188 protein-coding genes, 1 other RNA gene, 2 pseudogenes and 1 riboswitch (2 of these 192 only partly in view) are annotated in these 230,686 nt (G+C 61.8%); of the genes and pseudogenes, 52 read left to right on the plus strand and 139 right to left on the minus strand.

Translation table 11 applies throughout. From position 1 onward, the window contains the following. The 3 genes in view from JFN93_RS05625 to JFN93_RS05635 are tightly spaced (at most 52 nt apart) and all read right to left on the minus strand, a layout consistent with a single transcriptional unit that may run on beyond the window. Nucleotides 1-80 carry the start of a GGDEF domain-containing response regulator gene (locus JFN93_RS05625; RefSeq protein WP_199383022.1) on the minus strand. 844 nt of this gene lie to the left of the window's left edge, so the window shows 80 of its 924 coding nt (coding positions 1-80); the start codon lies at nt 78-80; the stop codon falls past the left edge of the window. Continuing rightward, nucleotides 55-1,599, minus strand: a complete 1,545-nt coding sequence (locus JFN93_RS05630) for a sensor histidine kinase (RefSeq protein ID WP_199383023.1) — start codon at nt 1,597-1,599, stop codon at nt 55-57. Before JFN93_RS05630 ends, JFN93_RS05625 begins: the two co-directional genes overlap by 26 nt. A 52-nt stretch (nt 1,600-1,651) precedes the next feature. Further along, a complete protein-coding gene (locus JFN93_RS05635; protein ID WP_199383024.1) occupies nt 1,652-2,095 on the minus strand; it encodes a response regulator in 444 nt (147 codons plus the stop codon). Between the two features lie 132 nt (nt 2,096-2,227). On the opposite strand from JFN93_RS05635, the gene JFN93_RS05640 reads away from it, so the two are divergent. The 6 genes from JFN93_RS05640 to JFN93_RS05665 all read left to right on the plus strand — a co-directional run bounded on the left by JFN93_RS05640 (nt 2,228) and on the right by JFN93_RS05665 (nt 8,104). After that, nucleotides 2,228-3,421 (plus strand): sensor histidine kinase, encoded by a 1,194-nt coding sequence (locus tag JFN93_RS05640; protein ID WP_199383025.1) that lies wholly within the window; start codon nt 2,228-2,230, stop codon nt 3,419-3,421. Next, entirely contained in the window at nt 3,408-3,848 is a 441-nt protein-coding gene (locus tag JFN93_RS05645) for a response regulator (RefSeq protein ID WP_199383026.1), read from the plus strand. The genes JFN93_RS05640 and JFN93_RS05645 overlap by 14 nt, the downstream gene beginning before the upstream one ends. An 8-nt stretch (nt 3,849-3,856) precedes the next feature. After that, on the plus strand, nt 3,857-6,478 hold the full coding sequence (locus tag JFN93_RS05650; protein WP_199383027.1) for a PAS domain S-box protein: 2,622 nt from the start codon (nt 3,857-3,859) through the stop codon (nt 6,476-6,478). Nucleotides 6,479-6,605: 127 nt separating this feature from the next. Further along, on the plus strand, nt 6,606-7,193 hold the full coding sequence (locus tag JFN93_RS05655) for a sensor histidine kinase (RefSeq protein ID WP_199383028.1): 588 nt from the start codon (nt 6,606-6,608) through the stop codon (nt 7,191-7,193). Nucleotides 7,194-7,225: 32 nt separating this feature from the next. Beyond that, complete coding sequence (locus tag JFN93_RS05660) at nt 7,226-7,648, plus strand: sensor histidine kinase (RefSeq protein WP_199383029.1); 423 nt, start codon at nt 7,226-7,228, stop codon at nt 7,646-7,648. 27 nt (nt 7,649-7,675) lie between these two features. Then, the gene (locus JFN93_RS05665; protein WP_199383030.1) at nt 7,676-8,104 is read left to right on the plus strand and encodes a hypothetical protein; all 429 of its coding nucleotides are present in this window, start codon (nt 7,676-7,678) and stop codon (nt 8,102-8,104) included. 632 nt (nt 8,105-8,736) lie between these two features. On the opposite strand, the gene JFN93_RS05670 is transcribed toward JFN93_RS05665, so the two are convergent. Beyond that, nucleotides 8,737-11,616 carry a PAS domain S-box protein gene (locus JFN93_RS05670; RefSeq protein ID WP_199383031.1) on the minus strand — a complete coding sequence of 960 codons (2,880 nt, stop codon included), beginning with the start codon at nt 11,614-11,616 and terminating at the stop codon, nt 8,737-8,739. Nucleotides 11,617-11,898: 282 nt separating this feature from the next. Between JFN93_RS05670 and JFN93_RS26195 the strand changes: the two are divergent. Then, nucleotides 11,899-13,123, plus strand: a pseudogene (locus tag JFN93_RS26195) (ISL3 family transposase). A gap of 594 nt (nt 13,124-13,717) precedes the next feature. Here the strand turns inward: JFN93_RS26195 and JFN93_RS05680 are convergent. The 8 genes from JFN93_RS05680 to JFN93_RS05715 form a co-directional block, all read right to left on the minus strand. After that, nucleotides 13,718-15,952: a ThiF family adenylyltransferase gene (locus JFN93_RS05680; RefSeq protein ID WP_199383032.1), complete on the minus strand. Its 2,235-nt coding sequence runs from the start codon at nt 15,950-15,952 to the stop codon at nt 13,718-13,720. Further along, on the minus strand, nt 15,945-17,123 hold the full coding sequence (locus JFN93_RS05685; protein WP_199383033.1) for a ComEC/Rec2 family competence protein: 1,179 nt from the start codon (nt 17,121-17,123) through the stop codon (nt 15,945-15,947). Before JFN93_RS05685 ends, JFN93_RS05680 begins: the two co-directional genes overlap by 8 nt. Before the next feature lie 42 nt (nt 17,124-17,165). Further along, the gene (locus JFN93_RS05690) at nt 17,166-17,339 is read right to left on the minus strand and encodes a hypothetical protein (RefSeq protein WP_199383034.1); all 174 of its coding nucleotides are present in this window, start codon (nt 17,337-17,339) and stop codon (nt 17,166-17,168) included. A 157-nt stretch (nt 17,340-17,496) separates the two neighbouring features. After that, nucleotides 17,497-18,012 (minus strand): ImmA/IrrE family metallo-endopeptidase, encoded by a 516-nt coding sequence (locus tag JFN93_RS05695; protein ID WP_199383035.1) that lies wholly within the window; start codon nt 18,010-18,012, stop codon nt 17,497-17,499. After that, the gene (locus JFN93_RS05700; protein ID WP_199383036.1) at nt 18,009-18,896 is read right to left on the minus strand and encodes a type II toxin-antitoxin system MqsA family antitoxin; all 888 of its coding nucleotides are present in this window, start codon (nt 18,894-18,896) and stop codon (nt 18,009-18,011) included. The genes JFN93_RS05695 and JFN93_RS05700 overlap by 4 nt, the downstream gene beginning before the upstream one ends. After that, nucleotides 18,893-19,138: a hypothetical protein gene (locus tag JFN93_RS05705; protein WP_199383037.1), complete on the minus strand. Its 246-nt coding sequence runs from the start codon at nt 19,136-19,138 to the stop codon at nt 18,893-18,895. Before JFN93_RS05705 ends, JFN93_RS05700 begins: the two co-directional genes overlap by 4 nt. 373 nt (nt 19,139-19,511) lie before the next feature. Then, nucleotides 19,512-20,231 carry a hypothetical protein gene (locus tag JFN93_RS05710; protein ID WP_199383038.1) on the minus strand — a complete coding sequence of 240 codons (720 nt, stop codon included), beginning with the start codon at nt 20,229-20,231 and terminating at the stop codon, nt 19,512-19,514. A 56-nt stretch (nt 20,232-20,287) separates the two neighbouring features. Further along, nucleotides 20,288-21,370 carry a ComEC/Rec2 family competence protein gene (locus JFN93_RS05715; protein ID WP_199383039.1) on the minus strand — a complete coding sequence of 361 codons (1,083 nt, stop codon included), beginning with the start codon at nt 21,368-21,370 and terminating at the stop codon, nt 20,288-20,290. A 690-nt stretch (nt 21,371-22,060) separates the two neighbouring features. Here JFN93_RS05715 and JFN93_RS05720 point away from each other — a divergent pair. Beyond that, complete coding sequence (locus JFN93_RS05720) at nt 22,061-22,474, plus strand: hypothetical protein (protein ID WP_199383040.1); 414 nt, start codon at nt 22,061-22,063, stop codon at nt 22,472-22,474. Nucleotides 22,475-23,397: 923 nt separating this feature from the next. Beyond that, nucleotides 23,398-24,270 (plus strand): annotated as a pseudogene (locus JFN93_RS26035) (recombinase family protein); the annotation flags it as partial. A gap of 810 nt (nt 24,271-25,080) precedes the next feature. Here JFN93_RS26035 and ssrA read toward each other — a convergent pair. The 10 genes from ssrA to JFN93_RS05780 all read right to left on the minus strand — a co-directional run bounded on the left by ssrA (nt 25,081) and on the right by JFN93_RS05780 (nt 35,676). Next, nucleotides 25,081-25,432: a transfer-messenger RNA gene (gene ssrA / locus JFN93_RS05735) on the minus strand. 111 nt (nt 25,433-25,543) lie between these two features. Beyond that, the gene (locus JFN93_RS05740; protein ID WP_199383041.1) at nt 25,544-25,924 is read right to left on the minus strand and encodes a hypothetical protein; all 381 of its coding nucleotides are present in this window, start codon (nt 25,922-25,924) and stop codon (nt 25,544-25,546) included. A gap of 435 nt (nt 25,925-26,359) precedes the next feature. Next, nucleotides 26,360-26,821: an SsrA-binding protein SmpB gene (gene smpB / locus JFN93_RS05745; RefSeq protein ID WP_199383042.1), complete on the minus strand. Its 462-nt coding sequence runs from the start codon at nt 26,819-26,821 to the stop codon at nt 26,360-26,362. A 49-nt stretch (nt 26,822-26,870) separates the two neighbouring features. After that, nucleotides 26,871-28,112: an amidohydrolase family protein gene (locus JFN93_RS05750; protein ID WP_199383043.1), complete on the minus strand. Its 1,242-nt coding sequence runs from the start codon at nt 28,110-28,112 to the stop codon at nt 26,871-26,873. 120 nt (nt 28,113-28,232) lie between these two features. Continuing rightward, the gene (cls, locus tag JFN93_RS05755; protein WP_199383044.1) at nt 28,233-29,624 is read right to left on the minus strand and encodes a cardiolipin synthase; all 1,392 of its coding nucleotides are present in this window, start codon (nt 29,622-29,624) and stop codon (nt 28,233-28,235) included. A 115-nt stretch (nt 29,625-29,739) separates the two neighbouring features. Continuing rightward, nucleotides 29,740-30,135, minus strand: coding sequence for an aspartate 1-decarboxylase (gene panD, locus JFN93_RS05760; protein WP_199383045.1), 396 nt, complete (start codon nt 30,133-30,135; stop codon nt 29,740-29,742). A gap of 2 nt (nt 30,136-30,137) precedes the next feature. Next, entirely contained in the window at nt 30,138-30,977 is an 840-nt protein-coding gene (gene panC / locus JFN93_RS05765) for a pantoate--beta-alanine ligase (RefSeq protein ID WP_199383228.1), read from the minus strand. Then, nucleotides 30,977-31,780, minus strand: a complete 804-nt coding sequence (gene panB / locus JFN93_RS05770; RefSeq protein ID WP_199383046.1) for a 3-methyl-2-oxobutanoate hydroxymethyltransferase — start codon at nt 31,778-31,780, stop codon at nt 30,977-30,979. The genes panC and panB overlap by 1 nt, the downstream gene beginning before the upstream one ends. 735 nt (nt 31,781-32,515) lie before the next feature. After that, a complete protein-coding gene (locus JFN93_RS05775) occupies nt 32,516-34,507 on the minus strand; it encodes a methyl-accepting chemotaxis protein (protein ID WP_199383047.1) in 1,992 nt (663 codons plus the stop codon). Nucleotides 34,508-34,590: 83 nt separating this feature from the next. Then, nucleotides 34,591-35,676: a 6-phosphofructokinase gene (locus JFN93_RS05780; RefSeq protein WP_199383048.1), complete on the minus strand. Its 1,086-nt coding sequence runs from the start codon at nt 35,674-35,676 to the stop codon at nt 34,591-34,593. Between the two features lie 414 nt (nt 35,677-36,090). Here JFN93_RS05780 and JFN93_RS05785 point away from each other — a divergent pair, with 414 nt between their 5' ends. The 3 genes from JFN93_RS05785 to JFN93_RS05795 all read left to right on the plus strand — a co-directional run bounded on the left by JFN93_RS05785 (nt 36,091) and on the right by JFN93_RS05795 (nt 37,424). After that, complete coding sequence (locus tag JFN93_RS05785; RefSeq protein ID WP_199383049.1) at nt 36,091-36,303, plus strand: hypothetical protein; 213 nt, start codon at nt 36,091-36,093, stop codon at nt 36,301-36,303. A gap of 117 nt (nt 36,304-36,420) precedes the next feature. Further along, nucleotides 36,421-36,879, plus strand: coding sequence for an iron-sulfur cluster-binding oxidoreductase (locus tag JFN93_RS05790; RefSeq protein WP_199383050.1), 459 nt, complete (start codon nt 36,421-36,423; stop codon nt 36,877-36,879). Nucleotides 36,880-36,881: 2 nt separating this feature from the next. Continuing rightward, nucleotides 36,882-37,424 (plus strand): hemerythrin domain-containing protein, encoded by a 543-nt coding sequence (locus JFN93_RS05795; RefSeq protein ID WP_199383051.1) that lies wholly within the window; start codon nt 36,882-36,884, stop codon nt 37,422-37,424. 117 nt (nt 37,425-37,541) lie between these two features. On the opposite strand, the gene JFN93_RS05800 is transcribed toward JFN93_RS05795, so the two are convergent. The 8 genes from JFN93_RS05800 to JFN93_RS05835 form a co-directional block, all read right to left on the minus strand. After that, nucleotides 37,542-38,849, minus strand: coding sequence for a homoserine dehydrogenase (locus JFN93_RS05800; protein ID WP_199383052.1), 1,308 nt, complete (start codon nt 38,847-38,849; stop codon nt 37,542-37,544). Nucleotides 38,850-39,008: 159 nt separating this feature from the next. Next, nucleotides 39,009-39,446 carry a transcription antitermination factor NusB gene (gene nusB / locus JFN93_RS05805; RefSeq protein ID WP_199383053.1) on the minus strand — a complete coding sequence of 146 codons (438 nt, stop codon included), beginning with the start codon at nt 39,444-39,446 and terminating at the stop codon, nt 39,009-39,011. Beyond that, nucleotides 39,447-39,914, minus strand: coding sequence for a 6,7-dimethyl-8-ribityllumazine synthase (gene ribH / locus JFN93_RS05810; RefSeq protein ID WP_199383054.1), 468 nt, complete (start codon nt 39,912-39,914; stop codon nt 39,447-39,449). It lies immediately after the preceding gene. 24 nt (nt 39,915-39,938) lie between these two features. Continuing rightward, nucleotides 39,939-41,141 carry a bifunctional 3,4-dihydroxy-2-butanone-4-phosphate synthase/GTP cyclohydrolase II gene (locus JFN93_RS05815; RefSeq protein WP_199383055.1) on the minus strand — a complete coding sequence of 401 codons (1,203 nt, stop codon included), beginning with the start codon at nt 41,139-41,141 and terminating at the stop codon, nt 39,939-39,941. A gap of 50 nt (nt 41,142-41,191) precedes the next feature. Beyond that, entirely contained in the window at nt 41,192-41,836 is a 645-nt protein-coding gene (locus tag JFN93_RS05820; RefSeq protein WP_199383056.1) for a riboflavin synthase, read from the minus strand. 533 nt (nt 41,837-42,369) lie between these two features. Then, the gene (ribD, locus tag JFN93_RS05825; protein ID WP_328753631.1) at nt 42,370-43,461 is read right to left on the minus strand and encodes a bifunctional diaminohydroxyphosphoribosylaminopyrimidine deaminase/5-amino-6-(5-phosphoribosylamino)uracil reductase RibD; all 1,092 of its coding nucleotides are present in this window, start codon (nt 43,459-43,461) and stop codon (nt 42,370-42,372) included. Between the two features lie 8 nt (nt 43,462-43,469). Beyond that, a complete protein-coding gene (nrdR, locus tag JFN93_RS05830; RefSeq protein WP_199383057.1) occupies nt 43,470-43,922 on the minus strand; it encodes a transcriptional regulator NrdR in 453 nt (150 codons plus the stop codon). Next, the gene (locus tag JFN93_RS05835) at nt 43,919-44,377 is read right to left on the minus strand and encodes a deoxycytidylate deaminase (protein ID WP_199383058.1); all 459 of its coding nucleotides are present in this window, start codon (nt 44,375-44,377) and stop codon (nt 43,919-43,921) included. The genes nrdR and JFN93_RS05835 overlap by 4 nt, the downstream gene beginning before the upstream one ends. A 375-nt stretch (nt 44,378-44,752) precedes the next feature. On the opposite strand from JFN93_RS05835, the gene JFN93_RS05840 reads away from it, so the two are divergent. Further along, nucleotides 44,753-47,008 (plus strand): Tex family protein, encoded by a 2,256-nt coding sequence (locus JFN93_RS05840; RefSeq protein ID WP_199383059.1) that lies wholly within the window; start codon nt 44,753-44,755, stop codon nt 47,006-47,008. A 169-nt stretch (nt 47,009-47,177) separates the two neighbouring features. Here JFN93_RS05840 and JFN93_RS05845 read toward each other — a convergent pair whose 3' ends face one another. Both JFN93_RS05845 and JFN93_RS05850 read right to left on the minus strand, forming a co-directional pair. Then, complete coding sequence (locus JFN93_RS05845) at nt 47,178-47,615, minus strand: hypothetical protein (RefSeq protein WP_199383060.1); 438 nt, start codon at nt 47,613-47,615, stop codon at nt 47,178-47,180. A gap of 200 nt (nt 47,616-47,815) precedes the next feature. Continuing rightward, nucleotides 47,816-48,460: a phosphatase PAP2 family protein gene (locus JFN93_RS05850; protein ID WP_199383061.1), complete on the minus strand. Its 645-nt coding sequence runs from the start codon at nt 48,458-48,460 to the stop codon at nt 47,816-47,818. Between the two features lie 386 nt (nt 48,461-48,846). On the opposite strand from JFN93_RS05850, the gene JFN93_RS05855 reads away from it, so the two are divergent. Beyond that, complete coding sequence (locus JFN93_RS05855) at nt 48,847-49,380, plus strand: DUF3332 domain-containing protein (protein WP_199383062.1); 534 nt, start codon at nt 48,847-48,849, stop codon at nt 49,378-49,380. A 200-nt stretch (nt 49,381-49,580) separates the two neighbouring features. On the opposite strand, the gene JFN93_RS05860 is transcribed toward JFN93_RS05855, so the two are convergent. Continuing rightward, nucleotides 49,581-52,586 carry an ATP-binding protein gene (locus JFN93_RS05860; protein WP_199383063.1) on the minus strand — a complete coding sequence of 1,002 codons (3,006 nt, stop codon included), beginning with the start codon at nt 52,584-52,586 and terminating at the stop codon, nt 49,581-49,583. Between the two features lie 1,893 nt (nt 52,587-54,479). On the opposite strand from JFN93_RS05860, the gene JFN93_RS05865 reads away from it, so the two are divergent. Next, on the plus strand, nt 54,480-54,821 hold the full coding sequence (locus tag JFN93_RS05865; RefSeq protein ID WP_199383064.1) for an STAS domain-containing protein: 342 nt from the start codon (nt 54,480-54,482) through the stop codon (nt 54,819-54,821). A 138-nt stretch (nt 54,822-54,959) separates the two neighbouring features. On the opposite strand, the gene JFN93_RS05870 is transcribed toward JFN93_RS05865, so the two are convergent. The 39 genes from JFN93_RS05870 to JFN93_RS06060 form a co-directional block, all read right to left on the minus strand. Continuing rightward, complete coding sequence (locus tag JFN93_RS05870; RefSeq protein WP_199383238.1) at nt 54,960-55,193, minus strand: hypothetical protein; 234 nt, start codon at nt 55,191-55,193, stop codon at nt 54,960-54,962. Nucleotides 55,194-55,286: 93 nt separating this feature from the next. Next, nucleotides 55,287-55,646, minus strand: coding sequence for a hypothetical protein (locus JFN93_RS05875; protein ID WP_236021547.1), 360 nt, complete (start codon nt 55,644-55,646; stop codon nt 55,287-55,289). Between the two features lie 85 nt (nt 55,647-55,731). Next, nucleotides 55,732-60,972 carry a CBM96 family carbohydrate-binding protein gene (locus tag JFN93_RS05880; protein WP_199383065.1) on the minus strand — a complete coding sequence of 1,747 codons (5,241 nt, stop codon included), beginning with the start codon at nt 60,970-60,972 and terminating at the stop codon, nt 55,732-55,734. A 150-nt stretch (nt 60,973-61,122) separates the two neighbouring features. Next, nucleotides 61,123-61,704 carry an NF038129 family PEP-CTERM protein gene (locus tag JFN93_RS05885; RefSeq protein WP_199383066.1) on the minus strand — a complete coding sequence of 194 codons (582 nt, stop codon included), beginning with the start codon at nt 61,702-61,704 and terminating at the stop codon, nt 61,123-61,125. A 54-nt stretch (nt 61,705-61,758) separates the two neighbouring features. Continuing rightward, nucleotides 61,759-63,498 carry a metallophosphoesterase gene (locus JFN93_RS05890; protein ID WP_199383067.1) on the minus strand — a complete coding sequence of 580 codons (1,740 nt, stop codon included), beginning with the start codon at nt 63,496-63,498 and terminating at the stop codon, nt 61,759-61,761. 180 nt (nt 63,499-63,678) lie between these two features. After that, on the minus strand, nt 63,679-65,139 hold the full coding sequence (locus JFN93_RS05895; RefSeq protein WP_199383068.1) for a HupE/UreJ family protein: 1,461 nt from the start codon (nt 65,137-65,139) through the stop codon (nt 63,679-63,681). Between the two features lie 52 nt (nt 65,140-65,191). Next, entirely contained in the window at nt 65,192-65,836 is a 645-nt protein-coding gene (locus JFN93_RS05900) for a hypothetical protein (protein ID WP_199383069.1), read from the minus strand. Between the two features lie 33 nt (nt 65,837-65,869). Then, entirely contained in the window at nt 65,870-66,904 is a 1,035-nt protein-coding gene (locus JFN93_RS05905; RefSeq protein ID WP_199383070.1) for a hypothetical protein, read from the minus strand. A gap of 30 nt (nt 66,905-66,934) precedes the next feature. After that, nucleotides 66,935-67,009: riboswitch (cyclic di-GMP riboswitch) on the minus strand. Between the two features lie 234 nt (nt 67,010-67,243). Beyond that, a complete protein-coding gene (locus JFN93_RS05910) occupies nt 67,244-67,864 on the minus strand; it encodes a hypothetical protein (RefSeq protein ID WP_199383071.1) in 621 nt (206 codons plus the stop codon). Continuing rightward, entirely contained in the window at nt 67,861-69,012 is a 1,152-nt protein-coding gene (locus tag JFN93_RS05915) for a radical SAM/SPASM domain-containing protein (protein WP_199383072.1), read from the minus strand. The genes JFN93_RS05910 and JFN93_RS05915 overlap by 4 nt, the downstream gene beginning before the upstream one ends. Then, nucleotides 69,000-69,230, minus strand: coding sequence for a hypothetical protein (locus JFN93_RS05920; RefSeq protein WP_199383073.1), 231 nt, complete (start codon nt 69,228-69,230; stop codon nt 69,000-69,002). The genes JFN93_RS05915 and JFN93_RS05920 overlap by 13 nt, the downstream gene beginning before the upstream one ends. Beyond that, nucleotides 69,227-70,399 carry a hypothetical protein gene (locus JFN93_RS05925; protein WP_199383074.1) on the minus strand — a complete coding sequence of 391 codons (1,173 nt, stop codon included), beginning with the start codon at nt 70,397-70,399 and terminating at the stop codon, nt 69,227-69,229. Before JFN93_RS05925 ends, JFN93_RS05920 begins: the two co-directional genes overlap by 4 nt. A gap of 451 nt (nt 70,400-70,850) precedes the next feature. Continuing rightward, nucleotides 70,851-71,063 (minus strand): hypothetical protein, encoded by a 213-nt coding sequence (locus JFN93_RS05930; protein WP_199383075.1) that lies wholly within the window; start codon nt 71,061-71,063, stop codon nt 70,851-70,853. 321 nt (nt 71,064-71,384) lie between these two features. After that, nucleotides 71,385-72,635, minus strand: coding sequence for a UDP-N-acetyl-D-mannosamine dehydrogenase (gene wecC, locus JFN93_RS05935; RefSeq protein ID WP_215907702.1), 1,251 nt, complete (start codon nt 72,633-72,635; stop codon nt 71,385-71,387). Continuing rightward, nucleotides 72,587-73,798, minus strand: a complete 1,212-nt coding sequence (wecB, locus tag JFN93_RS05940) for a non-hydrolyzing UDP-N-acetylglucosamine 2-epimerase (RefSeq protein WP_199383076.1) — start codon at nt 73,796-73,798, stop codon at nt 72,587-72,589. The genes wecC and wecB overlap by 49 nt, the downstream gene beginning before the upstream one ends. A 388-nt stretch (nt 73,799-74,186) precedes the next feature. Continuing rightward, a complete protein-coding gene (locus JFN93_RS05945; protein ID WP_199383077.1) occupies nt 74,187-75,131 on the minus strand; it encodes a nucleotide-binding protein in 945 nt (314 codons plus the stop codon). A 49-nt stretch (nt 75,132-75,180) separates the two neighbouring features. Continuing rightward, nucleotides 75,181-76,749: a GumC family protein gene (locus JFN93_RS05950; protein ID WP_236021548.1), complete on the minus strand. Its 1,569-nt coding sequence runs from the start codon at nt 76,747-76,749 to the stop codon at nt 75,181-75,183. 61 nt (nt 76,750-76,810) lie between these two features. Further along, the gene (locus JFN93_RS05955) at nt 76,811-77,992 is read right to left on the minus strand and encodes an outer membrane beta-barrel protein (RefSeq protein WP_199383078.1); all 1,182 of its coding nucleotides are present in this window, start codon (nt 77,990-77,992) and stop codon (nt 76,811-76,813) included. Next, the gene (locus JFN93_RS05960) at nt 77,982-78,926 is read right to left on the minus strand and encodes a polysaccharide biosynthesis/export family protein (protein ID WP_236021549.1); all 945 of its coding nucleotides are present in this window, start codon (nt 78,924-78,926) and stop codon (nt 77,982-77,984) included. Before JFN93_RS05960 ends, JFN93_RS05955 begins: the two co-directional genes overlap by 11 nt. A 110-nt stretch (nt 78,927-79,036) precedes the next feature. Continuing rightward, nucleotides 79,037-81,013, minus strand: coding sequence for a tetratricopeptide repeat protein (locus JFN93_RS05965; RefSeq protein WP_199383079.1), 1,977 nt, complete (start codon nt 81,011-81,013; stop codon nt 79,037-79,039). A gap of 39 nt (nt 81,014-81,052) precedes the next feature. Further along, a complete protein-coding gene (locus JFN93_RS05970; RefSeq protein WP_199383080.1) occupies nt 81,053-82,675 on the minus strand; it encodes an MraY family glycosyltransferase in 1,623 nt (540 codons plus the stop codon). Beyond that, nucleotides 82,675-84,234, minus strand: coding sequence for a VPLPA-CTERM-specific exosortase XrtD (xrtD, locus tag JFN93_RS05975; protein WP_199383081.1), 1,560 nt, complete (start codon nt 84,232-84,234; stop codon nt 82,675-82,677). The genes JFN93_RS05970 and xrtD overlap by 1 nt, the downstream gene beginning before the upstream one ends. 123 nt (nt 84,235-84,357) lie before the next feature. Then, nucleotides 84,358-85,149, minus strand: a complete 792-nt coding sequence (locus JFN93_RS05980; RefSeq protein WP_199383082.1) for a WecB/TagA/CpsF family glycosyltransferase — start codon at nt 85,147-85,149, stop codon at nt 84,358-84,360. 93 nt (nt 85,150-85,242) lie between these two features. After that, the gene (locus JFN93_RS05985; RefSeq protein ID WP_199383083.1) at nt 85,243-86,985 is read right to left on the minus strand and encodes an alginate lyase family protein; all 1,743 of its coding nucleotides are present in this window, start codon (nt 86,983-86,985) and stop codon (nt 85,243-85,245) included. Further along, nucleotides 86,979-88,046 (minus strand): glycosyltransferase family 4 protein, encoded by a 1,068-nt coding sequence (locus JFN93_RS05990; protein ID WP_199383084.1) that lies wholly within the window; start codon nt 88,044-88,046, stop codon nt 86,979-86,981. The genes JFN93_RS05985 and JFN93_RS05990 overlap by 7 nt, the downstream gene beginning before the upstream one ends. A gap of 11 nt (nt 88,047-88,057) precedes the next feature. Continuing rightward, nucleotides 88,058-89,713 (minus strand): glucosamine inositolphosphorylceramide transferase family protein, encoded by a 1,656-nt coding sequence (locus JFN93_RS05995; RefSeq protein ID WP_199383085.1) that lies wholly within the window; start codon nt 89,711-89,713, stop codon nt 88,058-88,060. Beyond that, nucleotides 89,713-91,056 (minus strand): hypothetical protein, encoded by a 1,344-nt coding sequence (locus JFN93_RS06000; RefSeq protein ID WP_199383086.1) that lies wholly within the window; start codon nt 91,054-91,056, stop codon nt 89,713-89,715. The genes JFN93_RS05995 and JFN93_RS06000 overlap by 1 nt, the downstream gene beginning before the upstream one ends. Before the next feature lie 67 nt (nt 91,057-91,123). Further along, entirely contained in the window at nt 91,124-92,137 is a 1,014-nt protein-coding gene (locus tag JFN93_RS06005; protein ID WP_199383087.1) for a glycosyltransferase family 2 protein, read from the minus strand. Nucleotides 92,138-92,154: 17 nt separating this feature from the next. Beyond that, nucleotides 92,155-93,189 (minus strand): glycosyltransferase family 2 protein, encoded by a 1,035-nt coding sequence (locus JFN93_RS06010; RefSeq protein ID WP_199383088.1) that lies wholly within the window; start codon nt 93,187-93,189, stop codon nt 92,155-92,157. Nucleotide 93,190: 1 nt separating this feature from the next. Then, nucleotides 93,191-94,654, minus strand: a complete 1,464-nt coding sequence (locus tag JFN93_RS06015) for a glycosyltransferase (RefSeq protein ID WP_199383089.1) — start codon at nt 94,652-94,654, stop codon at nt 93,191-93,193. A gap of 71 nt (nt 94,655-94,725) precedes the next feature. Then, the gene (locus JFN93_RS06020; protein WP_199383090.1) at nt 94,726-96,015 is read right to left on the minus strand and encodes a protoporphyrinogen/coproporphyrinogen oxidase; all 1,290 of its coding nucleotides are present in this window, start codon (nt 96,013-96,015) and stop codon (nt 94,726-94,728) included. Between the two features lies 1 nt (nt 96,016). Beyond that, a complete protein-coding gene (locus tag JFN93_RS06025; protein WP_199383091.1) occupies nt 96,017-97,522 on the minus strand; it encodes an oligosaccharide flippase family protein in 1,506 nt (501 codons plus the stop codon). Continuing rightward, nucleotides 97,523-98,122 (minus strand): YdcF family protein, encoded by a 600-nt coding sequence (locus JFN93_RS06030; RefSeq protein ID WP_199383092.1) that lies wholly within the window; start codon nt 98,120-98,122, stop codon nt 97,523-97,525. Nucleotides 98,123-98,135: 13 nt separating this feature from the next. Beyond that, entirely contained in the window at nt 98,136-100,289 is a 2,154-nt protein-coding gene (locus JFN93_RS06035; protein WP_199383093.1) for a LamG-like jellyroll fold domain-containing protein, read from the minus strand. After that, nucleotides 100,289-101,278 carry a UDP-glucose 4-epimerase GalE gene (gene galE / locus JFN93_RS06040; RefSeq protein WP_199383094.1) on the minus strand — a complete coding sequence of 330 codons (990 nt, stop codon included), beginning with the start codon at nt 101,276-101,278 and terminating at the stop codon, nt 100,289-100,291. Before galE ends, JFN93_RS06035 begins: the two co-directional genes overlap by 1 nt. A gap of 63 nt (nt 101,279-101,341) precedes the next feature. Beyond that, on the minus strand, nt 101,342-101,992 hold the full coding sequence (locus tag JFN93_RS06045) for a YdcF family protein (protein ID WP_199383095.1): 651 nt from the start codon (nt 101,990-101,992) through the stop codon (nt 101,342-101,344). Nucleotides 101,993-102,108: 116 nt separating this feature from the next. After that, entirely contained in the window at nt 102,109-103,674 is a 1,566-nt protein-coding gene (locus tag JFN93_RS06050) for an exosortase C-terminal domain/associated protein EpsI (protein ID WP_199383096.1), read from the minus strand. Then, nucleotides 103,671-104,627 (minus strand): radical SAM protein, encoded by a 957-nt coding sequence (locus tag JFN93_RS06055; protein WP_199383097.1) that lies wholly within the window; start codon nt 104,625-104,627, stop codon nt 103,671-103,673. The genes JFN93_RS06050 and JFN93_RS06055 overlap by 4 nt, the downstream gene beginning before the upstream one ends. Before the next feature lies 1 nt (nt 104,628). Continuing rightward, nucleotides 104,629-105,765: a glycosyltransferase family 4 protein gene (locus JFN93_RS06060; RefSeq protein WP_199383098.1), complete on the minus strand. Its 1,137-nt coding sequence runs from the start codon at nt 105,763-105,765 to the stop codon at nt 104,629-104,631. A 365-nt stretch (nt 105,766-106,130) separates the two neighbouring features. Here JFN93_RS06060 and JFN93_RS06065 point away from each other — a divergent pair, with 365 nt between their 5' ends. Continuing rightward, nucleotides 106,131-106,778 (plus strand): fibronectin type III domain-containing protein, encoded by a 648-nt coding sequence (locus JFN93_RS06065; protein ID WP_199383099.1) that lies wholly within the window; start codon nt 106,131-106,133, stop codon nt 106,776-106,778. Between the two features lie 564 nt (nt 106,779-107,342). Here the strand turns inward: JFN93_RS06065 and JFN93_RS06070 are convergent. The 13 genes from JFN93_RS06070 to JFN93_RS06130 all read right to left on the minus strand — a co-directional run bounded on the left by JFN93_RS06070 (nt 107,343) and on the right by JFN93_RS06130 (nt 125,033). After that, nucleotides 107,343-107,708, minus strand: coding sequence for a hypothetical protein (locus JFN93_RS06070; protein ID WP_199383100.1), 366 nt, complete (start codon nt 107,706-107,708; stop codon nt 107,343-107,345). 127 nt (nt 107,709-107,835) lie between these two features. Beyond that, entirely contained in the window at nt 107,836-110,553 is a 2,718-nt protein-coding gene (locus JFN93_RS06075; protein ID WP_199383101.1) for a dockerin type I repeat-containing protein, read from the minus strand. 134 nt (nt 110,554-110,687) lie between these two features. After that, nucleotides 110,688-112,643: a hypothetical protein gene (locus JFN93_RS06080; RefSeq protein WP_199383102.1), complete on the minus strand. Its 1,956-nt coding sequence runs from the start codon at nt 112,641-112,643 to the stop codon at nt 110,688-110,690. Continuing rightward, nucleotides 112,640-113,866, minus strand: coding sequence for a glycosyltransferase family 4 protein (locus tag JFN93_RS06085; protein ID WP_199383103.1), 1,227 nt, complete (start codon nt 113,864-113,866; stop codon nt 112,640-112,642). The genes JFN93_RS06080 and JFN93_RS06085 overlap by 4 nt, the downstream gene beginning before the upstream one ends. Before the next feature lie 41 nt (nt 113,867-113,907). Continuing rightward, nucleotides 113,908-115,086, minus strand: coding sequence for a glycosyltransferase family 4 protein (locus tag JFN93_RS06090; protein ID WP_199383104.1), 1,179 nt, complete (start codon nt 115,084-115,086; stop codon nt 113,908-113,910). Between the two features lie 33 nt (nt 115,087-115,119). After that, nucleotides 115,120-116,379: a glycosyltransferase family 4 protein gene (locus JFN93_RS06095; protein WP_199383105.1), complete on the minus strand. Its 1,260-nt coding sequence runs from the start codon at nt 116,377-116,379 to the stop codon at nt 115,120-115,122. A gap of 82 nt (nt 116,380-116,461) precedes the next feature. Beyond that, nucleotides 116,462-117,442 carry a glycosyltransferase family 2 protein gene (locus JFN93_RS06100; RefSeq protein ID WP_199383106.1) on the minus strand — a complete coding sequence of 327 codons (981 nt, stop codon included), beginning with the start codon at nt 117,440-117,442 and terminating at the stop codon, nt 116,462-116,464. Nucleotides 117,443-117,444: 2 nt separating this feature from the next. Further along, the gene (locus JFN93_RS06105; RefSeq protein WP_199383107.1) at nt 117,445-118,908 is read right to left on the minus strand and encodes a hypothetical protein; all 1,464 of its coding nucleotides are present in this window, start codon (nt 118,906-118,908) and stop codon (nt 117,445-117,447) included. Beyond that, entirely contained in the window at nt 118,905-120,086 is a 1,182-nt protein-coding gene (locus JFN93_RS06110) for a glycosyltransferase (RefSeq protein WP_199383108.1), read from the minus strand. Before JFN93_RS06110 ends, JFN93_RS06105 begins: the two co-directional genes overlap by 4 nt. Continuing rightward, on the minus strand, nt 120,083-121,579 hold the full coding sequence (locus JFN93_RS06115; RefSeq protein ID WP_199383109.1) for an MOP flippase family protein: 1,497 nt from the start codon (nt 121,577-121,579) through the stop codon (nt 120,083-120,085). The genes JFN93_RS06110 and JFN93_RS06115 overlap by 4 nt, the downstream gene beginning before the upstream one ends. A gap of 12 nt (nt 121,580-121,591) precedes the next feature. Continuing rightward, complete coding sequence (locus tag JFN93_RS06120) at nt 121,592-122,929, minus strand: methyltransferase domain-containing protein (RefSeq protein ID WP_199383110.1); 1,338 nt, start codon at nt 122,927-122,929, stop codon at nt 121,592-121,594. Between the two features lie 82 nt (nt 122,930-123,011). Next, nucleotides 123,012-124,202, minus strand: a complete 1,191-nt coding sequence (locus tag JFN93_RS06125; protein ID WP_199383111.1) for a DegT/DnrJ/EryC1/StrS family aminotransferase — start codon at nt 124,200-124,202, stop codon at nt 123,012-123,014. A gap of 123 nt (nt 124,203-124,325) precedes the next feature. Beyond that, nucleotides 124,326-125,033, minus strand: coding sequence for a class I SAM-dependent methyltransferase (locus JFN93_RS06130; RefSeq protein ID WP_199383112.1), 708 nt, complete (start codon nt 125,031-125,033; stop codon nt 124,326-124,328). A 237-nt stretch (nt 125,034-125,270) separates the two neighbouring features. On the opposite strand from JFN93_RS06130, the gene JFN93_RS06135 reads away from it, so the two are divergent. Beyond that, nucleotides 125,271-125,690 (plus strand): hypothetical protein, encoded by a 420-nt coding sequence (locus JFN93_RS06135; protein WP_199383113.1) that lies wholly within the window; start codon nt 125,271-125,273, stop codon nt 125,688-125,690. Here the strand turns inward: JFN93_RS06135 and JFN93_RS06140 are convergent. The 11 genes from JFN93_RS06140 to JFN93_RS06190 form a co-directional block, all read right to left on the minus strand. Beyond that, a complete protein-coding gene (locus tag JFN93_RS06140; RefSeq protein ID WP_199383114.1) occupies nt 125,687-125,833 on the minus strand; it encodes a hypothetical protein in 147 nt (48 codons plus the stop codon). The two genes, JFN93_RS06135 and JFN93_RS06140, sit on opposite strands and share 4 nt — an antisense overlap. A 67-nt stretch (nt 125,834-125,900) precedes the next feature. Then, complete coding sequence (locus JFN93_RS06145; RefSeq protein WP_199383115.1) at nt 125,901-126,740, minus strand: DsbC family protein; 840 nt, start codon at nt 126,738-126,740, stop codon at nt 125,901-125,903. Between the two features lie 50 nt (nt 126,741-126,790). After that, nucleotides 126,791-127,774, minus strand: coding sequence for a peptidylprolyl isomerase (locus JFN93_RS06150; RefSeq protein WP_199383116.1), 984 nt, complete (start codon nt 127,772-127,774; stop codon nt 126,791-126,793). 20 nt (nt 127,775-127,794) lie between these two features. Further along, entirely contained in the window at nt 127,795-129,621 is a 1,827-nt protein-coding gene (locus JFN93_RS06155; RefSeq protein WP_199383117.1) for a putative porin, read from the minus strand. A 94-nt stretch (nt 129,622-129,715) separates the two neighbouring features. Continuing rightward, nucleotides 129,716-130,435, minus strand: a complete 720-nt coding sequence (locus tag JFN93_RS06160) for a TonB family protein (protein ID WP_199383118.1) — start codon at nt 130,433-130,435, stop codon at nt 129,716-129,718. Nucleotides 130,436-130,513: 78 nt separating this feature from the next. After that, nucleotides 130,514-130,921 carry an ExbD/TolR family protein gene (locus JFN93_RS06165; RefSeq protein WP_199383119.1) on the minus strand — a complete coding sequence of 136 codons (408 nt, stop codon included), beginning with the start codon at nt 130,919-130,921 and terminating at the stop codon, nt 130,514-130,516. Further along, entirely contained in the window at nt 130,918-132,681 is a 1,764-nt protein-coding gene (locus tag JFN93_RS06170; protein ID WP_236021550.1) for a DUF2341 domain-containing protein, read from the minus strand. The genes JFN93_RS06165 and JFN93_RS06170 overlap by 4 nt, the downstream gene beginning before the upstream one ends. 154 nt (nt 132,682-132,835) lie before the next feature. Continuing rightward, the gene (locus tag JFN93_RS06175; protein ID WP_199383121.1) at nt 132,836-133,168 is read right to left on the minus strand and encodes a hypothetical protein; all 333 of its coding nucleotides are present in this window, start codon (nt 133,166-133,168) and stop codon (nt 132,836-132,838) included. Nucleotides 133,169-133,198: 30 nt separating this feature from the next. Continuing rightward, entirely contained in the window at nt 133,199-143,380 is a 10,182-nt protein-coding gene (locus JFN93_RS06180) for a filamentous haemagglutinin family protein (RefSeq protein ID WP_199383122.1), read from the minus strand. A 201-nt stretch (nt 143,381-143,581) separates the two neighbouring features. Then, nucleotides 143,582-145,261, minus strand: a complete 1,680-nt coding sequence (locus JFN93_RS06185; protein WP_199383123.1) for a ShlB/FhaC/HecB family hemolysin secretion/activation protein — start codon at nt 145,259-145,261, stop codon at nt 143,582-143,584. 16 nt (nt 145,262-145,277) lie between these two features. Continuing rightward, complete coding sequence (locus JFN93_RS06190; RefSeq protein ID WP_199383124.1) at nt 145,278-146,186, minus strand: peptidylprolyl isomerase; 909 nt, start codon at nt 146,184-146,186, stop codon at nt 145,278-145,280. 708 nt (nt 146,187-146,894) lie between these two features. On the opposite strand from JFN93_RS06190, the gene JFN93_RS06195 reads away from it, so the two are divergent. The 4 genes from JFN93_RS06195 to JFN93_RS06210 all read left to right on the plus strand — a co-directional run bounded on the left by JFN93_RS06195 (nt 146,895) and on the right by JFN93_RS06210 (nt 150,668). Next, entirely contained in the window at nt 146,895-147,062 is a 168-nt protein-coding gene (locus JFN93_RS06195) for a hypothetical protein (protein WP_199383125.1), read from the plus strand. A 460-nt stretch (nt 147,063-147,522) separates the two neighbouring features. Next, entirely contained in the window at nt 147,523-148,260 is a 738-nt protein-coding gene (locus tag JFN93_RS06200; protein WP_199383126.1) for a hypothetical protein, read from the plus strand. 64 nt (nt 148,261-148,324) lie between these two features. Then, entirely contained in the window at nt 148,325-149,671 is a 1,347-nt protein-coding gene (locus tag JFN93_RS06205; protein ID WP_199383127.1) for a substrate-binding domain-containing protein, read from the plus strand. 241 nt (nt 149,672-149,912) lie between these two features. Then, entirely contained in the window at nt 149,913-150,668 is a 756-nt protein-coding gene (locus JFN93_RS06210; RefSeq protein ID WP_199383128.1) for a PEP-CTERM sorting domain-containing protein, read from the plus strand. A 314-nt stretch (nt 150,669-150,982) separates the two neighbouring features. On the opposite strand, the gene JFN93_RS06215 is transcribed toward JFN93_RS06210, so the two are convergent. Both JFN93_RS06215 and xrtH read right to left on the minus strand, forming a co-directional pair. After that, nucleotides 150,983-152,167, minus strand: a complete 1,185-nt coding sequence (locus tag JFN93_RS06215) for a hypothetical protein (protein WP_199383129.1) — start codon at nt 152,165-152,167, stop codon at nt 150,983-150,985. Next, nucleotides 152,160-153,161, minus strand: coding sequence for an exosortase H (xrtH, locus tag JFN93_RS06220; RefSeq protein ID WP_199383130.1), 1,002 nt, complete (start codon nt 153,159-153,161; stop codon nt 152,160-152,162). Before xrtH ends, JFN93_RS06215 begins: the two co-directional genes overlap by 8 nt. 193 nt (nt 153,162-153,354) lie before the next feature. Between xrtH and JFN93_RS06225 the strand changes: the two genes are divergently transcribed. The 5 genes from JFN93_RS06225 (at nt 153,355) to JFN93_RS06245 (ending at nt 160,569) form a co-directional block, all read left to right on the plus strand. Next, nucleotides 153,355-153,780: a hypothetical protein gene (locus JFN93_RS06225; RefSeq protein WP_199383131.1), complete on the plus strand. Its 426-nt coding sequence runs from the start codon at nt 153,355-153,357 to the stop codon at nt 153,778-153,780. Between the two features lie 181 nt (nt 153,781-153,961). Next, nucleotides 153,962-154,396: an arsenate reductase ArsC gene (locus JFN93_RS06230; protein WP_199383132.1), complete on the plus strand. Its 435-nt coding sequence runs from the start codon at nt 153,962-153,964 to the stop codon at nt 154,394-154,396. Between the two features lie 156 nt (nt 154,397-154,552). Then, nucleotides 154,553-157,213 carry a protease pro-enzyme activation domain-containing protein gene (locus JFN93_RS06235; protein WP_199383133.1) on the plus strand — a complete coding sequence of 887 codons (2,661 nt, stop codon included), beginning with the start codon at nt 154,553-154,555 and terminating at the stop codon, nt 157,211-157,213. A 16-nt stretch (nt 157,214-157,229) separates the two neighbouring features. After that, entirely contained in the window at nt 157,230-157,472 is a 243-nt protein-coding gene (locus tag JFN93_RS06240) for a hypothetical protein (protein ID WP_199383134.1), read from the plus strand. A 148-nt stretch (nt 157,473-157,620) separates the two neighbouring features. Then, nucleotides 157,621-160,569 (plus strand): bifunctional diguanylate cyclase/phosphodiesterase, encoded by a 2,949-nt coding sequence (locus JFN93_RS06245; protein WP_199383135.1) that lies wholly within the window; start codon nt 157,621-157,623, stop codon nt 160,567-160,569. Between the two features lie 169 nt (nt 160,570-160,738). On the opposite strand, the gene JFN93_RS06250 is transcribed toward JFN93_RS06245, so the two are convergent. Continuing rightward, complete coding sequence (locus tag JFN93_RS06250) at nt 160,739-161,626, minus strand: VPLPA-CTERM sorting domain-containing protein (RefSeq protein ID WP_199383136.1); 888 nt, start codon at nt 161,624-161,626, stop codon at nt 160,739-160,741. 286 nt (nt 161,627-161,912) lie between these two features. Between JFN93_RS06250 and JFN93_RS06255 the strand changes: the two genes are divergently transcribed. From JFN93_RS06255 to JFN93_RS06270, 4 genes are all read left to right on the plus strand, one after another. Further along, nucleotides 161,913-162,476, plus strand: a complete 564-nt coding sequence (locus JFN93_RS06255; protein ID WP_199383137.1) for a hypothetical protein — start codon at nt 161,913-161,915, stop codon at nt 162,474-162,476. 70 nt (nt 162,477-162,546) lie between these two features. Beyond that, complete coding sequence (locus tag JFN93_RS06260; protein ID WP_199383138.1) at nt 162,547-163,323, plus strand: formylglycine-generating enzyme family protein; 777 nt, start codon at nt 162,547-162,549, stop codon at nt 163,321-163,323. Nucleotides 163,324-163,411: 88 nt separating this feature from the next. After that, nucleotides 163,412-164,827, plus strand: a complete 1,416-nt coding sequence (locus JFN93_RS06265; RefSeq protein WP_199383139.1) for a hypothetical protein — start codon at nt 163,412-163,414, stop codon at nt 164,825-164,827. A gap of 31 nt (nt 164,828-164,858) precedes the next feature. Beyond that, nucleotides 164,859-165,383 carry an OmpH family outer membrane protein gene (locus JFN93_RS06270; RefSeq protein WP_199383140.1) on the plus strand — a complete coding sequence of 175 codons (525 nt, stop codon included), beginning with the start codon at nt 164,859-164,861 and terminating at the stop codon, nt 165,381-165,383. A gap of 191 nt (nt 165,384-165,574) precedes the next feature. Here JFN93_RS06270 and JFN93_RS06275 read toward each other — a convergent pair whose 3' ends face one another. From JFN93_RS06275 to JFN93_RS06285, 3 genes are all read right to left on the minus strand, one after another. Further along, nucleotides 165,575-167,992, minus strand: a complete 2,418-nt coding sequence (locus JFN93_RS06275; RefSeq protein ID WP_199383141.1) for a glycosyltransferase — start codon at nt 167,990-167,992, stop codon at nt 165,575-165,577. 71 nt (nt 167,993-168,063) lie between these two features. Further along, nucleotides 168,064-170,304, minus strand: a complete 2,241-nt coding sequence (locus tag JFN93_RS25750; RefSeq protein ID WP_268898783.1) for a hypothetical protein — start codon at nt 170,302-170,304, stop codon at nt 168,064-168,066. A 125-nt stretch (nt 170,305-170,429) separates the two neighbouring features. Then, a complete protein-coding gene (locus tag JFN93_RS06285; protein ID WP_328753634.1) occupies nt 170,430-171,251 on the minus strand; it encodes an RMD1 family protein in 822 nt (273 codons plus the stop codon). Nucleotides 171,252-171,839: 588 nt separating this feature from the next. Between JFN93_RS06285 and JFN93_RS06290 the strand changes: the two genes are divergently transcribed. After that, entirely contained in the window at nt 171,840-172,499 is a 660-nt protein-coding gene (locus tag JFN93_RS06290) for a ParA family protein (RefSeq protein WP_199383142.1), read from the plus strand. Next, complete coding sequence (locus tag JFN93_RS06295) at nt 172,496-172,735, plus strand: hypothetical protein (protein WP_199383143.1); 240 nt, start codon at nt 172,496-172,498, stop codon at nt 172,733-172,735. The genes JFN93_RS06290 and JFN93_RS06295 overlap by 4 nt, the downstream gene beginning before the upstream one ends. Here the strand turns inward: JFN93_RS06295 and JFN93_RS06300 are convergent. From JFN93_RS06300 to JFN93_RS06310, 3 genes are read right to left on the minus strand one after another with little or no spacing between them, the layout of a single operon-like run. Further along, nucleotides 172,732-173,613: a hypothetical protein gene (locus JFN93_RS06300; protein ID WP_199383144.1), complete on the minus strand. Its 882-nt coding sequence runs from the start codon at nt 173,611-173,613 to the stop codon at nt 172,732-172,734. The two genes, JFN93_RS06295 and JFN93_RS06300, sit on opposite strands and share 4 nt — an antisense overlap. Beyond that, nucleotides 173,614-174,765 (minus strand): sensor histidine kinase, encoded by a 1,152-nt coding sequence (locus JFN93_RS06305; protein ID WP_199383145.1) that lies wholly within the window; start codon nt 174,763-174,765, stop codon nt 173,614-173,616. It lies immediately after the preceding gene. A gap of 10 nt (nt 174,766-174,775) precedes the next feature. Then, the gene (locus JFN93_RS06310; protein ID WP_199383146.1) at nt 174,776-175,501 is read right to left on the minus strand and encodes a hypothetical protein; all 726 of its coding nucleotides are present in this window, start codon (nt 175,499-175,501) and stop codon (nt 174,776-174,778) included. 484 nt (nt 175,502-175,985) lie between these two features. Between JFN93_RS06310 and JFN93_RS06315 the strand changes: the two genes are divergently transcribed. Further along, a complete protein-coding gene (locus JFN93_RS06315; protein WP_199383147.1) occupies nt 175,986-176,510 on the plus strand; it encodes a helix-hairpin-helix domain-containing protein in 525 nt (174 codons plus the stop codon). A gap of 169 nt (nt 176,511-176,679) precedes the next feature. Here JFN93_RS06315 and phoU read toward each other — a convergent pair whose 3' ends face one another. From phoU to JFN93_RS06360, 9 genes are all read right to left on the minus strand, one after another. Continuing rightward, on the minus strand, nt 176,680-177,369 hold the full coding sequence (gene phoU, locus JFN93_RS06320; RefSeq protein ID WP_199383148.1) for a phosphate signaling complex protein PhoU: 690 nt from the start codon (nt 177,367-177,369) through the stop codon (nt 176,680-176,682). 120 nt (nt 177,370-177,489) lie between these two features. Continuing rightward, nucleotides 177,490-178,890, minus strand: a complete 1,401-nt coding sequence (locus JFN93_RS06325) for an ATP-binding protein (protein WP_199383149.1) — start codon at nt 178,888-178,890, stop codon at nt 177,490-177,492. Then, nucleotides 178,887-179,567, minus strand: coding sequence for a response regulator (locus JFN93_RS06330; RefSeq protein ID WP_199383150.1), 681 nt, complete (start codon nt 179,565-179,567; stop codon nt 178,887-178,889). The genes JFN93_RS06325 and JFN93_RS06330 overlap by 4 nt, the downstream gene beginning before the upstream one ends. 331 nt (nt 179,568-179,898) lie before the next feature. Then, on the minus strand, nt 179,899-180,606 hold the full coding sequence (locus JFN93_RS06335; protein WP_199383151.1) for a DUF1638 domain-containing protein: 708 nt from the start codon (nt 180,604-180,606) through the stop codon (nt 179,899-179,901). Nucleotides 180,607-180,683: 77 nt separating this feature from the next. After that, a complete protein-coding gene (locus JFN93_RS06340) occupies nt 180,684-181,145 on the minus strand; it encodes an RrF2 family transcriptional regulator (protein ID WP_199383236.1) in 462 nt (153 codons plus the stop codon). Nucleotides 181,146-181,175: 30 nt separating this feature from the next. Continuing rightward, on the minus strand, nt 181,176-181,982 hold the full coding sequence (locus JFN93_RS06345) for an ABC transporter permease (RefSeq protein ID WP_199383152.1): 807 nt from the start codon (nt 181,980-181,982) through the stop codon (nt 181,176-181,178). A 3-nt stretch (nt 181,983-181,985) separates the two neighbouring features. After that, a complete protein-coding gene (locus JFN93_RS06350) occupies nt 181,986-182,945 on the minus strand; it encodes an ABC transporter permease (protein ID WP_199383153.1) in 960 nt (319 codons plus the stop codon). Nucleotides 182,946-182,993: 48 nt separating this feature from the next. Continuing rightward, a complete protein-coding gene (locus tag JFN93_RS06355) occupies nt 182,994-183,782 on the minus strand; it encodes an ABC transporter permease (protein ID WP_199383154.1) in 789 nt (262 codons plus the stop codon). Nucleotides 183,783-183,793: 11 nt separating this feature from the next. Further along, nucleotides 183,794-184,681, minus strand: coding sequence for an ABC transporter permease (locus tag JFN93_RS06360; protein WP_199383155.1), 888 nt, complete (start codon nt 184,679-184,681; stop codon nt 183,794-183,796). Nucleotides 184,682-185,457: 776 nt separating this feature from the next. On the opposite strand from JFN93_RS06360, the gene JFN93_RS06365 reads away from it, so the two are divergent. The 9 genes from JFN93_RS06365 (at nt 185,458) to JFN93_RS06405 (ending at nt 192,999) form a co-directional block, all read left to right on the plus strand. Beyond that, nucleotides 185,458-185,640, plus strand: a complete 183-nt coding sequence (locus JFN93_RS06365) for a YezD family protein (RefSeq protein ID WP_199383156.1) — start codon at nt 185,458-185,460, stop codon at nt 185,638-185,640. A gap of 397 nt (nt 185,641-186,037) precedes the next feature. Further along, nucleotides 186,038-186,793 carry a class I SAM-dependent methyltransferase gene (locus tag JFN93_RS06370; RefSeq protein ID WP_199383157.1) on the plus strand — a complete coding sequence of 252 codons (756 nt, stop codon included), beginning with the start codon at nt 186,038-186,040 and terminating at the stop codon, nt 186,791-186,793. A gap of 80 nt (nt 186,794-186,873) precedes the next feature. Further along, entirely contained in the window at nt 186,874-188,085 is a 1,212-nt protein-coding gene (locus tag JFN93_RS06375; RefSeq protein WP_199383158.1) for an MFS transporter, read from the plus strand. A 317-nt stretch (nt 188,086-188,402) separates the two neighbouring features. Then, nucleotides 188,403-188,678, plus strand: a complete 276-nt coding sequence (locus JFN93_RS06380; protein WP_199383159.1) for a hypothetical protein — start codon at nt 188,403-188,405, stop codon at nt 188,676-188,678. 28 nt (nt 188,679-188,706) lie between these two features. Beyond that, a complete protein-coding gene (locus JFN93_RS06385; protein ID WP_199383160.1) occupies nt 188,707-189,744 on the plus strand; it encodes an ABC transporter substrate-binding protein in 1,038 nt (345 codons plus the stop codon). 44 nt (nt 189,745-189,788) lie between these two features. Further along, a complete protein-coding gene (locus tag JFN93_RS06390) occupies nt 189,789-190,166 on the plus strand; it encodes a glutaredoxin family protein (RefSeq protein WP_199383161.1) in 378 nt (125 codons plus the stop codon). A 201-nt stretch (nt 190,167-190,367) separates the two neighbouring features. Next, entirely contained in the window at nt 190,368-191,963 is a 1,596-nt protein-coding gene (locus tag JFN93_RS06395) for a hypothetical protein (RefSeq protein ID WP_199383162.1), read from the plus strand. A 47-nt stretch (nt 191,964-192,010) separates the two neighbouring features. Next, nucleotides 192,011-192,322: a hypothetical protein gene (locus JFN93_RS06400; RefSeq protein ID WP_199383163.1), complete on the plus strand. Its 312-nt coding sequence runs from the start codon at nt 192,011-192,013 to the stop codon at nt 192,320-192,322. Nucleotides 192,323-192,390: 68 nt separating this feature from the next. Next, entirely contained in the window at nt 192,391-192,999 is a 609-nt protein-coding gene (locus tag JFN93_RS06405) for a nucleotide triphosphate diphosphatase NUDT15 (RefSeq protein WP_199383164.1), read from the plus strand. 180 nt (nt 193,000-193,179) lie between these two features. Here the strand turns inward: JFN93_RS06405 and JFN93_RS06410 are convergent, their stop codons facing one another. Genes JFN93_RS06410 through cysK form a run of 3 tightly spaced genes read right to left on the minus strand, consistent with a single transcriptional unit; the run spans nt 193,180 to nt 197,043 of the window. Further along, complete coding sequence (locus JFN93_RS06410) at nt 193,180-194,697, minus strand: nitrogenase component 1 (protein ID WP_199383165.1); 1,518 nt, start codon at nt 194,695-194,697, stop codon at nt 193,180-193,182. Between the two features lie 16 nt (nt 194,698-194,713). Next, complete coding sequence (locus JFN93_RS06415; protein WP_199383166.1) at nt 194,714-196,063, minus strand: nitrogenase component 1; 1,350 nt, start codon at nt 196,061-196,063, stop codon at nt 194,714-194,716. A gap of 44 nt (nt 196,064-196,107) precedes the next feature. Beyond that, entirely contained in the window at nt 196,108-197,043 is a 936-nt protein-coding gene (gene cysK / locus JFN93_RS06420; RefSeq protein WP_199383167.1) for a cysteine synthase A, read from the minus strand. A gap of 429 nt (nt 197,044-197,472) precedes the next feature. Between cysK and JFN93_RS06425 the strand changes: the two genes are divergently transcribed. The 6 genes from JFN93_RS06425 (at nt 197,473) to JFN93_RS06450 (ending at nt 203,107) form a co-directional block, all read left to right on the plus strand. Further along, entirely contained in the window at nt 197,473-198,309 is an 837-nt protein-coding gene (locus JFN93_RS06425) for an epoxyqueuosine reductase (RefSeq protein WP_199383168.1), read from the plus strand. Between the two features lie 98 nt (nt 198,310-198,407). Continuing rightward, nucleotides 198,408-199,280: an ABC transporter ATP-binding protein gene (locus JFN93_RS06430; RefSeq protein ID WP_199383169.1), complete on the plus strand. Its 873-nt coding sequence runs from the start codon at nt 198,408-198,410 to the stop codon at nt 199,278-199,280. After that, nucleotides 199,277-200,044 carry an ABC transporter permease gene (locus JFN93_RS06435; protein ID WP_199383170.1) on the plus strand — a complete coding sequence of 256 codons (768 nt, stop codon included), beginning with the start codon at nt 199,277-199,279 and terminating at the stop codon, nt 200,042-200,044. The genes JFN93_RS06430 and JFN93_RS06435 overlap by 4 nt, the downstream gene beginning before the upstream one ends. A gap of 45 nt (nt 200,045-200,089) precedes the next feature. Further along, complete coding sequence (locus JFN93_RS06440; RefSeq protein ID WP_199383171.1) at nt 200,090-201,082, plus strand: ABC transporter substrate-binding protein; 993 nt, start codon at nt 200,090-200,092, stop codon at nt 201,080-201,082. A 101-nt stretch (nt 201,083-201,183) separates the two neighbouring features. Next, nucleotides 201,184-202,383 carry an ABC transporter permease gene (locus JFN93_RS06445; RefSeq protein WP_199383172.1) on the plus strand — a complete coding sequence of 400 codons (1,200 nt, stop codon included), beginning with the start codon at nt 201,184-201,186 and terminating at the stop codon, nt 202,381-202,383. Then, entirely contained in the window at nt 202,376-203,107 is a 732-nt protein-coding gene (locus JFN93_RS06450) for an ABC transporter ATP-binding protein (RefSeq protein WP_199383173.1), read from the plus strand. The genes JFN93_RS06445 and JFN93_RS06450 overlap by 8 nt, the downstream gene beginning before the upstream one ends. Nucleotides 203,108-203,233: 126 nt before the next feature. Here the strand turns inward: JFN93_RS06450 and JFN93_RS06455 are convergent, their stop codons facing one another. From JFN93_RS06455 to JFN93_RS06545, 19 genes are all read right to left on the minus strand, one after another. Continuing rightward, complete coding sequence (locus JFN93_RS06455) at nt 203,234-203,851, minus strand: LysE family translocator (protein WP_199383174.1); 618 nt, start codon at nt 203,849-203,851, stop codon at nt 203,234-203,236. Nucleotides 203,852-203,920: 69 nt separating this feature from the next. Beyond that, nucleotides 203,921-205,189, minus strand: a complete 1,269-nt coding sequence (locus JFN93_RS06460) for an MFS transporter (protein ID WP_199383175.1) — start codon at nt 205,187-205,189, stop codon at nt 203,921-203,923. 77 nt (nt 205,190-205,266) lie between these two features. Continuing rightward, nucleotides 205,267-206,649, minus strand: coding sequence for an epoxyqueuosine reductase (locus JFN93_RS06465; RefSeq protein ID WP_199383176.1), 1,383 nt, complete (start codon nt 206,647-206,649; stop codon nt 205,267-205,269). A 23-nt stretch (nt 206,650-206,672) separates the two neighbouring features. After that, nucleotides 206,673-207,323, minus strand: coding sequence for a class I SAM-dependent methyltransferase (locus JFN93_RS06470; protein WP_199383177.1), 651 nt, complete (start codon nt 207,321-207,323; stop codon nt 206,673-206,675). Between the two features lie 90 nt (nt 207,324-207,413). After that, on the minus strand, nt 207,414-207,908 hold the full coding sequence (locus JFN93_RS06475; RefSeq protein ID WP_199383178.1) for a GNAT family N-acetyltransferase: 495 nt from the start codon (nt 207,906-207,908) through the stop codon (nt 207,414-207,416). A 2-nt stretch (nt 207,909-207,910) separates the two neighbouring features. Next, nucleotides 207,911-208,384, minus strand: coding sequence for a pyridoxamine 5'-phosphate oxidase family protein (locus JFN93_RS06480; protein ID WP_199383179.1), 474 nt, complete (start codon nt 208,382-208,384; stop codon nt 207,911-207,913). 255 nt (nt 208,385-208,639) lie between these two features. Next, complete coding sequence (locus JFN93_RS06485) at nt 208,640-210,067, minus strand: nitrous oxide reductase accessory protein NosL (protein WP_199383180.1); 1,428 nt, start codon at nt 210,065-210,067, stop codon at nt 208,640-208,642. Nucleotides 210,068-210,860: 793 nt separating this feature from the next. Continuing rightward, complete coding sequence (locus tag JFN93_RS06490) at nt 210,861-211,082, minus strand: NifU family protein (protein WP_199383181.1); 222 nt, start codon at nt 211,080-211,082, stop codon at nt 210,861-210,863. A gap of 79 nt (nt 211,083-211,161) precedes the next feature. After that, nucleotides 211,162-212,151 (minus strand): NAD(P)H-dependent oxidoreductase, encoded by a 990-nt coding sequence (locus tag JFN93_RS25905; RefSeq protein ID WP_199383182.1) that lies wholly within the window; start codon nt 212,149-212,151, stop codon nt 211,162-211,164. Nucleotides 212,152-212,166: 15 nt separating this feature from the next. Then, nucleotides 212,167-212,442: a uroporphyrinogen decarboxylase family protein gene (locus tag JFN93_RS06500; RefSeq protein ID WP_199383183.1), complete on the minus strand. Its 276-nt coding sequence runs from the start codon at nt 212,440-212,442 to the stop codon at nt 212,167-212,169. Nucleotides 212,443-213,273: 831 nt separating this feature from the next. Further along, nucleotides 213,274-213,639 (minus strand): nitroreductase, encoded by a 366-nt coding sequence (locus JFN93_RS06505; protein WP_328753636.1) that lies wholly within the window; start codon nt 213,637-213,639, stop codon nt 213,274-213,276. Nucleotides 213,640-213,705: 66 nt separating this feature from the next. Beyond that, nucleotides 213,706-213,942, minus strand: a complete 237-nt coding sequence (locus tag JFN93_RS06510) for a cytochrome b5-like heme/steroid binding domain-containing protein (protein ID WP_199383184.1) — start codon at nt 213,940-213,942, stop codon at nt 213,706-213,708. Nucleotides 213,943-214,043: 101 nt separating this feature from the next. After that, nucleotides 214,044-215,249, minus strand: coding sequence for a methionine adenosyltransferase (gene metK / locus JFN93_RS06515; protein WP_199383185.1), 1,206 nt, complete (start codon nt 215,247-215,249; stop codon nt 214,044-214,046). A 42-nt stretch (nt 215,250-215,291) separates the two neighbouring features. Beyond that, nucleotides 215,292-216,608, minus strand: a complete 1,317-nt coding sequence (locus JFN93_RS06520; protein ID WP_199383186.1) for a nitrogenase component 1 — start codon at nt 216,606-216,608, stop codon at nt 215,292-215,294. After that, the gene (locus tag JFN93_RS06525) at nt 216,608-218,080 is read right to left on the minus strand and encodes a nitrogenase component 1 (RefSeq protein WP_199383187.1); all 1,473 of its coding nucleotides are present in this window, start codon (nt 218,078-218,080) and stop codon (nt 216,608-216,610) included. Before JFN93_RS06525 ends, JFN93_RS06520 begins: the two co-directional genes overlap by 1 nt. 13 nt (nt 218,081-218,093) lie before the next feature. Continuing rightward, nucleotides 218,094-219,428, minus strand: a complete 1,335-nt coding sequence (locus tag JFN93_RS06530; protein ID WP_199383188.1) for a nitrogenase component 1 — start codon at nt 219,426-219,428, stop codon at nt 218,094-218,096. 27 nt (nt 219,429-219,455) lie between these two features. Further along, a complete protein-coding gene (locus JFN93_RS06535; protein ID WP_199383189.1) occupies nt 219,456-220,970 on the minus strand; it encodes a nitrogenase component 1 in 1,515 nt (504 codons plus the stop codon). 138 nt (nt 220,971-221,108) lie between these two features. Continuing rightward, nucleotides 221,109-222,125, minus strand: coding sequence for an ABC transporter substrate-binding protein (locus JFN93_RS06540; protein WP_199383190.1), 1,017 nt, complete (start codon nt 222,123-222,125; stop codon nt 221,109-221,111). 49 nt (nt 222,126-222,174) lie between these two features. Further along, a complete protein-coding gene (locus JFN93_RS06545) occupies nt 222,175-222,933 on the minus strand; it encodes an ABC transporter permease (RefSeq protein WP_199383191.1) in 759 nt (252 codons plus the stop codon). Between the two features lie 555 nt (nt 222,934-223,488). On the opposite strand from JFN93_RS06545, the gene cooS reads away from it, so the two are divergent. Genes cooS through JFN93_RS06565 form a run of 4 tightly spaced genes read left to right on the plus strand, consistent with a single transcriptional unit; the run spans nt 223,489 to nt 228,034 of the window. Further along, nucleotides 223,489-225,516: an anaerobic carbon-monoxide dehydrogenase catalytic subunit gene (gene cooS, locus JFN93_RS06550; RefSeq protein ID WP_199383192.1), complete on the plus strand. Its 2,028-nt coding sequence runs from the start codon at nt 223,489-223,491 to the stop codon at nt 225,514-225,516. Further along, a complete protein-coding gene (locus tag JFN93_RS06555) occupies nt 225,509-226,477 on the plus strand; it encodes an ABC transporter substrate-binding protein (protein WP_199383193.1) in 969 nt (322 codons plus the stop codon). The genes cooS and JFN93_RS06555 overlap by 8 nt, the downstream gene beginning before the upstream one ends. A gap of 1 nt (nt 226,478) precedes the next feature. Continuing rightward, nucleotides 226,479-227,237, plus strand: a complete 759-nt coding sequence (locus JFN93_RS06560) for an ABC transporter permease (protein WP_199383194.1) — start codon at nt 226,479-226,481, stop codon at nt 227,235-227,237. Beyond that, nucleotides 227,234-228,034: an ABC transporter ATP-binding protein gene (locus tag JFN93_RS06565; RefSeq protein WP_199383195.1), complete on the plus strand. Its 801-nt coding sequence runs from the start codon at nt 227,234-227,236 to the stop codon at nt 228,032-228,034. Before JFN93_RS06560 ends, JFN93_RS06565 begins: the two co-directional genes overlap by 4 nt. A 55-nt stretch (nt 228,035-228,089) precedes the next feature. Here the strand turns inward: JFN93_RS06565 and JFN93_RS06570 are convergent, their stop codons facing one another. The 3 genes in view from JFN93_RS06570 to JFN93_RS06580 are tightly spaced (at most 10 nt apart) and all read right to left on the minus strand, a layout consistent with a single transcriptional unit that may run on beyond the window. After that, nucleotides 228,090-228,881 (minus strand): sulfite exporter TauE/SafE family protein, encoded by a 792-nt coding sequence (locus JFN93_RS06570; protein WP_199383196.1) that lies wholly within the window; start codon nt 228,879-228,881, stop codon nt 228,090-228,092. A 10-nt stretch (nt 228,882-228,891) separates the two neighbouring features. Next, nucleotides 228,892-229,911, minus strand: a complete 1,020-nt coding sequence (gene selD, locus JFN93_RS06575) for a selenide, water dikinase SelD (RefSeq protein ID WP_268898792.1) — start codon at nt 229,909-229,911, stop codon at nt 228,892-228,894. Beyond that, nucleotides 229,891-230,686, minus strand: partial view of a cysteine desulfurase family protein gene (locus JFN93_RS06580; protein WP_199383198.1) — the 3' portion only. The gene runs 401 nt beyond the window's last position; 796 of the gene's 1,197 nt are visible here — the last part of the coding sequence; its start codon lies off the right edge, out of view — the gene reads right to left on this strand; the stop codon is at nt 229,891-229,893. The genes selD and JFN93_RS06580 overlap by 21 nt, the downstream gene beginning before the upstream one ends.

The raw sequence follows: 230,686 nt of genomic DNA on the forward strand, positions 1-230,686 counted from the left end.
ACGTCGTATCCCCAGTGCGCCAGCATCTTCTCAAGTAGTTTCCGGAAAGCGGGATCATCCTCGGCGATCAGGATCTTCATGTACTCCTCCGCCTCGGCCGGCGGTCCTTTCGATCACCGCAGGCCGAGATATAGTGAAATAGAACGTGGCACCGCTGCCCGGAACCGCTTCTCCCCACACCTTGCCTCCGTGACGTTCGACGATTCGTTTTACCGTAGCCAAGCCGATTCCGAAGCCTTTTTGCGCTTCGGCACCCGGCACCCGGAAGAAGGGGACGAAAAGCTCGTTAGCATGTTTCATGTCGAATCCCAACCCGTTGTCCCGAACCAAGAACGTTGGCGTGCCCCCAGTCTCCCTCTGGGCGAAGCTGATTACGGCAGGCTCCCGGGTACGGGTCCATTTCCAAGCGTTCCCCAGTAGATTTTCCAAGACGATTCGCAACAGGCCCGTGTCCCCATAGCATTGAAGTCCTTCCGCGCTGCGAAAATTAACTGGCCTCTCCGGCTCTGCGAACTTCAACTCGGCATACACCTGTTCGGCCAGCGCCGAGAGGTCCACCTCTTCGCGTTGAAGCTTTACATTTCCCACCCGGGAAAAGGTAAGCAGCGCTTCGATGAGCTGATCCATCCGCAGGGTACCTTCATACGCTTCCTGGAGGTATTCCCGGCACTCCGTCTCCAGTTTGTCGCCGCACTGCATCTTTATCGCCTGGCAGTAGCTGTTGACGACGCTCAACGGAGAGCGCAGGTCATGTGCTACCATAGAGTTGAAAGACTCGATGTCCCTGTTAGCCGACTTCAGTGCTCTGGCTCGGGCGGTCAACCTCCGGTTAAGATTTCTGATCTCCGTTTCTGCCTCTTTCTGTTCGGTGATGTCGCGGGTGATGGTCACCACGCACTTTTCGTCTGCAATCACGATCTCCTCCATCGATAGAAGACCGACAATTTTTCGCCCGCTCTTGCTTTTCAGCCGGGCCTCTACGTTGCGGACGGCTCCTTGCTGTTGAAGTGCCCGAACCAGCTTCTCGCGCGCTTCAGGGTACCAGATCCCAAGCTCCAGAGGTGAGAAGCCAATCGCTTCACCCCTTTCGAATTCAAAGATCCGAGCGAACTCGTCGTTGATTTGGATGTACTTCCCTTCGGACAGCGTTGCAATGGAGACGGCTACAGGCATAGCCTGAAATATGGTGGACAGTTTTGCCTCCGAGGCACGCAACGCTGCTTCGTTCCGTTTTCTCTCTATCGCATAGCAGATTGAGCGTGACAGGAGATTACTGTTCAATTCCGCCTTGATCAAGTAGTCCTGTATGTCCAAATGCAGGAGATCCAGCCCCACCTCAGCATTATTCGACGCAGACAAGAAAATGATAGGCGTAGATCCGCACTGTTGCCGCAAGGTTCGAGCCGTAACCGTCCCTGTGCTGTCTGCCAGCACGGCATCGACCAGGATAGCATCGAAACTCGCCGTTTGCAGCAAAGGCAGCGCGTCGGTCAGTTTCTGAACGTATTGCACCACGTATTCGCCTCTCCGAGATTCAACCAGCATCTTCTTGATCAGCCTGGCCTCGAAGAGGTTGTGCTCAATAAGCAAGATTTCCACAGTTGGAGCGGGCATCTCCTTACCTTCTTGATATCGTTACCCGGTTCTCTCCCTACCTAATCGATTTTAAGAGGGAAGTCTCGATGGCCTTGAACAAGTAGTTAAAGTCCATCGGCTTGGTGATGCAGCAATCCAGCTTGAGCGTTTTGCATTTGTTCTTCCAATGTGGATCACTGAATGCTGTAATCGCTATGATCACCGCGCAAGGATCAATAGCCCTGATTCGTTCAATCATTTCACCGCCGTCCAGAACCGGCATGTTTATATCGGTGACGACTATAGTTGGGCGGTATTGCTCGAACAGGGCGATGCCTTGCTCACCATCAGCCGCGACGTGGATCGGCAACCCCGGAAACCTGCGCCGGAGCATTTGCTCTAGCAACTTCCGCGCCTGTGGTTCGTCTTCCGCATAGAGTAGGGAGATGACGTCGGCTTTGTAATCCATGGGTAAAGAACTCCACTGAAGGTGAAAATCATTATTTCTCATCATCGCCATATATTATTTTCCGTCAATTACAGGACAAATGCAAAGGTTTAAGTAAATTATGCGTCATGCCGCTTGTCCAAAATCTATCCCGAGGAGTATGATAAACGGGAGTTCACGGAAGCTCACACAAGGGTGACCCTGATGACGACAGGCAAACAAGACAACCATGAGCGTCACCAACACTCCCTACCGTCGGCCGATTCGACGTTCGAAGTGTCCTTGAAGCGATTCCGGAATGACTCCTTGGTACGCACTCTTCTGGAGTCGCTGGCCGAAGGGGTTGTCATCATCGACCGCTCCCGGACGATCGTGCTTGCAAACGCCCAGGCGGAAAAGATGTTCGGCTATGAATCGAACGAGCTGATTGGCAAGCCGCATGTGGTGCTGGTCCCGGAGCACTTCCGCACGCGCCACCAGGAGCACGAGGCCGGTTATTTCAATGAACCGAAAATCAGGCCAATGGGGCTCAATCTCGAACTGTCCGGAGCGCGTAAAGACGGAACCGAGTTCCCGGTGGAAATCAGCCTCAGCTTTATTCACTCAGTCGACGGTCTTCTCGTGATGGCGTTCATCAGCGACATTTCGGTTCGCAAGCGGGCGGAAGAAGGGATGAAAGCGGCTAATGCGGAGCTGGCACGCTCCAACAAGGAACTCGACTTGTTCGCCTCCGTGGTGTCCCATGACCTCCAGGAGCCCCTGAAAACCATAACCAGCTATACGGAGCTCTTGGCCCTGAAATATCGCGAAAGGTTAGATCAACAAGCCGACATCTACATGAAATTCATGCTGGAAAGTACGGAGCACATGAAGGTTATGATCACCGACCTCCTCACCTATTCGCGCCTGGGAACTCGGGCAAAGCCGTTCGGTCCCGTGCTGATGGGGGGCGTGGTCGATCTGGCGCTGGAGAGCCTCACGCAATCGCTTCAGGAAGCCGGGGCCGAGATCGAGCGCGAGGAGCTTCCGGAAGTGGCGGGGGACCAGATGCAACTGCTGCAGCTTATTCAGAACCTGATCGGCAACGCCATCAAATTCAGGAAAAAGGAAACGCCAGTCCGGATCCGCATCTCGGCGCAACGCCAAGGAAACGATTGGCTTTTCGGGGTGCATGACAACGGCATCGGCATCGCGCCCCGCTTTTCCATCGAGATCTTCGACGTGTTCCGGCGGCTCCACACCCGTCAGGAGTACCAGGGAAGCGGCATCGGGCTGGCCATCTGTCGAAAGGTCGTCGAACGTCACGGGGGGCGCATCTGGGTAGAGTCGGCCCCCGGAGAGGGTTCTTCATTCTTCTTCTCGTTGCCGGCAATAGGAGCATACGATGGCACGCGATGAGGTGCGGGTAGAGATACTGCTGGTGGAGGATAATGAGGCCGACGTGAACATTATTCGGAAGACCTTCGAGGAAAGCAAGATCGCTAACAATGTGAACGTGGTCAACCACGGGGAGGATGCCCTGGACTTTATGCGCCGCCGCGGCAGATACGCGGGGGCCCCTCGCCCGGACCTCGTGCTCCTGGACATTGGCCTGCCGGGAATAAGTGGCCTGGACGTTCTGGGGGAGGTCAAGGGCGATCCGGATTTGAGGCGTATCCCGATCATAATGTTGACGACATCGAAGACTGAGGAAGACCTCTTCGACAGCTACGATTTGCATGCCAACAGTTACATCACCAAGCCCTTTCACCTGAACGCCCTCTTCGAGGTCGTTAGGGAGATCGAACAATTCTGGTTCGGCACCGTCAAATTGCCGCCGAGGTGAGTGATCAAATGCAGGACGAAACGTTACTAATACTCCTGATAGAGGACGAACCAGCGGAAGCGATACTGATCAAGGAGATGCTGGAACAGCAGGCAGGGCAGAAATACTCGGTCGAGCATGTCCAGTACCTGGAGGAGGCCCTCGCGCGGCTCGAAGACCGCATTTTCGACTGCATCCTGGTCGATCTCGGACTTCCCGATAGCCAGGGGATTGAGACGGCACTTGCGGTGCGAAACCAGGCTAAATGGACCCCGGTAGCGATCATCACGATCCTTGATGACGAGGAGATCGCACGCCAAGCCTTGGATATGGACATTCAGGATTATCTGATCAAGGGAGAAATAACCAAGACGATCCTCGCGCGGTCGATACGCTATGCGATCCAACGCAAACATAATTCGGAGAAACTGCGGGAAAGCGAGGCGCGGTTCGCCTCCTTCATGCTGCACATGCCGGTCGCTGCCTGGATGAAGGATATGGGAGGTCGGTATGCCTACGCCAATGCGGAAGCGGAACGGATTTTCGCAAGGCCGCTTGAGGCGGTGCTGGGGAAGACCGACCGGGACCTCTTTCCGGAAGAGATCGCCCGGCAGTTCGCCGAAAACGACTCCCGTACCCTCGGTGAGGGGGGAACCGTGCAGACAACGGAAAGGTATCCCCATGCCGACGGCACCGAGCATCGTTCCCTAGTCGACAAGTTTGTGATGCGCTCCCCCGACGGTCAGCCCGCGTTTATCGCCGGCATTGCTCTCGACATCACCGAGCGGTTGCGGGCCGAGGACGCCCTGCGGGAATCGGAGGAAAAGTTTTCCAAAATCTTCAACTCTGTGCCGGTAGGGATCACCATCAGTGACCTGGCCGACGGCCGTTTCGTGGAGATCAACCAGGAGGGGGAACGGCTCAGCGGCTACCAACGGGATGAAGTGATCGGCCACTTGGCAGAGGAATTTCTTGTCTGGAAAAGCGCTGACGAGCGGGCGGCGATGGTTGAACAGGCACTGAAGGAGGGTTCGGTCCGGGACCGTGAGACTACCTTTTACACAAAGGAAGGCAAGCTCTTGCATGCCTTTTACTCCGCAACCATCGTCAACCTCGGGGGGAAGCGACACCTCTTGAGCATGGTGAGCGACATTACCGAGCGCAGACGCGTAGAGAAGGCCATCAAAGAAAGCGAGGAGCGCTTTCGCGCCTTAGTGATGGCCAGCTCCCAGGCTCTCTACCGCATGAGTCCAGACTGGAGCACGATGCTCCAGCTCTACAGTCAGGCATTTTTGGAAAGCAATGAGGGTCCAAACAGCAACTGGCTTCAGCAGTACATTCATCCCGATGACCAGCCACAGATGACCGCCGCCATTCAAGAAGCCATCAAGGAAAAGAGGATTTTCGAATTGCAGCACCGGATAAGGCGTGCCGATGGGAGCTTGGGATGGACTTCATCACGCGCCGTACCGCTGATCAATGGCAGCGGCGAAATTGTGGAATGGTTCGGGGCCGCCAGTGACATTACTGAAAGCAAAATGGCTGAGGAAGCTGTAAGACGTGCGAAGGAGGAATGGGAGCGGACCTTCGACGCGGTGCCGGACCTCATCGCCATCCTGGACGGCCAGAACCGGTTCGTGCGCCTGAACCGGGCCATGGCCGAGCGACTGGGAAGACCTCCCGCCGAGTGTCTGGGCCTTTTGTGCCACGTGGCAATCCACGGTACCGACTACCCTCCGGGATTTTGTCCCCATATCTTAACGATGGCGGATCGGAACGAACATGCCACAGAGGTTTTCGAGGCCAACCTGGGGGGACATTTCCTGGTCAGCACGACCCCACTCGTCTCTCCGGACGGGAAGCTGGATGGGGTGGTGCACGTGGCCCGCGACATCACCGAACTGAAGCTGGCGCAGGAGAAGATCGAAACGCTGAACCAGGACCTAGAGGCGCGGGCTGCGGAGTTGGAGGAAGCCAACTCGGAACTGCAGGCCTTCAGTTATTCAGCTGCCCACGACTTGAAACAGCCTTTGAACATCATCAATGGGTACTGCCAGGCGATCATGATGATGTGGGGGGATCGCCTCGACGAGGTGACCCGCGGCTACCTGAGCGAGGCCATCCGCGGCACCGTTCGGATGAGCCGGCTGATCAGCTCCCTGCTCACCTTTTCGCAGATGGGGCACATCGACCTGCACCGCGAGACTGTCGACCTCAGCAGACTTGCGCTGGCGGTGATGGAGGACCTGCGAGCGGCCGATCCGGGGCGCCACGTTACGACCCGAATCGCCGATGGGGTAGTGGGCACCGGCGACCCGAGCCTGATGCGGGTTGCCCTGGAGAATCTACTCGGCAATGCGTGGAAGTATAGTTGCGTTCGTGAGGAGGCGATCATTGAGTTCGGATTAGCCGAGATTGATGGTGAGACTACCTATTTCGTTCGCGATAACGGTCCCGGCTTCAACAAGGCGGAGGCGGAGGTCCTCTTTCTTCCGTTTAAACGACTTAAGGGCTACGAGGAGATCAAGGGGTTCGGGATCGGTCTCGCCACGGTGGAGAGGATTATCAGACGCCACGGCGGAAAGGTGTGGGCGGAAGGAATTCCGGACCAGGGCGCTACCTTCTGGTTCACACTGCCGGTATCGGTGTAGAACAAGCCTTGCGAAGGGTGCTTACATGACATATCACCTTCACGGTAGAGATCGTTTGGTGGCTTTGCGTATCGTCAGTATCTACGCTTTATTCAGCGGCGCATGGATCTTTCTATCGGACCGCTTATTGGGCATACTCTTCCGGGAACCGGGCATCATCGTGCGGTATTCGACATTGAAGGGGTTTCTCTTTATTGCTGTTACGGGAGGGCTCCTCTACCATCTCATTGCTCAACATATTCTGCAATCACGGGCCGCAGAGGAATCCTTGAAAAGTCTTAACGATGAACTAGAGACGCGGGTAGCCCGACGTACCGCGGAACTGGAAGCAAGCGGAAAGGAGCTCCAGAGGCAAAACGAGGAACTTCAACAAGCTTATCGGGGGATCGAGAAGGAAACAGCCAAGCGGCTCCAGACCATGGAGGAGCTAAGGATAAAGGACCGGCTGATGATACATCAAGGCCAGATGGCGGCTATGGGGGAAATGCTCCGGAACGTTGCCCACCAGTGGCGCCAGCCTCTGAACCTTTTGGGCTTAAAGGTCCAGGAAATGGGGCTTTTGTACAAAGATGGCGTGCTAAGCGAAGAGACTGTGAAATCTGCCATAGGTGAGATGATGACAATCATTGCGAGCCTTTCATGTACCATCGACGACGTACGAAGCCTCGCTGATCCAGACGCGGAGAAAAGCTGGTTCAGCGTGATGAGGTCGTGAGGAAGACGATTTCCATCATTGAGGTGAGTCTTATGGAGCTGCACGTTGCTGTTGAGGTTGAGACGCCCGAGGAGATGATGGTCAACGGCTATCGCAACGGGTACGCGCAAGCCTTGTTCAATATCCTCGTGAATGCTAGGGATGCTTTTGGAGAGAGCAGGACATCTGATGCGAAGCTTAAGGTGCGTGCCTGCAAGCGGGACGGTAAAGCCGTCGTCACCGTAACCGACAATGCAGGGGGAATCCAGGAGGATAATCTAGAAAAAATCTTTGACCCTTTCTTTACCACCAAAAAGTCCGGTGAAGGAACCGGGATCGGCCTGTTTATGTCCAAGACTATGATCGAGAAAAACATGGGAGGATCACTGACGGCACGAAACGTAGCCGGTTGCGCCGAGTTTTGCATCGAGGTGAGAGAGGGCTTCTCCAAAGACTCGGGCTGGGGGGAAAAGTGAACAGGCCAGGAAGAATGAGGGGGTGTTATGGCGTTTTTGCCAGCAGCACCACATTCTCAGTATTTTAATTCCGAACATATCCCTTTCTTCGTAATATATGCTATGGTAAGTACTTTGGTTTGTATATCAGGTAGTGCCGAAAATTATTCAGGAAACCTTATGATTAGTTTTAGCGACGAGATGCACGCGAAAATTACCGAAGCGCTGCGTCTAGCGGCGATCTATATCCATGAGCACCCGTGCCCCGACTCCCCGGTACGCCAAGTTGGCGAGGCGTTGGAGCTTGTCACCAGTTGTGATCCCCAAGGGCAGATGGAGAATAGGACCGCGGAACTGGAAGAACTCCTCGCGGAGGTACTTGAAGCCATTTACAACGAAGGAACCAAATTTGTTCCATCCCTCTCGCTGGTGGATAAAATGCAAAGAAGCCTGTTGCTCGGAAAGAAAATTACTTAGTATTGAAGATCGTATAGTGGAGGGGCACGTTTGGGTGAAATTCCCTTGAATAAAACAGATAGATAGTGGTAGGTGTTAAGCAGGCCACAGCCAAGGGGAGGCTCTCAGTTGCTTCACTTCCGAGGCCCATACAACGTTTTGTATGGGCTTTCGCGTTTGAGTGTGAATCAGATTTGTAGTTTAAACCTCTATCGGCGTCGAATCCTGACCCACCTTGATTTGTAACCGTCTAGGATTCCATGCCTCTTCTTCTAGGCCGGGTCAGCGTTGGACGCCGATGGAGGGCCAATTTCAATGCCGATCCACAATGAAGGCTACGGCGGGTCCGTACTGAGTGTGGAGGTTATGGCGGAGGTGAGATAGACGGAATTGCAGATGCATCCGATCTCTACTTCTCAAGCTGAAGGCCGAGGAACGGACCAGACAGCTCTCGGAATCCAACACCCTGGTTGCCGCGGAGATGGAGGAGCGCGTCCGTGCCGAGGAGCTCCTGCGCGCCAGCGAGAGTCGCCAGCGCACGATAAGCAGGAACAGGGCGTGCAAGTTCCTCAAAAAGAGGAATTCCGCCTTCTAAGAGAAGTAAAACTTTCGATCGGGCGAGGTCGGTCTGTTTTTAGTGAGAGGATAGCCCATCATTTCTCTGGAGGCTCCAGCGTTTCGCGCAGGACGGCGCCTAACTCCGCCAGTCGGTAAGGTTTCTGGATAAATCCGGCCAACCCTTTGCCGAGAAACCGTTGGCAGACCTCCTGTTCGTTATAGCCGCTGGACATCACCACCCGTACGTCGGACCTGGTCCGTCGGAGTTCCCGGAAGGTCTCCTCCCCGTCCATGTGGGGCATGGTCAGATCTAGGATCACAGCTTTGATGTCCTGATGTTCCCGGAATATCCCCAGCGCTTCCCGTCCGTCCTTGGCAGTCAGTACGTCGAAACCCAGAGCCTGGAGCATCTCCGTCCCCAAGGCGCGCACAGTCTCCTCGTCGTCGACCAGGAGGACCGTCCCACTACCATGCCAGAGTTCCTGCGAGGTCACCCTTTCGCGTAACGCCTCGGCGTGCCCTTGAGCGACGGGGAAAAGTACCTTGAATGTGGTCCCCTTTCTCGGTTCACTGTAGACCTTGACGGCTCCTTTGTGCCCGCGAACAATGCCAAGGACCGCAGCCATCCCTAACCCCCTTCCTGCGAATTTTGTGGTGAAGAAGGGATCGAATACTCGGGATATGGTCTCCCGGTCCATGCCGCAACCGGTGTCGGCTACTTCCACGAAGACGTAGGTCCCTTCCGGCAACTGCTCGTCCAGCCAGGTTTCACCAAAGTATTCTCGATCGCAGTGCATAGCGCCTGTGGTAATGGCGATCACTCCGCTCGCATCGCCGATTGCCTCAGAGGCGTTGATGACCAGGTTCATCAACACTTGGCGCACCTGGGTGACATCCACCTGAATGGGGGGTAGGTCTTTCGCGAGATTTAGACGTAAGACCGCCTTTTTCGAGATGGAGACTTCGAGCATGTGGGTCATCTCCATGATAATTTCCCCTAGATCGAGAGTCTCGATGACGAAGCGCCCTTTGCCCGAATAGGCGAGCATTTGTCGGGCCAGTTCCGCGGCGCGTTGGGCAGCAAGTTCGATCTGGTGCAGGTTTTCACGGCCCGGCGAGGCGGCGGAAAGACGCATCAGGGCGAGATCGGCGTGCCCCAAGATGGCCAATAAGATGTTGTTGAAATCATGGGCGATGCCGCCGGCGAGCACCCCGAGACTCTCGAGTTTCTGAGCGTGCTGCATCTGGGCTTCCAGCTTTTGTCGCTCCTCATCCGCCCGTTTGCGGGCGGTGATGTCCTGGATGGTACCGAACATCCGGACGGGGTGACCGTCAGGACCGAGCTCTAACTGTCCCAGCCCGTGGACCCAGCGCTCGGCGCGGTCGCTAACTCTAACGATGCGGTATTCGCGGTCGAATCCCTGCCGTTTTCCCAACACTTCCCTTTGCAAATACGTGGACATTTCCTCACGCTGATCGGGGGCGATGATGGTGAGCCATCCGTTGAGGTCCCTGGAATAGGCGTCGTCGATGCCGAAGATCTCTTCCAACTCCTCGGAACAGGTCCAGAGACGGGCCTCAATGTCAAACTCGTAATGACCGATATGAGCAACCCGCTGGGACTCCTTCAGCTTGGCCTCGCTCAGGCGGAGTGCATCTTCGGCTCGCTTGAGCCCGGTGATGTCCTCAACAACCTCAATGAACCCAGTGATTCCCCCCGACTGGTCGAGCAAAGGAAAGGTGCGCAGGTGCACCGCGAAAGTCCCCCCGTCAGCGCGGACCCCTTCAGTATCGATGTTGGAAACCAGACCGGAACGAACCGAGACGATGCCGGGGCAATAGTCGCAGATTCGCTCGCGATTTTTGAACTGCTCGTAACAGTGTTTACCCACGAATGATTCAGCTGCGCGTCCAAACCATTCGGAGGTAGTCCGGTTGACCATGACGATACGGTGTTCTCTGTCGACGAGGGTGATGCCCAGAGGAATATTGTCGAGCAGGGTGCGCTGGCGACTCTCGCTGGCGCGCAGGATCTCCTCGGCACGGACGCGCTCCTCCATCTCCGCGGCAAGCAGGGTGTTGGATTCCGAGAGCTGTCTGGTCCGTTCCTCGACCTTCAGCTTGAGGAGTAGGGGCTGCCGGGCCATGGTACGCAGTAAGGCCGCCAAAAGGGTGCTGATAAGGAGAACCAAAACGCCTTCCGCGGCCAGCTCGGAGAGAGCATGCCAGCCGTCACGCGGCTCCATGCTCAGAGTCCATACGCCATTGGGGACTTCGATGTTGGCTCGAACCGGAGCGTGGAGTGGTTCTGATGACGAACGGGTGATAACTTCACGTTTTCCTGTAGTTGGATTGACTCTTGAGAGTTCGTAGTGATAGCCGGAATGGACTGCTTGCTGCAGTGGTACGGTAGCGAGGAAATCGGGGATGCGAATGACCACGGAGACCAGCCCCCAGAACCGCTCCTTGCCATTGGCCGCATCGAGAAACACCGGGATTCTCCCTACGACCCCCTTTCCTCCCTGGATCAGTTCAAAAGGGCCGGCGAGGCTGAGCCTTCGAGATGAGATGGCCAGCATGGCTTCCTGGCTGCGCTGCCGATCGCTCAAAAGGTTGAGGCCGATGGCCTTTTCATTGCCTGTTCGCGGGTAGACCTGCCGGATTACGCCATCGGGGGCAAGCTGAAGACTGCTGATGCCGCCGTACAATGGCAACATTTCGCTCCCCAATAGGTCGAAGTGCTCAATCCGGCCATTACCCTGGCGAATGAGGGCGGCCAGTGCATAGGTGGCAGAAAGGGATCGGTTCAGGTGGTCCTGAATGGTGTAGGCAAACCGAGCATTGATTTCCCGGACCTGCTTCTCCCGTTCCTCGTAGAGAAGATTCTGGTGGAAGGCAACCAGGACGCCGCCTAGAACCAGACTGATGCAAAATGCGAGAATGGTGACGAGGGTAACCCAGGATGATTTGATCATGTGACCTCAGCAGCCGGCCCGATAAGGATAAAAGCTTAAACTGTTATAACATGTTTGTTCCAAGCCTGGCAGTGGTAATCATTTGCTCACGCGTGAACACATCACCCATATATTTTCCGAGAAGGGTGGTGGACACTCCGGGTTACCTTCCGCCACCCGAACTTGGACATACAGCAGCGGAGAGGGATGAGCCTGCCGGCAACGGAATTTCTGGGCTCTTCCGGGGTTTCCGTGGGGAATTTGATCCTGACCCGCTATACTCCCGCCCGAAAGGGGGGAGCCATGAAAGACCCCGATCTGTACCGTCACCTGTTAGGTTTTAAGTCACCGTGGATTGTTGCTAAGGTCGATTTGTCAGCCTCGACACAGCAAGAAGATGTTTTCGTTGACATCCCAAAGACGAGAAGTGGTCTTGCCCTGTCTGTGACGACTTATTGCCGGTGTACGATCACTCGGAAGAGAGAATCTGGCGTCACCTTGACAGCTGCCAGTTTCAAACCTTCCTTCATGCCAGACCGCAGCGGGTCCAATGTCCTAAGGATGGCGTCCACCAAGTGCGTCTGCCGTGGGCTGAGCCGAAGGCCCGTTTCACGCTACTGTTCGAGCGACTGGCAATCGAAGTAATGCAGGTGACTCACATTCAGGTAGCCCGGCAGATACTTCGGATCAGTTGGGATGAAGCGTGGCACCTTCTCTCTCGGGTAGTCCAGCGGGGCTGCAGCGCAAGGAACCTCGGCTTTTCGAACATCTTGGTGTCGATGAGAAGTCGATTGCCCACGGACAGCGATACTTCACCCTGGTCTGCGATCTCGACCGGGGCACCGTCGAACACATCGGTGACGGCCGGGACAAGCGCAGCTTCGAGTCCTATCTTGAGTGCCTAACCGACAACAACTTGAGGCGATCACGCCATCGCGATGGATATGCACGAAGCTTACGTCTAGGCCGCCCTAGCCAAGGTTCCCGATGCAGAGCGAAAGATCGTCTTCGACCTGTTCCACATCATGGAACACATGGGTGGTGCGGTTGAAGAAATCAGACGTTTGGACCACAGGGCGCTTGTTGACGAGGGAGATAACCGCCTTGCCCGGACCAAGTACATGAGGCTCTACGGCCAAGAGGAAGTCCCCCGAAAAGTACTGGGCTAATTTCTATCTGTTACGCCAAAGCGACCTCAAGGCGGCAAGAGCTTGCGCGCTGAAGGAGAACTTGCGGCCCTTGTGGCGTTACAAACGCCTCTCAGCGGCCAATTCCCACTGGAAGAGTTTGTATTTCTGGGCCACACACTGTCGGCTCAATCCGGTTGTGAAGGCGGCAAAGATGCTGAAGTCTTGCCTGACCCAGGTCTTCAAATACTTTGTGCACCGCGTAACCGACGCCCTATCGGAAGGAATAAACTCCAAGGTAGAAGCAATCAAGAACGCCGCACGAGGCTATCGAAATGCCGAACACTTTAAAATCATGATTTGGTTTCGCCTTGGGGCCTGTCACCCACGGGAAACCCTGAAGAGCCCAAATCTGGATGCTGCAAAGTCGTTGAAGCAATGCTGGACGCGACTGGCATCCGGGCTAAGCCTGTCTCTGATGCGGATGTGGATTGGCGATAGACCTGAGCCTTTTAGTCTTTGCCCCCTATCAGGGCAGATTTTTGGAAATAATGGCCAAAGGGGAGGTGTGTATTCTTTTCCACCATAGAATTGCACTTTGTTGTTTTTTAGTGGAAAGGCTGTGAATACAGCCAGATGCATATTGCCAGTCGCCAGAAGGACGTGCCAGCCCTGATTCGGGCACTTTATTCACGTGATGTGCAGAGAGGCGCGACTCGAATTTCGCTCTCGGATGACCCCGAGCCCTGCTGCGCCTCATGATAAACTCGCTAGGCAACATGTGGGAGTTGGAAACCATCGTCGAGCATGAACTGAACAAGCACCGCGGCGGGATGCCTCACCGGTCGAAGAATCCGAGATGCTAAACGAAGAGAGGCTGGCTGAAAAGGTGGTTATGATCGTCAAGCAGTTACCATCGTCATGCGCCACTTGTTTGTAGCTAAGACTTGCACTACCTTCTGGGGTCAGTCATCGTAGGCACAAAGCCATTAATTTCAATAGTCACCATAATCGGCAAAGCAAGTTAGCTCACCTCCGTGCCATATTAAGTTGAAAGCCGGGATACCCAATCTGAGGTCCTTTATTTTCTGCAGGGTGGCTTCATCGATTCCGGACGGAGTACCGCCGAACAAATGGCTGTGCCAGGTGCCCAGATACGTCAGCCCGGACGATTTCACAATCTCAGCAATCTTATTTTCCAGGCCCTCAACTCCCAGCTCGAATCTGGCGCGGGAGCGGGTTGAATCGGGTGGGGCTTCCAGTATCCTGGTGACGATGGCACATTTCCGGGTGAGGCAAAGCCTGCCGATAAGGACGCCGCCGGTCTCAACGGTCGGCCATCTGGCGACCTCATTCTCCATCATGCCGAAGGCAGGCGCCAGCACCCTTAGCTCCCAGTCCTTTCTTTCGAGGCGGACCCTTCGGGTTTTGGCAAGAGCGGAGGTTTGCCACCTGAGCGACATCCCGGCGGCGTCCAGGAACCCCAGCGACACCTCCCCTTCCTCCGGGATATCCCCTTCAAACACCTGCCGGGCACGTTCCGCCATTGCCGCAGCATGAAGAGATATCCTGGTATCGGGGATAATGGTGGTGTACGACCCGCACCCCTGTCCGGTCGCCTGGCGGTTGAAGGCGTCATCAGCCACGGCCAAGACCTCAGAGAGCGGCTTGTCGTCAATGGCCGAGTCAAAGAGTGCCGCCGATAGGTCATCGACTCGGGGATTCCTGCCGCGCCCTTCGATGGTTATGAACCCAAGCCTTGCCTTTGAGTAAAGCCCGGTCTGGAATATCCGCGAGTTGTTGGTCGCGTTTGGCAGGGAGGCCAGGGTTTCCCGCACGTTCAAAGATGCTGTCGAGTCGATTATCAGGGATTCCTTCTCGAAGAGCCGGGAGCTGCTTTTCGCCAGATAGTCCTGAAGGGACTTGTTATGGGCGGTCGCGCTTACGCTGAAATTCTCCATCACCTTCTTCAGGAGTTCTGCCTTATCACCAGCGGCTGTGGTCAAGGCGTGCCGTGCGAGGTTGTGCTCCGACATCCATCGGTGGTCTATCAGGGTGAAAGGGCCGTGCCCCGCCCGGCAAAGATGCAGAGCGATTTTTGACCCCAAACTGCCACAGCCGATATGAATGATGGACTCCATTTTCCCTGGCGACGCCCCGGAAATCTCTCTCAGCAGCTCCGGCCCGACGGCATGCAGATGGCCAAGAATACCGACGGGAGAATTCATGTCCGGGATTCCTAAAGGCGTGTACTGAACACGAACTCTATAGGAAAGGAATTCCAGATTCGTGTTCTGGTTTATCAGATTGAGCGGCCTCCGGACGCAGTGGATGGTCACAACTTCCACCGCATATGAGACCTTTGCCGACTGATTCCAAAGAAGCTGTATCTGCGGCCAGAACGATTGGTAGGTACCGTACAGCTTGCTTTTTTCCAGCAACTCGCCGAGGTTGGTGACCGTTTCCGGGAAGTAGGTATCGACAACAACACTCTCATTTGGCCAGCAGCACAAGACTGGACAGGTGCCGACGCTGCCTTTCCTGCCGACGAAATCTTTCTGAGTTATTTCCTTTATGAAACCGGCATCCATGGCCCTGCAAGTGTAGTCCGAGATTTTAAAAATATCCCCTGCACTCAGCTTGAACACGTCACAGGTCAGCAGCCTGAAGCCTGCCGTTTTTGAAACAAAGCCCTGGACCTTCGCCTTTTGATAAATGATTGGCTCATCGGCGGTATCCAGCCGCATGGGCTCCCACCCCTGGTTCTTGTTGATGAGGCTGTCGCTTGCCGCTTTTCTCAGCCAGTCTTGCATCTGGTCGATGATGGTTGTCAGCCCATGGCCTTGATGCAACAGGTCATCCAGCGAACCATCGTATATGCAAGGGGACACTATGGAATTGCCAGAGCCTGGGTTGATGTGGGGAAGAGTCCTCGGAAAGTCCACTCGCAGAAAGAACTTGGGCGCTTTGAGAGGGAAGTTCTCCGGGAAATACATGTAGACTGGCTCGACCGTCTTGACGCCGGTGGAACTTATTCCCGTCTCCTCAGCCTTGCTAGGCATGGGGACACGAAATAAAGTCGCAATCTTCCACCAGCCGCTCGGTCTTAGATCCGGTTCTCCCACACTGACGATGTCGGGGAAGGTTTCCAGTTCCTTTACCGCCTGCGCAATGGCGGGGGGCACGGGCATGCCCCCCTCAAGCGTTGCATTTTTCTTGTCCCTACCCATGGGACAACGGCTCCCTGGCCATTGAAACCGCTGCGGCAGCCACCGATGCCTTTTTGTTGCCCGGCGGCTGCGGACCGTCAGCCGCGATTATGAACTCGAACGGTTCATGCGTGGTGGTGGTGTTGGGGTACTCGCCGGTGCACTTGAAGTTCTTGCTGATGGTCAGGTATTCCTTCTTCGCGGCATGGCAAGGGGGGTCGGTGTCGTCGTCCTTAATAGCCTTACTGCTGGACATGATGTAGGCACCGAAATTGGCCTGGGACAGGGCGGACTTGGCATCCGCGTCCACCTTCGGGTCGGCGACCTTGCTTCTGCTGTCGAACGACAGAGCGTGCCACGAGCAGTGGTGCGGAGCAAGCAGCAAGTCGTACTTGAGGTCATCAGTATTGTTCTTGTACTTCGACCATAGCTTCTTCCAGATGGCGACCTCGGCGTCGCCGCCGGTCAGGAAGATACAGGCATCTGGGTGCGCGGCATCCGAAGCGATGTGATACTGGATGATGACGCTGGAGTGGTTCTTTTGGAGGGATTTTTCCTCTTCCTCGTCGGCATCCTTCGGGAACGGGCCGAGGACCCTCATCGAGGCCATGCTATTGTAAGTACCGTTAATCCTGGTGATGGTATCCCCCTGCTTGTAGAGGATGCCCTCCAGCCCCTTCGTCTTGTCCGGGCTCTCGTCTTCGCCGATGATAAGGATTCTATCGCCGTCGGTGATGCCAACCCCGACCTTTTCCTTGTAGAGGTTGGCACGCCTCTTGGCTTCGGTGTTGAACGCCTTGGCGTCATCGGTGAGGGTGTGGTTCGTGCTCGCCCGCCTGTATACCATCGGGGAGGACCAGATTTCCCTGATGACGATTTTCAGCTCTTCCCCCTCCGGCGGCTCGTATTTGTAATCATCGAGCTTGCCGAGGTGGAAATGCTTTTGGAGTCCGCTGCAGTGGTCTTGGTCCGGGTGGCTCAGGACGAAGACATCGACATAGGGGCGACCCTTGTCGTCGGTTTTCAGCCGCGTTCTGAGCTGATTGGCGACATCGCAGGTGTCGTCCTCAGGGTCGTCTGCTGCACACCGGATATTCACGTCGATGAGGATGCTGGTTTCGTTGGTGTCGTTGAGGATAATGAGGGTCATGTCCCCGTTCGCAACGGGGAAGAAGGTTACCTTTGCACTCATGTGGCTGTTTCTCCAAATACCGTGGCTGAGGTTGACGTTGGACTACTTCTCCTTGCGGACGCCTTTGAACGGGGTTCCGTCGGACTTGACGTCCATGAACCGACCGGTGTTGGTGTCCCTCTTCACGTAACGGTCAATCGTGGGGTTGTACACCTGCGACCGTTCGCGGACGGCACCGTTACGGTGACCGTCGCCCTTGGGAGGGTTAGTTGCCATCGACCATTCACCTCGCTTTTGGAAACAGACCGCTTGAAACGATGAAGCTTTTGTGGTAAGACCACAAATGAGACAACTTCAGTACAAGCGCCCAACCTTACCATGTTGGGAATGTCGGGATGCTGCTGCAACAGCATCCCGATTTTTCTTTTTTGAGTTATTTGAAATTCCTCGCCGAGCTGTAGTACCGGTTTATGGCGATGGACATCGCCTGCTTACTCACCTGGAAGAGTTCCGCCATCTTGTCCAGATTCTTCAGCTCGCCCTGGTACTTTTTCAGCTGGTCCGTCGGCATCAGGAGTTCCGAAGCGAAAGCGTCCGCCTCCTGTTCCTTCGCCGGTTTCTTGTTCTCCGGCACGTCCTCGCCCAGTTCCCTGGCCATTTCCGGGTCGTAGAAGTCGCGCTTACCATGCTCCAGGCAGATATGGCCCAGTTCGTGGGCCAGGGTGAAGCGCCCCCTCACGAACGACTTGGCCCGGTTCAGCATGGCGACGTGCATCCCGTTCATTTCCAGCAGAGCACCGTCCAGCGCTTCGGGGTCGTTCAGTTCGACGTACTCCACCCCGAGTCCCTTGCAGATAGCCTGTAGGTCGGTGGGCACTTCCGTTATCTTATACTTCTTCAGCACCTGCCGCGCCTTCTCATACGCGAACTTGTAATTCGCACCCATCATGGCCCCACCCCGCTATCAATTTGTGAAAGTGCTGCATTCACCTTGGCCAGGTACTCTTCGCTCACGCATCTCTTGACCTTCAACCCGCCCTTTTGCTGGGCCAGCTTTTCCAAGATTTTGTTCACGCTACTGTCCTGGATACTCGCAGCCTTCCCGTCGTAGGTGGTGGACCTGGCATGAACGGCCGTGACGCCGGACTTCATATCCAAGATGCCGAGAGAATTATTCATGAGGTTGCGTAAGGTATCGAGGTTGAGCCGGAAGAACCATAGGATTTTCGCAGAAGTGACCACGGGGATTTTCTCGGGCTCCACCTCGTTGTTCTGCAGTTTGGTCAGTTCCTGGAGAGTTATGCCCACCGCTGCGCAAACCGTCGCAGGAACCAACTTTGTGGCCTCCAACGCCGCCCTGATGTATTCGCCGAATGAGCTTTCCGTCCTGAGCAACCGTGGGTTGATGGTATCCAGCTTCCGTTCACGTTCCACCGGAAACAGGTTGACGGCGGCTCCGGGTACTTTCTCGATTAGGTTGTGCACCAGGAGGTTCATGGAAGGGGTGATGTCCGAGTCCCCACGCTCCCACCGTCCGTAAGTGTTCTTGCCGATATGCAACACCTCGCATATCTCGTCCAGATTCATGTTCAGGATGCGGCAGCGCAGGTCCTTGAGCTGAGCCGGGGTAAGCGACGGCTTGAGGCCGAACTCAAGGGCTACCCGTTTCTTGTCGATTTCAAGGGACTGGTCGTGGGTGAACATAGTATCGCCGCAGGAGGGGCAGACCTCACACTCCACGTCTCGCAGAACCCGACCTTCCCCGTCTATTGCTATCGTCACCTCGGTTTTTTCGGTCCGGTAATCGGCTTCGAAACAGTTAGTGCAAATCATATCGCTACTCCTACCTGCTCGAATGATGTCATCACCCAGTGGATGAAGTCGTTGGTCTTCGGATGGTGCTTGCTGGCGAATCGGCAGCAGACCCGGGCACCGGTGGTGCTCTTTCCGTAAATCACGTATCCGGTGCAGCCCGGACTCTCCGGCGTGGCCTCTCCGGTCTTATCACTCCCGGTTACCTGGGCCTCCATCAAGACCTTCTCCACGTCGCATTCAAACAGCTTTTCACGCGCCATGCCTTCCATGCATTCCCGCGTTCTGCGTACCGCCCTTGCCAAGTAGGCGTCACGTAAGCCCTTCAGGACGTCTTCTTCCGGCTCCCTCTCAACCTGCGTCATAGCATCACCCCATGGCAGCCGCACACCAATTGGTACTTTTTATATATACCAATTGGTGTGACGGGTCAACATATTTCACAACCACCCCTCACCGGCCAAAGGAGTGCCCGATTCAACTTCCGTTCCTATTACTAACGTAGTGATCCGCCGGCGGAACCTGCGGCTGCAGCACAAGCACTCTAGCCTATCCACTAGCGTTATCGCACCGACGCATATTGAATTTAAAGAAGCAGAACAACTCGATGTAAGGGCCGAAAAACCTGCAGAGGCTTCATTTAATCGATCGGTGTGCCATCATATACTCGTTGAACAGCACCTCAGCATATTGGTGGGCCACTTTCACGAGGAAGGTTTCTCTGAACAGGACTAAAGTCGTGAAAAATATTGCAAAAAACGTGAACATTAAAAAAGCAGGCAGATTATTGTTGGCCCCGTACCAGATTACACACCCCACGCTACCGAAGAACCCCAAAGGGGCTCCTCCCACGAGATTCCTCACAAATCCGTAACGAATGTTATACTGATGGGTCATCGCTCCTTTCCCGACGGACCTTCTGATAAATCCTACCGCTTCGCGGGCTACCTTCCTTGCTTCTTGAGGAGAAGCCTTCTCCTCAGCCACATCCATCAAGGCGAAATTGAAATCCTTCAACACTTTTTCTCTGATCGCAAGCTTAACTTTCCCGGACAAGAAAGAGTCTTGAAATAGTAGATAGGCGGTGGTCGGGAAATTAATTCCCCCTTTCCCAAAGACGCCCTCCTCAACCCAGTGTTTGGCGATTGCACATTGCACTTGGATAAGCGCTAAAGTCACCACAGCGGGGAGAGTTAAATTTGCGACTACGAGCCATGCGACGTCCTTTGCCAGACTCTGCCAGAAAGCATGACCGAGAAATTGAATTGCAAAATGCACAGGGAACACCGTAGCTACGAAACAAGGGATGTAACGCGCCTTGATTTCATATTCATCCCACCACTTCGCTTGGTTCATCCTTCTGAATCCTCCCTTTTCACTGCCTTTTCATGCTTTAGTAAGTAATCTTGGGGTTACTCCTCAACCTGGGGGTAAAAAGGTAGGGGCGTGGAAGCGCTATAGGTTCCCCGTGCGGGAGCATCAGATGTATGGTGCCACTTGGAGGTGCCTTGCGTTGCATGGACGTGTGCTCCACGGCGGCGAAAAGCATTGCATACCTTCTTATTTGGGTGCTTAGGCTCCCCGTCGGGGGCGCAAGAGACGAAGGCAGTTCGGAGGGCATCGTCTTTGACATTTTTGGGTCCGAGTAGGCGGTTGAGTACCGAAGGACCGACATTACGGTGACTACCATGATGAGGTACCTGAACAAATTTCAGCTTTTGGTGTGAGTACCCGGAAGCCTCCATGTAGTCCAGTGCTTTCGAAATTGCTTGAACCCCTGCATCACAGGTGAAGACGAGGTGCACCCCATCTACGTCAAGTTGTAGAACGGCACAACTATTGTTTTCCGCCGTTGTCTCTCCATCATCCGAAAGCGTCTCGAAGTCCCAGCCCTCGGCAATCTTAGTGACGGTCTCTGACAAGGCAGCGAGTGCCTTTGAAAAAAGCGTCTCCTGTTTCGGTTCCGGTGTCGACGCAAAGTCGGTTAGAAGGGATTCATAGTACTCCAGAGTAGGTCCCATGACCTTGAGCGCACCGGTTTCATTTGTAAGACCATAAAAAGGTTCGATGATCGGTATGCCTTTCTCTTCTGCTATCTGTTCCAAGGTCAGTGCAGCGTTGAGGGATTTCTGCAGGCGGTCGCTGATGCTATTGTCTGTGACTCTGCCGTCTTTAAAAAGCTTTGCCATCCCCTGGGTATGATTCCATGGCTGGTGCATCCACAGCTCTCCAACCCGCAACTCGTTAAGAACAACCTCGAGGCCTGAAGAATGATCACAGTCAGGATGGGAGTTAATGACGATGTCCACGAGGTCAGTACCATAGTAAGATTTGATGTGCTCAACAAGCTTCACGCCACTTTCCTTAAAGCCTCCATCCAGAACGACGACCGTTTGCTCATTCCTGGGCCCCGCGAGGTTACCAAAACGGAAACAAATGGCATCGCCGCTTCTCTCAACACTCCCTACAGGGAGAAAATCTATTTCATATCCCACCTTCCCCTCCTCAACGTCCAGTAGATGACACACCTCGATTCAACATAGGCATTAGGTGCAATCAAATCAATGAGCAAACGTTGAAATAAAGATTATATTTCGCCAATTTAGCAAATAGGGTCGGTGCTCCATTTGGCACCGAAGGGACAGTAGAGGTTTAGGGTCACGGCCGTCAGACCGATCATCAAGCAAGGGCAGGTGGAATGCATGCACCACGGCAAACCTGGTAGCATACAGTGGTCGCCGGTCTGTGGGTACCAAGACAACGTCCCTGCACCCATGGCTGGTACTACCTGAGCACTACGGCTAGTTTTTCGTGTCGACACTCCTTAACCTCCAGACGCTCGGGGCGACCCGATCGACACAAGAGCAGGGGAAGTGCGTGAACCGATTCACTGCTATAATGAAGACGCATTTGCGGTACCTGTAAATCTAATGAAACATATCCTCAACCGCTAATCTTTGCCCAAAGAGCGGCAGGAGCCCTAGCATCTGCCGTTTCCCAGTTGGATCCTCTTGTATCCTCTGGGATCCACTTATTCCTCTTACCCATTCCTCTTGTCGGCCGCTGCAGTAAACTTATTGACCTACGCGAAACCTACGACTTTATAGTTGCATTAATGGAATTTAAAGCTATATATGTGCCGTCAAAGCCACAAAAACCGTTTGGAGTTGAAAAAAGGAGGGTACATGTTTGCCAAGGTGTACCTTAGCAGGCGCAACCTAATTACTTTGCTGTCGAAAATTTGCCGCAAGGGTAACGGTGAAGAGACGGCGTGCACAATCATTAAAAAAGACAATTTACACCCAAAGTACCCTCAAACCATGAAAAAGCTGTCGGTCATTGCCGTGGGATATGGAGTTAACTTCACAGGGTCCACCCTGTACATCTCTCGGCAGGTCCTGAAGAACTTACTCACTGATCTTGATAAAAGAAAGGCTGGCGAGGAAGCGGCCTGCGTCGTTACAATCAACGAAGCGCACACCAGTGAGCTGCCAAGAACAATTAAGATTTATGCTCTCGAAGACGAGGAATACTACGGTGTTAATCGTTTTCCAGGGGCGGTGCACCCTGCTGATGCAGGCAGACTTCTCACTAGGTGAGCGGTTCTATTATTGAAAGCAATCCATTCCCTAACGGTATCGGCCCTCGGTTGAGATGTCGATTAGTAGCCCTGCCGATTAACTAAGCATCCAATTTCCTGCCCAACTCCACCTCCCGACCAAGTTTCACGCTATGGAGTCCATCGTAGACTCTATCTTCTCTCCCGTTTCCCCGCCGATGACATCGTTAGCCTTCCCGTTCAAGAAATTCAAAAGCTGAGTTTCCAAATGGCCAAGTAATGGATTCAAATAGAGCGCCCCCTCCGGGGGAGGATCGTAATAACGAAACTCGTGGTTATCTCCACAAACATATAAAGATTGAGGGGATAGGCTCCCTTGAAAATGGAGAACATCTGCGTACCCAACGAATTCCGAATTCCTCGTGCCAATTACACTGGTTGCCCAAGGGGCCTACGACAGCTCGGCGTGGCCACGTCAGGTCATGTAGAAACGACTGAAGCCTTTCCTGGCCCTGCACCAGACTGGCCCAAACCTCAATCAAGGCGTTAAAGCACCAGAGCTTTAATGACAGTCACTCCACATCTAATTAATAATAAAAATAGGCTGAACATAATGTATGTATTTTTCGACGTTATCACTCCTTTTATTACTTAATGTTTGCATTTACAAACATTAAGTAATAGTGATTGGTTCGCTTTGCCAGAGGAATGCCGCATTTCAATCTTGACTGGTCGTAAAAAAGGTATACAAATTTGGGTATTTAATTTTTGGATATAGGCATAAAATATGTGCAATAACAGGTCTGATAATATTGCAAAGAACACAGGTATAAATGGGTCATCCCTAGCATTTTCTGCATTACTGGATTTAATATCGGAAATACTGGCTGATGAATACTTTAAACACCTAAAAATGATACATATCAGTAACAATTCCAAACACATTCAGTAGGAGATACAACCATGAAAGCAGCTATATACGCTCGTTACAGCAGCGACAACCAACGTGAGGAAAGTCTAGATGATCAAATTACAGTATGCATGCAATATGCAGATAAAAAAGGTTTTACCGTTGATCCCGATGACATCTTTGTTGATGCAGCAACTTCAGGAACCTTGCGTCAACGAGCCGGCCTAAACAATCTTTTAGAGGTCGTAAGGGAAAAGAGAGTCGATGCGGTTTTGGTCGACGACCTGTCAAGGCTATCTCGTAGTAATCTTGACATGTTGACTGCCATTGAGGAGTTAAAATTTTTAGACGTGGCATTGCACTCGGTCGCAGACAATCTTAATACAGCAGATGAAGAATCAAAAATTTCTTATCAGCTACGGGGTATTGTTAATGAAATATATGTTGATGATTTGAGAAAAAAAACACTACGAGGGCAATTGGGTCAAAAAACACGTGGTTATAGCCTTGGTGAAAAAACTTATGGCTATAAAACGAAACCTTCTAGCGAGCTAAGGATGGATAAAAAAGGAAAACCTCGTCCCGATGGGATGTTAATTTATATATTTGAAGAACAGGCACTGATAGTAAATAAAATTTTTATACTTTTCAAAGAAGGAAAATCAATTCTTCAAATAGTAAAGCTTTTAAATTCGGAGGGTATCCCCAGCCAAAAAAGAGAAAAGCAAGGGTGGAACACATCAACCGTAAGGCGAATTCTCAAAAATACCAAATACATTGGCAGGTGGACTTGGGGAAAAAATCAAAACAAACGGATGCCTGGTACAGGAAAAGTTAGGCAGGTCCCTCGTCCTGAGCCTCTTTTTGAAGGTACGGATGAAACCCTGAGAATAATCCAACAGGATCTTTGGGATGCAGTCCAGGTTCGAATGAAAGAGGTGCAAGAGGCCTGGTCTCAAAGCGATAATCCCCGAAGGGGATTTTCTAAAAATCAGCGAAGCTATGTTGATGTTTTCCCGAGAGAGATTTTGGCTGGAGCTATGATTTGTAGTGTATGTGATGGCGCGATAGGAAAGGTCAGTGGAAAGGGTGGAGGCTACTACGGATGCCTTAAGGGAGCGAAAGGGGCTTGTTCAAACAAGATTCTAGTCAGAGCAAAACTCGCGGAAAGGGTCATACTTGACGAACTGGGACGCATCATCAATGACACTCAAAATCTGCAATATATCTTGAGAAAAGTGGAGCACATTGTCAGAAAAATGTTGTCCAATATTCCAAAGGAACTGGAAACAAAAAAAACTCAACTATCACATGACCAACTGAAGATAGACAACTTCGTAAGATTTATAGCAGAGGCGGGCCCGAGCGTGGCGATTGAAGATGCTTTACGGATCACAGAAAGAAAAGCAGCAGAGCTAAAATCGGAAATAGCGGCTATGGAGATAAAAAACAAACCAGCCTTCCGTGCTCCCTCGATTGAGTGGATTACTCTTCGGGTAGCTAAGGTCCAAAACATCTTAGAGCAAAAGACTGAACAATCTGCACTACTACTACGGAAAGTTCTAGGCAAGATAACCCTAGAGCCAGTATACCCAGATGGAGGCAAGTGCTATCTAATCGCTAAATCTAAGTTGCAGCCACTGGTCTTATTGGATGAGGAAAGGCCCCGGAAGGGGCCTTTGACTACGGAATCCGATCTGGCGTTTTCTTCGGATACCAGTTCGAATTCTTTACATTGGTGGAGGTGGCGGGAATCGAACCCGCGTCCGAAAGTCGTACACAAAAGGCGTCTACATGCTTATACCTGTTTTTAATTTAACCGCTCATGACTCCACAGGCCGGGATTCATGAGAAGCGGTCCCGCTAAATTTCGCCCCAGTGCCGCAGGCACTCACTGGAACTATCCCACTAAAATGACGATCTGTCCTCACCCGTGGGAGAGGCTCGGCAGATCGTTAGCAGGTTATTAAGCTGCTAAAGCGTATTCGTAGTTGTCGGCGCTTAATGCGTCCCGGATTGTTTAACGAGCCACCCGGACCTCGGCATGCAACCTTTGCTTATTACCCCCGTCGAAACCTTTACACCCCCAGTAATTTCCGGCTGTCGTTTTTCACGACCTCACTAAGATAGCACTTTCGCCCCAAAGCAGCAAGCACCATCCATAGAGAGTAGCTTGATCGCTACGTAGCGGAAATCTTCTCAGCACCGTTGCGCGACGCTCGGATCGGTTTCGGCGCTCTCGGCGCAAGCGGCTTTCGGCCTGGCGTCGAAGGCGGCACCCTCGAAGCGATCCGGCTCGGTGTTTTCTACCGGCAACAGAGGCGGATCGGTTTCCTTTTTCCCCCGCCAGGTGGTCGGCCCCAGCCAAAGGCTCAACGCGACCAGTATCACGGAGAAAAAGACGAAGAAGATGTTGCGGCTGGCAAAGCCGGCGATGGATACGGCAAAGAGGATGATGCCGAAGGGCATGCAGAACGACTTCCGCTCCTCGGCGGTGGCCCGATTGGTGGCGTACAGGAAAAACTGCAACAAGACAAAGAACAACGTGGCTGCGGCAAGAAACTTGATGACCGATAGCATTTCTCTCCTCCTTATCTGCATGCAATCCCGAACGGAACACCCGTCCAGCTATATCACGTAAAGATCAGTCCGACTCGCTCTCCCCAGCCCTGAGTTTGAGTGAACTCCTTATAACATAACCGGGCGCAAAATAAAAATATTTTTTCATTTACATTTACATTAAAAAAATTGCTCACCAAAGACACAGAGTCGTGACATAGCGGAGTTTTTCTGCTGGGCTGATGGCAAGAGTGTGGTTTCATTCCTGGTTTAGGGCATCCGGTGGCGGGAATCGGCCCCTCACCCCAACCCTCTCTGGAAAGGAAAAGGAGTAAGGAACTGATTTCCGAAGGAAGAGAAAGCAAGGAATTTGGTTTCAAACGACGAAGGCCACCTCCGGTTTCGGAGGTGGCCTTCGTCGATCTGTAGGTAGGCAGCAGCAGCGTTTGCGGCGGATCAGCCGGATTTGTGTCGTTCCTTCAGGGCTACCGCTACGTCGCGCTTCATGTCATTTTGCTTCATGGTCTCGCGCTTGTCGTAGTTCTTCTTACCCTTGGCCAGCCCGAGCTCGGTCTTCACCTTGCCGTCCTTGAAGTAGACGCGCAGCGGGATCAGGGTGTACCCCTGCTCGCGGATCTTGGAGAAGAGCTTGGTGATCTCTTTTTTGTGCAGCAAGAGCTTCCGCATCCGGTCCGGGTCGTGGTTCTCGCGGTTGCCGAAGTCGTACGGGTTGATGTGGAAATTGTGCAGGAAAGCCTCGCCGTTCTTGACCATGGCAAAGGAGTCGTTGAGGTTGGCCTTGCCGTTACGCAACGACTTCACCTCGGTCCCCTGGAGCACCATCCCCGCTTCGAAACGCTCCTCGATGAAGTAGTCGTGGAACGCCTTCTTATTATTGCAAATCAGTTTCTCACCCATCGCGTCATAGTACCAAAAGGTCATGAAAAAGGACAGGGAAAAGGGACGGCTACCGGAGCGCCTCGCCCCCGAGGAAGACTTCCGCCACCCGCCCGTTTTCCAGCAGGGTGCCGCAAAGGGAAGCCCCGGAATGGGGTGCGTGGGTAGTTACGACCTGGAAGTCGGCGCGTTTGCCGGCCTCCAGCGTCCCGACCTCGGCGTCGATGCCAAGCGCCCGGGCACCGCCGATGGTGGCCATACGGATCAGCTCGCACGCCGAGAACTGCTCCGGGTCCAGATCGCGCAGGAAGCGGATTTCGTCCCACAACGAAAGCGAATCGTTGCTGGCCAGCGAGTCGGTGCCGACGGCCAGAGGAATGTCGAGGCTCCGGAACAGATGGTGCGGTGCCGCACCCACGGCAAGGCGTTCGTTGCTGCGCGGACAGAGCACCACGGTCACGCCGGCGCGCTTCAGAAGCACCGCGTCGGCCGGAATCACGTGCACGGCGTGCACCGCCAAGGTGGCGTCATCGAGGAAGCCGAGATCCTGCAGATAGGCGGTCGAGGTGGTCTTGCGCGGCGCGGGGAGGTAGCTTTCCCAATGGGCCATGGTGTAGAGCTTGTCGGCGATGGCACCGCTCGAGTCGTACATGAAGGAGGCTTCTTCGGCGGATTCGGAGAGATGAACCGCCTTTTTCACCCCCAGCTCGCGGCTCAACTGCTGCGCCTTCTGGAAGATGACGGCGGAAGCGGTGTGCGGCGTGTGCGGCGAAATGCCGGGGCGGAACGCACCGGAGGGGCGTCGGAGGTCCTCGGATACCCGCTGCATCAGTTGCTCGCACTGGGCCGGATCATGCCCCAGCGCCTCGAGAAAGAGCGTGCCGCGCAACGGGCTCTCTGCGTAGAGCGGAGCGAGAGCGCCGTCGGTGAGGATCTCGCCGATCGCGGTGGTGCCGGCTTCCAGGCAGAGACGGATACCCGCCTTCACGGAAAGTTGCAGCTCTTCCGGGGTCAGGGCGCGGCGGATCTTCACCACCTGGGTCACCCAGTCCACGTAGGTGCGGGGATGGTAGTCGAGCGCCTTGCGGACCTTCCACGAAGGAAAGTTGGTCAGTTCCAGGTGGGTGTGCGCGTTGACCATACCCGGGAGGATGGCGGCCCCGGGGAAGTCGGTGACCGGCCCCGGATGGGAGGCACGGATTTCGGCCAGGGGACCGACCGCGACCACGCGGCCGTTTTCCACGGCGAGGGCTCCCCCCTCGATGGGAGGAGAAGCGATCGGCAGCAGGTAGGATGCGGCGAAGATCGGCATGAAGAGTCCCGGTCCCTAATTAGAATGAACAACAAGGGCACATTGTAGCATACCAAGGGGCCAGGGGCTAGGGGCTGGGGGCTGAAGGCTGGAGCTGGGGTTCGGACCTCGGTGTTACCGTCACATCAAATGGCAAAACAGGTGGGCGAACGACTGCTTGATCTTTTGCCACAGGGGCCTTTTCTTCCACTTCTCCCATTGGATCTGGTCGGACGCGGCGAGATCCGCGGCAAACACCCGCTCCATTTCCCCGGCAAACTCGCGACTCAGGATAACCGCATTCACCTCGTCGTCGCTCAAAAGACTCCAGAAGTCCAGGTTGGTGGAGCCGACCGTCGACCAGACGCCGTCTATTACCGCGGTCTTTGCATGCAAAATGGCGTTGCGGCGTTCATAGATCTTCACCCCCGCTTTCAACAACTCGGAATAGTTATACCGGGCCGCGTCCACGGCTATGGTGGAATCGCTGTTGGCCGGAACGATGATCTTCACATCGACACCGCGCTTGGCGGCAGCGGTGAAAGCATCCAGGATCTGGTCGTCGGGAATGAGGTAGGCGTTGGTGAGATGAATCGAGCGCTCGGCAAAAGTTATCGCGGCAACGTAGACGGTGAAGGTGATCCGGTTGTTTTGTCCCGGCGTGCTGCCGACCACCCGCACCAGCGCATTGCCCACTTCTTTCAGACCGGGGAAATAGCTCGGGTCGTCGAGTTTCGCCCCTTGCTGCTTCTGCCAGGTGGCCAGGAAGAGTTTTTGGAATTCGGCCACCGCAGGCCCCTCGACCTGGACATCGGTGTCGCGCCAAGGCAGGGACGCTCCCGTGGTACTTCTCCCGCCGGAAACCCGGATCGAATAATTCGAGGTGATGTTGATGCCGCCCGTAATGGCGAGCCTGCCGTCGACGATCAGGAGCTTCCGATGGTCCGGATGTTCCGGAGACCAATGCCCGCGGGCTTTCAGCGGATTTACCGGATTGAATTCGACCAGCCGGACACCGCCGTCGCGCAGCCGCTGGAAAAAAGCCGCCGGGGTCGCGTGGCTTCCCACGCTGTCGTATATGAGGTTTACCTCGACACCTTCGGCACGTTTTTCCAGCAGCAGGTTGCTGAACTTGCGGCCGGCCTCATCGTCCGCGATGGTGAAGGTTTCCAGGTTGATGTTCGCTTTGGCATGGCGAATGGCATCGAACATGGCGGCATAGGTTGCCCTGCCGTCGATCAGCAGCTTTACCTTGTTTCCCTTGGTCAGCGGGCTTTCCGTGACCGATTCCAGCACGGCGTTGTGGCGTTCCAGGATGTCCGTCGGGGGGACGGATCGCCGCAACCGTTCCATGATCGCCTGGCTTTTTTGGGGTGACAACAGCCCCTTGGCCGAAGCGATGCGGACCGATTCCCGTTCCGACGGGGTATCGTCGATTACCCGGGAGACGTCCGGCAAGGTCGAACAGCCGCTGAAGACGGTAAGGACGACCAGGGACAGAGCGACGAAATGGAAATGGTTTACGTATTTCATCGCTTGATAATATCATGAAAGGCCATGCCACAGGCCACCTGGTGGAAACGAAAAGGAGGACTCCACCGCAGATAAAGGGTGCAGTCCTCCGGTGTCTGCCCCAAGCCCCGGTTTTCTAGAAAACCCGCTTCAGGTTCCCCTGGCCGGCGGCTTCCTTGCGGGTCGGGAGCATCCGGTTCTCTTCGTCGACGAAGACGAGCTTCGGCTCGTGGGCCAGCGCCTCGGCGTTGGACATGTTCACGAAACTCGCGATGATCACCAGGTCCTTGGGGGCGACCATGCGCGCCGCGGCGCCGTTGATGCAGATGACGCCGGAACCGGGCTCGCCTTCGATCGCATAGGTCTCGAAACGGCTCCCGTTGTTGACGTCCCAGATGCAAACCGCCTCGTACGGGACGATGTCGGCGGCTTCCATCAGCTCGCGGTCGATGGTGATGCTCCCCTCGTAGTGCAGGTCGGCGCCGGTTACCGTGGCCCGGTGAATCTTGCTCTTCAGCATCTTGCGATCCATCTTCACTCCTCCCCAAGAATGCAGTTGTCGATCAGTCTCACGCCCCCCAAACGGACGGCCAGTGCGTACAGGGTCCGTGCCTCGGCGGTTTCCAAAGGCTCCAGGGAATCGGGGTCGCGAAACTCCAGGTAGTCGATTTCGGCGGCGGGCTCCGCGGCGATCACCGAAACGGCCGTCTCCCTAAGCTTGGCCACCGAACGCTCGCCGGCGGCAAATGCCGTGCGGGCGGCGCCGATGGAGCGGTACAGGCAGAGCGCCTTTCGGCGGTCCTCCGCGGAGAGCTTGGTGTTGCGCGAGCTCATCGCCAGCCCGTCTGCCTCGCGCACGATCGGCATCCCGACGATCTCCAGGTCCATGTTGAGGTCTCTCACCATGCGCCGGATCACGGCGAGCTGCTGGAAGTCCTTCTTGCCGAAAAGCGCCACCTTGGGGGCGACGATATTGAAGAGCTTGGCGACCACGGTGGTCACCCCCCGGAAGTGCCCGGGACGGCTCGCGCCGCACAGGTGTCCGGTGATCCCCTCCACGTTCACGTAGGTGAGGTAACCCTTCGGATACATGTCCGGTGCGGTCGGAGCGAAGATGACGTCAACCCCGGCCTCGGTGGCGATCTGCTTGTCCCGCTCCAGGTCCCGCGGGTAACTGTCGAGGTCCTCGTTGACCCCGAACTGGGTGGGGTTCACGAAGACGGACGCGACGACGATGGGGGCGCGCTTCTTGGCCTCGATCATGAGCGAGGCGTGTCCGGCGTGAAGATAGCCCATGGTCGGGACCAGCGCGATCTGGCCGCGGTGCTCCCGGGCGAACTGCTGCATTTCGGCGACTGTCTGAATTACCCGTATCATTTGAATCCGTGCCTTTCTTCGGGGAATGCCCCCTCTTTGACATCGCCGATGTAGCTGCTCACCGCCTCGGCGATGATCGGCGTCAGTTCGGCGTACCGTTTGACGAATTTAGGGGAGTACTTCTCGCACAGCCCGAGGATGTCGTGGATCACCAGCACCTGCCCGTCGCAGTGCGGTCCGGCCCCGATCCCGATGGTCGGGATGGAAAGCTCGGCGGTAATGCGCTGGGCAAGGGCCATCGGGATCCCCTCCAGTACCACGGAGAAGGCGCCGGCCGCCTCGACGGCACGCGCGTCCTTAAGAAGCTTCTCGGCCTGCTCCTCGCTTTTTCCCTGCACCTTGAAACCGCCCATACGATGCAGCGACTGCGGAGTGAGCCCGATGTGGGCCATGACCGGGATGTCCATGTCGACCAGGGCGGAAATCACCGGGGCGACGTTCTCCCCTCCTTCGAGTTTTACCGCGGCCGCCCCCCCCTCTTTCACCAAGAGGCCCGCATTGCGCCGGGCGGTGGGAAGGTCGGTCTGGTAGGAAAGAAAGGGCATGTCCGCCACCACCAGTGCCTGGGGACGCGCCCGCATCACCGCTTTGGTATGGTAGAGCATCTCCTCCATGGTCACCGGCAGGGTGTTGTCGTAACCGGCGACGACGACGCCGACCGAATCGCCCACCAGGATGACGTCGATGCCGCAGCGGTCCATGATGACCGTGGTGGGATAGTCGTAGCAGGTAAGGACGGCGATCCGCTCGCCATCGGCCTTCATTTTCTGGATCTCGAGAATCGTTTTCTTTTTTTGCATCGGATTTGAACCCCATCCTCACCCTGTCCCTCTCCTTGAAGGAGAGGGGACGTTGGGCGACTTGTATCAGTGATTTCCTTTAAGGTTCACTGATCGCTGTTCATTGTTCACGGATCACTGTTGGAACCCCATCCTCACCCCCGCCTTCGCTGAAGCTTCGGCGGGCGTTGCTGTCCGTCGCCCCCCCGCTCTCGCGCGCAACCCTTGAGGGAGAGGGGACGTTGGGCGACTTGTCTCACCGCTCCCCTCTCCCAAGGGGAGAGGGAGTGAACGGGTAGACGGTAAATAGTTACGGTGTTTTGCTTGTCGCGGCCTGGCAAAAAAAAACGTCTTCGGGTGAGGAAGACGCGTACCAGGCCGCTACGGTAAAAGGACCAAGCCCCCCGCGCTGCCACCTTAGCTATCGCTTCCCGTACCGGTTCGTTTCAGAATCCAGGCGGTATTGTCAGTTGTTTGCGTCCTGCAGCGGCTCCACTTAGGTAGCGGGCCAGACGCAAGGCGGGAGATTAACACACTGTTATGGGCGAGTCCACCCTTTTTTGAATGGGGGTGGTTTCGGTGTCATCGTGCCCACTTACGCGGAGACCAGCAGTGCCCTGCCGTTCCCCCCTATCGAGGGGGCCTGAAGTACTTCAGGAACACCAGGGAACCGGTGTCGACCCAAAAGCAAAGGTCCCTGGGAATCTAAAGCTCCGAGGGACCTGCCAAGGCTTTCATTTTTAAGGGGGCCGAATCCTACTCGGCGGAGGCTCGCATCAGTTCCAGGGCCTTTACCACTTCGCCGCTTTCCACCTGACGCTTTTCCATATCTTCGAAAATCGCGTTGGCCACGCCGGTCACCGCTTCCACGGCGGTCCGGATCTGCTCGCCGTCGGCGGCCTGACGCCCGGCGGAGGCGACCATACCGTGGGTCATCTCCTTAACCTCTTCCATGGCCCGCGCGATGCTCTTGGTGGCCAGCGCCTGTTCCTTGGACGCCTTGAAGATCTGCGAGGTCATGTTGCTCACGTCTTCGATGGACTGGGATACCGACTGTACGGCGTTGGACTGCTCTCCGGTGGCCAGCTTGATCTGCTGGGTCATGTCCATCGCGCTCTGGGCGCTCTCGAGAATGGTACTCAGGGAGTTCCCGGTCTGATGCCCCAGCTCGACCCCCTTCTTGACGAGGTCCTTGGTGGTGGTGATGTTGTCCGCCGCGGTGCGGGACTCGGTCATGATGTCGTTGATGATGCTGGTGATCTCCCCGGTGGAAAGGCCAGTCTGCAGCGACAGGTTGCGGATCTCATCGGCGACGACGCCGAAGCTCTTGCCGTACTCGCCGGCCTGCGCCGCGATTATGGAGGCGTTGAGCGCCAGGAGGTTGGTTCGTTTGGTGATGTCGTTGATGACGCTGACGATCCCTTCGATCCGCCCGGAGTTGGCGGAGAGGCGCTTGATCCCGTCGTAGGAAAGGTCGACCGAGCGCTGGATCTCGGCCAGCGCGTCGATGGTCTCGCGGACGACCTGGCTGCTTTTCTCGGACTGCTCCTTCACCTTGCTGGAGATGCCGTGGGAGAGCGCCGTGTTGCGCTCCACCTGGCGCAGCGACGAGGTGATCTGTTCCATGGCGGAGACCGACTTGTACACGGAGTCGGAGAGCGCGTCGAGGTTGCTGGTGATCTGCTCGGTCGCCATGGAGATCTCAGCCGTCGAGGAGCTCGCGCCGTCGACCGATTCCATCACCCGGTGCGACGCACCGTCGATCCGGAGTGCGCCCTCGACCAGCGAGTCGGTGGCGGACTTCAGCCGGCTCAGGTTGCGCACCGAGCTGTCGCGGTTCTTCAGCAGTTCGGCGAAGGTCTTCCCCAGTTCCAGGGTGAGCTGGTCGATGGAATGGAGCAGGTTGATCCGGGTCAGCGCGGCCGCGGCCTGATCGGCAAAGAGGCGGATGGTGTCGACGTCGGTGTCGTTGAGGGAACGGTGGCTCCGCTTGTTGTCCAGACCGAAGACGCCGACCGTCTCCCCTTTCACCACGATCGGGCAGAGGATGAAGCAGTTGGAGCGCAGCGGCTCGATGTTGGCAAAGGGAGGCTGCAGCATGAAGTCGGCCGGGTATTTGCTGATGTCCTCGATGAAATAGACCTGGCGCTCGTCGTAGCATTTGTAAATGACGCCGGCGCGGGGATCCAGGGGGACGAAGAGATCCGGGCCGATCTGGGTCTCGTTTCCGGCCGAGGCGGCGAAGGTCAGCACCTTGCGCTCCGGGTCGGCCATCAGGACGTTGACCCGTTCGTAGCCGAGCACCTCGTGCAGCCCTTCGACGCAGAGACTGAGGACGTCTTCCTGGCGCATGGACTTCTGGATGCGGCTGCCGATCTTGTGGAAGTTCTTGATGTTGTTGTCGAGGACTTTGTAGCGGTTTTCGAAGAGCTGCTTCTGGGAATCGACTTCGAGGACGAGCTTGTCCAGCTCGGCACCCTTAAAGTGCAGCTCGTCCATCGCTTTGCCGATGAAGTAGCCGAAGGAGGCAAGGACGCAGGCGGTTCCGGCGCCCATGTAGGTGTACAGGGCCAGCCCTTGGGCGTTTTCGGTCACTTCGCCGAAAATCTGCGCCCCCAGGGACAACTCGGGGTTGGAAAAGAAGATGAGCCGGAGCACCGTCCAGCCGATCGGTGCGGAAATGCCGAGAAAAAAGCCGATCAGTCCATACAGGTTGCTCCTGTTGAACTCGGCCAAGCGGTCCCTCATATATCGTCCACCTCTCGCGCCCGACAGGGGGGGCGAAGTTTTTGTGCAGTCTAAGCCAGCGCTTAGGTAAAGTCAACAGCATCTTAACGTCCCAGGATAATGCCCAACTCCTCGGCATGACGCACCATCTCCCCCTCGGGATCGATCAGATTCAGGTGTCGGACCGCATCGCCGATCCAAGCCGATTCGATGCGCCTCCCCCGCAGGGCCACCATCCGGCCGAAACTCCCCTCCTGGATCAGTTCGACCGCCTTCACCCCGAAGCGGCTCCCCAGGCAGCGGTCGAACATGGAGGGGGAGCCGCCGCGCTGCAGGTGCCCGAGCACGGTGGCGCGGATGTCGGTTTCAAGGTAGCCGCCGAGCTCACGGGAAACCATCTCCCCGATCCCGCCCAGCCGCTCCACCGCGACTTTTCCGCCGGCGGCCTCCTTGACCACGCGGTTGCCCCCTTTCGGGTACGCCCCTTCGGCTACGATCACCACGCTGAAGCGTTTGCCGCGTTTGCTGCGGGCCACGATCGCCGAGGAGACCTTCTCGATGTCATAGGGGATCTCGGGGACCAGGATGACATCAGCCCCGCCCGCTATCCCGGATTCCAGGGCAATCCAGCCGGCATAGCGCCCCATCACCTCCAGCACCATGACGCGGTGGTGGCTCTGGGCGGTGGAATGAAGCCGGTCCAGGGCCTCGGTAGCAACCTCGCAGGCGGTGTTGTAACCGAAGGTCACGTCGGTCTCCAAAAGATCGTTGTCGATGGTCTTGGGGACGCCGACGATCGGCACGCCGCGATTCATCAGTTCCAGAGCGATCTTGAGGGTGCCGTCCCCGCCGACTACGATGAGCCCATCCAGGCCGAGGGCGGAAATGACCGAGACCACCTCGTCCGAGACGTCGACGAGTTCTACCTTCCCCTGGCGCAGGATCGGGTAGCGAAACGGGTTGCCGCGGTTGGAGGTCCCCAGGATGGTTCCCCCCTGCGGGAGGATGCCCGACACGTCTTCGAGCCCGAGCGCCCGGCATTTCTGGGGATGCAGGAACCCGTCGAAACCGTCCTCGATGCCGATCACTTCCCAGCCGCGCACCAGCGAAGCCTTGACCACGCCGCGGATCACCGCGTTCAGGCCGGGGCAGTCGCCCCCTCCGGTCAGGATTCCAATCCTCTTTGTCATGACAACACCTCATCGGGTAGCGATGGCCGCGATGCAACGGCAAAGGGTACAGCATAGCCTCAAATATCCTCTTCGGCAGCAAGCGGCGGTTTCTTCAGGGGAAAAGGTTGGAAGCCAGGGCTAGGGGCTGGGGCTGGGGGCTAAAGCCCTTTGGCTTCCCCCATTGATCAAAGGTGGCCGGGTGAGGATTTGCTTTTGGGTCCGCCGACACTACTGAGGTGTCCTGTCAATAACGGACACTCTCACCTCATCCCCACACCCAGCCCGGATTGGTCCAGCCCTCACCCCGCCCCTCTCCGGGAGCGAGAGGGAGGTAATTCACGGTTTCTACGTTTCTTTGATCCAGGTCATAAACAAAATTTGGGACGGGGAGTAAGTTGGGTTCAACAAAGCGACACGAAAGGAGGAGAAACGATGGAATTCAAAAACGGATTGGGTGAACAGGCGATACAGGATGTGATCGGTAATCACCCGGCAATCGGTGAAATACTCAACCGCTACGAGATCGGATGCGTCACCTGCAAGGTCGGCATCTGCCTCCTGAAGGACGTCGTCTCCATCCACGGTCTCTCGCCGGAACAGGAAACGGCCATTGAGCAGGAAATCAACGAACACCTGATGCATTAAAGGCGGGATCGGGGGTCTGGGGTCAGGGATCGGGGCACGGACGATCGAGCAAAGAACAAAGAACAGTTAAACCTCAACTATCACCATATAAATAACCAGACGAAAAGGAGAAACACTATGTCTCACACGGCTTGCGGCTGCCCCGGCAGCATGGCTCGGGTAATCGAAAAAACGGAAACCGCTCCGAACACCACCACCGAGAAGGCTCCTTCGGAACTCCGCCAGTGGCCGGTCCAGCTCACCCTGGTTCCGCCGACCGCCCCCTACTTCCAAAACAGCGACATCCTGGTCGCGGCCGACTGTGTCGCCTTCGCCCTGGGAAGCTTCCATGCGGACCTCCTGAAAGACAAGGCGCTCGCGATCGCCTGCCCGAAGTTGGACGAGACCGGCCCCTATATTGAGAAACTCGCCAACATCTTCAAGCTCAACGAAGTGAAAAGCATCACGGTCGCGATCATGGAAGTCCCCTGCTGCCGCGGCCTGGACATCGTGGTCCGGCAGGCGCTCGGTCTCTCCGGCAAAGACATTCCGCTGGAGACCATCGTGATCGGCATCAACGGCGAAAGGAGAAACTAGCCATGAAGATGGACATCAGCTCCCAATTGGTGCACGAGCACCGGCTCATCCTGAGAATGCTGACCCTCCTGGAGCGCAACGCCAATCTGCTTGCGCAGGGGGAATTCGGCGACTACCGCTTCTTCATTGACGGCGTCGATTTCATCAGGAATTACGCCGACCGCTTCCACCATGCCAAGGAGGAGGATGTCCTCTTCGTAGCGCTGGTGGCAAACGGGATGCCCCGCGAGCACAGCCCGGTGGCGGCGATGCTCATGGAGCACGACCAGGGCAGGGCCTATGTAAAGGCTATGTGCGAGGCGGCGGCCCGGGCCTTGGACGGCGAGGCCGGACAGGAGGCTGCCATTACCGAAAACGCGCTCGGGTACGTCGCGCTGCTTAGGGACCACATCGCCAAGGAAGACGACATCCTCTACCCCCTGGCGGAACGGGTGCTGCCGGAGGAAGTGAGGCCGGCGATGGTGGAGGCCTATCACAAGGCTGACGGCAGCATCGAAGAGCATTACCGGAAGGTCGTGGAACACTATGAGCAAGCTGGTCGGTAACCGCCGGTAGGGAACTAAGGGACGCCAGGGACTCCAAAAAAGACAGGCGGCAAAACAAAAGGCTTTGGGAATAATTCCCAAAGCCTTTTTCGTTTTCCATACTTGGTGCCGCTTTCGTTATTCGAGGTTGTCCTCGATGCGGATGAAGTTGCTCCGCTCGCGAATCACGTCGAAGGCGTCGATCTCCTCAAGCGCCTGACGGACATCGCCTTCGCGGGCTTCATGGGTCATGATGACGATCGGCACCACTTCTTCGCTGCGGGCGCTCTGCACCATGGAGGCGATGCTGATCCCGAACTTGCCGAGCGAGCCGGCAATCCGCGCCAGAACGCCGGGGCGGTCCTGGGCATGGAAACGGATGTAGTACTTGCTGACGATCTCGCCCATCGGTTTGAGGGTGAGCGCCGCCACGTTCTCGTCCAAAAAGCCCAGAGGAGCGCAGCGACGGCTTCCGCCGGCGAGCATGTCGCGGGTAAGTTCCATCACGTCGCCGATCACGGCGCTCGCGGTGGCATCCATGCCGGCGCCGCGGCCATAAAACATCACCGGGCCGACGAAGTCGCCGGTGAGGCGGATCGCATTGAAGACGCCGTGGACGTCGGCCAGCGGGTAGTCGATCGGCACCATGGTCGGGTGCACGCGGGCCTCGATCCGGTCGCCGTCGAGTTTGCCGATGGCAAGGAGCTTGATGCGGTAGCCGAAGTTCTTGGCGAAATCGACGTCCTCGGAGGTAACCGAGGTGATCCCTTCGCAGTAGACGTCCTTGAGGTCGATCTTGGTGCCGAAGCAGAGGGAAAGGAGCAGGCAGAGCTTGTGGGCGGTGTCGACCCCCTCGATGTCGAAGGTCGGATCGGCCTCAGCATAACCCAGCGCCTGGGCGCTCTTGAGCACGTCGCCGAAGTCTGCCCCTTCCTGAGTCATCCGGGTGAGGATGTAATTGCAGGTGCCGTTCACGATGCCGAGGACGGTGGAGAAGCGGTTAGCGGCGAGGTTCCCCTTGATGGCGGAGAGGACCGGAATCCCGCCGCCGACGGAGGCCTCGAACAGCACTTCGACCCCTTTTTCGCGTGCCGCGGCGTAGATCTCGTCGCCGTGCACCGCAAGCAGGGCCTTGTTGGCGGTAACGACGTGCTTGCCGTTTTCGATCGCCTTGAGGACGAAGGTGCGGGCCGGCTCGTAGCCGCCGATCAGTTCGATGACGACGGAGACCTCGGGGTCGTGCAGGAGGTCGTCGACCCTCCGGGTGAGCTGGATCCCTTCGGTCGACACACCGCGGTCGGTGGTGATATCGAGGTCGGCAATCCACTTGAGAGCAACCCGGGCGCCGGTTTTCTGCTCGATGAGGGAAGCGTTGTTGCGCAGCAGCTTCACTACGCCGGCACCGATAGTGCCAAAGCCGATCAGGCCAATCTTGATTTCATTCATAACAAACCTCACAAGACCCGTTCAACGTTCAAGGTTCAACGTTCAACGTTGTAATCAATTCGACCCACCATCCGATCTTTCATGCTCTGCGTGTGTTACGATCGAGCCCACCCGTTCGGTTTTAACGTTGAACCGTGAACGTAGAACATTGAACGGGTTCTATTCCTTGTCGGTGACCGTCGAAGCGATCTCGTCGAGGATGCCGTTGACGAAGGACGCGGAGTCCTCGGCGCCGAACTTCTTGGCTACCTCGATCGCCTCGTTCATGGTCACGTTCTTCGGGATGTCGTCGCGATAAAGAAGCTCGTACACCGCCAGGCGCAGGATGTTCAGATCCACCCGGGCCATGCGCGACATGCTCCAGTGCTTCGACTTCTCGGCGATGCGCTTGTCGATCTCGTCCAGGTTCGCGATGACCCCGTTCACGAGCTCGGAGGCGAAGCTGAACGCCTTGGTGCGGATCTCGAGGGCCGGGTCCTCACCTTCGCCGAAGCTTTCTATGATTCGTCGCAGAGCTACGTTGGCGTCCTGCAGCACCAGGTCTTTCGAGTACAGTGCCTGCAGCGCCAGCTCCCTGCCGTCTCTACGGGTGCTCAATTACTCCATCTCCTTGAACAGGTTGGCGGTCTCGATCGCGGTCATCGCCGCGTCAAAGCCCTTGTTCCCAGCCTTGGTTCCGGCCCGCTCGATCGCCTGCTCGATGGTGTCGGTGGTCAAAACGCCGAAGATAACCGGAACCCCGGTCTCCAGGGCCACATGGGCAACCCCTTTGGAAACTTCGGACGAAACGTAGTCAAAATGCGGCGTCGAGCCGCGGATCACGGCGCCCAGACAGATGAGGGCATCGAACTTGCCGCTTTTGGCGAACTTGCGCGCGGCCAGCGGGATCTCAAAAGCGCCCGGCACCCGGGCGACGGTGATGCGGGAATCCTCGGCACCGTGGCGCAAAAGGCCGTCCAGCGCCCCTTCCAGGAGCCGCTCCCCGATGAAGCTGTTGAAACGCCCCACGATGATCCCGAAGTTCAGTCCTTCGGCGGTGAGTTTTCCTTCTATGTACTTAGGCATGTTCGCTCCTTGTCGGAAGCCCGACTAGATGTTCTCCAGCAGGTGCCCCAGTTTCTCACGCTTGGTTTTCAGATATTTTTCGTTGGTCTTTCGGGCCGGAATCTCGATGGGCACGCGCTCCACGATGTTGATCCCGTATCCCTGCAGACCGACCAGTTTTTTCGGGTTGTTGGTCATCAGGCGGATGTTGCGGACCCCGAGGTTCACCAGGATCTGGGCGCCGATGCCGTAGTCGCGCAGGTCGGCCTTGAAACCCAAGGCGAGGTTCGCCTCCACGGTGTCCTTGCCCTGGTCCTGCAGCGCGTAGGCCTTGAGCTTGTTGGTAAGGCCGATGCCACGCCCTTCCTGGCGCATGTAGAGGATGATGCCGGCGCCTTCTTCCTCGATGCGTTCCATGGCGCGATGCAGCTGGTCGGCACAGTCGCAGCGGACGCTGCCGAAAACGTCGCCGGTCAGGCACTCGGAGTGGACGCGGACCAGCACCGGCTTGTCCCCCTTGATGTCCCCTTTGACCAGGGCGAGGTGCTCCAGCTTGTCGATGTCGTTTTCAAAAGCAATGGCGCGGAATTCCCCGAACTGGCTGGGGAGCGCGACATCGACGGAGCGGCGCACCAGCGACTCGTGCTTGAGCCGGTAGGCGACCAGGTCGGCGATGGTGCAGACCTTGATCCCGTGCTCCTTGGCGAACTTCTTGAGCTCGGGCATGCGCGCCATGGTCCCGTCGTCGTTCATGATCTCGCAGATGACGCCGGCCGGCTCCAGTCCGGCCAGACGGGCGAGGTCGACCGAACCCTCGGTCTGGCCGCTGCGGACCAGCACGCCGCCTTTCTTGGCGCGCAGCGGGAAGATATGGCCCGGACGGGCGAGATCCTCGGCGGCCGCGTCGGGCGCCACGGCGGTAAGGATGGTGTGGGCACGGTCGGCGGCGGAAATACCGGTGGTGACGCCGCGCTTGGCCTCGATCGAAACGGTGAAGGCGGTCCCGAAGGACGAGGTGTTGTCCTGCACCATCGGGGGAAGATCGAGGCGGTCGCAGCGCTCGTTGGTCATGGTGAGGCAGATCAGGCCGCGGCCGAAACGGGCCATGAAGTTGATCGCTTCCGGGGTGATCTTTTCGGCCGCCATGGTGAGGTCGCCCTCGTTCTCGCGGTCCTCGTCGTCGACCAGGATAACCATCCGGCCGGCTTTGATTTCTTCTATTGCTTCTTCTATCTTTGCCACAGACATCTGGGACGTCCTCTCACATTAAAATGACCGGGAAGAAAAAAATATCTATCTCACAGAAAGCCGCTCTTTGCAAGCAGTTCCAGAGAAACCCCTTCCCCCTCCGCGCTCCTTCCGGAAAGGAGTCTTTCCAGGTAGCGGCAGATCAGATCGGTCTCGATATTGACCTCGTCGCCGGCCCGTTTGCCGACCAGGTTCGTCTTCTCCGCGGTGTGCGGGATGATGTTGACGGTGAAGCAGTCGGCTTCGACGGTATTGACGGTGAGGCTGATCCCGTCGATGGCGATGGACCCCTTGGCGGCGATGTATTTGCCGAACTCGCGAGGGAAGCGGAAGGTGAATACTATATTGCCGGAGACCTCGCGCCGCTCGACGATGGTGGCGATGCAGTCGACGTGTCCGGAGACGAGGTGGCCGTCCAGGCGGTCGGAGAGTTTCAGGGCGCGCTCCATGTTCACCGGGGAACCGGCCTTGAGGTTGCGAAAGGCGGTGCGGTCGATGGTTTCCGGGGAAACGTCGAAGGTGAAGGTCCCGCCGCCCAGACGGACCACGGTGAGGCAGGCGCCGTTGATGGCGATGGAGTCGCCGAGTTTGATCTCGGCGGCGGGAAGCGCGGCACGGACGGTGAGGCTTCCCGAGGCGCCGCGGCGCTCCAGGGAGACGATCTCGCCGACGGTTTCTATCAGACCGGTGAACATGGGAAAGTTCCTTTAGCTGTCAGTAACCTCTCCCCCCTTCGGCAAAGGGGCGGGCGGGGAGGATTTGGTTTTGAAGTTTGTTACCGGATTCACGAGAGGCAACGCCTCAGAGGCAAATCCCCCTAAGTCCCCCTTTTTCAAAGGGGGACTTCAATTCCTGCCTTCCCTCGATCCCAAGGTCCACCTTGGGATCGCACCTTTTCTCGAAGCTGAAGCTTCGTATGGGTTTGGCGAAGCTGGAGCTTCGCAGGCGCATCGCGTTCCCAAGCTGGAGCTTGGGAACGAGGTAATGCTTTTACTTTTCCGGGTAACCCTTACTCCGGAACCGCGGTCACCGCCTCCGGCGGTTCGCGCCAGGAATGGCGCGCCCACAGCAGAGGTGAGTCCGCGTCATATAAGCAATGACATTGCAGACGCGATCATGGGACGGACTTATCGCGACAGGAAAGTCGCTCCTACAAGTAGAAGTCCGCACCTGTTCCCAAGGCCAACTTTCCCTCGTTCCCAAGGTCCACCTTGGGAACGAGGTATGCTCATTTCCTTACCGGGTACCCCTCGATGAGGAGGTCGGGACCGATCTTGCGGACCTTCACCTGCTCCAAAGCGATGGCGTCTTTCATCAGCCCTACCCCGGCACCGGCGAAGAGCCCCATCCCCTCCCCTGCCACCAGCTTCGGGGCGACGAAGATCAGACACTTGTCGATGCAGCCGGCACGCAGCGCGCTTCCCGCCAGCCGGCTCCCACCTTCCAGAAGCACCGACTGCAGACCCAGCGCACCCAGCTTCGCGAACAGATCGTCCAGATCCACCTGGCCGTCCTTCTCCCGGCAAACCAGGATCTCGGCGCCGTGCCGCGCGACCTCGGCCTGCTTTGCAAAATCGGTATTGCAGGTGGCAACGATGGTCCGGGCCACCTTTCCGTCCAGAAGTGCGGCATGCAACGGAACGTTGAGCCCGGAATCGACCACGATCCGGACCGGGTTCTTGCCGCCGGGAATCCGGCAGGTCAAAAGGGGATCGTCTTTCTGCACCGTCCCTACTCCGACCATAATCGCATCGAGGATGCCGCGCAGCCGGTGCACCTCGCGGCGCGCCGGCGCCGAGGTGACCCACTGGGAGTCCCCCGAGGCGGTGGCGGTCTTCCCATCCAGGGTCAGGGCCGACTTCAGCACCACGAAGGGGCGCCGGGTGGTGATCCACTTGAGAAACGGCTCGTTGAGACGACGGCAGTTTTCTTCCAGGATGCCGCTTTCCACCGAGATCCCCGCGTCACGCAGGATCTGCATCCCTTTCCCCGCCACCAGCGGGTTCGGGTCGAGCTGCCCGACGAAGACGCGCCCTACCCGCGCGGCGACGAGCGCCTCGGCACAGGGGGGCGTCTTGCCGTAGTGGGCGCAGGGCTCGAGAGTCACGTAGACGTCGGCACCTTCGGCGAGCGGTCCGGCCGCGGCCAGGGCGTGGACCTCGGCATGCGGCGTCCCCGCCTTGCGGTGCCAGCCGGTTCCCACGATTGCACCGTCACGAACGATGACGCAGCCGACCGCCGGGTTGGGTGCGGTCTTGCCGACGCCGCGCGCGGCCAGGGCGATCGCCTTGCGCATCATCTTTTCGTGAAATTGCCGCACATTGCCTCCTACTTCTTCAATAGATCCTGCAGCTCGCTCATGAACTCGTTGATGTCCTTAAACGAGCGGTACACCGAGGCGAAGCGGACGTAGGCGACCTGGTCCACGGCGTGGAGCTCGGGCATGATCCATTCCCCCAGGGTGGTGCTGGGGATTTCCTTCTCCCCGCTCTCCTGCAGCCGGGTCTCCAGCCGGTCGACCAGCCGCTCGATGGTCTCCACCGAAACCGGCCGTTTCTCGCACGCCTTCTGGATGCCGGCGATCAGCTTCATCCGGTCGAACGGCTCGCGGCGGCCGTCCCGCTTGGTCACCAAGGGGAGGATTTCCTCGATCCGCTCGTGGGTGGTGAAACGTTTGCCGCAGGACTCGCACTCGCGCCGGCGGCGGATCGCGGCCCCACCCTTATCGGGACGGGAGTCGACGACCTTGCTGTCGGCAAAGGAACAAAAAGGACATTTCACGGCGATTCCCCTCCCTCGTACTTCTCGACCACGATTCCCGAGGCCTTGATCATCTCCTCGGCAAGCTGGTCCGGGTAGCCGGTCAGGTAGACGACCCGCTTGATGCCGGCGTTGATGATCATCTTCGAGCAGATGATGCACGGCATCGTGTTGCAGTAGAGGGTGGCGCCGTCGATGGAGGTGCCGTGCTTGGCGGCCTGGATGATGGCGTTTTGTTCGGCATGCAGACCGCGGCAGAGTTCATGGCGTTCGCCGGAGGGGATCTTGAGTTTTTCGCGTAGGCAGCCGGTGTCGAGGCAGTGCGGCACTCCCGAGGGGGCGCCGTTGTAACCGGTGGCGAGGATGTTCTTGTCCTTTACGACGACCGCGCCGACCTGGCGGCGCAGACAGGTGGAACGCTTGGCGACAAGGCGGGTGATTTCGATGAAATACTCATCCCAGCTGGGACGGTGCATAGGGAACCTCATTATAGGAGAAGTAGCCCAAAATAACTTATTCCAGGTAAAGGGTCAACTTTGCAATGAGCAAAGAGCAGAGAGCAACGAGCAGTATCGTGCTCGTTGGCAAGGTCGATCCAGGAAAGCGTATTCTCACCGCAATTTTTCCAAGCTTGGCTGCAGGTCGTGTTGAGGAACGAAACGCGACGGCACCTCGGATTCGTGATTCGCACCAGATGATGGGGCGGCGGCCCGTCGCGTTTCGTTTCCTCAACGCGGTCTACGCCTCGCTCACCAGCCCCAGGCCCCGGTTCATGCCCTTTTGTCCATTGCAAATCTTCCCGGTTCGTTGTAAGGATTAAGGCTTTTCCCCCTGGAGGTTTCAAACGACTTATGGAAGATGCACGCATTCTTGACTTGATCATCGAGGAGTCCGGGCTCCCCCGCCCCGGTGTCCTGCAAACCATCGCCCTGCTCAACGAGGGGGGAACCGTCCCCTTCATCGCCCGCTACCGCAAGGAGCAGACCGGGGAGCTGGACGAGGTGCAGATCCGCACCATCCAGGACCTCCTTGCCTACCATCGCGAACTCGCCGAGCGAAAAGGGACCGTCCTCAAAAGCATCGAGGAACAGGGGAAGCTCACCCCGGAGTTGAAAAGCCGGATCGACTCCTGCCGCAAGAAGACCGAGCTCGAAGACCTCTACCTCCCGTACAAACCGAAGCGCCGCACCAAGGCGACCATCGCCAAGGAGCGCGGACTGGAGCCGCTGGCCGATCTGGTCCAGGCCCAGGAGCTCATCTCCGGCAATCCGGAAGAGGCCGCCCTCCCCTTCGTGAACGAGGAGCTCGGCGTGCCGAACCCTGCCGCGGCACTTGAAGGTGCGGCGCATATCATCGCGGAACGGCTGAGCGAAGATGCCGATGCCCGTGCCATGGTACGCCGCCTTACCTGGGAGCAGGGTAGCTTCGCCTCCTCGGTCCTGGCCCAGGAACAGGACAAGGAAGGGAAGTACCAGATGTATTACGAGTACTGCGAGCCGATCCGCACCATCCCTTCGCACCGGATGCTCGCCATGCGGCGCGGCGAGAAGGAAACGATCCTGAAACTCGTCCTGGACGCCCCGGAGGAGGAGATCCTGGCCGGCCTGAAGCGGCGGCTGATCAAGGGAACGAGCATCTTCAACGCCCTTTTGGAAGCGGTGGCGGTGGATGCCTACCGGCGCCTGATCGCACCCTCGATCGAGGTGGAGCTCCGGCTGGAGGCGAAGAACAAGGCGGACGAGGCGGCCATCGAGGTCTTCGCCCAGAACCTGCGGCACCTCCTCCTGGCCGCGCCGGCCGGACAGCGGCGCGTGCTCGGGGTTGACCCGGGGTTACGGACCGGCTGCAAGCTTGCCGCGCTGGACGAGACCGGGCGTTTCCTGGAGCACACCACCATCTACCCGCACACCGGCGGGGGAAAAGCCGACGCAGCCGCGGCGGACCTGATCCGGATGGTCCGTCAGCACGACTGCAAGCTGATCGCCATCGGCAACGGCACGGCGGGGCGGGAAACGGAGGTCTTCGTGGCCGCCGAGCTGCGCAAGGCCGGCCTGCAGGCCCAGGTAGTCATGGTGAGCGAGGCCGGGGCGAGCGTTTATTCCGCGAGCGACATTGCCCGGGAAGAGTTCCCCGAGCTCGACCTGACGGTGCGCGGCGCCATCTCGATCGGGCGCCGGTTGCAGGACCCGCTGGCGGAACTGGTGAAGATCGATCCCAAGAGCATTGGCGTCGGGCAATACCAGCACGACGTGAACCAGTCCCTGCTCAAAAAATCGCTCGACGCGGTGGTGGAATCCTGCGTCAACTACGTCGGGGTCGACCTGAACAGCGCCTCCTGGGCGCTTCTCTCCTACGTTGCGGGCCTTTCGGAAAGCCAGGGGCGGTCCATCGTCCGCCATCGTGACGAAAACGGCGCCTTCCCCAGCCGCAAGGCCCTTCACAAGGTGCCGCGTTTCGGCGCCAAGGCCTTCGAACAGGCCGCCGGCTTCCTCCGGATCCGGGGCGGGGAGAACCCGCTCGACAACACCGCGGTGCACCCGGAGAACTACGCGGTGGTCGAGGCGATGGCGGCCGACCTCGGCAAGAGCGTGGCCGAGCTGGTGGCGCAGCCCGAACTGTCAACGGGGATCAAGCTGGAGCGTTACGTATCGGAACAGGCGGGCCTCCCGACCCTGAGAGACATCCTGGGCGAGCTGAAGAAGCCGGGACGCGACCCGAGGGACGAATTCAAGACGGCGACCTTCCGCGAGGACATCACCACCATCGCAGACCTGAAGGAAGGGATGATCCTGCAGGGGGTCGTGACCAACGTGGCGGCCTTCGGGGCTTTCGTCGACATCGGGGTCCACCAGGACGGCCTGGTGCACGTAAGCCAGCTGGCGCATCGTTTCATCAAGGACCCGTCCGAGGCGGTGAAGGTCGGGGAGATCGTGAAGGTGAAGGTGCTCGCGGCGGACCCGCAGCGCAAGCGGATCGCGCTGTCGATCAAGCAGGCGGAGCCGGCACCGCAACAAAAGGGGGCCCAGCAACAAAAAACGCCGCCCCCTCCGAAGGAGAAACTCTCGGAGAAGGCGGCGTGGGAAAAGGCGGGGTTCAGGGTTAAATAATCGGCGGTCGGGCGGGCAGGGATCGGGGACCGGGGAGCCCCATCCTCGCCCTGCCCGTCGCAAGCCGGGCTCTGGCACGCGACCTTGATGGAGAGGGAACGTATGGGGAGGGTGGGAACAAGATAATTGGACCTGCCCTGAACCTACCTCCCACGGCCCCGACTGCGGTTTATGCGCAGCGGAGCAGCTTCTTGCCGCACTTGAAGACGACTTCGATCTTGCCGGGGTTCGTGGCGGCAATGACGCCGGTGCCGAACGACGGGTGGGCGATCAGGGTGTTGGTCTTGAATTTCCCGTCCATCCGGTAGGGAACGGCATGGTCGGGATCGAGGGGACGGATCAACTCCTCCCAGATCTCCTCGTCGGACGGTCCCGCGACCTTGGCGCGCGAGGTCCTCGGAGCCGCGCTGCGGGTTGAAGCGGCAGCTTTCGGCGCCGGTGACTTGGCGGCCTTGGTCGGACGGTGGTTGTGCTCGCTGCCGCAGGTGTTGCACTTTACCCGCACCACTTCACCCGCCACCATGGCGATGATCGTGTGGTTCAAAAGGGCTTTGCAGCGGGTGCATTGCGATTCTACGGTGTCTCCTGCCGAAAGGGGTCGTTGCATTTATCCTCCGAAAACGAATGAGCAAAGAAAAAGGGTCTAACCGTGTGCGGCTAAACCCTTTCCTTGCGTACTATGAAGCGGGGCCACTTCACCCGCAGGCTTGGTTTAAGCATCTCATCAGGGGTCAAAAGTATTGCTGAAATATAAGTGATTTCAGCGGAATATGCAAGGGAAAAGGCCTTTTAGCGCAGATCTCCAGTTTATGCCGCGGAGGGGGCCTTTCTCCCACAGATCGCAGCGTGGACCAGCGCCTCCACCACGATCCCAAGATAGCACCCGGCCACGATATCGCTCAGGAAATGGTAGCCGGTCAGGATCAGGGCCACCGACGTCACCAGAGCAAGAAGCAGCGCCGGAATCCGGGCCACCGGGAAGAAGCGCACCAGCAGGGCAAGCAGCGCTACCAGGACCAGCATGTGCCCGGAAGGAAACGCATCATACCCCCACCGGTTCTGGAACCAGTAAAAACCATAGAGATCGGGGTTCTTCAGCCAGAGGCGGTTGTTCAGCCTGCCGAACAACGGCTTAAGCAGCGCCTTCGCCACAAAGGAGGCCGGAGCGTCCCAACTGGCCAGGAGCAAAAAGTCGTTAAGGTTATCGACGTGCCCCTTCCGGAGCCGAACCAAACGGAGGCAGCACGCCCCCACGCTGACCAGGAGAACCAGATGCAGCAAAAGGTCCGGCATCCGTCCCGTGGTCACCGCCCAAGCGGGATTTCGGATAAAGGTTTCCTTCACCCAAAGCGCCACGGGCAGATCGATGAACCGGGCACAGAGAGCGGTGAGCACCGCCACGAGGAAGAAGCTGGCGATCCATTTTTGGGAGGTGCGGGAGAGGTCGGTCATCCTGATCCTGGACTGCAGGTGGTTTACCGCGCGGCTAAGCCGCACCGGCGCTGGAGGCTGGAGATCCCGAATGTACCATAGAGTGCTGTCAATTTGAAGGAGGTTGCAGGCAGGGACTCAAGCATGCAGCACTTTTGCAATCCCTGGATGAGTCGAGGTATTTTCCAACAGACAGAACCAGCCTAATCACCTCAGCTCAAAACGTCGACAAACCACTGACATTGGTACAAAAGGGCCGGCCTGAAGGTCTTCTTTTATGGCACAGGCGCTGGCAGTTGGTAAGTCATAGAAATTCCAATGACATCGCACGAGGAACAAATACAGCCATTCACCACTGGCTCTGCGGTATAATGGCCGTCAGAGTACCTACAATGACAGGAGGAGTTATGAAACGCATCATCTCAGCAGTACTTGCAATGGCCGTCGCCCTGACGTCACTCCAGGGATGCTATGGCAAGATGGCCCTCACCCGGAAGGTCTACCGCATCAACGGCGAAGTCCAGAACAAATACCTGCGCAGCCTCGTCTCGTGGGTGTTCATCATCGTCCCGGTCTACGGGGTCTCCGCACTGGTCGACTTCATCGTCTTCAATACCATCGAGTTCTGGAGCGGGTCCAACCCGATCGGCGCGACCGAGAAGGATTTCCAGTATGCCGAAAACGGCGAGCGGTTCCAGATCAAGGCACGCAAAAGCGGCGACGTCGTCACCTACGTCATCGACCACTACCGCGGATCGACCTACCTGGACACCATGGCCATCAACTGGAACGTGAAAAACGGCAACTCCGCAGCAACCATGAGCCAGGCCGGCAAGGTGACGGAGTTCCAGGCGACCCTCAAGAAGGGAGGGGTTGAAGTAGCCAGCAGCTCCGAGGTGGCCGGCAGCCGGGTCCCGGAAACGGTGGCGTTCTACAAGTAATCGCCCCGGCAGCAGGTAACGACAAAAGAGGCAGCCACGGGAAAACCTGGGCTGCCTCTTTTGTTATCGGCATCAGCGTGGCGAGGCGGGCACCCCCCGCCAGGGATGGTCGGCGGAGGTGGCTATCCTGCGTCTGAGGATTTGACGGGCGCAGCATGCCGCGCCCCTGCGGTAACGGCCGCCACGTCCCGAAGCAGGGATCAACCTGGCAGCGCACCGAGTTTGCGCCCGACGTAGTCGAGGAAGGTGTCGGAAGTAAAGGGCTTTCGCAGCAGATCGCCGGAAGACCACTTCATCTGGTCGCCTGCCGCCACATCTTCGGCATATCCCGACATGTAGAGCACCGGTAATTCCGGACGAATCTGCACCAGCGTGGCGTAGAGTTCCGGCCCGTTCATCTGCGGCATGACCACATCGGTTACCAGCAGATCGATCCGCTCTTGGGTCTCATGAACCAGCTCGATCGCCTGCAGCGGTTGCTCCGCGACCAGGACCTGGTAGCCCGCCGACGCCAGAAGCTCCACGGCCATCTCGCGGATCATTTCGTTGTCCTCGACCACCAGCACGGTCCCCTGCGCCCCTTCCCGACGACGCACCGGTGCCGGTTCCGGTGCCGGCTTCGCGGCACCGGCGGCGGCCGGAAGGTAGATATCGAAGGTGCTCCCCTCCCCTACCCGGCTTTGTACCTCGATGTACCCCTCGTGCTGCTTCACGATGCCGTAGATGGTGGCCAGACCGAGGCCGGTTCCCTCGCCGACCGGCTTGGTGGTGAAAAACGGCTCGAAGATGTGCTGCAGGGTGTTCTCGTCCATGCCGCAGCCGTTGTCGGAAAAGCTCAAGTGGCAGTAGGTCCCGACCTTGAGCCCGGGGCGGGGGCGGACGAACCCTTTTTCCAGCTCCTTGCGTTCGCTGCGGACGGTGACCGTTCCGTTGCCCCGGATCGCGTCCTGGGCGTTCACCACGAGGTTCAACAGGATCTGTTCGAGCTGCCCCCGGTCGGCGTTGACCTCCAGCGGCTCGGGGCTGAGCTCGAGATCGACCACGATGCTCTCGCGCACGGTCCGGGTGATGATCTCCTCGAAGGAACGAACCACTTCGTTCAGGTCGAGGACCTCCTTGTGCAGCATCTGTTTGCGGCCGAAGCTCAAAAGCTTCTGGGTCAGTTCTTTCGCCTTGAGGGCGGCGGAGGCGATCCCATCGGCTTTTTTCATCTGTTTCTCGTCGGTGACCGTCGTTCTGAGCAGCCCGGCGTAGACCAGGATCGGCGTCAGCAGATTGTTGAAGTCGTGCGCCACCCCGGCGGCGAGCTGCCCGATGGCATCGATCTTCTGGACGTGGAGGAGCTGCTCCTCCAAGCGCTTTCGGTTTTCGTCCCCCCGGGACCGCTCGATGGCCAGGCTCGCCAGGTGCGCCGCCGATTCGATGAGGGCGATCTCCTCGGGGCCGGGCGCCTTCGGCTCGCGGTTGTAGATGGCGAAGGTGCCGATGAGCTTGCCGTCGGAGGCCAGGATCGGCTCGGACCAGCAGGCACGCAGCCCGGCGTCCAGAACCGGCTGGAATCCCTTCCAGTGCGGGTGTCCCACGACATCCTCGACCACCACCCTTTTCTTCAAAAAGGCGGCGGTGCCGCAACTTCCGACCCCCATGCCGATCAGGATGCCGTCCACGGCCTTGTTGTAGAAGTCGGGGAGGCTTGGGGCCGCGCCATGGCGCAGGCGCCCCTTGTCCTCGTCAAAGAGCAGGACCGAGCAAAGCGCGCCGGGGCTTTGCTGCTCGACGAAGCGGACGATGGCATTGAGGAGATCCGGCAGGCCGCCCCCGGTGGCCAGCTCCTCGAGGATCTTGAGCCGGTCCTGTTCGCGACGCTCGCTTTGTTTGCGCTGAGTGATGTCACGGGCGATGTTCAGGACCAGGGGGCGGGAGTCGGAGGTCATGTTGAGGGAATGCACCTCCACCGGAACGGAGCCCCCCTCCTTGGTCTGGAAGGCGGATTCGTAGCTGATCGAATCCCGCTCCTTGAGCAGATCCATGGCAAAGGCGAATTCGCGGGCGGACTCCTCGGTGACGATATCCTGCAGCTTCATCCGGGAGAGCTCTTCGTTGCTGAAACCGGTCATCTGGCAGAGCGCCGGATTGAACTGGATGAGCTTCCCTGTGGTTTCGGTCTGGACGATGGCGTCGTTGGCCGCTTCCATCAAGGCCGCCTTGACCTTGAGCTGCTCCTGCTGCCCCTCGACCAGGGCAATGGTGAATTTGAGCCGGTCCAGATGGCGCAGGATGAGCCGGGTGAGGTAGCCCAGGATGAACGATATCGCGACGGTAAGCAGGAGCTGCTGGAGGGCGCGGCGCTCCCAGGGCGCGAGGACCTCCGCCTCACTCACCGAGACCAGGGAGACCACGGGAAAACGCTTGAGCCTTTGGTAGGCGACGATGCGGGCCTTGCCGTCGAGAGCACCCCGGTCGACCCGGTACGAGCCGGAGGGAGCGACGGGAAGCTTGTCGCGAAACAGGACCGAGTTACCCATGTCAACGTCGAAGACGTTTTTGATCATCGGCTCGCAGACCAGCGGAGCCCCGTCGTTTCGGACCAGCGCGATCCGGCCGCTGGGCCCAAGACTCGCCGAAGTGAAGAAGCTCTGGAAGTAACCGACCTCGAAGGCGACCGCCGCAATGCCGGAGAAAGGTTCCCCGGGGCGGCTCATCGGGCGCATCAGGTTGAAACGCCAGCGGTTCACCAGCCGGCTCATCACCGGCTTGCTGATGGTCAGCTCGGCCTCGGGGTGGTGCAGGTAGAACTGGAAATACTCCCGGTCCACGACCGAGATCGGCCGGGGGGGGAACTCATTGGAGTTGCTGTACATGGTGCCGTTCTTGTCGACCAGAAAGAGTGCACCGATCTGCGGCGAGTCGGCCGCCTGGCGCCGCAGTTCCAGGAAAAGCTCCTGGGTGCCGAGAGCCCGCTCCTTGGACTCCCGCTTCATGTCGTACAACAGATCGCGCAGCACGCGGTCGGATTCCGCGAAGGCGCTCTCGCTGTGCTCGGCCAGGGCCCGGGCATAGCCGGTCACATTGTGCTCGGCGGTGACGAGGGCCGCCTTGCGGTCGGAGATGATGCTCCAGGCGGAAAAGCAGAACAGGGCGACGATGATGAGCTCGACGAAGAGCCGGATCCGGTACTTGAACTGGTCGATGTTGAAATCGTGCATACAGCGCTTATCTCACTTTGGGCATCATGTTCAGGGCAAAGGGTATCCGGAGTAGAGAAGGCATTTCTCGTCCGTTACCCGACCAGCCGGACGGTCTCCCCATCAGGTTCGGGTATGGAAAGACGTAGTTGGTGGGGGAGGCGGCGCAGGGGTGGTGGATTTCGCGCAGGCCGTCTCCGACGGAACCGGGGGCGGGTTCCACATCCCCTGGAACAGATCGGAGGGAAGTCGGAAATGACGCGTCGTGCTGCAGCGGGGCCTGACCGCGGCGGGGCGTTGGGGCACGGAGGAGCAGCCGGCCAAGATGCAAACGAACAAGATGGTGCCGATCAAGCTCCGCACCTTCTGAGTCACCCCTCCTCTTCACCCAACGATTAGGAAACCAAAACCGCTGCAGTATCGTCTACGGCCGCACTTTTTGTCAACAAAAGATCGGAAAAACACCGAAATGGCTTTATGTAGATGATGGGATACCGGAGGAAAATAATTGTGGCTTGCGATCTTCCGGAACCAGAGGCAGGTGGTCGATTTGCGGTTTATGACGCCACTTCTACGCCAAGCTGGCGCAGGGCGGAGCATTATACGGTTTGAGGAGGGACTGTCGGGCGGGCCAGAGGAGAGTCCTGTGTGGACGAGAGGGGTGAGTCGGTACTGGTACCCGGTGCCGATCGAGGGCGAGCGAGGCGGGGGCTCGGACTCCTTTGTGCAGGACCTTACTCCGGGGTGGCCTGAGCCGATCCCACCGTCGCTGCCGATGGATCCGGAGCATTGCGATTGTTTTGATCATGTTCGCACGTTTTGGAGTCGAACGAGGAATAGGTCCCGCATCGGATACAAACGCTCATGGGTTCACCACGGTAAGGGAAAAAGCAGAAATGAGGTAAAGGGCGAAGTTGCGGTGCCAGGATACCTGCATCCCGACTCGAAGACAAGTTAAAGTGGGGTGAACTTTAGGTCCCGGCAAGGTGATAGGGACCACCGCGTTGAGAGGCAGATTCCCGGGACCAAACCAAGCCATCTGGGCCGCTTGAACGGGAAAAGCCAAGCTTCATGGGCACGAAGCCGCAAAAGCGGTGTACTCCGATGCGGCGTAAACCGATCAAGCGCCGGAGGAATTCATGCGTTTTTTCCAGGAAGGGGCCGGTCTTACGCCGGGGCAGGGAAGCTATATCTGACAGTTGGGGGGGATGTTTTCGGGATTCCAAGGCCCGACGACATGCAGGATGACTCCGGTCTGCCGGAAGGGAGACTTCGAGAGACATATCGTGGCCCGGTGCCCGGCCAAGCCACCTCGCCCGGATATATACGGGAAAGTTCCTTTCTCATATCTATGCCAGGATTCGCAGTAAGAACACCAGAAGTGGAAATTGGTGGCATCGTCTTCGTAGGCTCTTACTATCGGAAGAACTCGACCTTTGCTTTCTCCGATGTCGATGACTTCCGGATCAGAAGCGAAGTAAGACATAAGTTGCGACTTTGACAGTTTTCTGCCCATACCCCACCACACTCCTGCACGTTGATGCTTGCACTTCATACATATGACAATCAGGAAACATTTTCAAGCTTCTGTAACAATTTTCACATGAATGTAACATTATACTCTGCCAATAGTCACCGGAGCTGCGCGGAGCCTTCCCAGAGCGGCAGATTACATTTGCCATTCTTCATCAACATTCTTTGCTGGGATGTCACACCACTTTTACAATTCTCGCCTATAGTAGCTCCCCAACAAAGACCGGACCCCAGAAGGACAATTTGCGACAACATCGCCCCTACCCCAGCACATAGGGGCGCAAACGGTCATTTCCTCCCTTGAGCGCATCGGCGCTGAATGACACTGAGAGCAGATTGCCATCCTCGATTTGTCGCACCCGCAACACACGGAGGTGGAGCATGAATGGAGATGCAGCTGACGGGATACAACAGGACTATTTTGCTTTGGAAGGAAATATCGGCGGGCACTCGGAGCGGCTGCTCAAGGATCTCCCGGCCCGCGTAAGCCAATCTTCGGTCCGCTTCGACTTCACCCGGGCCGGCAAGATCGATTCGATGGGGCTCACCTTGCTCCTCCGTTGCTTCAAGGAGATCCGCGAGACCAAGAACGCGGAGATCCTGGTGGAGGGGTTGACCCCGATGCACAGCACTCTCTTCCGGATGACCGGTGTCTTCCTCCTGGCAAGCATGGTGGAAACGAAAAGAGGGGCCCGCACTAACGCGCCCCCCTCTTTCGGGTAAAGCCCCACCGAAAAGTTTCCCAAGGGAAGCAGAGGAAGACGTTCTCTTTTGAAAGGACCCCGCAACGCCCCGCCAACGACCCGAACCTTTTCCTCTGCGCACTTTTCCGTCCCCGGCGGTACGCTCCCGCCGGTGCTTTCAGGACGGCTCCGATTGGACCCAGTACCCGCAGATGTAGCAGCGGATGCAATGCACCGCACCGGTTCCCACCACAATCCGATCCTTCATCATTCCGAGCTTGGCCTTGCATTTAGGACAGTTCACCTGCACATCCTCCGTTCGATTGAAATGAATGCCGGAACCGTGATGTAGACCCTCGCCCGGCACCTTCCCCTGCTGGCGCTCCCCCGCAACGTACCTCCGTTTCTCCATCAAAACCTCCTGTTTACCTTTTCCTGCCGGAAGATGATGCGCCGGCAAGGCAACGAAGACGCAACAACAGGATGAAATTTCTGCCAAAAAGCGTCAGTTTTTGCGCCGGGCGTCCCCGTAACAAACGGTACGCGCCATCTCCCGGGCCGCCTCCTGAAAGGTGGCCAGCGGGTGGATCTTGCAATAGCTGTCGAGAAGAAGAGTGCCGGTATTACCCAGAGCTGCGGTCATCTTCTCCGGCCGGTTGACCCTCTTGTCGTAGGTGGCCAGACCGGTGAGGTAGCCACTCAACCATAGCTCAAAGGAGTTGGTGCGCCTTTCGGCGCGGGCTTTCAGGTATTCGCCGCAGATGGCGTTTCCCGCCATGGACGAATGGACCGTCGTCTCGGCCGATGCAGGGAGCGTAAAAGAAAAAGTGGCGAGCACTAGGACGGCGGCGAGGGTTTTGGACATGGACACTCCTGCTGGGATCCCGGCGGTTCCGGGAGGTAATGAAGGCGCCGGCAGAGAACCTGCCGGCGCCGTTAAGTACCCGCCCCTATTCCTGATAGGTGACCGGCACGAAGGTGATCTTCGCGTTGGCGGGGTTGGTGAACTGCACCGGGATGGTTATCGACGCACCCGGGTTAAGGGCGGCAGTCTGGCTGACGTAAGGGGCGCCGCTCAGGGTACCGGAGGCATTGGCCAGGGTGACCCCCGGGGTCAGGTTGTTGAGCGCCACGTCGATCTTGCCGGCGATCGGGGCGGCGCTGGTGTTGCCGACGATGATGCTCCCGGTGTACTTCCCGGTCGCCCGGCTGAAAAGAAAGCCGGTGGAGGTCACGCTGACCGATGCGGAGATGTCGAGCGGAGCCGCCTTGGCGATGGTCAGGGTGCCCAGCGCCGCACCGTGGTAGTTGGGGTCGTTGACCATCGCGTACACCTCGTAACTTCCCACCGCCGACGGAGCGGTGGCCGAACCGTTGTAGGTAACGGTGACCGGAAGCCCGGCGGGGGTCGTGTCGACCAGGACCGGGTGCGGCGTGCCGTCGTAGTTGAAGCTCGTTTTCTCAAGGTTCACCGATGCCGGCGCCTTGGCGATGACCAGGGTGCTGTCGTTGGTCACCGTGTTGCCGCCGAAGCTCGCCGTGGCCGCGACCTGGTAGACCCCGGCGCCGGTGGGCTCGGTGGCGGAGCCGTTGTAGGTGACCGCGCTGGCAACCCCGTCCGGGATGGTGGCGACGCTCACCTTCTTGGCCGAACCGTCGAATACCGCGTGCCCCTCGGTGATGGATACGATGGGGTAGTAGGCGGGGGTGGGGGTGTAGTGGGTGGCCGCCTGGGGCGCCGCCGGAGCGGTCTCGCTGTTGTTGCCGTTATCGGTGGCGACGGCGTAGAACTCGTAGTAACCGTAGCCGGCCGGGTAGTCGAAGTTGACGCTGTACGGGGCCGCGGTGGCCGGTGCGCCGATCAGGGTCCACGGTCCCCAGGAAGTGTTGTCACCGGAGTAGCGGTAGAAGAACTTCACGTTGGCCACCCCGGCGGAAGGTGTCTGGGTGGTGACCATGAGCACCGGCGCGTTGCTGCCGTACTCCTTGGCGTCGAAGCCGAAGGTGGAGAGCAGCGGCCCGTTCTCGGTCTGCGGCTTGAGGACGAAGGAGGCGTTGGTGCCGAGGTTTGCCTGGACGAAGGAGGTGACGTCCCAGTTGTACCAGAGGTTGGAGCTCCCCGAGTCCATGGTGGGGGTGGAGATGACGGAGCCGAGTGCGGGCTGGTTGTTCCAGGTGAGGCCGCTTTCGGTCCAGTTGGAGTCGGCGCCGCGCAGCTCGAGGGTAAGATCGGCACCGCTGCTCTTCCAGTTCCAAAGCTGCAGGGTCGCGCCGGTGACCGTGGCGCCGGCCAGGCCGGAGAGGTCGAACTTGAGCCAGGAGCGCTCGTTGCCGAAGCTGCTCTGCGCGGTGGTGGCGCTTTGCACGTAGAGGTTGTTGCTCGCACCGTAGTTGGAGTTGGCGGCGCCGCTCGCCACCTGGGCGTCGGCGGCCGGGGCGAGGTAGACGATCCCCGCGGTGGAGGTGGCGGTCGCGTTCAGGGTGAGAGAAGATGCGGTGGTCGCCGCCGGGACCGGGTCGAGATGAGAGCTGATGGCGGCCTTGGCCGGCAGCGGCAGGGCAACGGTCGCGGCGTTGTCGCACCGGAAGCGCAGCCCGAAACTCTCCATGGTCGGGATCCCGGAGATGAGGAGCACGTCTCCGGTGTTCCCGGGGAGGGTCTTGGAGGCGTACCCGGTGGCATCCATGACGGTGATGGTCTGATTGTTCTGGTCGGTCACCGAGGAGGCGCCGGATTTTTTGGCCAGGAACTTCACGTAGTGGTTCTTGTAGGTGTCGTTCCAGAACTGGCCGATGGAGGAGATGAAGACCGGTTTGGCCAGCGAGTCGTCGTGACCGACGACCTTGAACTCGACGCCGTCGCCGTAGATCCCCTCCTGGTCGACGAACTCGGGGTTACCGCCGTAGCTGCTCCCCTTGCCCCAGGTCTCGATGATGTCGCCGGGCTTGAGGGCGCCGGTCTTGAAGCCGAGGAAGGAGCGGTACAGCTCGTTCTCCGAGAGCCGGTTGACCGGGTTGATGGTACCGTCGGCGTTTACCAGATCGCTGGGGGCCTTGGTGGTGCCGCGGCGGGCCAGGGTCTCCGGGTTGGCGCTCAAAAACCGGACGAAAGCGTCTTCGAAGGTCGTCTTGGAGTCGTTGTCGTTCATCATGGTGACCACCGCGCGGTAGCCGCCGGAGTACTCGGTGTTCAGGTCGTAGCGCGCCCCTCCCACGCGGTAGGGGTTGCCGGCGCTGAACTGACGCATGAAATCGACGATCCCCTCGCGGCAGAGGTAGTTGGAGGTAAGCGGGGCGGTGTCGGACCAGGTCCAGTTGGCCGCCGGATGGTTGTACATGTAGTTGCTGATGGCAACCGTGTAGCTGTGGTTGAGGTCGATCGGCTGCCCGTTGAACTTGACCTCGGTCGGTACGCCGTCGACCGCCTTCACGGTAAGCGCGGAGGAGAAGCCGGCGTCCATGTTGTTGATCTTGATGAAGTTGACGATCTCCTGGCCGGTCATGTTCACCCGGGTGAAGGTATCGTCGCTCCACGGGAAGGTCTCGTAGATCTGGGTGTAGGTGACCGGTCCCGCCGGGATGTCGGCGCGTACGCCGCCACCGGCCTCGATGGAGAGGTCGCACTGCCCGAAGAGCTGCTCCGCCTTCCAGCGGACCGCGTCGCAGATCCACTGGCCGGCGGTGTTGTTGCCGCTCCAGGGGTACTCGTCGGCGGACCACCACTTCATCACGTTGTCGAGCATCAGGTCGTCGCCGGTGTAGCCGATCACCTCGCTGGCGGGGTGTCCCGGATGCAGGGCGTCGTACTGGGCGGTCAGGTTGTCGATCAGTTTCTGGACGTCGCGGTCCGGGGTGATTTCGGCGTCACGGATCACGTGGTTGTAGGCGCTCACGAAGGTGCCGTTATCGGTGACCTTGAGCTCGCCCAGGTACTTCATGTAGCTGCCGGCCTCGGTGAAGATGGACTTGTAGTTGAGCATCTCCGGCTGCCAGGCGCCCGATTCGGCCCAGGTGTGCCAGTGACCGGTCACCACCACCTCGGGGAGCTTGGCGGCGCCGTCGTCTTTAAGCAGCGGCGCGGTCGGGTCGACAAGCGCGCTGTGGCCGATGTGGGCGACCAGGACCACGAGGTCGCACTTCTCCACGTTGCGCAGGGTGTTGACGTAGGAGGCGAGGTGGATCTTGCTGCCGTCGGTGCTGTTCCAGTCGCAGTTGACGATGTCGAGGGTGTCGGCCAGCGAGGCGCCGACCTCGGCGGCCTGGGTGGTGTACCCGAGGAGGCCGACCTTCTTGCCGTGTACGTTGACGATGGTGTAGGGGGCGAAGTACGGGGTTTGGGTCCCCTTGGCGCAGACGTTGGCCGAGATGACGGGAACCCCGGTGTTCTTGAGGCTCATCATGTTGGCGATGTAGTTCACGTCGCGCACGTCGTGGTTACCAACCACCACCGCGTCCATCCCACGGCCGCGCTGGGCCTTGAGCTTGGCGGAGAGGAGCGTGTAGAACTGGGTCATGGAGCCGTTGCCGCCCATGTCGCCGATCGGGTTCCCTTCGGAGATGTCGCCGGCGTCGATCACCAGCGCCTCGGGGTTGGCGGCGGTTTCCTCCAGGAGCTTGCCGGCGAGATACGCCGCCCCCCCCACCGTCTCGAACCGGGCCGGATCGTTGGAATGCCCCGGGACCAGCATCTGGTGCGGCGTGACCCGGGCATGGGTGTCGTTGACGTGGTAGATGGTGAGCAGCCCGGTGAAGTTGGCGGTGAGGTCCAGGTTCTTGGTGACGTGGCTGACCACCAGCGGGTTGTCGGCCACCGTGCCGAAGCCGTTGGTGCCGGTCCAGCTGGAGAAGATGTTGGCCCCGGAGGGGACCGCCTCGACCGGGGTGGTGGCGCCGTCGTAATCGACGGTCTGGGAGGCGGCGCCGGTGATCGAGCCGTTGCTCCCCGCACTGAAGGTGACCGTGTAGCTTTGGATCTGGGCCGAGCAGGCGGCGGTGTTACCGCCGTTGAGCCCGCCGCAGCTCCAGCTCCAGGGGTGGCCGCTGCCGGAGACCGCCGAGGCGACGCCGACGGAGCAGAGGCTGGTCGGGGCGCTGGCGGCTAGGGTCTGTCCGTTGTCGGCGCCGCAGGCGCCGCTGACCGGGAGGGCGGAGAAGTTGGCGGTGATGGTCTGGGTGGCAAAGACCGGTCCGACGGTGAGCGGGTTCGCGGTGCTGGTCACGAAACCGTTGGTCCCGGTCCAGTTCTGCAGCGAGAAGCCGCCGTTGCCGCTTGCCGAGACCGGGGTCGCGTAGGCGCCGAAATCGACGTTCTGGGCGGTGCTGCCGGTGAGGGTGCCGTTGCCGTCGGTCTGGAAGCTCAAGAGGTAGCTCTTGATGGTCGCCGAGCAGGTGGCGCTGTTGCCTCCCGCTATCCCGGCGCAGCTCCAGGACCAGGGGTGCCCCACCCCGGTCACTGCCGAAGGGGTGCCGGCCGCGCAGAGGTTGGTCGGGGCAAGCGCCGCCAGGGTCGCGCCGCTGTCGGTGCCGCAGGCGCCGTTGACCGGGGTGACGCAGGCGGCCAAGGGCGAAGCCGTGTTGCGGGGATTGGGGGTGGCGGCGGAAAAGTCGGCGGCGTTGTTGTCGGTATCGACACAGCTGCTGGTGCGCAGCGCTGCGGTCGTGTTGGAGAGAGCGGGGGTCGGTCCGGTCCCCTCGTAGTTGGTGGTGCCGGTGCCAAAGCCGACGAAGTCGACCACTCCGGCGGTCCCGGCGCAGCTGGCGCCGCAGGCGAGCGCGGTCTGGCTGTTCACCAGGGCCACCTTACCGGCGGTGCCGCTCAGGTTGATGGTGCCGGTGGCGTCCGGCGTGGGGAGGTTGACCGTCCCGCCGGTACCGGCGGCTTCCTGAACCAGGAAGTACTGCCCCGGCTGCAGGGTCACGTTGGGGAGGTTGGTGCGGTTGGTCCAGGAGGTGCCGGTCGAGGACGCATACTGGACCGACCAGCCGTTCAGGCTGACCGGGACCGGGCCGCGGTTGAAAAGCTCGATGAAGTCGTTCTTGTAGGTGGCGCCGGAGTTGCCCCCGCCGCCGTAAACCTGGCTGATCACCACATCGGGAGACGCGGCCCCGGCCAAGGCGGGGAGTGCCAGGGCGACCGAGAGCACCGCGGCAGCGACCCTTCGCTTGGAGCGGTTCAGATGGAATGGTTTCATGGATTCTCCTTTTGTTATCGAGCCGGGCAATTTTTTGAACGTCCACTGTTCTGAGCCTGGCCCGCCCTACCCCCTTCTCCTGCTACCGATAGATACTGCACCGCCGGCAGGGTCTCCCCTGCCGGCGGTTTGTTGCCGGTGCATCCAAGGTTACCCGTTCTTCCTTCTGCGGATCCCGGCGAGGCCCATGAGGCCGGAGCCGAGAAGCCAGGCGGCAGCCGGGATCGGGGTCTGGGAGGCGGCGACCTGGGCGCTGTTGACGGTCAGGTTGAGGCCGGAGGCGGTGATGTCGGCGATGGCGGCATACCCGTTGGGATCGGAGGTCAAAAGCGGGGTGAGGCCGTCGGCGCCGTAGAAGGAGAGTCCGAAGCTGTTGCCGGCAACCTGATCCACCGTGAGGTGGAAGTGGACGTTGTTGCCGAAGGTCATCTGGTGGAAGTAGTCGTTCATCCCGCCGGCGTTGGTGAAGGAGACGGTGGTGGGGAGGGAGCCGGTGACCGACCCCACGGTCATCGGGGACCCCACCAGGGCGCCGTCGGTGCTGAAGTTGAGCACCGAGGCGTTGGCCAGGGTGGCCGACAGGCCGTTGTTGTACTGCAGGTCGATGTATCCGCCGGTGGCGGCGAGCGAAGTCGTGTTCACGTCGAAATCGATCTCGTAGGACGCGAAGGCCGAGGTGGAGGCGCATAAAAGCGCCGCGACGGTGAGCAGCTTGATCTTGAGGAAGTTCATTTTTTTCTTCTCCTATTCAATGAATTGCACCGTAAGTACGCAAGTTGCCCGGTCCTATTCCTGGAACACGATCGGGTTGAAGGTGATGTTGATGTTGCTCGGGTTCTTGAAGGTGATCGGCACCGTGACCGAGCCGCCCGCCGGAATCCCGTTGGAGGATACCTTGATCATCGGCTCGCCATTGTGGGAGCCGGTCTGGTTGGTCAGGGTCAGGGTGGCGATCAGGCCGGGATCAGGGTTGTTCTTGGAGGAAGCCGGACGGTTGGCAATCATCGAGGTCAGCTTCGGAGTGACGGTGCTGTACATGTTGCTCGGGGTCCCGAGCCCCGGAAGGTTGAGGATGCCGTCCAGGACGACGTGAACATTTCCGGAAAGCGCCGGGCCGTTGTTCTTGACGGTCAGGTTGGCGGTGTAGAGCCCGGTGGCGCGGCTGAAGAGGAAGCCGGTGGTGGTCACGTTCACCTGCGGGGTGACGTTGGCATTGAAGTGATGGAGCACGGTGGTCTCGATCTTCTCGAGGTAGAGGTTGCCGGAGTTCCCGTCGCTGCCGGGGAAGGCGGAGGAAAGCGGGTAATCGGTGGAATTGGACGCCGCGCCGGTGACCTGCCAGGCGGTCATGGTCATGGTGTTTCCGTTGACGTCGAAGGTCATGAACTCGTTGGCCGGCCAGGCGGTGATGACGTGCGGATAGTTGCCGTTGTTGGTCATGTCCGGCTGATACTGCCCGGCTCCGCCGCCGCCACTGGTGTAGTGCGGGACCCCGAGCGCGATCTGGTCGCCGTTGGCCTGCGAGGCGGTGTAGGCGCCCGTGCGGGCGTAGTTGTGGCTGTGACCGTGGTAGGTAAGGTCGACGTTGTACTGGGCCAGGAGCGGTTCGAGGGCCCGGATGGAGGTGTTGTCGGCGTCGGAACCTGCGGAGTAGCTGGAGTCGTGCCAGCTGACGATCTTCCAGGGTTTGGTGGTGCTGGCAAGGTCGTTCACCAGCCAGTTGTACTGCTGAGAACCCGGTGCGTAGGAGGAGTAGGAGTCGATGAAGGTGATGTGAACCGGGCCGTAATCCATGGACCAGTAGAGGTTGTTGTAGGTCGAGGTGGTCCCGGCTTTAAGGGTCTTGGCCGGATACGGGAAGGGGAAGTACTTGGTGAAATAGGTGGTGTAGCCGCTGGAGTTGTCGTGGTTGCCCTTGACGCCGTCGATCGGGGTGTTCGCGGTGTAGGCCTGGGCGGCGAAGTTGGTGTTCTTGAACCATTCGTTGGTCCAGTTCGCTTCGGCATCGGTGGCGACCCAGTCACCGTTGTGGATGGAGAGACGCTGGTACTCCTCGTTGCCGGGAATCGCGGTGAAGCCGGAGATGGCCTTCAGGATGTTGTTGAACAGGGCCGGGTTGGAGCGGGAGTCGCCCTGGCCGATGAACCGGACGTGGGTCGTGCTCTCGTCCGGCGCGGTGGTGAACGAACCGGTGCCGTACACACCGTTGGTCGGGTCGGAGACCTGGTAGTAGTATTTGGTGTTCGGCTGCAGGCCGGTGATCTTGAAGTAGTGCTGGTTCACGGTGCCCGGACGGGTCTCCTCCGCTACCGGACCGCTGGTCCCGACCAGCTGGGTCATGGCCGCGTCGGCGTACCAGTTGACCACGTTGGTGGTCTCGACGCCGTCATCCTGCCAGAGCACGGTCATCGTGGTATTGGGCATTTCGTACATCAAGTAGGGTTTTTTCAGGACGCCTGCGAAGGCGCTGGTGCCGACGAGGGAAAAGGCAGCGGCCAATCCCAGGTTACGTAACGTGCTTTTCATGGTGTAGCTCTCTCCTTTTTGGTCGATTGCATTGAATGAATTTCCTTCACCTCTTCTTCACTTCCTTCCCGACGATGCTTTCTGGTGATGTGTTCCCCCCTTTGGATTTTGATTACCGCAACCCGAAATCAGATGCTGGTTCACCGGCAGTTATCAAATGGAAACCGGGTGAACGGCCACTTACGACGAGATCAATTTGAGATCGAACAGCCGCTCGATCAGCCAGGTGAAGCCCAGTACCAGGATGGCGACCGAGACCGCGGCAGTAATCCTGCGGAAATGGATCCTCTGCTTGAGCAGGTACAGCACGGGGAGCAGGATGAAGAAAATCATCAACTGTCCCGCTTCCACCCCGAGGTTGAAACTAATTACCGAGACCACCAGATTGGGTTTACCTACGATCAGTTCCTGCAAGGCGCTCGCGAACCCAAAACCGTGGATGAGCCCGAAGCAGAAGGTGATCACCCAGCGGTACTTCACTTCCTTTTTGAAGAGGTTTTCCAAAGCGATGTAACAGATGGAGATGGCGATGACGCTCTCCACGAATCTTGAATTGAGGCTGATCACCTGCAGGGCGGCCAAAAGAAGGGTGATACTGTGGGCCAACGTGAAAGCCGTGATCACCTTCAGCACCTCCCGTACGCTCAGGCCGATGACGATCAGCCCGAGCAGAAAGGCGATGTGGTCGTACCCGGTCAGTATGTGCTCGATGCCCAGGGGGATGAAGCTGGCGGCGATGGACCAGGGCGAGGTGATCCGTCCAGGCGCGGCGCCGGCCGGGGTGCGGGAGAGCGGGGGAGCCGGCGCAGCGGCAACGGCGGGACGGCTCTGCACAGCGGGAGCCGGCATCGTCCGGGGTGCGTGAGGGTTTTCCGCGGAGGAGTCGTTGGAGCCGTCCCAACTGGTCACGGCCTCACGGTCCGGTCCGGCCGGGACGACCGGACCGGCGTTCCGGGCTGCATGGTTGGCGTTCAGCAGGACGCGCCCTTCCCCGGGATCGTCGAGGTCCGATTTGACCGCAGGTTGCGCCGCGGCGGCAACCGGCTTTACTGCGGGTGCCGCGGCCGGGCCTTGTACCGTGAACTCCCAGGTCTTGGAGTTGGCGTTGAACTCATGTTCGCCATCGGCGGGGTGGTAATCGAGGAACTTCTGCAGCGCCTCACCGGTTGCATCGGTCCGGTAGAAATACGCCAGGTTCATATGCATGTTCCGCGTTTCTTCGAACAGCATCCGATAATCGATCTTCAGCGTGTTCTGCGGACGATCAAAGAGAGCGTTTCTTGCCGACAGCCATATCGTGTAGGTGGAGTTGTCGTTTCGAACCAGTTTTTCCACTCTGACCGGCTGGGGTTTCCCATTGATGGTGACCGAAAGCTCCTGGTCGATGTACGGCTGGACGAACTCCTTTGCTATTTGCTGTAGCTGGCTCTCCGATCCGGAGGCCAGGTGGTATTGCTTTTCCCTGATGCCCCGTAATTCGGAAAAGAGGGTCTCGTTCAGATCGATGCTCGCCAACAGGCCGTTCTTGCCCGCGCACCATTTCGAACCGCCGACCGGCATATTGTGCGCGTTCGCCGGAGTAGCGGCCAGGACGAGCATGAACATGCAGCTCAACAGGAAGAATCTCTTGGCCCAATACATGACGCCAGCACCCCTTTGCTTTGACTTTATTCCCGACATTATTTGGGACTCCCTACTTCGCCTTAGCCGCAACGTTTCCCGAAACCCGCGTTTTTTCCAGAGCAGGGACGTCCCGCCCATCGAAGGACAGCTCCCATGACTTGGAAGATGCGATGAAATCGTGTTCCCCTACTGCGGGGCTGTAGTCGAACATCCTGCGCAGTGCGTCGCCGGTCGCGTTGGAAAAGTAGTAGAGGGCCTGGTTTAAATGCTGATTGTCTATTTCCTCGAACAGCATGTTGTAATTGATCTTCAAGATGTTTTTCGTGCTCTTCAACTGAATGTCATCTATCGAGATCCAGATGGTATAGATCGAGTTGTCGAGCCGCTCCAGCCGATCCACCTTCAAGAGACATTTCTTGCCGTTGAGCCAAACCTGGACTTTTTGATCGACATAACCTTGCAGGAACTCTCCGGCTATGCGCTGGAGTTCTTCCTGGGAACCGGAGGCAAAGTTGTAACGCCTCTCTTTCAGTCCGCGCATGTCGGAAAACAGGTTTTCATTCAGATCAATATTGGCAACGATGCCGGTTCTTCCTATGCGCCATCTCGAGTTGCCGACGGGAGTCTTGTATTTGCTGTCGGGAAGGACACTGCCCATCAGAAAAAACGCCAGACATCCCATCAGAAAAAGCCTTGCTGCCAACGAACGAATCACGGTCACACCCCTATTTCATGCCGTCTCGATGTCTCATTCCCCCGTAGGGGCTTTCCCTTCGGTATCCTGCCTGCCGGCCAGGTAGTTCGCGGTAAACACGTAATCAAGCAGGGCGTGTCGGTACTGAATCGGCTCCCCTTTGTTGAGGTTGGCCAGCTCAGGATTGAATCGGTCCAGTTCGGCGAGGAACTCCAGGTCGGAAAGGTCCTTCCGGACCTTGACCCGTGGCGCCACCACCAAGGGAAACTCGAAGATCTTGTCGTTCACCTTGACGATGAGGCTGGAATCCCAGGCCCCTGGGTTGGGCAGCACGGTGACCACCCACCCCTTCCGATCCCCCTTCTCCAGGCGCACCAGCTTGGCATCCGACACGGCGATATCGTCCGGAGCGCTCATCTCGGCCCCGTCCAGGGTGCACAAGACCCGGATGGACATCTGCCCGTCGGAAAGAGCCACCGGCGGGTCCTGAACGAACCCCTCGCCCGGCATCCGGTCGAAAAGGGCTACGTAGCTCGTAAGCCCCTTCTTCCCCTTGAAGTTCCGGAACCGCTGCAGGACGTTTCGCTCCGATCTCAGGATGTCGGCAAGATAGGTCGACATCCCGGTTTCCCCGCCGGTGGCATCTTCATCGCGCGAAAACGACTGCAGGAGCGGAGGGTTGGAGGCCGGGAGCGTTTTGGTGGCGACCGGGGTGCCGTCCGGCTCCACGATCCTCCCGGTCACCGAAAAAAGCTGCGCGGGGAGCACTCCCTTGTTCTCGAACGTCAGATGCACGGTAAAGGTGGCTGTCGAGTCCTCTCCCTGCTCCGCCTTCACGATGAGCGTGCCGGAGCTGTCGGAGACGTCGGTCACCACACCCTGCTCGACGCTGACCTTCGGGTTCGCCAGGTTCTGCGTATCGTAGACGATGGCCAGCTCGACCTCCGAGCGGGCGCCGATGTCGTCCCCCTCGATGATGAAGGACTTCTCGCCGTCCCCCCCCACGTAGAAGGTAACCTGCGCTGCGGCCGGCCTGGGAAGCGCCAGGCTCAGCAATATGCCCGTCAGGCAGAGAAGTTTTCGGACCATAAAAAAAACCGGATTGCTCATTCTTTCGCGAAAGGCAACCCGGCTGTCCGCTTGGGACCCGTGGCTTTCCGTCCCCACCTCGCGATGGGTTTGGCTGACGTCGTTTGAAGGAACACAAAAGCCCGCTGCGAATGATGCTTCGCAGCGGGCTTTCCGGGGCCTGGCAAGGTCGGCAAAGTACCCAGCGATTTGGATCACCTAGGTTCCATGATTTTGTTCGGTGCAGCCTATCACCCTTATATTTCGCCCGTGTCAAAACCCTGCAAAAGAACGTTGATAAATCGGGCGCCGCGTGATCCCCATAACCGCTCGGAATCACGAAGAGAATCATGACAACGGTTACAAAATTTGCACTTTTGAGGCCAGCGCCCGTCCGTCGTCGGCGCAAAGCCGCTCGTGCTTCTCGGTCAGGCGGACAAAGACGGCGAGACTGCCAACGACCAGCAGAAAGCTCAGCAGCGTGATCGGAGGGAGCCCGCCGTTCCACTTCTCGACGGTGAGCCAGCCGTCATACCCCATGATGAAGAGGTGGGTGGCGACAAAGGCGCTCGCCGAGGCCATCATGATCCTCCTCACCCGAGGCGTCATCTCGAAGGTCAGCAGCCGCCAGAAACAGTAGATCCCCAAGGCCCCCATGAGGAAGGTGAGTTCGCCGGTGAGGTTCATCATCTCGCCGGAAAAGAACTTGGGGAAATAGGCTTTGTTGAGGATGCCCAAGGAGAGGAGCACGTGGACGAAGGCGAGGTTGACGCAGGCCTTGCGCCAGAAGTCGAAGGCCTCCTTCCGGGTGCGCAGCAGCTCCAGGGAAGCCATGAACAGACAGTAGGCAGCGCTCATCGAAAGCGCCTTGTTCAAAAGATGGACCGGAATGTGGACGGGAGAGACGCCGCCGAACCCGGTGTAACGCATGACGGCGTAGAAGGTCGTGAAGAAGAGCAGGGTCAACAGTTGTCTGATCATCGGTTTCGCTCCTTTGCTAAGGACTGGGCAACAACAAAAGGACACTCGGGGTCGGGGGCGTTGAAGTCCCCCAGGACAAACCCGGAGACGGCGCGACACCCACCCTTGCAGATGTCGAGGTAAGCGCAGGAGCGGCACGGCTCCGGAGCGCTTTCCGGAAAGCCGCGCAGCGCTTTCAGGTGCGCAGAGCGGCTCCACAAGGCCGGCAGATCGAGGATGCTCTCCTCCCCGGTCAAAAAGGAGCACCCGGCGAACCTCCCGTCGGAGCGGACCCCGAGCAGGACGTTTCCCGCCTCGCAGCCGTAAACGGAGAACTGCTCCATCAGCTGCTTGTCGGGTCGGTGCCAGCAGAACATCGGGACGAACGAGCAATCGATCTTGGCGGCGACCTGGTACCGGCGGGAAAGGTCGCGGATCAGCGGATAGAACTCCCGGTGCTGCGCCGCGGTCAACCGTCTTTGGTAGTAATCGCTCCGGGCGCGGCCGGCCGGCTTGAGCCGCAGAAATTCCACGTCGGTCAGTCCCCGCTCTTTGGCGAAGCCGAACATGGCCTCCAGGTGATCGAAGTTTTCCCGGCTGACCACGCAGTTCACCCCGACCTTCACCCCCGCCGCGCGGAGCAGATCCACCGCCAAGACCCGTTGGGCAGACTCCCCCCGATGGTCCCCTACCCGGTCGATGCTGACGTTGACCTGGCCGAAAAGCCGGCATTTTTCGGCGATTTCCGCGGTGATCCGGCTTCCGTTGGTGGTGAGGTTGGGGACCATCCCGCGTCGGCGGACGTAAGCGGCCAGTTCGAAGAAGTCGGGACGCTCGAGCGCCTCCCCTCCCCCAAGCGCCAGGTGGAAAACCCCCATTTCGGCCAACAGGTCGACCCCGTTGCGGAATTCTTCGGCGGAGAGTTCGCCGGCTTCCGGCGTCCCGGAGTCCATGTAGCAGTGTCCGCAGTTCTGGGAGCAGGCATTGGTAACCGAGAAATGGACCTCCAGCGGTGCGCTCAAGGTCCCGCTCTGGGGGCGGTCCCAAAGCGGGCTGTGGGCATGGCCGAGGCTGCGCATGAACTCCTGGTCCACGTGCACGAGCATCGGTGGGTCTTCCAGGGCCAGAACGCCGCCGAACGCTTCGAAGCGGTGCTTCATTGCGGGCATTGCACATCCTCCGCCAGATCCTCTGCGGCCTCTTCCCGGAGCGGTTCGGCGACCGGTCCCTCTTGCCGGACCGCCTTTCCCGCGCAGAGGACGGCGGCCATCGTGTTGAAAAGAACGGTCATCGCCGCTCCGGCGGTGAAGAAGACCACCATGTCGACGCCGATGCTGCTGGAATTCGGGTTGTAGCCGGTTTTTATCTTCAGGATCTTTCCTTTCATCGTAAAACCCTTTCCCTGAATTCACCCAGCAGGTACTCGTACTTGACGCCGAAGACATCGACGATGGCGGGACCGTTCGGGTGGTGCACTATGAAGAGGTAGTAACTGGCTATGGTCATCACCAAGGTGAGCAGCGGGGCGACCACGCGCAGCGTCTTGGGGCGGGTCTGCCACGGCGCGGCGCGGGTGAGCAGGACCAACCAGACGAGGACCGGCAGGTTGGCGGCAGCCAGCAGGTAGATCACGGTGTCCCGGATCACGTACTGGTACCCTTCCACCTCCATCTTGTAGAAGCTCGGCATGCGCGAGGCGCTCAACAGCACCCACAGTCCGGTCCAGAGGGCAATGCTGCGGAGCGCGCCGCGGTCCATCCGCCGCCAGGGCTTCATCATCAGGACCGCGCCCCAAAGAAGGGCCATGACCGCCCAGGCCAGCCATTTCCCGGTCGTCTTCATCAGGTCGTAGCGTCGGTCCGCCTCGGCCATGATCTGGTCCGTCGAGGAGAGCTTGTGCCCGGTCTTGGGTGCGGAGATCGACTGGAAGGCGAGGACGCTTTCATGGGGCTTGTTCATCCGATCGTAGGCCCAGGCGATCTCCTTCTGCACGTCGACCTTCAGCTTGAAATCGGGATGCGCCTTGATCAGGGCCTCGTAGCGCTTCACCAGGTAGGCGTCTCCCTTGTTGGCGAACTTTATCTTCTGGTACTCCTTGTACGCCTCTTCCTGTCCCTGCTGCTGCTCCAGCTCGGCGAACTTGTCCAGCTTCTCCTGGAACAGGGGCTTTTGGCGGGAGTCGGCGTAGCGCTTCAGAAACTCCCGGTTCCATTTGACCGCCTTCTTCACGTCGACGACGTTGTCGGAGTAGATGGTTGCGAGCATCATCACCGCATAGCGGCGCGACTGGCACTCCGGACGTTTTTGGGCGATCTTGAGAAAGAACGGAAGAGCCTCTTCATAATGGCCGGCGATGAATTCCTTCTGGGCGCTCTGCTTCCACTCGCTCACTTCTTCGTTATCGGGAACCGCAGCCCGGACCGGCGCCGCGAGAAGCAGGGCGCAGATCAGGCCGAGGGCTAGGGCCCAGAACCCGCCGGCCGGAGTCCGCCTTCTGGGCGCCCCAGGCCGCAAAATGGCGATCGGGATCGCCGGCAGCGCATCGTCTCTGATCATGAAACAGGATTCCTTTCGCTGTTTCGGCGCGCCCCCTGGGAATCTTCCCACCGGGACCGTCCGCGGGTCGAAGTGACCACCGGCCCCTGGCAACCCGTTGCGCCGCTTTTTCGACGATCGATTTATAGCAGGCAAAGATGAAGTCGCCGTTACGTTTGGCGTACTTTTTCTCCGGGACCGGACGTTAATATTTTCCGTTGAGCTTTCGCTCACTTCTCCCGAATCCACCGACAAACCATGTAAACACCGTAACCGGCGCGTAACCGGATTTCCAAACTGTTTCCTTACATCACTTTTTTCGTGTCGGTAAGGTCACTACCGGGTGGCTGGCGCATCGGGAAGGTGGGAGCACGGGCTGGCAGGAAGGGGAACGGCACGGGGGAAACGCGACGCGGGGAGTCAGCCGGCGGAGAGACCCCGCCGGCTGACTGCCGCTGGATCTGGCCATACCCTACCGGTTGTAGCGACGCCGGATCCCGACGAGGCCGGCCCGCCCCGAACCAAGAAGGCAGGCGGCTACCGGGACCGGGGTCGCGGCGGCATCGACGTTGGCCAGGTGGAAATAGCTCGGATCGTTCAGAAAGTTGACGGCAAGCGACGAGCTGGTGCCGGTGGCGGTGGCCTGGATCTGGTACTCCCGGTACCCGGAGGCAGATTCGCTCACTGCTGTCGATTACAAGTCGATTACGTGGCGATGACGGCAAACTGGCCGGAAATGGATTTGGCGAACAGCTCACCCTCGGGCCGGGCAGCCGGAAAATCGGCCCCAGTAAGGGACGGCGAGCCGGGGCAGACGGAAACTGGTACCACGAGGATGGGAAGCCCCTCCGGGGGAGGGTGTTGGTGGGTTACCGGGTGGGAAACACGTCTCCTTCCCAAGCTGAAGCTTGGGAAGGAGATGCACCTGCAGAAAGGAGGATGGGGACTCGCCCGCTCGGGGAGGGGGCGTGAGGGCGCTAGTCGAGGTAGCCGGGGCGGTTTTCGGTCATCGCCACACCCCGCGGGTGTCGATCACCACCTTCTCCTTGAGAAGTTCGCGGTCGATCTCCTTGAACTCGTCGTGGTCCACCAGGACCAGCAGGATGTCCGCCTCGCGCAGCACCTCCTCCAGGCTGTACAGGGGGATCTCCCCCGCCTGGTGCTCCACGTTGGGCTCGCAGGCCATGACCTCCCCGATACCGGAGGCGATCAGCTCCCGGGTTATTTCCAGGGCCGGAGACTCACGCAGATCGTCGATGTTCGCCTTGAAGGCGAGCCCCAGGCAGCCGATCACCGGGTCCCTGAAGCGCTCGGCCTTGGCGCGCACCCGTTCCAGCACCCAGTGCGGCTTGGCGTCGTTCACCTCCCGGGCGGTCCGGATCAGCCGGGCTTCCTTCGGGGCGGCCGCGACGATGAACCACGGGTCCACCGCGATGCAGTGGCCGCCGACGCCGGGGCCCGGCTGCAGGATGTTCACCCGCGGGTGTTTGTTGGCAAGCTCGATCAGCTCCCAGACGTTGATCCCGAGCCGGTCGCAGATGATGGAGAGCTCGTTGGCAAAGGCGATGTTGACGTCGCGCGAGGAATTCTCCACGAGCTTCGCCATCTCGGCGGTCTTGCTGTCGGTGAGAAAGATCCCCCCGTTGCAGAAGCTCCGATAGAGGTCCCGGGCCAGCTCAGCGGCAGGGCGGGTGACCCCGCCGATGATCCGGTCGTTATCCACCAGCTCCCGGATGATGTGCCCGGGAAGGACCCGTTCCGGGCAGTGGGCGAAATGAACGGAGAGCGCTGGGTGAGCCCCGGTACGGGAGGTGCCCAGGTCCGGCCGGAGTTCGGCGACCATGGCGGCGATCCGCTCGGTGGTTCCGACCGGGGAGGTCGACTCGAGGATGACCAGGTTCCCCTCGCGCAAAACCGGGGCGATCGCCTTGGTGGCGGCGTCGATGAAGCTTAGGTCCGGGGTTTTTTCGGCACCCGGCACCGACTGACGGAACGGGGTCGGGACCGCGATGATGAAGACATCGGCCTGCTCCGGGGCGCAGGCGGCCTTGAGGTTCCCGCTGTTCACCGCCGAGCGGACCAGGACGTCGAGGTCGGGCTCCACGATGTGGATCTTCCCTGAGTTGATGGTCGCGACCACCTCCTCGCTGATATCGACCCCGAGAACCTGGTGCCCCTTGGTGGCCAGGATGGATGCGGTGGGAAGCCCTATGTAGCCGAGGCCGACGACGACGATGGATTGCCTGATCTTTGACATTGCAACCTCTCCGATTGTTGATCGTGCCTTACCCGGCTCAGTTCCGCCAGGGTATCGACGATGCGGCGCGCGGCGGTGCCGTCGCCGTAAGGGTTGTGGGCCCGCGCCATGGCGCGGTAGGCTTCCGGGTCATCCAGGAGCCGCTCCACGGCGGCCACGATCGCGCCCCGGTCGGTTCCCACCAGCTGGACCGTTCCCGCCTGCACCGCCTCGGGGCGTTCGGTCCGCTCCCGCATGACCAGTACCGGTTTCCCCAAGGACGGGGCCTCCTCCTGGATCCCGCCGGAATCGGTGAGGATCAGGTCGGCGCGGTTGAGCAGATACACGAAGGGGAGATACTCCACCGGCGCCACCAGGTGCACGTTTTGGAACCCGGTACCGAGGATCCGGCGCACCGGCTCCTGCACCTGCGGATTCAGGTGCACCGGATACAGGATCTCCAGGTCGGGACGGCACCGCGCCAGGTCGGCGAGCCCGTTGCAGACCCCCGCGAGCCCGGAACCTAAGTTTTCCCGGCGGTGGCCGGTGACCAAAAGGAGCCTGCGGCTCGGGTCGAGAAAGGAGAAATCCCGCTCCAGGTCCGCCGCCAGCTGCCGGTCGGCGGCGATACGTCCCGACACCGTCAGCAGCGCGTCGACCACCGTGTTGCCGGTGACCAGGATCGATTCCGGGGCAGCCCCCTCGGCGAGGAGATTGTCCCGGGCCCGGGGGGTGGGGGCGAAATGGTAATGAGCCAGAACCCCCGCCACCCGCCGGTTCATCTCCTCCGGGAACGGGGCGGCAAGGTCGTGGGTGCGCAGCCCCGCCTCGACGTGCCCGACCGGGACCCGCAGGTAGAAGGCTGCCAGCGAAGCGGCCAGGGCGGTCGTGGTATCGCCATGCACCAGCACCAGGTCCGGCCGTTCCCGCTCCAGTACCACCTTGATCCCCTGGAGGACGCGGCAGGTAATGTCGAACAGGTTCTGTCCGGGGCGCATCAGGTCGAGGTCGTAGTCGGGGCGGATCCGGAACAGCTCCAGCACCTGGTCGAGCATCTGGCGGTGCTGTCCGGTGACACAGACGACGCTGTGAAAAAGATGCGGATTGCGCCCGAGCTCCTTGACCACCGGCGCCATCTTGATCGCCTCCGGGCGGGTGCCGAAGACCGACAGTACTTTCAGCATAGAGTCACTCCCGTTTCAGGTCGGCCCCAGTTATAGCAACCGAAGATAAAGACCCGGTTACGATTGCCGCACTTTTGCGGGGTGGGTTGCCGATCCCGTATTTGCCAGCGGTATCGGAGGGTTACTCCGAAGCAGGCCGGGGGCGTGTTAACACTGTAACTGCCGTGTAACCGATGATTATTCATTGGAAAATCTCCATCCGGCACCCTGTCGGGAAAACCACTACACCGATAGGATCGACAGCGGAGACGGCGCGATGGGACGAGGGAGGAATCGATGCCGGAGGAGCCGGCCGGGGGGAACACGGAGGGGAGAAGCAGGCCCTTTCCTCCCCGCCCCTCCCGGTGGGGAGGGAGCTTGGGGAGAAGTGGGCAGGGGGCACGGGCGGCTAGTAGCGGTTCATCACCACCCCGAGGATCTTCTCCCCGGGGAGAAGCTCCAGGGCCCGGTTGAGATCGGCGAGCGAGGTCTTCCCCCGCTGCACCACCACGAGGATGTAGTCGACCAGGGGGGCAAAGGCCAGGGCGTCGGCACCGGAAAGGACCGACGGGGTGTCGAAGAAGACGTAGCGCTCCGGATAGCGGCTCCTCATGTCGGCGACCAGATCGGCCATGCCGGGGGAGCCGAGGAGCTCGCAGCTGTCGTTCACCTTCTTCCCTCCCGAGATCACGGTCAGCTTCTCCACCCCCGGCCAGACGAACAGCTCCGGGACCGGACAGTCGTCGAGGAGATAGTCCACCAGCCCGCGGTCGCTGGCAAAACCGAGGGTTTCGTGAATCTGCTGCTTCCTCAGGTCGCAGTCGACCAAAAGCGCGGTCTGCTTGAACTCCTTGGCGAAGGTGAGGGCGAGGTTGATCGAGGTGAGGGTCTTCCCCTCGCCGGGGAGGGGGCTCGTGATCATGACCGTGGCGCCGCGTTCGCCGGCGGTCTGCTGCAGGATGCGGGTCCTGAGTTGGCGGTAGAACTCGACTTCCGGGCTGTCCGGAAGAAACGCCACCACCCGGTTGCCGGCGAGAAGCCTCGGGTTCAGCTTTACGGTGCGGGAGAGGTGATAGACCGGGGAAACGTACCCCATCTTGGCGACGTCGCTGGGACGCCGCGGGGCGGGAAGGATCACCTCCGCCTCCACCGGCTCGGCAGCGGCCTCCGCCACCTCTTTTTTCTGCCTTCCTTTGCCCAGGGTGCCACGGAAAACCTTGAACCCGGTCCCTTCCTCCCGTTGCGTCCCGTCCGGGTCGGGGCCGGCTGCCGTTGTCTCGGCGTCGGTGAGTTCGGGTCCTTGCGGCTCGGAGGGGTCCTTCGTCTTCTTGAGGCTGCTTTTGGATATAGCCATTTTTTCGTGCTCCTTGAACGAGGTTCGCTGCGGTTCGGGGAGAAAGCGGTCAGATCTTCGCGGCCCGGCGCAGCAGCCGGGCCCAGAAGACGTCCAGGTCCATCACCAGGAAATGGAAGGCGACCGGTGCCAGCACGAGCACCGCCACGAAGCAGATCAGGCGCTTGCGGCGCTGCGTCTTCTGCAGGGCGTGGTCCTGCCAGGTGACGATCTCCGGGATGCAGGCGAGGACCGGGAAGGAGGTGGCGTAGGCGAGCCGCTCGGGATGACGCACGGTGAAGTCTCCCTGCTCCTTGAGCGCGGCCACCCCGATACCGCTGCCGATCCCGAGCACCAGCCCGATCAGGAGCACCGCCGGGATATTCGGGCTGAAGGGTTTCTCGGGAAGCCGGGCCGCGTCGATCAGGGTGAAGCGCTCCCCTTTCTGCTCCTTTTCCAGCCCGTGGGCGGTCTTCGCCTCCAGCACCTTGCGGGAAAGGTCGTCGTACTTCACCTGGAGGTTGTTCCGGTCGGTCATCACCGAGCGGTACCCCTCCTCCACCCCGGGGGTGGAGGCGACCCGCCCGCGGTACTCGTCCCGTTTCTTCTGGTACGAGGCGATCTGCCGCTTGACGGAGTCGATCTCGGAGCGGACCCCGGAGAGCTGCGAAGAGATGGTGATGTAGGCGACGTTGTCCGGCTTGTTGTCGGCGGTCTCCCGGCCGGTGGCCCGGAGCTCCTTCACCAGGTCGGCGAGTTCCGCCTTGGTCTTGATCACGTCCGGGTGCTCGTCGGTAAACCGGGTCTTAAGCTCGCCCAGGCGCACCCGGAGCTCGTTGAGCCGGGACTTGTCCTGGGTCGCGGCGTCGGTCGAGATGGAATCGAGCTGGGTCTTAAGCGAGCTCTCCCGCTCCTTGAGGTTTCTCAGCTGCGCCTGGAAGCTCTCCAGTTCGTGCTCCGCCGATTCGGCCACCTGCAGGTTCACCTGCACCAGTTCCGGCAGGGTGGTCACGTTGCGCGTCTTGAACTGGGCGAGTTTCGCGTCGGCCTCGGCGAGCTTTACCTGCACCGTTTTCAGCTCCTCCTCGAGAAAGGAGGTGGTCCCCTGGGATTGCCGTTCCCGGGTGGCCAGGTTCTCGGCCAGGTAGAGCGAGGCGAGCTCGCTCGATACCTGCTGCACCACCTGGGGAACCTTCCCCTCGTAGGAGAGGGTGAAGGCGATCGTGGCGGGGCGGGAGGCTCCCGAACGCGGATCGATGACGTCGGCGCTGATGGTGTTCAGCTTGATGTCCTTGCGCATCTTGGCCACGATCTCTTCGGTGGTCCACTTCTTCCTCAGCTCCGGGTAGAGGTTGAACTTGGTGATGATCTCCAGGAGCCGGTCGGTACCCATGATCCGCTGGTTGATCGTCTGCAGCCTCTGGTCCGCGTAGCTCGTCACCGTGGTGTTCACCAGTTCGCGGGGCACCTCCTGCTCCTCGATGAGGATGGTGGAGGTGGAGCGGTATTTGGGCGGGATCAGAAACGCGGTCGCCGCGCCGATGACGAAGATCGTCACCGCGGTCACCAGGATGCTGGTCTTGCGCCTCTTCAGGATGTCGATCACGTCCTGCGCCGTCTTTATTTCGTTCATTGCCATGCTCTGCCTCATCGTTTCCTCGCTTTATCCCATTGGGGCGCCGCTGGCCGGGGCTCCCGCACTATCTGAAGTTTTGTTGCCGCCAGACCAGCGACAGCAGGTATCGGTTCTGATCGGACCGGTTGTGGACCACGTGGTACTCGACGCCGCTGTAGTTGTAGGAGAGCTGCAGCACCAGGCTGCTCCGCCCGCCCAGGTCGAGGAACTCGTAGCCGAGCGCCCCCTGGAAGCTGGCGGTGGTCTCATCCACCCGGTCCGCGGCGCTGGCCCCCGGCAGGGAGCGGTTCCATGAGTAGCTCCCCCCGAGGCTTCCGGTCAGCCGGGGGGTCAGGCGCTCGGAGAGCGTGGCGCTCCCGCCGCTGCGCTGGGTCGCGGCGGTGCCGCGCCCCGAAGCGGAGGTGACGTCATGGCTGGCCGCGAGGTTCGCGCTCAGCTTTTCACCGGCGTAGGCGGCAGCAAGCGAACCGAGCCACCCCCAGTCGTCGCTGGCGGTCCCCTGGGCGTAGCTCGAGTGGGTGTAGCGTCCCCCCGCCTGCAGCGAACAGCTCCAGAGCTGGTCCAGGCTTCGGCTCGCCGACAGGGTCGCGCTGGTGTTGTCTACCGTCGAGACGGCGGTGACCTCCCGGGAGAAGGAGACCGAAGGAGCCACCTTGAGCCGCCGCCACACCCGGTCCAGGTCATACTGGATCCCGGACTGGACCGAGTACTGCCGGGTGTCGAGGTATCCCGCGACGTCGTACCCCTGCCGGGAAAAGGCCGCGTTAAGGCTCCCGGTGGTGAGGGCCCCGAGGGTATACCCCCCCCCGGCCGCCAGGGAATCGGTGTGGACCGTGCTCGTCGTGAAAAGCCCGGTGGAGGGGTCGACCGAATTCGGGTTCACCTGAAGGGCGGTCCCCACCGACGCGCTGCCGGAAAGCCTGGGGGTGAAGGCGAAGTCTCCGGCTCCCTGCAGCTGGTAGCCGGTACTGCTGTTGGTCGAGTGATGCAGGTACTCCTGGTGGCTCAAACCGGTGGTGAGCACTCCCCCGCCGCGCTCGGAGCGGTCCGACAGGGTAAGGCTTGGAGAAATCGTGGTGATGAAATCTCCCTGTCCGCCGGAGATCGCCGCCGTGATGTTGTCGTTGTACTCCTGCTGCAGGGTCACGCTCGGCATCAGGAGAACCTGCCCGGCGCGAGCCGCCTGCGGCAGGGTCAAAAACGCCAGCAGGGCCAACGGGATGAGGTGGAGCGGTTTACGGCACAAGGATTACGTCGCCCCGCTGCAGCTGTATGTTGGTCTCCAGGTGCCTCCCGTCGGCGACGTCGTCATAGTTGAAGGGAAAGACCGCGGTCCGCTCCCCCTGCTGCCGGTAGATCTTCACCTTCCCCCGCTCGGCGAAGGGGTTGAGACCGCCGGCCATGGCGAGCCCCTGCAAAACGTTGGTGTTGCAGAAGAGCACCTGCTTTCCCGGAGCGTTCACCCGCCCGATGATGTAGACGATCATCGAGTTGGACTGCTTCACCTCCACGGTGAGGCCGGCGTCGGTGACGTACTTCGCCAGGCGTCCCTCCAGCTCCTTTTTCAGCTGGGCCACCGTTTTCCCCTCGGCAACGAGCTCACCGATCAGCGGGAAGGAGATCTTGCCGTCGGGCAGGACCACGAGCTGCCGGGTGAGGTTTTCGTCGCGCCAGACCGAGATCCCCAACAGGTCTCCCGGGCCGATCACGTAGTCGGGGGCGCCGGTCGGCCGGCCGGCAGTAGGCTGGGCGACCTCGCCCGGGGCCGGGTCGGCGGCGAGCCCGATGCTGTGGGCGAAAGAGCGCCACCAGGAAATCCCGTTTGCCGCCGGTTGCCGCGCTTCGGGAGGGGCCGCCGGCCCCGGCACCTCGGACGGGGCCGCAGCGGCATCCTCCACGGAGGCGCCGGTTTCCGTCTTTGCGGCCCCCTCAGGCGCTGGCGGCACGGCGAGCTCGATGGCCGGTGCCTCCTCCGCCGGGGCGTCGCCAGATTCAAGGGGTTCGGCAGGCGCCTTTGCGGGCGCCGCGGCCTGGCCCACCTTCCCGCTTCCTGCCGGGTTCATCCCCTGCTGATCCGCCCAGGCCGCCCCCCCCGCCAAGGCGAGCTGCCCGACCAGGCAAAGCGCCACCAAGCGCCCTCCCCTTTTCCGAAATCCGCTGTGCATCAAAGTTTTCATCATGAAATCAGTACTCCTTGCCGGGTAAGCTCCGGGTTTTACCATCTTTTGGTTACAGGCGAATCACAAGCGGGTGATGATCAGTGAACATTGCTCGGCAACCGGTCGCCGTGCTAGATGCTCGCCAGTGCCCTGGTCGCCTCGGCACGCCACGGAAACGGCGCCGTGCCGGCCAGCGACTTGGCGAGCTGCTGCTTCGCCTCGGCGGTCTTTCCCGTCTTGATCAGCGCCATCCCCAGGTGGTAGGAGATTTCCGGGGCGGGGTTCTTCGCCACGACCTGCTGCAGCAGCTCCACCGCCTTCCCGGCCTCCCCCTTCCGGTAGTAGATCCACCCGAGGGTGTCGAGTACGCTGACCCCGGCGGGGTTGAGGCTGCGGGCCTTCTCGGCGAGTTGCAGGGCCCGCTCCAGGTCCTTGCCGTCGCGCCCCGTAGTGGCGTAGAGATATGCCAGGTCGTTCGCCACCAGCCAGGAGCCGGGGTTGAGCTGCACCGCCTTTTCGTACTCGGCCACCGCGCGCTCCCGTTTCCCCTGCTTGAGGTGCAGCGCCGCCGATTTCACGTAGCCGATGGCGATCGAGGGGGCCTTCCGGATCACTTCCTGGTAGGCGGCCTCCCCCCCCTTCTCGTTGCCCGAGAGCACCAGCGCGTCCCCCAGGAGCACCCGGGCCTCCACGTCCCGGGGTTCCTTGGCGACAAGCTTCTCCAGCACCTCCTTTGCCGCCGGGTAATCCTTCTGGATGGTGTGGAACTTGGCAAAGGCGATCTGCACCTCCCGCGAGCCGGGGGCGATCTTCTCGGCGCTCCTGAGGTTGTCCAGGGCAAGCCCGGGGGCCTTGTTCATCAGGTTGGCCTCGGCCAGGCGCAGGTACCCGGGAAGGAACTGGGGCTTGTCGGAAACCACGGTGCGGAATTCGGCCACCGCGGTCCCCGCCTCCTTGCGCTGCAGGCAGATGCTCCCCTTGAGAAAGCGCGCCTCCACGTTCTTCGGGCTCTCCTTGAGCACCTGCTCCACGTACCCGGACGCCTGGGCCAGGTCACCCTGCTGCAGGTACACCTTGGCCAGCGCGGTCTTCGCCTCGACCACCCCGGGGCTGCTCTCCTTGTCGGCGGAAAGGGCCTCTTTGAGGACCGCGATCCCCCGCTCCGGGTGCGGACCGTTCAGGTAGAACTCGCTCAAGGCGAAGCGGAGGTTGAAGCTCTTGGGACTCTTGGCAATCCCCTCCTTGAGGGTCTTCTCGGCGTCGTCGGGGCGCTGGTGCTGGCCGTAGAAGAGGGCCACCTTGAGACGGCGCTCCTCGCTCACCGGGTCGGCGGCGACGATCCCGTCGAGAACCCGGGTCGCCTCGGCCACCTTACCGGCGTCCCAGTGGAAGCGGGCCAGGTTCAGCGGGTGGTTCAGGTTTTTCGGCTCGAGCTGGCAGACCTTGGCGAGGACGGCGGCGACCTGCTCCGGCTTGTTCTGCCGGGCGAGGATCCCGGCCTGGGCGAGGTTCACCTCGACCGCGTTCGGGTTCGCCTCCAGTCCCCGCGCCACGGCGGCATCCGCTCCGGCGCTGTCTCCTTTCTCGGCGTGGGCGGTGGCCAGAAGGAGGTAGGTGTCGGGAGTCTTGATACCGCGCCCGATCAGCTCCTCCAGGTAGCGGCAGGCGGCGTCGTTTTCCTTGCGCGCCACCATGAGCGCCCCCTTGAGCAGCAGGGCGTCGCGGTAGTTCGGGTCCTGCTTGAGGATCAGGTCGTCCTTTTCCTGGGCCTTGTCCAAAAGCCGCGCCCCCAGGAAGATCTTCCCGATCTGGTACTGGGCGTCCTTGTTGGCGGGGTCGAGCTCGACCGCCTTGGAGAAGTAGCCGTAGGCACCCTTGAGGTCCCCCTCGCGCAGTGCGATCATGCCGGAGAGGTAGTGCGCTCCGGAGAACTTGGGGTCGATCTGGAGGGCGTTTTTCAGCTCCAGCCGGGCATTGACGTACTCCCCCTTCTCGTAGAGCTCTTTTCCCTTGGCGAAGAACTTCTGCTTCTTGGCCTCCGGCCCGGAGCAGGCGGCGAGCAGGAACATAAGGAGCAGCAAGGAAAACAGACGGGACAATCGGTACATGGACAACCTCCTTTGGGAGTAAAACTCAGGTTTTCTTTCTCAAAGCGCAACCAGCAGCAGCGCCGCCGCGGTCGACAGCGCGAGCCTGCCGTAGCGCCCGCGCAGCTCCGCCTGGAGCACCTCGAAGCAAAAGTAAAGGAGCAGGATCTTGGCGGCGATCAGCCCAACCCGGTGCTCCTGGATCGCCTGCTCGGGGAGGTTGGGGACGACCACCGCCAGGATGAGGATCAAAAAGTCCATCGGCGAGCTGCGGAAGCCGGACGTCCTCCGGGAGAATTTCGACACCAGGATCATCAGGACCGCCACCGCACCGAAGCTTGCGTCGTAGCAGCGTGCCAGGGCGGGAAAGGCGTCGGCAAAGCCGGGGTGACCGAGGTAGACGGCAAACGGGATCAATAGGTAGAGCACCATGCGGAGCAGCCCCGGGAGCACCGCCCAGCGCCGCCACAGCGCGAGCAGGATCGCAGCGGCCCCGACCAGAAACAGGGCGCTCACCCACAGGGGGGGGCGGTCCGCCAGGAACGCGGTCCCCACCAGCAAGAGGAGCACCGCCGCCTCGAAGGGGCGGAAGGCGCGCCGGATCACGCTCCCCTCCCGCTTCAACAGCCGCAGGCGGCCGGCGACGTGCGCGTTGAAGAGGTCGACGCGCCGAAGCGGACGGCCGCGCCGGGCCGCGCCCCAAAACCCTGCGAGGATCAGCGCCGAGAAGAGCAGGTAGCCGGCCAAAAGCATCCAGTCCGGGTAGAAGCGAAAGTGCACCGCCGCCACCAGCAGGACGGTCTGGAAAAGGTAGATGATGAGAACCGACTCGGGATGCCGGAAACCGAGCGCCATGAGGTTGTGGTGGAAATGGTTCTTGTCCGCGGCAAACGGGGAGCGCCCCCGGCTCACCCGCAGGGTCATCACGGTGAGGGTGTCCAGGACCGGGAACCCGAGCAGGATCAGCGGGAGCACCGGGCTCAAGGCGGTCTGGTGCCCCTGGGTGAGCGCCAGCGCCAGGATCACGGCGGAAAACCCCAAAAGCTGGCTTCCGGCGTCACCCATGAAGACCGAGGCAGGATGGGTGTTGAACCTTAAGAACCCGAACAGGGCTCCCAGAAGCGCCAGGGCGATCAGCCCGATCACGGTGTTGCCGTCCAGAAAGGCGAGGTAGCCGATCCCGGCGAAGATCAACAGGGAGATCCCCCCCGCCAGTCCGTCCAGCCCGTCGGAAAGGTTGATCGCGTTGGTCACCCCGACGATGGCGAATAGCGTCAAAGAAATCGAGACCCAACCCGGCAGTATCGTGTCGGGAAGAATCCCTCCCAGGCTCACGATGCGCACCCCGCCGCCGAATATCGCCACCAGCGCCGCCACCCCCTGGCCGGCGAACTTCACCTTCGGGGAAAGATCCTTCACGTCGTCCACCCCCCCGACCAGCACCAAAACCGCGGCACCGGCCAGGTAGGAAAGGACGAAGCGGTCGGCCGGGAGCCAGTAGCACAGGGGGAGAAACGCCCCCAGGGCCATCGCCCCCCCCCCGACCCTGGGGATCGGGATGGTATGGACCTTGCGCTCGTTGGGGAGGTCGACCCATTGCAGACGCAGCGCCAGCTCGATGAACAGCGGCGTCAGCGCGATGGTGACCAGTACCGCGGTAAGTAGCGTGGTCAGATAGGTCATCAGGCGTTTCTTCCCGGCAGGTAGCGGTCCAAAAGCGGCACCACCTCCCTCACAAAGGCGTTCAGGCGCGCCTCGGCGTCCTCGACCCGCTCGGCCGGGGAGACCGGCGTGATCAGCCGCACCAGCGCCCCATCGGTCCTTCTCTTGGTGAGCCCGTCGAGCAGCACGTAGAGCTTGAGCTGGAACAGGTTGGTGACGATGCGCCCCCTTTGGGGGAACCAGTAGTAGGTGAGCTCCCGCTGGCCGCTCTTCTCCATGAAGGCCCGGCTGATCGGGATCTCCCGTCCGCCGCCGGCAAGGGAGACCCGGGTCACCCCGGAATCCTCGAAGTTCCAGCCGCTGCCGGGGAGACAGGTGGCGGGGGAGTGCACCGACGTCCCCTTGCTCTGGCAGGAGTAGTAGGCGGCATAGAAGCTGACCGGGCTCTCCTCCCCCCGATGGTACTGGATCGTGGCGTAGTCGGTGAGCTTGAGGCTATCGAGGACCTCCGGCTCCAGCACCCCGCGCTGTCCCTGCCAGGGACCGAGGGTGAGCGGAAACTGCGACAGGGGGCGCGCTGCGGGGATCTCCGCCCGGATTTCCACCCCGTTTAAGAGCACGAGGTTCGCCGCGATCAGCACCGTGACCGCCAGGAAACGCGGGGAGAAAAGCGGAGCTGGCGCCGCGACGGGGAGCGTTGCGGGGGCCGGCTCCCGACCGGTTCCTTCCCTTCGGGGATCCGGGGCGACCCGCTTCAAAACAGCGATCTCGAGGAGCAGGAGCAACAGGCTCAGCATGAAGATCACCCATCCGGTGAGGTCGTGCAGGAAGCCGTCCACGATCTTGGGCCCCACCAACGGGTAGAGCATCCCCACCAGGGCGATCCGCACCCCGTTGGTCAAAACCGCCACCGGCACCGTCGAGAAAAGGACCACCCCCCGCTTCCAGAACGCCCCCTTGTAGTAGTAGGCGAGCAGCCCTCCCATGGCGATCAGGGGGATCAGGTAGCGGATCCCGCTACAGGCGTCCACCACCTGCAGCCGGGTGAATCCGAGGTCGATCACGTTCCCCTCCCGAAAGGCGCTCATGCCGAAAAGGTGCAGCAGCCAGACCCCGAGTTGCGAGGAGATGAGCTTCAGCTTGAGCGACAGCTGGGTGTTGAGGTAGTTCGGGAGGGGGAAGCTCCCCAGGCCGAAGAGCAGGGGAAAGGCGATCAGCCGCAGCTTGCGCCACCCAAGGTGCAGCCATAGGGCGCCGACCAGTACCAGCCACAGCGAGAGGTACTGCGAGAAGTACTCCCCGGAGAGCTCGCCGAGCCAGAACAACAGCAGGCCGACGAGTACCGGAACCATGCCGAGCCACGAGGGGGCGGACGGGGTCCGGGCGAGAAGGTCCCGCTTCTCCCAGACCAGGTAGAGCACCACCAGCGGGATCAGCGCCGAGGAACTGTAGTCCTCGATGACCCAGTCGTGGGTCACCAGCCGGTCCAGCGTGGAGTGGTAGAGGGCCAGGGTCAGTCCCAGATACACGAGACCGTTGAGCCAGGCGGCGTGGTGGGTTCGGGAAACGAAGCGGTTCATCAAGGGCTGACTCCAACAGAGATGCCGCGAGGCGGCGCTAACAGGCACGGGAGCCCCTCCGGTTGCCCAGGGGGGATCCGGAAGAACCGAGGAGGCCGTTGCCGGAAAATGACGCGGGGTTCGTTACGGCGAGGTAAAGAACTGGTCCGCCGAGCGGTGCGGCAGGACCAGCCTCTTCAGCTTCGCGATGATCACCTTCCCGGCGAAGAGGGGGAGCGCCCGTTGCCGGCGGATCCGGCTCGGCTGGGCGAGAAGGCGGTAGAGCCATTCGAGGTTGAGGCGGCACCAGAACCTGGGGGCGCGGCGCACGGTGCCGGCGATCGTATCGAGGGTGCCCCCGATCCCCTGGCAGACCCGGACGCTGGTAAGTTCCCCGGCGTGCTGGGCGAACCACCGTTCCTGGCGCGGTGACCCCAGGGCGAGGAACAGGACCTGCGCCCCGGAGGCGTTGATCCGCGCCACCAGCGCCGGCATCTCGTGCTCCGGGACAAAGCCGTTGGCCCGCCCGACGATCTGCAGCGCGGGATGACGGCGCCCGAGCAGCTCGGCCGCCTTGGCACTGACCTCCTCCTGCGCCCCGTACAAGAAGACCCGGTACCCCTTGGCGGCGGAGAGCCGGCAGATCTCCCCCATCAGCTCCACGCCGGGAACCCGGGAAAGACGCGCCCGGTGCAGCAGCCGGGCCGCCAGCACGACCCCGATCCCGTCCGGGATCAAGAGGTCGGCGTTTTTAAACTGCTCGTGCAGGTCGGGATCGCGGGGCACGGAAAAGTTCTTCTCGGGATTGACGGCAAAGACGCTGTGGGGGCGCTCCCCGTGGTCGACGAACCGCTCCACGGTCATAAGGGCGCCCGCCATGTCCACCGGGTCGACCCAGAGCTTCAATATTTCGAGACGTCTTTCGGTCCTGTGCATTGCAGGCCCCCTGGCAGTGGAACAAAGATCACGGTCAGCAGATATATGCTTCGATTGTTACCTGCATATGAAGGGAAGCGAACAATTGTGCAACTATTGGAGTGCTCTGAGGATGGTCTGGAAAACGACCTCGCCCGGGACACCCTGCCGCCCGGCCTGCAAGACCGGCGCCGGCTCCTTCCGGTTGTACGCCGCGGAGAACCACCCGAGCGGCGGTTCCTCCTCGCCGCGGCGCAGCACCCCCCCGGAAAGCTCCAGGGCCAGGACCCGGCCGCCGCGCCGTGCGAGCCAGCAGCCGTCGCCCCGGGAGATCTCCACCTCCGGGTGAAAGTGGAAGTTGAGCTCGTAGCGGTGCGTCCCCCCCCCGAGGAACCGGTCCTCGATCCGGCAGGTGCCGTCCGGGGCCACCTGGAGGGTCCGCCGGTGGCGGACCTTCCCCGGCAGCCTCAGGTAGCCGTCGTGGCTGGCCGCCACCAGCAAGGACCCGTCCTCCCCCGCCGCAAAGCCCTCCACCGAGCAGGCGAAGGGGGAGCTCCAGACGAAGCCGGTCTGCTGCACCGCCTGGTCCGCTCCGTCCACGCAGACCGTGTTGTGGGCCCGGGTTCCCTTGAAGTAGCGGCGCCAGACCGGTTCCCCGTTGTAGCGGAAGGTGCCGGGATCGACCAGGAAGGGGATACCGCCCAGGGAAACGGTGACCGAAAGGGCGTCGGCGTGGCCGTGGTTGTTGAGGGGGGGCATCCCGAGCGGGCCGTGGTCGAAGGTGATCAGCAGCTCTTGGCCGCGGTAGACGGTGTACCCCGCGTCGGGGAAGCGGTACACCCCGGGAGGGGGAGGAGGCACGACGGCGCGCTCCGGTTGCAGCCCGGGGGCGATCACCCATCCGTCGTCGCTGTCCCCCAGCGCCGGGATCCCCCCGGAGGAGTCGGTAACGGCGGCGAGAAACGATTCCCCGGCGGTCAGCCGTTCCCGCCACCCAGGACACCCCCCGAGACCGTTTCCCTCGATGAAGCCAAGCGCCAGCCAGTACAGGTCGAGCACGAAGCGGTGGTACGACAGGGACTGCTCCAGCGCTCCGCCGTCGGGGAGGACCTGGCGGCAAAGCTCCTGGTCCAGCAGGCGGCAACCGGTATCCAGCCAGCGCGCCCCGGACCGGTCGGTCCGAAACAGGGTGCCGGCATAGAGCAGCCCCAGCGCCTCGCAGACCGTGTGGTTCCCCAAGGAGGAGTAAAGCGACAGGTTGGCCTCGATCCACCGGGCGTGGAGGTAGAGCGCCTCCCCCAGCCGCCGGAGCTCCCCGGGGTCCGGGCCGGCCTTGAGCGCCCCCAAAAAGACCGGTATCCGCAGGCCGCATTCCATCGCCGAAAGGTAGTGCGGACCGAAGGGGAACGGGTGCGCGTCGAGCCAGCGCATCAGGTCCTCCAGGAGGTAGCGGCGCGCCCTTTCCTGCCCCGGGTCGTCACCGGATCCCGGGTAGGCGAGGAGGAGGGCCAGATGCTGGAGGCGCGCCGGCTCCCACACCGTCCTGAGGTCGCCCCGGGCTGCGCCGGGGGCGCCGATGGCGTGGGCGCGCTCCCAGGCACGGAGGGTCGCCGCGTCGGTATTCAGGGTGAACCGCTCCCCCTCAAGCAGCGCCTCGACCCGCTCCCAGGTCACGGCGGGATACCCGGCGGGAAGCACCAGGAGACGGACCGCCTCCGGCTCCGGCTCCGGAACCGGGAAGCGGCGCCCGCTGCGCGCCCACCTTTTGATCCGGAAGCTGCCGGCCCGCTGCCGGGCCCGAAAAAGGATCTCGGAGCATGAGGCGTGCTTGAGACGGAGCAGCAGGAACCTCAGCATGGCGCCCCCCCCAGGACCGCCTCCAAAATGGAGCGGAAACGCTTTTTCAGTACGGCGCTGTCGTAGCGGCCGGCGACGTCGCGGAACCCCCGGTCGGCGACGGTGCGCCGAAGGGCCGGGTCGGCCAGGCTAAGCGCGATCTTGTCCGCCAGGCTTTCGGGATCTGCCGGGGCGAAGACCAGGGCGTTCTCACCGTCGCGCAGCAGATCCTGCAGCCCGCCGACGCTCGTGGCAAGCACCGGCGTCCGGGCGGCCATCGCCTCCAGCACCACGTTGGGAAGCCCTTCGGTGTGGCTGGGGAGAATGAGCGCGGTGCAGCGCTTGAGTTCCCGGACCACTTCGTCCGGCCCCAGCCAGGAGCCGACCGAGATCTCCCCCAGTCCCCGGCGGGCGAGGTGGGCGGCGAAGGCCCCTCCGTCCGAGGCACCGAAGCAGTTCACCCGGACCCTGACCCCGCGCCCCTTCAGGATCTCGACCGCGGCCGCCAGATCGTAAATACCTTTGGCGGGGAGGAGGCTCCCCAAAAAGAGGAAGGTAGCCTCGTCACGCCGCTCCGGCGCGGGGGCGGCAAACCGGTTCAGGTCCACCGGATTGGGGAGGACGAAGACCTGACGTCCCGGGAGCAGCCGCCGCACCACCGCCGCCACCTCGTCGTTGAGGGCGACCACGGCCTCGAACTGGGCCATGGTCGCCAGGATGTAGCTCCGCTTGACGCCGCGGGCCTGGGCCAGAAAGTCCAGGAAGTGGTTGGGGTGGATATGCAGGATCATCCTCCGGCCATAAAGCCGCCCCAGCCAGGCGATCAGGCTTTTGCGGAAGAAGCTGCTCCGTGAGGAGCTGTGGATGTAGAGCAGATCGTACTCCCCGAGACGGCGCGCGGCGCGGGCCACCGCGGCCACTGCGGGAAGGAGTTTCCCCCCCTCGCCGGCGGTCGTCGCCAGGTAATCGAGGCGAAAGCCGGCCAGGTAGTCGGCCTCGAGCCAGTTGTTAACCACCTTGGTGATCCCGCCCCGTCCCTCCCGGGAGGGCCCGGCCATCAGGATCTTTCCGGTCCGGTCCATGGCTTCCCCCCTCAAAAGAACTTGCGCCGGCTCATCAGGGCGTCGATCACGCAAAGCCGATGTTCCCGGGAAAGGGTGTGGGTTGCGGTCATCCCCGGCCTCCAGTTGGGCTCCACCGAGACCACCCGTTCCTCCCGGTACTCGGTTTGGGTGAGCAAGGTGATCTCGTTGAGGTTGAAACCGCGCCCGTAGCGGCCGGAGCAGTTCTGTGCCGGGCGGTACAGCCTCCCGTCCTGGGCGAAGATCCTCCCCGCCGGGCGGGCGTTGCGGGCATCCGAGACGATCGGGTTTTCCGGGTGCGGCGTCCAGCGGTCGGTGAAGAGCTCGGGAGAGGAGAAGAGGCAGAGCTCGGTGTGGATGGAGCTTCTGGGATGCTCGGCCAAAGCGGCGAAGAGCCACCACCGGCCGTCCGCGTAATGCAGCGTGGCGTCGACGGCCCGCACCCCCTGCATGAGGTTCATCCGGAAGCGCCAGCGGTGGGGGAACTCGACGCACTCATAGAGCTCGACGGTCCCGTTGCCGGAGCTTTCGGGAACCATGTACCAGGTTCCCTCCCACTCGAAGACGAAGGGGTAGGAGAGGTGGTAGGGTCGCTCCAGCACCGGGACGGCGGCGGTGTAGTTCCCCGCCTCGTCCATCTCCAGGACCGAGATGTGCGCCCGCCGGTTTCGATACACCAGTTCCTCGACGAAGATGTAGTACTTCCCTTGCCGGTAGACGAGGTGGGGGTCGGCCCAGAACCGGTCTTTTGGGGGGGCAATGGCCCGGTACCGGCGCAGGGAGGTGGGGATCTGCTCGGAGAGGGCGAACATCAGCCACCACTGGTCGCGGTAGAGGCATTTCCGAAGCGACCTCGCCGCGACCCGGACCCCATGCCGGACCACCAGCCCGAGGGCCTCCAGGTTGGCCGGGACCCGGTACATCGGCCGGTCGTAGAACGAAAACGGCGGGTTCTTCCCGGCCACCGAGGCGAAGAAGGCCTCGGCCCCCATCCGGTGCAGCCGCTCGATCTGCCGGGGGAGGAAGGAGGAAGAGCTCCAGAAGAGGTGCTCGCGGTTACGGGTCGGGGAGAGCCAGTCGGTGAGCGACCAGGAGCGGCAGAGGATCTGGCCGCCGTCCAGTTCCTCGTTGAGGAGCTGCAGGATCGAGCCGGTCACCGGGGTGCCGCGCACCACCTCCCAAAACCCGGGGGGGCCGCCGCGGTAGGACCGGTTATCCCCGTGGTGGTGCGACCAGACCCCGTAGCGCGCGGCGCCGAGGATGCCACCGGCAAGGACCTGGAAGCCGAACCGGATCAGGATGTCGAGGTCGCCGCCGCGGATCTTTTCCAGCTCCGCCTCCTCGATCTCCTCCAGGTATCCCTGCTGCCTGGGCCGGACGGTGAGTACCGGGACCCCGGCCAAAAGCTCCGAGGCGTCCACCCTGGCAAAGGCGCTGTCGGGGCGCCGGAACAGACGCCGGTCCAAAAGGTCGAACAGGAAGTAGACGCCCCGCCGCCGGCGCACCCAGAGCTCCCGGAGCCCCCGGGGCGGGGGGGACTCCTTGTAGATGACCAGGGCGATCTCCGCGCCGCCGGACGCCGCCAGGCGCTCCAGGACCCGGTAGATCCAGGCGTGGACCACCGGGCCGTTCATCAAAAGACCTATCCTGAGTTTTCTTTTCGACATCACGCCCTTTCCGTATCCAAGATGGCGGCACCGGCACGGGCGCGCGTTTTCAGCTGCCGGGCCGGGACCGGGAGTTCCGGCCCCGGGGGGGCCCCCTTTCCCGCGGTCCGCAACAGCACCAGCGACAAGGCAATCACCGGTATCGAGTCAAAGGCGTGGAAATGGTTCAGGTTGAAAAGCGACAGGGCGAGCATCACGTAGAAGTACCTGAGCCCCCGCGCCACGGTCACCGAGTACCCCCCCTGCCCCCCTCCCTCCCGGATGATCGCCCCGGTCTTTTTGAAGACGTGGACGAAGAGCCAGAGGACCCAAAGGAGCCCGAGCACCCCGTATTCGGCCGCGATCTTGCCGAAGCCGATGTCGGGACAGTTGAAAAACCCGTACTTCTGGAGATCCCCCGAGGGACTCTTGCTGTCGATGAGCGAGCCCACCCCGAGGACCGGCGACTTCAGGAAGTTCTCGAAACAGATCCGGTTCTGCATGGAACGGCCGGTCTCCTTCTCGATGCTCGGGGTGGCGGAAAAAAGCTGCCCCAGCTTGGTCGCCTCCCAGTTCCCGCCGGAGCGCGCCAGGGAGATCCCCTGGGAGACCGCGAGGGTGAGGGCGAGCCCCGCCATGATGAACCACCTCCGTCGGCTGTTCCATACCGCCAGCAGCGAGGCCATCGGCAGCAGGAAGATGAAGATCCTCGTGCCGGTCAGCAGGACGGAGCGGGCGAAGTTCAGATGAAACAGGGGGAGGAAGTACCTCTGGAACCCGCTCCGGGGCCCCCCGGTGCTGGTGTAGTCGGCCAGGGCGATGAAGTAGAAGAGGATGTACACCATGCCGAAAGGGAAGAACATCCTCCTCCCCCCGTACCGGACCAGGGAATCGCGCTCGTACCAGTTCTGGTCGTAGTGGATGATCCCCAGGTGCGGATCGCTCCTGGTGAGCACCAGCAAGACGAGGTAGGCGAAAACCAGGACCGCCATGGTGCGGCAGAAGCGGACCAGATCCGGCTCGTCGCGGATCATCGCCCCGAGGACGAAGAAGAGGAGGTAAAAAAGGCTGTGCCGGTACCCCATCAGGCCGGTCAGGTAGGGCTGACCGAAGTACATCTGGGCCATGAGCGGGTTGAATACGATGAGCAGCACCCCCGCGAGGATCAGCCGCGCCTCCTTGTCCTCGCTCACGCTCCGGATTACGTGCTGGAGGCTGAACAGAAGGAACAGGGGCGAAATCAGGAAGATCGCGTCCTTCAGTCGGAATACCCCCTTGACGGGGATGCGGATGGACTCGGGAAAGAGGAAAAAGCCTTCGTAGGTGATGAAGATGAATAGGATCGCCAGTGCGCAACGGATCATGAACTCTCGATTAGCCTCAAAAGATGACGTGATGCCGCGGTTGCCCGGGAATCGGGCCGCGGCGCGGCTACGGACCGGTTTGACCGTGGCGGCGGCCGACTTGAATCACCTTCCGCGCCACCGGCGCGGCCGGGTCGACCTGGGGGCGGCAAAGCCCCCGCACCGCCCCGAAAAGCGAGCTCAGCCAGCTCAGCAGGCAGTACGCCCCCGCGCCGAGTCCCCCCTTGCGCACCCCCAAAAGGACGAAAGGTGCCCCGGCGCCCGCGAGAAACGCCCCGGCCCGTGCCGGCAGGGGGACGGGGAGAACCGGCACCAGGGCGAGCAGGGCGATCCAACCGGCCGTCACGTAGACGAAGGTGAAACGGGGGAGGATCCGCCGGAAGTACGGCTTTCCGAAAGATGCCTTCAGCATCTGGCCGGGCCCCATGTTGGAGCCGGTGAGGACCCTTCTCAAGAGGAGCCGGTAGCTTCCCACCTGGTGGGGATGGTGCCGGATGCTCAACCGGGGGAGACGGGAGAGCCCCCACCCGGCGTGCGCCAGGCGGACCCCCAGCTCCAGTTCCTCGAAGGCGTGCAGGTTGCGGTTGGAGAAGTACGCCACGGACCGGACCGCCGCGACCCGGTACAGCCCCCCGCCGGTGAGATGGGTCACCGGCCCCGGCTGGCGGTCGGTTTGGGCCATCCGTTTCCGGAGCAGGTACTCGGCGTTCAAGGTCCCCACCTCCTCCATCATCCCCCCCACCCCCGCCAGCGAAGCGTCCTTTCCCAGCACGGCGAGCGCCGCCTCGAGAAAGCCGGGGACCAGCTCCATGTCCCCGTCCATGAGGTAGACGAAGTCGCCGGCCGCTTCCTGGAATCCAAGCTGGGGGCCGATGCCGCAGCAGGCCTCCTCCGGAGCGGCCAGCTGCACGATGGTGACCGGGAACCCCTGGGCGATCGCGACGGTCCGGTCGGTGGAACCCGAGTCGGCGAGGATTACCTCCCCCCCCACGGCGCGGACCCCCTCCAAGGCGGAGCGAAGCGCCGCCTCGATGTGGTGTTCCTCGTTGAGCGCCTTGATGATGACACTGACCCCGTTCAAGGTGGCCTCCCGCAGGTTCAGAAGAATTCCTCTCGCAAGGCACGCGACACCGGGAAGAAAACCGACCCCCGCCCCTTGATCAGGTTGACCGCCAGGTACCGGCCGATGCCGTAGAGGCAAAAAGGCATGTGGTACGGGAGCAGCTTGCGATAGAGCCTGATGCAGGCCCGGAACCGGAAGTAGATCGAGGTGTCGGCCCCCTTGCGCTCGTTGGTCGCCGCTCCGTGCTTGTGAAAGACCCGGGCGCCGGGAGCATACCCCATCCGGAAGCGCTCCCCCGCGCGAAGCGCCCAGTCGAGCTCCTCGAAGTAGAGAAAGTACGATTCCTCCATCAGGCCCACCTCGGCCAGGAAACGTCGGGTCACCAGCATCGAGGCCCCCGAGACCCAGTCCAGCCGCCCCTCGACCCCCCCCAGTTCCGCCGCGCCGATCCGGGCCAGCTCGCGCTCGTTGCCCAGCAGCCGGGAGAGGGACCGGTACTTGTTGAAGCTCGCCCCGCCCAGGGCCTGCACCGTGCCGGGGCGGTCGTAAAAGCAGAGGGTGGCCCCGACGATACCGATGGTCCGGTCCGACCGCGCCCGTGCCACGAGTTTTTTCAGGGTATCCGGCAGGACCACGGTGTCGTTGTTCAAAAGCCAGACGAAGCCGCAGTCACCCTGGCGCAGGGAGAAGCGGATGCCGACGTTGTTCCCCCCGGCGAAACCGAGGTTCTTCCCGGTCCGGATGATGGTCAAGGGTGCGGAGCAGGGGGCATCCTCCGCTGCCGGGCCGTCCAGCAGGGAGTGCTCCACCGGCTTGGGAACCGGAACCGCGGTCAGGCCGCCCAGCACGGCGCCGGGGGCGCAGTACGGGGTCCTCCCGCTCGCCCAGTCGAGCAGATGCCCGACCGATCCGTCGGAGGAGTCGTTGTCACAGACGACGACCCGAAAGTCCGGGTACTCGGAGCGGAAAAGGCTCTCCAGGCACTCGACGGTGTCCCGGGCGCCGTTCCAGTTCACCAGCACCACATAGACCCGGCCCGGCCCCTTTGCCTCGGCAGCTTCCCGGGACACGCTAGGCTCTCCTTTGACCGGGACCGCGGCCGGTCGTCCGGGGCTCGGCGGACACCCCTTCCCGCCCCCCCCCGAGCTCCCGGTACAGATCGAGGAGTTCCCGGGCGTTGTCGCCGATGGTCTTGAGCGGGCGGATCCCTCGGCGCAGGGTCCGGACCAGACCGGGGTCCCCGATCACGGTGCGGATCCTTTCGGCCAGCTCGGCGCCGTCCCCGGCCCGGAACAGATAGCCGTTCTCCCCGTCGCGGACGAAGTCCGGGAACCCCCCGATTGCGGAGGCGATGATCGGGACCCCGCCGCTGAAGGATTCAAAGATGGTCTGGGGGGCCGTGTCGTTGCAGACGGAGGGGAGGACCATCACGTCGATCTGGCGCAGGATCTCGGGAAGGTCGGCGGGGCGGTAGCTCCCAGTGAACTCGACGGGGAGATCCGGGTACTCCTTCAAGAGCTCCGCCACGTAGTTCTCGTTATAGCGGCCGAAGATCTTCACCAGGTAGTTCCCCGGCCCCACCCTCCGCACCGCGTCCAAAAGGACGTGGGTCCCCTTGTAGTAGTTCACCCCTCCGATGTTCCCGATCACCAGGGGTTCGTGGGGGGGACGCTCCTCGACCTTCTGCCGCTCGGCGATCAGCGATCCGATGTGCTGGACCACCAGGCGCTCCTCCCGGACCCCAAACCGCATCAGGGTCTGCTTCACGTCGTTGGAGACGCAGACGGTGAGGTCGCAGTGGTCGTTCAGGGCGGCAATCCCCGCGGCGAGGCGCCCGCCGAGCCGTTGCGCCAGGATCGGATCGGGGAGGCCGGCCGGCGCGGGTTGCGCTGCGGAGACCCCCGGGGTCCAGCCGATCCCGGCCCGCCGCTTCCCCGCCTTGAAGAGGTCGTAGAGCCCGCCACAGTTGCGGCGCAACGCCTCCTTGTAGTAGCGGGTCCGGGCCCGGCGGACCTCCAGGGCGGGATCGAGCGCGCCGGTGCAGGCCGCGCACCGGTCCGGATCGGTCGGCCCGGGGCAGATGCCTCCCTCCCGGTCGATCATCACCCGCTTCTGGCAGAGATAGCCGTAGACGTGGATGGTGTTCAGCACCGGGATCCCGCGCTCGAAGGCCAGCCGGTTCACCGAGAAAGGAAGGCCGACCCGGGAGTGGATATGGACCACGTCGGGGCCCACCCGGTCGAGGTACTGCGCGATCACCCGCTCCATCTCCGGCGCAGCGACGTCCACTTCCGGGCAGCCGTAGTTGAAAGGGAGGCAGACCGAGTTGAAGATCTCCGCGGTCTCGAACGGGAAGGGGCCCTGGCGCACCTCCAGGCGCTGGCGTCCGGGCCAGTCGTACTTGCTCTGGATCGCCCCCGAGAAGAGATAGTGGACGCGGTGCCCGAGCTCGGCGAAGGTGGTGGCGAGGGGACGGGTGTAGTTGGCGACCCCGCCGATCTCCTTAGGATCGTTTCCGATCAGCAGAATTTTCAAGACGTTTCCTCCCGGCCGTACCTTGCCCCCGGATCGAGCGGGGTCAAGGTCCCGGCGCTTCCCGGGTGAGTTCAGACGGCACCCTTTCCCTGGGCCAGCGCCTCTTCCATCCCCGAATACTCCCAGTTGCCGTACCGGCCGACGCTGACGATGTCGTGCCGCGCCAAAAAATCCAGGACGGTCTGGCGCGCCGAGGCGTGGTTGGCGTCGTAGATGACATAGGCGTGGTCGAGATCGACCAGTTGACGCACCAGGATATCCTTGGGGTCCCGCACGAGCCCGATCTCTGCCATCTCCGCCACCGCTTTGGCGGCCAGGGCCTCCTTGTCGACGTTCCACTCGGGACGGTAGCCGATCTCGAGGTAATAGGAGGTGGTACCGGGAGGGGCGAGCGCCGCCGAGAAATTGGAATAGACCCCGACCCGGTACGCGGTGAATCGGCGCTCCGGAAGGTAGATCCAGTGCTTGTCGGTGAGATCCGCCCCCCGGACGCCGAGGTTCACGATGAGCACCGAGTTGTGCCGCAGTTGGGCGGCGGCCCGCAGCACCTTTTCCGGGACCTCACCGGCCAGGAGCCCTACCAGCCCCTTAAGGGGCATCGTGGATACCAGCCTGCGGTACGGCGCGGTCTCCCCGGAGGCAAAGCGTACGCAGTTGGCGGCCAGATCGACGGCGGTGACCCGGCGGTTCAGGTGCAGGTTGCCGACCCGGCCGGCCAGGGCGTCGCACAGCGCCTGAATCCCCCCCTGCCGGGGGTACCAGAAGGTCGCGTTGTAGCCGAACCCCTTGGACTGGTCCTCCAGGGCTCCGTTGAAGACGTCTTCCAGGCTCGGTTTGGGGACGTATTCGCTCATCCATTCGCAGGTCATCTCCTCGGTGGGGACGGTCCAGAGCTTCTCGTTGTAGGGAAACATGAAGTGCTCCCCGATCCCTTCGCCCAGCTTGGCGACGATCCAATCCCGGAAGGTCGCGTAGGCGCGGGTGGGGAGATCCTCGTTTTCGTAGTAGCTTCGGACGAAGGAGAGGAGGCATTCCTTGACGACACCGGCCGGCAGCCCGTGCAGGTTGGCCTGAAACGGATAGCGGGTGAAGGCCCCGTGGGAGTAGATGACGGCATTGCGATGCAAGACCACGAGGTTGTCCCCGAGGAGCTCGCGCACCAGCCCCTGGAAGTAGGGGTCCTTGAGGTGGAGCAGGTGCCCCGAGTAGTCGAAGAGAAATCCCTTTTCCCCGACCGAGCGGCAGCACCCGCCGACCGCGGCGTCCCCCTCGTACAGGTCGTACGGCACCCCCTTCTGCTGGGCGTGATACGCCGCGCTGAGACCGGCCAGTCCGGCCCCGATGATGACGGTCTTTCCCATCTTATCCCCCTGCCCCCAGTTTCGATCTGACTCCGGCGAACATGCCGCCCAGGTACTGCTTTTCCCTGCCGTTCAAGGCGATGGTGTAAAGTCCCAGCGCCACCGCCAGGACGAGCCCCGCGTCCGCCAAAAGGAGCTGGTGCGTTGCGGCCGACTCGCGCAGCCAGACGGCACCGCGCCAAAGTACGGCGAAGGTGCCGGCCACCGGGAGGAGGCGGCGGTCCAGAAACGCGAAGCGGACCAGGCGGTAGTTCAGGTACCCCATCAACAAGACGATGACCAGGTAGGAGAGCGCGGTGCTCACCGCCGCTCCCAGGATCCCCCAGCCGGGGATCAGGAGCAGGTTGAGGACGGCGTTGGCCACCCCGCCGACGAGGTAGCAGGAGAAGATGCTCTTCGTGTTGCCGTTGGAGTACAGCGGTGCGGTCAGCAGCGTGATCAGCACCTGCATCGAGTACGCCAGGGCGATGATCCCGGTGATGACGTGAGCGTCTTGGTACTCGGGGCGGCGGACCAGGAGCCGGACGATCAGCGCGGAGTTGAGCTCGAAAAGGAGCACCAGGGTCCCCAGCAGAGCCGCAAACCCGGCGAAGACGGAGACGAAGACCTGGCGGTACTTCTCCCGGTCGTCGACCCAAAGCCGGGCCGACACCGGGAACCAGAAGAAGTTCAGCGCCAGGGTGAGCGACAGGACCAGGCTCGCGAAGCTGTAGATGATCGAATACTTCCCCACCGCGTCGTCCCCCTTGAAATAGGCCAGGAAAAAGGAGTCCGAGGACTGGATCAGCCAGGAGAAAAAGAAGACCGGGAGCAGCGGGAGGGCCATCTTCAGGAACTTCAAAAGCAGGGTCCGGTCGATGACCGGGGCATAGGCGAGCTCCCTGCGGGTGAAGCGGTAGACCAAAAGCCCCGCGGCGAAGTTCATCGCCACCTGGACCAGCACCATCCCCGTGAAGGAGTAGCCGGCCGCGACGACGATGACGGTGAGGACGGTCCCGCCGACGTCCTTGATCACGGCGTTGTTCACCAGCATGGCGGTCTTCTGGAACACTGCGAGGACGTAGGTGACCACCTTGTAGAAGATGTTGGAAAAAAGCAGCAGCGCCATGAGCGGAAACAGCCGGTAGTAGGAGCCGCCGAACCGGTACATGGCGAACCAGAAGAGGGGGAAAAGGAGCGCGCTGCAAAGGAGCACGCTGTTCGTCACCGTGTTGTACATGGTGACGATCCGCTCCCGTGACCGCTCCTGGACGAAGTGGATCGCCGGCCCGTCGGTCAGGTTCAGGGAAAAAAGCGGCACCAGCATCGCCGAGGTGACCAGGATCAGGTTGAACGCCCCGATCTCCCCCGGTTTCAGAAAGTAGGTCAGCACCGGCATGGTGATGAGCCCCTTGAGCCGGACGAGGAGCTGCATGAAGACGCTGTGGAGGGCGCTTTTCCCGATGGTCTTGCGGTCGACGGAGAAGTCGAGCAGATCCGCGTCCTTTCCCGAACCCCGCCCCGTCATCTAGCCGACCGTGCTGTAAAGAAGAAACCAGGCAATTTTGAGATACTCCCCGATGATGACCTTGCGTCGGTCCCGGCTGGTCCAGTCCCCCTCCCCCAGGCCGGGCTGGAAGCGGCAGGGGACGTAGGCGAGCCGGAAGTGCTCCGGGTCGAAGACCCGGCCGGTGATCAGCTTCAGCCGTCTCATGTGGTAGCGCGAACTGACCACGAGCGCGGACCGGAAGCCATGCCGCTCCATGAGGCGCCTCGCTTCGAGGGCCTCCACGTGGGTGTTTTCGTAGTAGCGCCGGTAGGTAACGGCCTTGCGGACCCAGAAGGTCCGCTCCTTGAGCCGCAACCCCTTGTGGTCCTTTTCCAGGGCCTGCGCCCCGGCCGGATCGAGGGTGAGCCCGAAGGAGGGGATCACCAGGTGCGTTGCGTAACCGCTGCGGACCAGGCGCATCGCCTCGTCGAAGCGCTCCACCTGCTCGGGCCCCAGGAACAAAACGACGGCGTCGGCCCTGCCGGGGGGATCGGAGCAGCTCAAAAAACCGGGGGCATCCCGGAGGCAGATCAGCGCCAGGGCTAGACCCAGGGCGGCACCGACGAGGAGCTTCTTCACGCCGCGCCCCCGGTCAAGGCGCCTTGGGCCCCGGGGCGCCCCCCCTCTTCCGCGCGGCCGGCCGTTGTTCGGCCAGGTACATCATCTTCACCTCCCCGGCGGAGAGGACGCGGTTGAAGAGGACGACGTCGCCGATCCACCCCAGGAACTGGTAGGCCCCATTGCCGTCGTTATTCCCGATGAAGAGGTCGGAGGGGCTCGACTTGACGTTGGTGCCGTCGATGAACACGTACTTGCCGTTGGCAAGCGCCCCGTCCAGGTAGAGGTCGATGGTGGGGACGCCGGCGTCGAAGACCGCGACAACGTGATGCCACTTGGCGTCCCGGTAACTGACCCCGGGCGCCGAGTAGCGGTAAAAGCGGACCCCGTTGGTCTCGAACCAGATCATCCCCTCCGGGTCCAGAAAGAGGTTGTAGCAGCGGAAGCCGGGGTCTTTGGAGACGATGGTCCCAAGCCCCCCGCCGGGGCCGGCCTTGAACCAGGCGCCGATGCTGAAGCTCCCGCTCCCCGGGTCGAGCGAGGCGCGGTGCCGGACCCGGACGTTCGGCCCGTAGCCGGAGAAGTAGGCCACCTTCCCCCGGACCGGGTCCTCGGCGAGGCGCGCCCCGTTTTTCAGGGCGACCTGGTGCGCCCCGGCAGCACCGTCGGGAACCCCGTTCAGCCGCCAGGCCCCCGCGTAGTCGACCGGGAGGCTCAGGGTCCGGAAGGCGCTCCGGTTGTCCCGGCAGGAGTACTCCCGGAAGGAGCCTCCATAAAAGCCGCTTTGTACGGTCAGATCCCGGCAGTCGGGGTAGGCCCCGCAGCTGCGGTCGGTGCCCCGGCAGGCCCTGGCCCCGATCAACGTGCCGGTCTGGTTGATGGCGTCGGCGATGCCCCGGTAGTATCCCCGGTAGCGCGACCGCTCCTCGGCGCCGACGTCGGCGAGCAGGGTGTCGGGGACCTGGCGTCCCGAATCGGCCAATAGACGGGTGAATTCCGGCACGATCCCCATGAGCCAGGTGCTGTAGAGGTGCCCCACCACCTTCCCGGTCCGGGCCCGTTCCTCGTTGCCGGTCCAGACGAGGTCCCGGGTCGCCTTGACGTCGGCCCAGCTCGTGGGCCAGACCCGGAATCCCTGGGCGGCGAACTGGGCCACCGAAGGGAAGCTCTGCCGGGCGTCGTCGTAGCGGTAGCGCTGGTTCGCCTCGTAACGCCAGTCGGCGATGATGATCCCCTTGGGGATCAGGTCGAGCGCGGCGGCGGTGTCCCTCCCGGAAAGGTTGTACTTCTCGGACCTGGGCATCCCGTTCCACGCGGGGTCGAGCATGTCGCCCCACATGATGACTTCCATCCCGGGATGTTTTTCCTGGAGGTGGCGGTAGGCGTTGGTGACCGCCAGGGCGAAGACCTGGGCCGAGCTCATCCCCGTCTCCCGCCGCGGTTCGGCATACCACCACCCGACCTCGTCGCACCCGATGTGGAACCCCTCCGGCGGAATCCCGTCCACCGTGAACGCCTCCACCAGCTCGTCCATCATTTTGAAGACGACCTGCTCCCCCTCCTTGTTGAAGGGGTCCCGGGTGTTGGTCGGCGCCTCGCGCCAGTAAAACGCCTTCGGGCCCGGGGCGTTGTCCGGGGTCGAACGGCGGGTCGAGGTGCAGAGATAGCTCTTGCCGCGGTAACTGACCCAGTCCTCGTAGGCGGTGTAGAGCACCCCCGGCCGCCACTCCCGGCCAGCGAGCATGTACTGGGGGTACACGTAGGGAAAGACGTTTCCCACCGAGTGGGTCAGGACCTGCAGGGCCACCATCACCTGCATCCCGTTCTCCCGGGCGATCTGGGCCATCCGGCGCGCCTCGATCCGGCTGAAGCCGCGGTTGGCGGGGTAGGAGGCACGGCCCATCCGGTAGTCGGAGGTGAAGTGAAAGGCGCCGTAGTTCATGTCGAAGACGATGGTGTTGATCCCTTTGGCCTTCAGGGAGCGCACCAGCTCCTCGAACTCGGCGAGGAAACGGTTGTGGTTCCCGTTGCCGTTGGCCTGCGGGGTGAAGAAGAACCCGGCCCAGGGCTCCCCCGCCGCGGCCGGCCCCGCCCACAGCAGGGCCAGGCCGAAAAGCAAGAGGACCAGGCGCCAAAGCCCGGCCGGCTGCGGGGCGGGCGGCACCGGATGTCGTACCGCCGGGGCCATCAGCGACCCGCCACCCGGGTGGCGAGTCGCTGCTCCCAGAGGTGGGCGCTGCGGACGATGAATTCGAGGTCGTCGTGGCGCGGAGACCAACCGGTGGTCTCCTTGAGCCGCGTGCTGTCCGCAACCACCACCGGAGAGTCCCCGGCGCGCCGGTAGATCTCCTCCACGGGGAAGTCGACCCCGGTCACCTTCCGGACCGTCTCCACCACCTCGCGCACCGAATAGCCATGCCCGTAGCCGCAGTTCAGCGCCACCGAGCGCCCGGTCGCGACCAGGTACTCCATCGCGCAAAGATGGGCGCTCGCCAGGTCGTCGACGTGGATGTAGTCGCGGATGCAGGTACCGTCCGGCGTGTCGTAATCGGTCCCGTAGACGTAGAGCCGCGGGGACTCGCCGGCCGCGGTCTTCAGGGCGCGGGTGATGAGGTGCGTGGCGTCCCGGTAGGCCTGTCCGAGCTCACCTTCGGAATCGGCCCCGGCGACGTTGAAGTAGCGCAGGGCGACGTAGTTCAACCCGCCGGCGGCGGCCAGGTCCTCCATGATCTTCTCCCCCATAACCTTGGAGGCCCCGTAGGGGTTGATCGGGGCAAGCGGCGCGGTCTCGTCGACGGGGAGCCGTTCCGGGATGCCGTAGACCGCGGCGGTGGAGGAGTAAATGAGGTTGCGCACCCCGCAGCGGGTCATCGCCTCCAAGAGGTTCAAGGTGTAGGAGACGTTGGTGCGGTAGTACTTGAGCGGCTCGCGGACCGATTCCTCAACCCGGATCAGGGCGGCAAAGTGGAGCACGACGTCCGGCCGGAAGGCCGCCAGCACCCCTTCCAGCCGTTCCCGGTCGGCAAGATCCGCCACCACGAGTTCACCGTGGGTGACCGCCCAGGGATGGCCCGTGGAGAGGTTGTCGTAGACGACGACCTGGTGTCCTTTTTTACCCAGGGCCTTCACCACATGGCTTCCGATGTAGCCTGCCCCGCCGGTGACCAAAAGTTTCATGTCCTTGTCTCCTGTCGGCCCCCCGCGTTCTTGTCGGGGGCGAAAATCCGTTTGCAGCGGGCGTCACGGGCCGCCGAGCACCCCGTAAAGCAAAAACCAGGCGATCTTCACGTATTCGCTGAGGATGATCCTGCGCCGCTCCCGGTTGAGCCAGTCGGAGGGCTCGAAGGGGGGCTCCCATCGGGCGGGGGTGCAAAAGATGGCGTAAGAGCCGTCGAAGACCCGGGCCGCGATGAAGGAGATCCGGCGCATGTGGTACCCCGAGCTCACCAAAAGCGCCGACCTCAGCCCGAGCCCGGCCATGATCCGCTTCGCCTCCAGAGCCTCGGCGTGGGTGTTCTCGTAGAAGGTACGGTACCGGGCGGCCTTGCGGGCCGGGAAGAGGAACCCGGCGCGGGCCGGATCACCGGCGATCCGCTGCAGGCTCCCCTGCCGGGCGGCAAACACCTCACCGGTGTAGGGGACGACCAGGAAGCGGGCATAGCCTTCGGCAAGTAGCTGCCGCGCCTCGACCATCCGGTTCTGGTCGCCGGGGCCCAGAAAGAGGATTGCGGCGTCGCAGCGGCGCAGCGGCTCCTCCCGGTAGAGAAAGCCGGGAGCGAACCACGCCAGGAGGAAAAGGAGCAGCACCGGGAAGGTCAGCAGGAGAAAACCGAGCATCAGCTCCGGCGCCTCCGCCGCCCGCACCAGCGACCGCTTGCGTCCCCGCCGCATGTATCCCCCCCTCCTCTCGCGGCGAGCCGAGGAGCGGGCCCGTCGCAGGTCTTGAGCCACCATAGTGGAAAAATGTTACAGACCAAGCTCGGACGTGTGAAAGTTTCGCGTTTGGATCACAGGAAGGCGGTCCGCTCGGCGAGGAAGCGGCGTTCGGTGCGGGAGAGTTCGCGGACGAAGCGGTCCAGCCGGGCCTCGGCGTCCGCCACGCTCTCCCCGGGGGCGACCACCGCCACCGGACGGACGAAAAGATCGTAGGTATTGTCGCGCGCCAGGGCGTGGAGGGTGAGATGGAAGCGGTTGACGCTCTTGTTGCCGGTGACCCGGCTTTTGGTGTGGAACCAGAAGTACACCACCATCGTGGCCCCCTCCCCCTCGATCACCATCTCGGTCAACCTGAGCCGCCCCCAGACCGGATCCCCGGCGATCTCCCGCTGCCGCTCGGTGACCACCCGGTACCCGCCCGAGGGGAGGCAGACCGTCGGGGAGTGGAAGAAGTTCTCGTTCTCCAAAAAGGCGCTGCCCCGGTAGCCGAGGTAGAGGAACACCACCCGGCCGGCCGGGTCGCGGTACTCGCCGTTGTAGGCGTCCTGCGCCCCGGATGCCGCGACCGTCTCGGCATCGGAAGGGAGCGCCGCTCCGCGCCAGGCGCCGATTTCGGTCGGAAAGGAAGCGAGCCCCCCCTTGAGCTGCACCGGGGGCAGCGCCTGCGTCCTCAGCGTGAACGCGGCGGTCACGACGAGCAGGAGCACCCCGACGGCAAACGGGGCGGCGGGCGGGTTCCCGGCCGGAGCAGCCGTCGGCTCAAGGGGTGGCGCAGCCGCCGCGGCGCCGACCGCCGAGGAGGGAAACAGGGCGAGCAGCCGCCCCACGGCCGCCAGGAGTGCGAAAGCGACCACGAAGAGGACCCAGCCGGTGAAGTCGTGAAAGAACCCTTCCGCCGCGGCCCTCCCGAAGCGGTGGGCGAGCAGTCCGGTCACCCCCAGGCGCAGGCCGTTCACCGCCACCGCAATCGGGAGGGTCGCCGCGACCAGGCAGCCCCGCTTCCACGGGGTCCGCTCGAAGACGCCGGCGTAGAGGACCCCCAGGGCGATCAGCGGGAAGAGGTAGCCGAGCCCGTTGCAGGCGTCGACCACCTGAAGCTGGATCACCCCCAGGTCGATGAGGTTGCCGCTGACGAAGACCGGAAGGCCGCAGGCCCGCACCATCGACTCCCCAAGCGAGGTGGAGACCGACTTGAGGTACATGCCGAGGGTCCGCTCCAGCACGGCGGGGATCGGGATCATGAAGACGGTGAACCCCAGCGGGAAGATGAGTCGCCGGGCGAGCGGGATTCCGAAGCAAAAGGCGGCAAACAACAGCAGCAGGACCGGGATCAACGGGAGCGCGATGTTGCCGCTCGAGCCGAGCACCCCGTACAAGGAGAGGAGCAGCGCCGCGCCAAGGGCCGGGAGAACCCGCCAGGACGGGGCGGATTCAATGGCCTGGAGCCCTTCCCGCCGCTTCCAGAGGAGATAGAGGGAGATCGCCGGAATCAGCGGACCGTAGGAATACTCCGGGTTGCTCTGCCAGACGTGGGCGAGCCCCTTGAGCGGCGGCCAGTAGGCGACCAGGAACAGGAGCGTCAAAAATGCCGCGGCAGCCGGCAGCGGCACGGGGAGGGGACGGACGGCCAGGTTCATGCTTCCTCCCGCCGCTTCAGCCACTTGCGGGTGGCGATCCAGGCAAACGGCTCCCAGATCCGCCGCCGCATCAGGTGACCGACGCTGCCGATCATCCAGCAGTTCTCCGGGCAGCACTCGACACGACGCCGCGCCTTGTCGGCGCGCGCCCCGGTCCAGAGCGCTTCGAAACTCTCGTCGTTCAGGTTTCCGAAGGGGTGGTCCATGACGTTGCAGGGGCGGACCAGGCCGAAGGGGTCGACGAAGAAGGAATCCCGGGCCATGGTGCACTTGAGAAGCCGCTTCCGGCCGTGCAGGTGCTCGACGAGCCCCCGGGTGAAGTAGCCGCGGAACCAGTCCTTGGGAGAGGAGGAAGCGAGGTAGGCATCGATGAGCGGCTCGATCCCCGCCTGCACCACTGCGGGATCCTCGATCCGGTTGTCGGTCTTGTGGAAGTAGTAGGCGTTGTGCAGGATGGCGGTGGCGAGTTCCACCCCCTCGCGGCGGGCCAGGCGGTAGAGGTCGACCAGTTCCCCGGCATTTTGGTCCGACACGGTGACGGCGATCCCGAGGTCCCGGATCCCCAGGGATTTCAACCCCCTCAGGGTCTCCAGGGCCCGGTGATGGATCCCGGGGACCCCGCGGATCGCCTCGTGGGTGGCGCTCATGCCGTCGAAGCTGATCCGGACCCCGACGTCGCGGTGACGCGACATCACCCGGAGGGTGCGGTCGGTGAGGACGCCGTTGCTGCTGATCACCACCCGCTTTGCCTTGCGCTTCACGATGGAGAGGATCCGGTCCAGGTCCTCCCGCAAAAATGGCTCCCCGCCGGTGACGTTCAGGCGCACCAGGGGGGGGAGCTTCTCCAGCAGCTGAGGGGCGATCTCCGCCTCGGGGCGGCTTGGGTGCCGCCAGGTCTCGCACATGAGGCATCGGCAGTTGCAGCGGTAGGTGACCGCGACGATCCCGTCCATATCAGATGGTCTCCTGTTGCGCCAGCCGTTCCGGGCACCCCTGCAGCCCGGGAAGGGTGCGGTAGAGCGCCTCCATTTGCGCGGTCACCCCCTCCCAGCCGAAATCGTGCCGGGCCCGGTTTGCCGCCCGTTCCCGCAGGGCCGCGGCCCGGTCGGGTCGGGCGATCAGTCCGGCGAGCACCCGGCGCAGGTCCTCCGGGTCGCGGTTTTTGAACGAGCAGCCGGCGTCACCGGCGGCCTCGAGGTTTTCCGGGATGTCGCTCACCAGGCAGCAGTTGCCGTACCCCATCGCCTCCAGCAGGGACAGGGGGAGCCCCTCGATGGTCGAGGGGAGACAGAAGAGGTAGGCGTTGCTGAAAAGCTCCGCCAGGGGCTCCCCGGTGACAAACCCGGTGAAGAGGATGCGCGGGTCCCCCTGCGCCAGGCGGTGCAGCCGTTCCTGGTACCGTGCGCCGTGCGGGTCGTCCCCGGCGATGACCAGCTGGAAATCGGTGTCGAGCTTGCGGAAGGCCTCGATCAGGAAGTGCGCCCCTTTCTCCTCGACGGTGCGCGCCACGAAGAGGACGTAGCGACGGGGCGCGATCCCCTGCTCGACCAGCCAGGCCGGCGGACGGGGGGGATCAACGGAGACGCCGTTGGGAATGTAGGAGACGCCACGGTGGTAGAGCTCCCCGAAGTAGCGCTGCAGCACCCGGGAGACCGCGGTGACCCGGTTCGGGAAGTAGACCGAGAGTTCGGCAAGCGCCAGGCAGAGCCTCCCGGCCACCCCCCACTTGTCGCGCTTGCGCTCGATGCCGTGGACCTGCACCACGGTCGGGATCCCGAACAGGCGGGGGAAAAGCGAGAAGAGCGAGGGGCCGATGGCGTGGAAGTGGATCAGATCGACCTTTTCGCGCAGGACCACGTCGAGGGTGGCCAGCAGGCAGATGGAAAGCTTGTAGAGGGCGCGGGTCCGGATTGCCGGGACCGTCTTCACCCGCATGCCGTGGTAGATGCCGTCGCGGCTGCCGGACATGCGCCCCGCGTACACGATGACCTCGTGCCCCCGGCCGACAAGCCGGGAACCGATCTCCTCGGTGACCTTTTCGATACCGCCGCCCAAGGGCATCCCTTTGACGGCTATGAACGCGATGCGCATCCTGCTTCCTTTAATGGTCCGAAAGAGCGGCCGCGCCTCCCCCTAAGAGACGACGTGCGGACCGACGAGTTGGCGCTACCAATCAAGCGCGGGCCCAAAAGGGTCGCCCGCCGGAGATGCCGAGCGTAACAGACCAGTATTTCGTTTGAATCAATAAGGTGTAAAGGTGGGGTTACAACATCAAAGGGGTGAGACCGATTGGGCAGGCCAAGGGGGAAGGGTCGAAGAGCCCCGTGCTCCGGCGCGGTCTTTGGAGCCCGGCGACGGAAGGCGTCTTTTTTTTTTGCCCGGGGCAGACTTTTGAAGAAAATACGCTAAGCTCGCACTCCATTAACGGAACCCAATCTACGGTCAAGGAGGATTTCATGCGTCCCAAAGTAGTTGCGAGCTTCGACTCATACACCGACGATGGTCTGCTCAAATTCTCAAAACAGATCCGGGACTCCCTCAAGGTGCATCCGGCCTTTCAGGGGGACTGGCACAGTGCGATCTCCCTGGAAAAACTGAGCAAGGCCATTGACGAGTTCGAGACGGCCAAGGAGGCAGCGCAGTACCGGGATCTGCAGAAGATTGGAATCCGGGAAGGGTTTCGTGAGAAACTCATCATCGCCCTCAACCAGACCGCCCATTTCGTCCAGATGGTCGGTTTCGGAGACTACACGATCCTGAGCGGCACCGGCTTCGAGATCCGGGAGGGGAAGAGGAGCGCCCCCCGTACCTACGCGCCCCTTGCCTCCCCCGACTATTCGGTGATGCAGGGAGACGTCCTGGGGATGGTGATCGGAACCGTCAAGATGGCCCCGGGGGTCTCGTACTACGAAGTGCACATCACCCAGGGCGATCCCACGGTTGAGGAGAACTGGGTGTTCGCGGCGAACTTCACCCGCAAAAACGGCAGCCGGATGGAGCACCGGGGCCTGAACTCGGCCCAGAAGTATTCGCTGCGGGTCCGCGGGGTAGGCGACGACGGACCGGGCCCCTGGTCCGATCCCAAGACCATCCTGGTGCACTAAGCCCACACCGGGAATACCAAGTCGCCGGTAGGGTAAAAAAGAAAAGGTTCACCCGGTTTTTCCGGGGGACCTTTTCTTTTTTTGCGGTGACCCCGCCCGAGGTTCGACCCACCTTCTCCGAAATGGAGGATAGCTCCCCCGCAGTTAAAGGAATCTCCCCCGAAGTTCAGGGTAAGCCCCTAAAAGATCGAGGTAGTTCCCCTGGAAGTTCAGGGTACCTCCCCCTGGTTCAGGGTACTCTCCGTAAGTTAAAGGTACCGCCCACGAAGTTCAGCTACCTCCCCCCGAAGTTCAGGGTAGCTCCCTCCGAAGTTCAAGTTACCTCCCCCCAAGTTTGAGGTAGCCCCCCCCGAAGTTAAAGATGGGCCCTCGGAAGTTCAGGGTGGCTCCCCAAACTTAAAGGTACCTCATCCCAATTTCAGATAGCTCCCCTGCAGTTCACGGCAGCTCAGCCAGGGTTCGCGGGAGTTCCGGCAAACTTTGCACCCTAGGGCCCGATCCCGAAGTTAACCGCATCTCCCTCAACCTCCTTTCCAAAACGCTTTTTTTGATCTCTAAGGTGGATCAAGAAGACCCGACGCCAATGCCCGCTACCGTAACGCCGTCCCCGTCGAAAGCGGTGACGCTTTCGACGCCGACCGTCATCCCCCCCGCTCCATCAGGTACGTAATAACGCAGGATCGCGAAGGGAACAGTGGGAAACGCCGTGGTCGACACTACGATGACATGGAGCTGTGCCGGCTTATTCCCAGAGGCCGGCATGTATCGGGTGATGAAGTATGCTTGGGTAGGGTCGCCGGAAAAGGTAAGCGAGAAATCTGCTGCCGCCACCGCCCCGTCCGGGTCGGTGTGGATCACGACGGCTGGCGGGAGGTCCAGGTAAAAATCTACCGAGCGTACGCTTACGGCAGCAGTTCCCTGAATGTTCATGGGGAAGTCTACTTCATGGTATGGTGTTTGGCCGGGACTTCCGCTGCCACAGGCCCACAGAAAAAAGCAAACCCCAAGCCATATGAAGCGCCGAGCCCTTTCGATACCGGCCACGCAGTTCCTCCTTTCACCAGTTTTTCAAACCGACTATTTTCTCCAGTATTAGAACCACATCGCCAGCATTGATGGTTCCATCGGGAGACGGTTTCCCGTCCACCAATGGCGCTACGTCACCGAGAGCGACCTGCATGGAAGTCGGGGATACCGCTCCGATGGCAATCTTGAGGGCGACCAGCGCGTCGGCGATATCCACCACGCCGTCGCCGTTGAGATCCCCCAATACCCCGGGCGACTGCGGCGCCACGGTCAGGATCCGGTCCACGCTGGCCGCTGCGGTGTGATTGGCGTCACCGGACTGGGTTGTCGTGATGGTCGTAGTCCCAGGCCCCACGATGGTGACGGTGCTGCCGGCGACGGTGGCGACCTTGGGATCGGAGCTCGCATAGCTGACCGGCAACCCGCTTGTTGCGGTCGCATCTAGCAGAAAGGGCGGGTCTCCCACCGATTTCATCGGCAGGACAGGAAAGGTGATGGTCTGCGAAGCGGGTTTGATGGTGAGCGTGCCGTCATGGTTGCCGCGGGCACCAAGCCGGTAAAGGGTAGCCTGCGCGCCGTCGAGCCCAGTGACCTTGAGCGTATAGACACCGACCGGAAGATTGGCATCGAGCGCCACCAGTTGGTTGGAGCCATCGAAGGCAGACACGTGGGCGGAAACCTGATCCGAGGCATTGAGGCCATCGAGGGTAATTGGGGCCGTGGGGAGGATTCCATATGTCGCAACGGAATCGGCGACGCTGTAATGAACGATGTTGGAGAATTCGAATGCCCCGATGCTCGGAGCGGACGGGTCGATCGCACCACCGTCGAAATCGACCGTCAGCCCGACGGGAACTCCAGCGCCAATGGCCGGGGAAGATGGCATAAGGTGAAAGTCATCGCGTGAGCGGGAGACAAAGAGGGGATCCGCATATAGTGACACAGCATCCCGGCGGGAACTTCCTTGCCATTCCGAAAAACTGGCATACGAGATCCCTCCAACCTTTGCAAAGGTGGACGGCCGCTCGAAATATACGTTGTCATCCATGGTAAGGATGGAGCTCCATTGGGACCAGTCCCCGAAGTAGAGCATCTGGGACACTCCTCCCACCATAATGTTGTTATTGATGTAAAAGTTGGCGCCGTTGCCTGGAGAATTCCAGCATTTGATCTGAGCATCTTCGGTTTCCACCGGTTCGTCAGGTCTCTGGTTTGCAGACCATTCTTTTCCCGCGTCATACATCACATTATTGTAGATGTGCAGGTTAGACATCAACGACCCAGTTCCGTTCCATCCGAACTCGATGTTATAATGCGCCAGCCCCAGGATGTTGTAGTAAACCCAGATGCCGTCCGCTTTTGCCCCAGCATCGGAGTTCTGCCAGGTTACATTACAGTCGTAGGTCTGCCGGAAATCGTTGTAGCGTACCGTCCAGTTGGAAATGTTCCCGGTAGCCCCAACCGATTCACCTTTACGCACGATGACCGCGCCGCTGCCCCAACGGTAGTCGTAAGGATCTACCTGGAGATCACCTCCGGTATAGTAAGCATTGCAATGCTCGACGGTATTGCCGGTGAAGTTAGCGCCGTACCATGCGCTTGGCATGGCAAAGAAATCCAGATTTTGCACTGTGTGATAGTTTTTGGCATTAATCCAGAACCCTGTCTTGGGCATTCCGATGACAATGAGTATGTCGTTTTGGTAATAATCGGCCGGATTAGACGTGGAGTAGATACGGATGCGACGGTCCCCGTACGACTGGTACCAGTCGCCTTGATGGGAAAGATTGCCACTCTGTACCAAGGTTCCGGTGCTGGGGTTGCCGGAGGAGAAGTCGAAAATGAGATTGGCACTATGGTACATGCCGAAGAAGTCGCGATCAGCGATCTGGCGACAGGAAAAGCTGGCGAGATGCAGGATTGCGCCGTTCGGGGCGCCGGTAGGCCCACCAAGGAGAATGTTGAGCCCGGCCACCCCGGTCCGATCGGCACGAAAAATGAGCGTACACGGAGTCCAATCGGCCCCCACCCGAAGCGATTTCACGTACATCCCGGAAGTGATGTCTACTCCACCGGCCTGCAGGATCAGATCCGGGATTTGAAAAGGAACCGAAGACTTCGCCAGAAAAGAAATCGCATAGTAGCTCCCCTGTTCAAAGCTCAAGGGATACCCGGACGACGTGTACAGTTGCACGTTTCCCGTGGCCGCGCCGTGGTCGTACACGACAAATTCATACGAGGCGATAAAGCCGGGAGGCGCTTCGGAGGTGATACGTCCCAAAAAACCGCAAGCGGCCCCGCCCCCCGTGCATTGGTCGTACCAGCCATCCGCATTCGTGGCGAGATCCGGGTTCAGCAACATTTCAGGTCCGAGCGTGATGCCGCCGGTGCTCCAGATATTGCCGCCCTCGTTTTTCCAGTCCGACGCTTTGCTGCGGTAAGAGGCAGCCGTCAGGACGGGGTTAGGCCCGGAGCCATAGGCGCCCCAAGTTATCGGGTTACCCGCGGTACCGCTTGATGCAGGAATAATCGGGGCCATGTCGGCTCCCGACCAGACATCTCCCCTTTTGAAGAGGATGGTATCGCCGGGGAGAAAAAGGGTGCGGTTAAGTTTAAAAAGAGATTTCCAGGGCGTCGCGGGAGAGATTCCGTCGTTCCCGTCATCACCCGACGTACTCACGTAGTAGGTGGTGCCGAGGGCACCTCCGGGCATGAGCATGATCAGAAGAATAACGATCATCTTTCTCACAAAGCGCTCCTGTTGTCGGGGCCGGAGATGGCAAAGACCATTTTGGGACCATTCTGGATCACTCCCCGCGGTGGGTGGCTTTCCCGCGGTTCCTCGGGCGCTGGAGTGCCCGGGTCCGAAACGGAACCATTACCCTACATGCCCCCCCAGCGGGACGTGCCAGCGTAAGCGCCGAGCGAGACGGCCGGCGAACCGTCGGCCAGACGGAAATCGCCCCTCGTTTTCGAACGGAAGAGAGGGTCCGTATACCTGGAAGAAGAGTCTTGGTGGAAGTGGTCCTGGAATGCCCCCAGGGTCGGATATGAGACCCCCGAAATGAATGCGAAGGTGCCGCAGGCCCCGTAATATATGTTGTTTTGCATCGTCAGGACCGAAGACCACTGACGCCAATCGCTAAAGTAGAGCAGCTGTGATCGGGCGCCGTCCATAATGTTGTTCTCGATGCGGATGTTCTTGCCGGTTGCGGGTGAGTTCCAGCACTTGATGTGGGCATCCTCCTTCTGAACCGGTTCGTCCGGCCTCTGCCCCGCCGACCACTCATACCCCGCATCGTAGAGGGTATTGTGGTAGATGTGGACGTTCGACATGGAGGAGCCCGCTCCATTCCAGCCGAATTCCAGGTTGTAATGCGCCAGACCGAAGACGTTACCGTAGACCTCGATACCGTCAGCCTTTTTGTTGTTCCCCCAACCGTGCCACGCTCCGTTCTCCCAGGTGATGTTTGCGTCGTAGGATTGCCGAAAATCGTTATTCCTCACGATCCAATCGCAGATGTTGCCTGACGCACCAACCGCGCCTCCCCCCCGGACGCGGAAAGAGCCGCCGCTCCAGTGGTAGTCCCGCGGGTCCACGCCGGGTACCCCGCCGGTGTAGGAGGCGGCACAGTTTTGGATGACCACGTGAGAGAAATCGAGCCCGTTCCAGCCGGAGGGAAGGGCAAAAAAGTGGATATCCTCGAATACGTGGTATTGCTTGTTACTCAGCCAGAATCCGGACCGGGGCGCGCCGTGGACGATTGCCACGTCTTCGCCGTAATACTGCGCGGGGTTCGCGGTGGAATAGAGACGGATTTTCCGGTCTACCGGGGATTGGAACCACTCCCCTTGGCGGGCGATCCTTCCAGACTGGACGAGGACACCGGTGGTCGTGGCTCCGGAACCGCCACCGAAGATAAGATTGGAGCAGTAGTACATGCCGAAGAAATCGTCATCCTTGATCTCGCGCAGGGAGAGCGAATCGATGCAGCAGGTGGCCCCATTGGGGATTCCACCCTCCCCTCCAAGCAGGAGGTTGACGCCTCCGGCAGCAACGTGTCGATCAGCGCGCAAGATAACGGAACACTTCGACCACTTTTCCCCCACCGTGAGCGCCTGGACCATCATTCCACCGGTCGGATCGGCTCCGTCCCGGTGTGATTTAACAGAAACAGCTGGAATGGTGAACGGGGCGGTGCATTTGGCGCGGAAGGTCAGCAGGTAGTATTTCCCCTGGACAAACCTCAGGGAGACCGAAGAGGCGGTGTACAGTTGCAGGCTCGCGGAGCTCGTACCGTGATCGGCAACCTGGAACTTAAAGACCGCCGGCGCCGAAGGGTGTTGCCCCGGCGCAGCGGTTCTTCCAACCGGCCCGCAAATCGCCCTTCCCGTGCAGTGGTGGTACCAACCCGGCGCGTTTTGGGATGAATTCGGGTTGGGGAACATCTCTTCACCGGCAAACTGAAACCCTCCCGTGCTCCAGATGTTGTTCCCCTCGTCATGCCAGTCCGAAAGCCGGTTGCGATAGGAAGCGAACGTCAACACCGGCCTGGGGCCGCTGCCGTAAGCCCCCCAGGTGATCGGGCGGCCGGGCGCACCATTGGTGGCTGGGATGATGGGAGCGGCCAGGGCCCCCACCCAGCGGTCGCCCCGTTTCAAACGTATCGAGTCGCCCGGGGCGAAGGGGGTACGGTTCAGTTTGAAGAGCGACCGCCAGGGGGCCTTTTCTGAGGTACCGCTGTTGGAGTCGTCCCCCGAAGTGCTGACGTAGTAGGTTTTGCCCCAGACCTGGACCGGCTGAAAGCAGATGAAAACGAGCAGCAGGAATTTTTTCAAGGCGTTCTCCCTACCGTCCGGTAGAGCTCCAGAAGCAGTTCCCGGTGGCGCCGCTCGTGAAAATGCCGTTCGACCTTGGCCCGTGCCGCCATCTCCATCTCCGAGCGCGCGGCAGCCGGAAGAGAAAGGAACCGCTGGATCCCTGCCGCCAGAGACGATGGGTTCCCCGGTTCGAAGAGATAGCCGTTCGTCCCCTCGTCAATCATCTCGGGTATTCCGCCGATGCGGCTTGCCAAAACCGGCGTCCCGGCCGCGAACGCTTCCAGCAGCGAAAGGGGCGCATTCTCGTACCACTGAGAAGGCATCACCATGGCCTGGGCGCCGCTGAGAAGCTCCCTGATTTGATCGGCGGACATATGGCCGGTAAAGGTGACCGGAAGACTCGCGTCGACGGCTTTCCGGCGCAGGGCGGTACTCTCCGGCCCATCCCCCGCGACAACGAGACGGGGCGGGGAATCCAAAAGCTGGTATGCCTCAAGGAGCGAAGCAACCCCTTTCTCCCGGGACAGCCTGCCGAGGTAAAGGAGATACCCATGCGCCCCCTTTTTCTGCGGTGAAGCGGCGAGATCGACGAAGTTCGGGATGTAGGCGATGCGGCCCTCGTCCCAGCCGTATTCGATACATTTATTTCTCAGGAACTGACTCGGAGCGACGAACCGGCTGACGAAGCGGTATTTGCCCAAGGCGTGGTTGAGCCAGCTCTCAAAGGCATAAACCGCCGAGGCGGGATAGCTTCCCTTGTGGCAGCGCGCCAACAGGGCACGGTGAAACCGCTTCCCCCGGCAGCGCTCACAGACGGTCCCGTCCCGCAGCATGAGATAACTCGGACAGAGGAGCTTCAGGTCGTGGAGCGTCATGACGACCGGTATCCCGGCGCTCTTGAGTTCGTCCAGCACCGAGAGGCTGAGCCGGCCGTAGATGTTGTGCGCGTGCGCCACATCGGGCCGGAAGCGCCTGATGACCTCCCGAAGCCCCCTGCGTGCCGTCCTGGAGTAGACCAGTTCCCCCACGGTTGACAAGTTCGTCAGGGAGAAACCGAACCGTTCCGTTTCCAGGGGGGGAGGAAAGAACCGTGCATATTCCGCGTGCTGGTTGTTTTCGTGTCCCCGGGAGAATACGGCCACTTCGTGCCCAGCGGCACGCAAAAGCCGCATCTCCTCGAAAAGTATCCGCTCCGAGCCGCCGCGGGGATAATAGAAGTTATTGAGAAAAAGTATCCGCATCGTTTTCTTGCGCTCCGCCCCCTTCCGGGTCCCCCGTCCTCTTACCGCAAGGCCTCATGGTAGATCCCGCGCATTGTTTCCGCGTAGGCCGCCGGATCGTGCCATTTTCTAACCCGCGCGATGGCTCGCTCTCCTTTGCTCGCTACTTCGCTTCGGTCGAGAAATATCTTCCCAACCGCGGTCTCGATGCCCTGCTGAATGATTCGGGCCATCACATCCCTTTGCGGTTTCGTCATGTAGAGCCCTTCGCCATGGTCGTTTTTAGGGACCTCGATCAGATAGCCAACTTCGTTGCTGTTGATCTCCGGAAATGCCCGGACGTCCGTGGTGATCACCGGGCAGCCGGTGGCCTGAAATTCGAGGACCGAATAACCGAAGGTCTCGGCCCAGCTCGGCAGGATGCCGACGTGACTTTGCAGCATGAGGTCAATGACATCTTGGTTGGGGAGTTCCCGGTGGTACTCGATCCAGGGGGCCTCATCAATGGTCTTTTGAACGGCGGCGATCTCCGCTCGGCTCACCAAGTTGGCATAATTTCCGGCATCAAGAAGGCTCACGATCCGCAGCAGGATCGGAAGGTGAAATTCCTCCACCAACCTTACGAATGCCTTAATGAGTTCCGCCCCTCCCTTGGTAAAGAAATCCCTCCCTACGAACAAGAAGCTGATCGGCCCGTCCAGAGATAGTCTTTTCGCAGCAAAAGAATCGACGTAGAGACGCTGAGGAGGGTAGAGGCAGCAAAGCTTCCGCCTGATGGGCTCCGCATACTCGGGGAACAACTGGATGAGATCCTCTTGCATATTCCTGGTGCATTCGGACAATGCGATGATTTTCCTGCAGCTGTCGGCAGCAAGCGCCTGCATCGCCTTGACGAGATTGCCGGTCGCGGGAAAGGCAATCCTGCCGTCACCGATGTTAACCAGCAGTTCCGAGTAGCGGGGGACGAAGGATTCGAAAGTCGTAATCCATGGGGTTTTGGAAAAACTGACGCAATTGAAAAGGTGGTGGAGGTCGACACGGGATGAAGTGAGGCTGAAATGCTTGTAGGATGTATCCACCTTCAGCTTTTTCAACAGGCCGACCTTATGCAGCACCCTCAACGTGAACCACAGGTAGGCGTAGAGGTTTTCTTTCTTTATATTCCGGTAGGTCGCCTCCTCCAGGATGTGAGTGATGCACCTCTTGCAGGCGTAATTTTCGTCCTGGTGACCGATGATCATCGAGCTTTCTCCGGGCGCACGATCCTGGGTTCGTTAGCTCCCTGCGGCGTGCCGCCGCTGCAGGGCCTTTTCAACAATAGCTTCGAACTGGCCGATCCGCCCCGGCCAGGAAAAAGAGCGCTCAATCCGGTCCCGGGCCGCCAGGGAGAGCCGTGCTAGTTCCTGCCGGTTTCGGGCGAGTTCACCCAGCGCATCCGCAACGGTCTGGACTACCTGCTCGGGGGAGCCAGCCTCCAGGATCACTCCACAGCGCGAATCGACGAGATTCCCCATACCTCCGCAGTTGAGACAGATAACCGGGACCCCCAGGGCCATGGCCTCCATGGGAGCCATGGCGGCGGTGTCCTTTGCGCTCAGGTGGGTGAAGAGATGAGCCTGTCGAAGCCGCTCCATCAGCACACCGCGCTCAAGGTGTCCGTGGAAAAAGATCGAACGATTCAACTCGGGTCCGGCCAGACGGCGGCAGGTTTCCAGTTGCGGTCCCTCCCCATAGACGTCAAACCGGAGCCCACCGGCCAGTTCGGGATGTTCGGAAAACGACCGCCTGAAGGCGGCAATGGCAAGATGCAGGTTCTTCAGCGGAAGGAGCCGCCCGGCATACACCACGTTGAGGGTTGGCTTTTGGCTTTGGTGGTTTCTCTGCTCCGGATCGAACGGGAACACCGCGGGGTCGAGGGCCGTTTCCGGCAGCAGGACCGCTTTCTCCCGCGCCCACTTCGGCAACAGCCGGATCGTCTCCTCGGTCCGCACCAGAATGAGCCGGGCCCGCTTCATGGCCAGGAGAATCGGGAGGTTGAGGCGATTCAACAGTCGTTGCACCACCCCCCTCAGCAGCTCGACCAGTCGGGCCCGCCAGCCATAGCCGGCCCGGAAGGCAGCGGGGACGAGCCCCCCACCCACCGGCCCCCACACGAAGTTTCCCGGCAGGAGAAAGAAATAATTGGGAAGCCAGAGGTTGCCGTAGGTGAGATGCTGGACGATGTCGAAGCGCTCTTTGCGGCAGACATGCCACCCCTTGATCAGCGCGAAAAACTGCCACAACAGCGCATAGGCCATGAATCCGCGGGACCCTTTCTTCCAGAAGATGAGCCAGGGGGGAGGATCGGCGTAATGGAGACAAAGGTTCGGCATCGGGCGTCGCGCGAGAGCCGCCTCGATGGCCTCACGCCGTGCTTTGCGCGTGACGACGTGCACTTGGTGACGCTGGGCCAACCCGGTGACCCACCCCCAGCCGACGCCATCTTCCGAGCCCATCTCGGGGTGGCAGGCAAATGCGGAGACCAGGATCTTCAACGAAGGTGTACCAGGACGGAGCGAGGCCGGTGCAAGGTACGCCCTTTGGGGAGTCCAGCGTCGGTTAACGGCAGAACCAACTTCATGGCGCTACCTCACGCACGGTATAAGGCCGGCGCCGGTCCGGAATGTGGAGAGCCCCGACCAGGGCGCCAGCCGGATAGAGGTAGTGAAGGTAAATCCGATAAAGCCCGTCTTCCCCCTTGGCCCATCCGGCAGCAAGGTCTGCCGTCATGAGTGCTGCCAACGCAACAGCGCCGGAGGTCCCAAAAAAAGCGATAGCCATCGCCCCGGCTACCGTGGTCAGGGCGCCCAGAGCGATACCACGCTCCCGGCGACTCAACAGCCAAAGAATGCCGCGCAGGTTGGCGAGGTTTTTTCTCAGCGCGCAGCCGAAAAAAAGGGCCTGAAACTTCGCCAGATGGGTCGAAAGGCGCTGCCGGTCGTCGTAACCGACGGTGTGGTGGGTTCCCATGCTGACCGGGATCCCCAGCAGGGGGTATCGGCGCGAAAGCCGCAGGGTGAAATCGTAGTCCTGGCTTCGCTCCAGGCGCTCGTCGAAAAATCCCGTCTTCAGCAGCGCTTCACGGGACGCCATGAAGCACCCGCCGCAGGCATAGATCCGCCCTTCCCCGCGGATGTGGAACCGGTCCGGAACCTCCTTGAGGACTCGGGAGTAGTCCCTGCTGTACTGGAGTTCGCGAAGCTTCCCGGTGATCCCCCCCGGCCGCTCCCGAAGGCAAGCCACGCCCGCGGCAATGAATTCCGGATCTACTTCGACGTCGCCATCGAGAAAAAAGACGATTTCTCCCGAGGCCTGACGAAGGCCCACGTTGCGCGCGACCGATGCGTTGGAGTATCCGTCGAGCACCATGATCTTCAGATTCGCCACCCGTCCCAAGAAATCCCGCATGACCTCGACCGTCCCGTCACGGGAACCGGAATCGACGCAGATCACCTCGCACGACACCGTCGGCAAGGCAGCCAGAGCGGCCAGGCATTTCCGGACGCCGAACTCTTCGTTTCGAGCTATGACGATGAAGGAAACACCTTCGATGGTCATCCTTACCCCTCAGGTAGCTGGCGATGCGACAGTTGAAAGGGGACCGCCGCGGTAGGCTCTTCAAGCAACGCAGTGGTCGCACGCAACGATCTATCCCGCGAAACCTCCCTTTGCGCGAAGACCAGCGCCGCGAGGACGAGGAACATGATGACCGAATTGCCGAAGAACAGGATGTTGTCCTGGAGCGCTACGACGTAGGTCACGAGGATGCTGACTGTGCTGCTGACAAAAAAATAGATATCGAAGGACTCGCGTGCGGCAACATACCCCAGCCAGGAATACCAGAGGGTGATACCCAGGAAAATCGACAGCAACACGACGGCAATCAACCCGCCGCTCCACAAGTTCATCAGTAGGGAGGAATCGACAAATCTCTTGAAGGTGCCATACGGGTCTATCTGGGTGCCGAGCCCCCTGCCGAAGGTGTAGTTCCCTTCGATTTTATTCAGGAGAAACGTGTAGGAATCCAGGCGGCTTTTCAGCGAATTCATCTCCTTGTTCTTCTGGTACTGCTCGACGCCGGAGACGCTGATTGACCCGAGCCGCTTCTCGAACTTCTCGGTCAGCCCTGGTGCCAACGAGTCCCCGAGCAGGAAAAGGGTCACCACGGCGAACATCAGCAGGGCAACCATCGGAACGATCTTTAGCACGCGCTCGAACTTGACTGCTCCCTTGACCAGGAGGAGCAGCAGCGCGAGGGCAAAGCCCGCCGCCTCGGCCAGCAAGAAGGCGCGGGACTGGTCGATCAGGAGCAAAAAGACGACGCAGCACAGGGAGATCAACTGCACCAGGCGCGACCAGTGGGGGAAAACGTTGTGGAAGAAAAACAGATTGAACAGGAAAGGCGCGACCATTAGGTAACACTTCATGTTGATGATATCGAAGCGGAGATCGGTGTTTTTAAAGGTGTACCAGGCACCGGGGATCTGCATCAGAATCGATTCGATGTAGCCGGTGCCGAAGAGATAAAGGTACAGGACCGTCATGGCCGCTGCGGGTACGGCACAGGAACAGGTAACCTTGATCACGTTCTGGACGTCCTTTTCCTCTCTGATCCTCCACAGGAAAAACACCAAAAACAGGTAGTAGGCAAGGGGGCGGAACTGGTTCAAAGCGGCACGTGCGGTACCTTCCTGGTGCAGCAAAAAGAGATGCAGCAGCCAGTAGAAAAAGTACAGAGCCACCGACACCAAGGGGACCCAGTGCCGGCTGACGATCTTCACCGTGTCGTTCAGGAAGAGCTCCACGAAGAACACGAGCGCAAAAAGAAGATAGAAGACATCGCCGATCTGGATCGATCCGAACTCCCCCTTGGCCTGGATCACCCCCAGGAAATCGAAAACCTTGGGCCAGAGCATGATGTAGGCCAGCAGCGGGTAGACGAGAAAAAGCCGACTGCGGAAGGTCAGAACGGCGTAAGGGATCGCCACCCCCAGAAGCAGAAATGCGATAACGAGCCCCATCATCGGGGGACCTCGCTATGGGGATCGCCGTTACGGCGTAAAACGTCCTGGTAGTAACCTTTCAGCTTCTTCACCTGCAGCCTCACGTTGTAGTTTTCCTCGATATGCCGGCGTGCCCTGGCGCCGTACTGAAGCAGGGAGCCGGGGTTGCCGGCAAAAAAGAGGATGCTCTGGGCAAGACCATCTATGTCCCGTTCCGCGCTGAGGCGCCCGGTGATCTGGTCCAAGACGACTTCAGGGATGTCGCAGTGCCGCGTCGAGATCACCGGTACTCCGGCCGCCGAGGCCTCCGTTATCGCGACGGGAGCCCCCCCTTCGCTGTCTCCGTTGGCGGCCACGACGCTGGGAGAGATGAAGAGGTCGTGTTTTCCAAGTTCCTCGACGAACCGATGGTGCGGCTGAAACCCGAGAAAGGTGACCGACTCCTCGACCCCGCAGCGGCGCACGGTGCCGAGGATTTTCTCTTTCTCCCCGAGATCCTTTCCCACGGCGTCGCCGATCACGGTGAGGGTGATCCGGGGATAGCTTCTTCTCGCGCGGGCAAAGGCCTCGACCGCATAGGTGAGCCCCTTTTTCTCCCGGAAGCTACCGGCGGCAAGCAGCCGGATCATCCCGTCGGGCCTCTCCTTCCCCTCGGCAGAAGGAATCCGCTCCAGGTCCACCCCCAGATGAAAAACCCCGACCTTCTCCCGGGGGCACCCCAGGGCGACCAGGGTTTCTTTCATCCGCGCCCCCTCAGCCAGGAAAAAATCGCCGCGCGAAAAGAGTTCCCGGTACCGTCGGCGCCATGCCGGCTGCTGGGTCGGGAGCAAGGTGGCATCGTAGCCGTAAAAGGTGGTGACCAGAGGCGCCCCAAGGTGGCGGGCCAGGGGGAGCGCCCGAAAGGCGAGATCGCCGAAATGGCAATGGACGAGGTCAATGCCCCCCTTGGGAATCCCGCTCCTGAGCCAGAAAAGCGCTATCTGCGGGTACCGGTAAAGGATCAGCCTCAACCCTGGCCTGCGCCAGACCGGCCATTGCTCCGTGAAAGCGGTCACCGCAGGGAAAGGGTAGTAGTCGCTTTCCGACCGATGAACCGCGCCCACCTGGCTTCGCCAGGTGCCGTCCCCGACCACCTGGGGGTAAATCCATCCTTCCGTCAGGGGGAGATAGGTGTCCACCAGATGCAAAACTTTCATCATGGCAGGGTACAATCTCCTTCCGCCCCGGAGGCCGCACCAGCCAAGGTTTTGCCGCCTCCCCGCAGTATGCCTCTCAGCTCGTCAAGCATCGCCCGGTCCACCAGGTAGACAAGCGCCAGGTAAACGACCACGCCAAGCGCCACCTGCACGCCAAGAACCAGGGCATTCGAAAACGGCGGCAGGGCGTAGCCGACCAGAAAGACGCCAAGTCCCATCAGGGCACTCTGCCACAGGGAGGGAACGATGCTCGCCACGTACTCCCTGCGGCAGGGGCCCAGAAGCTGCACGATCAACGCCGGATACATCGCTGCTGCATAGCACACCATGAGAACCGCAAAGGCGACGGCGACCCCGACGCTGCCGCCCCAGCGGGCGCCAAGGTACAGTCCCGGGATCTGGGTCACCATCAGCGAGGCATTCCACCTGAACCCGAGATCCGCCCTCCCCTTCGCCATCAGCAGGGCCCCCACGGGATTGCAGATGGCTCTCAGCAACCCGACCACGCAAAGGATCTGGACCAGGGGGACCGCGGGCAGCCACTGCGTTCCCAACAGCGGGAAGGCAAGGGGCACGGTCGCCGCAAGTCCGGCCATAACTGGGGCATTGAGTGACGCGACGTAACGGAGCATCTTCAGGTATCCGTGACGCAACCGGGACGATTCATGCTGCACCCGCGCTAGAACCGGGAATGCCACCCGGGTAAGAATGGGGTTGATGACCTGGGACGGTTTAAGGACCAGGTTGTAGGCCAGAGTGTAGTAGCCGAGTTCCTTCGCGCCCAAGAGCGAGCCGATCAGCATGTAGTCGAAGTTGGAGTTGAGGAAATTCATCATCCTTTCCCCCATCTGATACAAGCCGAAGCTCAGAAAACTGCCGACCCGGCTCGGCGAGCAGAACCATTGCAGCCGCCATGTCCCCCTGGTGCCGAAATAAAAAAGGATGCTCTGTACCGCCGTCGCCGCCAGTTGTCCAATGATGATGGAATAGGCCCCTTTACCGCAAAAGGCGAGGCTGACCGACAAAACGGCGTTGACGGCCGCGCCCAGCAGTTGGATCACGGCAAGGCGGCGGAAGCGGAGTTCCTTCTGCAACAGGGTCTGGGACAATTGTCCCCAGGGAGCAAGCACAAAGACGAAGCCCGACAGGAAGAGCGGACCGGCCAGGAGCGGCTCCCGGAAAAAAGCGGTGATCAACGAGTTGACCCCGCTGACCAACGCGAAGAGGACGCCCCCTACCAAGACGTTGAGCCAGAAGAGGCTCGACAGTTCCTCACCGGACACCTCCTGTCGATGGATCACCGCGTTGGAGACTCCGAAGTCGGCAAAGGTCACCGCAAAACCGACCACCATCGTGGTCATCCCCACCAGCCCGTATTCGGCAGGGGTCAACAACCGCGCCAGCGCGATCATGGTGGCGAACTGCAGCCCCGCAGCGCCCAGGGAAAGAAGCGAACTCCACTTGACTCCCGATATCGTCTTTTGTCTCAGGTCCACGACGTCACGCCGCTACAGATCCTTCGCCTTGCGGGCGGGTACCCCCGAATACACCGAGTTCGCCGCTGCATCTTCACGCAGCAGGGAATACGCTGCGATGACCGTCTCTTTGCCGACGTCGACTCCCGACAGGATGGTGGCCCCGAACCCGATCCACGAGCCGCGGCAGATCCGTATCGGTTCGCAGCGGCGGGGAAACTTGCTTTCCAGGTACTTGGAGCGGTTGCAGTCGGCATGCGAGACGAAGGAAACGTTCCCCGCGACGACGACGTCGTCTTCCAAGATGACGTCGTTGGTGAGATCGAAGAAGACACAGTCTCCGATGTAACAGTTGTTCCCGATGCGGAGATAGCGAAAGTCCCCGGTGGAATGTTGGTCTTCGAAGACGTTGTCCAGGAACAGGGTCCGTTTGAAGGTGGTACGCTCGCCTACCGTGGCCCCAAAGGCGCGCAGCAAACGGGCCGTGATACGCGGGTTGGGGTTTCTTAAGTACCTGACGACGCTCGTCACCCCCAACAGAGCTGCTTTGAGCCGAACGATCCGGTACTCGATCTCGTCCGCCACGAGGTTGGCGAAGACCCTCGTCCTGGTCAGGTGGACCTGGCTGGAAACGGGGGCCGCTTCCGCTTGCTGGACGGACTCGGGGCGACGCTCGTCGCGATTTACCGATTCCGGTGTGGCCTGTGGTTTCCTTCCACAAAGGATGGTAATTCGTTCTCCCAGGTCATCGTAATCGTGGCGATGAGACAGCTCGGCGAAGGGCATAAGGCTCTGGTATTCCCGAACGCTCCGAAAACGCCAATGCTCCCCGTCCGGCTTATCGGAGGTATTCTCGACCAGGAACAAAAGCCCGCCCGGAGCCAGGACGCGGTTTATCTCCGAAACCGCCTGCACCAGGTTTTCCCCGTCCAGTCCCCCCAAGACCAAGCAGACCCAGACCACGTCGCAGGAGCCATCCGGTAGCGGAACCCTCCCCTCCTGGAGGGTCCGATACTCAACCACAGCGCTGGTCGGCGCCAGTTCCAAAAGATCGGAAACGACGTCGACGCCAAGGCAACGTCCCGAAATGATCTGGGCAAGATCGTTGGAGAATCTTCCCACCCCGCACCCGTAATCAAGGACGACCCGTTCCTTACCGGTCAAGGCGGTCGCGAAATGGGGGTAGATCTCCTCTTTCTGGTACTGGGTGACCCGGTCGAAATCCTCGGGCGCGTGATTGACGTTGAGAACCGCTCGCCTTCCGTAAAGGCGAGCCCTGGCCTTCCAATACTCTTGGACCGCATTGGGACTGCTTCCCTTAGGAGCCGGCACTCTCTGGAGCATACGGGACAACGGCAACACGTTTTTCATTCCGGGAGCCTCCACATCTGGCAAAGGTCGGCATTCCAAGGCATTAAAAGGCTGACCTGAGACCGGCGTAGCGTCTTTACCTTCATTGAACGGCCGCGACGGCAACCTTGCGAAAAGCGGTGATGACATCTTCGACGTCCTCTTCGCTCAGTGCGGGAGAAAGGGGCAGGCTCAGAGTACTTTGTCCTATCTGCTCGGCGTTAGGAAAATCACCCTCCTTCCAGCCAAAGGTTTTTCGGTAAAACGGATGCAAATGCACCGGAACGTAGTGCACCCCAATACCGATCCCCTCGCAGGTCATCGCCTCCAACACCCAATCCCGCTTTGTGGCAGGGCCAATCCGGACCGTGTAGAGATGGAACGCGTGCCGGGTATCCGGTTCGGGATCGGCGGGAATAACACAGGGAAGATCGGCGAAGGCCTCATTGTAACGCGACCAGATCGCGGCCCGCCGCTCCCAGGACTTTTCCACTCGCGCGAGCTGGTGGATCCCCATGGCGGCCTGCATGTCGGTCATGTTGTACTTATAGCCGGCATGGATGACCTGGTAGTGTTTATATCCAGCGTCGGAGAAACGACTCCAGGCATCCTTGGTCATGCCGTGGAGTCCAAGGGTTTTAATCCTTCCTACCAGGCGCTCATCGTCGGTGATAACCATGCCCCCCTCTCCGGTGACGACGTTTTTCGTGACGTAGAAGCTGAAGCACCCGATGTCCCCAAAGGTCCCGGCCTTTTTGCCCCGGTATTCGCTCTCGATCGCATGGGCGCAGTCCTCGATGACCAGCAGGTCGTAACGCCTGGCCAGCGAAACGATCGCCTCCATATCGCAGCACCTCCCGGCGAAATGCACGGGGATGATGGCCTTGGTACGTGCCGTGATCTTCCTTTCGATCTCCTCCGGCAAGACATTCATGGTGGTCAGGTCGCAATCGGCAAGGACCGGTGTGGCGCCACAGTGAATAATGGCGTTCACCGTGGCGCAAAATGTCATCGGGGTGGTGATCACCTCATCTCCGGGCCCGATGCCGCACGCGAACATGGCAAGGTGGAGCCCTGCGGTACATGAGTTGAGAGCGGCGGAGTATTTAGCCCCCTTGTATCGGCGGAAATCGTTCTCGAACTGGTGTACCCGGGGCCCGGTTCCGATCCAGCCAGCCCTCAGGCATGCTGTGACTTCCGCAATCTCCGCCTCTTCAATCAACGGCGCTCCGTAGACGAGGAAGCGGTCATTGCTTCTGACCGGTGTACCACCGAGTTGTGCTAGATTGGGCATAGGAAACCCTTTCGGTTTATATCGGCACGTGCCGAGCGGGAAATACTGATCGAGCGGGCAGCATATCAGAGCATTGTCACAGCAGGGCTACGCGGAGATGAAATCTGGAAAGGGTTCAGTGTTTCAGGGTTTTCGTACGATCACCACCCTCAGATACCCTTGGAAACCGATCCACTTGAAGAGGTATTTTAGCGGTCGCCCCAGAATCTCGACCCTCCGGACCATTTGGAGCGGGGTAATGTAATCCAGCAGCCTGCTCTCTCTGAACCTGAGGCCGGCGTCCTTGATCTCGCTCCTGAGAGTAATAAGGCCGCGCTCCTGCGACGTAGGCCTTTGCTTTCCCGAGAGATAAGATCCTATCCGGTATGGCAGGGAAAAGTAGTTTGGGTAGGCAATGATGATGTTCCCCGAAGGTTTTAGTATCCTGCCGTACTCTCTGAGGGCGGCAACACGGTCCGCAAAGAGGAAATGCTCGAAGACGCAACAATTGAAGACAATATCGAAGCTACGGTCCGGAAACGGCATCCGGAACATGTCCCCAGTCACGAAAGTGGCGCTCTTGCCGTGATATCGGAAGAGCCGTTCGGAAAGCTCAAGCGCCGCAGGATTGGCATCGAAGACGGTCTTGGCGAAACGGTCATCCAGGAGGAAACTGGTAACGCCGGTATATGACCCGGCTTCGATTATGGTTGATGGCTCAACATAGAGATCATCAATGAGCCCCTTCAGCTCTCTTTGATAAGGATGGGGACTGGATGCCGTACGGACCAGGGCTGCCAGGTTCTCCCGATTCGCCAACCCATCCCAGATCATGGCCGGATTACGAGCCATCAAAGTCACCACAGGCGAGGGAATTTTTACACGGGCGGAGCATAGCGGAGCAATGTTACATCAGGGCTACGTGGAGCTTACATGTGGGAGGCAGGCGCTTCCCGACCGCTTCCGGCGGCGGCCGGCAGATTGTTACCCCTTTTTAAGCGGTCCAAAACGAAGCCGTAACGTGGGGATGGCACAGTAAAGGAAAATCAGGTGCAACCTGAGCATCTACCGGACAAGGAGCAGGAAACCATGGGCATGAGCATTGGCGGGTACTTCGGGCGCCCGATGATCGTAGAGGTCGTGAAAGCGGAGCTGGTTACGGAAAACAACCTGGGGGAGATCCTCGGGGTGACCGCATTCGAGCAGCACGCACTGATCGATCTGGGGGACGTGATCAGCGTCATTTTCTTCCACAACGGGAGCGTGGACCGCTCCGGCACCATCACCATCTGGCACAACAAGGAAGAGGCCACCATCAAAACCCCGTTCACCTCGCTGACCGGCGAGTGGCTCGAGGACGAGCAGGTGGTCGTCTCCGAGGAAATCGAGGAGTCCTGGACCCTGCACGGCGAACTGGTGAGCGGCCGGATGGCGATGGACATCACGGGGGTTCCCGGCATCTACAGCTGCGGGACCTTTTTCAGCCTGCAGCGCGGAACCGTGCACTAAAGCCCCCTCCACCCCGCCAGCAAAAGTGCCCCCTCTCCCGCCGGCTCCATCCGGAGACCGCGCCGGGAGAGCGGGAGCCACATCAGGCCGATCCGGGGCAGCCGATCCCGCAGCCGCCGGATCGCTTTTCCCCGCGCAGCCAAGGTACACCTCGGGGAGCGCTTCGGTCCCCCCTCGCCCCGTACCCATCCAGAGTAAGAGCCTTCGAAATCAGCTCGGCCCGTTGAGCAGCTTGCGGATCTCTTCTTTGCCGCGCGCACCGCGCAGGACCTTGCCGTTGGCCAGAGCGAGGGTCGGCGTCACCGCAATCCCGAGTTTCGCCCCCAGCTGCTTCATCTGCGCCCCGACACCGGCGGCACATTCGAGTTTCGGCACTTCCTTCTGATCGTAACTCTTCTGCAGCATGGTCAGCGCGGAGTCCATGCGGCTCTTCGCGCTGCACAGGATCGACTCCGTCTTCCAGAGCGCGTCGGGGTGGATCTCCAGCGGGACCAGGAGCAGGTAGACCTTGAGCTCGGGTTCCTCCTGGATCAGTTCGGTGAGGGTGCGGTGCAGCACGGCGCAGTAGGGGCACTCGGGGTCGCTGAAGAGGTAGAGGACCTTCTTTCCGCTCGGGTTCCCCATCACCAGCGCGCGTTCCAGGGGAATTTCCGCCGGGTCGATCACCGCGGCATCCTCAACCGCCTCGCTGGTCACGTTGCGGCGGGTCCGGAGATCGACCAGCGGCCCCCCCACCAGGAAGTTCTTCGAGAAGTCGAGGTAGACGACCTGGATCTGGGCATCCTTTTTCAAGGTCACCTGATAGAGCCCCCGGGATGGCGAGGGGGCGACCGATTCCACCGACAGCTGCGGATCGATCCCCTTGAAGATATCCTTCACCTCGTTGATAGAGACCTTATGACAGGCAACGCAGTCGCCGGAACACCCCTCGACCCCCTTGCCGAAGCCGAAGGCGGGGACGGCAACAGACAACAAAAGCAAAAGCAGGAGAAAAACGTTCGACGTGCGACGTTCGACGTGCGACGAAACAGCGAGAATAATGGTCTTCACGAATTGCCTCCTGGTTGGGTGCGGCTGGCCTTTTTAACGTCGAACGGTTTCTATTCCTCCAGCAGGATCTCCACCTTGGCCTGCTCGCGCAGCTTTTTAAGATAGGGTGCGAGCCGGGGAGCGAGTTCGCGCCCCCCCCGTTCGCCGGCCAGTTTCTGGCGGACCCTCTCCCGGACCGCCCCGAGAGGGGCGGGGGCGCTGGGTTGGCGCTCGGTGACCTTGATCAGGTGAAAGCCGTACCGGTCCTCCACGACGCCGCTCACCCCGCCCACGGCAAGCTCCCGGGTCCCCTGCTCGATCTGGGGCGAAAGCTGCCCCGGTTCGAAATAGCCGAGGTCTCCGCCATTTCGGGCGCTGTAGCAGCCGGAATACTGGCGCGCCAACGTGGCGAAATCCTCGCCGCGGGTCACCCGGTCCTGCAGGTCCTTGACGGTGTCGAGCGCCTTCTCCCTGGCCTCGGCGTCCTGAGGTTGGAACTTGATCAGAAGGTGGGAAAGGCGCACCCGTTCCGGGACCCGGTACGCCTCGAGGTGATCCCGGTAGTACTGGGCGATCTCCTCATCCGACACCGCGTCCCTCGGGCCGAATTGGAGCACGAGGAGTTTTTGGATCGTCATCCCCTGCTCGACCTGACCCTCCAGCCCTGCGGCATCGAGCCCGACCCGGTCCAACGCCTTTTCCAGCGTCGCACCTCCCGCAACGGCCCCCCGGAGCCGGTCGACCTCCCGCTGCACCTCCTCCTTCGAGACACGGATCCCGCGCCGCAGCGCCTCCTGGTGCAAGAGTTCCCGGACGATCAGGTTCTCCAACGCCTGTTTTTTCAGGAGGCCCTCCGCAGCGGGATCGCCCCCCTTTTCCCGAGCCTGGGCGCGCCGCAGCCGGCTCGCCTCCACCGAGAAGGCGTCGCCGGTGATCGGTGCACCGTTGACCAGGGCGGCCACCCCGGACTGCCCCCCCCAGGCGGGCGGGGAATAGAGCGCGCCCACGAGCCACGCGCCGAAGCCGACTACCAACATTGCCTGCAGCACACGCATGAATAGACCTCCCGGCAGCATCAGAAGCTCGCGTTGAGGTTGAGCTGGAACACGTCGATCGCCAGGGGCAGCCCGGAGATCACGTCGGTGGATAACCAGCGCGCGGCGAGCCAGACGTTTTTGGCCACCCCGAGGTCACCACCGACAACCCACCCCTTGGCGTTGGTCCCGCCGAGATGGAAGTCCTGGTCGTTGAAGGCGTCCATCACCGCGTCGGACTCGATGTACTTGTAGCTGAAGCCCGCCCTCCAATCCCATAGCTCCTTTACCGCCGGCATGCCCACCCACAAGCCGACCTGGAACCCTTCCGTCTCCTTCTTCACGTTGAATCCGGTGCGGGCATTCACCGCCCTTTGGCTGAAGCCGAGGTTGTTGACGTAATCGCCGTACAGGGTCAGGTGCACCGGCTCCCAGTAGCCCAGGTCGAGCACCCCGTTGACGTCGAGCTCGTGGAAATCGGCTGCGTAGGCGGTTTTGATCGCGGAGCTGGGATCGATGTCCATGAGGGTGTTCCCCTTCTGTTGGTACAGCGGAGCGGTCCAGTCGGTCAAGGTGGGACGGCTCGGGTCGTTGACCACGCCGGTGGTATTGAAGTAGTGGTAGTAGGCGACCGCGAGCTTGGTGGTCAGGTTCTCGGGGGTTTTGTGCTCGACGCCGAGCTGCCCCCCCACCAGGTACTTGTCGTGGGAGGAGAGTTCGACCTCCTGCAGGAAATACCCCCCTACCGTGGAAAAGAGTTTCCAGTTCTGGGAGAGCTGAGGCGCCACCTGCAGGGCGAACCCGTCGAACTTGATCTCCGGGCTCCAGACCAGGTCGGTGTAGAGATAGGGGTTGGCGAAGCGCCCCCCCCAGAAGGAGACGGCGGGGCATGGGGTCCAGTTCAGATAGGCGCGGTCCAGGGCGATCGGCTTTTTGTTGAAGGAGTCACCCAGGGTGACGTAACTGGAGCCGGGGTTGCCGGGAGTGCGGGCATTGTCGGTGCCGATGACCAGCCCGGCGTGCCAGTCTTCCGCGAGTTTGATCTCCACGCCGAGACGGGCCAAAAGGCGGGCCCGCTCCCGGTCGATCTGGCTGTTCATGATCTGGGTGGTGTTCGAGGGATTGATGAAATACGGATAGTTGTTCCGGTCGAAAAGGTCCTGCTCCCAACGGAGCCGGATCTCGCCGCTCAACTTGATCCGCTGGCTCCATTGATCCTTGAACTTCTCGGCAACCTTGTCGTCGAGCTCCCAGGCGACCCCCTTGCGGACCCGCTCCAGGTACTCGGACTCCTTTTTCTCCATCACGGCGGAGATGGCGCCGGAGAGATAGGTGTCCCGGTAGGTGCGCCGGAGTTCCTCAGCCTCTTCCGGCGCTATCCCGCCCATGAGCTGCATCTTGCCGATGATCTCTTCGGGGTCCTCGACGCCTGCGAACCACTCGTCGAAGTCGCGGCCCCGGTTTTTGTTCTTCACCCAGCGCTCCCTCAGGTAGGAGAGGAACTTGTGGTCCTGGGAGGGGGGATGGACACCCGCTTCGGAAAGGCCGTGGGGCTGGGCGGAGCCGAGACGGGCGGCCTCCTGGTCGCTGACCACACCCTTGGCCCGCAACAGCTCGATCAGCGGTTTCAGGTCGGCCTTTTCCGCTCCCTGCCGCGCCAGGGCGGCGGCCTCTTCGTCGGTGATGACGTTTTTGGAGCGGAGCAGTTCGAGAATGGGAGCCAGGCGGTCGTGCCCCGGCGCGGGGGCCGGGGATGCGACAGGAGCGGCGGGAACGGGCGCTTCTTCGGCGTGAAGCACCACGCCGGGAAGCGAAACCGAGGCAAAGACCAGCAGGGCACCCAAAAGAGGTGCGCGACGGCAGAACATCTAACCCTCCAAAGCGATAAGCAATGTGCAATCGGAAAAAGAGCGGCAACGGAAAACGGTGAGCGTTTCCCAGCTGGTAAACGAGGAGTTGTCGTTATCCCCTCGTGGTCATCCGAAAGGTGAGCGACGACGGCATCCCCTCCGGTGGCGGTGTCGTCATTTTCAGGCCGGTCAGGGCGGTTCGGAACGCCTGGTCGAGCCGTTCGTTGCCGCTTTCGTCGACGATCGAGAATTTGAGCACGGTGCCGTTGGGAGAGAGCGTGATGTGCACGGTGGTCTGGAATTTTCCTTTGGGGCGCCCGCCGGTTTTCTCCAGGATCTTCTTCACCTTCCGCTCGATGTCGCTCTCGATGGTCCGGGAGTAATAGCCGTACTTGGAGAGGGCCGACCGGCCCAGACCGGTCCCCCCTCCCCCTCCGCCTCCGAGGGTGATCGCGCGTCCCCCCTTCTTGGCGCCGAGACCGAAGGCGTTGTCCCCGGCCCCCCCTTCCCCGTCGACCGCGAGGTTGTCGCCGGCAGGAGGGGAATCGTCCTGGGACTGGTCGGCCTGATTTTGCGGGGTCGGCTGCTCGGTCGGCTGCTCGATGGTCTGCTTGGGCTGTTCCTTCTGCACCTCCGGCTCGGGCGGCTTCTCCTTGACCTCGGGAGGGGGGGGCTTGATCAGGGTGATCACCTGGATCTGCTTTTTGGGGTTGGAGCTGCTGTTGAGGATGCTCCGGGCCAAAAGACCGATCAGGACGGCGAAGAGCACCAGCACGACCGTCGGTACCAGCCAGGCCTTTTCTTTCTGTTTGGTTTTCCTTTTACCCGCCATCCCTAGCCCCTAGAAGTTAGAACCCCATCCTCACCCGGTCCCTCTCCTTGAAGGAGAGGGGACGCCAGGCACCCTGCCTTACTTAACAAGCTTCTGCGTGACCAGGCCGAGCTGGGTGATCTCCAGCTTCTGCAACAGGTCGAGAACCTCGACCACCTTCTGGTAGGAGATCTTCTCGTCGCCGCGTACCAGCACCGGAAGGTTCGGGTCGGCCGCCTTGAGCTGGCGCAGCCTGGTTTCGAGCTCGGCCAGGGTGACCGGGAAGCTGTCCAGGTAGATGGTCCCCTCGCCGGTGATGGTGATCGCCTTGGTGCTCGGCTTGATCTTGGAGACCGCCGCGCTCGCCTTGGGGAGGTTCACCTGGATTCCCTGCACCGAGGCGGTGACCACGATCATGAAGGTCACCAGGAGATTCCAGGCAAGGTCCAGCATCGGGACGACGTTGATCTCTACGATGTCATCGTGGTCGTCGGACGGCGCTTTCATGCCTCCTCCCCGTGGAAGCCCTCGACCTTCAACGCGAACTCCTCGATGAAGTGGTTGGTCTCGGTGTTGAGGTGCTTCATCTGGACCCCCAGGAAGGTGTGGGCGAAGAGGCAGGGGATCGCGCAGAGCAGGCCGAACAGGGTACAGGCAAGGGCGGAGGCGACCCCCGGGGCGATGGCGGAGAGGTTCGCCTCACCCGCCTCGGCGAGGCTCGCGAAGGTGTTCATGACCCCCCAGACGGTGCCGAGCAGTCCCCAGAACGGACCGCCCGAGATCCCCAGGGTCAGCACGATCAGCCCGGCGTTGACCTTGGCGCTCTCCTCGGAGCGGCCCCGCTCCAGGGCCGCCCGGAAGATGCTGAGCCCGGAGCCGGTGACCACCACCTCGTCCTCCCCCTGGCCGTGCTTGTCGACCCAGTGCTGCAGCTGGGAAAGCCCCGACTGGTAGATCCGCAACAGGCTGCAGTCGTCCAGCGACTCGTCGTCCGGGTCGAGCTCCAGGGGATCGTGGAGGTCGTTGAAGCGCTCCAGGAAGGCATTGTTTGCCTTGCGGTTCTTCAGCAGGTACATCATCTTGCGCACGAAGACGATCGAGGCGAGGATGAGGATCCCGGTACAGAGGATGATGATGACCCAGCCGTCGAAGGTGACCGACTTGGCGGTGTTCCTGAGCAGGCGGACGGTCATGTTCTCCCCGCCCCCCTTGCTGCTTTCCTCGGCCTGGCAGGTCATCAGTTTCCCTTCCTGTGCCTGCGAGGCATAGGAGGCGACGATGAAGCCGGCCGGCCGGGCCACGCTGGAGAGTTCGATCTCGTCGATGTCCCCGGTCAAGGTGTTGTTGCCCGCCATGGCGCCGCCGAAGGCGAGTTCCCCGGTGGGGGCCGGGAGCGGTCCCTTCAGGTTGATGACCCCTGCTTCCTTCCCGTCGATATACAGCGAACCCATCTGCTTCTCGGCATCCAGGGCGACCGCAACCTGATGCCATGCCTTGAGCGCGAGGGGGACGTTCTTCGCGGTGAGGGCGCTCCCGACCTTCAGGTAGGGGCGGTCCTGCTCGATACCGACCACGATCGCCTGCCCGGCATCGGCCCAGGAGAAGAGGTGGGTGTCGTGCTGGGGCTGGTCGATCTTCACCCAGCAGGAGAAGGTGAGCCCCTTGGCGAAGTTGAGCGAGGGGGAGCGCTGCACCACCAGCTTTTCGCCGTTCCCCTTGAAGCTGTACCCTTCGCCGACCGCGGCCGGGGCGCCGTGGGCGCCGGAGAAGGCGGCGGCGTGGTTGGCGTACGAGGTGGCATCCTTGGGACCGCCGTCGGCCTCGTTCAAGTGGAAGACGAGCACCTGCGCGGTGTCGTAGGTGGCGCCCGGCTCGGAGCCGGCCGGTGCCGAGTCGTTGCCGTAGTAGAGCCAGATGCAGTCTGAGTTTCCGCCCCCGGCGAGTTGGGGGACCTTCACCCAGACCAGGCCGATCTCCAGCTTGGGGTCGAATTTCTCGATGTGGAACTTGAGCGGGGACTTGTCGTCGGAGCCGATGAAGCGGAGGTCAGAGCCATCCTTCTTGGCCGCGCCGAAATTGAAGTTGCCGGAGTGCAGCCGGACCAGCACCGGGACCTCGGTCACGTTCTCCTTGATCCCCGCCCCTTTTTCGGAAAGGTCGAAGGCGATCTTGCGCCGGGCGGTCCATTTGGCGTCCCACCAGGCTTCGGCCCGTGCCGACCCGATTGCCAGGGTCAGGAGCAGGGCCGCTCCCGCCGTCTTTGCCATCCTCTGCCACCGTTGCATCATAATGAGCTTCCTCCCATCTTAGCGAAACCATTGAACATTCCATCAGAAATCGAAGACTCTAGACCAGCTTTGTTACATCGGGAGAACAACCGGCTGAATCTTGGGAAAACCCTCGTGCGGGGCGCCTTCCGCCTCACTTGGGGGTACTCCCGGTGCCGCTCGCCAACCGCTCCAGCAGTTCGATGATCCGCTGGTTCTGCATGATGATGAACGCCGCCTGGGCGTCCTTGTTGGTGGCGAGGTGACTCTGCAGAAACTCCCGCCCCCCGTCCGGCTCCCGGGCCCACTTCAGGATCGCGGCCACCCCTTGCCGGCGGGCGAGATCCTTGGCCATGGCCGGATTGTGCGTAAGCGGTGCCGGCCGCCCTTCCTGCTCCGGCGCTTTCGCCTTCGGCTCCCCCTCCTCGGCCAACACCGGCAGCGCCAGCGCCAGGAGCAGCAGGGATGACATTCCAATTCGCTTCACGTCCATCTCCTGTCCTCCCTCTCCCCGGAACTACTTTTTCTTCTTCCCGTTGTCCGGCCCGGAATCGTCGTCAAAGCCGAGGATCTTCAGGTCAAGCCACTTGGCGAGGAAGTCGTCCACCTCGGAGACCTGCTGGGCCGCCTTGTCCTTGGCCCCCCCCATGGTGGAGGACTGTTCGATCATCTTGCTGTTCTCCGCGACGCTCCCCGCGCCGGAGAGGGAGCCGAGGCTCACCGCCCCCTCGGAGCCGCCGGGCAGGCCAATGGACTGGCCACCAGCGGTGATGTTCTCGGCGTGTGCGACCGCCGTTGCGCCAAGGACGATCTTGCCCCCCGCAATCCCGGCTTCGCCCGCGTCAATGATCCCTTTGGGAGCGAAGAGGTAGATGTCGCCCGGTTTCGGAACGGGCAGATCCCCACCCGGAACCGTATTGGGATCGTAGGTGGTCGCGCGGATACCGCTGCCGACCGCAGGAGGAACGAACTTGGTGACCGTGCGGCAGTTCCCGAAGCTGTCGCAAACAGTGGTGGAGGTTGAGCCGCGATTGGAGACGGCGCTCTTGGATCCGCGTCCGGCGTTGATGTCCCCGGTGTCGGTCCATTCGGTAAGGTCTCCGCCGAAGAAGGTCATGATCCTGGATTCATTGACGTCGATGTCTCCATACGCGAAGACGTTGATCGCCCCCCCAGCAGTCGAAAAGATTCCCGTCGCCTTGTTGCTTTGGTTGGAGGAGCCTCCCTGGTTAAGTGCCGTCCGGCCCACTTCGATTTTTCCGCCGGCGATGATGTTGAGGTTCTCGGTCCCTGCCGAAGTGCTGATGCTGGAATAGACCATGTTTATGTTGCCGCTTCCTGCCTTAGCACCTTCGAAGATCGGGTTGATGAGTCTAGTACGAGCGTCTTCGACAACCGCCTGGGCGCCAGCGACATCGCCCTGGGCCAGCAGGGTGCTGTAGGACACCCCAGCCGAGCGGAGATCGTTGAAGAAGGTGTCGACATTCCCGATCTTGGCTATATCCGAAATCCCGGCCACTACGGTCACGTTGCTCCCTTGCGACGGCAGGTAGTAATTGTCCTGGGCCCCCACCTCCTGGATGCCGTTGGAGTTGCCGAGATTGATCGAGCCTCCCGCTGCAATCTGCAGGTCCCCCGGTCCCGCATGGTAGAAACCGGAGGGGCCGGAACCGTTGTTGCGGGCTGCGACGCCGGTGATATCGCCACCGGCGCTGACGGTGGTCGCGTCGGTTACGTTGTTGTTCTGGGTCTGGATGTAGAAATTGGAGATATCGCCGCCGACGTTGATCGTCGCCTGCTTGGGCAGGACCACCTGGAGCATGTCGAGGTTCCCGCCCGCGTTGATGGTCACCTTGCTGTCATCACCCAGGTGCAGGGACCGATATGCCCCGTCGGCAAAGGTGCCCCCGTGTGCGTTCTCGAAATCACTTGACGTGCTTGGGTACTTGATAGCGGAGGAGGTGACGTAGTAGTCCGACGGGGACTGGTCGGACATCTGCAGGGTCACCCATACGCCGGTATCCGTAACCGCTTCCTCGCCCAAGAGACTGCCACGGGCGTTGAGGGTCAGGTTCCCGGTACTGCTCGGGGCCAGGTTGATGCTGCGGAAAAGGGTGACGTTCCCTCCCGATTCCAGATCCACCGTGGATGGAAAATGTTCGGGATAAGAGTTGGAGGCGTTGGGAGCGTTGAAATAGGCCTGCCCGATGATGGAGAGGTCGCCGTTCAGCGCCACCAGGCTCAACTGGGTGTTCGGCGCGTAGGTCGACGCCCACCTCGTGCTCCCCAGGGTGTACTCGTCGGCCTGGGTCGGGTTCATGACCGTCCCCAGGTAGAGATTCCCCTGGGCATCGGCTCGGAACTGGCGGACGCTGCTCCCGGCGTTTCTGCCATCGAGTTCGATCACCGGCTCCATGAGGAATTGATCGTTGTAGGCGCGGTAGCTCCCGTTTATGGTCCACGCGGGGCGCAGGCCGATGTTCCCCAGGGCGTTCAGTTCGCCGTTCCCCTGACTCACCAGGAAACGTCCGAAGGCGTCCCTTCCGGCCATCACCCGCAGGTTGCCCACCCCGAAAGCTCCGGCTTGGGCGGCGAAATCGCGGCCGGCAACGACGTCTACGTTGCCGCCACCCATGGCCGCGATCCCCTGGGTAAAGTTGAAGTCCTTGGTGGCCGAAGCGGCGTAGTTGGCACTCCAGTAATAGGTTCCCGACTGGGTGGTGACGGCGTCCCAGGTATTGAAGGTCGCAGCCTTTGCCGGCTCCTGGACCAGGCTCACGTCCTGGCCGGTAACGATCCTGATGTCGCCGCCACCGGTGTAGCTCCAGTACTCGGTGGAGTTGGCACTGGGCGCGGTACCGGCGGTGCGGATGGCACCGTAACCGGTGCTGCCGCTGTCGGAGAATTGGATCGACTTGCCGACGGTGAGATCGATGTCACCGGTGGCGGTCTGGATCACGCCGCCGTTGATCAGGAGGTTCCCCCCGATGCCTCCCTCGACGTTACCGCTGTAGCTGCCGACCGAGGTGTACATGCTGTTGACGGCGTAGGTCGTTTTCTGGGCGCTGTTGAGGACCGTGTCGCCGGAGGAGGCAAAGCGGACCGGTCCCCCCTCGCTGTACACCATTGCTCCGCTGCCGATAGTCAGGGTGCTCGTCTGGGCAGAATTGACGGCCAGAAGATCGGCGGCGCCGAGATCGGCCCCGGCGACCAGGGTGATCCCCCAAGATTGCTGCCCTGCCCCAGTGGTGATTTTGCCGGAGGGATGATCGACCAGGTTGCCGTTGATGGAGAGGTTGCCCGCCGCGCGGATGGTGAGGGCCCCGGGGGCGCCGGCGTACCGGCTCGTGGTAAGATCCCACCCCTGGGAAAGGGTGATATCGCCCGTGCCGGTGATCTCCACCCCCGGACGTACCTGGAACTGCTGCGGGCTCCACCCCGTACCGGACAAATTGGTGAGTAGGTTACTCCCAATCTTGCCGGCATTTGCGAAAGGTACCGGATCGGACGAGCTACCGAGGTAGCTGCTGTTGTCGTTGTTTATCGTCGTTATCAGCGCGTTATTGATGGTGCTGGTATTGGCATAGACCTGGAAAAGCTCGGCGTCGATCTGGGATGCGCCGTTCACCGTCCCGGCCAATTTCAGGTTCGCCGGCCCGGAGGCGGTGGCATCGGAGCCGGAGCGCTGGGCGCGAAAATAGACCGTTCCCCCGCTCCCCCCGGCAGCGCCGGAGACGTCGAGGGTTCCCCCCTGCAGGGCAAGCACCCCCGTCTCACTGTTGAGCGCGACCGATCCTCCCGCGGAGCCGGCCCCCGTCGCGGCGGCGTCCACGGTGCCGGTTACCGTGAGGTTGTGCTGCGCCGCGACCTGGACCGTCCCCCCAGTCCCGTCATAATTGCGGGCCTGCACCATTCCCTGTAGCAGAATGTTCCCGGCAGCGGCATCATCGGCTTCCAGTCGCACCTTCGAGGCCGCGAGGGTAGCGTTGGTTCCCAGGGTGAGGTCCCCGTGGGCTACCCTGACGTCCACGCTTCGGCTGAAGCCACCGGAGGCGAGAATCCCGGCCAGGTGGGTAAGGTCGTTGCTCCCGTTTCTTCCGTCCAGGCTCCCGGCCTTCAGCGTGAACGAGCCCCCCTGGTACGGCATGAGGTCGGAGAGGTTCTTTGCATCCAGAGCGCCGTTGAGGGCGCCGTTGAGGGTGCCGGCGGCGATGGTCACCTCGTTGGCGGCGGCAAGGGAGACGCTCCCGGCGTCTTCCTTTACGCTGGAAACATCGATGAGGGATCCGCCGGCAAGGGTGACACCACCGGCCGCAGACGCATCGAGGGTCACCGTACCGCCGGGGGTGTAGACATACGGGTCGGCGCCGTTGCTTTGCGTTTTCACCGCCGCCCCACGGGCCAGGATCTGAGCACCGCCGTTCACGACGATGCCGTCGCTGCCAGTGGCGATCAGGGCGATGTTCCCCGAGGCGATGTCGATGACGCCGGAATCGACGATGCCGCTCCCCTTGAGGGTCAGGGTACCGCCCACCGAGGCGCTGGTCCCCGCTGCCCCCTGGGCGTCAATGCTGATCTTGGCGCCCGCGTCGAGCTCGACGTTGGACACCCGGTAGGTGGGATTGGTCGCGTTATCGGAGTAGGGAGCCATGGTCACCACCGCCGAGGTCAGGTTCATCGCGCCGGGGGTGGCGACGGCTCCGGTTCCCTCAAAGATGATGGCGTGTTTCGCGGTAAGCGAAACGGAACCGAAATCGGCAAGAGCGATCCCGGTCGTCTGGGAACTGGCCTGGTTGCCGACGTCGAAAAATACGTCAGTCGCGTTCACGGTGAGCGTCTTGGCGGCATCGGCAGTCCCGGCGCCTCCGGCGGTAGATCCGCTGTTGCGCAGGGTCACCGTGGTGGCGGTAAGGTTGGCACTCCCCTGCCCCCGGACTGTCCCCGCATCGAGGGTAAGGGTGCCGGCGGCGGCAAGGTTCACGTTCGCCCCCAGGACCAGGTCGGACCCGGCGGCATAGGTGGCGTTGAGGAACGAGCCCGATCCGCCCCCCCAAATTCTCTCAGGGACATAGAGGATACTGGCGGCGTCCGGCTCGCCTTGGCTGTAGTTGTCACCGACAAGGTAGAGTTTGTCGGTCCCCCGGATGCTGAGGTCGCCATGGTCCACCTTGAAGGTCCCCTCGTAGTCCATCGTCTTGGCAGTGATGCTCACCGAATTTGAGGCGTGAAGGGCGACGCCGCTTTGGGCGGTAAATTTGCCGGGAGCGGAGCTGCTGCCGGCGCCGTTACTGCCGGTGGTGACCGTGATCGATCCGGAGGTCGTGTTGCCGATCGCGTTGATGGTAGCCCCGCTTTCCAAGGTGACGGATTGGGAGGCAGCCAGAGTAATCGAAGGAACGGTCAGCACCGCCCCCGCCTTCACCGTCAGGTCGGTGGTGCCGGCCAGAGAGCCGAGGGTGAGTTCCGCCAACCCCTGTCCGGAAACCGAGGCGGCGTTGAGGGTCAGCCCGCTGTTTGTGAGCGGGGCTTGGAAATCGACGTCGCTTATGGTATTCGAGCCGCTCCCGGCGAGAACGGTTACCGTCTTCGCGGAAAGCGACAGGCTGCCGCCCTGGTATCCCGGGAGGTAACCGGTGGCGACGGTGCCGTTGAGAAGGGCTGCGGTGGTACTGGCAATGGAGATGGAACCGGCGTCACCGGCAGCGATCTGCTTGATGTCGAAGTGCCCTTGCTGCAGTACGTCCGCCCCACGCCGAAGCGAGTAGCCGGTGTAGTAGGGAGCGGTCACTCCGGTCCCGGTAACGGTGGAGTAACCCGCGACCACCTGGTACCCCTGTTGGGTGATAGCGGTATCCCCCGAGCTCATCGGAGTTGTCAGCCTGGAGACAAAGATGGCACCCGGAACGAAACCATACTGCTCGGCGGGAAGCAGCGAATATACCCCCGCCTTCAGCCCGAGGCTGCGGTCTCCCTGGAGGTAGACGCTGTTCCCGGGGAGCACGACCGAGTTGTCGGGAAGGATGACGTAGGCACCGGCTAGGGGGTTGTTTGACCCCTGGGCGTCGGCAGTGAAGAGGTAGGTGAATATCGAACCGCCGCCGGAGGCGTCAACGGTCGATCCGTGGGCAGTCACCACCTCCTTGCCGTTGATGGTGATGGTTTTCGAGGGAGCCGAAGAGACCGCAACGTCGCCTTTGCCATCGGAGGCGTTCCTAGTCCAGATCAGGTCCTGGTCCAGGCTCCCGATGTTAACCGCCGCGCTACCCGCCGTGGTGACGACGCTTCCGTCCGCCAGCGAGATCCGCCCTCTCGCGGCGGAGTCCTTGGGGGGTAACGCCTCAAGGGTGATCGTCCCCAGGGGTGCCGCAACGTACCCCTTGAGGTCGATGCCACCGAGGTCGGCCTTGATGGTGAGATTGCCGAATGCGGAATAGATGGTCCCGGACGGTTTTTCCCCGGGCAGGATGGAGATGGTCCCAGCGTCGGACTCGATGGTGAAATCGGACTGGGACGTAGGGTAGATGCGGGACGCGGTCAACACCAGGTCTCCGCTCGTCCGCAGCAGCCCCACCTTCGTCTCTGTAAAACCGAAGAGGGTTTGGGCTGGGTAATCTTTAGCGGTCAGGATCATGTCTTTCTTTGCGGCAAGAGAAACTGCTCCAAACCCGGAGAACAGTACGCTCCCCGTTACGTCGATAAAGGTGGCCGGGTCTGATTTTCCTATCGAGAAAGTGGCGGTACCGGACTGGGGCGCAACGGAGGAGGGATAGAAGCTATTTTTTACAGTAACCCACGGGGCGGAAAAATCGATGGACTGGGTTCCAGCCCCAACGATCAGGGGGGCGTCGAGGGTGATGTGACGGCCGACGCTGACCGAGGTGTCCCCATCGAAGGCAAGGGCATAGTTGCTCTGGAAGGCGAGCGCGTCGAAACCATCGGCGACGTATTTGGCCGCGTCGGCCCCGGATACGGTGAGAGCGGCTTGGGTATTGGCCCGGGAAATGGTCAGCGTGCCCCCCTGCAGCCCGGAAAGCGTCCCGTGCGCGGCAAGAGCTCCCGCCAGGTTGGCTGGATCGTCGTTCAGATCGCTCAGGGATTTCATGTAGGTAAGCGAAACGCTGCCGGGCTGGCTCGCCACGGTAACCGTGGCGATGCTTCCGTCTTGCCTGGTGTAGCGGTACGGGGCAGGGTCCGAGCCGGATACGTCGAGCCGGGCATTGGGTCCCAGGACGATTTCACCCAAGGTATTATCGGTTGCTACCGGGGCGGCGGTCAGCGAGATGCTACCGCCGGCCAATGCCGTGTAACCGGCCGGCTGCCCATCCACCAGGGTAGTGATCGGTTTGTCGTACCCACGTGCCAGCAGGCTGCCGGTTACGGATAGCTTGCCGTCGCCGGTACTGGCGTCGCCGAAGTAGCTGAGGGTGGCGGCGATGCTGCCGGCCGGGGCGGAGACGGTCCCGGCCACTGAGATGTTGGGGGCCGTGAGGGAAACGCTACCACCGGGTGCCGTGACGATCGCCGCATCGGCGGGGATGTCGACCTTGGCGGCATTGTTGCCGCTTACGGTGACGTTTGACTGAATGCTGCTGACCGCGGGAACCAGCCCGGCGGCCATCGAGATCGACGAGGCCCCGATCAGGTCGGAGGTCACCCCGGTGATGGAGAGGTTGGGAGCGCTGGCCGGGCTCGGGGCGGCAAGCTTGGCGTTGGACGGGGCAAGGGTGACCCCGGCCTCTACCATGACGTCGCCGTAGCTTTTGAGCGAAAGGTTGCTGATGCCGGTCGGCGCCAAGGCGTCGGCCGACAGGGTGAAGCCCTGGCGCAGGTCGTTGGGGAGGACGGTAGTGGCATTGAAGCCTTCGGGAAGGCTGGGGCCGCCGGGGCCCACCACGACCTGGGAGCTGGTCACGTTGAGCGTCCCACCCTTGTTACCGGAAAGCGACAGCGCCTGGAGCGTGCCGTCAAGGAAGACGTTGGGGCCGGTGACATTGATCGTCCCCGCGTCGCCGCCGGTGATCTTGCCGTTGCCGCCGATCCGGTACCCGCCGTCGACGTTGATGGTGGCCCCCCCCTGTACCAGGACGCCGACCCCGTTGGTGGTATTGTCGGAGATGGTGACCGTTCCCCCGTTGAGGTTGCCGGTCCACACGTTGAGGCCTCCGGCCTGGGAGTTGTCGATCCGGTCTCCGGACACGTCGATCTTGCTCCCGGCAGCAAGGAACACATGTTCGACCGGAAGCGGCACGTACATATCCTGGTAGTACGCCGTGCTGGCACCGGTTGAATTATCGGCGCCGATCAGGGTAACCGCGCCTCCCGGAACGACAATCTGCCCCAACACGTCAATGCTGCGAGCGGCCAAGGTCACCGAAGCACCGGAGGTCGTGGTGGAAGTGCCGCTGGCAAACGAGGGCAAGGCCAGCTTGGCATTAGCGTCTACCGTGATCTTGGTATTGGCCCCGATGGTGAGCGTGCTGAGTCCGGCCTGATTCAAAAGCCCCGCCGACAGGATGGTCTTTCCCTGCATTTCCTGCGGGAGGGAGTCACCGGCGGCAAAGGTGGTCGGGAGGGTGGTCGACGCACCGGTGATCTCGACCTCGCCGACCATGAAGTCATCGAAGCTGCCGGCTTCTTTATACCTGAGTATGTTGGGCTGCGTGCCGATCGTGAGGCTACCGCCTTGGGGCTGGGTATCCCACAAGGCGGCGGTGGCGCCGGCCGAGTTGGTCGGATTGGAGGCCAGGTTCTGGTAGGGGCCGCGGGTAGCCGAGGCATTGAGGGCGCCGTCGAGCACGACCTGCCGGGCAAGCAGCGTCGCGGCACCGGCATTGGCGCCCTGCTTGTAGCCTGGCGCATAATCGTTGAGCGCCGTCCCCCCCCCCAGGTACAGCCCCGTATAAGTGGTGCTGACCCCGTACTTGGAGTGGGTTTCCGTCTGCTGCCCCAGGATGCCGCTGTAGGAGAGCCACTCGGAAGCGTTGCTGATGTCGTAGACGGTGTTACCGGAGACGAGCTTGGTGGTCAGGGCCGGGCCGGGCTGGTAGGAGTACCCCCCACCCGCAACATTCAGGGTCGCCCCCTGCTTCACCACGATTTCCTGGGTAGTGTACTGATTGGTCACGCTCTTGTTGATGTACCCAAGGAAGATGCTTCCGCCCTGGACGCTTTTTTCCATGGCTGTCAGGCTCGGAGTGTACGAGTCGGAGACGTTACCGATGCTGGAGCCTTGGGAGACGTTGACGTTGACCGTGCTTCCCTGGAGGGCCCCCCCCTTCTGGCCATAGTCATCGCGCAACTGGATCGAGTTCAATTGGGCTTGGGCGAGGGCGAAGCTCGATGGTTCGGTGACCCAGAGCCCGCTTACGTCGACGCTGCTCCCGGTGTCGAGGAAGATGCGTTGCGAAGCAGCCACAGTGATGATCCCAGACGGGGCCACGACATGGCCCTGGATATCGATCTCTTTGGCGGGAAAGGAGTTTACCGGGGCGTCGCTTTGCGTACGGTAGTTGAAACCTCCCAGGGTGATCTGTCCCGGCTGGTAGGCAAAGGACGGGTCGGCGGTTTCGGCCGAGGAGGAAATGGGGCACGACGTAACGCTCCCCGGCCCAAGGGTGAGGGTGTCGCTGGCGAGCAGCTCGATGATCCCCCCGGTCTTGACCGAGGTGGTCGCCTGGACGAGTCCGTTTTGGGTGACGGTTTTGCCGTACATCCCGATGACCCCATAGTCCGCGATGATTTTGCCGGTCTCGGTATTTTCCGCATCTCCTCCCGTCTTCCCGAGGTACGGAATCAGGTTCCCCTGCACGTTTCCCGAGAGGAGATTGTGATCGTTGACGTCGGGGATGATGAGGTCGAAATAGGTCGGGATTTTGTCCTCGCCAAGGAGCAGGTTATCGTTGTAGTTGAACGAACTCTTCAGGATCTGGTACGGGTCCTTCCCGGTGGTCTGCGGGGTCACCGGATAGCTCGTTTCCGGAAGAACCGAGGCGAGCCCGATCATGCCCGAGGGGGCGGTGATGGTGCCGCTGTTCATCACCACCGGGCCGACCAGATAGACGGAGCCGCCGACCTTGGTGGCAATGGTCCCCATGTTGACCACCTGCGCGGTCTGACTGGAGCCGGACAGCGCCGTCACCGGATTGGCTGGGTCGTAGCTCTGGTAGGACTCGCCGGTGAAACGGAGCCGGTTCAAAAAGAAGTCGGCGTTGCTGATGTTGAAGGTGGAGGCGACCAGGGATGCGGCATTGACCGTGGAGTTGGGTCCGAAGATGATGCCGTTCTGGTTGATCAGGTAGATCTTTCCGTCCGCCTTGAGGCTGCCGTAGATGAGGCTCGGGTTGGCGTCATAGATGCGGTTCAGCGCGGTCCAGCTCGACTGGGCTTTTCCAGTATTGTCTTTCTGGCTGAAATAGACCGCTGCAGCGGCGCCGATGTTGAACTTGTCCCAGTCGATGACGACACTCTGGGTGCTCTGGTTCACCGTCATCTGGTTGGTGGAGTTGTCCTGGGTGATCTGGTACCCGGACCCCTGCCAGCTGTTGCCGCGCGGCACCGGGAGGGCGTTGGTGACCAGCGAGGGCAGCGGCACCGCCGCGTGGAACCCGGGAATGACGCCGGTGGCGCCAGCTGCGTAGGTGAGAGCTGGAGAAACCAGCGTGTCGAGCAGGACCAGCAAGGCGACTGACTTTCTGAGCATCACGAAACCCTTTTCATTGCCCCCGGGGCACAAAGGCCAACAGGAAGCAGTACTCCCCCCTTTGCGAAGGGGGGCTGGGGGGGGATTTGATTTTGAGGCTCTCGGTTCTAACTCTCTTAAGCTCAAAACCTTAGAGGCATCCCCCTAAATCCCCCTTCGCAAAGGGGGACTTCAAACCATTGTCTTCAAGAGGATGCTGATCTAGAACTGGTACTTCACCTTGAAGTAACCGCGGCTGTCCCCCCGTTTCTCGACGGCGGTCTCCTCCAGGGCGAAGGCCCAGTCGAGCTCGAATTCGAGATCCTTGAAAAGGAAGCCGCGGATCCCGAAGCCGGTCCCCTGGAGATCGGCGAGGGGGATCTGTCCCGGCAGCGGTTGCAGGGTCCAAAGCAGCGCACAGTCGAAGAAGAGATAGGGGACGATGGAGAACCGCTCCCCGAGGCCGAACTTCGGTGCCAAGTCGGGGGCCGAAAGCTCCGCAGTGGCGTGGAAGGCGCTGTCCCCGGTGAATTCCGATTCCAAGAACCCGCGCACGTTCTCCATGCCGCCGGCGGCGTACTGTTCGCTGAAGACCAGCGGCTGGTCCGCAATCTGCCCGTCCAACTTCAGGAAAAACCCCATCCCCGCCGGCAGTTGCTGACGCCGGTCTACACCTAAAGTCGCAATGACATAGTTCCCCCGGGCCTGGTAGCGCACCGCCTCGAAGTCTTCCGGGGTGGCGGCCAGCACTCCCCGAAAGGAGGCTGCCAAGGTGGCGTTGAAGGTCGTGAGTCCGTGGGTATCCGGGAGGGACCCGTTGTAGGCGACGGTGAACGGGAGGTACTCGGGAATCTTTATATCCGCCGTCCCATGCTGCCGGGTCTCCTGGCTCAGGTTCTTGTAATCCACCCCGAGAGTGGCGGTGTGGTTGTAGGACCCGTACGGGGGGAGACGTTTGATGTAGCGCCCCCCGATGATCGCCCCTTTGCCGAGGGAGTGGAACCCCTCGCCGAAGGCGGTGTCGCTGTTGGAGCTCACCCCGTAGATGAGGATGGTGTCGTCCCAATTCCAGGGGGCCGGCAGTGCGTAGGAGCCGGAGAAGACTTCGACCTGGCTCGGATCCTGCGGAGCGGTCTGGTACTGGGCCGAAAGGGAGTGTTCGCGGTGCCAGAGGTTGTCGTAGTGCAGCGCGCCGTTGAGGCGCAGCGGCTTGGTGTTGGGGCTGTTGCGGTTACTGAGCTCGACGCTGCCGTGGAAGGGGCTCAGATCATCGGCCTTGAGATCCACGTCCACGGTCCCGGGGGTCTTCCCCGGAGCCATCGACGGAACCACCTTGAGGTCCGGATTGCGGTTGACCCTCCCGATGTCCTCCTGGACCCCGGGGACGAAAAGGACGCTCCCCGGTGCCAGCGAAGGGAGCTTGTCGAGGATCTGGGCGGTGGTGAAGTACTTGTTGCCGGTGATCCGGGTCGCCCCGATGGTGCTCTCGATCACCTGCAGCCGGATGTCCCCGCTTTCGGCGCTCTGTTCCGGCACGTTCACCAGTACCGCCGGATATCCCTGATCGTGATAGAAGCGCTCCACGGTTTCCCGCGCCTTCTCCACGTCGGCGGCGGTGCGCTCGTTGCCGGCGATGTCGTCGATGAGTTCGGCAAGGCGGTCGCCGGCAAAAAGGGTGTTTCCTTCGAATCGGAAAGAATTGATTTCGAAGGTAGGTTCCGGTTCGACCGGTGGCGACGCCTCCCGCCCCGGAACGGCGACATCTCCGGCGGCCGGAGCGGCCGATTCCTTTTCGGTGCCGGTCGGGGCAGCGCCGCTGCTTGAGGCGGCGCCGGCTGGTGTCGTTGCTAACAGATATGCGGCAAAACCGGCCCAAAGGCCCACGCTGATAAACCGTCTCAAAAGAATCCGCTCCCGATCATTTCTGTGTGGCACTCCGGCCTTCCGGCGCCCCGCCGTCGGCCGCAGCACCGTTTGCCGCCGCGACGCCGACGGCGTCACGCTTGCCCTGCCCCTTCCTCTCCTTGCCGGACTGCACCCTCCCTACCTCGACCGCGCAGCGCAGGACCTCCCCGCCAAAGGGGTGGCCGTAGTCGACGGTGAAGTACTGGTCGTCCACGGTCGTGATCTTTCCCGCCATGGCGCCGGTCCGTACCAGCGTGCCCGGTAACGGATGCGTTTCCATGCGGTAGTGGTCACCCTGGTCGGTGATGGTCACCCTGCCGAAGGGGCGATCCGCTTCAGATGCGGCCGAATCCAGGGTGATGGTCACCTCCGCCTCGTTCACGGCGGTCACCTTACCGGCAAGCGTGGCATCGAGGCGGAACGGGTCCCCGACCTTCGGGTCGTTCTGGCTGCGTGTCTTGTAAAGGGCAATCGGGATCCTGAGTTCCTTCGGCTGGTCCACCACCCGGCCCAGACGGACAGTGTGATCGTTGCCGGGAGTGACCGGAAGCCGCTCCGCGGTGACGGCCAGCTCCACGGTGGCTCCTTCCGGCAGGCCAACCAGCTTCTGGGCGATACCCTCGGCCACCGCCGCCTCGAAGGACTTCCGTCGATGACTTCCTTCGCTGTCGTTGCCTACCTTCACGGTGAGCGGGTCGGTCCGGAGCCGCTTCACGAAGAGCCGGGACTTCGGCGTGTCGGAGTCGCTGACCTCGGCGCGGGTGGTCACCGCAACGGCTCCGTCGTCCTGCCGGCAGGTGAAATGAAGCGCTACCTCGTCACCGGTCTGCACCTGCCGCGGTGCGGCACACCCAACAAGGGAAAGGGTCAAGATCGAACCGGCGATGGCAACGGGAAATACCGTGCCGATATATTTATTCATGGGGATCTCCTCGTAAGGGGCCGGTGCGCAACAAGCACGGCACCATAACCCCGACGTGTAACAGCCAAGCTACAGGGCGATTAAAAGTGGATGCCAAATAGCAGGGCAGTATTTCCCCCTATTTAGTTAATAAGGAAGGGCTCAAAGCTAACCAGCTCCCCCGCCCGCTACCTTCCGCCCGCTCGGCCACGCCTCGTGTAAAAATCCCCATCAAATCCCCCCTGCCCCCCTTCTCAAAGGGGGGAACGTAATGAAACCACGAGACCTCGCTCCCAAGGTCCACCTTGGGAACGTAATGAGATTCAAAGCTCCAGCTTTGTAAAGAGGATTAGCGAAGCTGGAGCTTCCAAAACCTGAACGTTCCCAAGCTGGAGCTTGGGAACGAGATGCACTTTGAATCCCCCCCTTCGCAGAGGGGGGTACGCATGGAACCATTTCTTCGGGGACCACCGGAAATATTCACCATGAATTAATCAAGCTGTTGACGCGTTGAAACAAGACGCTGTTAGGGTTGCGACGCTCGGTGATTTTCGCCCGCCGGGAAAGCGCATCCGGGACGAAAGGTCCACAACACAGACCGGGAGCGTGAGAAAAAGTGCTTCAAAACGAGGGGCGAGCAAAATTCACCATGATTTAAGGAACGCGTGGATGGCTTGTAACAATGACCGATTAAGCTTGCCTCGTTTTTCAGGAGGGCGACCGGCCAAGATGACCAAGAACCGAGACAAACAGATTGAGAAGCTGGAAAAGCTCGTCGAGGTGATGTCCACCCTGGTCAGCCAGGAATTCACCGGCCACCTCAAGATCAACTTCAGCCAGGGGGGGATCGGCAGGGTCGAGAAGTTCGAAGAGATCCTGAAGCTCTCCTCGAATTAGGAAATTGGATAAACAGAGGGTCCCTTGCTGACCTGAGCCCGGCTCAGGTACCAGAAAGCCCGATTCAGTCCATCAAAAGGCACCATTCCCAAAGCTGCGGGAATGCCTTTTTTGACGGAACGAATCGGGCTTTTTGTTTTTGCGGTCCAACTACACGGCACAGGAGGTACCGGCAGAAAAAGAACAGCAACTTACCACCGCTCCTCCTCCAGCGCAGAAATATAGAAGGCGCAGTCAAAAATTGAATAGCCAGGAAGAACGCATGAAGATGCCCGGCCGCGAAACCGCATCTTCATCAACAAAGCCACACCCCCGGACAAAGGATGACCAGGTTCATCAACCCGGGGAACCGCGCAGGTAAGGCAATCGGAGGAGATTAGGACACACCCGCAGCACTGCAGAACCTACATGCAGGACATGTGATGAAGCTCAGACAATGATTCAAAAGGAGAAAAGGGAAATGAAAAAGAAAATGATCGCACTTCTGGCAGGCGCCCTGCTCGCTCTCAGCGCCGGCAACGCTCTCGCGTACTTCGGTGCCGGCGAGCTCAACCTCTACGCCTACAACAACACCCTCACCAGCTCCGAAGTTGGCGTCGACCTCGGCTCCCTCGCTTCCCTGATGACCCCGGGTGCGGACACCCTCATCACCAAGGCCTCCTCCAACCTGACCGGCCTCAAGACCGGCGCCACCTACGTTTACGCCGGCATCTACGGTGTTGCGGCCAACGGCAACGTCTACGCCATCGCCAACAAAGGGCTGGGGAGCTTCGCCGAGAACACCTCCAACTACATCAACTTCACCAATGCCAACTCCGGCGTCAACAACGGTTACACCAGCGCGACCAGCGACATTAAAACGATCGCGTCCAAGGGAACCGGCGCCTCCAACACCTACTTCGGCAAGATGGACAAGGGCAACAACTTCACCGGTACCTATGCCTCGGTTATGCCGACCAGCATGGCCAACCAGGGCGACTTCCGTACCACTTTGGCTGCTGATGTCCAGAAAGGCATCTACCTCCTCGACGTCGCCAACGGCAGCACCACCTTCAAGGAAGTCGGCACCGCCACCTTCTTCACCAACGGCAATATCGAAGTTCAGGCTGACGCCGCCAGCACCCCGATCCCGCCGGCATTCCTGCTGATGGGCTCCGGGCTGCTCGGCATGGTTGGCCTGCGTCGCAAAAAGGCCTAATTCGGCTCATTTTTCATTCCGGTTTTACCCGGTGCAATTACCAATTAACCAAGGAGAAAGACAAATGAAAAAGACCACCGCTCTGCTTGCCGGCGGCGCCCTGCTCGCCCTTTCCGGCAGCGCCTTCGCCGCCTCCAACCTCGACCTCAACGTCTATGGTGCTTCCGCCGAGTTCAACTTCTGGAAGACCGCGGCCAACGGTTACATGACCTCCGCCACCGGCTTCAAGTGCGCATCCACCATCCCGGCTGACGGCGTTCCGGCAGTCGATTCCAGCGCTGCCCACGGCATCCTCCAGGGTGTCAACTGCACCGGTCCGGCCGTCCCCGCTGCCGTAAAGGGTGGCAACATCACCCTCCGCTTCTCCTCCAAGGCTTCCTACGACGGCGTTTTCGCCGCCCTGGCCCAGGCCGACGTGAACGCCGACAACTCCTGCGGCACCGCCAACGCCAACCAGCTCAACCAGCGCAAGATGGCAGTTCTCCCGACCGACGCGTCCCATACCGTTTCTGCCACCACCTGCGTCAACGTAAACGCCGGCGCTTCCGACGTACCGGGCGAGGCCTTCACCGAAGTCTCCAACGGTCAGCTCAAAGGCCACCTCGGCGGCGGGTACATTTCCCGCAGCTTCGGCACCCCCGACCTGCCGGGCATCGACACCAGCGCCCTGGCCAACTCCCCCGCCCAGCCGGTCAAGGTTCCGTTCGGCTTCTTCGTGAACAAGAACGTCACCGCCAAGACCTGCACCGCCGGCCGCGTGGGCGACTACTGCAACGCCGACATCGACTGCTCCACCAAGGTCAACGGCAGCGCCGTTGCCGGCACCTGTGGTTCCACCGCCAGCACCATCAACACCATGACCCGCGAGATGGCCGACATCATCTTCTCCGGCCAGGCTACCAACTGGAGCGCCTTCGGTCCGGCCTTCACCGCGCAGCCGCTGGTCGTCTGCCTCCGTCACGCCGGTTCCGGCACCCATGCGGCCCTTGACCACGCGGTTATGGCTGACGGCGCGTGGGGCGGGCAGCTGGTCCAGAACGAAGTTGCCAACTTCATCTACTTCAACGACGGCTCCGGCGATGAGCGTAACTGCATCAACGCCTTCAACGGCGCGGTCGGCTACCTCGATGCCGACAGCTCCGTTCCGACCAACGGCGCGGGCCCGCTCAAGTATAACGGTCTCTACCCGAGCGCTTATGCCATCCAGAACGGCGCGTACGACTTCTGGGTTGACCAGACCGTCTACTTCCCGGACACCATCACCGCCGATCAGCAGACTGCCTGGAACAACATGTTCAGCTACCTCAACAGCACTACTGGTCTGACCAACGCCGGTTACGCCCAGTTCTGGGCTGCTTCCAACAACATGACGGTCTCCAAGGAAGCCGAGTCCGTCTACCCGCATAAGTAAGCGGAAATAGTTCCATGCAGGTTAGGGAGCCTCTTAGGAGGCTCCCTTTTTTGGAATCCGGCGTAGCCTTCTCCGTCGCTTTTTCACACGGGATTCAGTCGGTTGTAGCACAGCAGAAATGAAAGTTGGGTACTATGTCCGCTCTGATTAAACGGCGTGCAGCCCCAGGGAAACCCGCCTCGCTGCCAGACGGGACCCGAACCTGGAATCGCCGCACTGCGGCAAAAAAGGAGAATAGGGAATGAAAAAGAAAATGGTCGCCTTACTGGCCGGTGCCCTGCTGTCCCTCAGCGCCGGCAACGCTCTTGCCTACTTTGGAAACGGCGAGCTCGTCCTTTACGCTTACAATAACACCAGCAGCAGCCCCGAGGTCGGGATCGATCTCGGATCGATTTCGACACTGCTCGCCCCCGGAACTGACACGGTCATCAACACGGGAACCAGCCTCACCGGGTTGAAAACAGGCGCCAGCTATGTGTATGCCGGTATCCTCGGCATGGCCAACTGGAACGTCAATGTCGGCAACGTCTACGCCCTGGCCAACTCAGGATTAGGCTCCTTTTCCGCCAACACCGCCAATCTCCAATCCTTCTATGCGGCAAATAACAATCTGAACACCAAATACGGCTCCCCGGCAACCGCTACCGAAACCTTTCCGGTAAAGGGGAGTGGTACCTACTATGGGTTGATGGATAAATCCTCTCCTGGGGCGGGCACCTACGGCTCCATCCTCCCCAGTTCCATGGCAGGTCAGGGTGATTTCAAAACCTCTCTTGCCGGCGACGTGGTAAAAGGAATTTACTATCTGGACAACATTGGCGGCAGCACCACTTTCGTCGAGGTCGGCAAGGCAACCTTCTTTGCCAATGGCAACATCGAAATCAACACCGCCGTCCCGACCGCACCGCCGACCGTCCCGGTCCCGGCAGCCCTCCCCCTGATGGCCACCGGCCTTCTGGGCATGGCCGGCCTGGGCAAGAGAAAGAAGTCCGTCTAAGTTCAGTGCAATGGGCCAGCTTGTGGCCGGTGAAACTTGAAGACGAAAAAGGGCCCTTCTCAGGGCCCTTTTTTTGCATTATACAAACGTCATGTCTCCTTATAGAGCTGCGCTTGCGATGGACAGGGTGAGGATGGGCTTCGTCGTCCGCGGGAAGAAAGGCAAATCCCCCCTGCCCCCCTTCGCAAAGGGGGGTAACCTGCCGCTGTGCTTCAGCGAGCGAAAAGATCCCATCGGCTTCAGAGCTCGCGCACAAGGACGACGCTGGCGAAGGTCGGTATGGATCGGGTTGGTCCCCGTTGAAGGCAGGCGCGCTACTGAATGTTTGGCGAATCGGCTTTCTCTTTTTCGCCGACCAGGGCGTTGCCGGTCAGGACGTAGTAATCGAGATATCCCCAGGCTACCTTGCTTTCACGGGCGGCAAGGTAACGGTCCAGCGGCGGTACCACCGTCAAGGGGTACTCTTGGATCCTCTTCCCGTCGAAGACGGCGAGGCTTGCCTCGGCCGTGTCGCGCTCCGGCACCAGCTCCAGGGCCCACATCTTGGGCTCACTCGGCGTGAAGCGGAGAAAATGGGCCCCGCGCAGGAGGAACAAAGGCACCACGTTCTCCTCGATCCGCACCGTCACCGTGACGCTGGTCCCATCCGATAGTGCTACTGCGGGCTCCTGCCGGAACATCCCGCCGGAATCCACCCGGAAGAGAGTCGCCAGGGCCGCAGCGTCGTCGAACGAGGTGAGTTGGCGAAAGGCGTCCAGGACCCCGGGCAGCCGCTGCAGCGGTGCATCCTTGGGGGGAAGCCGGTTGCCGGTCTCGATGGAGGTCGCAGCGCCCCCCCCTCCGTTACCTGGCTTAGCGCCGGAAGGTACAATCACTTCGGCATCGCGCCCGCTTCCTCCTCCCGAACCGCCTCCACCGCCTCCACCGCCTCCACCGCCGCCGCTACCGCCGCTTCCCTGCCCCGAGGGAGCCGTATCGTTTTTCGCCGCATCCTGGTTGGGGTCCTTTTCCGGCTGGGTCCTGCGGTCGTACAGGGTCACCTTGAGCGGTTCGTACTTGCCGTCGCCCCGGGTCACGTTGAGGCTCACCGCAAGCACCTTTCCCAGGTCGTCCCCGGTCTGGTCGAAGGTGATCTGGAGCAGATTCCCCTGGAAATTTTGCGCCCGGACCGACGATTCGGTGACGGTGATCGATCCGGGGTTGGACGTATCCACGTTGAGCGGCCCCTTGCGCAGGACCGGAGTGGCGGAGACCCGAGGGTTGGCAAGCTTGTCGGATTCGTAGCTCACCGAGATGTTCCAGGCCCTGACGTCGTTCACCGCAATGGCGGTAACGGAAAAAACGTTGGGCCCGATGAAGGTGCCGATGGCCGAGCCGCCGCCGGCATGGGCGGTGGTTGCGGCAAGGAGTATCAGCAACGAGCCGAGGAGGGTCTGCCTCAAGGCCCGATGCCCGGCGCGATAAGGGCAGTCACTGCGGTGCGGTCCAACCTTACTCATGATCCGTAACTCCTTCATCCGGCTGAGTCTCAGGCCGCTTTACGGTCGCGGCCAGCCACACCAGCACCGGCAGCAGGTACTCTCCCACGATGGAAAGCGGTTGGGTGAACTGGAAGGCCGGAGCCCAATCGAAGCCGCTCAGCAATACGTTGCCGACCCGGAACAACAGATGCCCGGCGCAAAGGAAACAGGTCCCGACGACGAGCCACCCAGCCTTGCGAAGCCCCGTGATGCACCGGTCCGCCAGGATCAGGGAGTAAAGGAGCACCAGGTTGAAGGTCTGGTAATAGGCCGGGTGCTGGTAAGAGAAGGCGATCCGGTACCCGGCCAGGGAAAAGAGTCCGGCAACCAGCCGATCGAGCAGGCGGACATACTCCGTGTTCAACAGATACCAGCCGGCAAAAAGGTAACTCCCCGAGACCAGTGCCCGGAAGGGAAAGGAAAGATCACCCCCGGCCGCATCGAGCGCCCAGCGTCGCCAGGCCAGGGCCGCCGCGACCACCAGGAGGATCATCACCACCTGTCCCAAAAAAACGTGCAGGAACGTGAACAGGGACGGCCGGTAAGCGCCGACCAGGGCGACGGCCGCGATGCGCAGGAGGTTCGCGATGGTGAGAAAGCCGGCCCCGCCCAGCAGGCCGGCCAGCCGATGCCGCCACGAGGCGGGGACCGAGAGGACATAGGCCCCGAAAAGGATGAGACCGTATACCGAGGTGCATTCCCGAATTACCTGCACCGGAAAGCCCCCTACCGTGATCACGGTCCCCGCAACCCGGGTCGGTTCCCAGGGGGACAGGACCGCACCGACCGCCGCGGCGGTCCAACGATCGACCGGTTCCCAAAGCGCTTCGGGTCCGATGCTGCCGATCAAAAGCCCGAAGGTGGCGAGCAGCAGAAAGGTGAGACAGTGCCGGGTCGGGCCGGCTGAAGGCTCTGGTACAGGCAGGGTCATGGTCGGGTCCGGCTCTCCGTTGGCAACGGCCTCTCTTTCCATACCACCCCGAGGTGACATGCAGGTGACGCGGAAGCCAAGAGAGCGCTACGCCGGCCGCAACGCCATCGGCGGTCCCATGTCTTCACCTTCTGTTCACCGGCGCGTCATCTGGCTGTCACACAATCCTGCTAGGGTGGCGTCCTTTGTAGGCCGGCGTCAAAAAGACCCGGCGGCACGATCCCGGGGGAATACCATGAACAAACGTCTCGTCATCCTTGCCATCTGCCTCTGCCTCGCGGCCTGCGGCAGAAGCAACCACGGCCCCGCGCCGCAGGGTCTCTCCGACTCCGGGAACTACCTCCTGGGGAGCGCCCGAAGCACCTCCTCTAGCGGGGCGGTCGTCTTCGCCGATTACACCGGGATGACCGGGCGGCTGTCGCTGTCGGGGGGGAACTGGAACAAGAGGATCATCTATCGGGGATTCAGCACAACCACCGGGGGAACCTTTACCTACCAGTCCCTCAACCCCACCATCGGGACCTTCCGGATGTACTCCTCCACCATGTCCGGAAAATTCGTTAACGGAGGGTACACGATCGGCGCCTCTTCCGCCCTGACCCTGCAGTACGACGCCGACTCAACCGGGGCGGCGCTCACCGAAAACTGGATCAAAAACTAAGGGCCGAAGCGCCCGCGACGGGCAAGCAGGCCCTTCCCCTTCATGGGTGCGGTGCGGAGGCAGGCGAGGGCGCCTAAATTAAAAAAGCGACTCCGTCGTCAAAACCACAGATCCCCACGGGGGCAAGGCCAGACGACGGCCGAACCGTAACTTCGTCACCAACTGATACTCAGGAGCGCGCATGCAGAAGACCAAGGTTCTTTTCATTTGTATGCACAACAGTGCCCGCAGCCAGATGGCTGAAGCATTTCTAAACGCCATTGCCGGAGACAGGTTCGAGTCGCACAGCGCAGGGCTGCTTGCCGGGGAGCTCAACCCGTTTGCGGTGCGGGTGATGGCCGAGGTCGGAATTGATATCTCCCATCACAAATCAAAGGATGTCCAGCATTACCTGAACACGGAAAAGAAGTCCTTCGACTACTGCATCACCGTGTGCGACCATGCCAGTTTTTCGGCCCGGTGCCCGGTCTATCCCGGCCGAAATATCAGGATACATTGGGGGATACCCGATCCCTCCGCACTTGTGGGTTCCGAGGAGGAAAAACTCGCCGGAACCAGAGCGATCAGGGACGAGATCAAGGCAAAAATGGAGGAGTGGATCGGTACTCTTCCGTGATCGGTTGACTTGTTCCGACCTCGTCCGCGTCCATTCCCATCTCGTTTTACACATTTCACGACCCTGCAGTCGCATTGTTACATCAGGCTGCTAACGTGGCAGGCGTCAATTCTCACCCGGCCCCCTTACGTGTCACCCCGAAGGGAAAACGCTGCCATGTTTAAGACCTCTCAACTCGCCGTAGCGGCCTTGATCTGCCTGGGTCTGGTCGTCGCCCCTGCCTTTGCCGGCGGTGACCGGATCATCAACGACCGCGACACCGTCATCCTGCACGGCAACGTCCATCCGCAGGCCCGCCCGGAAAACGATGCCGGCCCCGCCGACCCTGCTCTCCCGATGGAGCGGATGATCCTCACCCTGCGCCTCCCCCCCGACCGGCAAAGCGAGCTGGATAAGTTCCTCGCCCGGCAGCAGGATCCCGCATCCCCCGATTTCCACCGCTGGCTCGCCCCCGAGGAGTTCCGCGCCCGGTTCGCGCCGGACCCGGCCGACGTAGCGTCGGCGGAAAGGTGGCTCGCCGGGCAAGGCTTCGTCATCGACGAGATCGGCAAGGGGGGGACCTGGATCAACTTCTCCGGCCCGGTGGCCGCCGTCGAACGTGCCTTCCACACCCGGATCCGCCGCTACCGTGACGGTGCCGGGATTCGGCAGGGCAACGCCGACGAGCCGTCCATTCCGGCGGGACTCGCCGATCTCGTCGCGGGAATCGTCTCGCTGCACAATTTCCCGCGCCGGCCGATGCATACCAATCTCCGCACCGCCCCGCAAGGAAGTCCCCTCCCCGCCTTCACCAGCGGCTCCACCCACTACCTCGCCCCCGCCGACTTCGCCACCATCTACAACGTCAACCCGCTTTACGCCAAGGGGCTCAGCGGCACCGGGCAAAGCATCGCCATCGTCGGCCGCACCCATCCCCCCGCCAGCAACTGGAGCACCTTCCGCGCCACGATGGGCCTTCCCGCCAACCCTCCGGTCGTCGTGGTCAACGGGGCCGATCCGGGGGATTTGGGGGGCGGAGAGGACAACGAAGCCGACCTCGACGTCGAATGGTCCGGCGCGGTGGCCCGGGACGCCACCATCCTCTTCGTCACCTCGAAGTCCACCACGACCACCGATGGGGTCGACCTCTCCGCCCAGTACATCGTCAACAACAACCTCGCCCCGGTCATGAGCACCAGCTTCGGACAGTGCGAGGCGCAGCTCGGGCGCACGGAACGGACCTTCTACAACAACCTGTGGCAGCAGGCGGCGGCCCAGGGCATCACCTCGTTCGTCTCCTCGGGTGACGCCGGCGCCGCCGGGTGCAACGCCGGCAGCGACAGCACCGGATCGGGGTCCGCGGTGAACGGGCTTGCCTCAACCCCGTACAACGTGGCGGTCGGGGGGACCCAGTTCAGCGAGGGGGTGGGCAGCTACTGGAGCGCCAATAACGGGACCGGTTACGGCTCCGCGCTCGGGTACATCCCCGAAGTCGCCTGGAACGAGAGCGGGAGCGTGTCGGGAGGGACCGGGCTCTGGTCGACCGGCGGCGGGGTCTCGGCTTACTTCGCGAAGCCCTCCTGGCAGAGCGCCCCCGGGGTCCCGGCCGACGGCAAAAGGGACGTCCCGGACGTCTCCCTCTCGGCGGCCGGGCACGACGGCTACCTGGTCCAGACCCAGAATGCCCTCTACGTCATCGGCGGGACCTCGGCCTCATCCCCGGCGTTTGCCGGGCTGATGGCGCTCGTGGTTCAGGGTACCGGACAGCGCCAGGGAAACCCCAACCAGCGGCTCTACCAACTGGCGGCGGCGCAGTTCAGCGGGACCGGAGTAGGCATCTTCCACGACACCACCTCGGGCAACAACTCGGTCCCGGGGGTTCCCGGCTATGCCAGCGCCGCCGGGTACGACCTCGCCACCGGGCTCGGATCGGTCGATGCGGCGCAACTGGTCACCAACTGGATCCCCGACTTCGCCCTCGCGGCGGCCCCGGTCACCCTCACCATACCGCAACGCTCGTCGGCCACCACGACCGTTACCAGCACCGTCTACGGCAATTTCAACAGCGCCGTCGCCCTCTCCGCCACCTCCCTCCCCGCCGGCGTTACCGCGGGTTTTGCCCCCTCCTCCATCACCGCCCCCGGTGCCGGGAGCTCGCTCCTCACCCTTTCGGTCGCCGCCACCACCGTGCCGGGCAGCTACCAGGTACTGCTGACCGGCTCCGGCGGCGCCAACACGCACACGATCCCGGTCAGCATCACCGTGGTGCCGGTGTACGACCTCACCGCCTCGGTGGCGGGTAATACCGGGGGGACCATCGCCCCGGCAAGCGTAGCGGTGGCCGCCGGCGGCAGTGCTTCCTTCACCGTCACCCCCGCCGCCGGATACGCCCTGGCCACGCTCACCGACAACGGGACCGACGTCACCGGTGCGGTGAGCGGCGGAGTCTATACCGTTTCCGGCGTGGCGGGACCGCACAGCATCGTCGCCGGTTTCACCCCGATCGTCTTTCCGGTGCAGGTCTCGGTCACCGGGGGCGGTTCGGTGACCCCCACCGCGGCCACGGTCAGCTACGGCGGCAGCATCACCTTCACCCTCACCCCCGCCGAGGGATTCCGGATTGCCGGGGTGACCGACAACGGAGTCGCGGTCAACTGGACCGAGAGCCCTCCCGGCGCCTTCAGCTACCGGATCGACAACGTTACCGCCCCCCACGACGTAGCCGTGACTTTCCAGGCCATCCCGGCGGTGCCGGCCCTCCCCCCGCACGCCGTTTCGCTCCTTCTGGTCGCCGCCGTTTTGGGCGCGTGCTCCCTGCGCCGCAAGACGAAACCGTGACCGCCCCGGGTGCCCGATGGGTGTGGAAAAAAGCAGCCTCCCCGCGGTAACGGCTTTCTCTGCTGAAGCGAAACCCTATATTTCATTCGCGCTACAATTCCCCGGCCGTTCCCATGTGCAACGGCTGCACAACGGCCAGCGGTTGAACAGAGGGGAAGCAACGTCGAACCTGACGGCCATTACAGGTTTCGAGATCTTACCATTGCTTTTTCATTGGCAGCAATATTGCTTATTAAAAGGCAGCATGATGGAACTATAACAATATGTTTCCAATGTATTACAGGGCCACTTTCATACTGTAACAATGCCACAACAAAACGTTCACCTTTATGTAACACAGCCTTCCGATAAGGTAGCATCCCGTGCCGCACCTAACCAAGCCCACCCCTCCTTGGGCGGAGGTTCCAATGCCCCACCTTAAACCGATCTATCGCATTTCTCCGGTTACCATTACCGCCGCTTCCGGCGCCGCGGCGGCGCTCTGCCTGGCCGGCTTCGAAGCGGTGGGATGGCGCCTGCACGACCGGCTTCCCCTGCCTCTCTTCGAGGCAGCCGGGACCGCGGCCGGCCTCGCCCTGGTCCTGGGGGCACTACTCGTCCCCTTCGCCAGGCGGATCTTCCGCCAGGCGGCCGGCGCGGGCGACGCCCTCCTTAAGGCGTTCAACGTCTCCTCGGACGCGATCTGCATCTGCCGTCTCGATGACGGCGCGATCCTGAAGATCAACAGCACCTTTGCCGACCTCACCGGTTACGCCGAGGAGGAAGTGGTGTCCCGGCCGGTTGGACGGCTGGAACTGTGGCGCAGCCGGGGACAATTTCTGGTGCTCGCGCGTCGGGTCGAGCGGGAAGGAGAAGTGCGGGACTTCGAAACCGCCTTCATCCGTCGGGACGGGACCCCGGTCCCGGCCCTGATTACCGCGAGCGTCATTTCCTTCCGGGGGGAGCGCTGCATCCTCGCCGTCACCCGGGACGTCTCCGCCCTGACCACGGCCCGGGAGACCATCGAAAAGCTCTCCCAGTACGACACGGAGAGCGGGCTGCCCAACCAGAACCTCCTTTTGGACCGCCTGAACCAGATCATCTCCCTCAACAGCCGTGTCAACCGCTCTACCGCCGTCATCTACGTCGGGATCGACGGCTTCAAGGGGATCGTCGACGCACTCGGACTCACCGGCAGCAACGACCTGGTACGGGACCTCGCCCGCCGGCTCAACGCCGCGTTGCGCAGGACCGACACCGCGGCGCGGCTGCACCGCGACGAGTTCGCCATCGTGTTGGGGGGAGAGCTGCAGGAGAACGACCTCGCCCCGGTGCTGGCCAAGCTCGCCGGCGTCTTCGCCCGCCCGATCAAGGTCCGGTCGGTGGAGATCAACGTCACCGCCAGTTTCGGCATCGCCTGCTACCCTGCCGACGGCTGCACCGCCGAGCTTTTGCTGCAGCACTCCCACATGGCGATGAACCAGGCCCGCGAGGCCGGCATCCGCTTCCGGTATTTCTCCGCCTCCATGAACGTGAAGGCGGCCGAGCGGCTGCGCATCGAGTCCGGGATGCTGCGCAGCATCGAGGACGGGGAGTTTTTCCTTTGCTACCAGCCGAAGTTCGCCAATAACGGCCAGGACATCACCGGCATGGAAGCGCTGGTGCGCTGGGGCCGCAACGGCGAGGTGATCCCCCCGGACCGCTTCATCCCGATCGCCGAAGAAAACGGCCTCATCGTGCCCCTGGGAGAATGGATTCTGACCGAGGCGTGCCGGCAGAACCGGCGCTGGCAGGAGGACGGGTTTGCGCCGCTCCAGGTGTCGGTGAACATCTCCCCCCGGCAGCTTTTGCAACATGACTTCCCCGACCGGGTCGAGGCGATCCTGGCGCAGACCGGGCTCCCCCCCGCCCTGCTTGAGCTGGAGATCACGGAAAGCGCCATCATGGGGAGTTCCGACGACATCGTGCTCAAACTGTTGCGCCTGAAGGAGCACGGCATCGCCATCTCCATCGACGACTTCGGCACCGGCTACTCCTCGCTGGCCTACCTCAAGAACCTTCCGGTCGACAAGATCAAGATCGACCGCTCCTTCGTCATGGACATCGTCAGCGACCCCGACGATGCCGCCATCGTCGACGCGGTGATCTCGATCGCGCGGGCGCTCAACCTCGGCGTGATCGCCGAAGGGGTGGAAAGCCGGGGCCAACTCGATTTCCTGGTGGGGAGAAACTGCACGGAGTTCCAGGGATTCTACTTTTCCCGTCCGCTCCCCAAGGAGGAGTTCGCCGACCTGCTCCGCTCCCGCGGGATGCAGGAGCGTGGCCCGGTCGCCGCGGCCCCCCGGCGCCCCGAGGCGCCTCCCGTCCTCCCGTCGCGGCGAAGCGTGGTCCCCGCCCCGCTGACCGTGGTGGAATACATGGTCGAGGTGACCCACCTGATCAAGCCGGTCGCCCCCCTGGACCGGATCATCAACGTCCTGAGCCGGTTCCAGCTCGCTCCCGATCTCCGGGTGCTCCCCGTGGTGGAGGGGGAGGAGATCGTCGGGGTGGTGAACCGCTCTACTTTCCTGGAGGAGCACATCATCGGCCGGTACGGGTTCGCGGCCCACATCAACCATGCCAAGAAGATCCGTGAACTGATGGAGCCGGTGGCACTGACCTTCGAGAGCACCACCCGCATCGAAGACGCCGCCGCATCGCTCAACTCGCGGATCGGCACCCTGCGCCTGGATAACATCTGCATCACCCGCAACGGGGCCTACGTGGGGATGATGGACGTGGACCGCTTCCTGAAGGCGATGACCGATCTCCAACTGGTCCTCGCCAAGGGGGCCAACCCGCTGACCGGGCTCCCCGGGAACACGAGCATCGAGCGGACCATCGCGGAGCGCCTGAATTCGGAAATCCCCTTCGACATCGCCTACCTGGACCTGGACAACTTCAAGCCCTTCAACGACCATTATGGCTTTCAAAAGGGGGACGAGATCATCAGGAAGGTCGCCGAAATCATGACCGCGGTCGCCGCAGGTGCCCCGGAGGCCAACGCTTTCTGCGGGCACATCGGCGGGGACGATTTCATCCTGATCACCGATGCCGATCAGGCCGAGCGCCTGGCGGAATCCATCGTGGCGGCCTTTGACGGGGAAGGGCTCTTTTTCCACGGCGCGCGGGACTTCGCGGTGGGGTTCTATCGGGCGGTCAACCGCAAGGGGGAGCCGGAGACCTTCCCGCTCATCTCCATCTCGGTCGGCATCGTCAACACCGCCCGCTCCCAGGTGAACTCCTACGCCAAGCTCGCCTCCCTCTCGACCGAAGTGAAGAAGGCGGCGAAGAAGACCCGCGGCAGCGCCATCGTGATTGACGGGATCGCTGCGTAGGTCGGGGATCGGGGATCGGGGATCGGGGATCGGGGATCGGGGATCGGGGATCGGAAGGCTGGCACGGCCGGGCAGAAATGACAACAAAAAAGGGCTTTCCCTCCCAGGAAGCCCTTTCTTTGTTTACCTGCACCAGCCCTTATCGAGCCCTAGCTCCAGCGGCATTTTGTCATACCAGCCGCGCCGTCTTCCTCCGGTAACCGGCGAGGCCGGCCAGACCGGAAACCAACAGCACCCCGGCGGCAGGCAGTGGCGTGGCCAGGGGGGGGAGGTCGGCATGGTAGAGGGTGGTGACCGTGCTGTTGGTACCGGTCTGGGTGGTGGTGCTGAAGGGGTTGTCGGTGAGACCGAGGCTCAGGCTCAGGTTGCCGAGGCTGTAGGTCGTGCCGGCGGGTGCGGTGATCGAGTACACGGCCTGAAACAGGGATACCTTGCTCAGATCCACCGAGGACAGATTGGGGTCGCTCATCGAGACGCTTCCGGAACTGGCAGTGAAGGTCTTGCTGACCCCATAGATGGAGCTCCCGTTGGCGTCCCCCAGCGAGAAGGTGACCGTGCCGTAGGCGGAACCGGCGGCGTAGGGCTGGTTGAAAAAGACGCTCATGCCGAGCAGGGCGGAGGTGATGGTGGCCGTGGTCGGAGCGCCCGGAACGGTGCCGTTTCGGGAGATCTGGCCGTTGAGGATGATGGTTTCGGCCCCGCTGAGGGTCCCGGCGATGCCGCCGGCATAATTCAGGGAAACCCCCTGGTACCCCCCGGCGGTGTGGTAGCTGTTCGTGGTGACGGTATCTACGATGTCGAAGGAGCCCGCAATCCCGGGCTTGGGGGGAGTGACCTTGGTTTGCGGCCCGCTGTCGGAGCTGCTGCTCCAATCGTAGGCATAGGCGACCGGGGAGGTTAGCACCGATCCGTTGGCACCCTGCCAACCGTAGGCCCCCGTATCCAACCCCACCGTGACGGCGTCGCCGGACGAACTGCCATAGTACGCGGCCCCTGCGGCACCGTTGAGCGCCAGCAGCGTCACTGCCGCCATGAGGCTGACCTTTACGTAATTCATAACTCCCCTCCGTGTTCAATAAAGAGCGTGTCGGTCACCATTACCAGACAAAAACGAAAACCGGGTGACCTCCCGGTTACATTTGGGAAAACAAATCCCCCCTCGGCCCGGCCGGATCGATCCCCGATTGCGGCCTCGAAGTCCCCCGCAGCGCCCCCGCACCATATTTAATGCCCATTTAACCTCGCCGCATTCCCATTGTAACGTGAGCGCGCTACACCTAGCGGGCAAACGGCGCATCCTCAGCGAGGCGCGCCACCGCCATGACCTAGCGACGGAGAACGACATGAACTATCGTGCACTACTGGGTGCCGCACTGCTTTGCATCGGAGTTACCGTCGTCCCGGCATCGGCCGCCCCGGCCCTGCCGGAGCCGGGGGCCGACGCCGACGTTTCCCTCAACCAAACGATCGCGGCAGCACTGAACGACCTCTATGCCGTGATCCAGCAAAACCTCCCCGCGCGGGAGGCCGCAGCGGTCGCCGCCTTCGTGAAATCAAATGGCCCGTCGACCGCGCCAACGGTCACCCTCGGGGCCGAAAAGGGAGACGCAGCGGGCACGGTGCCGCTCCAGACTCTGGCCCGCCTCGCGGCCGGAGACGTCCTGGGTCCGGCAGCTCCTCCCGCACCGCAGGGGGGGTCCGTCCTGGTAGGAAGCGGAGCGGTCTCTTCCGGCGACGCGATAGCAGCGGCGCCGGCCGCAGCGGCTACCCAGGTCACCAACACCACTACGTTGAGCGTCACCACGCCGCCCACTACCGTTCCGCTGCCTCCGGCCCTGCTTCTTTTCGGCAGCGGGGTGGCAACCCTTTTTTCGCTGCGCCGCCCGCTCCGCCTCGTGACGAAGTAGTACGGCCCGGTCCGCCCTCGCTTTTTGATCGGAGTGCCGCACCATCCACCTTCACCTTGGGAGCTCTGCAGTGAAACGACTTTTGTCAGGCTGGCTCCTCCGAGCCGCGATGTTCTCCCTGCTGCTGGCGTCGGCTGCCGCAGCAGCCACCGCTCCCAACGATGACCTTCCCGAGATCCCGATGGTCCGGGTCAAGGGGGGATGCTTTCGAATGGGGGATGCCTTCGGTTCCGGCGGTGCCGACGAGCGCCCGGTGCACCAGGTCTGCCTGCACGACTTTTACCTCGGCAAATACCCGGTAACCCAGAAGGAGTGGGTCCGGGTGATGGGAAACAACCCGTCGCAGTTCCAGGGAGAGGAAACCCTTCCGGTCGAGAACGTAAGCTACGACGAGGTACAGAAGTTCATCGCCGCCCTGCGCAAGCGGACCGGGAAGAAATGGCGCCTGCCGACCGAGGCGGAGTGGGAGTACGCGGCTCGGGGCGCGGGAAAGGCGCAGAAATACCCCGGCACCAGCAAGGATGACGAGTTGGGCCAGTTCGCGTGGCTGGAATCGAACTCCGGTCTCACGACACATCCGGTCGGCGAAAAGCGCCCCAACGACCTCGGCATCTACGATCTGGCGGGTAACGTGTGGCAGTGGGTGCAGGACCGCTATGACCGCGACTACTACCGCCAAAGCCCACGCAACAACCCCAAGGGGGACCCCTTCGGCGTGAACCGGGTGCTCAAAGGGGGCTCCGCCGCCAAGGAGGCCTACCACCTGCGGGCCTCCTACCGTGACTATCAGGCTCCTGACGTTCGGGGGTCCCTGGTCGGGTTCCGCCTCGCCCTGCCGGCCCAGTAAGCCGGCCCAGGCCGGTCCCGCAGCCGCGTCCAGGGAAGCTCGTCTCCCCTGGGCACCTCACCGACAACCTCCCGGGAAACCAATGCTCATGCCTTTTCATCGACAATTCATCACCCTGTGGGCCGCGCTCGCGCTGCTGCTGTCCCTGTCCGGCTGCGGCAACGGCTCGGGAAGCGCCGTGGCAGTCAGCGGCAACCAAGCACCCACCGACCTCTCCGGCATCGCCGCCACCGGTAAACCGTTCCTGGGAACCGTCTATCTGAGCGATGCGGCCTCCCCCCCCCGTACGGCGGAGGCCCCTGCGAACCCGGATGGAAGCTTTTCGTTTCCGGCCGCAACACTCATCGGGTTCACCCCTCCGTACCTCCTGAAGGTCGTTTCGGTCTCCGGGAAGGACGACCCGTCCGCCGCAGCCCTCTACAGCATCGCAACCGGCCCGGGGACGGCCAACATCAATCCCATCACCACCGCCGCCGTGGCCGCGGCCTCGGGCGCGGCCGACCTGGCCGGGCTTTTCCAGCTTTTTGCCTCCCACGATGCGTTCGACCCGGTCACTCACGCAACCACCGGCGCGCGGCTCTCCCTTGTCGCGGCAGGTTTTCCCCATGCCCTGTCTGATGTGGTGAGCTCCCTGAATCAGCTCCTGGCACCGTTCGGCGCCGCCCAGGACGACCCGTTGGGAGGTTTTTACGCGGTCAACGGCCAGGGGCTGGATGGCTTTTTGGACCAGACCACCTTCACCATTTCCGGTGGAAACCTCACCGTCAACGCAGCCAGCCAGGGCCCTAACCTCTTTACCGGCTCGCTGCAGGACGTCGTCCACGGCAGCGTCCAGACCGGGATCCTCACCCCCCCGGACGGCACCCTTCCCGGTAACGCGGTCCTCACCCTTGCGGTGCGGGGTCAGCTTCCCAGCCAAAGCTCCATCCACTACGCCTCGCTCACCCTGCAGCTTCCCCCGGGGTTCACCGTCGTCGAAGACTCGCAGGCGACCTTGGCCGGGGCGTCGGTGCCCAACACGGCGCTGCCGATCGAGGGGGCGCTCCAGTCGAACATCTACCCAGCACCGCTTCTTTCGGCGGCCAACAACCAGCTCAGCCTCAACGTCACCACGCTGGGCGGCTTCGGGACCGGCAACTTCCTCCAGATACGCTGCGTGGCGAGTTCCGCATTGCTGCTCACCACCCGGGCGGCCGATTTCTCCATCCTCACGGCCACCATCTACTCGGATATCTACAAAAACAAGCGGATCAAAGGGCTGAGCGTCATCCCGGTTTCCCTGGTCTTCCCGAGCCACGAGGGAAAAGGGCTCTTTGCCGCGCGCTGTGCCTCCTGCCACAGCCTCGATCCCGCCGACACCTCGGCGACCGGTCTTTACGGCAAGGCGGCCGAGGTCGCCGCCACCCTTGCCACGACGCATCACCAGGTCACCCTTTCCGGGACCGCGCCGAGCTACCTTTTCGAGTACCTCACCGCCGTCACCTACGGTTGGCAGGTCTACTAACGTTCTTCCCAAGCAAAACAAGGAGCAGATGATGAAAAAGATGATGATGGCAACCATCCTCGCCGCGTGCCTGGCCTCCGGGACCGCCTACGCCTCGAGCAACGACGGCAAGATCGGCACCGTCGACCTGCAGCGGGCCGTTTCCGAAAGCAAGGAGGGAATCGCCGCCCGCGCCGGCCTGCAGAAAAAGGCCGAGGTTCTCAACGCTGAGCTGCGGGTGCTCGTCGCAGAGGTTGAAAAGCTGAAAACCGAGCTGGAGAAGGGGAGCGACAAGCTCTCTGCCGACGAGCGGGCTGAAAAGGGGAGACTGCTGCAGAAGAGGGCACGCGATCTGCAGAACCGGCAGCGGGAGGCCCAGGAAGAGCTCAAACAGGTGGAAAGCGATTACCTGAAGAAGATCCTTGCCAAATTCGGGGTCATTCTGACGAAGATCGGCGAGGAGGAAAGCTACACCGCAATCCTGGACCGCAACAACGGGGTTTACTATGCGGGAAAGGATGCCGACGTCACCGCGCAGCTCGTGGAGCGTGCGGACCAGGATTACCAGAAGAAGTAGCACCCGGCCGGCCAGGGGCTAAGGGGCTGGGGAATCCTGCAAGGGAATCCCCAGCCCCATTTTTTTCACTCGTTCTCAGGGCCGATCCCGGGAACGAGTTTTTTTCCGGAAAAAAGAAAACCCCCTTCCGGACCGACGGGAAACGGTCGCGAGGAAGGGGGTCGTTGGTTGCTGGTTCGGGAAAGGATTCGCTAGGCCACCAGGCGCTGCGCGGATCCCGATCCGGGGTTGAGAATCGTGCTGTAGCTCTCGGATTGACGGGGCCCCTGGCTCAGGGTGTAGTCGCGTGCCGTAGCTCCCATCTGCGCCAGGCATTCCCGATCCCGGATCAACCCCAGGATCGCCTCCAGAAGCCCGATGGAACTCCCGGCGGGGAAAACCGCTCCGGTTTCTCCGTCGACCATCAGTTCCCGCGGTCCCCCCGCATCGGACACGACTACCGCGATGCCGGAAGCCTGGGCTTCCAGGACAACATTCCCAAAGGTGTCGGTGGCGCTCGGAAAGACGAAGAGGTCGGCAGAGGCATAGGCGCGATGCAGTTCCTCCCCTTGCAGGTACCCGGTGAAGACCGCCGGGTAACCCCGGAGTTCGACCTCCATCTCTTCGCGGTACGGCCCGTCCCCGATGACGGCCAAGGCCACGTTTTCGCCGCCGATCACCAGGTCGCGGAAGACGCCGGCCAGAAGTTCCAGCGACTTTTCCCGGGAAACCCGGCCGACGTAGAGCAGCGTGGTCGCGGCAGGGAGCCCTTTTCTCTCCCAGAACCCCGGCACCTTGTGCCCCGGGGTGAAGAGCTCGGTATCCACCCAGCGGGGCAGCGGCTTCATCTTCTCCAGCGCCAGGCCGTGCGAAAGGAGTTGCTCGCGGGTACCCGACGAGGGGATCAGCACCTCGCCCATCTGGCTGTAAAACCAGATCATGTAGCTCCAGGCCGCCCCTTCCAGGAACTCGTCGTTGGTGAGGCTTCGGACGTACTGCGGAATGTCGGTGTGGTAGGTCCCGGCGACGGGGATGTCCATCATCTTGCCGATGAGAAGCCCGAGCAGACCGACGGTACCGGGGGTGCTGACGTGGATCTGGGTGATCCCCTGCTTTTCGACGAAGTCCATCACGTCCAGGATCGGTGGGAAGCTCAGCTTCAGCTCGGGGTACTCGGGAAGGACGAAATCCCCGACCGCGGGAAACTGCCGCACCCCTTCCCGTTCCGGAGTATCGCCGCTGGCACAGGTGATGACGGTAAGATCGACCCCGCGGTCGCGCGCCGTCCGGATCAGCCTTCTGATGGTCATGGCGACGCCGTTGATGTCGTCGAGGGTATCGGTGAAGAGGGCGATCCTTTCGGCACCCGGTCCCGGCACGGCTTGCGGGAGCAGGTGCGAGAGGTCGCGGATCAGCTCCTTTCCCTTGTGCTGATGATGAAAGGCCAGGTAGTAGGGGGTGATAAGCAGGTGCACCAGCCCGATGGTCCCGACCGTGTTGAGATAGTCGAAAAAGCCGGCGTTGAGCGGCAGGGTCATGAGCCGCTTGCAATAGCGGTAGAAGATCCGGTTGGTGAGGCGGCTGGTCACCGCGAAGATCTTGCGGTTCAGGTCCATCTCCCTGACTTCGGCCAAAAAGGAGGCGTCGTTCAAAAGCTGGCGCGCCTCGGCGTCCAGGATCCGCTCGAAACTGGTCTCCTGCAGCGCGGAAGGCTCGGGGAGGTTTTTCCTGATGAAGAGCCTCAGCTTGTCGATGAGGGAGCTGCGGTCGCTCCCCAGGTTGAAGAAGCGGTCCAGAAGCGCCGAGGCAAAGGGGGTGGAACTGCGGCGCCGGTCGCCGAAGCGCTCCTTGTAGAAGCTGTGGGCAATGCCGTAGAGGCTGTGCGCCATGGTGAGCGGCCCGCCATCGCTGCCGGCGGCGGCGGTTTCCCCCGCCCGCACCGCGGCGATGAAATCCTCGACCGTGGCCGCGCCTGCCACCTCGGTGTGGGCCCGGGCGATGAAGAGACTGCCGTGGTCGTCGGAGCCTCCCACCATCCCCTTGCGGTACGGGGTCGCCCCTACCGGCTCCAGCCGGTGGCGCTCGGCCAGGCTAGAGATCAGCTCGGGAGTGACCGAGCCCACGAGCTGCCGGGTGAAGTCGTTGAACCGCGCGGCCCGGCAGCCGTTTCTCACTTCGAAGGTGTTGAAAAGGAGGAGGCACTTCTCGATGACTTCGGCGGTCAGCTTGTCGTTTTGGGCATAGAGCGGATGGGCGAGAAAGTGCGCGATGCGCTCCCGGTTCAGGTAGCCCACCAGATCGTAGACGTTCTTCCTCAGATACATGATCTCCTGGAATTCCCGGTTCGAAATCCCGAGGACCACCACGTGGAGCTTGCAGCCGTTTTCCGGGAAGTGAGCGGTGATCTCGGCGCTGACGAAGGTTCCCGGCAGGTGCATGATCTCCAAGGCACCGGAGATGGAATTGTGGTCGGTGATGGTGACGTAATCCATCCCCCGTTCCTTGGCGATACGGTAGAGGTGCTGCGGAGAGGTGTAGCTCTCCGGGCAGTTGACCTTGCGCATCGCCCAGTAGGTCGGCTTGTTGGAGTGGCTGGAATGAACGTGCAGATCGGCTCGATACGTTTTCATGCGGCAACGGTAGCACCGCCGTATGTAGATTGCGTTAAGGGTAGGTAATAGGTTTGTGGAGGAGGTTTTTCTCAGCGGGAAATGAGGCTGCCCACCCCCAGGACCCGGCCGAAGTCCCAAAGAGACCGGAAGAAAGGATCGAAGCGCTCCCGGCGCACCTGCTCCTCTTCCCGCTCCCAGAAAAAGAGCCGGGAGACCGGGAAGAGATAGCCGAAACCATAGGCGGTAAAACTGGGGCGGCGTTGGGACAGAAGCGCCGAGGCATAACGGTAGCGCCCCTCCTCGACCCGCACCAAAAACAGGGCCCGGTGACGCAGGACCGCAGCCTCAGCCAGGAGGTCCCCAACCCGTTTCGGATCTCCCGACCCGAAGCGAACCTCCCGCTCGGCGAGCAGGGCCTCCAGGGTCGCCGCCCGGTGCCGGGCGCGCAGCGCCCCCACCCGAAGTGCCGTCGCCACCTCCCGGGCCAGCGCCAGCCCCGGTTCCGCGCCCCTGCTTTTCGCTGCCTGCTCCACCCGGTGATCGATCCGGTCGCAGAGCAGGGTCATCGCGGCGCCGTAGGCTTCCAAGCCCCGCACCGCCTCCCGCAGTTCCCCGGCCCGCGCCGCACCGTCCCGCCCGAGAACCGCCTGAAGCGGGAACCCCGGGTCCGGCTGGAAGGGTTGCGAAAGCAGCGGCGGAAGCTCCGAGAACGGGGCCAGCGCCGCCAGGTAGCGCTGCAGCCCCCGCCCCTTGAGGAAGTCCTGCTGCAGGGACAAGGCCTCAGCGAAAAGCCGCGCGGCCGGCGGATCACCCACCAGATCGGCAAACGGGCCCAAGGGAGTGGCTGCCGCAAGCGTATCGCCCCCCCTCCCCCCGGCGGTCCCGTTACGGTACTCCCAGGACCAACGCGCAATGCTCCAGTCGACCAGCCAGTACCCCCATTCCCACCCGGTGGAAAAGGTGAGATGGCCGCTGACGCCGATCCGCTCCATCTCCCTGATATCGTGCAGGCGACTGGGGAGGTAGGTGAGGAGCAGCAGCGGCACCGGCGAGTCGTAGCAGACCCAGTACGACGACTCCGGCCAGAACCAGGTTTCCCGGCGGGCGTTCTCCCGGCGCGCCGCGGCCAGCATGGGCTGCTGGTTCCGGTTCCCGTAGACCGGCGCCACCGGCTCGGAAACGGAGTAATCCATGACGGTATGGATGAGGATCCCGCTTTGGGACAGCTGGGGGCGCCGCTGGGTGCCGATCTCCTCCGCGGCGATAACGTGGGTCGCGTAGAATAGCCGCGCCCGGTAGCGGTTTTGCACCGCTTCCTCGAAATGGCGCTGGACGCCGGGGAGGAGCCTGCCGAGCAAGGGAAGGTGCTCTCCCATGGTCGCATCGAGGGTGACGAAATCCCAAGGGACCTGAAAGAGCCAGGCGAGGGTGCGGTCGACCTGGGTCCGGTAGCAAGGATAGGGACGGAGCAGGGTAAGCGCCTGAAAGGCTTGCTGCTGCAGCATGGAAAGCGAGAGTTCGATGCCGCAGGAGATGCCCCGGCTCTGGGCGTAGGTGACGATCCTGCGGGCAAACGAGGGCCAGCGTTCCCGATCCACCTCCCGCAGGAGGAAGAACTGGAAGCTGTTCTGTCCGTTTCGCGCGAGCCAATCCAGGTACTCGGCGACGTCTTCGAAGGCGCCGGGGCGAAGCGGGTCGTGGAGCTGCTCGGCGAGCTCGATCGGATGGAGGGTATGCAGGTGAAAGCCCCGGTGGTCGAAGCGCGGGCGGCCGGAAAAGCCCCCCCGCAGCGGGAGCGGCCAGCGGCGATGCGCCGGGAACACCGTCTGGCGGGGGTGCAGGAACCGGTAGCCGAGTCGCTCCTGCAAAAGGGCATAGACCCCGGCGGCGACCGCTTCGGGGGTTGCCGCTTGAAGCTCACAGAGCCGCTGCGCGCCGCGGCAGCTCCACCGCCACGAGAAGTCGCATCGAGGGGCGTGAAGGGTGGGATAGGGACGGGGCGCCCGGCTTTGGCTGGGAGGTGCCGTGCTTTCGCACCGGAGCTTGAGCAGCACGTCGGCGCCCTGCGGCTGGTTCACGGTAACGGTGCTGCCGGGAAATCCCCTGGTGAGAAGCGACGCGGCGTCGACGGTCATGAGCCGGACCGGCGCTTTTTCCAACAGGGGGGCGGAAACCTCGAGGTCAATCCTCAGGCCCCTCCCCAGCACCGAACCGGGGAGCCCCAGGAGCAGGACGCAGACCAGGCCGAGGCTAAGCACCAGCCGCTTGCATGAAAAAGGGGTCGACGTGATGGTGGGGACTCCGATCAGGAAAAAGGTGGTATGCGCCAAGTGAACGCGGTCACCGTAGCAGGTGAATGTAACAGCCGTGCCACGGCGTAAAGTTCCTTTTACCTTTCCGGGGAGCGGCTTCGGCGCCGCAAAGGGTATAACTTCGCTGCCGTCGTCGCTTTTCGCTACTTGGGGAGGATTTCTAAGACGTAGATCACGATCTCGATGACGATGAGGACGATGATGATCATCTCCAGTTGGAAGCCACGGCGGGCGTGGCTGAGCGTCGAGAAGACATCGGTTATGTCCAGGAGGGTCTCGGACTTGTGCCGGATCTCCAGGTAACGCTGATTGAGTTCGAACAGGTTCGCCATGGTTACGTAAAACCGGTCCGCCTCCTGGTTGTCCCAGGTGATCTCCGGCTTGTCGAGGATCATTACGTAGGCGATGGAGCGGTACTTGAAGTTCAGAATCTCCGCGGCGGACTTGGCCAGCCGTTTCAGCGGGAGATTCAGGTTGCCGTCCCGGAGCCGCGCGATCAGCCCTTCCATCTCGTCGAAGACCTTGTCCACCTGGTCTTCGATCCGCTCCAGCGCCACGGACTTGGCAAGGACAAACGCGACGATATCCACGAAGGCCGAGTCGAAACGGGGGACGGACGCTCCCTCGTTGGAAATTTCCTGCGCCTTCCCCGCCCCGATTCGCAGCGAATACCGGTCCTGGTGGCGAACCGCGGCAAACTCGCGGAAGGCGTCGATGACTGCGGACATCCGGAGGGCGAAGCTGGCGATCACCGGGTCGGGGCAGTCCAGGAAAACGACCCCGCCGAAATTGTAAAGATACACCTGCCCCGTCTCGGCCCGCTCGGCGGCCGGTTTCATGGTTGCCGGGTCCAGGACCATCGGTTCCTCCCAGCGGAACTTCCGGCTCAGGCCGAGATGGGCACCGAGCTTGTTGAGGTCCACCTCCCCTGCCAGGGCAAACGCTTGGAACTGACGTTGGGTCACCTCGCCTACCTCCTCTGCCTTGTGCCGTTGGTTCCAGTGGGTGCTGCACCTGCGCCGAACTCTCAGTCAAAGAAGAACTATGATCCAGGCGGACTTATTGTCAACGGCAGCGAATGTTACAAAAATGTGAACATGTAAAGAAACAGTTGAGATGGAGGCGTCGCAAACGTATACTCAGCGGTGAGCTGACAGGAACCAGCTTGCACCTTTGCCACTCTGGAGCATCGCATTTGCTTTCCATTCAGTCAGTACCGGTGGGCTGTGACACCGGGCTATTCAACCAATGGGAAGTCAAAGCGAACCGTCGTAGGGTAATGAGAGTACGGCCCGGGAGACATGATGGTTCAGCTAGATAAAACAGCGGGGGAGTTAGCAAAAAGGTTCTTCTTGATCCATTTTTCCCGGGAGGATTATTCCGGGGTAACCTGCCGCGATTGCGCCGATTTCCGAACCGGCCAGTGCGCCGGCAAAGAGTACCAGGGCCGCCAGTGCTTCCAGTGCATGGAGCGGCACGCCCGGGAGTCGCACGATTTGCGGCCGGATTGAGCGGCGCCGCTCCAACGGCGGGTGCGGCACGAAGGAGGGCAGATGGCCCAGGTTATCGGCGTGGTTCAGGTCAAAGGCGGGGTCGGACGATCGACCATAGCCACCAACCTGGCCGCGGTTTTGTCGCTCAAGCAGCCGACGGTGCTGATCGACTGCGACCTCCCGCAGGGAACCAGCGCCTCGTGGTTCACCTTGCGCCGGTCCGAGTTGGAGCCGAAGCACCTCACCCTGGCGACCGCCTCGGATCATCGGGAGCTGGTGCAGTTGGTCCGGGAGCTTTCCGAACGGCACCGCTACCTGGTGATCGACGCACCGCCGCGCCTGGCCGAGATGACCCGGGCGGTCATGGTGCTGAGCACCCTGGCCCTGGTCCCGTTGGGGGCGAGTGCCGTCGAGATCTGGTCGACCCAGGACCTGCTCAAAACGGTCGAGGAGGCGCGTCGGTTCCGTCCCGACATCGACGTGCGCCTGGTCTGGAACCGGTTCCGGGCGCGGACCCGGGAAGGGATCGAGGTGAGCGAAGCGGCGCACCGGGAACTGGGGCTCAAGGAGCTGGCGACCCGCCTTGGCTACCGGGTCTCCTACAGCGAAGCGTTGGCGCGGGGGCTTTCTGCGGACGAATGGCTGGACCCGGTGGCACGTGCCGAGGTGTTGGCGCTGGCCGCCGAGGTGAAGGGAATATTGAAAGGGAAGGCAAAATGACGCGAGCCAAGAGCAAGGCCCCCATCCACAAGCCGGCCTTCGAGGTGGATGACATCCTTCGGTTCGCCGAAGGGGAAAACGGGGCGGGAGAGGGAAAAGGGGCCCCGCGCACCACCCTCACCCTCACTCTCAAAACGGAAGTATGCGAGCTGCTCCAGGCCGAGGCCGCCCGGAAGGAGAAATCGGTGGACCGGATCGTGGAAAGGCTGGTCGCCAAGCACCTGGGCAAACACTAGCCCCGCCCGGGCGCCTGCCTCAGGATCCCCTTGGCCCACTGGACCAGGTCCAAAAGGGCAAAGGTCACCGCCTGCACCGTGTAGCGCGTCGGCGGGTACTTGGGATTTGCGTAGGGGGTATGGGCGCCGTTGTCGCTGGAGACCTTGTAGACCAGTTCGGAAAACCGGTCGATCACCTTGTAGCGCTCGATGACTCCGCGCTCGGCAAGGTGCTTGTAAACCCCCACCACGTTCACCTCGCTTGCCACCAGGTGTCCCGGAATCAACGCCGGGTCGGCCTGCTGCAGCACGATGTAGATCCGCTCCTGCACCCTGCGCAGCGCGCTCAGGGTGTTCTTGATCACCGTGAGATCGCCGCTCTCCATGTTCATCAGGGCGCAGATCAGCTCCCGCTCCGTCTCCCCCCCGAAGGCCTCGGCCACCCCCTCGAACACCTCGCGGTACCGGTTAACGATTTTCAGCCAGTCGAGCTTCTGGGCCTCATCCACCAGGTGGGCCAGCATCGCCGTCTCGTCGCGCCCTTTGGAATAGACCCGGAGGGTCCCCGCGTAGAGGTCGCTCAGGTTGCGGTAGAGATCGGCCTCCCCGGTCAGTACCACGAGCGGCAGATGGGGCGCCCGCTCCCCGAAAAACTTGATGGCGGCGCTGAGAAAGCTGTTGTCGGGGACCTCCTGATCCCGCTCCTTCAGGCACTTGCCGTCCAGGATGATCCCGACCACCCCCTGCCCCTGCGGGGCGGCAAACAGCTCCTTTCCCTCCTCCAGGCTGCGCGCGTGGCACAGCCGGAGCGAACAGCGCTGGGCGTCGCGGAAAAGGGATTCCACATAAGGTGTCGAGTCGTCGATGATCAAAACCGGCAGCAGCGGGGTACGGTTCATTCAGCAGCTCCCTCCTTTGGGCAGGATGATCCGGAAATGGAGCGGGTGGTGATCGCGGATGATCTCGAAGCTGCCGTGGTGCGCCTCCACCATCTTCCCGATCCAGGCCCCCCCCAGCCCGTCGCCGGGAGAGTCGCTGCTCTTTTTGCCATAGGAGAGAAAATCCTTGGCCGAGAGGTTGGCCGGAAAGGGTTTGCCGTTGTTGGTGTAATCGATGCGCACCGTACGGCGGGTCTCCCGCACCTCGAAAACGAGCTCCGGCTCGCGATCCAGTCCGGCAAAGCCGTGCATCTCGGCGTTACGCACCAGGTTGTTGATCGCCTCGACGAAGGAGGCCCGGTGCACGCGGGCCGTGAGCTGTTCCCGCCCCAGCACCCTGACCCGGAGCCGTCCGGCATACAGGGGGGCCACCTCCCTGAGCAAAAGCGGAACCAGCGCCGCGGGGCCGAATTCCTCGGCGCGTATCTGCTGGGTCACCAACTGCTTGGTGTTCTCCAGGATGGCCCCGATCTGGTCCAGACTCAAAAGCGCCTTCTCCAGCGCCTCGCCGACGGTCTCCAGGCTCCCGTCCAGCCGCAGCGCCAGCGCCTCGGCACCGATCCCCCGTTCGGCGAGGAAATCCCGCACCGCCGCGATCGGAGAACGGGCGATCTGCAGGTTGGGCCGGACGTTGTGGCTCAGGTGCCCGAGGATGGCGAACTCCCCCTCCTTTTTCTCGTCGAGAAGGCGGGTGTGAATCTGCCGGGAAAGGAGATCGGAAAAGGCCTCCAGGGCGATGGCGGCCGCGATCCCGGCCACGACCAGGACCGAAGTGAGGATGATGTGCTCCCGGCGGTAGACCACCACCGACACGGGGATCAGCATCAAGGCCAGGGAAGCGACCGAAAGAAGACGCCGCCGCACCGACCGGACGTAGGTCCAGATCAGGGCCCCTGCCACGATGCTGACCAGGTCGCTCGCCACCGAGGGGGCGGAAGGGGCGTACTCGAAGCGGTTACGGGCCAGAAAAAGGCAGAGCCAGGCGGAACAACGGGCCGTTGTGGCGAGGATGAATTCCAGCAGCGCGCTCTCCTTGAGAAACCAGACGAAGAGGGCGATGGAGGCGCCGATGATGAGATTGGTGCTGAAGGCACGGTTCAGCGAACGTACCATGGCTCCCCCGTCATGATTCGTTCAGGGCCACCAGGCGCAGCGAATAGGTCCCCCCCTTCCCCGAACCGTCCTGGCGCACGATGAGCACGCCGCGCTCGTCGCTCGTCACCCAGCGCCGACAGCGGTTGTTCGGGTCGGAGAAGTCGACGACCTTGCAGAGGATCCTCCTCCCGGCGACGTCCATCTCCTCGCTCCGCACCATACGGAAGTGACGGGTGACCACGGTCGCGTGTTCCATGTCCAAAAGCCGCACCTCGCGCGTCTCCCCTTCCCGTTGCAGTGCGGTCTCCGGACAATCCATGGTGGTGTAGTCGTAACGGCTGCGGGGGACCGCAACCAGACGCACCCCCCCTCCCTCCTCAATCCGGAACCGGAAGGTGTCGCCTTCGAGGGTCGCCTCGACCGAGGTGGCTTTCCCGTTCTCCTCTCCGTGCTTGCGATAGGAAACGGTGCCCTGGCTGGTGACCAGCGCCTCCTCCCGATGGTGACCTTTTCTCTTGAAGAAGATGAAATCGGCATCGATGGCGAGGTTGGAATGAAAGTGGATGGCCCTCCCCCCCTGGTAGGAAACCGGCGCAAGGACGGTCTTCAGCTCCCCCACGGCAAAGCCGCGGCTGGTGAGCTTGTAACGGAAATGCCGCCCCGGCGCAGGCTCGGAAGGGAACACGACCCCCTCAAGCATGGTAAAGAACAGGAGGAGACCAAAAAAGACGGGGATGCTGGATCTTCTGGGCATAGATGAAAGCTCGTGGTGGAACGGGATTGCCCGCCGAACTCGGCAGGGAAAGTGAGGGCCGCACTCCCGGCCCGCGGAACGAGGCGCGACCCCGCAGCGGGGAGGCCTCAGGAACGGCTTGGTAGCCGGGAGATTTGCTTCGAATGGGTAACATCTGATACTGATTATTTACGCACCCAGTGTGGAGACGGTGTGTCATTCCGGTGAATCCTTGGTTACTGAACCAGTCTCGGCAACCGAGATTCCTACGGTGTATTGATTCACACCAATGAGCAAGCATGTCAGCCAGAGACTTTGTTACAACTGTGTAAACTTTTGTGAATCGACTAAAAGTGGAGCTAACTTCCATTGAAATTGCACTTTTAGTAGCTATAAAGAGTAATGGCAAAACCTCAATGTCACGAGATTGTCAAATTGATCCAGTGACGGAAAAAGGGAAAAGAGGCGGACAAACACTATGATCGACGGGAAAAAGGGGAAAAAAATGGCACAGGCAACGGCTGAACTGCAGCATCTGAAGGGGATCGGCAAGGTGCTGGCGCAACGTCTTCACGGTGCCGGGCTGGGAAGCTTCCACGGCATCGTCGAGGCCGGGGAGGACGGGCTCAAGAAGATCCCAGGCCTCAATCCGGCAAGCATCCCCAACATTCTCGACCAGGCGAAGAAACTGTCCCACCGGGTCAAGCAGGGGAAGGAGGAGCGGGTCGCCGCGCTGCAGGGAAAGGTTACCGAGGTACGGGAAATGGTCGGCCGGGTCGAGGAACGGGTCCGGGAGCGTTTTGCGGAGAAGCTGGAAGGAAAGAGCGGGAAGAAGGTGTCGGCGGACCTGAACAAGGTCATGGCCGCGCTGACCCGGATGGCGGAAGGAGAACACAGCCGATTCAAACGCGCGGAGCGGGCTCTGGACAAGACCCACCGGCGGGTAGCAAAACTGGAAGAGGCGGGGTTGAAGAAAGTGCGTAAAGGGCTCAAGAAATCGAAAAAGTCCCTGGTAAAACTCTTCACCTGACTCCAGGCATCCCTCCGTGCCTCCGCTGCCGGAGCGGCACTCGGATTCCGGCTCCTCCGCCGAGGCGCCGGAATCCCCTGTTAACGACCAGCCTGGTGAAGCGGGAGCGCCGCGGCGCTCCCCACCCCCGGCCCCCCTCTCCTTTCCGCGATACGCCCCACCCCAAAGGTCACGCTCCCCGGTCGGCTCGCAGCACGGAGTGGCGAATGTCCTTCCCTTCAACCATGAAAACCACCATTTCGGCGATATTGGCGGCGTGGTCGGCGATGCTCTCCAGGTACCTCGAAATCTCATTGATGCGGAAGGCACCCGGACAGGTCGAAGAGTCTGCCATCATCAGCGTCAAGAGGTCTCCCTGAATCCGCTCCTCGAGCTGGTCCGCCAGACACTCGTCCTGGCGCACCAGCGCGGCCCGGTCCACATCGCCATTCACGAAGGCATCGAGCGCCTGTCGCAGGGCCCGGCTCGCGGTTTCCCCCAAGGCCCACAGGTCTCCCGTTTGCACCGGTCGCTCCCGGTTCAGCCCGAGGGCATGCCCGGCAATCAGCGCGCACTGGTCCCCGATCCTTTCCAGGTCGGTCACCACCTTGAAGACGAAGGTGATGAAGCGGAGATCGCGCGCCGCCGGTTGCCGCCGGGCCAGAAGCAGGAAACACTTCCCGTCGATCTTCACCTCGAGGTCGTTGACCAGACAGTCCTGGGCGATGGTCCGCTCGGCCAGTTCCGAATCACGCTCCATCACCGAGCGAACCGAATTTTCGATCATCTGCTCGACAATCCCCCCCATCTCCAATAACAGAGAGCGGATCTCGCCGAGTTCGGCATCGAAAAAGTGCCGGATCAGGTGTGCATATGCCATAAAAATCCTGTTCAGAGTTCAGAGTTCAGAGTTCAGAGTTCAGAGTTCAGAGTTCAGGGGTCAGAGTTCAGGGGTCAGAGTTCAGGGGTCAGCGGTCGGGGGCTGAGGAGGCTGGCTATCTCACGGCCATTGCTCATTGCCCAGCGCCCTTTTCAGGGTGAAGAAGAAGCTCGATCCCCGGCTGCTGCTCTCTACCGAGACGCTGCCACCCTGCATCTGAACCAGGTGTTTCACGATAGAGAGTCCGAGCCCGGTCCCCCCCTCGTCGCGGCTACGCCCCGAGTCGGCACGGTAGAACCGCTCGAAGATCCGGGGGAGATCCCGGGAGGGAATCCCGATCCCGGTGTCGTGGACCCCGACCCGGACCAGATTCGCTTCCACGGCATAAGACACCGTCACATCCCCTCCGGGCGTCGTGTATTTGATGGCGTTATCGAGCAGGTTCACGAGCACCTGCTCCACCCGTGCCGGGTCGGCCAATACCGGCGGGGCGTTGTGCAGCAGGTCGGCCGTCACGGCAATCCCCTTTGCCTGCGATTTTTGCTCCAGCAGGGAAACCACCTGAGCCGCCAGATCTCCCAGCTGCACCTTCTTGAGGTCCAACGAGATGCTCCCGGACTCGAGCTGGGACAGGGTGAGCAGGTCGCCCACCAGGGAGGCCAATCGTTCCGAATGCGCCAGGATGATGGAAAGAAACCGGGCCGACTGTTCCGGGGTGACCGGTCCGCCGGAGGTCAGGGTCTCCGCGTATCCCCGGATAATCGCGATGGGCGTGCGGAGTTCGTGGGAAACGTTGGCGACGAAATCCTTCCTCATATTCTCCAAGCGCCGGATGTCGCTGATGTCGTGGAACACGACCACCACCCCCTGCAACGCACCGGTCTCGGTCAGCGGCACCCAGTGGGTGAGCACGATCCTATCCGCCGTGTTCTTCAACTGGAGTTCCTCGATGCGCTCGGTTTTGGTCGCCATCACGTGCCGGAAGGTTTCGTGCAGTACCGGGTGCCGGGAGATGTCGATGAGCGGTCTCCCCACGACGCTTTCGGTGAGGGAGAGAAGTTCCCGAAGGGCAGGATTGACGAGGATGATGTTTCCGGAGGGTTCGACCACCAGGATGCCCTCGCCCATGCCGCGCAAGATGGCGTTCAGGCGATTCTTTTCGGCCTTGGTCCGGGCCAGGTCACGGTCGATGCGCAGCGCCACCTCGTTGAGGACCGCAGCGACCGCGGCAGCTGGCTCCCCGGAGGAGACGCCCAGGCGGGACCACCCTTCACCGGTCCCGATCCGGGCCGCAGCCTCCGCGATTCGCTGCAGAGTGCGCGTACCGGCCCGGTGACACCAAAAATCGATCAGCATCAGCACCAGGGCAAGAAGAAAGGCGATCGATGCCGCGATCTGAGTCTCACGCCAAAGGGCTTCACTCGCCCCATGCCGGTACAATGCCGTATTGAGATAGATGAACGGGGCAGCAACCGCAAGGACCACCACCATTACCCGCATCCCCCAGGCAGCAGGATTCACCTATCCTCCATTTTGTAACCGAAACCGCGCACCGTCTTGATCAGGTCGCCCGCTCCGCCCAGCTTGGTGCGGACCCGGGTGATATGGGTATCGACGGTCCGGGTGTCGTCGATGTAGTTGTATCCCCAGACATCCCGCAGCAGGACATCCCGGCTCTGCACCCGGCCCAGCCGCTGCACCAGGGTGAAGAGGAGTTTGAACTCGGTGGTGGTGAAGACCACCTCCTCCTCGTAGACCGACACGATATGCCGCTCGGGGTCGATACGGAGCGGCCCGACCATCACGGTACCCGCATCTCCAGAGTCGCTGTCGGTGCGCCGCAGCACGGCTTTAACCCGAAGCACAAGCTCCCGAGGGGAAAACGGTTTCACCACGTAATCGTCAGCTCCGACCTCAAAGCCGACCACCTTGTCGATCTCCTCCCCCTTGGCGGTCATCATGATCACCGGAATCCGCGACGTCCGTTCGTTTTTCTTCAGAACTTTGCACACCTCGGTTCCATGTAACCCCGGGAGCATGAGGTCGAGCAGGATCAGGTCAGGCAGAATGCGCCGCGCCTCGTCGAGGCCGGCCGCCCCGTCCTGGACTGTGACCGTCCTCAGGCCTTCCCTTTCCAGGTTGAAAGCCACCAGTTCAGCAAGATCGCCCTCATCTTCAATAATCAGAACAGTTTGCATGCCGCCTCACGATAGATTTCAAATTACACCGTTCTTAAGGGTGCAACTACTTCATACAGCCGTGATGTAAAAAAAGGGTTACAGCCGCGTAACATGTTGCGCAGTGGCATTTTTTCTCGTCGCAAGGGAGGATTTACTCAGGTACCGGTCCGGCACTCGACCTGTAGAGTTGTAGATGCTGCCGAATGATAAAGGATGGCTAATGATTGACATGCAATTTCTTTCCGGTGTGGCAACAAAAGCGGCAACGGAAGGAAACCGAAGATTCTGGGCAGTCTTTTGATAATAAAAAACGCTCTACCTTTCGAGAAGATAGAGCGTCATTTCACGGTTATGCTGGTGCGAGAGAGGGGACTTGATCCGCATATATACCAAACAGGTTTTCGTCAAGGATTTCGCCAGGGAGGATATTGATAAAGTCGGCATCGTCATATGGGCCATTCACGATTCTGCGAATATACTCAAGATCGCCTTGGGTCACTTCGTGGTTAAGACCCAAAAGCCGCGCAACTGCACGCGAGCGTTGCAGGAAACGCTCCTCTTCGACAACACCGGTCTTGACGTAAAGGATCCTGGTGTAGGCGGCATACATCCGCCGTACCACGCTGTCCGCCTTCTTCTCGCCGAAGCGCTCCTTGATCCGCTGATACTCGGACAAAATGGAGGTGTCCCCTTGGGCGCGATCCATACCCTCGATCCAGCCCCGAGTGTAATAAAAGGTCCCCTTCTCCTGGTCGGTAAGCTGCGCAAAACGCTCGCGGGAGCCGAGCAACAGAGGGATGCAGTCATGCACCCGGGGAATAGTCAGGGTAAAACCGTTCGGCCTCAGGTTGCGAGCGGCGCCCCCGCAAAGCCCGAACGCGAGAACGACCCGCGAGTACCCCACCGTGGCGTCAAGCTGGTGCTGCAGCTCCTCCCGCAAACGGTCCGGATATTTATGGAGCCCCATCGAAATGAACTGGATGTCGACGCCGTCTACAGGGGCTACCGCAGCAATTTCATCTTTCATCACCTCGCAGGAGATGATCTTTACCGGCATCTACGACCTCCTATCCGCTGAAACGAAAAAGGGGGCATCGCCGCGGAGTTATTTCCGACGGCCGGCCCCCCGCATCCCTAAATGAAATAGCTCAGCGCTCCCCGACGCACCTCTTCGGCGCGATCGACCCGATCCAGCACGTCGGCCAGGGTGGTGCGGTCCACGATCCGGGACGTCGCCTCCCGCACGTCCTTCATGACGATGCGGATACCGCAGGTCCCCTCGTCGCCGCACTCGGGACAGCTGGCATAGGCGGAATCACTGAGGCAGGAAACGGGAGACAGCGGACCTTCCAACACCCGGAGGGCCTGGCCGAAGGTGATGCTCCGGGGTGGGCGTCCGAGGTAATACCCACCCCCCTTCCCTTTTTTGCTCTGCAAAATGCCGCTGTGCTTGAGAGCCAGAAGAATCGCTTCCAGGAATTTCTTGGGAATCTTCTGTTCATCGGCGAGCTCGGCAATCAGTACCGGCCCCCGGTGGTATTCGCGGGCCAGGTGGACCAACGCACGCAGCGCATATTCCGTTTTTCTCGACAGTATCATTTCATCACCCTTAAAAGATCGCAGAGTTTACCGCTCTTCCGGCACCTGCTTTTTGAGTTTCAGGTAGTCCTGGTTTTCCTCGACCTCCCAGACCACCAGGAGTCTCTCGATCAGCTTGAGCAGCAGGTCGGCCAGCACGGCGAGGAGGGTGATCACGGTCGCCCCTGCGAAGATGCGGGTTACGTGGTAGCTCTCCTGGCTCTGCACGATGAGCCAGCCGATCCCGTTGCTTCCCCCCATCATCTCGGAGGCGACCAGCATGATGAAGGCGTATCCCGCGGAAAGCCGCAGGCCGGTGAAGATGGAGGGAGCGGCGCCGGGAAGGACGACGCTGGTGAACAGGGACCACCGCCCGAGTCCCAGGGAGCGGGCCGCCTTGAGCAGGGACGCATCGACGGTGCGGATCCCGGTAATGGTGCTGAAGACGACGGGCCAGATGCAGAGCCAGGCGATGATGAAGGTTTTTGCCACCTCTCCGATCCCCAGGAAGAAAATGATGATGTGGGCCAGGATCACCGGGTTGGCCTGGGCGAAGAGTTCCATGAGTGGCTCGGTTGCCGTCTGCAGGCGCGGGAACCATCCTCCTAGAAGGAGCCCGAGTGGGAGCCCCACCAGGACCGCGGCAAGAAGTCCCACCCCGGCCCGGATCAGGCTGATCCGGGTGTGGGTGGCCAACTCGCCGCTGGCGTAGAGATCGCGCAGCGCCCCCGCGACCCCGGAAAAGGGGGGAATGAAGAGCGGGTCCACGATGCCGGCTCGGGGCAGGATCTCCCACAAGGCCAGAAAAACCAGGGCGGCAAGCACCTGAAGAAGTAGAGAACGATCCGTTTTCATAGGTCAATTTCCCCCGCCGTCCACCGGCGTTCCGAAATGACGCGAGTGGGCGCCCGGGGCTACGGAGGCCGCTTCCCGGTTCACGTTCCGGACCTCGATGCCACCGAAAACCACGATTGCAACCAGTGCGGCTGCCCCGGTCCAGGCAGTTCCCCGCCCGGGGCGCCACCCGGAAACCGGGGCGAGCGCGGAAGCAGCCGAGGGGAGCGCGGTGTCTTCGCGCCAGGCGAAAAGGGCTCCCTCAAGGCGGATCAGGAACCGGTTCAGGAGATACCCGAAGATGACGATGAAGGTCGCGCCGGCATAGATACGCGGAATCTGATAGTTCATCGCCGCGTTGTGAACCAGAAAACCGAGACCCGCACTGGCCCCCAGCATCTCGGATGCCACCAGGATATAAAAAGTGATGGTCGCCCCGATCCGGATACCGACAAAAATCGTCGGGAGGGCCGCCGGTAAAATGACCTTGAGCAGAAGTTCCGGCAGGGATATCCCCATGGAGGCGGCGCTCTTTTCCTGCACCGGATCGACGTTGCGGGTTGCCGTCATGGTGTAGAAGAGCACCGGCCACAACGAGACCCACCCCACGACCGAGAGCTTGGCAACCTCCCCGATCCCGAAAAACAGCACGAATACCGGCAGCAGCGAGAAAGGGTTCACCTGGCTCAAGACCCGCAGCAACGGTCCCAGCGCATCGCCCAGACGTGGATACAGCCGCCCGAGCGCCAACCCGAGCGGCACCCCGACCAGGCAGGCGATCGAAAGCCCGACCACCGCCCTCCAGACGCTGACCACGATGTGGATCCCGAGGTAATCGTCAAGGAGGAGGTGGACGATTTCCCGGACCACGTCCGAGAACGCCGGAACGAAATAGGGGTCGATCCACCCCAGGCGCGGCGCCATTTCCCAGAGCAGGACGAAAACGCCAACCCCGGACCAGCGCAGCAGAAGATACGCCAACATGTTAGTTCGTCCTGCCATCCCTGAAGCTCCCTCACCCTGCCATCAAACTCAGTTGTTCCCCGAGAACGATTTCTGTTTCCACCCCACCAGTCTGCTTTCCAAAAGCCCCAGGGAAAAATTCAACGTGAGCCCCAAGGTTGAGATCAGAACGGTGGCGGCAAAAAGCTGCGGCATCTGGAAATTGATCTGGGCGTTCCAGACCATCCATCCGAGACCCGCGCTTGCGCCGATCATCTCGGCGGCGATCAGCATGAAAAAGGCGGTGCTGCAACCCATCTTGAGTCCGTGGAAAATCCCGGGAGAAGCATCGGGAAGGATCACCTTGAAAAACAGGGTGACGACCCCGGTCCCCAAGGAGCGCGCCGACTTGACCAGCAGCGGATCGATCCCCTTCACGGCGTTGATGGTGTTGAAGAGGATCGGCCAGATGCACACCCAGAAGATCATGGCTACCTTGGAAAACTCGCCGATCCCGAAGAGCAGGATGAACAGCGGAAAAAGCGAGAAGGGATTGACCTGTCCCAAAAAACGCAGCACCGGGCCGACCAGGCGCTGAAAGGTCCGGAAATTCCCACCAAGGAGAAACCCGAGCGGGATCGCGACCGCGGCGGCCCCGGCAAATCCGGCGGCGGAGCGGTAGAGACTTACCCCGACGTGGCTGAGGAGATCCCCCTCCCGGAAGAGATCCACCAGGGTCGCAAATACGACGGTAGGCGGGGTGATGAAGGTCTCGACGATTCCCCCCAGTTTGGGAAGGAGCTGCCACACGACGAAAAAGAGGAGGATGGAAAGTTTGTCCAAATGCCTCGCGAAGAATTGGTTCCGGATCGTTGCCATGGCGCTTCCTCCTATATTTCAGCCGTCTGCTTCCACCGCACCACCCGCCCCTCCCAAAAATGCAGCAGGGAGTTCATTCCCATGCCGAGAAAGGCGATGATGGACGCGGCGAGATAAAGCCTCGGGATCACGTAGTTGACCGAAGAATTGTGGACCAGCCAGCCGAGCCCGGCGCTGGCGCCGATCATCTCTGCGGCGATGAGCATCAGAAAGGCGGTAGTGGCGCCGAGGCGGATGCCGGTGAATATGGATGGAAGGGCTCCGGGGAACAGCACCTTGACGAACAGAGTCGTCCGTCCCCCTCCCATGGAGCGGGCCACCTTGACGAAGAGGGGATCCACCTCCTGGACCCCGGCAATGGTGGTAAAGAGGATCGGCCAGAGGCAGGACCAGAAGATCACCGCAAACTTCGCCAACTCCCCGATGCCGAAAAAAAGTACGAAGAGCGGAAAGAGCGAAAAGGCGTTGATCTGCCCCAAAAGTCGCAGCAGCGGGCGCAGGAACGTGGTCAGGCGGGGAAACCACCCACCGAGCAGGAACCCGAGGGGGATGCCAAAGGCAAGCGCAGCCAGAAGTCCCTGGAGGAGGCGTTTGAGGCTCGAGGTGATTTGGATCAGCAGCTCCCCGTGCTGCGCCATTTTGAGTGCTTCGGCCACGATCGCCGAAGGGGGAGGAAAAAACTGGCTATCGATCCATCCCTGGCGCGGTCCGAGCTCCCAGAGAACCACGAGGAATACGATTCCGTACCAGTCCAAAAGCCGGTCGTTGACTGATAGCGACCACTCCGTTGCCCATGCGGGCAAAAGTCGCGTTTTCCCTCCCGACCGGACCCGATCGGCAGCGCCCTCCCCGGTTCGGTAGACGATGCCTTCAAGCTGTTTCCCCTGGCTTGAGCTCATACGCACTCCTCCTTTTTTGTCCTGGTCTCTACGGCCGGATGCGACCCAATCTCCAGAACATAGTTCCCCGTCCAAATAAATGAGACCGGAGCAATAATGCCGCCGGTCTCCGGTTTTCCAGTCGACCTTGTCTGGGTTTGATCTTGTTCCGCTCCAACGTAAAAGAGGTCAAAAGGACTCGTCCCTTTGACCTCCGGTTTTCCGGTCAGCCTGGCCGTAGTTTCTGCAACGGCCCGTCATCCGCATTTATTCTACAAAATTGATAGGAAACATAGCCAAACCCAAAATCCTTGTCAATGTTTTTTTGAACATATTTTTCTGCGGGGCAAACCCGCCCGCGTCCCGCAAGCAAAAATGAACAAAAAGCACGGGTGGTTTTTCCGCAAAACCGGCTTTGCAAGGCGCCGTTTTAGTTTTTTCTATTGACACCATCCAGCGGATGGCGTATTAGACCATCAAAAACATAGACTTAATATCCATATCGCTAGGATCAAGAATCCTTCTGCCAGGGTCGACGTGATGATGAAATCACCGCAGTTGACCAATCCCCTTAAAAGACTGGTGAATCTGCCCTGCCGACGTATCGTGCCGGCGTGAGGTACATCCAACTTCCCCGGGAGTCGGAGCACTGATAAATAGAAAAATCGGTTAAAGGAGCCCAGCATGAGCCCCAAAAGATCCCCAGAAATCACTTTGCCCACAAGAGAAGCCATCGGAGCAGGCCTCCCCGACAGCGCGGGATACCACCTTTCCACGCCTTATATCGAGGAACGGTGATGGCAGCGCCGATAGCCGACCCCTGGAACCGCGACCTCGAGCAGGTCGTTCGCGAGGCGCTGACCGACATCCGTTTCGGCACCATCACCCTGGTGGTGCAGGACGGCCGGGTAATACAAGTGGATAAGAGTGAAAAGATCCGGCTCATCAAGCCGGGTCACATGGACGGTAGCGGTATCTAGCGCTCACCTTCCCGCCCCCTTTCCCGAGAACTGATTTGAAAAAAAGCCGACCAGGCATCTGGAGGCCAGGATCCCTATCCTGGCCTTTTTTCGTTTGGGCGCCAGGGTCCTGCCGGCACAGGAAAATACTTCAACCCCGGTAAGAATCCACCCCCAAAGTGCCTGACCTCATCGGCGGACCGGCCAGGAAGATCGATCACCGGCATTAATGACTTCCACAGGAGGAAAACGTGATTCCGTACCATCACTATGAAAGGGAAGCGGCTGAGGTATATCCCGGTCTGCGCACCCAAGCCCGCGTGAACGTCTTGACACCATTTGAGTGCCGGCGCCCGACAAGCAGCATGAATTTCCCCTCCTCCACGATGTTGGTGACCGCCATGAAAAGGATCGCGTCATGAGGATGAATTCCGCACCCGGCAAGGAGATTCTGGCCTTGGTCCGCGAAGGGGACTACGCGCACCCTGGCGAGGCAGACGCGGTGGACATGGTGTTCCGGGGGCTGACACGGGATCCCGAGCGGCTCGTGCTGGATGTCGGCTGCGGCAGGGGGGGGACCGCCGACCTCGTTCACAGGCGCGGCTGGGGGACCGTCACGGGCATTGACATCGATGCGGAGACCCTGGACGCGGCCGCAAGCCGCTACACCGAGATCGACTTTCGGGTGCTCGACGCTGGCAGGATCGGCGAGGTCTGGCAGTCGCGCTTCGACCTTATCTACCTTTTCAACGCCTTCTACGCCTTCCCGGACCAGACGCAGGCCCTCAGGGAAATGCACCGCGCCGCGCGGGAAAAGGCATCCCTGATGATCTTCGACTATACCGGCCGCGACGGCTCCCCCCACGATACCGGAACGATCGACCGACGGCGCCCCCCTTTCAGCCATCAGGGATGGTCGCCGCTTCATCCGAAACATTTCCCGGAGCTACTACGGGAGACCGGCTGGCAGGTAGAGCAGGTTGTTGATTTCAGCGCCGCTTATCTCGCCTGGTACCGGCGCCTCTGCGAAAGGATCGGCGCCAACCGGGAACGGATTGAAAGCGGTTACGGCGCCGAATGGTACGAGTACGTCCTGAAGACCTACGTGGAGCTCTACGATGCCATCGAAAACGGGCGCATCGGCGGAGCCGCCTACTGGGCGCGGCGCGCCTAACAACACGCAGAGGAAACCGGAGATCCTTTTTACCCCCCGGGTCCGATCGGAAAAACCGAAAGATTACCTAAGGTGGTCGTATGAACAACAACCGTGGGCTGAGAAGCCTGCTGGCGGTAAACGTCCTTGCGGGAAGCGCCAGCGGCGTCATGCTGCTCGTGCTGCCGCTTTACACCCTTTGGCTCAACGCCTCCCCGGCCGAAATGGGGCTTATCGGCGGGATGGCGGGTGCGGGGCGGATGCTGATCATCGTCCCCTCGGGCGTGTGGGTGGACCGGTACGGGACCCGCCCCCTCTTCGTCGGGAGTACCCTGCTCTGCGTGCTCCTGACCGCGGCGATCCCCTGGATTCGGAACCCGCTCCCCCTGATGGCGGTCTTGTTTTTCCAGGGAATGACCCAATCGATCGGCTTCATGACCCTACAGGCGAGTTTTCTCACCATACTGAGGCACCTGAACGCCTCCCAGGCCGGCTGGCAGCGAAGCGCCACCCAATTTGGCTTCTACCTCATCGGCCCCTTGGCCGGCGCACTCCTCATCTCCGGCGACCGCTACGCGCCGGCTTTTCTCGCCGTCAGTGCGCTTTTTCTCGCTGGGGTTGCCGTAACCCTCTACGCCGGGGATGCCGAAACCACCGGGCCCCGACAGCAACCGCCGTCCGCCACCCTTGGGGACGACTTCAGACAAACGCTCTCCCTTTTGGGGGACAATGACCTCCGCTGCGCGCTCGGCATCGAGTTCCTGGGCGCCGCCGTCTTCATGATGTACCGCACCTTCATGGGGCCGGTGGCGCTGGACGTCCTGAAACTTTCGACCCACGCGGTCTTCTGGCTGGTGACCACCCAGGGAACCGCGGCGATGTGCCTGCTGTTCTGGGGGGGGGGACTGGTCCGCAACCGTTCGACGGTCTGGACCTTCACCGCGGCATCCTTCCTGGTGATCGCCGGAAACGCATTGTTGGCTCTGGCGAACGGTTTCGCCGTGGCCTGGCTTGGTGGTCTCATCTACGGCGCCGGCACCGGCCTCCTCAGCTACGCGAGCCTCATCCGCCTCTCAAAGGTGCCTGGCGAAAAGGGAAAGATCGCCGCCCTCTTCAGCCTGAGTATCGCCGTCGGCAACACCGTCGGACCGGTCTGCGCCGGATACACCGGAGAACTGATCGGACTTCGGGGGGCGTTTCTCGTGCCGGTCGCCCTGATGCTCGCATCCCTGGCGGGGCTCGCCCTCTGGTTACGCCGGCCCCAGCGCGTGGAAGACACCTTCCCGCTGGAGGTATCCGGGGAAGAAAATTGACCTGCCGCGAATACTTCGGCAAAAAATCTTGACATTTCCTTTGTTACCGTTTACAAAGACACAAAACCTATAGCATTAATAGACTGGTTGACTCGACCTCGAGAGACCGGACGCGTAACGGCGGCCGGTCTCTTTCTTTTTCGGGGCAGCTGAAATACACATGGAACCGGCCCTCGGGCCGGAGCGACCGTCGACCAGGAAACTGGAGGCCGGAATACCCCATAAGCGGGGGATCCGGCCTTTTTCGTTTCGACTCCGGGCCGCGGACCCGCGGGAAGGTCGCGGGGCCCGGTCGGATGGTTCCCAAGGCAGGCATTTTGGTACGGACAATCGTTGCAGCAGCGCTCGTTCTGGGGCAAGTGGCCCTGGCATCGGCCGATGACAAGCAGGAAATAGGGAAAGATCGCTGTCTTTTCGACGTGAAGCTCTGCCCGGGAGGCGAGGAGTACAACATCGTCGATAAATACGACCACCTCAAGGAAGCATTGGAGAAGGGGGCATCGGTCTACACCCCCGAGGAACTGATCCACCTGAAAAAGAGCCAGAAGTCCACCGAGGAGACCCTGACCCTCCTCGGCATCGGCTGCCACTAGCAGGGCTGGAAGGGAAAAGGAGAACGGCATGAGGGGAAGATTCTGGATCTTTTTGGCGGTCGCGGTTTCCGCCGGGATCGCGCTTTGGGGCACCAGCGCCCGGGCCAACGCCAAGAAGGACCTCTTCGAGATGAAGACCTGGACCAGGAAGGACTGCTCGCTCACCCCGTGGCTGGTGGCGGACCGCCTCGGCTATTTTGCCGAGGAAGGGATCAAGGTCGTCTATACCGGCGAGACCCAGCCCGCGCTTCAGGTCCCCTCGCTTCTCAGGGGAAACAACGACGTGGGTGGGGGCCACCCCAACACCCTTGCCGTGGCCAACTCGGTCGGGGCCAAGCTGGTGGCGGTCATGGAGTCGATCGTCGAACCGGCACCCGGCTACGACCCGAAGTTCCGGCACATGTGGTGGTTCGTCAACCCGACGAAGCACCCCAAGGTAAAGAAGTTCTCCGACCTGAAGAACGTCCCCGGCAAGCTGAAATTCTCCACCATCAGCAAGAACATCTGCACCGATTTCCTGACCAATATCATCGCGGACAGGTACGGAATCCCCCGGGACAAAATTGAGTGGGTGAGCATGCCGGACGTGCAGGCGGTTCAGGCGCTGAAACAGGGGCTGGTCGACGTTGCGGGGGTCCACCCTCCCTTCTACCGGGGGATGCTCGATGCCAAGGAAGTCAAGATCGCCGATTCGACCGAGACGGGCCTCGGTGCCAGCGCGGGATTGACCTACTACTGGTTCACCTCGGGTTATATCAAGAAGCATCCCTCCGAGGTGGCTGGTTTCGTCCGGGCAATGAAACGAGGTCAGCGCTGGGCCAACACCCACCCGGAAAAGGCGGCCAAATGGGTGGAGGAGGCAATCGGCGTCCCGGTAACCGGAAACCACTACTATTCCGAGAATGCGACCATCGTGGAGAAGGAGATCGAACCGTGGCTCAGGTACCTGGAAGAAACCCGGATCCTGCCAAAGGGCAAAGTTACCGTCTCTTCCCTGGTGACTCACCAGTTCGAGGCTTACGGCAATACCGAGCGAAGCGGTCAGCACCCGAAGTCTGACCGTTGACAACAGCTGGCCCGGCCCCTTTCCGGGCCCCGAGGAGGAACATCATGAACGGAGCAAGACGAACCATCATGATCGCACTGCATGCATTTGCCGCCCTGACCTTCGCCCACGCCGCGTTCGCTGCGGCCCCCCAGCCGGAGAAGGTGCCGAAGGTCGTGCTCTATACCGCGTGGTACTGCGACAGCTGCAAGGCGGCGGGAGAGTACATGGCCCAAAGGCACATCCCCTTCGTGAAGAAGGACGTGGATCTCAACGAGAACTACATGCAGGAGCTCTCGACCCGGTACAAGATCAACGCTGTGCCGGTGATCGTCATCGGCAACGACGACAAGGTCCTGCGCGGTTTCAACAGGGACGTTTTTGACCGGGCGGTGAAGGAAGTCGCCAGCAAAACGAAGGAACCGGAAAGACCGCTGCGGTAAACGCCCCCATGGGGAGACCGGTACCTCAAGATTAGCGATCGTGGTTGACCAGAAGACTGGAGGCCGGAGCCCGTTTGGGATTCGGCCTTATTTTTTGTCCAAGAAACGAAAAGGAGGTTTGCCGCAGTGAGGAAGCATGAGGCGCAGTTCGGACGGAAGGCAGGTGCACTAACATGAAGGAATTTTTGAGGAGGATTGCAGATGCAAGGTTTTAAAAAGGTGAATCGTTTGGTGATGGCGTCGGTGGTCGGCGGAGCTGTGGTTGCCGGGGGGGCAGGAAGTGCCTCGGCATTCGAGAATGAATTCCATGCCGCCTATACCCTGCGGGCTATCGCATCGAACTTCGATGACGGCAGTTGCACCCCGCTGGGCTCGGGGATCGGCGGCTACTCCAGCGGGACCAACGGCGTTTTCAACAAGGCGAAAAGCCTCTCGTCCGAGGCCAATCAGGCCCACGACGGCTTCCTGACCGAACAGCGGGTACGGCTCAACTACACCGGAAAAGCATCGGACGATCTGAGGCTGGTAAGTCAGTTCGACATCAGTTTCCTGTTCGGCCAGGGCCAGTACATGGAGAACTACCAAAACGCGGGTCTCAAGCAATCGAGTTACAACGACGGTGGCGGGCTCGGCGGCGGCGAGGTCAACCTGAAGACCAAAGCGCTCTACATCGACTCGCGGATCGAGAACACGCCGATCCGCTTCAAGGTGGGCCTCCAGCCATTCACCGATCCGTACAAGGGAACCATCCTCTCCAACGTGGCCGCCGGCATCGTCTCCAGTTACGAGACGGACAAGTTCGAACTTCAGGCGGGGTGGTTCCGGCTGCATGCCGTGGAACTGGATTACGCCAAGTCTGGTAGCAGCAGCTACAGTGTCCAAGGCGGCAAGTACATCGATCCCAACACCGGCTTGCCCTTCGACGACACCTGGCGCACCGACGACTTCTACCTGGTCCAGGGCAAATACCGCCCTACCCCGGCGGTAACCGTCGGGGCCTCCTTTTACGCCTGGCAGAGCGACTGGAAGAGCACGTTCAACTCCGGGACCGGTGCCGGCAGCGTGAATCCCAGCACCGGGACCGCCGCCGCCACCACCGGGATCACTCCTTTGAACCAGGACGACCTGGAACTCTACTACGCGGGTCTCAACGGAGAGTACAAATTCGGCAAGGGTGGAGTGGTCGACGGCTTCTTCGTCTATAACTTCGGGCAGCGGCTCAACCACATCATCAAGGAGAAACAGCACGTCAGCGCCTTCGAGACCAGCGCGTCGGTACGGGTCCCGGTCGGGCCGGACGGCCTGGTCCGCTCGACCTTCATCTACACCTCGGGGGACAACAGCCTGAACGGGAAGCGGCGCACAGATTTCGGTGGCGTCGTCAACGTCGACGGCATGCCGGAAAGCTACTTTACCTATCCGCAGACCCTGATGCTGTTCACCAGCCAGGTTGGGGCCGTCACCAACCGCAACGTCCTGCATTCGGTCGCCAACGAGGGTACCGGTATCTGGGGCGGCTTCCTCGGTTACGACCACAACTTCACCAAAAAGATATTCGGTAGCGTGAACGTCGGTGCGGTCGCGGCGGTAAAGGACCCGTTCCAGCGGGCGGGCAACTACATCGGCACCGAGTATAGCGGAGAGGTTGGGTACAAAGTCAACACCAACACCACCATCAGAGTCCAGGGAGGAACGGTGCTCCTGGGCGATTACTACAAGGGGACCGCGTCCGAAGGAAACGGGAAGGATCCCTCCAATCCCTACACCGCAAGATTCGTACTGAGCTACCTCTTCTAAATCGAGCACCGGCTCTACGGAGTCATGGAAAGACAAAGGAGAACCACATGAAGAAAATCGTTGTTGCCGTGCTGCTGGCACTTTCGTTAGCTGCCGTGGTACATGCCGAAGAATCCGGCAAGGAGTCAACGGATGCCCCGAAGGCCGCACCCCAATCCCAGAAGGACGAATGCATCCTCAACTCAAAGGATTGCGGCGACCAGGCGCTGAGCATCCAGACCAAGATCGACCGACTCAAGCAGGAAATTGAGAAGGGGACCCGCGTTTACACCCCGCAGGAGATCCAGAAGTTGAAGAACCGGTTGAAAGCCGCCGAGGACGTCCTCGACGAGCTCCTGTTTCACCCGACCAACTACTAGATCCCGAAGACCACGACGCAGAGAGCGCCCCTCCCCACTCAGGAGGGGCGTTTTCACGGATATCCCCTATGATTCCGAAACAGATTTTCTCCGCCTACAATCACCGGGAAGCCGATGCCGAGCCGCGGTACCGCTTCTGCCCCATGTGCGGCAGCGCGCTTCCCAGCAACAGTCAACACCCGGAAAACCGTCCGCACTGCCCCGAGTGCGACTGGGTCCACTACCGGAACCCAGCTCCGGGAGTGGTGATCCTCATCACCGAAGGAGACCTCGTCCTCCTCGGCAGGCGGGCGCAGAGCAGCTTTGCGGCAGGCGCTTGGTGCCTTCCCGGCGGGTTCATCGAGTACGGGGAGAACTTCCTGACCGCCGCGGTTCGGGAGACCCGTGAGGAGACCGGCCTCGACGTTGAGATCTGCTCCATAGTAAGCGTGGTCTCAAATTTCCTGGCCGCCCATCTGCACACACTCGTTGTGGTGCTCCGAGCCCGCATCCTCGGGGGGACCGCCGTTCCCGGCGACGACATAGAGGAACTTCGCTGGTTCCCCCTGCATGGCCCCTTCCCCGAACTTGCCTTCGAGGCGGACCGCCACATCATCGAGCGCTGCCTCCGCACCGATCTCGTCGGCGCCGCCGTTGACCCGGAGCACGCCCGGCCGCCGGCCGCTCCCGCCCCCTGAAGCATCTGGCGGATTAATCCACCGAGCGTTCCTATCCGGCACCGGCCCACATGATCTCCCCGACTACCATCCCGCCGTCTCGACAGGGCTACATAAAAAAAAACGCGCCACCCCATGAGAGAGGTGGCGCGGCCGCGTCGGCAAACACCGTATATTACCCCGACGAAGATCCTTAATCGGTCAGGCAGCCTCCCCGTCCTGCCGGATGTAGGCGTAGGGATCCTGCTCGTACCAGCTCTTCTTATACGGGAGTTCCACCGTCTCACCGAGCGTGTTGTACCAGTTAGGGTTGGCGAGGATCCGCTCCAGCCGGGTTGCGACCTCGAAGACCCCCTTGTAGCCGAGATAGCTGTTGTTGGGACCGTAAATGGGGAGGGTGGGAACCCCCTGCTTGGCGGCCCAGACGTTGCTGTTGCCGTGGCCGAGGAAGACATCCGGCTTCAGGCGGTCGATCAGGTTGACCTGCTCGAAGGGCTGGTTGGCAGCCACGTTGATCGCCACGTCTTCGCGCCCCTTGAAGCTCTCGAAGACGATCTCCCCGAACTCGTCGTAGTGGTGCGCCCGGATCCCGACCACCTTCATGCCGAGATCGTTTTCCAGCATGCAGGCCTGGGCCCCGGCCCGGATCTCCCCGGTACTGACGAAGGCGGTCTTCCCCTCGAACGCCTTTTTGAGCGGCGCCAGCGCCTTGTTCAGCTCGGCCTCCTCGACGGCGATCACCTTGAGAGCCTCCTCGCGCAAGCCGAAGAAGTCGGCGACGTCCAAAAGCCACAGCCGCACGTTGTCGGTGCCGATCGGGATCGTGTTGAGGACGTAGGGGACCCCGTAGTGCTCCTTCAAGTGCTCCACGAAGTAGTCGTCGTGGGTGGCGCAGATGGAGATCGAGAGCGCGGCATCCTTCACCTTGACGAACTTCTCCGGGGAGGTGAAGCAGGGATAGACGTTGGCCTCGAGGCCGATCGCGTTCAAAAGGCGCACCAGCTCGACCTCGTCCACATACCCCATGGAGCCTACGTTGAGCAGGTTGACGGTCCGCTTGGCGCGCTGCTCGTAGGCGATCTGCGCGGCCTCGTCCCGCAGGATCGGCTCCCGGTCCCGTTCCCCGTTGAGCAGGTAGCGGAGAATGCCGTGGTAGACGATGTCGTAAGCGGTCGCCACGAAGCGGGTCTTGAACCCCTCGCAGTGCAGCGGGATGATCCGGGCGTTCACCCGGTGCTGGAGCCTTGTGGCCACGTTATCGATGTCGTCGCCGATGATGGCGGGGACGCAGGTATTGCCGATGAAAATCGCGTGCGGCCGGAACCGGCGCTCGGCCTCGAGGATGGCGGCCTCGAGCTTCTTCTCGCCCCCTGAGACGATATCCACCTCGCTCAGGTTGGTCGACATCCAGACCCGGCCGACGGCGTCGTCGTTGCCGCGGGCGAGCTGGCTCTCCTTGGACTGCCCGGAGAGCGCGAGAGAACCGGCGCCGCAGCCGACCGGACCGTGGTAGATGACGACCGTGTTGGGAATGGAGGCGGCCATCCCCATGGAAAGAGTCAACTGGCAGCCGGTTGCCTGGGTGAAGCTGCGGCCGTTGGCGCTCAGGCAGCCCGTTTTCTGCCCGTCGACCAGGTTGCAAAGGCTGCCGCCGTAGGCGTTGCACGGCCGCAGGCGGGTGTCGCGGGTCGGCGGCACCTTGAGGTGTAGATAGCTCATCTGATCCTCCTTTTGTTTACCTTTTGGCGACCAGCACCGAGAAGACATCCTCCACCAGATGGAGGGCCCCGGTGTAACCGGCATAGCCGCGGTTGAGCACGAAGCGGTTCGAGATCGGGTAGCTGACGCTCAGGTGCCCGGCACCGATGCTGTCAGCGAAATCCTTGTCGAGCCGGCTCCCGATGACGAAGGCGGGGCTGAAGGGGCGATAGTAGCGGCTGCCATCCGGCTTGGGCCAGCGCTCGAAGAGCCGGGCCGAGACCTGGCTGGTGTCGGTTTCAAAGGCGACCGTCCGCTCCGGATCGGGAAGCCCCCCCTCGAAGCGCCGCAGCACCGACGGCCGGTCTTCCGGGTCGGTGGGATCGGTCACCGCCACCAGCGAGGTCACCCACCCCAGCTCATGCTGGGCGAAGCGGCTCAGGGCGACGGCGTAGGTGGTGTCGGCGACGATCACCAGGTAGCGCTGGAAATCGAGGTCGGCGTAAGAGTCGCTGATGCGGTTGAAGAAATGGTAGTAACTCGCTTTTTCGGCGGCCAGAAACGACTCCACCCTGGCCTGGTCCAGCGTCAACCGTTGTGCCACCTCGCGGACGAAGTTGGCCGTCGCCTTGGCCCCGATGGGGAGATCGGTAACCAGATGGTCGACGCCGTGCACCTCCTTGAACACCTCGGCAGCGGCCACCCCGTTCACCGGAGAGACCACGATGTTGAGCTCCGCATCGGCCGCATTCTTCAGCTCGACCAGCGTGTCGCGCTTGGTGAAGAAGGTGTTCACGGTCAGGCCGATTCCCTCGAGCACGCGGCGCAGCTCGATGAGGTTCCCCTCCCAGAAGACGTCCAGTGCCGGGGGAAGCCCCCAGAGATTCACCTTCCCCTTTTTCTTGCTCGGGTTCGGCACGACGTAATCCCGGAACAGCGACTTAAGCACCGAGTCGTAGCCGAAGTAGCTGTTCCCCTTGAATCCGGCGCCACTGGCGTGTATCAGCGGCGGCCGCCCGCCCCCCGCCGCCCGATAGTTGCGCAGCACCGCCTCGATGTCGTCGCCGATGATCTCGGCGGTGCAGCCGCTGATGACCACGAGCAGTTCCGCATCAACCACCTCCAGGGTGCTTTCGAGCTGCTCCTCAAGCCGGGCCGCCCCCCCGAAGACGATCTGCTGCTCGCCGATTGCGCTGGTCGGTATGGAGGCGCCGCCGCAGTAGCCGCTGCCGGTATGGCCGGCCCCCTGCATGATGGCGCCGATGGAATTGCCGCCGCACCCCTGCGAGGCGTGCAGCACCGCGACCGCCCGGGGCAGGGCCCCGACGGTGGCCAGGGCCCCGCCCAGCGGACAGGTGAAACGTGGTTTCTCGATGAATGCTCCCATGTAGGTCTCCTGCTAGTGGTTATCGAACTGCCCGAAGGCTTGGTCTAAGGTCCGCCGAACAAGGTGGTGGAAAGGTAACGCTCGCCCGTGTCGGGGAGGATCACGACGATGGTCTTCCCTTCGTTTTCCTGGCGCCGCGCAATCTGGACCGCGGCGAAGACCGCCGCGCCGGAGGAAATCCCCACCACCAGTCCCTCGGTCTCGGCCAGCCGGCGTGAGGTGTCGAAGGCCTCCTCGCTGCGCACCTTGAAGACTTCGTCGATGACCGACTGGTTCAGGATCTCCGGGGCGAACCCGGCACCTATCCCCTGGATCTTGTGGGGTCCGGCCACCCCGCCGGACAGGACCGGGGATTCCAGCGGCTCGACCGCCACGACGGCGATCCCCGGTTTTTTCTGCTTGAGCACCTCCCCTACCCCGGTGACCGTTCCCCCGGTACCGACCCCGGCAACGACAATGTCGACCTTTCCGTCGGTGTCGCGCCAGATCTCTTCTGCGGTGGTGGTCCGGTGGATTTGGGGATTGGCAGGGTTGGTGAACTGCTGCGGCACGAACGACTTCGGGATCTGGGCCGCCAGGGTTTCCGCTTTGCGGATGGCCCCCTTCATCCCCTCGGCACCCGGGGTCAGGACCAGTTCGGCCCCCAGCGCCTTGAGCAGGTTGCGCCGCTCGATGCTCATGGTGTCGGGCATGGTCAGGAGCAGACGGTACCCCCGCGCCGCTGCCACAAAGGCCAACGCGATCCCGGTGTTGCCGCTGGTCGGCTCGATGATGACCGAGTCTTTATCCAGCACCCCGCGCTCCTCGGCGTCCTTGATCATGGCGTAGCCGATCCGGTCCTTGACGCTCCCGCCGGGATTGAAGTACTCCAGTTTGGCCACCAGGGGGGTAGTTACCTCCTCCCGTGCCGAGTAGTTGCCGAGCTCAAGCAGCGGCGTGTTTCCGATCAGATCGGTAAGGTTTTTGGCGATCTTTGCCATGGTCGAGGACTCCTTCGGTGACCACAAACGCAAAAAGGCCAAGGGAATGTCCCTTGGCCTCCAGGTTTCTGGTCAGCATGTCGCGCGAGGTGCGCACTCTATGACGTGGTGCTGCCCGATGGACAGCTATAACTCTACTTTACATGTAGGCATATATCAGTAGTAGTTGAAGCCTGTCAAGAGTTTTTCCCGGGGCGGGGAATCCTGACGACGGAGATTGCACGCACAAGACGGCAACATGAGAGGACCATAATCCTGAATTTCTTGACAGGAGCGTAGTTTTATACTATTTACTCTATCGCAAAGCAATACTTTAACCCCGCAACCTGATACCCAGCTGACCGGAAAAACCGGAGGCCGGGAGTAGGTCCGTGTACCGGACCGCTCTCGGCCTTTTTTTTTGGTCTACGGCCCCCAAAGGGAACCACCATGGCATCCATCAAGACCACCAAACGCAGCATCATCAACAAGGCCCGGGCACTTGGAGCGAGCCTGGTTAATTTCGCACCTGCCTCACGCTGGGACGAGCTCGGGGAAGTGCATCCCGACTACCGGCCCAAGGCGCTTTGGGACAAGGCCGAGACGGTCATCGTCATAGCGGTCCCGATGCTCCTGCCGGTCCTGGAGAGCACCCCGTCCATCAACTACCAGGAGATGTACAACGCTACCAACGCCATGCTGGACCAGATCGGGTTTCGCCTGTCGGTCTGGCTCAACGACCGCGGCCATGCCTCCATATTCATGCCGCGGGACGGCTACGGAAACCTTGAGATCCTCCTGAACAAATACCAGGGATGCTTCAGCCACGTCTTCGCTTCCAAGTACGCGGGTCAGGGTACCATCGCCTACAGCCACAACCTGATCACCCCGGAGTACGGCCCCCGGGTGCGCCTGGTCTCGGTATTCACCTCCCTCAAGGTACCCGCCGATCCGATGCTGACCAGCGAGGTCTGCCTCAAGTGCGACATCTGCCGCAAGCTCTGCCCCTCTCAGGCCTTTACCACCCGCCCGGACTCGATCATCGCGGAGATGGACGTCGACGCCTGCACCCGCTACCACCAGGTACTGCGCGGCGAGAACCGCTGGCCCTGCGGCATCTGCTGCAAGGTGTGCCCGGTCGGGGAGGACCGGAAGCTCTACGAAAGCGTGAATTCAGCACGGTACCTGAAGGAGCGGGAAGTGCTGGAGCAAAACCCGGACGATCCGGAGTACCGCAGTTGGGTGCATCAGCGTCGGCACGGCTCTTCCGGGGATCGGATCTACTGAGAAGCCGGCACGCGGCACGCACAATCAATCCAAAAGATGTGCGGAAAATACAGCCCCGCCCCGGTCGGCGGGACATTGACAGCAATTCTGGAGGACACATGGCATCGGTGCAGATCGAACACCTAACAAAGACCTATTCGTCCAATTCAAAGGTGGAGACCCTGGCTCTGGACGACTTGAGCTTGACCATCAACAAGGGTGAGTTCTTCGCGCTGCTGGGCCCCAGCGGTTGCGGCAAGTCAACCCTGCTGCACATCATAGGCGGGCTGAGCAGCGCCTCCGGGACGATCCTCATCAACGGCGAGCCGGTCAAGGGACCCGGCCTCAACCGCGGCATCGTATTCCAGGAGTACGCCCTCTTCCCTTGGAAAACGGTGCTGGAGAACGTCGCCTTCGGGCTCAAGATGAAGGGAGTTCCCAAGAAGGAGCGCGACCTCAAGGCCCGGGAATACCTTGCGTTGGTGGGTCTTTCCGGCTTCGAGGAGCGCTACCCGGACCAGCTTTCCGGCGGCATGAAGCAGCGCACCGCCATCGCCCGCGCCCTCGCCTTCGACCCGGAAGTACTCCTCATGGACGAGCCGTTTGCCGCGCTGGACGCCCAGACCAGGGAGATCCTCCAGGAGGAGCTTTTGAGGATCTGGGAAAAGACCGGCAAGACGGTCATCTTTGTCACCCACAGCATCGAGGAGGCGGTCTACCTGGCCCAGCGGGTGGCGGTCATCACCGCGCGTCCGGGGCGCATCAAGGAAATCGTCGAGATCCCGCTGCCGGAGCACCGCACCGCGGAGGAGGACATCCGCTCCTCGGCCGTCTTTACCGAGGTCAGGCACCGGCTTTGGAAGCTTTTGAGCGAAGAGGTGGTCAACTCCGGCGCCCTGAACGGCTACGGCCGGCCGCAGACCGTGACGAGGGAGGTCGGGGAAAAGGCCCCGCTTAGGCTCGCAGCGCGGGAAAGGACGGGGGAGGCATGAAAACGGCATTCAGAACCAGGGTATTGCAACTGGCGGCAATCCTTCTTTTGCTGGCAGCGTGGCAGTTTCTTCCCGGCAAGGTGGTGAATCAGCATTTCCTTCCCCCGCTTTCCGAGGTCCTGAAGACGATATTCGCGCTGCTCACCGCCAACGAGCTCCAAAGACACATCCTGATCAGCCTGAAGCGGATCGCCGGCGGGTTGGGGGTCGCCCTGGTGATCGGAGCCCCGCTGGGACTTCTGATGGGATGGTACCGGGAGTTCGAGCAGATCGTCGACGCGCCGCTGCAGGCGGGACGGCAAATCTCGGCGCTCGCCCTCTTTCCGGTGTTCATCCTGCTCTTCGGGATCGGGGAGCTCTCCAAGGCAATCATCATCTTCTGGGCAGCCTTCTGGCCGATCCTTTTGAACAGCACCGTGGGGGTAAAGCACATCGACCCGGTCCTGATCCGCTCGGCGCGCTCCATGGGGGCCGGCGGGTGGTCTCTCTTTCTGGAACTGATCGCCCCGGCGGCCGCACCGTCTATCTTTACCGGGATCCGGCTCGGCGCTTCCTATGCCTTCATGGTGCTCGTCGCGGCTGAAATGGTCGGCGCCGACGCGGGGCTGGGTTTCCTCGTGCTCAACTCGCAGGAGACCTTCAAGATCCCGGAGATGTACGCCGCCATCATCACCCTGTGCCTTTTCGGCCTGCTGATCAATCATCTCCTTCTTTACGCGGAAAAGCGCGCGACCAGGTGGAAGCAACTTCGCGCCGGCGCCTGACCGCTGCACCATTGCACAAAATCACACCTACGGAGGAAAGAACGCATGAACAAAGGTATCCGACTTATCGCTGGGGTAGCCCTCACCGCAGCAGCGGTGCTCTTCGGAGCGGCAAATCCCGCATCCGCCGCCGAGCCCGCGAAGAAGCCGTTCCACGAAATCAAGTACGCGAACATCCAGTGGTTCGACCCGGTCTACGTCGCCGATGAAAAAGGATGGTTCGAACAGGAGGGACTGAAGATCAAGTGGGTCGGGGAAATCCCGGCTGCCCAGTTGGTCCCTTCGGTGGCCGCCCGCCAGATCGACTTCGCCAACCGGCACACCCCGCTGGTGCTGACCGCCAACGCAGGGGGCGCCAAACTGAAGATCATCTCCGCGGGTGCCAAGACGACCAAGGAGCGCCCCCACATGAAATACCTGGTCCTCCCGGGGAGTTCGATCAAGGGGGTCAAGGACTTCAAGCACAAGAAGATCGCCATCAACAGCTTCGGCGCCTGCTCCGAGTACGTCCTCAAGGAGTACCTGAAGCGCAACGGACTGGAGAAGGACGTCCAGTTCACCGTCATCCCCGATGCGAACCAGGAGCAGGTTTTGAAGCAGGGGCAGGTGGACGTCGCGGTCCTGCATTCTCCCTACTATGAAAAAGCGGTCGGGACCGGAGCGGCCCGCGAGGTATTCAGTGACTACGTGGTGGACAACGGGGCGAGCGGGATGCTCCCCTACTTCACCTCCGAAGAGCTCATCAAGGAGAACCCGGATGTGGTCCGCAAGTTCGTGAAGGTGCTGGTCCGCGCCTCGAACTGGACCAACAAGCACCACGATGAAGCCGCCAAGATCTTTGCCAAGAGAAGGGGGCTCGATCCCCGGTACGTCGGGAGCTGGGAATACTATAAAGACGGCGTCGTCCCCTCCCAGCGCGAGGTCCAGTGGTGGATCGACCTGCTGGTCCGGGAAGGAAAGCTGAAGAAGGACCAGATCAAGGCAGCCGACGTGTACACCAACAGCTATGCGACTGCGGCGGTAGGCAAGAAGAAGTAACGTCAACCCGGGGCCGCGTCCTGCCGGAATCTCGAAAGAGGCCCGGACCGGGCGCGGCCCCGGCAGCTCAGCTTCAAGCAGAATCAGGATCGGGATAGAACATGCTGCACATCATCTTGAACAGTCTGGCGCGACGCCGGGTACAGTCGCTGGCAACCGTCACCGCCGTCACCATCGGCGTCGCCATCCTCTTCACGCTGTATCTCCTCTATCTCCGGCTTTCCCTGGGGCTCGACGCGGGGGAGCGGCGCCTGGGAGCGGACCTCCTCGTGGTTCCCGCCAGCACGATCGTGGAGCCGGAGGCCCTTCTCTTCACCGGGCAACCGTACAACGTGTACATGGGGAAAGACATCGGAGCCCGGATCGCGGCAGTCCCCGGAGTGCGCCGGGTCACCCCGCAGTTTTTCGCCCAGACCTTGAACGAAACCTGCTGCACCCTGACCGGTGCGACCAAGCTCATCGGCTTCGATCCCACATCGGACTGGCTGGTGAGTGCCTGGGTGAAGCGAATGCCCGGAGAAACGCTCGCGGACGATCAGGTCCTGGTCGGGTCTGGGGTACAGGGATTTTCCGGCCAGGATGCCACGATCCTGAAAAAGAAGGTGCGGGTCGCCCGGGTCCTGGAGCCGACCGGAACCACCCTGGACTACTCCGTCCTGATGCCCATCGACGCGGCCCGTGCCCTCACCAGGAAGGTATCGTTCTTCCAGGTCTTTCTCGGGCAGGACCGCGCCGAAGACCTCGTGTCTGCGGTCCTGGTCGACCTGGATGACGCCGCGGACCGGACCTCGGTGGTGCGAGCGGTCGAGCGGACCGGGAACGTCCGGGTCATCCAGGCGTCGGAGGTCCTGGCGCGGCTCAAGCACCAGATGCAGGTGCATTTCACCGTGATGACCGGTGGTGCCGCCCTGGCGGTGGCCGGCGCGATCTTCCAGCTGGTAGCCCGGTTCTTCTCGCTTGCCTGGGAGCGCAAGGGTGAGTGGGGTCTCTACCGGGCCCTGGGGGCGACCAAGGGCGACCTGAAGCGCTTGATCGTCGGAGAGGCGCTGGTGCTGACCGCGGTCGGCATCGTGCCGGGGCTGGCGCTGGGATATTTGGGCAACACCCTCGTCTTGGGCCTGCTGCAAAAGGAAAAGGCGTTTCCCCTCATCGAACCCTCCGGCAGGGCAGTAGTTGAAGGCATGGCCGGGCTGGGGGGGATCTTTCTCCTGGTCGGACTTCTGGCCACGGTAATACCGGCGCGTCAAAGCAGCCGCATCGAGCCTTCCTCAGCAATGGCCCTGGCAGACATCGATGGGTAAGGAAAAAGCCATGCTCCTGGAAGCACAACAGATCTTCAAGAATTTCGGCGCCGAAACGGTGCTTCGGTCGGTATCACTTTCCGTGGACCGGGGCGAGTCAGTCGCGGTGATTGGCCCGTCCGGCAGCGGGAAGTCGACCCTCATCTCCATTTTGGGCCTGCTCCTCGAACCCTCGGGCGGCGAGGTGCGCTTCGACGGGCGCGCCCTCACCGGCATCCCGGATCACGAACGCTCGAGGGTGCGCAACCGCTCCTTTGGATTCATCTTCCAGAATCCCCAGCTGATCGGCTCTCTGTCGGTGCTCGACAACGTTCTGGTCCCGGCACGGCTGGCGCGACTGGGTGGCATGGAGAGCGCCGCGCGGAAAACCCTGGAGGCATTGGGCCTGGGGCACCGGCTCAAGCATCTGCCGCACCAGCTGAGCATCGGGCAAAAGCGCCGGGTCGCGATCGCCCGAGCTCTTATCCTCGACCCGGCGGTGATCTTTGCCGACGAGCCGACCAACGACCTCGACGAACGGCTCGCGGAGGAAGTCGGCCATTACCTGCTGGCCCTGCCACAACAGGGCAAGGCGCTGGTGATGGTGACCCACGACCGGTCGCTGGCCGACCAGGCGGATCGCGTATTGCGGATTGCCCAAGGAGAACTCTTACCGGCACCGGTTGCGACCCGCAGTACGGTGCCGCTCAGCGCCGGGCGGGGACCGGCTCTGGCTCAGGGTTAACTCACCCCCCTCAACAGGGGAGCCAGGGCAAGCGAAAACCAAAGCGAACAAAAGGGCCCCCGGCAGAAAGCTGGGGGCCCTTTTATATTCGTTCGGACCGGATCGAAGAGCCGGGTATTTTAAAGCTCATCTTTGCAGGCCGAGCTTGGCGCTAAAGCCGATCAGCCCCGCTCCGGCACAACGCAGGGCGACCTGGCGCAGCCGCTGCTGGCCGGAGAGCCGACGCGCGAGGCTGTCCCCGACGCAGACCAGGCAAACCTGGTACAAAAAGCAGACCAGCGAGACATGCACCATCAGGATGCCCAGGGTGAGCGGCCGGGAGTCCGCGGTCAGGAAAAGCGGGAAAAAGGCCATGAAGAACATGATTGCCTTGGGATTGGTCAGCCCGATCCGGAAGGCTTGGCGAAAGGCGGCTGCGGTGCCCGTTGCCGTCCCTCCGTCCGGTTCCGCCGCGGCGCTCCCGGCACGAAGCAGGGTGAAGCCAAACCGGCAGAGATATGCGATGCCTCCCCATTGCAAGACGGCGAAGAGGCGAGGATTCGCCGCCAGCACGGCCGCCAGGCCGGAGACGGCGGCGAGCATGAAAACAAGGTCGCCGGCCAGGGTACCGAAAACCGCACCAAGCCCGGCCCGCTTGCCGCCGCGCGCGGTTGCGTGGAGGATGGCCAGAGAGCCAGGACCGGGAGCGAGTTGGAACAGGAGGATCGCGGTAATAAATCCCACGTAGTTGTGAATACCGAACATGGTACGACTTCCCCGCGCTTCTCTCATTTCCCAAGCGCCACCGGCTCCACGAATCAAGCCGACACTTCTCTAGGAGCACTGCCCTCCCAGTTCGCCTTCTTCCGGTCCTTCCGCTGGGCTCCCATGCAGGGCGTCCCGCCCGGCGAGCTGCGGAAACAACTGCCGCCAGATGGCAACCACCGCCAAGGTCCCGATCCCTCCGATGACGGTGGCCGCCACCGTCCCGAACCAGGCGGCAGTCACCCCGGACTCGAACTCACCGAGTTGGTTGGAAGCCCCGATGAAAAGACCGTTTACCGCGCTCACCCGGCCGCGCATCTCGTCCGGCGTCTCAAGCTGAACCAGGGAAGAGCGGATTACCACGCTCACCATGTCGGCTCCCCCAAGAACGGCGAGGAGGCCAACCGAAAGCGGCAGCGAACGCGAAAGGGCGAATCCGATGGTCGCCAGCCCGAAGCAGGCCACGGCGCCGAACATGATCTCACCGACGCGGCGCTTCATGGGAAACCGCGCCAGGCAGAGCGAGGCGAGAAACGCCCCCACCGCCGGTGCCGCGCGCAGGCACCCCAACCCCTGCGGTGAGGCGAGCAGGATATCACGGGCGAAGATGGGGAGCAAGGCCGTTGCGCCCCCCAGGAGAACGGCAAAAAGGTCGAGGGAGATCGCTCCCAGGAGCACGGGCCGGCTCCTGATATAGGCAAAGCCGGCAAAGATGGTGGCCAGGCTCGCCGGCTCGCGCGCGGGGGGCGCCTGCCGGATGGTCAGTCGGGACACTAACAGTGCGGAGGTGAAGAAGAGGATTACGGCAGCACCATAGACCTTGTCCGGACCGGCGGCGTAGACGAGCCCCCCGAGCAACGGCCCGGTGATGATGGCCGCCTGCTGGACGGAGCCGTAGATGGCGAGCGCCCGGGGCAGCTCCTCCTGGGAGACGATCGACGGGGTCATCGTCTGGTTCGCAGTGAACTCAAAAGCGCGCGCCACGCCGACCAGGAAGACCAGGACAAAGAGAATCTCGCTGGCAATCCAACCGCCCCAGGTCGCCAGAAAGAGAAGGAGCAGGATCGCCGCCTCGGCGCTCTGGGCAACGGAGATCACCTTCCTCCGATCATAGCGATCCGCAGCGTGCCCGGTGTACAGGACCAGGAGCAGCGAGGGGAGAAATTGCACCAGCCCCACCATTCCCAGGTAAAGGGGCTTCCGGGTGATGTCGTACATCTGCCAGCCGACCGCGACCGACACCATCTGGTAGGCGACGATGGCAACGGCACGGGCCACGAGAAAGCGAAAGAAAGAACTGCCGCCGGGAAGCTCCCCCGGCAATTTGAACAAAGACATGCACGGTCCTTCTGGTTGGATTCCCTCATCTCGAGGTCATGATCGGCATCGGTGGGACGTTCTCAGGTCGGGGCATACTACGCCCGCAATGGGGAAGAATTATGGTCTTCGGCGCGCTTTCGTATCTTGTCTGGTATGCCGTGGGAGCAGGGAATGAAGGTGGAACAGTGGCCGCAGGAGCCGTAGCCCCACTCCTGGAAATGGTCGCTGTTGCCATGTTTGCTGCACAGCTCGACCAGTTTCCCCGCCTCGTTGACCGCGCCGGTCGGGCACCGCCGCACGCAGGCTCGGCAGCTGCCGTCGAGCGCGTAGAGACAGTAACCGTAGACCTCGGTATAGGGGCGTGGGGTCGGGGTCAGCTTCAAGGTGGTGATCACGCTCAAGACTCTGCCGAAAGCTCCCCGCTCGGTGATCAGCGCCTGCTGCAGGCCGAAGGTTCCCAGCCCCGCGGCGAAGGCGGCATGCCGCTCGGACCAGAACGGGAGCCAGCCGTCCGAGTCATAGCGCGGATCGATGTTGGGCGCGACCGCCCCCCCGCCGCGCTCTTCGAAGAACCGGACCAGGGCGCGGCGCACCACGTTCAGAAACTTGGAGCCGTTCCATTTCCCGGAGGAGAACTCGATCGCCGAATAGCGCGAATCCTTCCGGTAGGCCTCGGCGATCGCCTCGGAGAACGGTAGATAAACGCTCACGATGGAACGCGCGCCCGGGAGCCATTCTTCGGGAAGCCGGTGCTGCGCTCCGACCACCTCCGGATCCTGGAATCGGGCGAAGATCGGATCTTCCGCGGCGGCTACCCCAACCAGCGGTAGGTCCCAGATCGGCGGGTTGTCCCCCTCGGGAAGCACATTGCGGAAATCGGTGCGCACCAGGTCGGAGACCAGCCGGTGCACCTCTTCCAGCGCGAGGTCCGGATTGGGTTCCGGCTGTTCCTGGTAGACCGATACCGGATCGGGGAGGAAAAACCGGGGGTTCATCTTGGAGGGGATCTCCCGGCGCCTGGTTACCTGGTCCGGGTTGGGTGCTGCGGATCCCTTATGCTGCAGCGGCGTCTCGAAAGGTTTTCGGAACCCGGGAGGCGATCCCTTGGTGAAATCGTAGGCGACCCAGATCCAGAGCTGTTCATAGCGCTTTGCCAAAAGCTCTTCGGCCAGTTGGGCCGGAGTCTGCCCCTCTTTGAGACGGGTCGCCCCCGACCACGGCACAACCTCCCCTTCCACCCGGTAGTAAACCTCCTGCCGGATCGGCGTCCCTTCGCTGCGCAGGGTCGCGGTCCGGTCCGAGGTACGGACCGCCAGCACCTTGCGCGGATTCGGCCGGTACCCCTGGTGGTTCACCTGGAGGATGTAGTCGGTTAGCGCCTCCAGGACCGACTCCCGGTTGAGGATGCGGGGATAAGGCTCCCCCCACTTGGGGATCTCGTTGATGGAATACGCTGACGGTGCTGCCTTTTCGGACATTGCGGCTCCTTGCCTGCGGCTTGTCATCTCGGCGATGCAGCCGCGTCTCGAACCGGTTGTTTGCCACTCACCAGGTACAGATCGCTGCTGTCGATGCTGACCAGGGAGACGAGCCCTGCCGCAGTGAAAAATTTTTCCATGGCTTCCAGGCCCGGCAGGTAATCGTGCGCCACCGCCGGGGATCCCTTTCGGTGCAACTCGTTGATCGCCTCCCGGCATTGGGAGTGGCAGACGGTAAGCCGCCCCCCCTCCTTGAGGTGCTCCGCGAGCGTCGCTACGGCCCGAGCCTTGTCCTGGAAGTGGGGAAATACCGAATAGCAGATCACGTGGTTGTAACGGCGCTGCGCCGGAAGGGCCAGGATGTCGCCATGGACGAAACTGGTGTTCGGCACATTGTGCTTGGAGGCGGCTACCTCCAGCATCCGTTCGGCGATATCCACCGCGTCGATACGCCCCGACGCACCGACGCGATCCTGGAGGAGCGGGAGCAGAATCCCGGTTCCGGTCCCGACATCGAGGACCCGGTCCCCTTCGGCAATCTTCATCACGTCGACGATCCGACGGACCCGTGCCGCGTCATGCCGGCAGAGGACATCCCACCGATCCGCCAGGGCATTGAAGTGCTCCCGATGCCCCACCCTTTCCCCCGCGGTTCCTGATATGGCAACCGTCATCGATCTCCCCCTCTCCCTGGTGCGACATGCCTGAGCGGCCTGAGCCGCTTCAGGCCCGCCGTACCTCATAGCTCCGTTTGCCCAGCTGGCTCACCTCACGCTAATTTCAAAGCAGTGAAATTCGCCTTTGCGAAACTGGACCGTCCCCGCTCTCCGGTAACCAAGCCCCTGGTACAGGGCGAGGGCGGCCGGATTTCCCGAGAAGGCGTCCAAACGAACCGTCGCATAGCCCCGCGTTCTGGCATACCCGTGGGCGAATGCCATCAATAAACCGGCGACACGCCGCCCCTGAAAAGCGGGGGCGACCGCCAGCCGGTGCACCACCAGCGTCTTGCCATCCAATTGCCAGCGAACCGTTTGGTATTCCGGCTCCTGGCGTTCGTTCAGCGTGATCACCCCGATCAGTCCCCCTTCGGATTCCAGGACGAACAGTTCGCGCCGTTCGGTGTCGGCACGGACCGTGTCGGCGTTAGGATAAACCTCGTCCCACTGGCTGATGCCTTCCCGCTCCATGCATGCGACGCAGGTACGGAACAGCGCCAGGACGGCGGGAAGATCGGAGGTCTCAGCCCGTCGAATCGGCACGTTCAGACCGTTTCGGATTTGCGCAGGGTGACCTTCTCCACGTGACCAAACCCCTTGCCGTAGTCGAGGAATTCCACCTCTTCGGTGTCGAGCCGAAAGAGCTGGATGTTGGGGAGCTCCCCCTTTTCCACCCGCTCCTTGAAACGGGGATTGCGCTCGCTCAGAAGCTGCACGGCCCGGCGGTACTCCTCCCCTTCCTCGACTCTGGCAGCGGGCCCCGCCAGATGCACGTTTTGCCACTGGTTAAGCTCCTGCCCCTCGTGCTCGAAAAAGAAGGTGATCCTTTCCTGTTTTCCGATTTCACCGACCTTGGCGGCATCCTTGCGAGTTGAGAAATAGAGTTTGAGCCCGTCGGGGACAAAGCTTCCCATAGAGCGCAGCTGCGGCGTCCCGTCCTCCCTTACGTATGCCAGGACGGCGAATCTCGTCTTGTCGACGTAGGTAGTTACCTCGTTGTTCCATTGTTCTCTGCCCATTGCATTCCCCTCCTTTTCATTGAGAATCACCTCCCCTTCCAGGAGGCGGCATGACTGCGGCGGTTGCCGTAGCAACAAAAAAAAACCGGAGGCCCACATCGCCACGACGATGAAAGCCTCCGGTTTTCCGGTAAGCACAAGTATAAATCTACTGAATATATGGTCTTATAAGACTTGTTATTGCCACTTGTCAAGCGCTAATGTTCCCAAGGAAACGCCGCCTCCGGATTGCGCCTTCCGCGGCGCCCCCCCTGGCTAAAACATCAGCTGCGCACCGGCGGTGAGAAGCCAGTCGGTTTCCAGCTGCAGCCCGTTTACCCTCTGGTAGAGAGGAATCCCCCCCTCGACACCGATGCTCACCGGACCGATGGCGTAGCTCACTCCCACCAGGCCGTCGAGCCGTTCGCCGCCGTAATTTGCCGGATCGGCATCGGGCGAAGGCGCCATCTGCAACGACTTCCTGATCTCACCGTCTTCGCCGTGGATCCGGCCGGAGCTGTTAAAGGAAAGGCGCAGCCAGGAGCTGACCGGTCCGAAGGCGCGCTGCAGCCAGCCGGTCGCCTTGACGCTGTCACCGAGGCTGTAGCCGGCCTCGTTTTTCCCGGGATGGAAGGTGTAGCTTGCCTGGCCGCCTAAGTTCCAGGCGCCGTCGTCGCTGACCGCGTTGTAGGTCAGGGCCGGTTTCAGATCGTAGGTCCCGGACCCGAGCTGCATGTCGTACGGGGCGCGGAAGGTGTTCCCCATAGTCTGGAATTGCTGGGTAATGTTGCCGGTGGGAAAGCTCACCCCGAGGCTGCCGACCAGGGCGTCGGAAAGCTTGTAAACCCCTCTCAGTTCGGTGTCGCCCAGTCCGCTGGTGCGCATGGTCGGCTCGCGGGTCCGTCCCATGCCCATCCCCATGTCCATCACCATTTCCATGCTGTTGTCCAGAAAGGCGGTCATTCCCATGAGGGTCAGCCGGTCGGTGATGCCGTACATCGCCATCACCATATGCATGTCCATGGACATCCGGGTGGAGGCCATCATGTAGCCGTAGCGCGAGGTCGTGGGAACGGCATCCCCGATCGGAACCTTGCTGGTGCCGGCTCGAAGCCCGCTCATCTCGGTATGGCTGTAACGGTAGTTGACCATGGCCGAACCGGCGGGGTGGGTGTGGTAGATGTCGTCGCCGAAGGCCGGGTTGAAAAGCAGCTGGCCACCTGGGCCGTGATGAGCGTGTCGGCTTTTCCGGCAGCATTCCGGTTCCAACTCCGATTCGGCCGCCTTGAGTGCCTCGTCGAAAGATGCCGTCTTGCCACCGTTCACGGCGATGAACTTCCGGGCCTCGTCTTCGGAAGCAAAGGCCCATTTGGGAACGGCGGTCATCGCGCCGCGTTGGTTGCCACCAACAACCCAGGTGGCGCTTTTGGCATCGATGAGGGCGCTCGAAACATAGTCGGCGACCTTAAAGGATGTCACCGTCTTCTCGGGATGATGTTTTTCCGACTCAGCCGCGCAATGCAGGCTGCAAAACCCGCTCGTAGTTCCGTCGGAATAGGTTACGAGCACGCGCCCGCGGGCGAACGAGCCACGGTCCATGCCGCACTGGGCGCACTCCCTCGGGGATTCGACACCGTCTGCCGCTCCCGCCGGGAGTCCGGCCAGCAGCAGGCAAAGCATGATAACCAGGGAATATATCTTCATAAAGCATCCTTTCTACAGGTAGATGATCTCCGGTCGCACCACTACCGGTGGCCGGAAGTGGTTTGCGGACCTCTTTTCGGCATCCCGACCACTCTGCAGAAGCTACCGGTCGGGGTACCGAGGACGCACGTCTCCCTTAGCCACCCCCGGGGTTTCCGGGTGGCCAGGAGCCGTGCCACGGACGGCATATCCTACGTACCGGCGCTGTTTAACGTATAAGCTGGGACGTAGACCGTAGAAAAGGGATTATGCGCGGAGGCGGATCGGGCGGGTCAAGCGTGCGGTCGCTCGGGAAGACGGGTTCCGCCGCGAAAACGGCACGAGCCAGCCGCAGCGGGACCTCAGGGAGGACAAAAAAAGAGGGAACCAGCAGCTGTTCCAACGAAAACAAGCTGAACTGGGGGAGACTGCTGCAGGGACAGCAGCGGAGTGATAAAAGCCCGTCTTTTGCCTGGCTCTCGTGAGTGGCGGTGCGGTCTGCGCCTGCTGCCGCCCGCTGGCAGCAGCAGGTGCCGTTACGGCGCATCTCGGGTGGGCAACCGCAATCGGCGCTGCACTGGCAGTCAGCCTCCTCAACCGCCGGGACGCTCCGGAGCGAGACGGCCGCTGCCAGTTTGGGCGCAAGCAGGTTCGCCTGCATCATGAGCATGACCAGGAGTTGCAGCGCTGCCACGTATCGCAAAGTCAAAGCAATACCCATCCGTTCAACAATTCCAATGTTTCAATCGAGTCGAGCCCTTAGGTTCTCGACCTTCGGTTCATTTCGCCCTTGCCGAAAAGGCTCTCTCTCGGGTCAAACGGCAACCACGGCGGTTATCCCGGGCAGCCGCTCCTTGAGCACCCTTTCGACGCCGAATTTCAGGGTCTGGGTCGACATGGGGCAGTGCCCGCAGGCACCGGTGAGTCTCACCTTCACCACACCATCCTCCGCCACCTCCACCAGTTCCACGTTGCCGCCGTCGGCCCGGAGGGCGGGACGGATCTCATCCAATACACGTTCGATTTCTGCAGACATCGTTGCCTCCTTGGTTGTTTGCGGTGCTCAGCTCCCCTCAACGACAGCCGATCGCCCGAGGACGTACGCCGAGCGGCGCCTATCTGTCGTGGGTTTGGAAAAACTCGACCAACTCGCCGCTCGGTCCCTTGGCGAAGGCGACCGACGCCCGGTCCGGGCCCAGCTGCACATCCTTCGGTTCCACGGTGATTTCATGCCCCGCCCGGCGCACCTGTTCCACGACGGCCCGCACGTCTTGCGACCGCAGGGCGAGGTGGAGCAGCGGCCCGGGTCCCGGCGCTGCGTTACCGGCCGGATTCGGGACCGGGGCGGTAAGCTCGATGTGGCTGCCGTCTCCGGAATCGAGGAGCACCATCTGCCGCTCCGGATTGCCGAATCGGTTCACGACACGCATCCCCAGCAGATCCTGGTAGAAGCGGAGGGATGCGGCGAGGTCTTCGGTGTGGACGGAGATGTGGTGAATGCCGCGCCGCGGCTCACCTTGGGGTTTTCGTTCGTCGCGGGTCAGCTTCAGGAGCCAGGCGATATTCTCCCCGAGGGTCCGCATGTTGCGCAGGCCCTCTTCGTCCTTCTCCACCTCGCCGATTTCCCGCCCGATCCCCACGTTCCAGTAACTGGCCCCCGGAACGACCATCTGGGCGATGTGCAGGAAGTGGTGGATAGTGTCCAAGGCATGAATGGCGCCGCCTCGGCGTACCGCGATCACCCCGGCCCCGATCTTGCGCCGGTAAAGCCCGCCATTGGCCCCACCGACCCGCCCCGCCCGGTCGATCAGCGCTTTCAGCTCGGCGGTGATGTCGGCGAAATAGGTCGGCGAGCCGAGGATGATCCCGTCAGCGGCGCTGAACTTGGCAATAACCTCATTGACGATGTCGTTTTTGATGACGCACTGCCGGTCGAGGTTGACCTGGCATTGGTTGCAGGCGGTACAACCGCGGATAACATGCCCCGCCAGTTGCACGAGTTCGGTCTCGATCCCTTCCCTTTCCAGCTCGGCAAAAAGGTGTCGGATCAGGATTGCGGTATTTCCGTCTTTACGGGCACTGCCGTTTATGGCCACTACTTTCACGTGAGCTACTCCTTTTCAGCCGTGGTATTTCGTTCCGGCGCGGCCCGGCTGCCAGTTCCGGGCCACCTCTACCAGAGCGTGGACGTTGGCCGGCGGTGCCGGGATGGGGAGACCGCATCCCACCGCCAGGACGAACCCACCAGCGGCATCGCCTCCGTCACGCAGGCATTGCCGCGCGTTCTCGGCGACGGTCTCCGGGGTCTCCAGGTACATGCTTTCGGTGGGCCGGACGTTGCCGACCAGCACCGCTTTGGTCCCGATGACCGTCTTGGCCTCGGCGAGATCGACCACGTCGTCCAGCGGGCCCGGGCCATGGCTTGGGCGTCAAGGTGGTACTGCGCGATCGGCACGCCGACGAGGCGGGCGGCATGGTCCCCTATAAACGGATGGCACGGCGGCCGGTCGATTTCCCGTCGCGCCACCAGGGCATCCACCCGCTGCAGTGGGGTCAACTCCTCCATTAACTCATAAGCCATGGCCCCCCCTGCACGCACTCTTCCAGGTTCCGACACCGGATAAGGTCTCCCTGCGGGCACCGGCTCCGACGTAGCCGCGGTAATTATACTTACCTAGGTAATTACAATTACCTCCTGTTTCCAAGGATTGGCTCTCGCTACAGTAACCAGTCGTCAACCTTAACCTATTTCAACCTGCTACTTGGTAATCATCGATACCGCCCCCGGTAATCATCGATACCGACCCCGGTAATCATCGTCTCCGACGCCAGAAATTTCCGACTCCGACACCGGAAATCATCGACACCAGCATCGACAATCATCGACACCAGCATCGACAATCATCGACACCAGCATCGACAATCATCGACACCAGCATCAACAATCATCGGCACCAGCATCAACAAGCATCGGCACCAACATCAACAAGCATCGGCACCAATACCAACAAGCATCGACACCCACATCAACAAGCATCGGCACCAGCATCAAGAAGCATAAGCACCAACGTCAACAATCATCGGCACCAACGTCAACAATCATCGGCACCAACGTCAACAATCACTGGCACTACCTTGTAGATTAAAATTGCCTGCCTCGAGGATCGACGGATCACTATGTTAGGCGCTGCCGAAACCGAGCTGCGCCATCGCATGGGTCGTATCAGTCACGGATTTTCCTTCATGGACTCCTTGGCAAACCGCTTTGCTTCGGCGAGTTCCTCCGGCGTCAGCCGCGAGTTGCGCAGTGCTGAGAACCAGTCCCCGATCATCCCGTTGAGGAAACGGAACAGCGGGGACTTCACCTCCAGCTCGCTCTTGATGAAGCGTAGACAGCCGAAGCATTCGGAGTTGCGCACCGGGTACGCGTAGGGGTCGATCCGATGCCACCAGGCGAGGAGGCGCATCCCCGCGACGAGCGGCTCGCGCAGCAGGGGAAACCACCAGTGCCGGCGGTACACGATGCGCGCCAGCATCAGTGCACAGTTCTTACATTCAATCGCGCTTTCCGGGGGCCGGTTCGAATCGGGCACCGTTCACCTCCTCTGCCGCCGGGAGGCGGTCCAGGCAGGGTAGCACGTGTGCGCCTCGGAAGGAATCTAAACCAACCTCCCTACCACCTTCAGGCGTTTGAGAATGTTCAGGTTGTGGACAAAAAGGTCGCTGACATCCCTTCCTCCGGTAACCCCGTGGTGCCCCCCTCCCCGCAGCAACTGCACCTCCCCTACGTCATAAACCACACCGTGGATGGCGATATATTCGGGAGCTCCGTCCTTGCCGTCCGCACGATTGAGTTCTTCCGCGGTGATGATCCTTAGTTCCTGGTTTTCTCCCATGCTGTTCTCCTTTTTCCGTCGCAGGGTCCGGATAAAAACGGAGGCCAGGGACATGCGTCCTTGGCCTCCAGGTTCCCCGTCGGCCTAAGCGCGCCCGGGGCTTATGCCGCGCTCAGCCCGCCTGCCGCCTGACGCAGGGCCTCGGCCTTGTCGGTCCGCTCCCACGGAAGGTCGAGGTCGTTTCGGCCGAAGTGGCCGTAGGCCGCGGTCTGACGGTAAAGCGGACGGCGCAGGTCGAGCTGTTCGATGATCGCCGCCGGACGCAGGTCGAAGTGGGCCGCGATCAGTTCGGAAAGCTCCTGGTTGCTGAGCGCGCTGGTCCCGAAGCTGTCCACGAATATGGAAACGGGCCGGGCCACGCCGATCGCGTAGGCGATCTGCACCTCGAGCCGCTTGGCGAGCCCCGCCGCCACGACGTTTTTGGCAACGTAGCGTGCCGCATAGGCGCCGGAGCGGTCCACCTTTGTGGGATCCTTCCCCGAAAAAGCGCCGCCGCCATGTCGGGAGAAACCGCCGTAAGTGTCCACGATGATCTTGCGACCGGTGAGGCCGGCGTCGCCGTGGGGCCCGCCGATGACGAAACGGCCGGTCGGATTGACGAAGATCCGGGTGTCGACCCGAAGCGCCTCGGGAACCACCGGTGCGATCACCTTGGCCTCGAGGTCCTCCCGGATCCTTTCCAGGGTCACCTCCGGGTCGTGCTGCGCCGAGATGACGATGGTGTCGACCCGCACCGGACGGTCCCCCAGGTATTCCACGGTCACCTGGGTCTTCCCGTCCGGGCGCAGGTAGGCAAGCTCGCCGCTTTTGCGCACCTCGGTCAGCCGCCGAGCCAGCTGGTGCGCCAGGGCGATCGGGGTGGGGAGATATTCCGGAGTCTCATCGGTGGCGAAACCGAAGACCATCCCCTGGTCCCCCGCTCCGACCGAGTCGAGGAAGCGGTCGTGGTCGAGCCCGGAGCGCTGCTCCAGGGCCTGGTTCACCCCCTGGGCGATGTCCGGAGACTGCTGATCCAGCGAAACCAGCACCGCGGCGTGTTTGGCATCGATCCCGAAGCTCGTGTCGGTGTAACCGACCTGGGTGATGGTATCGCGTGCCACCTGGGCGAAGTTGACCCGGGCCTCGCTGGTGACCTCCCCGAACAGAAGGACCAGTCCGGTGGTCACGCTGGTTTCGCAGGCGACGCGGGATTTGGGGTCCTGCTCCAGCAGGGCGTCCAAAATGGCGTCGGAGATCTGGTCGGCGAGCTTGTCCGGGTGCCCTTCGGTGACCGATTCCGAGGTGAACAGGTAACGTTGCTGAGGCATCTTTTCCTCCTTTTTTCTCCCGGCGAGCCGGGGTTTACGTGGTTACTGGAAGCTCGACAGGATCACCGAGTAGATGTCCTCGGTAAGGCGCAGCGCCCCTTCGTACCCGGCGTAGGTCCGGCTCAGCACCAGCCGGTCGCTCACCGGCATCGCGACCGACAGCGGGTACCCGTTCAGCTTGCGGGCCGTCACCCGGTCCCAGGAACTCCCGAGGATCAGGGGCCGTTCCCGGAAGGTGCGCCGGGCGAGCTCGTCCCGGACCGTCCCGCCGTCGGCTCCGTAGTGCACCGGGGAGACCAACCCCTCGTCGAAGCGGGCGAACTCCGCGTCGATCAGGGGACGGTACTGCTCCGGAACCGCCTCGGTCACAAACTGAACCTCCGGGATCAGCCCGAGGTCGTTGATGAGGAACTTGGTGAGACCGAGGGCGTAGAAACTGTCGGCAACGGTGACGAAATGGCCGGGAAGGAACCGGGTCTCGAAAAGGAGATCGGCGGAGCGCTCCACGTAGTAGTAATAACGGGCTTCCTCGCGCCGGATTGCCTCTTCCACGGTTTCCGACGGAATCCCGGCCTGGACACCGACGGCGCGGAGGAACTTCCCGGTCTCGGTGGCACCGATCGGCAGGGTCGGGTAGTGCAGGTACGGCGTGCCGAACTTCTCCTCGAGCCGCTGCACGGTTTTCAGCCCGACCCAAGGGGAAAGGAGGAGGTTGAACTGTGCCTTGGGCACCTTTCTGAGGGAGGCCACCCCTTCCCCGGGCCCGTAGATCACGTTAGGGATGAGCCCGATGGAGCGGAGCAGCCCGGCAATGGTGTGGAGGGTCCCGGTCCAATAAGGGTCCTGGTAGGGGAGCACCGAGAAAAGGTTGACCAGTCCCGGCTCCGCTTTACCTGCGGGCTCCAGGAACTGGTCGATCAGGGCATCCCATAACAACTCGTGGCCGAAATAGTTGTCCCCCTTGAAGCCGCCGGTCTCCACGTATACCACCGGGGCTCCGGAGGAACGGAAGCTGCGCGCGACCTCCCCCACGTCGTCCCCGACGATGTCCGAGGTGCAACCGGTGAGGATCACGAAGAGGTCGCCATCCATCACCTTGAGGGTGTTGGCGACCGTCTCCCGCAGTTTTTCCTCGCCGCCGAAAACCACTTCCTGCTCGGTGGCATTGGTGCAGGGAACCGAGTGTCCCCCGACGTAGCCGGCCCCCTGGAAACCGTTGCCGTTGGAAAGGCCGCTCCAGAGCTTCTGCCCGCACCCGGGTCCGGCATGAATGATCGGGATGGCGCGTTCTATCGCCACCACCGACTGCAGAGCGCCCAGGGCGCAGACGTTTCGTATCTGTTCGATTACACCCGCCATCAGACCGCCTCCTGATCGAGAAATGCGTAAGGGTCCTGTCCGTACCACCACCCGCTGTAGGGTAACTTGACCCGATCCGCCAGCTTGGTCACGAAGTTGCGGTTGGTGAGGGCGTCGACGATGCGCCAGCCGAAGTTGACCAGCCCCCGGTGCCCGAAGGCGGTGTACTCGTCGATGACCGGGACCGCGGTGATCCCGAGTTTTGCCGCCCAGACCGAACTTCCGGGGTGCCGCGAGAAGTAGAGGTCGGGCTTGAGCCGCGACAGGGTGTTGGTGATCTCGTAGAGCTGTTGGTCGCCCACGCTGAAGGTGATGTCGTTCTCGCGTGAGGCAGCCCTGACGATGGCCGGCGGTTGTTCACCGTAGTCGTAGCGAGGATCGTAGTGCCAGCTCGCGGCATGGAGCACCTCGATCCCGAGCTCTTCCAGCACCCCAAGATAGGACTGCGCGTAGCTCGGCCCCATGCCGAGGACGGCGCGTTTCCCCTTGAAGCGGCGCCGAAGTTCCGCCAGGTCGGCGTCGGTAGCGGCGCGCTCCTTGTCAATGAGCGCCTCCACCTCCGACTCCTTGCCGACGGCGGCGCCGATCCCGCGCAGCCACGCCTCGATCCCGGCGACCCCGTGCGGGGGGATCGCCTTCACGTACGGCACCCCGTAGTTCTCCTCCAGCGCCGTCCCGAAATAGCTCCCGAGCGTGGTGCAGACGGTGGCGGTGACCGCAGCCTCGGAGACGGTGGCAAGTTCCTCGACGGTGGCAAACGGCACCACGAAGCGCGGCACCAGGCCGAGTTCACCGAAGAGGCGAGCGATGTAGGCCCGGGCGCTGCCGCGGAAATTGACCATGTTGACCAGCTCCGGCCGCTTGCGTACCGGGGGCTTCACGATCCCGGTGAGGATGGCGTGGAAGGCGGCGTCGAACCCGGAGGCCCAGACCTTGCTCCGGAACCCCTCGCAGGAGACCTGGATCACCGGCACTGGGACCTCGTCCGTCAGTTCGGAGATCACCCCCTTGATGTCGTCCCCGATGATCCCCGAGGCGCACGAGGTGGTGACGAAGATCGCCTTCGGGGCGAAGCGCCGAAATGCCTCCCGGATCCCCTCGCGGAGCTTCTCGGTCCCCCCGAAGACGGTATCCTGCTCCTCCATGTTGGTGTTCACGAGCTGGATGTTCTTGTTGCCCCATTCCCGATAGAAGCGTCCGTACTGGTTGGCGATGTTGTGATAGACGGTGTCGCCGGCGCAGCCGATGGGGGCATGATTGACGACCGCGGCGTCGACGATGCCGGCCAAGAGGGTCTGGGCGCACCCGGAGCTGCAGGAACTCGCCTGGCTGAAGGTGCGGTCCCCGTTTTTGATCGAGGCTCCGCAACCGGTCCGCGCCACCAGATCCTTCAGGGTCCCTGAGTAGCCGGTGATTGACCCCAGGCGGGTCTCCCGGGTCGGCGCCTCGGTGATATCGAGATTGATCGCCATGGCAATTCTCCTTTTAGCGGTTGGCGACCAGCGCGCTGACGATGTCGGTGGTCAGCCGCAGCCCGCCACGAAAACCGACGTAATACTGATCGGTGACGATCCGGTTGGTGATGGGATACGAGATCCCGAAGAAACCGGCCTTGAGCTCTGCGGCCAGCGGGCGGTCCAGGTTGCTCCCGATGACGTAGGCCGGGCTGATCGGGCTGCCGTAGGGATCGGCTTCGCTGGCGAGCTCCTCGTTGAGCCGCTCCTTGATCCGGTCGGTGTCGGTCTCGAAGATCAGCTTCGGGCGCAGTATTTCGGGAATCTCCTCGAAGCGCGCCACCACCGAGGCCCGCTGTTCGTCGGTCAAGAGGTCGGTCACCGCCACCAGGTACGGAATCCATCCCAGGTCGTCCGCGATGAAACGGGTGACCGCATAGCTGTAGTTGACGTTGCCGATGACCACGCCGAAGCGCTGGAAGTCCTGGTCCGTGTAGAGATCGGTGAGCGGGGTGAGAAACCCGTAGTAATATGCCTTCTCCTCGGCGAGGACCTCGTCCAGCCGGGCCGGGTCGATCTCGAGCCGGGCGGCGATCCGGCGCAGGAACGCCTCGGTGGCGGTCGGCCCGATGGGGAGCGGCTCGGAGACGAAGGGGGTGCCGTGGGTCTCCTCAAACACCGCCGCCGGTTTGACCCCGTGCACGTCAGAGAAAACGACGTTCAGCGCGGCGCGCCCCGCGTCCTTGAGATCCTTGAGATCGTCGAACGGGGTGAGAAAGGTGTTCGCCGTAATACCGAGCCGCCCCAGGAGGCGTTTGAGCTCCAGGAGGTTCCCCCTCCAGAATACGTCCTGAGCGGGGACGAAACCGAACAGGTTCACCCGGCGGTTATCCTTGGGAAGCCCGGGAGTGAGGTACTGGGTGACGATCGCGTCCCAGATGAAGTCAGCGCCGAGGTTGGAATCCCCCTTGAATCCGCCGGTCTCGGCCACGATGACCGGCTTCCCCTGCTTCTGGAATTCGGAAACCACGGCGCGGACGTCGTCGCCGATGATGTCGGTCATGCAGCCGGTGATGACGGCGTAGAGGTCCGCGTCGATCACGTCGAGGGTCGAGGCGATCTGCTCGGAAAGGCGCTCCTCCCCGCCAAAGATGACCTGACGCTCGATGATGTTGGTGCTCGGGGTCGCCCGGCCGTCGGTAAGGGTGCTTCCCCAGTAGCCGGCGCCGACCGTTGCGGCGCCGTCGGCGCTCGCGGCGCACCCGGGTGCGGAGTGGACGATGGCGACGGCGCGCTCGATGGCATTGATGGTTACCAGCGCCCCGCCCAGTGCACACTGGTAGCGGGGACGTTCGATATGACTCATGTTCGATCTCCTTGGTTTGAGCAGTGGTTACGCCGCCGCTGCCGGAGAAGCGTCGGTTTTGATGTAGGCAAACGGACTCTGCTGGTACCACTCCGGACGGTAGGCCGATCCGACGTTCTCGCCGAGCCGCTTCTGGAAGGACGGGTTGCGCAGGTTGCGCGCGGCCTTCTTGGCCACCTCGTAGAAACCACGGTAGCCGACGTAATGGTCGAAGATCCGGAAGATGGTGATGGTCGGATAGCCGAGCTTGGCGGCCCAGCCGTTGTCGTAGACATGACCGCAGAACAGGTCCGGTTTTACCTTCTGCAGCAGGTTGATCAGCTCGAAGGGCTGGAAATTGGCGATATCCACCGGGAAATCCTTACCCTGCTGGGCCCGGACCAACTGCTCGTAAAATTCGGTGCCGAACTCGTCGTGATGGTAGGAGCGCAGGCCCACGATCTCCATCCCGAGTTCCTGGAAGAGTCCGCCGGTCACCACCGCACGGAACTCGCCGGCGGAGATGAAGACCTTGATCCCCTTGAGCGCCGGGAGGAAGCGCTGCACCGCCTGGCGCGCCTTGCTCTCCTCCCGCTCGATCAGCTCCTCCGCCTTTTTTTCCAGCCCGAAGTGCCGTGCGATGTCGAGGAGCCAGTTGCGGGTGTTGGCCAGGCCGATCGGCATGTCCTTGAGGACGAAGGGGATGCCGTACTCGGTGTGGAGGTAATCGACCAGATAGTCGTCATGGGTGGGGCAGACGCTCACGGTGAGATCCGCCTGGGTCATGCGCCGCACCGTTTCGCGGTTCGCGAAGTTGGGGCCGATGACCACGTCGATGCCGATCTCGTTCAAGAGTCGCTCGATCTCGATCTCGTCCGGTTTACCCATGGAGGCGAGGTTGATCACGTTCACCACCGGGCGTTCGCCGGGCTGGCGCGGTCCCTTTTTGGGCGGGGGCCCTTCCTTGTCCTTCTCGATGAAGCCGTGCACGATGGCGTAGAAGGCGACGTCGTATCCGGTCGCCCACACCTTGGTCTTGAACCCTTCGCAGTGGGAATAGAGAAGCGGAATGTCGATGAGCGGGCGCACCTTCTCGATCACCCCGACCAGGTCGTCCCCGATGATCGAAGGGGTGCAGGTCTGCAGGACGATGATCGACTGGGGACGGTACTTTTCGGCCACGGTGAGGATGGTCTCCTCAAGGCGTTGCTCGCCGCCGTGGACCACGTCCGATTCGTCCAGGTTGGTGGTGAACCAGAGGCTGTCCTTGGCGTTGGGGTTGCCGCGCAGGACGTGATGCAGGCGGATCGCGGTGTTCATGCCGAACCCGGTCGAGCCGCAGCCGATCGCCCCGTGTACGATCACCGCCGTATCGGGGAGGGTCAACAGCATCCCCAGGGTCGGCAGCAGCTGGCAGAGCCCGGCCTGGGAAAAGGTCCGTTCGTTGTTTTTCAGGCAGATCTTGTCCTGCTTGCCCATGCCGCTGGCACAGCCGCCGTGGGCCATGCAGGCCGCCACGCGGTCCTCGCGGCCGGGAACTACTTTGTCGTGTTTGAGGCCCATCCGTTTTCTCCTTTTCGTGGTTCGTTTTCCTTAAGCCAACCGATCCGATGGTGCACCGCCCTCCAATTTCCTGAAGCCCCCTCTCCACCCGGGAGATGGTTGGGGTGAGGGCGCAGCGTGGACAGGGGGGGCGGGCACCTAAAGTCGGGCCACTTCCTTGCGTCGCGCCTTGAGGGGAGCTTTTTTCTTCGGTCCGGGGGGCGCGTTGAACGCGTTCGTGTAGACCTCCGCCGTCTTGATGCCGGGGCGGATGTCGTGATAGTGGTCGAGGATGTCGATCCAAAGCTGCACCGACTCCTCCTTGATCACCCCGTCGGGGGCAAAGTGGTTCGCATTGACGATGGAGGGATCGACCTTGGCGCGCTTGGCGTGAATCTGTTCCGCCTTGCCCGGATTGGCGTTGATCCAGTTGTTGGTGCGGGCCATGACCCGGACAAAGCGACGCACCACGTCCGGTTTCTCCTTGATGAACTTATCCGAGAAGTACAGAGGCGTTGCGCCGCCGATGGTTCCCCAGACGTCGTAATCGGTGAAGAGGATGCGCAGCCCGCCCAGGCGCTGGACATCCTTGGGATCGATGTGCACCCCGGCGAAGTCCGCGGCGCCCCGGCGCAACGCGTCGATCTCCTTGCCCGGAGGGGTGGTGACGATGTTGAGCTTCCCCTTGGGATTGGCCACCCCGTGCTTGCGCAGGTATTCGTAGGGGGTGTACTCGTTGCAGCCTCCGAACGCCATGATGGCCAGGCGCTTGCCGAGGAGGTCCTTGGGGGCCTTGATCGGGCTGTTGGCCAGGGTGACGAAGACCATGTGGGGGCGCTCCCTGGTCGTTTCCGACTGCGCGACCACGGCGCGGACCTTGGCCCCGGCGCTGATCCCGGCGATGGTGCGGTTGGCGTGCGCACCGCCGACGTCCACCTTTCCGGCCATCACCGCTGCCACCAGCTGCGGGGTGGGAACCACTCCGACGAATTCAGCCTTGATGCCCTCGTCGCGAAAGAATCCGAGTTCGTCGGCAACGTAATAGGAACTGACCGAGTTGGGGATGAACGGATCCGGCAGCTTGACCACGTCAAGCTTTCGGTCCTGGGCCGAGACGACTCCCCCCCAAAGGGTGGCCATTACGGCCACGGCAAGGGTGATGAACCTGCGCTTCATATACGTATCCTCCTTGGTTGATGGATGTTTTGAGTTGATGACCCCGGACCTAAGCGCCCTGGACCTGTTCCTTCCACCCGGTCACCCGCCGCTCCAGGAGCACCAGGAGCCAGTTGACAAGCCAGCCGAGAAACGAGATGGAAACGATGCCGGCGTACATCTCGGGAATGGCGTAGGCCTGCTCGTTGTAAAAGATCATGAAGCCGAGGCCGGAATTGGCCCCCAGCATCTCCGCCGCCACCAGGATCAGGACCGCATTGGCCGCGGACAGCCGTATCCCGGTGAGAATCGAGGGGAGTGCGGCCGGGATGATCACCCGCCAGAAGAGGGTGAACTGGGACACCCCCATGGAGCGGGCCGATTTGATCAGGAGCGGATCGGCGTTTTTCACCCCGGCGATGGTGTTGAGGAGGGTCGGCCAGACCGTCCCCCAGAAGATGATCGCCACTTTGGAGAGTTCCCCGAGACCGAAGATCAGGATGAATACCGGGAAAAGCGCGAGTATCGACGTGTTGCGGAAAACCTGGAGCAGCGGGTCGACGACCTTCTCGAAGCGCTTGAACCACCCCATCAGCACCCCGAGCGGGATCCCGACGGCCGTCGCGATGCTGAAACCGGCTACCGAGCGCCGCAGACTGCTTGCCACGTGCCCGAAGATTTCACCGGAGAGGGCGAGCCGGGTCAGTGCCCGGATCACCCCGGAAAACGGGGGGAGCAGAAACGGGTCGATCAACCCGAGCCGCGGCAGCAGTTCCCACACCAGAAGAAATGCCGCGATGGCGGCTCCCTTTTGCACTACGTTCGTCAACCTGCCCTGCCACTGCTCCATCATTTCTTCACCTTTCTCTGGCCGCCGGACCCCGCGGAACAAAAAAAAGCCGGAGGAATCTGCGCGCTGTCGCGCGTGACACCTCCGGCTCTCCGGTCGGTAAATTGGGGCCGCTTTCATCTGAGGGAAAGCCGCGCCCGTTTCGTATGCTGCGGGGGAGGAAGCCCAAGCCCCACCACCCTATATTTTATCTATCTTCTTTGTAGACTGTGATGCCCAAATTAGTCGAACTCCTTGCCACTGTCAACACTTTTCTTGGTGCTGCATGTTTTTCTTCTGTTCGGCCCCTGTGCCCGCCATTCACGATCAAATTACTCAACTAATGGTTCCACTTTACGTCCCCCCTCCTTGCCCTCTGCTTCCCGCCCGCGCCCACCAAGGGATCAACCTTCGGTAATGACACAAGGTTCCCCATCCCCCCCTGCCGGTGAACCAGATTACGGCCAAAAATTTTCCGAATTTTAAGTTGACAATTTTAGTTATGAATCGTAAAAACATTACCCTACAAACTTTGTCTAGTATCAGGTGACCGCTATGAGCAAAAAACAGTCCTTTCCAACCAAGGCCGACGTCCTGGCCCGGACCCCCGATCCCGCGGTGCGTGACATGCTGCGGCACATGGAACAGGCCGGCATCGATACCCCGTTCGACCGCTTCGATGCACAGAAGCCGCACTGCGGCTTCGGGCTCAACGGCACCTGCTGCAAGAACTGCCACATGGGCCCCTGCCGGATCACCCCGAAAAGTCCCAAGGGGGTCTGCGGCGCCGATGCCCACCTCATCGTGGCGCGTAACCTTCTGCGCTGGACGGCGGCTGGGGTTGCCGCCCACGGGGCCCGAGGCCGCGAGGTAATGCTCGCGCTCAAGGGGGCCGCCGAGGGTACCCTCGACCTCCCGATCCTGGGTCCGGAAAAGGTGATCGCGACGGCGAAGTCCTTCGGGATCTTCGACGAGGCGAAGCCGGTTCAGGAACTGGCCGGAGAGATCGCCCTGATCCTCCTGGAGGACCTCTGCCGGACCATACCCGGTCCTTACAAGACGCTGGAAACGCTGGCGCCTCCCGAACGGATCAAGGTCTGGAAGGAGCTCGACATCCTGCCGATCGGGGCCTACCACGAGGTGTTCGAGGCGCTGCACCGCACCACTACCGGTACCGACGGCGACTGGCAGAACGTAGCGGCCCAGATCCTGCGCTGCGGCCTGGCGTTTGCCTGGAGCAGCGTGGTCGGTTCCGCAATCGCCATGGACTGCCTCTACGGCCTTCCCAAACGGAGCCGCATCGCGACCAACCTGGGGGCGATCACGCTCGATACGGTAAACATCGCGGTACACGGGCACTCCCCCGTTCTGGTCGCGGCGATCGTGAAGGCTGCCCGCAGCGAGGAACTCATCGCCGAGGCGCGCGCCGCCGGTGCCGAAACGATCCGGCTCTACGGGATCTGCTGCTCCGGCCACTCCGCCCTGGCGAAATTCGGCGACATCACCCCGCTGGCCAATGCCGCGGGAGCCGAGCTGACCCTCGCGACCGGCGCACTGGACCTTTGGGTAGCCGACGTCCAGGACGTTTTCCCCGGAATCATGGATGTCGCCGCCTGCTTTCACACCCGCGTGGTCACCACCAGCGACTCGGCCCGGCTTCCGGGCGCCGAGCACCTCGCCTTCGACCACCACCATTCCAACCTGGACCAAGCGGACCGGCTCGCCAGCCAGATCGTCCGCCGGGGGATCCAGGCCTACGGCGAACGGCAGGCGGGGAAGGTCTTCGTGCCCAAGGCGCGGATGGAAGCGGAAGTCGGCTTCTCGGTAGAAAACGTCGTCGCGACCTTCGGAGGAATCGACGTGTTGCTCGATCACCTGAGAAGCGGCCGCATCCGCGGGGTCGTGAACCTGGTCGGCTGCAACAACCCCAAGGTGGTCTACGAGGAGGCGATCGTGAAGGTGGCCGAGGAGTTGATCGCTCACGACATCCTCGTCTTCACCAACGGTTGCGCCGCCTTTGCCCTGTTGAAGATGGGCTTCTGCCTCCCGGAAGGACTCGAGGGGGCCGGTCCCGGATTGAACGCCGCGCTGCAACCCCACCGACTCCCTCCCGTGTGGCACATGGGGGAATGCCTGGACAACGCCCGGGCGTCGGCCTTTTTCCGTACCACCTCCGCGGCTTCGGAAGAGCCCCTCACCCGGCTCCCCCTTGCCTTCTCCAGCCCGGAGTGGTCCAACGAGAAGGGGCTGGGTGCCGCACTCGGCTTCCGGCTGCTCGGACTGAACTCCTACCACTGCATCGCCCCGCCGGTAGCGGGATCGGATCGGGTCGCCGATTTCTTCTACCGCGGCACCGGCGAGATGCTCGGATCGGTGATGGTGGTGGATGAGGATCCGAGCCGGCTCGCCCAACGGATCGTCGCCGACTTCGACGCCCGGCGCAGGGAACTCGGCTGGTCACCGGCAGCCGCGCCGACCGGCCGTCGCCTGCTCGCTCTGGAAGCGGAAAAAGCACATCAACATGCCCATGCCCACGGGCACGCCCATACACATTCCCATGAGGAGGGACAGCACCATGAATAGACGCGATTTTCTCAAGACCACCGGATTGACCCTGGCTGCTGTTGCGGCAGCTCCCGTTTCCCGCTTCGCCTTCGCCGGCGGCTCCAAGGTCACGGTTAAGGTCGGCTATCTTCCCATCACCGATCACCTGCTGATGATCGCGGCGGAGCGGGAACAGTTCAAAAGCGTCCAGATCCAGCCGGTCAAGTTTTCCTCCTGGCCGGAGATCTCCGAGGCCCTCAAGGTGGGCGCCATCGACGCCGCCTTCCTCCTCACCCCGATCGGCCTCACCCTGCGCCAGAAGGGGGTGCCGGTCAAGGTCGTCCTTTTGGGGCACCGCAACGGCAGCGTCATCACCGTCAAGAACAGCGGGGAGATCAACCGTGTCGAGGACCTCAAAGGGAAGACCATTGCGGTCCCGAGCCCCTTCTCCACCCATAACATCCTGCTGCGCAAGGTGCTGACCGAGAAGCACCTCGACCCGAACCGGGACCTGCGCATCATCGACATGGCTCCCCCCGAGATGGTCAACGCGCTCGCCACCGGCCGCATCCAGGGCTACATCGTCGCCGAGCCGTTCGGAGCCCAGGCCGAGGCGCAGAAGGTCGGCAAGGTCCTCATGCTTTCCAAGGACATCTGGCACGACCACATCTGCTGCGTGCTGAACGTCCGGGAAAACGTGATCGCGAGCCACCCGGAAGCGGTCCAGGAGCTGGTCTCCGGCTTTCTCCGCACCGCACACTTTATCGAGACCAACCCGGTCCAGGCCGCCAAGGGTTCCCACAAGATCCTCGGGCAGAAGACCGAGATCGTGGAGAAGGTGCTTACCACGCCGCGCGACCGCCTCACCTTCCTCAACCTGGCGCCGAGAAAGGCCGACTTCGCCGCCACTCAGGACTACATGGTGAAGTTCGGCATCGCCAAGCAGAAGGTCGACCTCTCCGGCTATCTTGACGGCCGCTTCGCACACAAGGCGGTGTAGGGTGCGTCGTCTGGTCGAACAGTTCCTTTTGCCCGTACTGACCCTGGCGGCCTTCGTCCTCCTCTGGCAGTGGGGGGCGCGCCACTATCCTCCCGAACAGTTCCCGGCCCCGTCCGACGTGGTCAAGGCGATCAAGGAACTCTCGGACAACGGCGTACTCTGGACCAACATCGGCATCAGCCTCGCCCGTTTCGCGGCGGCCTACCTGCTTGCCGTCCTGGTCGCCATCCCGCTCGGGCTCTTCCTGGGACGCTTCACCCGCTGCCACCGCGCCATCGATCCGCTGATCCAGGTGCTGCGCCCGATCTCCCCGATCGCATGGTTTCCGCTGGCGGTCCTCTGGTTCGGGATCGGCAACGCCCCGGCGGTATTCATCATCTTCCTGGCCGCCTTCTACCCGATCCTTCTCACCACGGTCAGCGCGGTGCGGGCGGTTCCCGCGGTGTATCTCAAGGTATCCTCGAATTTCGGCGCTGGGCCGGCCATGACCTTTCTCCGGGTCATCGTTCCCGCTGCCTTTCCCGGTATCATGGTTGGCCTGCACATCGCGGTCGGAACGGCCTGGATCCACCTGGTAGCTGGAGAGATGCTCGGGGCCCAGTCGGGGCTCGGGTTCATGATCATCGACGCCAGAAACTTCCTGCGCACCGATCAGATCATGGCAGGAATGCTCCTGGTGGGGCTTTTGGGTCTGGCGATCTACAAGGGGATGAAGCTTTTGGAAGGGGTCATCGGACGCCGATGGGGGGTAGCGGGATGAGTTCGGAGACGACGGCCAAGATTCGTCTGCGCGAGGTGGAAAAGCGCTTTGTTTCGGCGCGGGGCGAGGATCAGATCGCCGTGGCCCGGCTCGACCTCGATATCCGGGCCGGCGAGTTCGTCTGCCTGGTAGGCCCGAGCGGCTGCGGCAAGACGACGCTGATCAACCTGATGGCGGGGTTCGAGAAGCCGACGACCGGTGAGGTGATCATCGACGGGAAGGTCGCGACCGCGCCGGACCCGGACCACATCATGATCTTCCAGGACTACGGCCTCTACCCGTGGCGCACCGTACTCGGGAACGTGCTCTTTGGGCTCCAGGCCCGGAAAGTGCCGGCCGCGGAAGCAAGGGAGAAGGCACTGGCGACGTTGGAGTTGGTGGGGCTTTCCCATGCCAAGGACAAGCACCCGCACGAGCTCTCCGGCGGGATGAAGCAGCGCGTCTCCATCGCGAGGGCGCTGGCGGTGGAACCGAGCGTGCTGTTCATGGACGAGCCGTTCGCGGCGCTCGACGCCTTCACCCGGCTCCACCTGCAGGACGAACTGCTCCGGATCTGGAACGAGAAAAAACCGACGGTGGTCTTCGTGACCCACGATCTGGACGAGGCGATCACCCTGGGCGAGCGCGTGGTCCTCATGGCGCCGCGGCCGGGGCGGATCCAGCGCATCCTCGACGTGAAGCTCGCCCACCCGCGGGAGCGGACCGACCACGATTTCGCCGTGTTCCGCAAGCAACTCTTCGAAGAGTTCCACCTGGTCCACCGCCAGGCCGCCGAAGCGGCAGAGTACGCGATCTAGGAGATACAGGAGGAAGGATGACCTCCCCGCGATCAGGTCATCCTTCCTCCCGCGCCTACTGCAGGGAGTTCCCCCCCACCGCCAGCATCAGCAAACGCCCGGCACTCATCACTACCACCAGGAGCAAGGAGTTCTCCAAAAACTGCGTGGACATCCGCCTATTCAGCATTCCCCCCAGCACCCCACCGACAAGAGCACCACACGATACCGCCACCGCCCAACCAAGCGGGACCTGCCCCGTCCCCCACTTACCGAGAAATCCGGTCAGCGCGGAAAGAAACGCCACCCCGCAAGTGCTCCCGATTGCGGTCCGCAGGGGAACCCTGAAGACTCGGACCATCAAGGGCAGCAGCAGAAATCCACCCCCCTGCCCCACGATCCCGGCGAAAAATCCGACTCCGCCACCAACGAGACCGGCAACGGGGTAGCCTGCCAACCGCGGGGCCGCCACCTCGAAGGGACGCGGCTCAGGAAGCAACAACAGCACGAGGCTCCCTATCGCCAGTGCGGCGAAAAGTTCCGCCAAGCTCCGCTCGCTCATCCCGCTGGAAACAACGGAGCCGCCAAGCGAAGCTACCGCAGCACATCCGCCGACGACCAGGGTGAGCAGCGGATCGAGGGTGCGGTTTTTCCGGTGCATGAGGAGCGCCGAGGCCGAGCCCACCAGACTCTGCAACATGGTGATCCCCACCGCCGCCCGCAGCGCGATCGAGACTCCGGCCAGGGGGGGGACGGTTACCAGTAAGGGAAGCATGACGATTCCCCCCCCTATGCCAAGAAGCCCCGAGAGCATCCCCCCTCCCATCCCCAGGACAAAGAGAGCGGCTGTTTCGATTAGGCCGGTCATAACGATAGCCTCACGAACCGATCTGGATGAGGTGCTCGGGGTCGGCGACGATCTCCCCGATTTCCGCCACCACGGCTACCTTGCGGCGGTGCAGCTCCGCCTTCAGGCGCTCGGCATCGGCCTGAGGAAGCGCAATAAGAAGACCGCCGGAGGTCTGTGCATCGGCGAGCACCAGGAGGGCATCCTCGCCGACTCCGGAGTCGACCCGGATCCGGTCCCGCAGGAATTCAAGGTTGCGCCTGCTGCCGGCCGGAGCCATCCCCTCCCCCGCCAGGGTCCATGCCTCGGCAAGGACCGGCACCCGGGCCAGGCTGATCACCGCACCGACGCCGCTCCCCCGAACCATCTCGAAGAGGTGGCCCAGCAGCCCGAAACCGGTGACATCGGTGCAGGCATGAGCTCCGATCTCGACCATCGCCTCTGCCGCGTCCTTGTTAAGGGTCGCCATTGTTTCGATCACCTCGGCACGGGTTTTTTCCGATGCCTTTCCCTGCTTCATGGCGGTGGTCACGATCGCGATCCCGAGTGGTTTGGTAAGGATCAGCCGGTCTCCAGGTCGGGCCCCGGCATTGCTGATGACTTTTCCCGGATGGATGACCGCGGTAACCGCCATCCCGTATTTGGGCTCCGGGTCCTTAATGGTGTGCCCTCCGATGATCGGGACCCCGGCTTCGGCCGCCTTGTCGGCCCCTCCCTGGAGGATCCTGGATAGGACGTCAAGCGGAAGAACCTCCGAGGGAAAGCCCGCTATATTCAGCGCGAAAAGCGGTTTGGCTCCCATCGCGTAGATGTCGCTCAGGGAGTTCGCAGCGGTAATCTGCCCGAAAAGGTAGGGGTCGTCGACTACCGGGGTGAAGTAGTCGACGGTCTGGACGATCGCCATCTCGTCGCTGATCCGGTAAACGGCGGCATCGTCTGCCGTAGAAGTGCCGATGATGACGTTGGGGTCGGTAATGCCGGGTAGCTGACTCAAAACTTGAGCCAGGTCCTGAGGACTGAGTTTGGCCGCTCAGCCGGCGCACGAGGCCAGCGCGGACAAACCGGTGCGCGTCTCCCGGCTGGTTCCTCCGGTGATTGCCCGGATTTCCTTGACCTTTGCGGCGACCAACTCGGCCGCGCGGTCAACCTCGTCGACCGTGGTCAGCCGGCCGAGGCTGAATCGCACCGCACCGAAACCCTGTTCCCTGGGCACCCCCATCGCCTTGAGCACACCCGACAGTTCACCGCTTCCATCATGGCAGGCAGATCCGGTGGATGCTGCGATTTCCGGGAGCCGGGCCAGGAGGTCGGCCCCCACCACTCCGGCGAAACTCACGTTGAGGGTATTGGGTAGACGGTCAACCGAGTGCCCGTTCAGACGGACGTCTCCGGCCAGTCGGATCAGCGCGTCGTGAAAGCGCTCCCGAAGGGAATGAACCTTTCCCGCCTCGGTCTCCAGCCGCAGGGCCGCAAGTTCCACCGCCTTACCCAAAGCCGCTATGTAGGGTACATTCTCGGTCCCCGCCCGACGCCCCCCTTCGTGCCCGGCACCGTGCAGGTATGAGTCCAGCTGCACTCCACGGCGGACGAAGAGGGCGCCGATTCCCTTTGGGGCGTAGAGCTTGTGCCCGGCGATACTGAGCAGATCCACCTGCAATTCATCCACCCTCGCCGGGATCTTGCCGATCGACTGGGCGGCATCGGTGTGCAGAAGGATGCCGCGCTCCCGGGCGATGGCGCCGATGGCGGCGATCGGCTGAACGGTACCCACCTCGTTGTTCGCGTGCATGATGCTGATCAGCACGGTCCGGTCGGTGATCGCCCGC

It is taken from the genome of Geomesophilobacter sediminis (assembly GCF_016458275.1).
In the GTDB taxonomy this organism is placed as follows: domain Bacteria; phylum Desulfobacterota; class Desulfuromonadia; order Geobacterales; family Geobacteraceae; genus Geomesophilobacter; species Geomesophilobacter sediminis.

Bases quoted from the DNA above. Each gene is read 5' to 3' on its own strand.
- JFN93_RS05635 (WP_199383024.1), bottom strand. From the start codon at position 2,095: ATGGCGATGATGAGAAATAATGATTTTCACCTTCAGTGGAGTTCTTTA.
- JFN93_RS05640 (WP_199383025.1), top strand. From the start codon at position 2,228: ATGACGACAGGCAAACAAGACAACCATGAGCGTCACCAACACTCCCTA.
- JFN93_RS05645 (WP_199383026.1), top strand. From the start codon at position 3,408: ATGGCACGCGATGAGGTGCGGGTAGAGATACTGCTGGTGGAGGATAAT.
- JFN93_RS05650 (WP_199383027.1), top strand. From the start codon at position 3,857: ATGCAGGACGAAACGTTACTAATACTCCTGATAGAGGACGAACCAGCG.
- JFN93_RS05660 (WP_199383029.1), top strand. From the start codon at position 7,226: ATGGAGCTGCACGTTGCTGTTGAGGTTGAGACGCCCGAGGAGATGATG.
- JFN93_RS05665 (WP_199383030.1), top strand. From the start codon at position 7,676: ATGGCGTTTTTGCCAGCAGCACCACATTCTCAGTATTTTAATTCCGAA.
- JFN93_RS05670 (WP_199383031.1), bottom strand. From the start codon at position 11,616: ATGATCAAATCATCCTGGGTTACCCTCGTCACCATTCTCGCATTTTGC.
- JFN93_RS05680 (WP_199383032.1), bottom strand. From the start codon at position 15,952: ATGGGTAGGGACAAGAAAAATGCAACGCTTGAGGGGGGCATGCCCGTG.
- JFN93_RS05685 (WP_199383033.1), bottom strand. From the start codon at position 17,123: ATGAGTGCAAAGGTAACCTTCTTCCCCGTTGCGAACGGGGACATGACC.
- JFN93_RS05690 (WP_199383034.1), bottom strand. From the start codon at position 17,339: ATGGCAACTAACCCTCCCAAGGGCGACGGTCACCGTAACGGTGCCGTC.
- JFN93_RS05695 (WP_199383035.1), bottom strand. From the start codon at position 18,012: ATGATGGGTGCGAATTACAAGTTCGCGTATGAGAAGGCGCGGCAGGTG.
- JFN93_RS05700 (WP_199383036.1), bottom strand. From the start codon at position 18,896: ATGATTTGCACTAACTGTTTCGAAGCCGATTACCGGACCGAAAAAACC.
- JFN93_RS05705 (WP_199383037.1), bottom strand. From the start codon at position 19,138: ATGGCGCGTGAAAAGCTGTTTGAATGCGACGTGGAGAAGGTCTTGATG.
- JFN93_RS05710 (WP_199383038.1), bottom strand. From the start codon at position 20,231: ATGAACCAAGCGAAGTGGTGGGATGAATATGAAATCAAGGCGCGTTAC.
- JFN93_RS05720 (WP_199383040.1), top strand. From the start codon at position 22,061: ATGTTTGCCAAGGTGTACCTTAGCAGGCGCAACCTAATTACTTTGCTG.
- JFN93_RS05740 (WP_199383041.1), bottom strand. From the start codon at position 25,924: ATGCTATCGGTCATCAAGTTTCTTGCCGCAGCCACGTTGTTCTTTGTC.
- smpB (WP_199383042.1), bottom strand. From the start codon at position 26,821: ATGGGTGAGAAACTGATTTGCAATAATAAGAAGGCGTTCCACGACTAC.
- JFN93_RS05750 (WP_199383043.1), bottom strand. From the start codon at position 28,112: ATGCCGATCTTCGCCGCATCCTACCTGCTGCCGATCGCTTCTCCTCCC.
- cls (WP_199383044.1), bottom strand. From the start codon at position 29,624: ATGAAATACGTAAACCATTTCCATTTCGTCGCTCTGTCCCTGGTCGTC.
- panD (WP_199383045.1), bottom strand. From the start codon at position 30,135: ATGGATCGCAAGATGCTGAAGAGCAAGATTCACCGGGCCACGGTAACC.
- panB (WP_199383046.1), bottom strand. From the start codon at position 31,780: ATGCAAAAAAAGAAAACGATTCTCGAGATCCAGAAAATGAAGGCCGAT.
- JFN93_RS05775 (WP_199383047.1), bottom strand. From the start codon at position 34,507: ATGAGGGACCGCTTGGCCGAGTTCAACAGGAGCAACCTGTATGGACTG.
- JFN93_RS05780 (WP_199383048.1), bottom strand. From the start codon at position 35,676: ATGACAAAGAGGATTGGAATCCTGACCGGAGGGGGCGACTGCCCCGGC.
- JFN93_RS05785 (WP_199383049.1), top strand. From the start codon at position 36,091: ATGGAATTCAAAAACGGATTGGGTGAACAGGCGATACAGGATGTGATC.
- JFN93_RS05790 (WP_199383050.1), top strand. From the start codon at position 36,421: ATGTCTCACACGGCTTGCGGCTGCCCCGGCAGCATGGCTCGGGTAATC.
- JFN93_RS05795 (WP_199383051.1), top strand. From the start codon at position 36,882: ATGAAGATGGACATCAGCTCCCAATTGGTGCACGAGCACCGGCTCATC.
- JFN93_RS05800 (WP_199383052.1), bottom strand. From the start codon at position 38,849: ATGAATGAAATCAAGATTGGCCTGATCGGCTTTGGCACTATCGGTGCC.
- ribH (WP_199383054.1), bottom strand. From the start codon at position 39,914: ATGCCTAAGTACATAGAAGGAAAACTCACCGCCGAAGGACTGAACTTC.
- JFN93_RS05815 (WP_199383055.1), bottom strand. From the start codon at position 41,141: ATGTCTGTGGCAAAGATAGAAGAAGCAATAGAAGAAATCAAAGCCGGC.
- JFN93_RS05820 (WP_199383056.1), bottom strand. From the start codon at position 41,836: ATGTTCACCGGTCTGATAGAAACCGTCGGCGAGATCGTCTCCCTGGAG.
- JFN93_RS05835 (WP_199383058.1), bottom strand. From the start codon at position 44,377: ATGCACCGTCCCAGCTGGGATGAGTATTTCATCGAAATCACCCGCCTT.
- JFN93_RS05840 (WP_199383059.1), top strand. From the start codon at position 44,753: ATGGAAGATGCACGCATTCTTGACTTGATCATCGAGGAGTCCGGGCTC.
- JFN93_RS05845 (WP_199383060.1), bottom strand. From the start codon at position 47,615: ATGCAACGACCCCTTTCGGCAGGAGACACCGTAGAATCGCAATGCACC.
- JFN93_RS05850 (WP_199383061.1), bottom strand. From the start codon at position 48,460: ATGACCGACCTCTCCCGCACCTCCCAAAAATGGATCGCCAGCTTCTTC.
- JFN93_RS05855 (WP_199383062.1), top strand. From the start codon at position 48,847: ATGAAACGCATCATCTCAGCAGTACTTGCAATGGCCGTCGCCCTGACG.
- JFN93_RS05860 (WP_199383063.1), bottom strand. From the start codon at position 52,586: ATGCACGATTTCAACATCGACCAGTTCAAGTACCGGATCCGGCTCTTC.
- JFN93_RS05865 (WP_199383064.1), top strand. From the start codon at position 54,480: ATGAATGGAGATGCAGCTGACGGGATACAACAGGACTATTTTGCTTTG.
- JFN93_RS05870 (WP_199383238.1), bottom strand. From the start codon at position 55,193: ATGGAGAAACGGAGGTACGTTGCGGGGGAGCGCCAGCAGGGGAAGGTG.
- JFN93_RS05875 (WP_236021547.1), bottom strand. From the start codon at position 55,646: ATGTCCAAAACCCTCGCCGCCGTCCTAGTGCTCGCCACTTTTTCTTTT.
- JFN93_RS05880 (WP_199383065.1), bottom strand. From the start codon at position 60,972: ATGAAACCATTCCATCTGAACCGCTCCAAGCGAAGGGTCGCTGCCGCG.
- JFN93_RS05885 (WP_199383066.1), bottom strand. From the start codon at position 61,704: ATGAACTTCCTCAAGATCAAGCTGCTCACCGTCGCGGCGCTTTTATGC.
- JFN93_RS05890 (WP_199383067.1), bottom strand. From the start codon at position 63,498: ATGAAAAGCACGTTACGTAACCTGGGATTGGCCGCTGCCTTTTCCCTC.
- JFN93_RS05895 (WP_199383068.1), bottom strand. From the start codon at position 65,139: ATGTATTGGGCCAAGAGATTCTTCCTGTTGAGCTGCATGTTCATGCTC.
- JFN93_RS05905 (WP_199383070.1), bottom strand. From the start codon at position 66,904: ATGGTCCGAAAACTTCTCTGCCTGACGGGCATATTGCTGAGCCTGGCG.
- JFN93_RS05910 (WP_199383071.1), bottom strand. From the start codon at position 67,864: ATGATCAGACAACTGTTGACCCTGCTCTTCTTCACGACCTTCTACGCC.
- JFN93_RS05915 (WP_199383072.1), bottom strand. From the start codon at position 69,012: ATGCCCGCAATGAAGCACCGCTTCGAAGCGTTCGGCGGCGTTCTGGCC.
- JFN93_RS05920 (WP_199383073.1), bottom strand. From the start codon at position 69,230: ATGAAAGGAAAGATCCTGAAGATAAAAACCGGCTACAACCCGAATTCC.
- JFN93_RS05925 (WP_199383074.1), bottom strand. From the start codon at position 70,399: ATGATCAGAGACGATGCGCTGCCGGCGATCCCGATCGCCATTTTGCGG.
- wecC (WP_215907702.1), bottom strand. From the start codon at position 72,635: ATGTCAAAGATCAGGCAATCCATCGTCGTCGTCGGCCTCGGCTACATA.
- wecB (WP_199383076.1), bottom strand. From the start codon at position 73,798: ATGCTGAAAGTACTGTCGGTCTTCGGCACCCGCCCGGAGGCGATCAAG.
- JFN93_RS05945 (WP_199383077.1), bottom strand. From the start codon at position 75,131: ATGGCTATATCCAAAAGCAGCCTCAAGAAGACGAAGGACCCCTCCGAG.
- JFN93_RS05950 (WP_236021548.1), bottom strand. From the start codon at position 76,749: ATGGCAATGAACGAAATAAAGACGGCGCAGGACGTGATCGACATCCTG.
- JFN93_RS05960 (WP_236021549.1), bottom strand. From the start codon at position 78,926: ATGATGAAAACTTTGATGCACAGCGGATTTCGGAAAAGGGGAGGGCGC.
- JFN93_RS05965 (WP_199383079.1), bottom strand. From the start codon at position 81,013: ATGTACCGATTGTCCCGTCTGTTTTCCTTGCTGCTCCTTATGTTCCTG.
- JFN93_RS05970 (WP_199383080.1), bottom strand. From the start codon at position 82,675: ATGACCTATCTGACCACGCTACTTACCGCGGTACTGGTCACCATCGCG.
- xrtD (WP_199383081.1), bottom strand. From the start codon at position 84,234: ATGAACCGCTTCGTTTCCCGAACCCACCACGCCGCCTGGCTCAACGGT.
- JFN93_RS05980 (WP_199383082.1), bottom strand. From the start codon at position 85,149: ATGCACAGGACCGAAAGACGTCTCGAAATATTGAAGCTCTGGGTCGAC.
- JFN93_RS05985 (WP_199383083.1), bottom strand. From the start codon at position 86,985: ATGCTGAGGTTCCTGCTGCTCCGTCTCAAGCACGCCTCATGCTCCGAG.
- JFN93_RS05990 (WP_199383084.1), bottom strand. From the start codon at position 88,046: ATGGACCGGACCGGAAAGATCCTGATGGCCGGGCCCTCCCGGGAGGGA.
- JFN93_RS05995 (WP_199383085.1), bottom strand. From the start codon at position 89,713: ATGTCGAAAAGAAAACTCAGGATAGGTCTTTTGATGAACGGCCCGGTG.
- JFN93_RS06000 (WP_199383086.1), bottom strand. From the start codon at position 91,056: ATGATCCGTTGCGCACTGGCGATCCTATTCATCTTCATCACCTACGAA.
- JFN93_RS06020 (WP_199383090.1), bottom strand. From the start codon at position 96,015: ATGGGAAAGACCGTCATCATCGGGGCCGGACTGGCCGGTCTCAGCGCG.
- JFN93_RS06025 (WP_199383091.1), bottom strand. From the start codon at position 97,522: ATGACGGGGCGGGGTTCGGGAAAGGACGCGGATCTGCTCGACTTCTCC.
- JFN93_RS06035 (WP_199383093.1), bottom strand. From the start codon at position 100,289: ATGGCCCCGGCGGTACGACATCCGGTGCCGCCCGCCCCGCAGCCGGCC.
- galE (WP_199383094.1), bottom strand. From the start codon at position 101,278: ATGAAACTTTTGGTCACCGGCGGGGCAGGCTACATCGGAAGCCATGTG.
- JFN93_RS06045 (WP_199383095.1), bottom strand. From the start codon at position 101,992: ATGCGGCGGGGACGCAAGCGGTCGCTGGTGCGGGCGGCGGAGGCGCCG.
- JFN93_RS06050 (WP_199383096.1), bottom strand. From the start codon at position 103,674: ATGAACCTGGCCGTCCGTCCCCTCCCCGTGCCGCTGCCGGCTGCCGCG.
- JFN93_RS06055 (WP_199383097.1), bottom strand. From the start codon at position 104,627: ATGGACGGGATCGTCGCGGTCACCTACCGCTGCAACTGCCGATGCCTC.
- JFN93_RS06060 (WP_199383098.1), bottom strand. From the start codon at position 105,765: ATGCGCATCGCGTTCATAGCCGTCAAAGGGATGCCCTTGGGCGGCGGT.
- JFN93_RS06065 (WP_199383099.1), top strand. From the start codon at position 106,131: ATGCGTCCCAAAGTAGTTGCGAGCTTCGACTCATACACCGACGATGGT.
- JFN93_RS06070 (WP_199383100.1), bottom strand. From the start codon at position 107,708: ATGAACATTCAGGGAACTGCTGCCGTAAGCGTACGCTCGGTAGATTTT.
- JFN93_RS06085 (WP_199383103.1), bottom strand. From the start codon at position 113,866: ATGCGGATACTTTTTCTCAATAACTTCTATTATCCCCGCGGCGGCTCG.
- JFN93_RS06090 (WP_199383104.1), bottom strand. From the start codon at position 115,086: ATGATCATCGGTCACCAGGACGAAAATTACGCCTGCAAGAGGTGCATC.
- JFN93_RS06100 (WP_199383106.1), bottom strand. From the start codon at position 117,442: ATGACCATCGAAGGTGTTTCCTTCATCGTCATAGCTCGAAACGAAGAG.
- JFN93_RS06105 (WP_199383107.1), bottom strand. From the start codon at position 118,908: ATGATGGGGCTCGTTATCGCATTTCTGCTTCTGGGGGTGGCGATCCCT.
- JFN93_RS06110 (WP_199383108.1), bottom strand. From the start codon at position 120,086: ATGATGAAAGTTTTGCATCTGGTGGACACCTATCTCCCCCTGACGGAA.
- JFN93_RS06120 (WP_199383110.1), bottom strand. From the start codon at position 122,929: ATGAAAAACGTGTTGCCGTTGTCCCGTATGCTCCAGAGAGTGCCGGCT.
- JFN93_RS06125 (WP_199383111.1), bottom strand. From the start codon at position 124,202: ATGCCCAATCTAGCACAACTCGGTGGTACACCGGTCAGAAGCAATGAC.
- JFN93_RS06130 (WP_199383112.1), bottom strand. From the start codon at position 125,033: ATGGCTCGTAATCCGGCCATGATCTGGGATGGGTTGGCGAATCGGGAG.
- JFN93_RS06135 (WP_199383113.1), top strand. From the start codon at position 125,271: ATGGGCATGAGCATTGGCGGGTACTTCGGGCGCCCGATGATCGTAGAG.
- JFN93_RS06150 (WP_199383116.1), bottom strand. From the start codon at position 127,774: ATGCGTGTGCTGCAGGCAATGTTGGTAGTCGGCTTCGGCGCGTGGCTC.
- JFN93_RS06155 (WP_199383117.1), bottom strand. From the start codon at position 129,621: ATGTTCTGCCGTCGCGCACCTCTTTTGGGTGCCCTGCTGGTCTTTGCC.
- JFN93_RS06160 (WP_199383118.1), bottom strand. From the start codon at position 130,435: ATGGCGGGTAAAAGGAAAACCAAACAGAAAGAAAAGGCCTGGCTGGTA.
- JFN93_RS06165 (WP_199383119.1), bottom strand. From the start codon at position 130,921: ATGAAAGCGCCGTCCGACGACCACGATGACATCGTAGAGATCAACGTC.
- JFN93_RS06170 (WP_236021550.1), bottom strand. From the start codon at position 132,681: ATGGCAAAGACGGCGGGAGCGGCCCTGCTCCTGACCCTGGCAATCGGG.
- JFN93_RS06180 (WP_199383122.1), bottom strand. From the start codon at position 143,380: ATGCTCAGAAAGTCAGTCGCCTTGCTGGTCCTGCTCGACACGCTGGTT.
- JFN93_RS06190 (WP_199383124.1), bottom strand. From the start codon at position 146,186: ATGAATAAATATATCGGCACGGTATTTCCCGTTGCCATCGCCGGTTCG.
- JFN93_RS06195 (WP_199383125.1), top strand. From the start codon at position 146,895: ATGACCAAGAACCGAGACAAACAGATTGAGAAGCTGGAAAAGCTCGTC.
- JFN93_RS06200 (WP_199383126.1), top strand. From the start codon at position 147,523: ATGAAAAAGAAAATGATCGCACTTCTGGCAGGCGCCCTGCTCGCTCTC.
- JFN93_RS06205 (WP_199383127.1), top strand. From the start codon at position 148,325: ATGAAAAAGACCACCGCTCTGCTTGCCGGCGGCGCCCTGCTCGCCCTT.
- JFN93_RS06210 (WP_199383128.1), top strand. From the start codon at position 149,913: ATGAAAAAGAAAATGGTCGCCTTACTGGCCGGTGCCCTGCTGTCCCTC.
- JFN93_RS06215 (WP_199383129.1), bottom strand. From the start codon at position 152,167: ATGAGTAAGGTTGGACCGCACCGCAGTGACTGCCCTTATCGCGCCGGG.
- xrtH (WP_199383130.1), bottom strand. From the start codon at position 153,161: ATGGAAAGAGAGGCCGTTGCCAACGGAGAGCCGGACCCGACCATGACC.
- JFN93_RS06225 (WP_199383131.1), top strand. From the start codon at position 153,355: ATGAACAAACGTCTCGTCATCCTTGCCATCTGCCTCTGCCTCGCGGCC.
- JFN93_RS06230 (WP_199383132.1), top strand. From the start codon at position 153,962: ATGCAGAAGACCAAGGTTCTTTTCATTTGTATGCACAACAGTGCCCGC.
- JFN93_RS06235 (WP_199383133.1), top strand. From the start codon at position 154,553: ATGTTTAAGACCTCTCAACTCGCCGTAGCGGCCTTGATCTGCCTGGGT.
- JFN93_RS06240 (WP_199383134.1), top strand. From the start codon at position 157,230: ATGGGTGTGGAAAAAAGCAGCCTCCCCGCGGTAACGGCTTTCTCTGCT.
- JFN93_RS06245 (WP_199383135.1), top strand. From the start codon at position 157,621: ATGCCCCACCTTAAACCGATCTATCGCATTTCTCCGGTTACCATTACC.
- JFN93_RS06250 (WP_199383136.1), bottom strand. From the start codon at position 161,626: ATGAATTACGTAAAGGTCAGCCTCATGGCGGCAGTGACGCTGCTGGCG.
- JFN93_RS06255 (WP_199383137.1), top strand. From the start codon at position 161,913: ATGAACTATCGTGCACTACTGGGTGCCGCACTGCTTTGCATCGGAGTT.
- JFN93_RS06265 (WP_199383139.1), top strand. From the start codon at position 163,412: ATGCCTTTTCATCGACAATTCATCACCCTGTGGGCCGCGCTCGCGCTG.
- JFN93_RS06270 (WP_199383140.1), top strand. From the start codon at position 164,859: ATGAAAAAGATGATGATGGCAACCATCCTCGCCGCGTGCCTGGCCTCC.
- JFN93_RS06275 (WP_199383141.1), bottom strand. From the start codon at position 167,992: ATGAAAACGTATCGAGCCGATCTGCACGTTCATTCCAGCCACTCCAAC.
- JFN93_RS06290 (WP_199383142.1), top strand. From the start codon at position 171,840: ATGGCCCAGGTTATCGGCGTGGTTCAGGTCAAAGGCGGGGTCGGACGA.
- JFN93_RS06295 (WP_199383143.1), top strand. From the start codon at position 172,496: ATGACGCGAGCCAAGAGCAAGGCCCCCATCCACAAGCCGGCCTTCGAG.
- JFN93_RS06300 (WP_199383144.1), bottom strand. From the start codon at position 173,613: ATGAACCGTACCCCGCTGCTGCCGGTTTTGATCATCGACGACTCGACA.
- JFN93_RS06305 (WP_199383145.1), bottom strand. From the start codon at position 174,765: ATGGTACGTTCGCTGAACCGTGCCTTCAGCACCAATCTCATCATCGGC.
- JFN93_RS06310 (WP_199383146.1), bottom strand. From the start codon at position 175,501: ATGCCCAGAAGATCCAGCATCCCCGTCTTTTTTGGTCTCCTCCTGTTC.
- JFN93_RS06315 (WP_199383147.1), top strand. From the start codon at position 175,986: ATGGCACAGGCAACGGCTGAACTGCAGCATCTGAAGGGGATCGGCAAG.
- phoU (WP_199383148.1), bottom strand. From the start codon at position 177,369: ATGGCATATGCACACCTGATCCGGCACTTTTTCGATGCCGAACTCGGC.
- JFN93_RS06330 (WP_199383150.1), bottom strand. From the start codon at position 179,567: ATGCAAACTGTTCTGATTATTGAAGATGAGGGCGATCTTGCTGAACTG.
- JFN93_RS06335 (WP_199383151.1), bottom strand. From the start codon at position 180,606: ATGCCGGTAAAGATCATCTCCTGCGAGGTGATGAAAGATGAAATTGCT.
- JFN93_RS06345 (WP_199383152.1), bottom strand. From the start codon at position 181,982: ATGAAAACGGATCGTTCTCTACTTCTTCAGGTGCTTGCCGCCCTGGTT.
- JFN93_RS06350 (WP_199383153.1), bottom strand. From the start codon at position 182,945: ATGTTGGCGTATCTTCTGCTGCGCTGGTCCGGGGTTGGCGTTTTCGTC.
- JFN93_RS06355 (WP_199383154.1), bottom strand. From the start codon at position 183,782: ATGGCAACGATCCGGAACCAATTCTTCGCGAGGCATTTGGACAAACTT.
- JFN93_RS06360 (WP_199383155.1), bottom strand. From the start codon at position 184,681: ATGAGCTCAAGCCAGGGGAAACAGCTTGAAGGCATCGTCTACCGAACC.
- JFN93_RS06365 (WP_199383156.1), top strand. From the start codon at position 185,458: ATGGCAGCGCCGATAGCCGACCCCTGGAACCGCGACCTCGAGCAGGTC.
- JFN93_RS06370 (WP_199383157.1), top strand. From the start codon at position 186,038: ATGAGGATGAATTCCGCACCCGGCAAGGAGATTCTGGCCTTGGTCCGC.
- JFN93_RS06375 (WP_199383158.1), top strand. From the start codon at position 186,874: ATGAACAACAACCGTGGGCTGAGAAGCCTGCTGGCGGTAAACGTCCTT.
- JFN93_RS06385 (WP_199383160.1), top strand. From the start codon at position 188,707: ATGAGGGGAAGATTCTGGATCTTTTTGGCGGTCGCGGTTTCCGCCGGG.
- JFN93_RS06390 (WP_199383161.1), top strand. From the start codon at position 189,789: ATGAACGGAGCAAGACGAACCATCATGATCGCACTGCATGCATTTGCC.
- JFN93_RS06395 (WP_199383162.1), top strand. From the start codon at position 190,368: ATGCAAGGTTTTAAAAAGGTGAATCGTTTGGTGATGGCGTCGGTGGTC.
- JFN93_RS06400 (WP_199383163.1), top strand. From the start codon at position 192,011: ATGAAGAAAATCGTTGTTGCCGTGCTGCTGGCACTTTCGTTAGCTGCC.
- JFN93_RS06405 (WP_199383164.1), top strand. From the start codon at position 192,391: ATGATTCCGAAACAGATTTTCTCCGCCTACAATCACCGGGAAGCCGAT.
- JFN93_RS06410 (WP_199383165.1), bottom strand. From the start codon at position 194,697: ATGAGCTATCTACACCTCAAGGTGCCGCCGACCCGCGACACCCGCCTG.
- JFN93_RS06415 (WP_199383166.1), bottom strand. From the start codon at position 196,063: ATGGGAGCATTCATCGAGAAACCACGTTTCACCTGTCCGCTGGGCGGG.
- cysK (WP_199383167.1), bottom strand. From the start codon at position 197,043: ATGGCAAAGATCGCCAAAAACCTTACCGATCTGATCGGAAACACGCCG.
- JFN93_RS06425 (WP_199383168.1), top strand. From the start codon at position 197,473: ATGGCATCCATCAAGACCACCAAACGCAGCATCATCAACAAGGCCCGG.
- JFN93_RS06430 (WP_199383169.1), top strand. From the start codon at position 198,408: ATGGCATCGGTGCAGATCGAACACCTAACAAAGACCTATTCGTCCAAT.
- JFN93_RS06435 (WP_199383170.1), top strand. From the start codon at position 199,277: ATGAAAACGGCATTCAGAACCAGGGTATTGCAACTGGCGGCAATCCTT.
- JFN93_RS06440 (WP_199383171.1), top strand. From the start codon at position 200,090: ATGAACAAAGGTATCCGACTTATCGCTGGGGTAGCCCTCACCGCAGCA.
- JFN93_RS06445 (WP_199383172.1), top strand. From the start codon at position 201,184: ATGCTGCACATCATCTTGAACAGTCTGGCGCGACGCCGGGTACAGTCG.
- JFN93_RS06450 (WP_199383173.1), top strand. From the start codon at position 202,376: ATGGGTAAGGAAAAAGCCATGCTCCTGGAAGCACAACAGATCTTCAAG.
- JFN93_RS06455 (WP_199383174.1), bottom strand. From the start codon at position 203,851: ATGTTCGGTATTCACAACTACGTGGGATTTATTACCGCGATCCTCCTG.
- JFN93_RS06460 (WP_199383175.1), bottom strand. From the start codon at position 205,189: ATGTCTTTGTTCAAATTGCCGGGGGAGCTTCCCGGCGGCAGTTCTTTC.
- JFN93_RS06465 (WP_199383176.1), bottom strand. From the start codon at position 206,649: ATGTCCGAAAAGGCAGCACCGTCAGCGTATTCCATCAACGAGATCCCC.
- JFN93_RS06470 (WP_199383177.1), bottom strand. From the start codon at position 207,323: ATGACGGTTGCCATATCAGGAACCGCGGGGGAAAGGGTGGGGCATCGG.
- JFN93_RS06480 (WP_199383179.1), bottom strand. From the start codon at position 208,384: ATGGGCAGAGAACAATGGAACAACGAGGTAACTACCTACGTCGACAAG.
- JFN93_RS06485 (WP_199383180.1), bottom strand. From the start codon at position 210,067: ATGAAGATATATTCCCTGGTTATCATGCTTTGCCTGCTGCTGGCCGGA.
- JFN93_RS06490 (WP_199383181.1), bottom strand. From the start codon at position 211,082: ATGTCTGCAGAAATCGAACGTGTATTGGATGAGATCCGTCCCGCCCTC.
- JFN93_RS06510 (WP_199383184.1), bottom strand. From the start codon at position 213,942: ATGGGAGAAAACCAGGAACTAAGGATCATCACCGCGGAAGAACTCAAT.
- metK (WP_199383185.1), bottom strand. From the start codon at position 215,249: ATGCCTCAGCAACGTTACCTGTTCACCTCGGAATCGGTCACCGAAGGG.
- JFN93_RS06520 (WP_199383186.1), bottom strand. From the start codon at position 216,608: ATGGCGGGTGTAATCGAACAGATACGAAACGTCTGCGCCCTGGGCGCT.
- JFN93_RS06525 (WP_199383187.1), bottom strand. From the start codon at position 218,080: ATGGCGATCAATCTCGATATCACCGAGGCGCCGACCCGGGAGACCCGC.
- JFN93_RS06530 (WP_199383188.1), bottom strand. From the start codon at position 219,428: ATGAGTCATATCGAACGTCCCCGCTACCAGTGTGCACTGGGCGGGGCG.
- JFN93_RS06535 (WP_199383189.1), bottom strand. From the start codon at position 220,970: ATGGGCCTCAAACACGACAAAGTAGTTCCCGGCCGCGAGGACCGCGTG.
- JFN93_RS06540 (WP_199383190.1), bottom strand. From the start codon at position 222,125: ATGAAGCGCAGGTTCATCACCCTTGCCGTGGCCGTAATGGCCACCCTT.
- cooS (WP_199383192.1), top strand. From the start codon at position 223,489: ATGAGCAAAAAACAGTCCTTTCCAACCAAGGCCGACGTCCTGGCCCGG.
- JFN93_RS06555 (WP_199383193.1), top strand. From the start codon at position 225,509: ATGAATAGACGCGATTTTCTCAAGACCACCGGATTGACCCTGGCTGCT.
- JFN93_RS06565 (WP_199383195.1), top strand. From the start codon at position 227,234: ATGAGTTCGGAGACGACGGCCAAGATTCGTCTGCGCGAGGTGGAAAAG.
- JFN93_RS06570 (WP_199383196.1), bottom strand. From the start codon at position 228,881: ATGACCGGCCTAATCGAAACAGCCGCTCTCTTTGTCCTGGGGATGGGA.